At 62.6% G+C, this 230,686-nt stretch carries 209 protein-coding genes, 3 tRNA genes, 1 other RNA gene, 1 pseudogene and 1 riboswitch (2 of these 215 running past the window's edge); of the genes and pseudogenes, 95 read left to right on the top strand and 119 right to left on the bottom strand.

What is annotated here, in order from left to right:
* The 6 genes from AAFP29_RS18655 to AAFP29_RS18680 form a co-directional block, all read right to left on the bottom strand.
* Positions 1–249, bottom strand: partial view of a peptidoglycan D,D-transpeptidase FtsI family protein gene (locus AAFP29_RS18655; protein WP_419218909.1) — the 5' portion only. The gene continues 1,671 nt to the left of window position 1, outside the view; only the first 249 of its 1,920 coding nucleotides appear in the window; its start codon is at positions 247–249; its stop codon lies off the left edge, out of view.
* Between the two features lie 21 nt (positions 250–270).
* Entirely contained in the window at positions 271–1,071 is an 801-nt protein-coding gene (locus AAFP29_RS18660) for a hypothetical protein (protein WP_419218910.1), read from the bottom strand.
* Positions 1,068–2,090: a 16S rRNA (cytosine(1402)-N(4))-methyltransferase RsmH gene (gene rsmH / locus AAFP29_RS18665; protein ID WP_419218911.1), complete on the bottom strand. Its 1,023-nt coding sequence runs from the start codon at positions 2,088–2,090 to the stop codon at positions 1,068–1,070. The genes AAFP29_RS18660 and rsmH overlap by 4 nt, the downstream gene beginning before the upstream one ends.
* A 200-nt stretch (positions 2,091–2,290) precedes the next feature.
* Positions 2,291–2,731 carry a division/cell wall cluster transcriptional repressor MraZ gene (mraZ, locus tag AAFP29_RS18670; protein WP_419218913.1) on the bottom strand — a complete coding sequence of 147 codons (441 nt, stop codon included), beginning with the start codon at positions 2,729–2,731 and terminating at the stop codon, positions 2,291–2,293.
* 410 nt (positions 2,732–3,141) lie between these two features.
* Positions 3,142–3,549 (bottom strand): DUF3040 domain-containing protein, encoded by a 408-nt coding sequence (locus tag AAFP29_RS18675; protein WP_419218914.1) that lies wholly within the window; start codon positions 3,547–3,549, stop codon positions 3,142–3,144.
* 85 nt (positions 3,550–3,634) lie between these two features.
* A complete protein-coding gene (locus AAFP29_RS18680; protein ID WP_419218915.1) occupies positions 3,635–4,099 on the bottom strand; it encodes an SAV_6107 family HEPN domain-containing protein in 465 nt (154 codons plus the stop codon).
* 248 nt (positions 4,100–4,347) lie between these two features.
* Here AAFP29_RS18680 and AAFP29_RS18685 point away from each other — a divergent pair, with 248 nt between their 5' ends.
* The 8 genes from AAFP29_RS18685 (at position 4,348) to AAFP29_RS18720 (ending at position 14,228) form a co-directional block, all read left to right on the top strand.
* On the top strand, positions 4,348–5,070 hold the full coding sequence (locus AAFP29_RS18685) for a GNAT family N-acetyltransferase (RefSeq protein ID WP_419218916.1): 723 nt from the start codon (positions 4,348–4,350) through the stop codon (positions 5,068–5,070).
* Positions 5,067–6,707 carry a phytoene desaturase family protein gene (locus tag AAFP29_RS18690; RefSeq protein WP_419218917.1) on the top strand — a complete coding sequence of 547 codons (1,641 nt, stop codon included), beginning with the start codon at positions 5,067–5,069 and terminating at the stop codon, positions 6,705–6,707. The genes AAFP29_RS18685 and AAFP29_RS18690 overlap by 4 nt, the downstream gene beginning before the upstream one ends.
* Before the next feature lie 36 nt (positions 6,708–6,743).
* The gene (locus AAFP29_RS18695; RefSeq protein ID WP_419218918.1) at positions 6,744–7,517 is read left to right on the top strand and encodes an LppM family (lipo)protein; all 774 of its coding nucleotides are present in this window, start codon (positions 6,744–6,746) and stop codon (positions 7,515–7,517) included.
* Between the two features lie 49 nt (positions 7,518–7,566).
* Positions 7,567–8,682: a polyprenyl synthetase family protein gene (locus AAFP29_RS18700; RefSeq protein WP_419218919.1), complete on the top strand. Its 1,116-nt coding sequence runs from the start codon at positions 7,567–7,569 to the stop codon at positions 8,680–8,682.
* The gene (gene crtI, locus AAFP29_RS18705) at positions 8,679–10,259 is read left to right on the top strand and encodes a phytoene desaturase family protein (RefSeq protein WP_419218920.1); all 1,581 of its coding nucleotides are present in this window, start codon (positions 8,679–8,681) and stop codon (positions 10,257–10,259) included. Before AAFP29_RS18700 ends, crtI begins: the two co-directional genes overlap by 4 nt.
* Positions 10,260–10,267: 8 nt before the next feature.
* Positions 10,268–11,836: a polyprenol phosphomannose-dependent alpha 1,6 mannosyltransferase MptB gene (mptB, locus tag AAFP29_RS18710; protein WP_419218921.1), complete on the top strand. Its 1,569-nt coding sequence runs from the start codon at positions 10,268–10,270 to the stop codon at positions 11,834–11,836.
* Positions 11,833–12,768 (top strand): phytoene/squalene synthase family protein, encoded by a 936-nt coding sequence (locus AAFP29_RS18715; RefSeq protein ID WP_419218922.1) that lies wholly within the window; start codon positions 11,833–11,835, stop codon positions 12,766–12,768. Before mptB ends, AAFP29_RS18715 begins: the two co-directional genes overlap by 4 nt.
* Positions 12,769–13,055: 287 nt before the next feature.
* Complete coding sequence (locus AAFP29_RS18720) at positions 13,056–14,228, top strand: Cmx/CmrA family chloramphenicol efflux MFS transporter (RefSeq protein WP_419218923.1); 1,173 nt, start codon at positions 13,056–13,058, stop codon at positions 14,226–14,228.
* 179 nt (positions 14,229–14,407) lie between these two features.
* Here the strand turns inward: AAFP29_RS18720 and AAFP29_RS18725 are convergent, their stop codons facing one another.
* Positions 14,408–14,773 carry an Rv2175c family DNA-binding protein gene (locus tag AAFP29_RS18725; protein WP_419218924.1) on the bottom strand — a complete coding sequence of 122 codons (366 nt, stop codon included), beginning with the start codon at positions 14,771–14,773 and terminating at the stop codon, positions 14,408–14,410.
* Between the two features lie 75 nt (positions 14,774–14,848).
* On the opposite strand from AAFP29_RS18725, the gene AAFP29_RS18730 reads away from it, so the two are divergent.
* The gene (locus tag AAFP29_RS18730) at positions 14,849–16,060 is read left to right on the top strand and encodes a protein kinase domain-containing protein (RefSeq protein ID WP_419218925.1); all 1,212 of its coding nucleotides are present in this window, start codon (positions 14,849–14,851) and stop codon (positions 16,058–16,060) included.
* 6 nt (positions 16,061–16,066) lie between these two features.
* Here the strand turns inward: AAFP29_RS18730 and AAFP29_RS18735 are convergent, their stop codons facing one another.
* Entirely contained in the window at positions 16,067–17,461 is a 1,395-nt protein-coding gene (locus AAFP29_RS18735; RefSeq protein WP_419218926.1) for a class II 3-deoxy-7-phosphoheptulonate synthase, read from the bottom strand.
* 48 nt (positions 17,462–17,509) lie between these two features.
* Positions 17,510–17,998: a polyadenylate-specific 3'-exoribonuclease AS gene (locus AAFP29_RS18740; RefSeq protein ID WP_419218927.1), complete on the bottom strand. Its 489-nt coding sequence runs from the start codon at positions 17,996–17,998 to the stop codon at positions 17,510–17,512.
* A gap of 76 nt (positions 17,999–18,074) precedes the next feature.
* Here AAFP29_RS18740 and AAFP29_RS18745 point away from each other — a divergent pair, with 76 nt between their 5' ends.
* Entirely contained in the window at positions 18,075–19,412 is a 1,338-nt protein-coding gene (locus AAFP29_RS18745; protein WP_419219401.1) for a glycosyltransferase 87 family protein, read from the top strand.
* A gap of 31 nt (positions 19,413–19,443) precedes the next feature.
* Here AAFP29_RS18745 and AAFP29_RS18750 read toward each other — a convergent pair whose 3' ends face one another.
* The 6 genes from AAFP29_RS18750 to AAFP29_RS18775 form a co-directional block, all read right to left on the bottom strand.
* A complete protein-coding gene (locus AAFP29_RS18750; RefSeq protein WP_419218928.1) occupies positions 19,444–20,166 on the bottom strand; it encodes a lysophospholipid acyltransferase family protein in 723 nt (240 codons plus the stop codon).
* A gap of 137 nt (positions 20,167–20,303) precedes the next feature.
* A complete protein-coding gene (locus tag AAFP29_RS18755) occupies positions 20,304–21,272 on the bottom strand; it encodes an ROK family protein (RefSeq protein ID WP_419218929.1) in 969 nt (322 codons plus the stop codon).
* Between the two features lie 31 nt (positions 21,273–21,303).
* Positions 21,304–21,654, bottom strand: a complete 351-nt coding sequence (locus AAFP29_RS18760; RefSeq protein ID WP_419218930.1) for a hypothetical protein — start codon at positions 21,652–21,654, stop codon at positions 21,304–21,306.
* Positions 21,655–21,713: 59 nt separating this feature from the next.
* Positions 21,714–22,907: an ArsA-related P-loop ATPase gene (locus AAFP29_RS18765; RefSeq protein ID WP_419218931.1), complete on the bottom strand. Its 1,194-nt coding sequence runs from the start codon at positions 22,905–22,907 to the stop codon at positions 21,714–21,716.
* A 20-nt stretch (positions 22,908–22,927) separates the two neighbouring features.
* Positions 22,928–23,392 (bottom strand): SRPBCC family protein, encoded by a 465-nt coding sequence (locus AAFP29_RS18770; protein ID WP_419218932.1) that lies wholly within the window; start codon positions 23,390–23,392, stop codon positions 22,928–22,930.
* Positions 23,393–23,812, bottom strand: a complete 420-nt coding sequence (locus tag AAFP29_RS18775; protein WP_419218933.1) for a hypothetical protein — start codon at positions 23,810–23,812, stop codon at positions 23,393–23,395.
* Positions 23,813–23,965: 153 nt separating this feature from the next.
* Between AAFP29_RS18775 and AAFP29_RS18780 the strand changes: the two genes are divergently transcribed.
* Positions 23,966–25,765 carry an AMP-dependent synthetase/ligase gene (locus tag AAFP29_RS18780; protein WP_419218934.1) on the top strand — a complete coding sequence of 600 codons (1,800 nt, stop codon included), beginning with the start codon at positions 23,966–23,968 and terminating at the stop codon, positions 25,763–25,765.
* Between the two features lie 16 nt (positions 25,766–25,781).
* Here AAFP29_RS18780 and AAFP29_RS18785 read toward each other — a convergent pair whose 3' ends face one another.
* The 5 genes from AAFP29_RS18785 to AAFP29_RS18805 all read right to left on the bottom strand — a co-directional run bounded on the left by AAFP29_RS18785 (position 25,782) and on the right by AAFP29_RS18805 (position 30,774).
* A complete protein-coding gene (locus AAFP29_RS18785) occupies positions 25,782–26,906 on the bottom strand; it encodes a glycosyltransferase family 4 protein (RefSeq protein ID WP_419219402.1) in 1,125 nt (374 codons plus the stop codon).
* Positions 26,907–26,926: 20 nt separating this feature from the next.
* Positions 26,927–28,312, bottom strand: a complete 1,386-nt coding sequence (locus tag AAFP29_RS18790; protein ID WP_419218935.1) for a hypothetical protein — start codon at positions 28,310–28,312, stop codon at positions 26,927–26,929.
* Positions 28,313–28,375: 63 nt separating this feature from the next.
* Positions 28,376–29,401: an NlpC/P60 family protein gene (locus AAFP29_RS18795; protein WP_419219403.1), complete on the bottom strand. Its 1,026-nt coding sequence runs from the start codon at positions 29,399–29,401 to the stop codon at positions 28,376–28,378.
* Positions 29,402–29,519: 118 nt separating this feature from the next.
* Complete coding sequence (locus AAFP29_RS18800; RefSeq protein WP_419218936.1) at positions 29,520–30,200, bottom strand: C40 family peptidase; 681 nt, start codon at positions 30,198–30,200, stop codon at positions 29,520–29,522.
* 13 nt (positions 30,201–30,213) lie between these two features.
* Positions 30,214–30,380: riboswitch (cyclic di-AMP (ydaO/yuaA leader) on the bottom strand.
* Between the two features lie 109 nt (positions 30,381–30,489).
* Positions 30,490–30,774 carry a hypothetical protein gene (locus AAFP29_RS18805; RefSeq protein ID WP_419218937.1) on the bottom strand — a complete coding sequence of 95 codons (285 nt, stop codon included), beginning with the start codon at positions 30,772–30,774 and terminating at the stop codon, positions 30,490–30,492.
* Between the two features lie 184 nt (positions 30,775–30,958).
* On the opposite strand from AAFP29_RS18805, the gene AAFP29_RS18810 reads away from it, so the two are divergent.
* Both AAFP29_RS18810 and AAFP29_RS18815 read left to right on the top strand, forming a co-directional pair.
* Entirely contained in the window at positions 30,959–32,815 is a 1,857-nt protein-coding gene (locus tag AAFP29_RS18810; RefSeq protein WP_419218938.1) for a DEDD exonuclease domain-containing protein, read from the top strand.
* Between the two features lie 4 nt (positions 32,816–32,819).
* On the top strand, positions 32,820–33,095 hold the full coding sequence (locus tag AAFP29_RS18815; protein ID WP_419218939.1) for an Lrp/AsnC family transcriptional regulator: 276 nt from the start codon (positions 32,820–32,822) through the stop codon (positions 33,093–33,095).
* 10 nt (positions 33,096–33,105) lie between these two features.
* Here the strand turns inward: AAFP29_RS18815 and trpD are convergent, their stop codons facing one another.
* A complete protein-coding gene (gene trpD, locus AAFP29_RS18820; protein ID WP_419218940.1) occupies positions 33,106–34,164 on the bottom strand; it encodes an anthranilate phosphoribosyltransferase in 1,059 nt (352 codons plus the stop codon).
* A 131-nt stretch (positions 34,165–34,295) separates the two neighbouring features.
* On the opposite strand from trpD, the gene AAFP29_RS18825 reads away from it, so the two are divergent.
* From AAFP29_RS18825 to AAFP29_RS18840, 4 genes are read left to right on the top strand one after another with little or no spacing between them, the layout of a single operon-like run.
* Entirely contained in the window at positions 34,296–34,907 is a 612-nt protein-coding gene (locus AAFP29_RS18825) for a cytochrome c oxidase subunit 3 (protein WP_083837196.1), read from the top strand.
* A 60-nt stretch (positions 34,908–34,967) separates the two neighbouring features.
* A complete protein-coding gene (locus AAFP29_RS18830; RefSeq protein ID WP_419218941.1) occupies positions 34,968–35,870 on the top strand; it encodes a c-type cytochrome in 903 nt (300 codons plus the stop codon).
* Positions 35,867–37,024 carry a ubiquinol-cytochrome c reductase iron-sulfur subunit gene (locus tag AAFP29_RS18835; RefSeq protein ID WP_419218942.1) on the top strand — a complete coding sequence of 386 codons (1,158 nt, stop codon included), beginning with the start codon at positions 35,867–35,869 and terminating at the stop codon, positions 37,022–37,024. The genes AAFP29_RS18830 and AAFP29_RS18835 overlap by 4 nt, the downstream gene beginning before the upstream one ends.
* The gene (locus AAFP29_RS18840; protein WP_419218943.1) at positions 37,021–38,634 is read left to right on the top strand and encodes a cytochrome b; all 1,614 of its coding nucleotides are present in this window, start codon (positions 37,021–37,023) and stop codon (positions 38,632–38,634) included. Before AAFP29_RS18835 ends, AAFP29_RS18840 begins: the two co-directional genes overlap by 4 nt.
* An 88-nt stretch (positions 38,635–38,722) precedes the next feature.
* Here AAFP29_RS18840 and AAFP29_RS18845 read toward each other — a convergent pair whose 3' ends face one another.
* Genes AAFP29_RS18845 through AAFP29_RS18855 form a run of 3 tightly spaced genes read right to left on the bottom strand, consistent with a single transcriptional unit; the run spans position 38,723 to position 40,894 of the window.
* Positions 38,723–39,307, bottom strand: coding sequence for a GNAT family N-acetyltransferase (locus AAFP29_RS18845; protein ID WP_419218944.1), 585 nt, complete (start codon positions 39,305–39,307; stop codon positions 38,723–38,725).
* Between the two features lie 18 nt (positions 39,308–39,325).
* Positions 39,326–39,742 (bottom strand): cytochrome c oxidase subunit 4, encoded by a 417-nt coding sequence (locus AAFP29_RS18850; protein ID WP_419218945.1) that lies wholly within the window; start codon positions 39,740–39,742, stop codon positions 39,326–39,328.
* A 3-nt stretch (positions 39,743–39,745) separates the two neighbouring features.
* Positions 39,746–40,894, bottom strand: coding sequence for a cytochrome c oxidase subunit II (locus AAFP29_RS18855; protein WP_419218946.1), 1,149 nt, complete (start codon positions 40,892–40,894; stop codon positions 39,746–39,748).
* Between the two features lie 223 nt (positions 40,895–41,117).
* On the opposite strand from AAFP29_RS18855, the gene asnB reads away from it, so the two are divergent.
* Complete coding sequence (asnB, locus tag AAFP29_RS18860) at positions 41,118–43,043, top strand: asparagine synthase (glutamine-hydrolyzing) (RefSeq protein WP_419218947.1); 1,926 nt, start codon at positions 41,118–41,120, stop codon at positions 43,041–43,043.
* Between the two features lie 275 nt (positions 43,044–43,318).
* On the opposite strand, the gene AAFP29_RS18865 is transcribed toward asnB, so the two are convergent.
* The 6 genes from AAFP29_RS18865 to AAFP29_RS18890 all read right to left on the bottom strand — a co-directional run bounded on the left by AAFP29_RS18865 (position 43,319) and on the right by AAFP29_RS18890 (position 48,926).
* The gene (locus AAFP29_RS18865; protein ID WP_419218948.1) at positions 43,319–44,311 is read right to left on the bottom strand and encodes an ABC transporter substrate-binding protein; all 993 of its coding nucleotides are present in this window, start codon (positions 44,309–44,311) and stop codon (positions 43,319–43,321) included.
* Positions 44,312–44,347: 36 nt separating this feature from the next.
* Entirely contained in the window at positions 44,348–45,202 is an 855-nt protein-coding gene (locus AAFP29_RS18870) for an ABC transporter ATP-binding protein (RefSeq protein WP_419218949.1), read from the bottom strand.
* Complete coding sequence (locus AAFP29_RS18875; RefSeq protein ID WP_419218950.1) at positions 45,199–46,290, bottom strand: FecCD family ABC transporter permease; 1,092 nt, start codon at positions 46,288–46,290, stop codon at positions 45,199–45,201. Before AAFP29_RS18875 ends, AAFP29_RS18870 begins: the two co-directional genes overlap by 4 nt.
* Positions 46,287–47,318 carry a FecCD family ABC transporter permease gene (locus AAFP29_RS18880; RefSeq protein ID WP_419218951.1) on the bottom strand — a complete coding sequence of 344 codons (1,032 nt, stop codon included), beginning with the start codon at positions 47,316–47,318 and terminating at the stop codon, positions 46,287–46,289. Before AAFP29_RS18880 ends, AAFP29_RS18875 begins: the two co-directional genes overlap by 4 nt.
* A 136-nt stretch (positions 47,319–47,454) precedes the next feature.
* The gene (locus AAFP29_RS18885; protein WP_419218952.1) at positions 47,455–48,426 is read right to left on the bottom strand and encodes a carbohydrate kinase family protein; all 972 of its coding nucleotides are present in this window, start codon (positions 48,424–48,426) and stop codon (positions 47,455–47,457) included.
* Positions 48,427–48,566: 140 nt separating this feature from the next.
* The gene (locus tag AAFP29_RS18890) at positions 48,567–48,926 is read right to left on the bottom strand and encodes a HesB/IscA family protein (RefSeq protein ID WP_419218953.1); all 360 of its coding nucleotides are present in this window, start codon (positions 48,924–48,926) and stop codon (positions 48,567–48,569) included.
* Between the two features lie 226 nt (positions 48,927–49,152).
* Between AAFP29_RS18890 and AAFP29_RS18895 the strand changes: the two genes are divergently transcribed.
* Genes AAFP29_RS18895 through AAFP29_RS18905 form a run of 3 tightly spaced genes read left to right on the top strand, consistent with a single transcriptional unit; the run spans position 49,153 to position 52,269 of the window.
* The gene (locus AAFP29_RS18895) at positions 49,153–49,833 is read left to right on the top strand and encodes a DUF3043 domain-containing protein (protein ID WP_419218954.1); all 681 of its coding nucleotides are present in this window, start codon (positions 49,153–49,155) and stop codon (positions 49,831–49,833) included.
* 5 nt (positions 49,834–49,838) lie between these two features.
* Complete coding sequence (cobT, locus tag AAFP29_RS18900) at positions 49,839–51,533, top strand: nicotinate-nucleotide--dimethylbenzimidazole phosphoribosyltransferase (protein WP_419218955.1); 1,695 nt, start codon at positions 49,839–49,841, stop codon at positions 51,531–51,533.
* The gene (locus AAFP29_RS18905) at positions 51,523–52,269 is read left to right on the top strand and encodes an adenosylcobinamide-GDP ribazoletransferase (protein WP_419219404.1); all 747 of its coding nucleotides are present in this window, start codon (positions 51,523–51,525) and stop codon (positions 52,267–52,269) included. The genes cobT and AAFP29_RS18905 overlap by 11 nt, the downstream gene beginning before the upstream one ends.
* An 85-nt stretch (positions 52,270–52,354) precedes the next feature.
* Here AAFP29_RS18905 and AAFP29_RS18910 read toward each other — a convergent pair whose 3' ends face one another.
* From AAFP29_RS18910 to AAFP29_RS18920, 3 genes are read right to left on the bottom strand one after another with little or no spacing between them, the layout of a single operon-like run.
* Positions 52,355–53,455: a branched-chain amino acid aminotransferase gene (locus AAFP29_RS18910; RefSeq protein WP_419218956.1), complete on the bottom strand. Its 1,101-nt coding sequence runs from the start codon at positions 53,453–53,455 to the stop codon at positions 52,355–52,357.
* 42 nt (positions 53,456–53,497) lie between these two features.
* Entirely contained in the window at positions 53,498–54,610 is a 1,113-nt protein-coding gene (gene gcvT / locus AAFP29_RS18915) for a glycine cleavage system aminomethyltransferase GcvT (RefSeq protein WP_419218957.1), read from the bottom strand.
* Between the two features lie 30 nt (positions 54,611–54,640).
* Positions 54,641–55,249 carry a CHAP domain-containing protein gene (locus AAFP29_RS18920; RefSeq protein ID WP_419218958.1) on the bottom strand — a complete coding sequence of 203 codons (609 nt, stop codon included), beginning with the start codon at positions 55,247–55,249 and terminating at the stop codon, positions 54,641–54,643.
* A 36-nt stretch (positions 55,250–55,285) separates the two neighbouring features.
* Between AAFP29_RS18920 and AAFP29_RS18925 the strand changes: the two genes are divergently transcribed.
* From AAFP29_RS18925 to eccA, 7 genes are all read left to right on the top strand, one after another.
* Positions 55,286–56,833, top strand: a complete 1,548-nt coding sequence (locus AAFP29_RS18925) for a leucyl aminopeptidase (protein WP_419218959.1) — start codon at positions 55,286–55,288, stop codon at positions 56,831–56,833.
* A gap of 326 nt (positions 56,834–57,159) precedes the next feature.
* Positions 57,160–58,896, top strand: a complete 1,737-nt coding sequence (gene sucB, locus AAFP29_RS18930; RefSeq protein ID WP_419218960.1) for a 2-oxoglutarate dehydrogenase, E2 component, dihydrolipoamide succinyltransferase — start codon at positions 57,160–57,162, stop codon at positions 58,894–58,896.
* Between the two features lie 5 nt (positions 58,897–58,901).
* Positions 58,902–59,789 (top strand): TIGR01777 family oxidoreductase, encoded by an 888-nt coding sequence (locus AAFP29_RS18935; RefSeq protein WP_419218961.1) that lies wholly within the window; start codon positions 58,902–58,904, stop codon positions 59,787–59,789.
* Complete coding sequence (gene lipB, locus AAFP29_RS18940) at positions 59,782–60,516, top strand: lipoyl(octanoyl) transferase LipB (RefSeq protein WP_419218962.1); 735 nt, start codon at positions 59,782–59,784, stop codon at positions 60,514–60,516. Before AAFP29_RS18935 ends, lipB begins: the two co-directional genes overlap by 8 nt.
* 56 nt (positions 60,517–60,572) lie before the next feature.
* Entirely contained in the window at positions 60,573–61,580 is a 1,008-nt protein-coding gene (lipA, locus tag AAFP29_RS18945; protein ID WP_419218963.1) for a lipoyl synthase, read from the top strand.
* Positions 61,581–61,657: 77 nt separating this feature from the next.
* Positions 61,658–62,401: a DUF4191 domain-containing protein gene (locus tag AAFP29_RS18950; RefSeq protein WP_419218964.1), complete on the top strand. Its 744-nt coding sequence runs from the start codon at positions 61,658–61,660 to the stop codon at positions 62,399–62,401.
* Between the two features lie 160 nt (positions 62,402–62,561).
* Positions 62,562–64,331, top strand: a complete 1,770-nt coding sequence (eccA, locus tag AAFP29_RS18955) for a type VII secretion AAA-ATPase EccA (protein ID WP_419218965.1) — start codon at positions 62,562–62,564, stop codon at positions 64,329–64,331.
* A 4-nt stretch (positions 64,332–64,335) separates the two neighbouring features.
* Here eccA and AAFP29_RS18960 read toward each other — a convergent pair whose 3' ends face one another.
* From AAFP29_RS18960 to AAFP29_RS18980, 5 genes are all read right to left on the bottom strand, one after another.
* Positions 64,336–65,016 (bottom strand): DNA alkylation repair protein, encoded by a 681-nt coding sequence (locus tag AAFP29_RS18960; RefSeq protein ID WP_419218966.1) that lies wholly within the window; start codon positions 65,014–65,016, stop codon positions 64,336–64,338.
* A gap of 72 nt (positions 65,017–65,088) precedes the next feature.
* A complete protein-coding gene (locus AAFP29_RS18965; RefSeq protein WP_419218967.1) occupies positions 65,089–65,439 on the bottom strand; it encodes a hypothetical protein in 351 nt (116 codons plus the stop codon).
* Positions 65,440–65,473: 34 nt separating this feature from the next.
* Positions 65,474–67,018, bottom strand: a complete 1,545-nt coding sequence (locus tag AAFP29_RS18970) for a flavin-containing monooxygenase (RefSeq protein WP_419218968.1) — start codon at positions 67,016–67,018, stop codon at positions 65,474–65,476.
* Complete coding sequence (locus tag AAFP29_RS18975) at positions 67,015–67,953, bottom strand: patatin-like phospholipase family protein (protein WP_419218969.1); 939 nt, start codon at positions 67,951–67,953, stop codon at positions 67,015–67,017. The genes AAFP29_RS18970 and AAFP29_RS18975 overlap by 4 nt, the downstream gene beginning before the upstream one ends.
* Positions 67,950–68,870 carry an SDR family oxidoreductase gene (locus tag AAFP29_RS18980; protein WP_419218970.1) on the bottom strand — a complete coding sequence of 307 codons (921 nt, stop codon included), beginning with the start codon at positions 68,868–68,870 and terminating at the stop codon, positions 67,950–67,952. The genes AAFP29_RS18975 and AAFP29_RS18980 overlap by 4 nt, the downstream gene beginning before the upstream one ends.
* Before the next feature lie 121 nt (positions 68,871–68,991).
* On the opposite strand from AAFP29_RS18980, the gene AAFP29_RS18985 reads away from it, so the two are divergent.
* Positions 68,992–69,660 (top strand): TetR/AcrR family transcriptional regulator, encoded by a 669-nt coding sequence (locus AAFP29_RS18985; RefSeq protein ID WP_419218971.1) that lies wholly within the window; start codon positions 68,992–68,994, stop codon positions 69,658–69,660.
* Positions 69,661–69,670: 10 nt separating this feature from the next.
* Here the strand turns inward: AAFP29_RS18985 and AAFP29_RS18990 are convergent, their stop codons facing one another.
* Complete coding sequence (locus tag AAFP29_RS18990; protein WP_419219405.1) at positions 69,671–70,180, bottom strand: RDD family protein; 510 nt, start codon at positions 70,178–70,180, stop codon at positions 69,671–69,673.
* A 317-nt stretch (positions 70,181–70,497) separates the two neighbouring features.
* Here AAFP29_RS18990 and glnA (AAFP29_RS18995) point away from each other — a divergent pair, with 317 nt between their 5' ends.
* Positions 70,498–71,931 (top strand): type I glutamate--ammonia ligase, encoded by a 1,434-nt coding sequence (glnA, locus tag AAFP29_RS18995; protein WP_419218972.1) that lies wholly within the window; start codon positions 70,498–70,500, stop codon positions 71,929–71,931.
* A 155-nt stretch (positions 71,932–72,086) separates the two neighbouring features.
* Positions 72,087–72,701: an FKBP-type peptidyl-prolyl cis-trans isomerase gene (locus AAFP29_RS19000; protein ID WP_419218973.1), complete on the top strand. Its 615-nt coding sequence runs from the start codon at positions 72,087–72,089 to the stop codon at positions 72,699–72,701.
* Positions 72,702–72,821: 120 nt separating this feature from the next.
* On the opposite strand, the gene AAFP29_RS19005 is transcribed toward AAFP29_RS19000, so the two are convergent.
* The gene (locus AAFP29_RS19005) at positions 72,822–74,420 is read right to left on the bottom strand and encodes an AMP-binding protein (protein ID WP_419218974.1); all 1,599 of its coding nucleotides are present in this window, start codon (positions 74,418–74,420) and stop codon (positions 72,822–72,824) included.
* A gap of 126 nt (positions 74,421–74,546) precedes the next feature.
* On the opposite strand from AAFP29_RS19005, the gene AAFP29_RS19010 reads away from it, so the two are divergent.
* Entirely contained in the window at positions 74,547–75,428 is an 882-nt protein-coding gene (locus AAFP29_RS19010) for a TetR family transcriptional regulator (RefSeq protein ID WP_419218975.1), read from the top strand.
* A 186-nt stretch (positions 75,429–75,614) separates the two neighbouring features.
* Here the strand turns inward: AAFP29_RS19010 and AAFP29_RS19015 are convergent, their stop codons facing one another.
* From AAFP29_RS19015 to AAFP29_RS19025, 3 genes are all read right to left on the bottom strand, one after another.
* Entirely contained in the window at positions 75,615–77,285 is a 1,671-nt protein-coding gene (locus tag AAFP29_RS19015) for a class I adenylate-forming enzyme family protein (protein ID WP_419218976.1), read from the bottom strand.
* Positions 77,282–78,238 (bottom strand): cyclase family protein, encoded by a 957-nt coding sequence (locus AAFP29_RS19020; protein WP_419218977.1) that lies wholly within the window; start codon positions 78,236–78,238, stop codon positions 77,282–77,284. The genes AAFP29_RS19015 and AAFP29_RS19020 overlap by 4 nt, the downstream gene beginning before the upstream one ends.
* 176 nt (positions 78,239–78,414) lie before the next feature.
* Positions 78,415–79,923 (bottom strand): MFS transporter, encoded by a 1,509-nt coding sequence (locus AAFP29_RS19025; RefSeq protein WP_419218978.1) that lies wholly within the window; start codon positions 79,921–79,923, stop codon positions 78,415–78,417.
* Between the two features lie 101 nt (positions 79,924–80,024).
* Between AAFP29_RS19025 and AAFP29_RS19030 the strand changes: the two genes are divergently transcribed.
* The gene (locus tag AAFP29_RS19030; RefSeq protein ID WP_419218979.1) at positions 80,025–80,765 is read left to right on the top strand and encodes a TetR/AcrR family transcriptional regulator; all 741 of its coding nucleotides are present in this window, start codon (positions 80,025–80,027) and stop codon (positions 80,763–80,765) included.
* 233 nt (positions 80,766–80,998) lie between these two features.
* On the opposite strand, the gene AAFP29_RS19035 is transcribed toward AAFP29_RS19030, so the two are convergent.
* From AAFP29_RS19035 to glnA (AAFP29_RS19050), 4 genes are all read right to left on the bottom strand, one after another.
* Positions 80,999–81,619, bottom strand: coding sequence for a heme oxygenase (biliverdin-producing) (locus tag AAFP29_RS19035; protein ID WP_419218980.1), 621 nt, complete (start codon positions 81,617–81,619; stop codon positions 80,999–81,001).
* Positions 81,616–82,563, bottom strand: a complete 948-nt coding sequence (locus AAFP29_RS19040) for an endonuclease/exonuclease/phosphatase family protein (protein WP_419218981.1) — start codon at positions 82,561–82,563, stop codon at positions 81,616–81,618. The genes AAFP29_RS19035 and AAFP29_RS19040 overlap by 4 nt, the downstream gene beginning before the upstream one ends.
* Before the next feature lie 15 nt (positions 82,564–82,578).
* Positions 82,579–85,581, bottom strand: a complete 3,003-nt coding sequence (locus tag AAFP29_RS19045) for a bifunctional [glutamine synthetase] adenylyltransferase/[glutamine synthetase]-adenylyl-L-tyrosine phosphorylase (protein WP_419218982.1) — start codon at positions 85,579–85,581, stop codon at positions 82,579–82,581.
* A 131-nt stretch (positions 85,582–85,712) separates the two neighbouring features.
* Positions 85,713–87,053 (bottom strand): type I glutamate--ammonia ligase, encoded by a 1,341-nt coding sequence (gene glnA, locus AAFP29_RS19050; RefSeq protein ID WP_419218983.1) that lies wholly within the window; start codon positions 87,051–87,053, stop codon positions 85,713–85,715.
* A 346-nt stretch (positions 87,054–87,399) separates the two neighbouring features.
* Here glnA (AAFP29_RS19050) and panB point away from each other — a divergent pair, with 346 nt between their 5' ends.
* Positions 87,400–88,269 carry a 3-methyl-2-oxobutanoate hydroxymethyltransferase gene (gene panB, locus AAFP29_RS19055; RefSeq protein WP_419218984.1) on the top strand — a complete coding sequence of 290 codons (870 nt, stop codon included), beginning with the start codon at positions 87,400–87,402 and terminating at the stop codon, positions 88,267–88,269.
* Positions 88,270–88,281: 12 nt separating this feature from the next.
* Here the strand turns inward: panB and AAFP29_RS19060 are convergent, their stop codons facing one another.
* Entirely contained in the window at positions 88,282–88,770 is a 489-nt protein-coding gene (locus tag AAFP29_RS19060) for a hypothetical protein (RefSeq protein WP_419218985.1), read from the bottom strand.
* A 90-nt stretch (positions 88,771–88,860) separates the two neighbouring features.
* On the opposite strand from AAFP29_RS19060, the gene pip reads away from it, so the two are divergent.
* Entirely contained in the window at positions 88,861–89,871 is a 1,011-nt protein-coding gene (gene pip, locus AAFP29_RS19065) for a prolyl aminopeptidase (protein WP_419219406.1), read from the top strand.
* 80 nt (positions 89,872–89,951) lie between these two features.
* Positions 89,952–91,472: a CHAD domain-containing protein gene (locus tag AAFP29_RS19070; RefSeq protein ID WP_419218986.1), complete on the top strand. Its 1,521-nt coding sequence runs from the start codon at positions 89,952–89,954 to the stop codon at positions 91,470–91,472.
* A 33-nt stretch (positions 91,473–91,505) separates the two neighbouring features.
* On the opposite strand, the gene AAFP29_RS19075 is transcribed toward AAFP29_RS19070, so the two are convergent.
* The 6 genes from AAFP29_RS19075 to cobC all read right to left on the bottom strand — a co-directional run bounded on the left by AAFP29_RS19075 (position 91,506) and on the right by cobC (position 97,328).
* Entirely contained in the window at positions 91,506–92,915 is a 1,410-nt protein-coding gene (locus tag AAFP29_RS19075; RefSeq protein ID WP_419218987.1) for an RNB domain-containing ribonuclease, read from the bottom strand.
* Positions 92,916–93,219: 304 nt separating this feature from the next.
* Positions 93,220–93,632: RNase P RNA component class A (gene rnpB, locus AAFP29_RS19080), an RNA gene on the bottom strand.
* Positions 93,633–93,659: 27 nt separating this feature from the next.
* The gene (locus AAFP29_RS19085) at positions 93,660–94,313 is read right to left on the bottom strand and encodes a histidine phosphatase family protein (RefSeq protein WP_419218988.1); all 654 of its coding nucleotides are present in this window, start codon (positions 94,311–94,313) and stop codon (positions 93,660–93,662) included.
* Positions 94,310–95,053: a zinc ribbon domain-containing protein gene (locus AAFP29_RS19090; protein WP_419218989.1), complete on the bottom strand. Its 744-nt coding sequence runs from the start codon at positions 95,051–95,053 to the stop codon at positions 94,310–94,312. Before AAFP29_RS19090 ends, AAFP29_RS19085 begins: the two co-directional genes overlap by 4 nt.
* A 44-nt stretch (positions 95,054–95,097) precedes the next feature.
* Positions 95,098–96,237, bottom strand: coding sequence for a Nif3-like dinuclear metal center hexameric protein (locus AAFP29_RS19095; RefSeq protein ID WP_419218990.1), 1,140 nt, complete (start codon positions 96,235–96,237; stop codon positions 95,098–95,100).
* Positions 96,234–97,328 carry an Rv2231c family pyridoxal phosphate-dependent protein CobC gene (cobC, locus tag AAFP29_RS19100; RefSeq protein ID WP_419218991.1) on the bottom strand — a complete coding sequence of 365 codons (1,095 nt, stop codon included), beginning with the start codon at positions 97,326–97,328 and terminating at the stop codon, positions 96,234–96,236. The genes AAFP29_RS19095 and cobC overlap by 4 nt, the downstream gene beginning before the upstream one ends.
* A 31-nt stretch (positions 97,329–97,359) precedes the next feature.
* Between cobC and AAFP29_RS19105 the strand changes: the two genes are divergently transcribed.
* The 3 genes from AAFP29_RS19105 to AAFP29_RS19115 are packed head-to-tail and all read left to right on the top strand — an operon-like array spanning position 97,360 to position 99,512.
* Complete coding sequence (locus AAFP29_RS19105) at positions 97,360–98,052, top strand: HAD hydrolase-like protein (RefSeq protein WP_419218992.1); 693 nt, start codon at positions 97,360–97,362, stop codon at positions 98,050–98,052.
* Positions 98,045–98,539 carry a low molecular weight protein-tyrosine-phosphatase gene (locus AAFP29_RS19110; protein WP_419218993.1) on the top strand — a complete coding sequence of 165 codons (495 nt, stop codon included), beginning with the start codon at positions 98,045–98,047 and terminating at the stop codon, positions 98,537–98,539. The genes AAFP29_RS19105 and AAFP29_RS19110 overlap by 8 nt, the downstream gene beginning before the upstream one ends.
* A gap of 34 nt (positions 98,540–98,573) precedes the next feature.
* The gene (locus AAFP29_RS19115; protein WP_419218994.1) at positions 98,574–99,512 is read left to right on the top strand and encodes an SURF1 family protein; all 939 of its coding nucleotides are present in this window, start codon (positions 98,574–98,576) and stop codon (positions 99,510–99,512) included.
* Positions 99,513–99,530: 18 nt separating this feature from the next.
* Here the strand turns inward: AAFP29_RS19115 and AAFP29_RS19120 are convergent, their stop codons facing one another.
* Both AAFP29_RS19120 and AAFP29_RS19125 read right to left on the bottom strand, forming a co-directional pair.
* Positions 99,531–101,042: a trypsin-like peptidase domain-containing protein gene (locus AAFP29_RS19120; protein ID WP_419218995.1), complete on the bottom strand. Its 1,512-nt coding sequence runs from the start codon at positions 101,040–101,042 to the stop codon at positions 99,531–99,533.
* 170 nt (positions 101,043–101,212) lie between these two features.
* Positions 101,213–102,142, bottom strand: coding sequence for a cobalamin biosynthesis protein (locus AAFP29_RS19125; protein ID WP_419218996.1), 930 nt, complete (start codon positions 102,140–102,142; stop codon positions 101,213–101,215).
* A 67-nt stretch (positions 102,143–102,209) separates the two neighbouring features.
* Here AAFP29_RS19125 and AAFP29_RS19130 point away from each other — a divergent pair, with 67 nt between their 5' ends.
* Together AAFP29_RS19130 and AAFP29_RS19135 are read left to right on the top strand one after the other, a co-directional pair.
* On the top strand, positions 102,210–103,043 hold the full coding sequence (locus AAFP29_RS19130) for a spermidine synthase (protein ID WP_419218997.1): 834 nt from the start codon (positions 102,210–102,212) through the stop codon (positions 103,041–103,043).
* A 134-nt stretch (positions 103,044–103,177) separates the two neighbouring features.
* Complete coding sequence (locus AAFP29_RS19135; protein ID WP_419218998.1) at positions 103,178–105,295, top strand: protein kinase domain-containing protein; 2,118 nt, start codon at positions 103,178–103,180, stop codon at positions 105,293–105,295.
* Between the two features lie 22 nt (positions 105,296–105,317).
* Here the strand turns inward: AAFP29_RS19135 and AAFP29_RS19140 are convergent, their stop codons facing one another.
* On the bottom strand, positions 105,318–106,133 hold the full coding sequence (locus AAFP29_RS19140) for a maleylpyruvate isomerase family mycothiol-dependent enzyme (RefSeq protein WP_419218999.1): 816 nt from the start codon (positions 106,131–106,133) through the stop codon (positions 105,318–105,320).
* Positions 106,130–107,362 (bottom strand): family 1 glycosylhydrolase, encoded by a 1,233-nt coding sequence (locus tag AAFP29_RS19145; protein WP_419219407.1) that lies wholly within the window; start codon positions 107,360–107,362, stop codon positions 106,130–106,132. Before AAFP29_RS19145 ends, AAFP29_RS19140 begins: the two co-directional genes overlap by 4 nt.
* A gap of 263 nt (positions 107,363–107,625) precedes the next feature.
* On the opposite strand from AAFP29_RS19145, the gene AAFP29_RS19150 reads away from it, so the two are divergent.
* Positions 107,626–107,700, top strand: a tRNA-Val gene (locus AAFP29_RS19150).
* 80 nt (positions 107,701–107,780) lie between these two features.
* On the opposite strand, the gene AAFP29_RS19155 is transcribed toward AAFP29_RS19150, so the two are convergent.
* Together AAFP29_RS19155 and AAFP29_RS19160 are read right to left on the bottom strand one after the other, a co-directional pair.
* The gene (locus AAFP29_RS19155; protein ID WP_419219000.1) at positions 107,781–109,142 is read right to left on the bottom strand and encodes a site-specific integrase; all 1,362 of its coding nucleotides are present in this window, start codon (positions 109,140–109,142) and stop codon (positions 107,781–107,783) included.
* Positions 109,139–109,732 (bottom strand): hypothetical protein, encoded by a 594-nt coding sequence (locus AAFP29_RS19160; protein ID WP_419219001.1) that lies wholly within the window; start codon positions 109,730–109,732, stop codon positions 109,139–109,141. The genes AAFP29_RS19155 and AAFP29_RS19160 overlap by 4 nt, the downstream gene beginning before the upstream one ends.
* A 54-nt stretch (positions 109,733–109,786) precedes the next feature.
* Here AAFP29_RS19160 and AAFP29_RS19165 point away from each other — a divergent pair, with 54 nt between their 5' ends.
* The 12 genes and pseudogenes from AAFP29_RS19165 (at position 109,787) to drmC (ending at position 128,655) form a co-directional block, all read left to right on the top strand.
* Positions 109,787–110,107 carry a helix-turn-helix transcriptional regulator gene (locus AAFP29_RS19165; protein ID WP_419219002.1) on the top strand — a complete coding sequence of 107 codons (321 nt, stop codon included), beginning with the start codon at positions 109,787–109,789 and terminating at the stop codon, positions 110,105–110,107.
* Between the two features lie 257 nt (positions 110,108–110,364).
* Positions 110,365–111,048 (top strand): annotated as a pseudogene (locus AAFP29_RS19170) (AAA family ATPase); the annotation flags it as partial.
* 308 nt (positions 111,049–111,356) lie between these two features.
* The gene (locus AAFP29_RS19175) at positions 111,357–111,617 is read left to right on the top strand and encodes a hypothetical protein (protein WP_419219425.1); all 261 of its coding nucleotides are present in this window, start codon (positions 111,357–111,359) and stop codon (positions 111,615–111,617) included.
* A 257-nt stretch (positions 111,618–111,874) separates the two neighbouring features.
* The gene (locus tag AAFP29_RS19180; RefSeq protein WP_419219003.1) at positions 111,875–112,186 is read left to right on the top strand and encodes a hypothetical protein; all 312 of its coding nucleotides are present in this window, start codon (positions 111,875–111,877) and stop codon (positions 112,184–112,186) included.
* A gap of 465 nt (positions 112,187–112,651) precedes the next feature.
* Complete coding sequence (locus tag AAFP29_RS19185; RefSeq protein WP_419219004.1) at positions 112,652–112,963, top strand: HNH endonuclease; 312 nt, start codon at positions 112,652–112,654, stop codon at positions 112,961–112,963.
* A gap of 953 nt (positions 112,964–113,916) precedes the next feature.
* The gene (locus tag AAFP29_RS19190; protein ID WP_419219005.1) at positions 113,917–114,147 is read left to right on the top strand and encodes a helix-turn-helix domain-containing protein; all 231 of its coding nucleotides are present in this window, start codon (positions 113,917–113,919) and stop codon (positions 114,145–114,147) included.
* The gene (locus AAFP29_RS19195; protein ID WP_419219006.1) at positions 114,144–115,238 is read left to right on the top strand and encodes a DNA cytosine methyltransferase; all 1,095 of its coding nucleotides are present in this window, start codon (positions 114,144–114,146) and stop codon (positions 115,236–115,238) included. The genes AAFP29_RS19190 and AAFP29_RS19195 overlap by 4 nt, the downstream gene beginning before the upstream one ends.
* A 2-nt stretch (positions 115,239–115,240) precedes the next feature.
* On the top strand, positions 115,241–118,393 hold the full coding sequence (gene drmD / locus AAFP29_RS19200) for a DISARM system SNF2-like helicase DrmD (RefSeq protein WP_419219408.1): 3,153 nt from the start codon (positions 115,241–115,243) through the stop codon (positions 118,391–118,393).
* A gap of 520 nt (positions 118,394–118,913) precedes the next feature.
* Positions 118,914–122,144: an Eco57I restriction-modification methylase domain-containing protein gene (locus AAFP29_RS19205; protein ID WP_419219007.1), complete on the top strand. Its 3,231-nt coding sequence runs from the start codon at positions 118,914–118,916 to the stop codon at positions 122,142–122,144.
* A gap of 10 nt (positions 122,145–122,154) precedes the next feature.
* Positions 122,155–126,039, top strand: coding sequence for a DISARM system helicase DrmA (gene drmA, locus AAFP29_RS19210; protein WP_419219008.1), 3,885 nt, complete (start codon positions 122,155–122,157; stop codon positions 126,037–126,039).
* Entirely contained in the window at positions 126,036–127,874 is a 1,839-nt protein-coding gene (drmB, locus tag AAFP29_RS19215) for a DrmB family protein (RefSeq protein WP_419219009.1), read from the top strand. Before drmA ends, drmB begins: the two co-directional genes overlap by 4 nt.
* A 1-nt stretch (position 127,875) precedes the next feature.
* Complete coding sequence (gene drmC / locus AAFP29_RS19220) at positions 127,876–128,655, top strand: DISARM system phospholipase D-like protein DrmC (RefSeq protein WP_419219010.1); 780 nt, start codon at positions 127,876–127,878, stop codon at positions 128,653–128,655.
* Between the two features lie 405 nt (positions 128,656–129,060).
* On the opposite strand, the gene AAFP29_RS19225 is transcribed toward drmC, so the two are convergent.
* Positions 129,061–129,744, bottom strand: coding sequence for a hypothetical protein (locus AAFP29_RS19225; RefSeq protein WP_419219011.1), 684 nt, complete (start codon positions 129,742–129,744; stop codon positions 129,061–129,063).
* Between the two features lie 586 nt (positions 129,745–130,330).
* Here AAFP29_RS19225 and AAFP29_RS19230 point away from each other — a divergent pair.
* Complete coding sequence (locus AAFP29_RS19230) at positions 130,331–131,068, top strand: sulfite exporter TauE/SafE family protein (protein ID WP_419219012.1); 738 nt, start codon at positions 130,331–130,333, stop codon at positions 131,066–131,068.
* A 9-nt stretch (positions 131,069–131,077) separates the two neighbouring features.
* Here AAFP29_RS19230 and AAFP29_RS19235 read toward each other — a convergent pair whose 3' ends face one another.
* The 4 genes from AAFP29_RS19235 to AAFP29_RS19250 all read right to left on the bottom strand — a co-directional run bounded on the left by AAFP29_RS19235 (position 131,078) and on the right by AAFP29_RS19250 (position 133,152).
* Positions 131,078–131,563 carry a peroxiredoxin gene (locus tag AAFP29_RS19235; RefSeq protein WP_419219013.1) on the bottom strand — a complete coding sequence of 162 codons (486 nt, stop codon included), beginning with the start codon at positions 131,561–131,563 and terminating at the stop codon, positions 131,078–131,080.
* Positions 131,560–131,979: a DUF3052 domain-containing protein gene (locus tag AAFP29_RS19240; protein WP_419219014.1), complete on the bottom strand. Its 420-nt coding sequence runs from the start codon at positions 131,977–131,979 to the stop codon at positions 131,560–131,562. Before AAFP29_RS19240 ends, AAFP29_RS19235 begins: the two co-directional genes overlap by 4 nt.
* A 130-nt stretch (positions 131,980–132,109) precedes the next feature.
* Positions 132,110–132,730, bottom strand: coding sequence for a hypothetical protein (locus AAFP29_RS19245; RefSeq protein WP_419219015.1), 621 nt, complete (start codon positions 132,728–132,730; stop codon positions 132,110–132,112).
* On the bottom strand, positions 132,730–133,152 hold the full coding sequence (locus tag AAFP29_RS19250; RefSeq protein WP_419219016.1) for a hypothetical protein: 423 nt from the start codon (positions 133,150–133,152) through the stop codon (positions 132,730–132,732). The genes AAFP29_RS19245 and AAFP29_RS19250 overlap by 1 nt, the downstream gene beginning before the upstream one ends.
* Before the next feature lie 219 nt (positions 133,153–133,371).
* Between AAFP29_RS19250 and aceE the strand changes: the two genes are divergently transcribed.
* The 6 genes from aceE (at position 133,372) to AAFP29_RS19280 (ending at position 141,924) form a co-directional block, all read left to right on the top strand.
* Entirely contained in the window at positions 133,372–136,161 is a 2,790-nt protein-coding gene (gene aceE, locus AAFP29_RS19255) for a pyruvate dehydrogenase (acetyl-transferring), homodimeric type (protein WP_419219017.1), read from the top strand.
* A gap of 154 nt (positions 136,162–136,315) precedes the next feature.
* Positions 136,316–137,587, top strand: coding sequence for a PucR family transcriptional regulator (locus AAFP29_RS19260; RefSeq protein WP_419219018.1), 1,272 nt, complete (start codon positions 136,316–136,318; stop codon positions 137,585–137,587).
* A gap of 197 nt (positions 137,588–137,784) precedes the next feature.
* Positions 137,785–138,693 carry an ACP S-malonyltransferase gene (locus tag AAFP29_RS19265; RefSeq protein WP_419219409.1) on the top strand — a complete coding sequence of 303 codons (909 nt, stop codon included), beginning with the start codon at positions 137,785–137,787 and terminating at the stop codon, positions 138,691–138,693.
* Positions 138,694–138,842: 149 nt separating this feature from the next.
* The gene (gene acpM / locus AAFP29_RS19270; protein ID WP_419219019.1) at positions 138,843–139,154 is read left to right on the top strand and encodes a meromycolate extension acyl carrier protein AcpM; all 312 of its coding nucleotides are present in this window, start codon (positions 138,843–138,845) and stop codon (positions 139,152–139,154) included.
* Positions 139,151–140,419 carry a KasA/KasB family beta-ketoacyl-ACP synthase gene (locus tag AAFP29_RS19275; protein ID WP_419219020.1) on the top strand — a complete coding sequence of 423 codons (1,269 nt, stop codon included), beginning with the start codon at positions 139,151–139,153 and terminating at the stop codon, positions 140,417–140,419. Before acpM ends, AAFP29_RS19275 begins: the two co-directional genes overlap by 4 nt.
* A gap of 53 nt (positions 140,420–140,472) precedes the next feature.
* Positions 140,473–141,924 (top strand): acyl-CoA carboxylase subunit beta, encoded by a 1,452-nt coding sequence (locus AAFP29_RS19280; protein ID WP_419219021.1) that lies wholly within the window; start codon positions 140,473–140,475, stop codon positions 141,922–141,924.
* Positions 141,925–142,072: 148 nt separating this feature from the next.
* Here the strand turns inward: AAFP29_RS19280 and AAFP29_RS19285 are convergent, their stop codons facing one another.
* A complete protein-coding gene (locus AAFP29_RS19285; protein ID WP_419219022.1) occupies positions 142,073–142,666 on the bottom strand; it encodes a TetR/AcrR family transcriptional regulator in 594 nt (197 codons plus the stop codon).
* A 148-nt stretch (positions 142,667–142,814) separates the two neighbouring features.
* On the opposite strand from AAFP29_RS19285, the gene AAFP29_RS19290 reads away from it, so the two are divergent.
* From AAFP29_RS19290 to AAFP29_RS19305, 4 genes are all read left to right on the top strand, one after another.
* The gene (locus AAFP29_RS19290) at positions 142,815–143,894 is read left to right on the top strand and encodes a cytochrome P450 (protein WP_419219410.1); all 1,080 of its coding nucleotides are present in this window, start codon (positions 142,815–142,817) and stop codon (positions 143,892–143,894) included.
* Complete coding sequence (locus AAFP29_RS19295) at positions 143,891–145,342, top strand: ABC1 kinase family protein (RefSeq protein ID WP_419219023.1); 1,452 nt, start codon at positions 143,891–143,893, stop codon at positions 145,340–145,342. The genes AAFP29_RS19290 and AAFP29_RS19295 overlap by 4 nt, the downstream gene beginning before the upstream one ends.
* A gap of 141 nt (positions 145,343–145,483) precedes the next feature.
* Complete coding sequence (locus AAFP29_RS19300) at positions 145,484–147,628, top strand: M64 family metallopeptidase (protein ID WP_419219024.1); 2,145 nt, start codon at positions 145,484–145,486, stop codon at positions 147,626–147,628.
* Between the two features lie 30 nt (positions 147,629–147,658).
* Positions 147,659–148,384 (top strand): hypothetical protein, encoded by a 726-nt coding sequence (locus AAFP29_RS19305; RefSeq protein ID WP_419219025.1) that lies wholly within the window; start codon positions 147,659–147,661, stop codon positions 148,382–148,384.
* A gap of 5 nt (positions 148,385–148,389) precedes the next feature.
* Here the strand turns inward: AAFP29_RS19305 and AAFP29_RS19310 are convergent, their stop codons facing one another.
* The 7 genes from AAFP29_RS19310 to AAFP29_RS19340 all read right to left on the bottom strand — a co-directional run bounded on the left by AAFP29_RS19310 (position 148,390) and on the right by AAFP29_RS19340 (position 158,139).
* A complete protein-coding gene (locus tag AAFP29_RS19310; RefSeq protein ID WP_419219026.1) occupies positions 148,390–148,911 on the bottom strand; it encodes a DUF3145 domain-containing protein in 522 nt (173 codons plus the stop codon).
* A 148-nt stretch (positions 148,912–149,059) separates the two neighbouring features.
* On the bottom strand, positions 149,060–150,799 hold the full coding sequence (locus AAFP29_RS19315; protein WP_419219027.1) for an ABC transporter ATP-binding protein: 1,740 nt from the start codon (positions 150,797–150,799) through the stop codon (positions 149,060–149,062).
* On the bottom strand, positions 150,796–153,399 hold the full coding sequence (locus AAFP29_RS19320; RefSeq protein WP_419219028.1) for an ABC transporter ATP-binding protein/permease: 2,604 nt from the start codon (positions 153,397–153,399) through the stop codon (positions 150,796–150,798). The genes AAFP29_RS19315 and AAFP29_RS19320 overlap by 4 nt, the downstream gene beginning before the upstream one ends.
* A 77-nt stretch (positions 153,400–153,476) precedes the next feature.
* The gene (locus AAFP29_RS19325) at positions 153,477–154,304 is read right to left on the bottom strand and encodes a serine hydrolase domain-containing protein (RefSeq protein WP_419219029.1); all 828 of its coding nucleotides are present in this window, start codon (positions 154,302–154,304) and stop codon (positions 153,477–153,479) included.
* 36 nt (positions 154,305–154,340) lie between these two features.
* A complete protein-coding gene (locus AAFP29_RS19330) occupies positions 154,341–155,471 on the bottom strand; it encodes an NDMA-dependent alcohol dehydrogenase (protein WP_419219030.1) in 1,131 nt (376 codons plus the stop codon).
* A 195-nt stretch (positions 155,472–155,666) separates the two neighbouring features.
* Positions 155,667–157,277 carry a fatty-acid--CoA ligase FadD5 gene (fadD5, locus tag AAFP29_RS19335; RefSeq protein ID WP_419219031.1) on the bottom strand — a complete coding sequence of 537 codons (1,611 nt, stop codon included), beginning with the start codon at positions 157,275–157,277 and terminating at the stop codon, positions 155,667–155,669.
* 49 nt (positions 157,278–157,326) lie between these two features.
* On the bottom strand, positions 157,327–158,139 hold the full coding sequence (locus AAFP29_RS19340; RefSeq protein ID WP_419219032.1) for an enoyl-CoA hydratase-related protein: 813 nt from the start codon (positions 158,137–158,139) through the stop codon (positions 157,327–157,329).
* Between the two features lie 193 nt (positions 158,140–158,332).
* On the opposite strand from AAFP29_RS19340, the gene AAFP29_RS19345 reads away from it, so the two are divergent.
* Positions 158,333–159,556 (top strand): TetR/AcrR family transcriptional regulator, encoded by a 1,224-nt coding sequence (locus AAFP29_RS19345; RefSeq protein WP_419219033.1) that lies wholly within the window; start codon positions 158,333–158,335, stop codon positions 159,554–159,556.
* A gap of 5 nt (positions 159,557–159,561) precedes the next feature.
* On the opposite strand, the gene AAFP29_RS19350 is transcribed toward AAFP29_RS19345, so the two are convergent.
* Positions 159,562–160,344 carry a hypothetical protein gene (locus tag AAFP29_RS19350; protein WP_419219034.1) on the bottom strand — a complete coding sequence of 261 codons (783 nt, stop codon included), beginning with the start codon at positions 160,342–160,344 and terminating at the stop codon, positions 159,562–159,564.
* A gap of 122 nt (positions 160,345–160,466) precedes the next feature.
* Here AAFP29_RS19350 and AAFP29_RS19355 point away from each other — a divergent pair, with 122 nt between their 5' ends.
* The 9 genes from AAFP29_RS19355 (at position 160,467) to AAFP29_RS19395 (ending at position 165,722) form a co-directional block, all read left to right on the top strand.
* Complete coding sequence (locus tag AAFP29_RS19355) at positions 160,467–161,603, top strand: acyl-CoA dehydrogenase family protein (RefSeq protein ID WP_419219035.1); 1,137 nt, start codon at positions 160,467–160,469, stop codon at positions 161,601–161,603.
* Positions 161,560–162,294, top strand: coding sequence for a GntR family transcriptional regulator (locus tag AAFP29_RS19360; RefSeq protein ID WP_419219036.1), 735 nt, complete (start codon positions 161,560–161,562; stop codon positions 162,292–162,294). The genes AAFP29_RS19355 and AAFP29_RS19360 overlap by 44 nt, the downstream gene beginning before the upstream one ends.
* 83 nt (positions 162,295–162,377) lie before the next feature.
* Positions 162,378–162,450 (top strand) — tRNA-Asn (locus tag AAFP29_RS19365).
* A gap of 173 nt (positions 162,451–162,623) precedes the next feature.
* Positions 162,624–163,064: a hypothetical protein gene (locus AAFP29_RS19370; protein ID WP_419219037.1), complete on the top strand. Its 441-nt coding sequence runs from the start codon at positions 162,624–162,626 to the stop codon at positions 163,062–163,064.
* Positions 163,065–163,128: 64 nt separating this feature from the next.
* Complete coding sequence (locus AAFP29_RS19375) at positions 163,129–164,439, top strand: PepSY-associated TM helix domain-containing protein (RefSeq protein ID WP_419219038.1); 1,311 nt, start codon at positions 163,129–163,131, stop codon at positions 164,437–164,439.
* The gene (locus AAFP29_RS19380; RefSeq protein WP_419219039.1) at positions 164,436–164,798 is read left to right on the top strand and encodes a hypothetical protein; all 363 of its coding nucleotides are present in this window, start codon (positions 164,436–164,438) and stop codon (positions 164,796–164,798) included. Before AAFP29_RS19375 ends, AAFP29_RS19380 begins: the two co-directional genes overlap by 4 nt.
* On the top strand, positions 164,777–164,917 hold the full coding sequence (locus AAFP29_RS19385) for a hypothetical protein (protein WP_419219040.1): 141 nt from the start codon (positions 164,777–164,779) through the stop codon (positions 164,915–164,917). The genes AAFP29_RS19380 and AAFP29_RS19385 overlap by 22 nt, the downstream gene beginning before the upstream one ends.
* A 102-nt stretch (positions 164,918–165,019) precedes the next feature.
* Positions 165,020–165,514 carry an FBP domain-containing protein gene (locus AAFP29_RS19390; protein WP_419219041.1) on the top strand — a complete coding sequence of 165 codons (495 nt, stop codon included), beginning with the start codon at positions 165,020–165,022 and terminating at the stop codon, positions 165,512–165,514.
* 134 nt (positions 165,515–165,648) lie between these two features.
* Positions 165,649–165,722, top strand: a tRNA-Ile gene (locus tag AAFP29_RS19395).
* Positions 165,723–165,740: 18 nt separating this feature from the next.
* Here AAFP29_RS19395 and dctA read toward each other — a convergent pair.
* Positions 165,741–167,132 carry a C4-dicarboxylate transporter DctA gene (dctA, locus tag AAFP29_RS19400; protein WP_419219042.1) on the bottom strand — a complete coding sequence of 464 codons (1,392 nt, stop codon included), beginning with the start codon at positions 167,130–167,132 and terminating at the stop codon, positions 165,741–165,743.
* Positions 167,133–167,255: 123 nt separating this feature from the next.
* On the opposite strand from dctA, the gene AAFP29_RS19405 reads away from it, so the two are divergent.
* The gene (locus AAFP29_RS19405) at positions 167,256–167,795 is read left to right on the top strand and encodes a hypothetical protein (protein WP_419219043.1); all 540 of its coding nucleotides are present in this window, start codon (positions 167,256–167,258) and stop codon (positions 167,793–167,795) included.
* Positions 167,796–168,403: 608 nt separating this feature from the next.
* Positions 168,404–168,967: a hypothetical protein gene (locus AAFP29_RS19410; RefSeq protein ID WP_419219044.1), complete on the top strand. Its 564-nt coding sequence runs from the start codon at positions 168,404–168,406 to the stop codon at positions 168,965–168,967.
* A 35-nt stretch (positions 168,968–169,002) separates the two neighbouring features.
* Here the strand turns inward: AAFP29_RS19410 and dnaG are convergent, their stop codons facing one another.
* The 4 genes from dnaG to AAFP29_RS19430 all read right to left on the bottom strand — a co-directional run bounded on the left by dnaG (position 169,003) and on the right by AAFP29_RS19430 (position 174,386).
* The gene (gene dnaG / locus AAFP29_RS19415; RefSeq protein WP_419219045.1) at positions 169,003–170,916 is read right to left on the bottom strand and encodes a DNA primase; all 1,914 of its coding nucleotides are present in this window, start codon (positions 170,914–170,916) and stop codon (positions 169,003–169,005) included.
* A 141-nt stretch (positions 170,917–171,057) separates the two neighbouring features.
* Positions 171,058–172,353, bottom strand: coding sequence for a deoxyguanosinetriphosphate triphosphohydrolase (locus AAFP29_RS19420; RefSeq protein ID WP_419219046.1), 1,296 nt, complete (start codon positions 172,351–172,353; stop codon positions 171,058–171,060).
* Complete coding sequence (locus AAFP29_RS19425) at positions 172,346–172,861, bottom strand: cold-shock protein (protein WP_419219047.1); 516 nt, start codon at positions 172,859–172,861, stop codon at positions 172,346–172,348. Before AAFP29_RS19425 ends, AAFP29_RS19420 begins: the two co-directional genes overlap by 8 nt.
* A 133-nt stretch (positions 172,862–172,994) precedes the next feature.
* Positions 172,995–174,386: a glycine--tRNA ligase gene (locus tag AAFP29_RS19430; RefSeq protein ID WP_419219048.1), complete on the bottom strand. Its 1,392-nt coding sequence runs from the start codon at positions 174,384–174,386 to the stop codon at positions 172,995–172,997.
* A 252-nt stretch (positions 174,387–174,638) separates the two neighbouring features.
* Here AAFP29_RS19430 and AAFP29_RS19435 point away from each other — a divergent pair, with 252 nt between their 5' ends.
* The 4 genes from AAFP29_RS19435 to AAFP29_RS19450 are packed head-to-tail and all read left to right on the top strand — an operon-like array spanning position 174,639 to position 176,391.
* Entirely contained in the window at positions 174,639–175,085 is a 447-nt protein-coding gene (locus tag AAFP29_RS19435; RefSeq protein ID WP_419219049.1) for a winged helix-turn-helix transcriptional regulator, read from the top strand.
* Positions 175,086–175,110: 25 nt separating this feature from the next.
* On the top strand, positions 175,111–175,578 hold the full coding sequence (locus AAFP29_RS19440; protein WP_419219050.1) for a MaoC/PaaZ C-terminal domain-containing protein: 468 nt from the start codon (positions 175,111–175,113) through the stop codon (positions 175,576–175,578).
* A 41-nt stretch (positions 175,579–175,619) separates the two neighbouring features.
* The gene (locus AAFP29_RS19445) at positions 175,620–175,994 is read left to right on the top strand and encodes an ArsR/SmtB family transcription factor (protein ID WP_419219051.1); all 375 of its coding nucleotides are present in this window, start codon (positions 175,620–175,622) and stop codon (positions 175,992–175,994) included.
* Positions 175,987–176,391, top strand: coding sequence for a Fur family transcriptional regulator (locus AAFP29_RS19450; RefSeq protein ID WP_419219052.1), 405 nt, complete (start codon positions 175,987–175,989; stop codon positions 176,389–176,391). The genes AAFP29_RS19445 and AAFP29_RS19450 overlap by 8 nt, the downstream gene beginning before the upstream one ends.
* A 13-nt stretch (positions 176,392–176,404) precedes the next feature.
* On the opposite strand, the gene AAFP29_RS19455 is transcribed toward AAFP29_RS19450, so the two are convergent.
* The 13 genes from AAFP29_RS19455 to hrcA all read right to left on the bottom strand — a co-directional run bounded on the left by AAFP29_RS19455 (position 176,405) and on the right by hrcA (position 188,036).
* Positions 176,405–176,803, bottom strand: a complete 399-nt coding sequence (locus AAFP29_RS19455; protein WP_419219053.1) for a hypothetical protein — start codon at positions 176,801–176,803, stop codon at positions 176,405–176,407.
* A complete protein-coding gene (locus AAFP29_RS19460) occupies positions 176,800–177,606 on the bottom strand; it encodes an isoprenyl transferase (protein ID WP_419219054.1) in 807 nt (268 codons plus the stop codon). Before AAFP29_RS19460 ends, AAFP29_RS19455 begins: the two co-directional genes overlap by 4 nt.
* An 11-nt stretch (positions 177,607–177,617) precedes the next feature.
* On the bottom strand, positions 177,618–178,397 hold the full coding sequence (gene recO / locus AAFP29_RS19465) for a DNA repair protein RecO (protein WP_419219055.1): 780 nt from the start codon (positions 178,395–178,397) through the stop codon (positions 177,618–177,620).
* A gap of 61 nt (positions 178,398–178,458) precedes the next feature.
* Positions 178,459–179,880, bottom strand: coding sequence for a YhgE/Pip domain-containing protein (locus tag AAFP29_RS19470; RefSeq protein ID WP_419219056.1), 1,422 nt, complete (start codon positions 179,878–179,880; stop codon positions 178,459–178,461).
* Complete coding sequence (era, locus tag AAFP29_RS19475; RefSeq protein ID WP_419219057.1) at positions 179,880–180,806, bottom strand: GTPase Era; 927 nt, start codon at positions 180,804–180,806, stop codon at positions 179,880–179,882. Before era ends, AAFP29_RS19470 begins: the two co-directional genes overlap by 1 nt.
* A complete protein-coding gene (locus tag AAFP29_RS19480) occupies positions 180,803–181,153 on the bottom strand; it encodes a cytidine deaminase (RefSeq protein WP_419219058.1) in 351 nt (116 codons plus the stop codon). Before AAFP29_RS19480 ends, era begins: the two co-directional genes overlap by 4 nt.
* Positions 181,150–182,493 (bottom strand): hemolysin family protein, encoded by a 1,344-nt coding sequence (locus AAFP29_RS19485; protein WP_419219059.1) that lies wholly within the window; start codon positions 182,491–182,493, stop codon positions 181,150–181,152. Before AAFP29_RS19485 ends, AAFP29_RS19480 begins: the two co-directional genes overlap by 4 nt.
* 6 nt (positions 182,494–182,499) lie before the next feature.
* On the bottom strand, positions 182,500–183,039 hold the full coding sequence (gene ybeY / locus AAFP29_RS19490; protein ID WP_419219060.1) for an rRNA maturation RNase YbeY: 540 nt from the start codon (positions 183,037–183,039) through the stop codon (positions 182,500–182,502).
* A complete protein-coding gene (locus AAFP29_RS19495; protein WP_419219061.1) occupies positions 183,036–184,142 on the bottom strand; it encodes a PhoH family protein in 1,107 nt (368 codons plus the stop codon). Before AAFP29_RS19495 ends, ybeY begins: the two co-directional genes overlap by 4 nt.
* A 50-nt stretch (positions 184,143–184,192) precedes the next feature.
* Positions 184,193–184,963 (bottom strand): alpha/beta hydrolase family protein, encoded by a 771-nt coding sequence (locus tag AAFP29_RS19500; protein WP_419219062.1) that lies wholly within the window; start codon positions 184,961–184,963, stop codon positions 184,193–184,195.
* Positions 184,964–184,988: 25 nt separating this feature from the next.
* Positions 184,989–185,780, bottom strand: a complete 792-nt coding sequence (locus AAFP29_RS19505; RefSeq protein WP_419219063.1) for a 16S rRNA (uracil(1498)-N(3))-methyltransferase — start codon at positions 185,778–185,780, stop codon at positions 184,989–184,991.
* A gap of 14 nt (positions 185,781–185,794) precedes the next feature.
* Entirely contained in the window at positions 185,795–186,961 is a 1,167-nt protein-coding gene (dnaJ, locus tag AAFP29_RS19510; RefSeq protein ID WP_419219064.1) for a molecular chaperone DnaJ, read from the bottom strand.
* A gap of 40 nt (positions 186,962–187,001) precedes the next feature.
* Positions 187,002–188,036, bottom strand: coding sequence for a heat-inducible transcriptional repressor HrcA (hrcA, locus tag AAFP29_RS19515; protein WP_419219065.1), 1,035 nt, complete (start codon positions 188,034–188,036; stop codon positions 187,002–187,004).
* Between the two features lie 128 nt (positions 188,037–188,164).
* Between hrcA and AAFP29_RS19520 the strand changes: the two genes are divergently transcribed.
* Complete coding sequence (locus AAFP29_RS19520) at positions 188,165–188,599, top strand: type II toxin-antitoxin system VapB family antitoxin (protein WP_419219066.1); 435 nt, start codon at positions 188,165–188,167, stop codon at positions 188,597–188,599.
* A gap of 10 nt (positions 188,600–188,609) precedes the next feature.
* Here AAFP29_RS19520 and hemW read toward each other — a convergent pair whose 3' ends face one another.
* The gene (gene hemW, locus AAFP29_RS19525) at positions 188,610–189,806 is read right to left on the bottom strand and encodes a radical SAM family heme chaperone HemW (RefSeq protein WP_419219411.1); all 1,197 of its coding nucleotides are present in this window, start codon (positions 189,804–189,806) and stop codon (positions 188,610–188,612) included.
* Between the two features lie 427 nt (positions 189,807–190,233).
* Between hemW and AAFP29_RS19530 the strand changes: the two genes are divergently transcribed.
* From AAFP29_RS19530 to AAFP29_RS19550, 5 genes are read left to right on the top strand one after another with little or no spacing between them, the layout of a single operon-like run.
* Positions 190,234–191,967: a nitrite/sulfite reductase gene (locus AAFP29_RS19530; protein ID WP_419219067.1), complete on the top strand. Its 1,734-nt coding sequence runs from the start codon at positions 190,234–190,236 to the stop codon at positions 191,965–191,967.
* A complete protein-coding gene (locus tag AAFP29_RS19535; RefSeq protein ID WP_419219068.1) occupies positions 191,964–192,716 on the top strand; it encodes a phosphoadenylyl-sulfate reductase in 753 nt (250 codons plus the stop codon). The genes AAFP29_RS19530 and AAFP29_RS19535 overlap by 4 nt, the downstream gene beginning before the upstream one ends.
* Positions 192,695–193,663, top strand: coding sequence for a sulfate adenylyltransferase subunit CysD (gene cysD / locus AAFP29_RS19540; RefSeq protein ID WP_419219069.1), 969 nt, complete (start codon positions 192,695–192,697; stop codon positions 193,661–193,663). Before AAFP29_RS19535 ends, cysD begins: the two co-directional genes overlap by 22 nt.
* Complete coding sequence (locus tag AAFP29_RS19545; RefSeq protein WP_419219070.1) at positions 193,663–194,970, top strand: sulfate adenylyltransferase subunit 1; 1,308 nt, start codon at positions 193,663–193,665, stop codon at positions 194,968–194,970. The genes cysD and AAFP29_RS19545 overlap by 1 nt, the downstream gene beginning before the upstream one ends.
* A 1-nt stretch (position 194,971) precedes the next feature.
* On the top strand, positions 194,972–195,763 hold the full coding sequence (locus AAFP29_RS19550; RefSeq protein ID WP_419219071.1) for a sirohydrochlorin chelatase: 792 nt from the start codon (positions 194,972–194,974) through the stop codon (positions 195,761–195,763).
* Here AAFP29_RS19550 and AAFP29_RS19555 read toward each other — a convergent pair.
* Positions 195,716–196,390 (bottom strand): winged helix-turn-helix transcriptional regulator, encoded by a 675-nt coding sequence (locus tag AAFP29_RS19555; protein WP_419219072.1) that lies wholly within the window; start codon positions 196,388–196,390, stop codon positions 195,716–195,718. The genes AAFP29_RS19550 and AAFP29_RS19555 overlap by 48 nt on opposite strands.
* A gap of 116 nt (positions 196,391–196,506) precedes the next feature.
* On the opposite strand from AAFP29_RS19555, the gene AAFP29_RS19560 reads away from it, so the two are divergent.
* Positions 196,507–197,097 (top strand): hypothetical protein, encoded by a 591-nt coding sequence (locus AAFP29_RS19560; protein ID WP_419219073.1) that lies wholly within the window; start codon positions 196,507–196,509, stop codon positions 197,095–197,097.
* Positions 197,098–197,106: 9 nt separating this feature from the next.
* Here AAFP29_RS19560 and AAFP29_RS19565 read toward each other — a convergent pair whose 3' ends face one another.
* From AAFP29_RS19565 to lepA, 8 genes are all read right to left on the bottom strand, one after another.
* The gene (locus AAFP29_RS19565) at positions 197,107–197,724 is read right to left on the bottom strand and encodes a GyrI-like domain-containing protein (protein WP_419219074.1); all 618 of its coding nucleotides are present in this window, start codon (positions 197,722–197,724) and stop codon (positions 197,107–197,109) included.
* Between the two features lie 95 nt (positions 197,725–197,819).
* Positions 197,820–198,812, bottom strand: coding sequence for a sulfate/molybdate ABC transporter ATP-binding protein (locus tag AAFP29_RS19570; RefSeq protein WP_419219075.1), 993 nt, complete (start codon positions 198,810–198,812; stop codon positions 197,820–197,822).
* On the bottom strand, positions 198,813–199,742 hold the full coding sequence (gene cysW, locus AAFP29_RS19575) for a sulfate ABC transporter permease subunit CysW (protein ID WP_419219076.1): 930 nt from the start codon (positions 199,740–199,742) through the stop codon (positions 198,813–198,815). It abuts the gene before it with no gap.
* 1 nt (position 199,743) lies between these two features.
* The gene (gene cysT / locus AAFP29_RS19580; RefSeq protein ID WP_419219077.1) at positions 199,744–200,604 is read right to left on the bottom strand and encodes a sulfate ABC transporter permease subunit CysT; all 861 of its coding nucleotides are present in this window, start codon (positions 200,602–200,604) and stop codon (positions 199,744–199,746) included.
* Positions 200,601–201,680, bottom strand: a complete 1,080-nt coding sequence (locus AAFP29_RS19585; protein WP_419219412.1) for a sulfate ABC transporter substrate-binding protein — start codon at positions 201,678–201,680, stop codon at positions 200,601–200,603. Before AAFP29_RS19585 ends, cysT begins: the two co-directional genes overlap by 4 nt.
* A gap of 269 nt (positions 201,681–201,949) precedes the next feature.
* On the bottom strand, positions 201,950–202,150 hold the full coding sequence (locus AAFP29_RS19590; RefSeq protein WP_419219078.1) for a hypothetical protein: 201 nt from the start codon (positions 202,148–202,150) through the stop codon (positions 201,950–201,952).
* A 61-nt stretch (positions 202,151–202,211) separates the two neighbouring features.
* Positions 202,212–204,251 (bottom strand): M3 family metallopeptidase, encoded by a 2,040-nt coding sequence (locus AAFP29_RS19595; protein ID WP_419219079.1) that lies wholly within the window; start codon positions 204,249–204,251, stop codon positions 202,212–202,214.
* Between the two features lie 3 nt (positions 204,252–204,254).
* Positions 204,255–206,174 (bottom strand): translation elongation factor 4, encoded by a 1,920-nt coding sequence (lepA, locus tag AAFP29_RS19600; RefSeq protein ID WP_419219080.1) that lies wholly within the window; start codon positions 206,172–206,174, stop codon positions 204,255–204,257.
* A 43-nt stretch (positions 206,175–206,217) separates the two neighbouring features.
* Here lepA and AAFP29_RS19605 point away from each other — a divergent pair, with 43 nt between their 5' ends.
* The 3 genes from AAFP29_RS19605 to betT all read left to right on the top strand — a co-directional run bounded on the left by AAFP29_RS19605 (position 206,218) and on the right by betT (position 209,341).
* On the top strand, positions 206,218–206,859 hold the full coding sequence (locus AAFP29_RS19605) for an alpha/beta fold hydrolase (RefSeq protein ID WP_419219081.1): 642 nt from the start codon (positions 206,218–206,220) through the stop codon (positions 206,857–206,859).
* A gap of 55 nt (positions 206,860–206,914) precedes the next feature.
* A complete protein-coding gene (locus AAFP29_RS19610) occupies positions 206,915–207,292 on the top strand; it encodes a DUF4189 domain-containing protein (RefSeq protein WP_419219082.1) in 378 nt (125 codons plus the stop codon).
* Between the two features lie 144 nt (positions 207,293–207,436).
* Positions 207,437–209,341, top strand: coding sequence for a choline BCCT transporter BetT (gene betT, locus AAFP29_RS19615; RefSeq protein WP_419219083.1), 1,905 nt, complete (start codon positions 207,437–207,439; stop codon positions 209,339–209,341).
* Here the strand turns inward: betT and AAFP29_RS19620 are convergent.
* Entirely contained in the window at positions 209,295–210,419 is a 1,125-nt protein-coding gene (locus AAFP29_RS19620; protein WP_419219084.1) for a sulfotransferase family protein, read from the bottom strand. The genes betT and AAFP29_RS19620 overlap by 47 nt on opposite strands.
* Positions 210,420–210,599: 180 nt before the next feature.
* On the opposite strand from AAFP29_RS19620, the gene rpsT reads away from it, so the two are divergent.
* Entirely contained in the window at positions 210,600–210,860 is a 261-nt protein-coding gene (rpsT, locus tag AAFP29_RS19625; protein WP_419219085.1) for a 30S ribosomal protein S20, read from the top strand.
* Positions 210,861–211,036: 176 nt separating this feature from the next.
* Here rpsT and holA read toward each other — a convergent pair whose 3' ends face one another.
* The 8 genes from holA to nadD form a co-directional block, all read right to left on the bottom strand.
* Complete coding sequence (gene holA / locus AAFP29_RS19630; RefSeq protein ID WP_419219413.1) at positions 211,037–211,990, bottom strand: DNA polymerase III subunit delta; 954 nt, start codon at positions 211,988–211,990, stop codon at positions 211,037–211,039.
* Positions 211,872–213,527, bottom strand: a complete 1,656-nt coding sequence (locus AAFP29_RS19635) for a ComEC/Rec2 family competence protein (protein ID WP_419219086.1) — start codon at positions 213,525–213,527, stop codon at positions 211,872–211,874. Before AAFP29_RS19635 ends, holA begins: the two co-directional genes overlap by 119 nt.
* The gene (locus AAFP29_RS19640) at positions 213,524–214,519 is read right to left on the bottom strand and encodes a ComEA family DNA-binding protein (protein WP_419219087.1); all 996 of its coding nucleotides are present in this window, start codon (positions 214,517–214,519) and stop codon (positions 213,524–213,526) included. Before AAFP29_RS19640 ends, AAFP29_RS19635 begins: the two co-directional genes overlap by 4 nt.
* 101 nt (positions 214,520–214,620) lie before the next feature.
* Positions 214,621–215,472, bottom strand: a complete 852-nt coding sequence (locus tag AAFP29_RS19645; protein ID WP_419219088.1) for a DegV family protein — start codon at positions 215,470–215,472, stop codon at positions 214,621–214,623.
* A 9-nt stretch (positions 215,473–215,481) separates the two neighbouring features.
* Positions 215,482–216,258 (bottom strand): diglucosylglycerate octanoyltransferase, encoded by a 777-nt coding sequence (gene octT, locus AAFP29_RS19650; protein ID WP_419219089.1) that lies wholly within the window; start codon positions 216,256–216,258, stop codon positions 215,482–215,484.
* A 3-nt stretch (positions 216,259–216,261) separates the two neighbouring features.
* The gene (locus tag AAFP29_RS19655; RefSeq protein WP_419219090.1) at positions 216,262–216,960 is read right to left on the bottom strand and encodes a histidine phosphatase family protein; all 699 of its coding nucleotides are present in this window, start codon (positions 216,958–216,960) and stop codon (positions 216,262–216,264) included.
* Positions 216,957–217,355 carry a ribosome silencing factor gene (gene rsfS / locus AAFP29_RS19660; protein ID WP_419219091.1) on the bottom strand — a complete coding sequence of 133 codons (399 nt, stop codon included), beginning with the start codon at positions 217,353–217,355 and terminating at the stop codon, positions 216,957–216,959. Before rsfS ends, AAFP29_RS19655 begins: the two co-directional genes overlap by 4 nt.
* A 44-nt stretch (positions 217,356–217,399) precedes the next feature.
* Entirely contained in the window at positions 217,400–218,071 is a 672-nt protein-coding gene (gene nadD, locus AAFP29_RS19665; protein ID WP_419219092.1) for a nicotinate-nucleotide adenylyltransferase, read from the bottom strand.
* A gap of 231 nt (positions 218,072–218,302) precedes the next feature.
* Between nadD and AAFP29_RS19670 the strand changes: the two genes are divergently transcribed.
* Entirely contained in the window at positions 218,303–219,292 is a 990-nt protein-coding gene (locus tag AAFP29_RS19670; RefSeq protein WP_419219414.1) for a glycerophosphodiester phosphodiesterase family protein, read from the top strand.
* Positions 219,293–219,320: 28 nt separating this feature from the next.
* Here the strand turns inward: AAFP29_RS19670 and AAFP29_RS19675 are convergent, their stop codons facing one another.
* The 8 genes from AAFP29_RS19675 to AAFP29_RS19710 form a co-directional block, all read right to left on the bottom strand.
* Entirely contained in the window at positions 219,321–220,736 is a 1,416-nt protein-coding gene (locus AAFP29_RS19675) for a vWA domain-containing protein (RefSeq protein ID WP_419219093.1), read from the bottom strand.
* 7 nt (positions 220,737–220,743) lie between these two features.
* On the bottom strand, positions 220,744–221,670 hold the full coding sequence (locus AAFP29_RS19680) for an AAA family ATPase (RefSeq protein WP_419219094.1): 927 nt from the start codon (positions 221,668–221,670) through the stop codon (positions 220,744–220,746).
* Positions 221,670–222,998, bottom strand: a complete 1,329-nt coding sequence (locus AAFP29_RS19685) for a glutamate-5-semialdehyde dehydrogenase (RefSeq protein ID WP_419219095.1) — start codon at positions 222,996–222,998, stop codon at positions 221,670–221,672. The genes AAFP29_RS19680 and AAFP29_RS19685 overlap by 1 nt, the downstream gene beginning before the upstream one ends.
* A gap of 103 nt (positions 222,999–223,101) precedes the next feature.
* Entirely contained in the window at positions 223,102–224,097 is a 996-nt protein-coding gene (locus AAFP29_RS19690) for a MerR family transcriptional regulator (RefSeq protein WP_419219096.1), read from the bottom strand.
* Position 224,098: 1 nt separating this feature from the next.
* Entirely contained in the window at positions 224,099–224,749 is a 651-nt protein-coding gene (locus AAFP29_RS19695; RefSeq protein WP_419219097.1) for a HEAT repeat domain-containing protein, read from the bottom strand.
* A 48-nt stretch (positions 224,750–224,797) separates the two neighbouring features.
* A complete protein-coding gene (locus AAFP29_RS19700; RefSeq protein ID WP_419219415.1) occupies positions 224,798–225,598 on the bottom strand; it encodes an HNH endonuclease family protein in 801 nt (266 codons plus the stop codon).
* An 86-nt stretch (positions 225,599–225,684) separates the two neighbouring features.
* Positions 225,685–227,949, bottom strand: coding sequence for an ATP-dependent DNA helicase RecG (gene recG / locus AAFP29_RS19705; RefSeq protein ID WP_419219098.1), 2,265 nt, complete (start codon positions 227,947–227,949; stop codon positions 225,685–225,687).
* On the bottom strand, positions 227,950–229,599 hold the full coding sequence (locus AAFP29_RS19710; RefSeq protein ID WP_419219416.1) for a DAK2 domain-containing protein: 1,650 nt from the start codon (positions 229,597–229,599) through the stop codon (positions 227,950–227,952).
* A 242-nt stretch (positions 229,600–229,841) separates the two neighbouring features.
* Between AAFP29_RS19710 and rpmB the strand changes: the two genes are divergently transcribed.
* Positions 229,842–230,036: a 50S ribosomal protein L28 gene (gene rpmB, locus AAFP29_RS19715; protein ID WP_007317680.1), complete on the top strand. Its 195-nt coding sequence runs from the start codon at positions 229,842–229,844 to the stop codon at positions 230,034–230,036.
* Between the two features lie 89 nt (positions 230,037–230,125).
* On the top strand, positions 230,126–230,686 hold the 5' portion of the coding sequence (locus tag AAFP29_RS19720) for an enoyl-CoA hydratase/isomerase family protein (protein ID WP_419219099.1). It continues 219 nt past the right edge of the window; 561 of the gene's 780 nt are visible here — the first part of the coding sequence; its start codon is at positions 230,126–230,128; its stop codon lies beyond the right edge, outside the window.

A 230,686-nucleotide genomic window follows, 5' to 3' on the forward strand; every position in this document is an offset into this window, starting at 1 on the left:
TTCGGCTGCCTGCTCTGACAATGACTGCGCATCGATCGCGTGGACAAAGATCATCTTGGCCGCGACTATCAGCACCGCGAGAATCACCAGCACCCCGGCCATTCGGCCACGGAAGACGAACTTCTCTGGATGCCGGGGAGGGCGTCCGCCGCCATCTTTCGCACCGCCACGCGGCGAACGCACTGCTGACGGGCGTTTCGCCCGACCCGTCCGATCCGGGCGCGGCGGGAACAAGCTGGCACGCGTCATGATGTTTGATTGTCCCTTGCGCTACCGGTTGCGGCCGGAATTTGGAGCGGTCGGCGTGCCGCCGGGCAAGACATTCGACGTCGGTCCGTCGCCGGCGGGAGCGGGTGCGGTTGCCGTCGGCGCGGGAGCCGTCGGCCCGGTCGTCGAGCCGGGCGCCGGAGTTGACGAGCTAGGTGCCGAGGTGGTCGTCGGCGTGCCACTGCTGCCGGGCAGTCCACGCGAATCGTCAACCTTGGATACGTCGATCTTGGCTGTCGGATCGTCGTTCTGCTTCGGGTTGATCGACTTCGGCGCATGTCCCGAGACAGCCTCCGGGGTGCCATAGATGCGCGGTTTTCCGTTCGCGCCCACCACCATTCGAGCAGGATTGCGCGCGGGCACCATCCCCAGTTTCGCGGCCTTGTCGGACAGATCCGGCGCGGCATCGGCGGATTCGAAAGTCTTCTTTAGCGCGTCACGCTGGTCGGTCAACGACTGGTTTTCCGCGCGAGCGATACTCAATTCGTAGGAATCCTGCGCCGACCTGGTGGATAGCCACAGCGTCAGGACCATACCGGCGAGGATGAGCGCTACCACCGGTACGACAAATGGCACGGCCGCGACGCGTTCCCGCAGGGTCGGTCGAGGGACGGCCGGGGACGGTGCCGGTGCGGCATCGTCGGACTTGCGACGTCGCGCCCAGGACTGCGATACATCTGAGCCCGACTGCCCGGCTCGCTTGGCTCTACGATCCATCGCCTTCTGCGCGGCCTTCGACCGCGTTGGCCGCGAGGTATCAGCGGCACGCGCCTGCCCGCGGGTACGGGTGTCGAGCAACGTCATAGCGGTGCCTCCTCAGCGATTCGTTCGATAGCGCGCACGCGTACCGGCGCCGAGCGCGGGTTACGTTCCAATTCGGCGTCGTCGGGCCGTTCAGCGCCGCGGGTGATCAGCGAGAACCTGGCCGCGGCACCCGGCAACTCAACCGGCAGTCCAGGTGGGGTTCGCGAGGTAACACGCTGTGCGAATTCCTTTTTCACGATTTTGTCTTCGAGTGACTGATAGCTCATCACCACGACCCGGCCACCGACCCGCAGTCCGGCGAGGGACGCGGGCAGGGCGTGCCGCAATGAGTCGAGTTCGTGGTTCACCTCGATCCGCAGCGCCTGAAAGGTGCGCTTGGCGGGATGTCCGCCGGTCCGCCGCGTGGCCGCAGGAATGGAAGCGTAGAGCAGTTCCACTAAGCGTCCACTCGTGGTGAATGGTTCGATGTCGCGGGCGCGCAATACCGCCGACGCGATCTTTCCGGCGAAGCGCTCGTCGCCGTAGTCGCTCAACACCCTGGCCAGCTCGCCGTGACCGTATGTGTTCAGAATCTCTGCCGCGGTCAGCTCGTCCTGCGAATTCATTCGCATATCCAACGGTGCGTCGACCGAGTACGCGAAACCACGATCGGCCTGGTCCAGTTGCATGGACGACACACCCAGATCGAATAACGCCGCGTCAATCCGCGCGCCGGGGGCTCCCGCGCTGGCGAGTATGCCGGGCAATTCGTCATACCGCGCGCGGTGAAATCCGATTCGATCGCCGAATCCCGAAAGCCGTTGTCGGGCAATGGCAATCGCATTGTCATCCCGGTCGATACCGATGACTCGCACTGCCGGGAACGTATTGAGCAGGAGTTCACTGTGTCCGCCCGCGCCGAGGGTGGCGTCGACGACAACGGCATCGGAGCCATCGGGACTTGTCCGGGTGAGCGCGGGGGTGAGCAGTTCTACGATCCGTTGGGCCATCACCGGCACATGTCCGAACTCGCCGGAGCGTCGAGGCTCGGACAGTTGGGAGTCGTCGTGGTCTGGCATCGCGTCTACCCCCTCACCAAGGTCGAAAGCCGATATCGAACTGATTGAAAGCGCAAGGGCACGGCGGATGTGTGTGGCGACGATCGTCGGGTGGGACTCAGGTCCCGGTCCGATCCGCACCTGGCGTTGGGGAAGTACGTCAGGGTCGGTTCGGGCCGGGGCCTCAGCTCACCCGCTGGGGCCATCGGGTCACATCTGCTCTAGAGCACCGAATCCAACGCGGCCGAACCAGCCGCGGAGAAGTCGTCCTCGTGCTCGTCCTGGTATGCGCGCCATGCCTGCGCATCCCAGATTTCCAAGTGGCTAAAGCTGCCGATGACCACGCACTCTTTCGAGAGCCCGGCGTACCGACGGTGATCCGCGGACAGGGTGATTCGGCCCTGCCCATCCGGACGCTGTTCGTCGGTGCCGGCGAAGAAGTACCGCTGGTAGGCACGCGCATCGGGATCGTTGCGCGAGGCCGCCATCGTCTTCTCGGCGATGGCATCGAACTCGTCGAGCTGATACACCGCCAGGCTGCGGTCCTGGTTTCTGGTAACCATCACGCCTCCTGCCAATGCATCCCGAAATTTCGCGGGCAACGTGAGTCGCCCCTTGTCGTCCAATTTGGGCGTGTAGGTGCCGACAAATCGCATAGACATGTCGATCACCTCCTGCCCTGTGGGCTAGGTGCGCGGTTCCGGTTGCCGCGTCCCTCACCCAGTGCTGCCACAGTACCCCACTTTCCACCACTTTCCACCCCTCATCCCCCACCGGCGTGTCCCGCGATCATAAAGTTCCAGTTCAACAGCTATAAAAGTGGTGGGGAAATATCCGAGACTCGTGTTAATGAGCCGTGACCGCAGTGACTAAAGTGATGAATTGGGACTTTTGATGCAGGTCGAGGCTCACGACTGGCGAATAGTGGTGGAAAGTGGGGATTGAGGGGGCAATGCCCGCGACCGGTCTTCCTGATCGCAGACGCGCCCCCTTTTCGGGAGCACAAAAAAGCCGCACATCGTTGATGTGCGGCTTAATCTCAGACGGCGATACGGGTCAGGCCCGCATCACCTCATTGCTCTTGGTCGAACCGACGATTGAAACGCTCTTCCATCCGCTCAGATAGTTTGCGACGTGATCCGCCGGAATTTCGCGAACCGGCTCCGGCCCCTTTCGACGGCCCGCCAGACGCGTTAGCCGAACTGCCACCGCCCCACAGCGCCATCAGGCATGCGCCGAACATGACGAGGAAGCCGATCAGGCTGATGATCGGAAAACCAACAAGCTTGACGTCGACAGCGATGCCGCCGACCAATAGCACCAGGCCTACAACGAATATCGCAGCGGCCTGAAGGCGCCGCCGCCCACCGCCGGGACCAATGCGACGACGCTTGACGCTCGACGCAAACTTGGGGTCTTCGGCGTACAGAGCACTTTCGATCTGTTCGAGCATCCGCTGCTCGTGCTCCGAGAGTGGCACCGACCCTCCTTCAACCGCGTGTTGGACCGATGAACCGCAACCGGCGGAACATCATCGGACACGCAGGGCGCGCGTGTCCCGCTTCTCATGATACGAGGTGAAGCTCCGGGCGACCACCATTGGCCAACTTCCCTTGCTCATAGGCGACAACTATTGCATCGGCGTCGTCAAGGAGGGCGACCACATAACGGCGCAGTGTGGCGGCTAGCGCCGTATCAACGGTGCGAACCTGACCGGACTCAATCTTCATTCGAACATCGGATACCGACGCGAGGTATCCGGCGGCCGCATCCCATTCGGGTACGGCAACAGAAAGGCGAGCCCACGCGCTTCGGCTACCTCGCCGCCGCGCCGTCGGAGCCGACGGTTCAAGCACTGCCAAGATGCTCCCCGCACCACGCAGCGCGGCTAAGTAGTACTGGCGGAAACGCTCAGCGGAATCAGCAACGCCGTCGGCGTTGGCGAGTAGGTTGTCGCCTCGCTCGAGTAGATCGCGGGAGCGGCGAACGACGATCGGATCAACTATCACATCGGCTGCGGTGCGTTTCACGGCTTGGCTTCCCTTCTACTTGAACCTTCTACTCGAACGGCGTCTTCACTTTGTACAACGACCCAGTGACAAGAACGCTTCCCTCGTCACTCGCCACCGGGACGTTGTATGGGTCTTACGAGTCGTCTGACGCAGCTTGCGGAGGCTGAGTACTCGAACACTCGTTCGACATATTCAATATAGCTTGTGCACCGTCAACGTTCAAGGCCACAAGCGGCCATATCGCGCTCCGCGACAGCGGGCCGCAGATGACCGTGCGTGTGGTTCGCCTGACCGGGCAGGACGCCTACCTCTGGCTCGATCCAGCCCTCAACATCTATGTCACCGCGATGGGCTACCCCCGCGGCACGGAGGCACATCGAGCTCCGCTGTGGCGTGAACACATCGCCCGACCCGGGTGGCGGGCTTTCGGCGCGATCGCACAGGTCAGCGACTTGCCGCCGGAGAGCCGCGGCTCATTCGCAGGGCGGTTGAACCGCAGCGGCACCGCATCGCTCGCGCGGCGGCGACTACGCGCCCCGCTGGCCATCACCGATGACGAAGTGCTCGTCGGCATCGCATACGGCTACCGTGGCGCACCGGATCAGTGGTGGAATCAGCAACTTCGCGCCGGGCTCCGCCGCACGGGGCTCTCACCGGTCGCCGTAAACGACATTGCCAATGACTATTTCGAACTTACCGAGCTCCATGTCCACCCATCTGCACAAGGTTTCGGCCTCGGACAGTGGCTGCTCACCAAACTTGTCGCCGATTGCACCGAGAGCCGCGTCCTATTGTCGACCCCCGAGGTGGCCGGCGAGGAGAATCGAGCCTGGTCGCTCTATCGACGACTGGGCTTCACCGACGTACTGCGCCATTTCACCTTCGCCGGCGACCCGCGACCGTTCGCGTTTCTCGGACGGCCGCTCCCACTGCCCGTTGCCGCGCCGCCTGGCGTCGGACCGAATCCGAACGGACGTACCCGGCCATGAGCACCGCGGATATCGATGACGTCGTCGTAATCGGCGGGGGTCATAACGGTCTGGTCGCCGCCGCCTACCTCGCCCAAGCCCAACTACGGGTACGTGTCATCGAACGCGACACTGTCCTCGGGGGCGCGGTGTCGACGGTCGAGCGTTTCCCCGGCTACCGCGTCGACCGCGGATCGTCGGCTCACTTGATGATCCGACACACGCCGATCCTTGACGAGCTGGAACTGTCTCGTTTCGGACTGCGCTATCTCGACTGCGATCCGTGGGCATTCGCACCTGATCCCGCCGGCGGCGACGCGTTAGTGTTCTTCACCGATCTCGATCGAACCTGCGCGATGATCGAACGAGTCTGTGGTCCCGACGACGCGGCGGCCTATCGCGAGTTCATCCGCGTCTGGACTCCCCGCGCCCAGGCGGTAATGCGCGCCTTCATCACCCCGGCCACCGTCGATCGCTTCGGCCGCGCCTTCGGTGGCCTATACCGCACCGCAACCACCGCACGCCGGGGAATCATCGGGGCTCGCACCGGCGCGATGAGTTCGATGGCTCAGGACATGATGCTCTCCGGTGACGCGCTGCTCGACCGCTGGTTCGACTCACCGAGGCTCAAAGCCGCCCTGTCCTGGTTCGGCGCTCAATCGGGCCCGCCGATGACCGCTCCCGGCACCGCACCGATGATCGGCTTCGCCGCACTCATGCACCAGATCCCACCCGGGCGGGCGGTCGGCGGCAGCGGCGCACTGACGACCGCGTTGCTCAATCGCCTGGACTCCGACGGCGCTGTCGTTGAATCAGGCTGTGCCGCAACATCTTTACGGAGAGATCCGACAGGATGGCAGATCACCCTCGCCGACGGAAGCCAACGTCGGGCCCGTCGGGTGATCAATGCCTGTCACATCAACGCCACCCTTGATCTGCTCGATGACGTGGCACCGCACGACGTCGCGCGCTGGCGACGGCAAATCGTCATCGGCAACGGCATCGGTATGGCCGTCCGGCTGGGCACCACCGCGCTCCCCAACTACCCCGGCCTGCCCAGCGACCTTGGTTCCCACGGCGTGCACAGTGGCCTCGGCTTGCTCGTCACCGACCGCGCACAGCTGACCGCCGCGCACGCCGATGCGGTCGCCGGGGAACTGCCACGTCGCCCGGCCTTGGTTGCGATGTCCTTCTCCGCCCTGGATCCGACGCTGGCGCCGGCCGACCGGCATCAGATCAACCTGTGGGCGCAATGGCATCCTTATCGGCTCGCCGAGGATCTGCGGGCGGCTGGTCAGTCGTGGCAGACGCTCGCCGACACCGCTGCTGACGCGATCTTGGCCGAATTCGACCGGCACGCACCGGGTATCGCGGATTCTGTCGAGCATCGCTACGTTCAAACCCCGGCCGACCTGGAGTCCGAATTGGCAATGCCGGCAGGGAACATCATGCATGTGGAGATGAGCATCGACCAGATGTTCATGTGGCGACCACATCCTGATCTGGCCGGACATCGCGTGCCCGGCGTCGATGGCCTGTTTCTTGCAGGCGCGTCAACGCATCCCGGCGGCGGTGTCACCGGGGCCAGCGGCCGAATCGCAGCACATGCGGTACTCGCGCGGGTTCGCGGCACACGACACCGGCTGCGCGGGCATTGACCTGATCGGCCGTACTGATCTGGCACGATAGTCACCGTGCCCCACAGAGTTTCCCGCAACACAGTCATGCCAGTCGCCGCTCTCCTCGCCCTGGTGGCGCTGGCCGGCCTGCTCTCGGGCTGTATGACACGGTCGACAACCGTCGGTGACCGGTTCGCCGGCGAGATCATCGTCGCCACATCGCCGGATAACCCGCGCGGTGCACCAAACCTGGACATCCCGCAGTCGATGGCAAGCCACATCACCGTCGCCGAGTACAAGGAAACCAACAAGTCCGGTGACCAGACTCTGCGGATCGGGACGCGCGCGTACTACTCCGACCTCACCTCGGGCCAGTTCAGCCAACTCGCCGACATCATCGCGGGAGCCTATGACAACTCCAATATGAGTATGGAGATAAGCGGTAAACGCAGCGGTGACATCGTCCGCATGCGCGGCACTGCCGACCTCTCGGATCTGGTGGCTCAGCGCGATCAAATTCGTCTCATCGTCACCTTCAACGGCCCAGTGATCGCCAGCAACGGCGAACAGACCGGCTCGCAGACCGTCTCGTGGAACCTTCCGATCGGCAAGTCCAGCACGCTCAACGCCGACGCCCAGTACGCCGACCCGGCGACCGCGGCGATCGGCAGCTGGGCCTGGTTCCTGGGAATCATCTGCGTAGCAACGGTCGGCCTCATCGCATACTTCGCGTTCCGCGGTCGCGACTCCGCCCCGCGACCGGGCGCACCGGCCAGACGTCGCAAAGACTCGGCGAAAGACTCTGACACGGAATCCAAGACCGACACGGTCGCTACTGCCAAGAAATGACACCAAACCCCATCAGCACACATCACGGCCGGTTGGCTAGCCTGTCCAGGTGACTACCGACGCCGCCGTTCCGACCCCGATCGAGGCCGTGCCAGCGGTGGTGAAGGCCCGTCTGAGTGAAGTTTTCGACACCGTCGCGCCGACGGTCGCAGCCATCTCCCCGGTGGTAACCGCAGGTGTCGACCATCTGCGCAGTTTTGTACTCGATGGCGGCAAACGTGTTCGGCCGACCTTCGCGTGGGCCGGCTGGCAATGTGCGATCCAATCCGATGGACCTGATGCTCCGGACTCCGCACTCCCCGGCGCGGCACACCTCAATACCTCCGACGTCGTGACGCTCGGCGCGGCGCTGGAATTGGTACAGGCATGCGCCCTGATCCACGACGACATCATCGACCGGTCCGACACCCGGCGCGGCCGGCCGACGGTCCATCGGGTCTATCGAGCCGAACACCTTGATGCCGGTTGGGTGGGTGATGCCGAACATTTCGGTGAGTCGGCGGCGATTCTTATCGGCGACCTGGCCCTCGCCTGGGCCGACGACCTTACTGCCGCCCTACCCCGGCATATCGCGCCGATCTGGTCGGCGATGCGTACCGAAGTTCTCGGCGGTCAGCTGCTCGACATAGTCAACGAGGTATCCGCGGACGAGTCTGTTGACGCCGCCCTATCGGTGATGCGCTTCAAGACTGCGGCATATACGGTCGCACGGCCGCTGGAACTCGGTGCGGCACTTGGTAATGCATCGCCACAGCTGATCTCTGCGCTGGCTCACATCGGACATGACCTGGGTCTCGCGTTTCAACTACGCGACGATCTCCTTGGCGTCTTCGGCGACCCAAAGGCAACCGGGAAACCGTCCGGCGATGACCTTGTGGCCGGCAAACGGACCGTGTTGATCGCCGATGGTCTCGCGCGCGCACAAGCAGCCGATCCCGCTGCCGCACAGGCATTACGGTCGGCGTTAGGTGTCGACCTCACCGACGCCGCGTTGGCCCGGGCGCGCGAGATTCTGCGCGAGGTCGGCGCCGGTGCGGCGATCGAGGGACGTATCGCAGACCATCTGCGGTCCGCACTGAGCGCGATCGAGAATTTGCCGACGAGCGCGGCTGCCCGTGCCGACCTCGCCGCTGTCGCCAATGCGATCGCGTACCGAAACGCATGAGTACACAACGCATCCCGGGGCCAACCGATCGAGTTGTCATCATTGGTGCCGGCCTATCGGGGCTGACCGCCGGACTCTACCTGCGCGCGGCCGGGCACCAGGTGACGGTTGTCGAACGCAGCGGCCGTGCGGGCGGTCTAGTGCGCACCGAACAGCTATCGGCGTCGAGCGGCGTGAAGCACCACTTCGATACCGGCGCAACCATTCTCACCATGCCGGAGCTGGTCGTCGATGCCCTCGGCGCGGTCGGCGTCACCCCGGACGACGCCGCGCGACGACTCGCCCTGAGAGTCGTCGACCCGAGTTACGCCATGCGGTTCGCCGACGGGGCCAGCCTCAATGTCCGACATGGTCGCGCCGCGCTGATCACCGAAGTCGGTACTCGGTTCGGCCCGGAACAGGCACGTGGCGTCGCCAGCCTGTGCACCTGGCTCGATCGACTCTACGACATAGAATTTGACGCATTCGTCGATCGCAACTTCGACGGACTCACCGACTTCGCCGGCCCGGGATTACGCGGCCCGGTGACTCAGTTGGCGCGTATCGGAGCTGTTCGTGGTCTGACCGGAGCCGTCGCCCGCCACGTCAGCGACGAACGCTTACAGCGAGTGTTCACCTTCCAGGCTCTCTATGCCGGTGTGCCGCCGCAACGCGCCGCAGCCATCTACGCGATCATCGCGCAGATGGATATCGGCCGGGGCGTCTACTACCCCGCCGGCGGTATGGGCAGAGTAGGACAAGTCCTCGCCGACGCGTTCGTTGATGCCGGTGGAGTACTCGAATTGCGCACCAGCGCAACGTCGTTGCGTCAATCTGCTGGCCGGATCGATTCCGTCGAAGCAGTCGGACCGGGCGGGACGGCAACGGAGTTCTCTGCCGATGCTGTGATCGCGGCGGTCGGCGTGCCGGTGATCGAATCACTATTGGCCTCCGCGACGATGCCGGAGCGGCGCTGGCGCCGCCCGATTCACTACTCCCCGAGTGCGGTAGTTGCTCATGGGATTGTGCCAACGTCGGTCACCCGGTCCTGGCCCGGTGATCATCACACGATCGACTTCGGCGCAGCGTGGAAGTCGACTTTCACCCAAATCTCCCCCGGCCGCCGGCGGCGGGGGCAGTTGATGAGCGATCCGTCGCTGTTGCTCACCCGACCCGCTATCAGCGACCCGGAAACCTTCCACCGCAATGGCTTCGAGTCGGTTTCAATCCTCGCGCCATGCCCGAATCTCCACGCTGCGCCGCTCGACTGGCCCGCGTTGGCACGGCCCTATGTCGACGAATGTCTCGGCGTGCTGGAGCGTCGCGGCTATCGAGGCATAGGTCAGATGGAGACTCTGCGGATCGACGACCCAAACACGTGGGCGATCGCCGGATATGGTGCTGGGACCCCGTTCAGCGCCGCTCACACCGTTAGCCAGACCGGCCCGTTCCGCACCCCGAACAGATGGCCGGGAGTCGACAACTTGATCATCGCTGGCGCGACGACCACGCCGGGCGTCGGCATCCCGCCGGTTCTGATCTCCGGACGACTGGCCGCCGACCGAATCACCGACACCCGCGGCGGGGCATCCCGGTGAGCGGCCCAATGCGCACCCCACGCGAATTGTGGTGTGGTGTAGTGGGTTCGGTCCTGGTCGCGATCGGTGCGTTCGGTATCGCCGATATCCCGCGTAACAGTGAGCCAGCCCAGCGATGGTTCCTCGATGTATTGACCTATGGCCACGGAAAAACCCTGTCGGCCATCGTCTTCTGGACCGGTGTGGCCACCCTGGTGATCTGTTGGATGCGCGTGGGGCGACTGTTGCTGGCCGGCGGCGAGAAATCACCCAGTGCGCCAACCGTGCGTCAGATGCGCTGGGCCGCTTTGGGCTGGGCCGCTCCGCTGATGGTGACCGTGCCGATCTATAGCCGCGACGTCTACGCCTATCTGGCACAGGCCGCAGTATTTCGCGAAGGATTTAACCCCTACACTGACGGTCCAGTGCACTATCCCGGCCCACTCCTGGACAGCATGGCGCAGGTGTGGGCTGCCACCACCGCCCCGTATGGTCCTGCGTTCGTCGCGTTGATGCGCGGCGTCGTCGGGATCACCGGTGACCATGTGATCCTCGGCGTGCTCGCCGTCCGCTTGATATTGCTGCCCGGATTGTTGTTGGCACTGTGGGCAATTCCCCGCCTCGCCAAACATTTCGGAGCGTCCGGGCAGACGGGACTGTGGCTGGCGCTACTCAACCCGCTGATCCTCATCCACGTTGTCGGCGGGCCGCACGTGGAGTTGCTGATGATGGGCTTGCTCGTAGCAGGTGTGACTCTCGTCGTCGAACGTCGTCATTTGTGGGGACTGGCAGTACTCGGGCTCGCCGTTTCGATCAAGATCACCGCTGGCGTGGCCATCCCGTTCGTCGTGTGGATCTGGCTCTCCCATATCCGCGACGACCGTACCGGGTCCGCTACCAGAACCGACACCGTGCAAATTCCGTTGTGGCGCTTGGGCTGGCGCACTGTCACTGGCGCCTTCGCCGCGACGGCGGTTATCCCGGTGGCCGTATTCGCATTCTGGACCACGGTTACCGGCCTCGGCATGGGGTGGCTGTCCGGACTCGGCTGGGCCGACCGAATCATCAACTGGCTCACTGTGCCGACATTGGTTGGCCACATCGTCACCTGGGTCGCCGCACCGTTTACCGCGCTCAATCTGCAGCCGGTACTGTCCGTCACCCGACTCATCGGCGCGGTGGCGCTCGCTGGAATTCTGCTCTGGATGTGGTGGCGCGGCCGCATCGGAGAGCGCGCGGCCATGACCTCGTTGCTGTGGGCGATGTTCGCGGTACTGTTACTCGAACCATCCACGCTGCCTTGGTATTACACCTGGGTGCTATGCCTGATCGCCGCGGTTACACTTCCGACTACTGCGCGCGCCTGGATCATCGGAGCCTCGGTGGTCGGGCTCATCGTCTTTCAGCCGGACGATTCGATCGTCCTTTATAAACCCGTTGAACTTGTCTTGGCCTTCGCACTTGGGGCACTTGCCGGCTGGTCGTTACAACATCGAGACCCATTGCGACTCGGCGGAGCGGCCCGATGGGGGTGGTACGGCAGTTCGACTCGTCAGGATGCCGAAAGCGCTGGCGCAGAGTCTGTTCGGACGCCATGACGCCCCCAGACGCGGCGGCGATCGAACGCGGGTACCTGCATTCGGCACGATTGATCGCCGCACACGGACGCACCTACAACCTTGCGGCGCAACTGTTACCGCCAGCGAATCGCCGCGGGGTCAGCGCGCTCTACGGCTATGCCCGAGTGGTCGACGATATCGTCGACCATGCCGGTGACGAACCGCACGAGACGCTGGAAAAGTTGGATACGGTCCTCCACGCAATGGACGCCGCACTCGGCAACACGTCACACACCCAAACTGCTGCGGCACAACGCTTATCGACTGTCGACGCCGACATCGTGGCAGCCACGGCAGCCACCGCACTGCGTTGGGCAATTCCCACCGAATACTTCATCGCATTCGGTCGGTCCATGCGGATGGACGTTCCGAGCGCCGATGGATTCATCAACCGCTACCGCACTTTCGACCAATTGGCGGAATACACTTACGGTTCGGCATCGGTGATCGGATTGCAGCTGCTGCCGTTGCTGGGAGTCCCCGAGCCCGACTCGCCAACCTCGATCGCGGCTGCGATGCTCGGCGAGGCATTTCAGCTAACCAATTTCTTGCGCGACGTCGGCGAAGATCTCGACCGGAACCGCGTTTATCTACCGACCGACGAGTTGCACGCCTTCGGCGTCGACGTCGACCACCTACGCGCTTGTCGACAGGTTCATTCGACCAGCCCGCAACTACGGCGCGCACTAGCACATCTCATCGCAGTCAACCGGGATATGTATCGACAGGCAATTCCAGGTATATCGTTGCTGCCCAAGCGGATTCGGCCTGCGATTGCGGCAGCTGCTCGTTCATACGCAGATATCCTGACCGTTATCGAGGCGCCCGAGTTTGACGTGATGGCGTCCCGAGCAATAGTCACCCGACGTCGACGGCTCGGACATGCGGCGAGCGCGATGCTGCGCCGATAGGCGACTTGGCAGTTGCAGCCGAGAGATATCGTCACTCCTTCAATCAATTCTGTTCATCGACTTCTGCCGCCACCGAACTGCGTATGGGATGGGCCGCATGTAACATCACCACCATGTCGAGTCCTGAGTCAGATAGGTCCGGGGTTGCCGGTCACACCGCCAGCCCCCTGAACCGCTAATCACTCCCCGCGATTCCGCGCGGGTCACATAATCGATTGCGGAAATTAGGCCGTCTGGCCGTGGTGACGAGAAGAACCATTTCTTAGCCTCTCACCTCGGAGTACTCAATGCCTTTCGCGCTCTATTTGCTTGCCTTGGCGGCCTTCGCCTTAGGCACCTCAGAATTCATGCTCGCGGGATTGATCCCCGCTATTGCCTCCGATCTTGATGTCGCCGTCGGCACCGCAGGTCTTTTGACTTCGGCGTTCGCGATCGGCATGGTCGTCGGCGCACCGACAATGGCGGCCTTCGCTCGCCGGTGGCCACCACGGGTCACGCTCCTTGCCTGCCTCGTCCTGTTCGCAGGGTGCCACGTGGCCGGCGCGATTACCCCGATGTTCTCGATTCTGCTGGCCACACGTGTAGTCGGTGCTCTCGCCAATGCCGGGTTCCTTGCCGTAGCGCTTACTACGGCCACCACACTTGTGCCAGCGGACAGGAAGGGACGGGCACTCGCAATCCTCCTGTCGGGCACAACAATCGCGACGGTCGCCGGAGTTCCCGCTGGGGCATTGCTCGGCACAGCATTCGGATGGCGCGCGCCGTTCTGGGCAGTCGCATTGCTCTGCGTCCCCGCTGCGGTTGGAATTCTCTGCGGGATGGACAAGCGGCAACCCGCCTCTGTAATCGGGGCAACAGACCTGAAAGCCGAACTCTCGGAGCTTCGCTCGACTCGACTCATCCTCGCGATGGCGCTTGGAGCATTAATCAACGGCGGCACTTTCGCCGCGTTCACGTACTTGGCACCGGTTGTGACTGAAACCGCGAGGCTTGCCGATAGTTGGATCTCGGTAGCGCTGGTGATGTTCGGGATAGGTTCGTTCGCCGGCGTCACCGTTGCCGGACGACTGTCGGATCGATGGCCAGGTCTGGCACTCACTATCGGAGGTCCGCTGCTGCTGATCGGCTGGATTGCGCTGGCGGCGCTAGCGCCACTTCCTGGATTCCTACTCGTCCTCATCTTTATTCAAGGAATGCTGTCCTTCTGCGTTGGTAGCACCCTGATCACGCGAATCCTGTACGCGGCCTCGACGGCACCGACGATGGCCGGTTCCTACGCGACCGCAGCGCTGAATATGGGCGCTGCCGCTGGCCCCGTCCTCGGAGCCCTCGCTCTCACGGTCGGTCCGGGTGTCCTGGCTCCGGTGTGGGTCGCCGCTGGCCTCACCTCGGTGGGCCTCATCATCCTGCTTGCGGCGAGAGATCAGCGCACGACGGGCGTTGCCATACGCCCGCGATAGGTTGGGAACAAATCGGCGAGCGGTGCGGGGAGGTGGATTATGAGTCGATCAGAGCGGCTGGGGTCGAGTGATCTGACAGCGTCGGACGACGCTCGCGGCGCGCCCGGGCAGAATCTGAACCGACATCCGCATTGCAACTGTCCGGCTCCAAACATGAAGAGCCACAACAAGTCAGGACACTACATCGCTTCGGCCTGCGCCCGCCGGATCACTTCACGTGCGGAATGAGAATGCAGCGCCTGCGCCGGATGGATCCCAAGATCGTCCTGCACGGTGAACAACCATCGCAGCGCTTCGTCACGGTCGAAGCCACCGTCAAGCAGCACTGCGACGATGCCATCGAAGTGTTTCGCTATGCCGTCCTCGTCGAAGAACAGGGCGGGAACACCCGGCTCGCCGTTGCGAGAGAGCGCGAGCAGATGGTGATCGCGGATCAGCGTGCGTACGCGTCCGGCCGAAACCCGTAGGCGCCGCGCAACTTCGTCTACGGTCAACACCTCGACCTCGCCGGGCAAATCATCAGCGGACAGGGGTAAGGAAGCCACGAACTGACCCTACCCGAGACACACGCATGTCACGCTGCGGCCACCGCGATTGGATAGGCGGGTAAATTCAGGCAGGTGAACAATGCCGTCGACCCACTACTGGGCGCCGCGCTCGAACGCCGATACCGGCTCGACGCACTCATCGCACGTGGCGGAATGAGCGCGGTCTACCTGGCCCATGATTTCCGATTGGGGCGCTCGGTCGCCGTCAAGGTAATGGATGCCGCCTACAGCCACGACCCAGTCTTCTTGAAGCGCTTCGACTTTGAGGCACGCGCGGTCGCTGGACTCAAACATGCCGGACTCGTCGCCGTCTACGACCAGGGCATCGACGCCGATACCGCCTTCCTCGTCATGGAATTGGTCGAGGGCGGCAGTCTGCGCGAGTTGCTTCGCGAACGCGGTCCCATGCCGCCGCACGCTGTCGTGGCCGCACTCGATCCCGTACTGGGCGCACTTGGCACCGCCCACCGCGCCGGTCTGGTACATCGTGATGTGAAGCCGGAGAATATCCTCATCTCCGACGACGGCGAGGTGAAGATCGCCGACTTCGGGCTGGTACGCGCGGTCGCCGAAGCTGGCGTTACCTCGGCCAGTGTCATTCTGGGCACGGCGGCCTATCTGTCGCCCGAGCAGGTGCAGTCGACCTATGCCGACGCACGGTCCGATGTCTATTCCACCGGCATTGTGATGTTCGAATTGCTTACTGGCCGAACGCCATTCCGTGGCGATACCCCGCTCGGTCTCGCATATCAGCGCCTCACCTACGACGTTCCCGCACCGAGCGCGGTGGTTCCCGGAATCCCACCGGAGATCGATGAATTGGTGTTGCGCGCAACCGAACGTGACCCGCGCGACCGCTATCTCGACGGATTCGACCTGCGTCGTGCACTACTCGACGCCGCTGACGACCTCGATCTCCCCCCGTTCACCGTGCCCGCTCCGGTCCGCTCCGCGGAACGAGAGTCGGTGTCGGCGTTCCGATCCCGTGGCGGCTCGCCGCATGGTGAGGTACCCGAAGAGCTGCCGCCGACGCCGAGTGTGATCGACACGGTTCCGCCGACGCGTACGCGGACGGTCACCGACCCTAATCGGGCCGCGCCGCTGGTCGACAACTATCACGACATCGACGACCGCAGCATCGACCTGCCCGACGGCGACGACGACGATCCGATCGAGGAACCGAGCCGCGCTGGGCTGGCCGCATTCTGGATCTTCCTGGTGTTACTGGCCGCCGCCTGCCTGGCAACCGCCGGCTGGTGGCTGGGTAACGGCTTCTTGAGCTGAGTTCGGCTATCCGCGCAGCATCTCGGCGACCAGGAACGCCAGCTCCAACGACTGCTGAGTATTCAAACGCGGATCACACGCCGTCTCGTACCGGCCGGCCAAATCCAGATCAGAAATTTCCTGCGCGCCGCCGAGACATTCGGTGACGTCCTCACCGGTCAACTCGATATGTACGCCGCCCGGATGCGTGCCGAGCGCGCGATGCACCTCGAAGAATCCCTGCACTTCGTCGACGATCCGGTCGAAATGCCTTGTCTTGTAACCGGTGCTGGCCTCGTGGGTGTTGCCATGCATGGGATCGCTCTGCCAGATGACCTTGTGGCCGGTCTCCTCGACAGCCGCGACGATAGGCGGCAGAACGTCGCGCACGTTGCCATTGCCCATACGCGCGACAAGGGTGAGTCGACCAGGCTGGTTATGCGGATCGAGGCGCCGTACGTATTCGGCCGCTTGCTCGGGCGTAGTGGTCGGCCCGATTTTGATGCCAATCGGGTTGGTGATCAGTTCGGCGAACGCGATATGAGCACCGTCGAGGTCGCGGGTACGCTCGCCGATCCATAGGAAGTGCGCGGACAGATCGTAGAGCACCTTCTCGTCGGTCCCCCGCGGATCTGCGGCGAGCCGCAGCATCGCCCGCTCATAGTCGAGGACCAGCGCTTCGTGAGAGGCGAAAATCGCCGCTGACTGAAGGCTGGTGTCGCGCACACCGCAGGCGTCCATGAAACGCAACCCGCGGTCAATTTCGGCGGCCAGCGCCTCGTAGCGTGCACCGGCAGGTGAGATCCGCACGAATTCACGGTTCCAGTCGTGGACTCGATGGAGGTCGGCTTCTGAACTGGTCAGCGCCCGAACAAGATTCATCGCGGCTGACGCATTCGCGTAGGCACGCACCAAACGTGACGGATCATGTTCGCGGACAGTCGCATCCGGCGGAAAACCGTTGACCATATCGCCACGGTAGGAAAGTAGGCCCAACGCGTCGGTATTCGACGACCGCGGCTTGGCGTACTGGCCCGCGATACGCGCCAGCTTCACGACCGGCAGACTGGCACCGTAGGTGAGGACCACAGCCATCTGCAACAAGGTGCGAATATTGCCCTTGATATGCGGTTCGGTGTTGTCGACGAAGGTCTCGGCGCAGTCACCGCCCTGTAAGAGAAAAGCTTTGCCGTTGGCGACATCGGCCAGTTGCGCCGACAACGCCTCCACTTCGGCGGGCATACAGATCGGCGGCACGCTCTCCAGCACCGTGCGCATCTTACGAGCCTCGTCCTCGGACCAGCTCGGTTGCTGCTTGGCAGGCCGCGTGAGCATCGCGTCAAAGCGGTCTTGCAACTCGCCCGGCAATGGGGGCAATTCGGGCAGTTCGTCGATCGGCACGTCGACAGTCCAGTTCACCACGAGCAATAGCCTAGCGATGTCCACTCACATCGCGTACATGACCTCGGGCTAACCGGGGTGGCCGGCAGCTTCGATGGCTTCCCACTTGCGCAGGTTGTGTCGTGCGTCGGCGAGCGCGTCGTGGGCGTCTCGCGGAGCAGCCGGTAGTGCGGGCCGACCGGCATCGTCCCAGGACTGCTTCAATTCCCTGGTGTATCGCGGAATTATGCGCGGCAGCGCCGTCATCGGCCCCCAGAGCTGGCACAGTGCCACGTGGTCGTAGGCGCCAACCCAGGCCCACAATTCGATTTCCGAACCATCGGCGGTCAGGAACTCCAGCAGCTCGTCGCGGATTGCCCGCCGCGACTTCCAGACCTTCGATGCCGGCGACGGCAACTTGGGCAGGACGTGTGCCCGCACCCAGTCTCCGGCGCGTGACTCGTCGAACTCGGTGGACACCGCGTAGAATTCACGACCGTCTTCGGCGACCACCCCGAGCGACACCAAATCGATCGTGTGGCCGTCCTCGATAAACTCCGAGTCGTAGAAGAATCGCATGACCGTAGTATCCCCCGAGCCGCCTCATGCCGGTTCACCGCCGTACCCAGTGTCCCCCGCTCAGAATGCGCCGCAGATGCCCTTGTTCCCCTCCCGAGTCGATGCCTCGCTGTCCAGGTGGCGTCCAAGCGCCCTCGCGCGTACCGCGATCGTGTTCGTCTTCGCGGCATCGACGCTGATGCAGGTGGTCGGTGTGCCATTCACTTCGAGTTTCGGCACCCGTACGCGTATTGACCTCGATGTTTACCGACTGGGTTCGCAACTCTGGCAGCAGGGTATATCGCTCTACGACGTTGGCTCGATGCCGTTCACCGACGATGGAATCTGGTTGCCGTTCACCTATCCCCCGTTCGCGGCGCTGTCATTCGTCCCACTCGGCGCGATGCCGCTGACTGTGGCCGGCTGGTTCGTCGCACTCACGTCGATCGCGCTGGTCGTGGTGATTATCAAGATCGTGTTGCGGGTGCTCGACGTTGGGACACCAGCCAATCGCTGGTGGCTCGCCACGGCGATCGCCGCAGCGGCGATCTGGCTCAACCCGACGTGGATGACCCTGGGGTTCGGGCAGGTGAACATCTACCTGTTGGCGTTGATCGTCATCGATGTCTTCGTGCTAAGTCGACGCGGCCGAGCACGCGGCATTCTGATCGGCGTCGCGTCGGCGATCAAACTGACGCCGCTGGTCTTCGTCGCCGTCTTCATCGCAGCCCGACAGTGGCGCGCGGCGGCGACCGTCGCCGTCACCTTCGCCTGCGCGGCGGCGCTGGCCGCAGTATGGATGCCGTCTGATTCGTGGCGCTACTGGACTCACACGCTGTTCCACACCACCCGCATCGGTGACCCGGCCGGTCCGATCAACCAGAATTTGAATGCGCTGTGGATTCGCCTGGTAGACAGCGAATCCGCCCAGCAGATGTTGTGGTTCGTCAGCTCGGTGATCGCGACCGGCCTGATGGTGCTCGCGGTGCGCGCGGCAAGACCGGTGGCGGCTTTCGCATCCGACGCACCGCAGCGTCGCGTCGATGCCATGTCCGTGACGATCGCGATCGCCACCTGGGGTTTGCTGATCTCACCGACTACCTGGGGGCATCACTGGGTGTGGGTAATCCCGGCGATCATCATGTGCGCGGTGATCGCAGCGCGAAGCGATGAACGCCGCACCAGGTGGGTTCACGCCGCGCTAGCGGTGTCGGGAGCGGCGATCTTCGCGGTCGGGCCGTACCAATTGCTGCCGCAGCAGGTTGGCGACTGGAACCTCATCGACCAGATCGTCGGAAATTCCTACACCCTGTGGGGGCTGTGCCTGCTCATCGCGCTGTGGCTGGCACCGGCGCGCCTGCCGGCCTCGACGCACTCAGACGGCGAACTGGCACCAGAGTCGCGATCCGCCAGCGCTGCTACCCCGACCAGCTAGTCGAATCGCGACACCCTGACTCACTAACGAGTCATGCCGCGGGCTGCTGCGCCCCGTCGGTAGGCTCGCTCGACTCGGTCGGCTTGTTCTTCAATGACGCCGCGTATACATCGACGTACTGCTGACCGGACAACTGCATGAGTTCGTACATGATCTCGTCGGTTACCGCACGTTCGATGAACCGGTTGCCCGCCATGCCGTCGAAACGCGAGAAATCCAGCGGCTTGCCGATCTTCACGGTGATCCGGGCCAGACGCGGGATGGTGGTGCCGGGTGGGTTCAGGCCATCGGTGCCGATCATGGCGACCGGGATGACCGGCAAGCCGGTTTCCATCGCGACACGCGCCAATCCGGTCTTCCCCTTGAACAGGCGTCCGTCCGGCGACCGGGTGCCCTCGGGGTACATGCACATCAGTTCGCCCTGATCGAGCATGCGGCGAGCGGATAGCAACGCACCCGCCGCGGCATCGGCGCCCGACCGATCGATTGGGATCTGCCCCGAGGCACTGAAGAACCAGCGCTGGAATGCTCCCTTGGCTCCGGTGCCGGTGAAATATTCACTCTTCGCCAGGAAATAGATTCGTCTGGGCACCATCAGCGGCAGGTAGAAACTGTCGACCACGGCGAGGTGATTACTGGCCAGGATGGCCGCACCGTCGGCCGGAATGTTTTCCAGCCCTTCGATTTTCGGCCGACCGATCAGCCGAAGGAACGGTCCCATCAACACGAACTTGAACAGCCAGTACCACGTCATTGTCTACTCCGCACCGCCTCGAAATATTGTCGGTTTCGGTCCTATCGCATGGGACCAGTCCCGTTGAGCACAAAGATTACTCTGTGGCTGTCCGGTGGACGCGACGAAGGCATTCCCCGTCGGTCGGTGAAGCGAACTCATGCCGATCCGGCCGCAACCGACAGCTGTTGACGAGCGACCTCTGCAGCACCGATGACGCCTGCGGATTCGCCGAGTTGCGTACCTCGAATGCGGGCGAGTTGGCGATGTCCCGCACCGGTAATCAAAGTTGCGTACTGTTCGCGCGCCTCGTCGAGATATAGGCCCGATGCCCGCCCAACGCCGCCAGCTATCACGATCAGGTCCGGATCGAAGATGTCCGCGATCATCGCCAGGCCCTGCGCCAGTGATCGACTGAAGAGTTCGAAGGCCCGCACGGCAACGGGATCGCCGTCGGCGGCTGCCGCCGCCACCCGGCGTCCGGTGACAGAACCAGGATCGGCGGCGAGGTCCGCCGCCAGTTGGCTACGGCCCCAATCGGCGTCGGCGACCAACTCGACGACAGTATCCACCAAAGCCGTTCCGCTGCAATACCTTTCCCAGCATCCTCGCTTGCCGCAGGCACACGGGCGCCCGTTCGGCACTACCGTGATGTGCCCCAATTCCGGTGCGACACCGAAACTTCCGCGATACAGCCTGCCGTCCAGCAACAAGCCAGCTCCGATACCGGTGCCGATGGCCACCACCAGTGAATTGTGTCCACGAGCTGCGGCTCCGAATCGGTATTCGGCCAATGCGGCCGCGTTGGCGTCATGTTCGGTGAACACCGGCAGTCCGATCCGCGCCGTCATATCCGCCGCGACCGCCGCCTCCCGCCACGGCAAATGCGGCGCGAACCGCACGACGTCACGTTCTGCGGTGAGGAAGCCCGCGATCGCCAAGCCGATGCCGGCGATCGACCACCGTGATGCGAGTTCGGCCGCCAGCCGCTCCAGGCAGTGTTCGAGCGCCTCGGTGGTAGACGGCGTGACTGCGCGCAATGTGTCGAGTAATTGCCCTCGCTCGTCGACGACCGCGGCGCGCACACTGGTACCACCAATGTCGATGCCTACCGTCAACCTGCTCATAGCCCGACCTTTCTACCCGAGAGGAGTCTGGTCAATCCGTGGCCGCGGGCTGATCGATCCGCACCGCGATCGACTGATACTGCTGCGGCGCACCGGCACCCGCATTGGCGGGTGATCCGCGCAGTGCCTTCGCTACAGCTTCTAGAACCGCGATCAGCGTAGCTATCAGTCGGGCGAGCAACTCACCGATTTCCCCAAGCAACGCCGAAATGTCACCGGATAGGTCATGACTGGCCACCCCGGCGCCAACGAGGTCGGGTGAACCCGCGAAAAGTCCGGCCAGATTGTCGATCTGGGTCGCCAAGCCAAGCAACAGCTCACGCATCAGATCTGGCGAATCGCCGCCCGTGCCAGTACCGCTCTGGTCACGCTCCTGCGTCATGGAGTCTCCCGTCTGTCCTGCCGGTCGGCGAGAATCTGTCTTCGCTGCGCCTATTCACGCTAGGTCTTACGCACCGACTTCTTCGATGCCGTCTTCTTCTGCTCCGGCTTTTGCGGCCATACCGCCGGATTCGGTGCGAACCGGATCCGCAGCACACCACTTTCCCAAGCCGCCTCAGTGACCACACATCGACGTAGCACAGACGGTAATCGTACCGGGTACCGAAATCCGCTCACCGTCACCAACAGGTCGTCGTCAGATCTGCCAAGACCCAGCCGGTCGGGTTCAGGCAGCGGTTGATGCCACCGCATCTCGTAGATCGCGTCCAGATCACTACCGGCGATGAGGTCCACCCGAGCCGCGGCGGAACCAAACGGACGTCCGCCCGGCGCCGATAGGGTGACACCCAGCTTGCGCAATCTGCCGCTACGATCAAGCGGGTCAACGACTTTCGGGACTGCCACGACGTCGATCGCATCGCCGGCAAGCGCTGCGATCCGCTCGTGGTCCGCGGCGTCACCGCCGCTGACGAATACCGTGCGCACCGGTAAACCCATCAATGCGGCCGACGCCAATTGTGCGGTCAATACCGCCATGCTTCGCGATCCGGCCCCGACAACTAGGTGGGCGGCGGTGGTATGCGGATCCGCGAGCAAAGCGGCGATATCGCGACAATCGCCGTCCAACTGATCGACAGCCGACGTTAGACGCGCCATCATCGGGCGCTCACTCGCCGCGGCCAGGCGCCGATGCCGAGGCCAGAGTCGGTTGAGTGCCTGACTGAGCACCGCGGGCGCACGCAACAGCGCCAACGGGTCACGCTGACCCGAACAGTCGACGATTACCGAAGTCCAACGGCCGCTGGTCGCCTCGTCGCGCACCCGACGGAGCAGGAGGAGGTCTTCGACGCCCGGTAACGAGATCAACTCGCCCGGCGCGACGGCGGCCAACGAGGACACCACCGGTAGAATCGGCCCGGCATGCGACTGCGTCATCGACAGCGCCTCGGCGAATTCGCCCCAGGTCTGCTCGGTGACGGCGAGCGGGTCCAGCTCAAGTAATGACAGGCTCGACGAAACCTCAACCGGCACAGCGGTTTTACTGTACACACCCAGCCGATTCGCGGTCTGCGAATGACGATCACACGTAATCAGCAAAGTATGGTCCGACGCTGATCGCCCGCTACTGCGCGGGCCTACCGCAGCAGCGGCGGCCACCACTGAAACCCCATCGCCGCCCGGTCCCAGCAGCAAGTGAATGGGCGTGAGATCGATCAGCCTTCAACTCTTTTCTTCAGGTCGTTGAGCGCGGTGTCGGTGATCGCCTTCTCCGCTCGCCGCTTCAGCGCACCGATCAGCGGCACGACTAGATCAACCATCAAATCGTAGGTGACTTTCGTCGATCCCGGAACTTGTTGCGCGAGACTGTATTTACCTCGCTGGTCCCGTTGTAGGTCACTGCTGACCAATTGCCAGGACACCGATCGGCCATCGGCGGCCCACTCATAGTCGAGTATGTAGGTGTCCTTGAGCACTCCGGCGTCGAGTACAAATCGCACCTGTTTGGCCGAACCGTCGTCCGCTGAGGAGATCACCTCGACCTCGCGGGCGGCCGACACCCACTCGGGATATTTCGCGAAGTCGGCGATCACTGCCATTACCTGATCGGCGTCGGCGTTGATGACGATTGACCGTTGTGTCGAGTCCCCGCTACTCGACGTCGAGCTATTTTCTGTCATCTACTTCTGCTCCCCTGCCGAAGTTGCGCTGACCGCGGGGTCACCTGGCTCCCGCCCCGCTTCCAGCCGTTGTTTCACATCGAATGACATCGCTTTGCCTGCCACCCGGCGTAGCCGATTCACCTCGGCGATCGCCTCGAATCGAGCACGGTCATCGACGGGCAGTGTGGCGGTGGGCTCCGCGTGTAAGTAGTAGTGCAGCACAAAACCGTCCATGACCGCCTCGCACCACAGTTCCATCGTTCCGGTGAGCGGCCCCTCGACGGTCCACCGCATTCCCTCGTGCCGACGATCCTCGGTTACCGTCAGGCGCAGATCGGGCCACCAGTTGCGCCACAGTCCCCGATCCGCGATCACCTCGGTCACCAATTCCGGTGCTGCGGCGACGAAGATCTCATCCGCCACCTGAATGCTCGTCACCGGTTTAGTGTCGCATGCGCGAGTACGCGCTCCCCAACGAGCCGGACCCGCAAAACGCCCGCATGCGATCGCGACCCGCATAAGCTGAACAAACACCTGCATATAACCTATTACTCGGCAGTATCCCCGGATTCACCCGTGAAAGGTTTGACGATGACCGAGTTCTCCGTCCCGGCCAAGTTCACTATCGCCGCTGACGCGAACTGCACAGATGTCATCTTCGACATCGCCGCGCAGGACCCCAACAAGACACTCTTCCGGGACAAGGTCGACGGCGAGTGGAAGCCGGTTTCCGCCGCCGAAGCGGCCGCGAGAATCACCGCACTCGCCAAGGGATTCATCGCCCAGGGCATCAAGCCGGGTGATCGCGTCGCACTGCTATCGCGGACTCGACTCGAGTGGGTACTGATCGATGTCGCGATCTGGTCGGCCGGTGCCATCCCGGTTCCGATCTACGATTCGTCCTCCGGCCCGCAAATCGATTGGATTCTGCAGGATTCGAAGGCCGTCGCGATCGTCGTCGAGGATGACGGCCAGCGCGCCATCATCGAAGATATCGGCAACCTCTCGAGTGTGAAAACCGTATACCAGATCGACAATGGCGCCGATGGCATCGTCGCCACCCTGACAGCAGCCGGAGCCGACATCCCCGATACCGATGTCGCCGCGCGGCGTGCCGGTGTCAAAGCAGGCGACCCGGCCACCCTCATCTACACCTCGGGTACCACTGGCCGTCCCAAGGGCTGCATGCTCACCCACGCCAATATGCTCAGCGAAATCGACGCCGTGCTCGAAGGCAATATGCGCACATTGCTCGGTCCGAGCAAGCGACTGCTCATGTTCCTGCCGCTCGCCCATGTGCTGGCCCGCGCGATCACCTACGTGGCCGTCAAAGCCGGTGTGGAAGTGGGATTCACCGCCGACACGCGCAATCTGCTCCCCGAGTTCGCGGCATTCCGGCCCTCGCTGATCTTGTCGGTGCCGCGCGTATTCGAGAAGGTCTACAACACCGCGCGGCAGAACGCACACAACGACGGCAAGGGCAAGATCTTCGACCTCGCCGCCGATACCGCGGTCGCCTACAGCCAGTCACTCGATACCGGCGGCGCTGGCCTTGGCCTCAAACTCAAACACACGGTCTTCGACAAACTCGTCTACAGCAAACTGCGCACCGCCCTCGGCGGCCGGTGCGAGTTGGCGATCTCCGGCGGCGCACCGCTCGGCGCGCGGCTCGGCCACTTCTTCCGCGGCGTCGGCGTTCCGGTGTACGAGGGCTACGGCCTCACCGAAACCACGGCGGCGTTCTCGGTGAACACACCAGGCGAGCACAGGGTCGGAAGTGTCGGGAAACCGTTGGCCGGCAACGCCGTTCGCATTGCCGACGACGGCGAGGTGCTGTTGTCGGGCGGTGTCGTCTTCGACGGTTACTGGCAGAACCCGGACGCGACCGCGGCTGCGCTGACCGACGGCTGGTTCCATACCGGCGACCTGGGCGCCGTCGACGCCGACGGTTTCCTATCTATCACCGGCCGCAAGAAGGAACTGATCGTGACCGCGGGCGGCAAGAATGTCTCACCCGCGGGGCTCGAGGATGTCATCCGAGCCAATGGTCTGGTGTCGCAGGCCATGGTCGTCGGCGACCAAAAGCCGTTCATCGGGGCATTGGTCACCATCGATCCCGAAGCCTTCCCCGGCTGGAAGGAACGCAACGGCAAGGATGCGTCGGCGACCGTCGCTGACCTGGCCGATGACCCGACCCTGCGCGCAGAGGTGCAAACAGCGATCGACGAGGCCAATAAGACCGTGTCGCACGCCGAGGCCATCAAGAAATTCCAGGTCCTGCCCACCGACTTCACCGAGGAGACCGGCGAGATGACGCCAACGCTGAAGGTGAAGCGAAATGTGGTGTCGGAGAAGTACGCCGACGCAATCGAAGCTCTCTACGCGAAGTAGAAGACGTCTGCGGGAGTTACAACAGCTCCCGCAGACGTGCCGCGATCTGCGCCCATCGCCACTGTCCGACGATCCATTCCCGGCCTGCGGCGCCCATCAGCCAGGCACGTTCGCGGTCGGCGAGGATCTCGACCACGCCATCGGCAACCGAGGCAACCGACCGCCCGTCGACAACCACTCCGGTCTGTCCCGCACGGACGGTTTCCGGTGCGCCGCCGGAAGATCCGGCGACCACCGGCACGCCGGTCGCCGATGCCTCCAGATAGACGATGCCCAGCCCCTCGACATCGAGACCTTTCCCGCGGGTGCGCGACGGCATCGCGAAAACGTCGGCGATGTTGTGATACGCGGCTAGTTCACTCGACGGCACCGACCCGGTGAAGATGATGTGCTCGGTCACCGGCGACGCTGCGGCCAGCTCGTGCAACGTATCCGCGTACGGCCCGCCGCCGACGATGACGAGCGTCGCGTCGGGGATGGACTCGCGGATAGTCGGCAACGCCTCGATCAACACGTCCTGCCCCTTGCGCGGAACCAACCGCGACAGGCACAGTATCGTCGGCTTATCGCCGAGTTCATGGCGGTCCCGAAGCCATTGTCGCGCAATAGGATCCGGAGTAAATCGGTCGATGTCGACGCCGGGCGGCAGATACTCCAGCGCCGCGCCGGCCCCGAAGGCTGAGGCAAACCGACCGCGCGTGTACTTGCTGACAAATGTCACCACGTCGGTCGTCTGACCGATCACTCGCAACACTTGCCGCGCGATCGGCAACATCGACCAGCCGACCTCATGACCGTGTGTCGACGCGATGATCCGGCGCGCGCCCGCTCTGCGCATGACCGGGGCCAACACCGCCAACGGCGCTGCCGCACCGAACCACACCGTGTCAATGTCATAGTCACGCACCAGCCGTGCCGCCCGACGAGCGACGAAGGGTGTCGGCAACATCAGCGTAGTCCGATGCCGCACAACGGTATACGCCGCGCGAGCATCGAAGTCCTGATGAGTCGTACCCCGCCATCGCGGCGCGTACACCACCACATTCTCCGGCGGCAGCAGGTCGACCAAGTTCTCCAGATACGACTGGATTCCACCGGGTCGCGGTGGAAAGTCGTTGGTAATCAACAAGGTTCGGGGCATCGCCCGCCCCGAGGACGAAGTCATCGAACCTGCTTGCGGAGCCAGTCCTGCCACTGCGCGACAAACTGTGCCCGCGACATGCGCAGGGTGTTCACAATCGCGAGGTCCTGCGCCTGAATCTTATCCGATCCAGCCACTCCGAGATACAACGCTTTGAGCCGGTCCAGACCGTACTTCTCCGCGACGAATGCCGACACCGACCACGCCGACTGGTATGCGACGAGCGCTGAATTCTGGTCGACGGCGAAGTCACGATCGTCGGGTAGCTGAGCAGGCATCTGACCGGACCGCAATTCGGCGGCGAGATTAGGCGCGACGTCGTCGAACCGTTGATAGGTTCCCTTGCGCCCCACAAACTCTGGCATTCCCTCGGTGATCCACAGCGGGGCGCCGGGAGCGGTAACACCGCGAACCGCGACATGGGTGAGCTCATGCCGCAGGACAACCGCGAGTGCGGGCGCGGGGAGCGTACGCGCCGTCGGCGTCAGCACCACCCGTTGTCCGGTTGCGGTCTTCTTCGCATTGTCGAGGTTCGCGTATATCGTCGCGGCCGCCGCCGCCCCGACCGGACTGTCCGCCGAAGCCAACCCGCTGAATTCTGCTGCGGTTCCGGTAGCGACCACAGCCGCGCGACGCGCCCACGACGATCCCCAGAAATTCGTCACCGCCACAACAGCTTCCGGAAGTTCGCTCGCGACTTTCGCAACGGCCGCATCGGTCCCTGGATAAGACAGGACGACCGAGTCGCCGCCCGAAGTCGCTACGTCGCGGACCCGCAGCCCGGGATAACTCCATAGCGTGGGGGCCGGCGCCTGCACGTCATCCAAAACGGTGGAATCACCGACGATCTTCCAATCGTCGTCGTAACGGGCCAGCGCGAGTGGAGTGCTCAACATAATGTCGTCCTCGGCCAGACCCGGTGACGACTCGCCGCCGAGAGCGTAGTTCAGCTTCACCGGAGCGAACCAGCTATCTGAGCTCCCTTGATCGTCGAGGCGATTTTGCAGCTCTCGCGGCACCACGAACTCAGCATCGGCACTTCCCAGCCAATACCGGAAAGTCTTGTAGCTCAGCACATTTCCACGTTTGGACGAGGCAGCCCCGGTCTCGGTCGTCGCCGTCCCGACATTCGCAGCCTCGGTATGCAGCGCGGCGCGGAAACGTGGCGTCGCCGATACATCGATCAACCCGTCGAGTTTCGCCACGTCGCCGCTCAGAAGTGCGTCGTTGAGCTTGCCGAGCAGCCTATTCACACCTTCGACACGTGTCGCTTCATAAACATTCGGCGGCGTCGCGGTCGAGGTTGATCCGGTAGTGGTCGATGTCGGCTCCCCCGACGACGAGCACCCCGTCACAATCAGGGTCGGCACCACGACAACGCCAACTACGCCGGGTAGCGCACGCATCAACAATGGCTTCAGTCGCCTACGAGACGCGTGGCGACCTGTCGAAGGAGGGGTCATTAAGCGCTAAGCGTACCGGCGCGCAGATTGAAACGGTCCAGCCTTGTCGAGCGGAACAACCTTCACCGGTACTCCGAACGTAGAGGCGTGAATGACGTATCCGTCTCCCACGTACATTCCGACATGATGGGCGTCGGAGTAATAGATGATCAGATCCCCGGGCTGAAGTTTGTCCCGGCTGATCGAGGTGCCACCACCCTGCTGGGCTTCGCTGGATCGCGGCAGCGTCTGGCCGGCCTGCTTGTAGGCCCACACCATCAGACCCGAACAGTCGAAGGAACTCGGACCGGTTGCGCCCCACACGTAGGGATCGCCGATTCGAGTCAGCGCGGCTTGTACCGCGACCAGCGCGGCCGAGGTGCCTTTGGGAACCAGCCGTGGATCGAAGTCGAACTTCGGCCCACGCAGTTCAGCCAACTGCTGACCGGTCATCGACTCGTAGATCGCGCGAATCCGCACGGCCTGGAGATTGAGATTCGCGCGCTGCACCTGCAATTGACTGCGCGTCTTCTCAACAGCTGCGATCGCGGTGGTCGCCGTGGTGGCCGAATCATCCGCGGCCTTCTTCGCGGCGAGGGTCTTCTGACGCGAGGATTTCAAGTTCCGTAGATCCGACGCCGACTGACGGGAGACCAATTCCAGGCCGGACATCTGGTCGAGCAGGTTTTGCGGCGAGTCGCTGACCAGGACCGCGTAGAGCCGGTTGATCTTGGCACCCCGATAGCTGGCGCGAACCACTTTGTTGACCCGTTTGCGCACGGCGTCCAAGTTCTTCTGCGAAATGTCCAGCGAGCGTTGGGCATTGGAGGATGCGAGGCGAGCGGCGGTAAGCGCCTTGCGCTGCTTCGTGTATTCGAGCTGCGCATTGTGCATCGACTCGGCCGACTTCTCCGCATCGACGCTCAGTTTGCGATAGTTCACCAGCAACCGATCAGCGGTCTGCACGGGTGCGGCGGACACTGGGACGGCCAGTCCAGCCGATGCCAGGCCGGCAATGACAACAAGCACAGTCACCAGGATTGTTCTCAGGATGCGCACCGCGCGATACTCCTCTGCCCCATTCGTATGACGAAGTTGGGCGGACCGCACACTATCGGCCGGTCCGCCCAAACGATTCGTCAAGATCGCAACTACTTAGCTCGCGATGGGCTCAGTAGCGACGGACGCCGGTCAATGCCCACTCCTTGACGGGTGCCTTGCGAACCGGCACTCCCTCGGTCGAGGAATGAACAAACATACCGTTGCCCGCGTAGATACCGGCGTGGCTGCCGCCGTTGAAGATTAGGACGTCGCCCGGCTTGGCATCTTTGTAGGCCACCGCACGGCCGCCGCCGAGCTGACCGTAGGAGTCGCGCGGGATGGTCTTGCCAGCTTGCTTGTACGAGTAGTAGACCAGGCCCGAGCAGTCGAATGCGTTCGGTCCGGCCGAACCGTAGACGTAAGGCGAACCGATCTTGGACTCGGCCGTCGCGAGGACGCGAACGCCGGTGTCCTGTCGGAGCAGCGGCGCGATCCGCTGGCCCGGACGGAACTGAGCCGGAACCTGATTCTGATTCAGGCCGGGCACGTTGAATGTGCCGACGTTGGGGATCGCCACCTTGGCGGGCGCGGGCGCCTGCTTCTTGGCAGCTGGCTTGGCATGTGGCGCCAGGAGCGCCTTACCCAGAGCCGGGAAGTCGATTGTGTTGTTCGGCATCGGCGCAGGCGCTGGGGCCGCAAACGCGGAACCTGCGGAAGCCGCGAGCGAGCCGACGGCAATCGACCCAGCGATCACGGCACCTTTGGCTACCTTGGCACCACGGCCAGGCTGTTCCAAACGATGTTTGGCCACGAAGAGTGTTCTCCTTTGTTCTCCCTACCGCCTACCGAGTTAGCTGTCGGGTTCGGGCTGGAAGATCGCCCTACGCGTCGCGCCGACTATGTCGTCGCGCCGCGACTCACCCCAATCGGACTATGCCGAATAAAGTGGTTCCCCGGCTCACTCTTGCGAGTGACTAAGCGGTGATATCCGCGGACCACTTCGAGTTCGAAGCGGGACGTTCCGCAAATGTCTCAGAAAGGTTACGAAACTTTCCGGGCGCTGTCCAACAAGGCGCGTAACCACGTTGTGGCGTGTCAGATCAGCTGGCTCGCAGAATTCGCAGATGCTTGCGCTCAACACCGTCCTGACGTGCCGCGATAGCGCTTCTTGCGAATGATGCATCGCGTGTCGATACCATCGAAGCAGCACTGAACGCGTCGATCGCCGCGAGTAACTCGTAGTCGTCGACCGGCCCTGAACTCACTATCGCCATCTGCTGGTCTGCTGTTACATCGTCGCTGCTCACCGGGTCGAAGAGCAGTTGCATCATGCAGCCGTCACAAGCCACTTGACGTGCCGGGCAGGTCTCGCAATCGATCTTCATTCTGTGATCTCCATCTCATCGCACATGCGATTGGTTGGTTTCCTGGCAATTCGGTGTTCATCACCCGATACCTCGCGGTAATCGGGACCTGATGGTGAACCTGAACTGGAGACTAGAACCGACCCCCGACAACCCTTCAAAATCACACCCGCCACAGCAGTCACAGGGGGCACGCCGGACCCTGATGTCAGTGGGTCGAACTAATGTTCGCGACGTGGAACAGCTGACTTTCGCCGACAGCGGCTTACCGGCCGTCGGAATGCCGATGCCGGACACAACTCGCAGTGGTCGCGCCGGTAGCCGTCCGATGCCTACCGAAGCTGAATTGATCGCCGCCGTATACGGCGGAATCGACCAGCCCTTGTTCGAGACACCGATCGTCGTGGTCGACTTGGAGACCACCGGCGGTGCGAGCACCGACGCGATTACCGAGATCGGCGCGGTACGGATTCAGCGCGGCGAGGTCGTCGGAGAATTCGCCACCCTGGTCGACCCCGGCCGCGAGATTCCGCCGCAGATCGTCACTCTCACCGGCATTACCTCAGCGATGGTCACGGCGGCACCCACCATCGAGTCCGTGCTGCCATCCTTCTTCGAATTCGCCCGCGGCGCGGTGCTCGTCGCACATAACGCCCGATTCGACACCGGCTTCCTACGTCGGGGGGCGCAGGCACTTCATCTCGACTGGCCGTTCGCGGCAACGCTGTGCACCGTGGCGATGGCCCGCCGCATCCTCAGCCGAGACGAAGCTCCAACCGTCAAACTCGCCGCACTCGCCGATCTCTTCGACGTCGCGACCCGCCCCACCCACCGCGCCCTCGACGACGCACGCGCAACAGTCGAAGTCTTCTACCGATTACTCGAACGCATCGGCAACAAGGGCGTGCATACCTACCGGGAACTACTCGACTATCTGCCGCGTACCACCCCGGCACAACGCGCCAAACGTCACCTCGCCGCTACGCTGCCGCGACGCGCAGGCGTCTACCTCTTCCGCGGCCCGGGTGAGGAAGTCCTCTATGTCGGAACCGCCGTCGATCTCCGTCGCCGCGTCTCCTCGTATTTCACCGGCGCCGAAACGCGTCCCAGGATGTCGGAAATGGTCGCATTGGCCGTCCGCGTCGACCACGTCGAATGCGCACACGGATTAGAAGCCGGTGTCCGTGAGCTTCGACTGCTCGCCGCTCATCGCCCCGCGTACAACCGCCGATCCACACAGCCACACAAGGGCTGGTGGATCGTCCTGACCGCCGAGAGATTCCCGCGCCTGCGCGTCAGTCGCACGCCGGAGGAAAACTGTATCGGCCCCATCGCCAATCGGACGGTGGCACAGTCAGTCGCTGACCACCTCTCATCGGCAGCCCAATTGCGCACGTGCACAACGCGTTTGGGATCAAAAACCACACACCACTGGTGTCGGACGGATGCGGCGGCGCGGGCCGTCGGCGGGTGTCGTGCGGCCAGCTCAGTTCCGCAAACACTCCCGGACTATCTCCCGCGGGTCGCAGCAATACACGCTTTGTTCACCGGAGCCTCGGATGAGCTTCTGATCGCACTACGAGATCAGATGATCGACTACGCGACAGCCGAAATGTTCGAGACCGCGACGCGACACCGCGACCGCCTCACGGCGACGATCGACGCGTTGTCACGTTGTCAGCGCCTGCAGTCCCTGTGCATGATCGCCGAGATCGTCGTCGCGCGGCCGGACGGCAAGGGCGGCTGGGAGTTTGCCGTCGTGCGACACGGCCGGTTGGCGAATGCGGGAGTCGCGCGGCAAGGTACCGCTCCCATGGCAATCGTCGACGCACTCGTCAGCTCTGCCCAGACGGTGAGCGCCGAGTGCGGTCCATTATGCGGAGCCCCCGCGGAGGAGGCTGCTCTCATCTATCGCTGGATCATCGAGCCGGGGACTCGAATAGTGGCCGCCAGTGACGCGCTGAGCCTCCCGACCCGCGCCGCGTGCCGATGGGAGGAATGGCTGGTGACCGCCCGGGGTGCCCGTGCCAGCCCAACCACGCGACCACACCGGATACGCTGATGCCATGATCACCGCCATCGTGCTCATTTCGGCCGACGTCCACCACATCCCCGAGACCGCACAGGCGGTAGCCGAAATTCCCGGCGTCACCGAGGTGTACTCATGTGCGGGCGATGTCGATCTGATCGCCAAGTTGCGGGTACGCGACCATGAGCAGATCGCCGAGGTCGTCACCAATCAGATCAACCGGATATCGGGCGTTACCCACACCGCGACCCATATCGCCTTCCGCAGCTACGCCAGCGCAGATACCGAAGCAACCTTCTCACTCGGCGAATAGATCAGACGCCTCAGCGATTGGTCAGTACGATCCAGTCGTCGAGTAGCTTGGTCACCGCACCGGAGTCGATCGCCGCCGCCGCCCGCACCATTCCCGCGCGCAGCGCATCGGTGAGCGCGGGACCGGAGAGCGGACCGGTCTGTTCGGCTGCGACGATCGCTCCCGCGGAATTCAGCAATACCGCCTCGCGCACCGGACCGCGTGCACCGGCGAACAACTCCCGCGCGACCCCGGCGTTCACCGTGGCGTCGCCGCCTCGCAGCGCGGACAGTTCGACAATCTCGATATCCAGATCCCGCGGGTCAACTGTCGACACGGTTACCGAGCCATCGACGACCTGCCACACTGTCGACGTGCCCGTGGTCGTCAATTCGTCGAGGCCGTCATCGCCGCGAACCACCAGCACGGAATTTCCCCGTTCGGCGAAGGTCTGCGCCAATACCGGAGCCAACTCACCAAAAGCGCAGCCGATCAGTCCGGCATGGGGCGAGGCTGGATTGGTAAGTGGCCCAAGGACATTGAAGACCGTAGGGATGCCAATCTCTTTACGCGGCGGGCCGGTGAAACGGTAAGCGGGATGAAACGCGGCCGCGAAACAGAACCCAATGCCCAATTCTTCGACAGACTGCTCAACTTGCGCGGCGGACTGATCGATCTTCACGCCGAGCGCCTCCAATACGTCGGCGCCACCACTCTTCGACGACGACGCGCGGTTACCGTGTTTCACTACGGCCAGCCCACTCGCGGCGACAACCAGCGACGACATCGTCGAAATATTGACCGTATGCGATCGGTCGCCCCCGGTTCCGACGATGTCGACGGCCGGCCTCGACACCTCGACCAGGGTCGCGTGCGACAACATCGACTCAGCCAATCCGCGCAACTCAGCCGGCGCGGCCCCCTTCATCTTCACCGCAACGGCAAAGGCCGCGATCTGGGCACTGGTGGCCGAGTCAGTCATGATCTCATTCATGGCCCAACGCGCCTGCTCGACGTCCAGATCGTGGCCGTCGGCCACCGATCCGAGTATCTGCGGCCAGGTGAACTGTTCGGATGCAGAGGCGGTCACCCCAAAGAGACTAGTCGTGACACGCCGAACGCCCTGCTTGGCACCCCTTCTACCTGGGTCGAGTCATTTTCTTCGACCAATTTCCCGACCCCGGTGGTCACTGCTTACTACGAACCGTCATACTTTCATCTGTGACTAGCGCTGCAGGTACCCAAGGAACGGCCATCACGGCGCGGGTGCACTCGCTGAACCGTCCCAATATGGTCAGCGTCGGCACAATCGTGTGGCTCTCCAGTGAGTTGATGTTCTTCGCCGGACTTTTCGCGATGTACTTCGTCGCCCGAGCGAATTCCAACGTCGGTTGGCCACCCGAGCCGACCGAATTGAATCTCGGCTTGGCGATCCCGGTTACGACAGTGTTGATCCTGTCATCGGTGACCTGCCAGATGGGCGTTTTCGCCGCTGAGCGGGGCGATGTTTTCGGTCTACGCCGTTGGTACATCCTGACCTTCCTCATGGGCGCCTTCTTCGTCGCTGGTCAGGCATACGAGTACTACCACCTGGTCCACGAGGGCACGACCCTCTCGTCCAGCGCGTACGGGTCGACCTTCTATATGGCGACCGGCTTCCACGGCATGCACGTCATCGGCGGTCTCGTCGCCTTTATCTTCCTGCTGGTCCGCACCAAGCTGTCGAAGTTCACCCCGGCCCAGGCGACTGCCGCGATCGTCGTGTCCTACTACTGGCACTTCGTCGACATCGTCTGGATCGGTCTGTTCGTCACGATCTATTTCATTCGCTGACGAACCACCCCAAGACTTACAGCCCCAGTTATTCAAATCCGTCCGCATAGAGAGACACAGATGAGCTCATCTCCACCGCGACAGTCGGATGACGCGACCGACACCGACGTTAAGGGAGCCCGCAGCGCCCGCTCCCGACGTAAACTGCGTCGTCGTGCCAGCGGCGCGATCCTGCTGATGCTCGGCCTCGTCGCCGCAGGCGTCATCGCTTCGGTGCTCACCCCCAAGCCGCAGGTCGCCACCGCCGATCCGAGCAACGCATCGCTGATCAGTGACGGCAAGCAGTTGTACGACACGTCCTGTATCACCTGCCACGGCGCGAACCTGCAGGGTGTAACCGACCGCGGCCCGACGCTCATCGGCGTCGGCGACGCTGCGGTGTACTTCCAGGTGTCGACCGGACGTATGCCCGCCGCGCGCGGAGAGGCCCAGGCGGCCCGTAAGCCCGAGAAATTCACTGCCGCGCAGATCGAGCAGCTCGGCGCGTACATCCAGTCACAGGGTGGCGGCCCCAAGGTTATCCCCGAGCGCAATCCCGACGGTTCGGTGAAGAAGGACAAGAACGGTGTCACCGTCCTCGCCCAGGAGAGCTTGCGCGGCGAGAACCTCGGTCGAGGCAGCGAACTGTTCCGCTTGAACTGCGCGTCATGCCACAACTTCACCGGTCGTGGCGGCGCTCTGTCTTCGGGAAAGTACGCTCCCCCGCTTGACGCACCCAGTGAGCAGCAGCTGTACACCGCGATGCTCACCGGACCTCAGAATATGCCGAAGTTCTCCAACCGCCAGCTGTCGCTGGAGGAGAAGCGAGACATCATCGGATTCGTCAAATACGTCACCGAATCGGAGCCGCAGGGTGGCCTGTCGCTCGGCGGCTTCGGACCGGTCTCCGAGGGCATGGTGATGTGGGTTGTCGGCGTCAGCGCAATCGTCGCCTTCGCAATGTGGATGGGATCACGTTCATGAGCGCAAACGACAAGGACACTCCGTCCAACGAAGAACTTGAGCAGATGTCGAATGACGAGCTCGTCAAACTCGGCACGAATCTCGACGGCGTCGAAATCCTGCATCGCGAACCGCGCTTCCCCGAGCCGGGTACCAAGGCCGAGAAGCGCGCGGAACGCGCCGTCGCATTCTGGTTCGCGCTCGCCGGTGTCTCGGCTATCGCCTGCTTCATTATCTTCATTTGGAACCACTGGGAATTCGCACTCCCTGGCGATGACAATTACTGGCGTTACACGCTGAACACCCCGCTGTTGGGTATCACCTTCGGTCTGTCAGTTCTGTCGGTCGGCATCGGCGTCGTCCAGTTCACCAAGCGGTTCATTCCGGCAGAGATCGCTGTCCAGGATCGTCACGACGGCGGCTCCCAGGAGGTCGACAAGAAGACCACCGCGGCGCTGCTCGACAACTCCCTGCAGACCTCGACGCTGCCTCGCCGCAAGTTGATCCTCGGTTCCGCGGCATTCGGTATCGGTGCCCTCGCCTTCACCGGAATGGTCGCGGCCCTCGGCGGTATCGTCAAGAATCCATGGGCCAAGGGCGACAAGTCCGATCTGTGGCATACCGGCTGGTCCCCGATTTACAACCCGCCAGAGGCACCTAACGAGACCATCTTCCTGCGACGCGACACCGGCAATCCCCTTCAGGTCGCTTTGGTACGTCCGGAAGATCTCGACGCCGGCGGTATGGAAACCGTCTTCCCGTGGCGCGTGTCGGACGGACACGGCGAGACTGAGGAGTCCCGGCACAAGCTCATTGAAGGCCTACGCCTGGTGCGCAACCCAGTGATGCTCATCCGCCTGCGTCCCGAGGATGCGGCCCGCGCGATCAAACGCAAAGGTCAAGAGAGCTTCAACTACGGCGACTACTTCGCCTACACCAAGGTCTGCAGCCACCTCGGCTGCCCGACCTCGCTGTATGAGCAGCAGACCAACCGCATTCTGTGCCCGTGCCACCAGTCGCAGTTCGACGCGTTGCACTACGCCAAGCCGGTCTTCGGCCCGGCCGCCCGTGCGCTGGCTCAACTACCGCTCACAGTGAACAATCAGGGGTACATGGTCGCTGCCGGCGACTTCATCGAGCCCGTCGGACCGGCATTCTGGGAGCGCAAGTCATGAGTCGTATCGCCACTTCGGCGGAGGAAGTCGATTCGCGGTATCACTTGGCCGCTGGAATGCGACGTCAGATCAACAAGGTCTTCCCCACCCACTGGTCCTTCCTGCTCGGTGAAGTCGCGCTTTACGCCTTCGTCATTCTGCTGCTGTCGGGCGTCTATCTGACTCTGTTCTTCGATCCGTCGATGTCCGAGGTCATTTACCACGGTGACTACCAGCCGCTCAACGGCGTCATGATGACCAAGGCGTACGAGACGACGCTGAATATCTCCTTCGAGGTACGCGGCGGCCTATTCGTTCGCCAGGTCCACCACTGGGCCGCACTGCTGTTCGCGGCGGCGATCATCGTCCACATGATGCGCATCTTCTTCACCGGTGCGTTCCGCCGCCCGCGTGAGGCCAACTGGGTTATCGGCTGCGTACTTCTGCTCCTCGCGATGTTCGAAGGCTTCTTCGGCTACTCGCTTCCCGACGACCTGCTGTCGGGTACCGGCGTCCGCGCCGCGATGAGTGGCATCGTGCTTGGCATACCCGTCGTCGGAACCTGGGTGCACTGGGCGCTGTTCGGTGGCGACTTCCCCGGCGACATCATCATCCCGCGCCTGTATGTACTCCATATTCTGCTCTTCCCGGCCATCATCCTGGCTCTGATCGGTGCGCACCTCGCGTTGGTCTGGTACCAGAAGCACACTCAGTTCCCCGGCCCCGGACGGACCGAGAAGAACGTGGTCGGCGTTCGGATCATGCCGATCTTCGCAACCAAGGCCGGCGCGTTCTTCGCGATCGTCTTCGGTGTCATTGCGATCATGGCCGGCATTTTCCAGATCAACCCGGTGTGGGTGATCGGACCATACAATCCGGCGCACGTCTCGGCCGGTTCTCAGCCGGATATCTACATGATGTGGACTGACGGCCTAGCGCGTCTGATGCCTGCGTGGGAGCTCTACCTCGGCAATTACACGGTTCCCGCCATCTTCTGGGTGATGGTGATCATCGGCATTATGTTCACGCTGATGTTCGGATATCCCAGCATCGAGAAACGCCTGACCGGCGACCACGCACACCACAACTTGTTGCAGCGTCCCCGCGACGTTCCGGTACGTACCGCCATTGGTGCGATGGCTGTCTCGTTCTACGTGATCCTCACCCTGTCGTGTATGAACGACATTATCGCGCTCAAGTTCCATGTGTCGTTGAACGCGACGACGTGGATGGGCCGTATCGGTCTGATTGTGATCCCACCGCTGGCGTACTTCATCGCCTACCGCTGGGCGCTGTCGCTGCAACGTAGTGACCGTGCAGTGCTGGAACACGGCATCGAGACTGGCATCATCAAGCGCTTGCCACAGGGTGAGTACATCGAGATCCACCAGCCACTTGGACCGGTCGACGATCACGGTCACCCGATCCCGCTCCCCTACGAGGGTGCTGCGCTACCGAAGCGGATGAACAAACTCGGTTCGGCCGGCGCGCCGGGCACCGGGTCGCTGACGTCGGCTGATCCCGCCGATCAGCAGGAGCTCAACGCCAGGCTCGCCAAGGAGCACGCTCGCGAAGAAGGCGAAGTGCTGCGCGAACTGCAGGAAAAGGGCGGTAACCCGCTCGAGGATTGAGTTCGATAGACAACTAGCAAGGGCCGCGATGCGAAATGCATCGCGGCCCTTGGTAATTGGTCCACGGGCGCTGGCGTCAACCTAGCTCCTACCAGACGTCGCCCACTCGCCAGTCGCATGCCAGACGCTCCTCGCGATTCAGAGCCAGACCCCACACCAGGACCGAACCGACGTCATCGGGGGTCGATCGGTACCCGTCAGGTGACAGAACACCCAATTCACCGGTCCATTCGCGCCATCCCCGCCGCTCATACAGTCCCCTCCCCTGCTCGGACGCGCCCAATGCGCCTAGGTCATAGGCCCCAACGATGACCGACTCGATGGCTGCCATTAGCTTCCCGCCGACACCTCGACGTCCCCAGTCTGGGTGTACCGCAACGGCTTCCACATACCCGCAGCGCATCGACCGACTGCCCACAAGCATCGACCGCTGGACCACTGACGCGTGCCCGACGACGGCGTCGTCGGCAGCACGTGTGATGGCATGTATCCCGCCGAGGGCATGGTCGAAGTCATCGTCATCGAAGTCGCCGTGAAAGGCCACATCCATCAGTTCGCGAATGGCCCGACGATCACCGTCGCCCAGCATCGCGGTATGGCGCAACTCCGGCTCAACACAACGAAACAGCCGCTCCTCGTCGCGGGGAGCGGCTGTTATCGAGTGTTCTGACACAAGGGTCAGTGTGTCATGTCAGTGCTTCTCGGGTCCCACGTGGTACTCGAAGACCAGGCCGGCGGCCGAACCGATAATGCAGACCGCGGCGAAAATGGCGAACCAGTAGTTGCCCATGGCGAATCCGACCGCGAAGATCGCGGCCGAGCCGGCGAGCAGCAGCGGCCACCAGCTACCCGGGCTGAAGAAGCCCAATTCGCCTGCGCCGTCCTCGATTTCGGCCTCTTCGTAGTCCTCCGGGCGGATCTCGACGCGCCGCGCGACAAACCGGAAGTAGGTTCCGGCGATCAGCGTCAGGCCACCGGTGAAAAACAACCCAGTGACGCCGGCCCACTCGGTGCCCTTACTCGCCAGCGATGTCGCGATCGCGTAGATGATCGCACAGAGGAAGAAGAATCCGGTCAGAAGCTCAAAGAGCCGTGCTTCGATTTTCATCGGTTACACCTCGGGTGTGCAGTTGGCGAGCTTGGTGTTGGTCGGGTCGCCGATATCCTTTGGCGTCGACCCGTTGGTACCGCGACGCGTGTCGAAGGGCACCGTGGTAACCGAAACCGGCTGCTGACAGATCGCGGCGAGCGACTGCGCATTGGTCGCGGTCGGGTTCTTCAACCGGTAGCCCACATAACGTTCGAAGTCCTGCGGGCTCACCGCACGTACCTCGAAGTTCATCATCGAGTGGTAGGTACCGCACATCTCGGCGCAACGACCGACGAATGCACCCTCGGTGTCGATCGACGAGATCTGGAAACTCGGATCACTGTGGTTCTGCTTGGGGAACGGCATGACGTCGCGCTTGAACAAGAACTCCGGAACCCAGAAGGAGTGGATGACGTCGCCCGAAGCGATATCGAATTCGATGCGCTTGCCGGTCGGCAGTACCAGGACCGGGATTTCCGCCGACGTTCCGACTGTCTCAATGTTGCTGAAGTGCAGGTAGTTACGCACATCGTCGGAACGACCGCCGGCCGGTAATGGGATCTCGTGGCCGTGAGCATTGGTCTGGACCTGCTGCTGGAGCTGGAACGGACCACCGGTGGTGGACTTGATGGTGCGCTCTTCGCCGCCAGAAGTGACCTTGACCGGCTGACCGTCGGCACCACGCACATCGCGGTAGCCGAATTTCCAGTTCCACTGGAACGCGGTGACATCGACGACGACGGACGGATTGTCCGTCTTGGCCTCGACATTGTTCTGCACGATGACGGTGAAGTAGAAGAGGACCGCGATAACGAGGAACGGGACCGCCGTCAGCGTCAACTCGATGGGAACGTTGTAAGCGGTCTGACGCGGGAAGGTCTCCTGCCCGGCCTTCGCGCGGTGGAATGTGATGGTCCAGAAGATCGCGGCCCAGACCAAGACGCCGACGACGAGACAGGCGATAACCGACCACGTCCACAGGTTGCCCATATCGCGAGCCTGCGGGGTGATGCCCTCGGGCCACCCGAAACGCATGGCGTCGCGAGCGTCACATCCGGACATCAACAGGGCGCCGAGACCAAGCGCGGCAACTGCCCCGATCCGCTTGACCGCGCGCGACCTCTTGGCGATGCCGCGCACCGGTGTCTTTCCACCGTGAGTCAATTTCATGCCTTCCTGCCTGCCCGGACGGTACTTACGACTCGTCGTACCGACCGAATCCCCACGCATAACGACTGCACGGGTCCGGCGACTCCGAACCCATTACTACGCAGCGTAGACCAAACGCCGATGCAATTCGTGATTGGGGTTGAAGTCGTGGGTCGCGAGTCCGGTACGGCATACTCGTCGGGGCAAGGTTTGCTGGGAATTCTGTGGGAATGAGGGTTGGAACGTGTGCGGATTGCTCGGTCTATTGACTCCGGACGGCAGCGCGGCAACCGCGGCCGAGCGAGTAGCCGCGGCATCGGTGTGCATGCGCCATCGAGGTCCCGACGAACCCGGAACCTGGCATGACGACGACATCGTCTTCGGTTTCAACCGCCTTTCGATCATTGATATCGAGCATTCCCATCAACCGCTGCGGTGGGGTCCGCCGGAATCCCCCGACCGCTACGCGATGGTGTTCAACGGTGAGATTTACAACTACTTAGAGATCCGCGAAGAACTCACAACGACCGTCGATGCTCAGTTCTATACCGAGGGCGACGGCGAAGCGATCGTGGCCGCCTTTCACTACTGGGGTCCCGACGCCGTACGGCGACTACGCGGCATGTTCGCATTCGCCATTTGGGACACTAAGTCGTCGGCATTGTTCATCGCTCGCGACTCGTTCGGCATCAAGCCCCTGTTCATCGCGACGGGTCCCGGCGGCACGGCCTTCGGCAGCGAGAAGAAGAGTCTGCTCGAACTACTCGACGTGGTGAAACTCGATGACGCGCTCGATCCGCGCGCGACCGAGCATTACACCGTGCTGCAATACGTGCCCGAGCCGGAAACACTGCACCGTTCGATTCGCCGGTTGGAGTCCGGTAGCTACGCGACGCTGCGGGCCGGCGAGGAACCCAAGGTGACGCGATATTTCACCCCGCAGTTCCCAGTGGCGCCGTTCACCGATGCGACCCGACAGAAGCGATACGACGAAATCGCCGACGCCCTGCGCGACTCGGTGGCCAAACATATGCGCGCCGACGTTACTGTCGCATCCTTCTTGTCCGGCGGCATCGACTCAACAGCGGTCGCAGCCTTGGCCAAACAGGTGAACCCCGACCTCATCACCATCACCACCGGCTTCGAGCGCGACGGCTATTCGGAAGTCGACGTCGCAGCTGAGTCGGCCGAGGCCATCGGCGCGCGCCATGTCGTGAAGGTCGTCTCACCCACCGAGTTCATCGAAGCCATCCCGGAGATCGTCTGGTATCTCGACGACCCGGTTGCCGACCCGGCATTGGTCCCGCTGTACTTCCTCGCCAAGGAAGCTCGCAAACATGTCAAGGTCGTGCTGTCCGGCGAAGGTGCTGACGAACTGTTCGGCGGTTACACGATCTATAAGGAGCCACTGTCGCTAGGCGCCTTCGACAAGATGCCAAAGTCGTTGCGGCGCTTGGCCGGTCGCGTGTCGGACAAAATTCCCGAGGGTACCCGCGGCAAGAGCCTGCTGCATCGAGGGTCGTTGACCCTGGAGGAGCGCTACTACGGTAATGCCCGCAGTTTCGACGATGCGCGGCTTCGTGCGGTACTGCGCGACTACCGCCAGGAGTGGACGCATACCGACGTCACCGCACCCATCTACGCGGAAAGCGAAGGCTGGGACCCGGTTGCCCGGATGCAACACATCGACCTGTTTACCTGGCTGCGTGGCGACATTCTCGTCAAGGCCGACAAGATGACGATGGCCAATTCCCTGGAACTACGCGTGCCATTCCTCGACGCCGAGGTGTTCGAGGTCGCGCAGCGGCTGCCCGTCGATGAGAAGATCTCCCACGGCACAACGAAATACGCGTTACGTAAGGCGCTGGAGCAGATCGTCCCGGCCCATGTGCTGCACCGCAAGAAGCTGGGCTTCCCGGTCCCGATCCGGCATTGGCTCGCTGGTACCGAGATGTACGACTGGGCTCATCAGACCATCGAGACGTCGCAGACCGATCACATCTTCGACAAGAGTGCTGTCATCGCGATGCTGAACGAGCACCGCGACGGCGTCGTGGACAACAGCCGCCGACTGTGGACTGTGCTGACTTATATGGTGTGGCACGGCATCTTCGTCGAGAAGTCGATCGTTCCGAATATCGAAGACCACCAGTACCCAGTTCGGCTGTAGGCAGCTTGGCTCGGGCCCGGTTGGCTTGGCTGAAATCTGCGTTACGACGGCGGGCGAGGCGAATACTCCTTCACTCGACGCCATCGCGCAGGTACCAGTCGGCCCGACTGAACTCCGCGCCACCAACCGCGGCAAGGTGAATACTTCCCCTGCCCGACGTCAAACCGCAGCCTTTAGTCGAACCGAACTCTGCGCCAGCGGACTCCACAAAGGAACCAGCCCCTCGCCCGACGTCCCTCGCTCAGCAACCAGTCTCCGTGAACTCAGGGACGGCTTCAGCCGACCTTGCCTACTGCTCCGGCCAATCTCGGCGTCAGCTTTTCCAGCGCGTACCGAAGCGACTGCGGAGTTCCCGCCGACATCGCCTGGGCTATCGGGTCTTCCTCAGCCAATTCGATGGCCCGGCCATCTCGCACCACTTGCAGGGAGTTGATCAACCGGTCGCCGGTCAGCGCGGACAGCGGAAGACTGATCGTGCTCAAGATCGCAACCTGAGCGTCGAGACTCTTCACCTTCTCGGTGGGCACCGACGCGAAGAATCCTTGCGCCTGAAGGTCTTTCACCGGCGGGTTCTGCACGAACCCTAACTCCGCGAAGGTATCAAAACGTGCGTCGCCAGGCAGGTACGCACCGTAGGCCGATCCGAATTTCGCACCCCACACAAATGTCTTCCCGGCGAAGGCTGGGTTCTCGGACCGGATCTTATTCTGGAGGTCGACGGTCTGAGCGATCAGCGCGTCGGCCTCGGCCCGCTTGCCCAGCGCGGTGCCGATCAATTGGGTCTGCACCTTCCAGCTGACCGCGAAATCGGGGCTACCTGTCGGTGCCGCCACGACCGGCGCGATCTTGCGAAGCGAATCGGTTACCTTACTGTCTGCCTTGCCCCGGACATCGAGGATCAGATCCGGTTTGAGTTCCTTGATCTGCTGGTAGTTGAACTCACCGGCACTCGCTGCCGAGATGAGTTGAGGTGAGTCGCTGCCGAATTGACTTGTCGTCCAAGGCCCGACGCCCTTGTTGGCGTCGCCGAATTTCATCCAGTCGTAGATCGCGACGGGTTTGACCCCGAGACTCAGCGCAATCTCACCGTCCGACCAACCAAGCGCGACGACCCGAGGATTGTCCCCCAGCCCCAGATTGACCTGCGACGCCGACGGATCGTTGTACAAATCCTGGTGCGAGTCATCGGATTTGATGCACCCGGCCAACGACATCGCGACTGCGCACAGCATTGCGACGATCGCCATTATTCGACGTGTTGTCGTCATATCGGTCCTCTCAGATGGATGAATAGTTTGCATCGGTTACGTCGACGCCCGCAGGTTGGCGGTATCGCCGGGCACCGCGTCAACGGCAATGGCCCCCTGCCCCAACGGGATTACCAGCGGCGTATCGGTCTCGGGATCGTTGATGATGCGTGCGCGGACACCGAAAGTGCGCTCGACCAGCTCGGTGGTGATGACGTCGGCCGGTGGCCCTTGAGCGATGATCTCACCGCTGCGCATGGCGATGATATGTGTCGCGTAGCGCGCGGCCTGGTTGAGATCGTGCAATACCGCTACCAGCGTCGTGCCACCGCGATGCAGTTCGGTGCATAGTTCCAACACCTCGATCTGGTGAGCCAGATCGAGATATGTCGTCGGTTCGTCAAGAAGCAAAATCGGTGTCTGTTGCGCCAGCGCCATTGCGATCCACACCCGTTGCCGCTGACCGCCCGAGAGCGCCTCGACCGGCCGACTCGCCAGATCGGTCAGTCGGGTGACCTGTAACGCGAAGTCGACGGCCCGCTGGTCAGCTTCGGTCCACTGCCGGAACATCTTTTGATACGGGAACCGGCCGCGCGAGACCAAGTCAATGATCGTAATGCCCTCTGGCGCAATAGATTGCTGCGGCAGCAGGCCGACCTCACGAGCAAATTCCTTGCCCGCGAAGTCTTTTACGTCTCGCCCGTCCAATACGACTCGACCGTCCTGCGGCGCGAGTAGGCGGGACAGGGCTCGGAGCAGTGTCGATTTGCCGCAGGCATTCGGTCCGACGATCACCGTGAATGAGCCGTCGGGAATGTCGACGCCGAGGTCGGCGATGACGGTGCGCTCGCCGTAGCCGACGCGAATTTCGGCGGCGGACAGTCGGCTCGATGCCGCGGATTCCGGGGTCATGGTCGGACCTTTCTGGATTGCGCGAGTAGGAGCCCGAGAAGGTAGACGCCGCCGATCGCAGTCGTCACCACGCCGACGGGAAGTTGCACTTCGGGCGCGAGAATCGTACGGGCGATCGTGTCGCATGACACCAATAGCGCCGCGCCGACGGCCGCCGAGGTGACCAACGGAATGCCCGGGCTAGGAGTGATCCGTGCCGCCAATTGCGGGGCGACCAGTGCGACGAACGCGATCGGGCCCGCGATTGCCGTTGTGGCGCCTGCCAATCCAACACCGAGCAGCAACAGCAGCAGCTGCGTGCGCTCGATATCCACCCCCTTGCTGCGCGCCGAGTCCGGCCCCAGTTCGAACATTCGCATCCGTGGCGCGACACTAACCAACAACGGCACCAGGATGGCGAGGGTTACCGCCACGGGAATCACGTCGACCATCTGCATGCTGCGCAGGTTGCCCATCCCCCAGGCCGCGGCAGATGCGGCGTTCGGCAGGTTCGAACTGGCGATTAGATAACCGTTGAACGCCAACAGCATCGCGCTCACGCCGATGCCGACGATGATCAATCGATAACCGCCGGTGCCCCCGCGCATTCCGAGGAAATAGATCACCACACCTGTCGCGAGCGAACCGAGCAATGCGCCGACGGTCGCCGCCGACGTCCCCAGGTTCAGCACGAGCAAGGTGATCAACGCGCCGGTATTCGCGCCGGTGGTGAAACCGATAATGTCCGGGGAACCCAGCGGGTTCCGGGTGATCGTCTGGAAGATGGCTCCCGACAACGCAAGTGAGGCACCGCCGACGGCTGCGATGACCACCGCGGGTAGCGCCGCCGCCACCTGATTCGCCGGGTCGCCGGCCAATTGGCCGGACAGTACGCGGAAGATCTCGCCGATACTCAGGTTCGGACTATCGGTCGTAGACACGCCCAACGACCAGGTCCCCACCACCACCGCAATGAACAGCAGTACGAAAGTGATTGCGGCACTGTAAACATCGACCTTAACGCTGATTCCAAGTCGCCCGCTGCGCAGGAAACGGATCCGGCGCGGCCACTGCGCCGACGTTGGCAACGGCATCGATTCGTCGGTCACAAGTCAGCCCCACCATGTCGGCGAGCGAGCGCGATGAGTACGGGTGCGCCGATGAAGGCGGTGACCATGCCGACCGGCAATTCGCTCGGAGTCGCGACCCGGGCGACCAGATCAGCTCCGACCAGCACTACCGGCCCGACCAGCAGGCACATCGGGATAACCCACTTGTTATCCGGCCCGAATAGTATCCGCACGACGTGCGGAACCATCAGGCCTAGGAATGTCACCGGCCCCAACGCCGCTGTCGCAGCACCACAGAGCAAGGTGATGGCAACGAATCCACCTATTCGCACGGTGGTGACCGGAACGCCGAGGGCGCGGGCTCGATCATCGCCCAGCGCGAGTCCGTTGAGGTAGGGAATCAGCACCAGTGCGGCCACGACGCCGAGGAGGATCGGCGGCCAGACCACCGACAATTCGGTCCAATTCCGACCGTCGAGCGTTCCGACCTGCCAGCTCCGGATGGTGTCGAAAGCCTTCGGGTCAATCATCGTCAGGCCGAATCCGGTGCCCGCGAAGATCGATCCGGCCGCGACGCCGGTGAGGACCAGTTTGGCCGGACTGGCACCGCCGATGCCACGGGAACCGATGAAATAGACAATGGTCGCAGCGACAAACGCACCGATCATCGCGCAGATGACGAACCCGACCGTCGAGCCGATGCCGAGGCCAACGGCACCAACCACCATTGCGAAGTAGGCGCCCGAATTGACTCCCAGAATTCCGGGGTCCGCCAACGGATTTCGAGTCAGTCCCTGCATCGCCGCGCCGGCTACGCCTAGGGCGATCCCGGCCATGACGGCCAGCAGCGTCCGCGGCACTCGATTGTTGCGAATCACCTCGAGCGTGGTCGCATCCCCACCGCCGAAGAGCGCGTGCCAGGCGTCGGCGATCGAATAGTCACCGGAGCCGACGAAGAAACCGCTGGCGATCAGCACTGCCAGCAGAGCCAGCAGAATAGTCGCGACACCTGATCGTGTCACCAAACTCAACCGCGCCCCCGACACGGGTGCGGTAGCGACCGTCATCACGTCCCTTCACCTTGGCGATATCCCAGTCGTACGGCAGTGCCACACCACTGGACCAGTCCGCCTAATGTAAGGCATGCCTTAGCCCAAAACCAAAGTATGGCTAGGAACGCTAAGAACGTGTTACCTACGGCAGCTAGATCGCGGCCTCGATCTCAGCTGCCGCTTCGGAGCCGTACGCTCCGGAAATACGCTTGAGTGCAGCGCCGCGATCCCACGACCAATCCTGTGTCGACTCGGTCTCCAGCACGAGCACCGCGACCATCGACCCGAGTTGCGCGGCGCGCTCAAAATTGAGGCCCTTGGAAAGTGCGGTGAGAAATCCCGCGCGGAAACCGTCGCCGACGCCGGTCGGGTCGACCTTCTCGGTCTCCGGAACAACGGCGACATGCGTGCGCGTCCCATCAGCCTCGACGATCTCAGCCCCGCCGCCGCCGAGCGTGGTGATTCGGACGCCCACCATGCCCGCGACCTGTTCTGCCGACAGTCCGGTCTTCTCGCGCAGCAGGCCCCACTCGTATTCGTTGGTGAACAGGTATTTGGCGCCCTCGATCAGGGTGCGCGCTTGCTCACCATCCAGACGCGCCAATTGCTGGGACGGATCCGCCGCGAAACCGATTCCCGCGGAACGACATTCCTCGGTATGTGCCACCATTGCGGCCGGGTCGTCGGCTCCGACCAGCACCAGTTCGGGTGCTCCGACCTTCTCGAATACCGCTGCCAGCGAGATATCGCGGGCTTCGCTCATCGCGCCGGGATAGAACATCGCCAACTGCGCCATCGCTTCGTCAGTCGCACAGGTGAACCGAGCGGTGTGCGCGGTCGTCGACTCGTGCACTCCTCGGGTGTCCACGCCATGCTCGTCGAGCCACGCGCGATACTCGGCGAAGTCGGGTCCGGCCGCGCCGATCAGCACGGGCGAGCCGCCCAGTTCCCCCATCGCGTACGCGATGTTGCCGCCGACGCCGCCTCGCCGGACGACGAGGTCGTCAACCAGGAAGCTCAGCGAGAGATGTTCAAGGTGGTCACCGAGCAGTTGTTCAGAGAACTTGCCGGGAAATTTCATCAGATGGTCGGTCGCGATCGACCCACATACCGCAATAGTCATGCGCGTAACGCTACCGATCGGCCTCGATGCCGACTAGGGGCACCTCAGTTGGCTACCGCCCAGCGCCCTAAACCAACTTCGGCCGCACACCCGATAGCCGGGTGTGCGGCCGAAACGTCAAAGCCAGGTGAGGTGGGACCTCAGTTGAACGAATCACCACAGGCGCAGCTGCCGGTGGCATTCGGGTTATCGATGGTGAAACCCTGCTTCTCGATGGTGTCAACGAAGTCGATGGTCGCGCCCTGCACATACGGTGCACTCATGCGATCGACGGCGAGCGTTACTCCGGCGTGGTCGCTGGTGATATCACCGTCGAGCGAGCGATCGTCGAAGAACAGCTGGTAACGCAGACCCGCACAACCACCGGGCTGCACAGCGATACGAAGAGCCAGATCGTCGCGGCCCTCCTGATCAAGCAGCGTCTTTGCCTTGGCTGCGGCGGAATCGGTCAGCAACACGCCGGTATCGGTGGTCGCTCCGGCTTCATTCGAAACGGTCATGGATGCTCCTCGTAATTTCCTTCTCGCCTATCTCGGGGAGGCGAACCGGCTTGGCGTCTGCCCGCAGAACGGGTCGACGACGTTGTCTTCTCACGTCTGCAACTACAACCGTACTCCATCGGGTCCTATTCCCAGCGGTCTCGACGACCCCCACGACACCGCATTCCACTCGCGGGGAGTTGGGCCGTGACTGGTCGATAGGAGGTGATCGCTTAGGCTGAGGGATGTGAAGTTGCCATGGCAGAAGGACGCCGACGATTCGGCGTCGAGCACCTCAGACGTCTCACTCGAGAAGGAATCGACGACCGATTCCGAGGATTCGACGACGAAGGGCTCGGCCTACACGGCAGCCAAAGGCCGTCCCACCCCCAAACGCCGCGACGCCCAGGGCAAGCGCACCGGCCCCCTCGCCCCGCCACCGACCACCCGCGCTGAGGCCCGCGCCCGCCGCAAAGACCTGAAGTCCCGGCAGACCAAGGAACAAAAGCGCGAGGCCAATGCCGACCGTCGCGCCCAGCGCCTCGAGCAGCGCGAACGCATGATGGCCGGTGACGAGAAGTATCTGATGCCGCGCGACAAGGGGCCGGTCAAACATTTCGTGCGTAATATCGTCGACTCCCGTCGCAACTTCGCCGGACTTTTCATGCCGTTCGCGATACTCCTTATTCTGCTGATGTTCATTCCGTCGCTCACCCCACTCGCGACCCCGGTAATGCTGGTCTTCGTTCTGTTCATGGCCCTCGACGGCTACATCCTGGGTCGCGCGGTGAATAAGCGTGTGCGCGAACGCTTCCCCGACGCCACCGACTCCGGTTTCCGCCTCGGCTGGTACGCGCTGACCCGCGCGATGCAACTGCGTGTGATGCGGGCACCCAAGCCGCAGGTCTCTGCCGGCGAAAAGGTATAGGTGACATGCGCGCACTGATCCTCGGCGGCGTGCGCTCCGGTAAGTCAGCGCATGGTGAGTCGCTGCTGGGTGCGTCTTCGCAGATCCGTTATCTGGCAACAGGACCCGTCTTGTCGTCGGATGCGGATTGGCAAGCTCGCATCGATGCGCACCGCGCACGCCGTACCGACCGATATATGACGGTGGAGTCGACGGATCTCACCGGCCAACTCGCAGGTCACCCAGATACTCCGACACTCGTCGACGACCTCGGCAATTGGCTTGCCGCACAAATCGATTCGCAGGATGCGTGGACCGGCGACATCGATCTGACCGATGCGTTCGACCAACTATGTTCCGCCATTGCCGATTTCACCGGCGACGTGGTGATCATCAGCCCCGAAGTCGGCCTCTCGGTGGTTCCGCCGACACCGGCAGGCCGCCGCTTCCAAGATCAACTGGGTATTCTCAACGCGGCCGTCGCGCGCGTCTGCGATCGCGTCGATCTGGTCGTGGCGGGCCGAGTGCTCACTCTGCCTCAATCCGACGATTCTGTTGTCAGACAGCCGGATTCGCCCCCAATCGGCACGTCGAAGCCAGCAAAACCGATCCCAACCCCTATCCCGGTCCCCACTGCCGAACCGTCGGCAACTCGCGGCACCGGCATCCCCGATCCGACCGACGCCGAGATCTTCGCCCGCGTCGTCGCACCCGATGCGACTGTCCGCTCGCAAGCGCGTGAGCGACAACTCACGCTGACCAAGCCGGTTGGGTCGCTCGGGCGGTTGGAAGACATCGGCAACTGGATCGCCGCCTGCCAGCAAACCTCTCCACCGCAACAGTTTTCCCAGCCACGAGTCGTCGTCTTCGCGGGCGATCACGGCGTCGCGCAGACCGGTGTCTCGGCGTATCCGCCCGAGGTCACCGCGCAGATGGTTGCCAATATCGCGGGTGGCGGTGCGGCGGTGAACGTATTGGCCCGTCGGAGCGGCGCCAGCGTTGACGTTTACGACATGTCGGTCGACGCCGAAACATCCCCTGAAGTATCTCGTTTCAAAGTACGTCGCGGCAGCGGCAATCTTGCCGTCGAGGACGCGTTGAGCCTCGCCGAGGCCCGCGAGTCGCTGGCCGCGGGAAAGTTCATCGTCGACGAATTGGTCGACGGCGGTGCCGACCTTCTTATCGTCGGCGACATGGGTATCGGAAACACAACTCCCGCAGCAGTTTTGATCGGCACAATCACCGGTCAGGAGCCGGTGGTGGTCGTCGGACGAGGTACCGGCGTCGACGACGCGGCATGGAACCGCAAGACCGCGGCAATCCGCGATGGCATGTGGCGGGGGCGTGGACACCTGAGCGACCCGTTGTCGTTATTGGCCGCCGTGGCCGGTGCCGATCTCACTGCGATGGCCGGCTTCCTCGCGCAGGCCGCGGTGCGCCGCACGCCGGTGATCCTCGACGGCGTGGTGGTGACGGCGGCCGCGCTGGTAGCGAATCTACTCGCCCCCGGAGCTGTCGATTGGTGGATCGCCGGACACAAATCGACCGAGCCGGCGCACGCGTTCGCCCTCGACCGGCTCGGGTTGACGCCCGTCGTCGACTTGTCGATGCGACTCGGCGAGGGCAGTGGCGCCTTGGCGGTATTGCCGGTGGTCGCGGCAGCGGTTGACCTGCTGACCTCGATGGCGACCTTCGACGAAGCCGGTGTCAGTGGCGGTTAACCCGCTGCGCGCGGCCCTCACCGCGCTGTCCTGGCTGACGGTACTTCCCGTACCGTCACCGCCCGACGTCCCTGATCGCCGGATCGGCGGATCGAGTATCAGCGCAGTTCCGCTCGTCGGCACGATGCTGGGCGGGACTGCCACGGGTATCGCGTTCGGGTTGTCGTATACCGACGCCCCATCCCTGCTCGTCGGATTGCTTGTCGTCGCGGTATTGGCGTTGTCGACGCGTGGCATGCATGTCGACGGATTGGCCGACACCGCCGACGGATTAGGCTGCTACGGCCCGCCGGAACGGATACGCGAGGTGATGCGCAGCGGATCCGCCGGTCCGTTCGCGATCGCGACACTCGCACTGACACTAGCCATTCAAGCAGTCTGCGTCGGCACACTCGCCGACCAAGAGCGTTGGTACGCAATAGTATTCGCTGTCGGACTGAGCAGAGTCGCTGCCGTCGTCGCCTGTCGTTGGACACTGTCGCCCAGTTCGGCTGAGGGTTTCGGCGCATTGGTCGCGGGAACTCAACGATGGTCGATCGCAGCATGGATCGCCGCAGCGCTGGTAGCAGCCTATCCGCTCGGTGCGATCGGTATGATCACGGTTCCCGTTATGGCACTGACCATCTGGGCCTTCAGTGCGCATTGCGCCCGTCGAATGAGCGGGATCAACGGCGACGTCCTGGGCGCGAGTATCGAATTGACCTTCGCGTTGACGCTGGTCCTGTTGGTGCTTTAGCGGCGTACCGACCGTCTCATACTGTCCTGGTTACCGGTGTACCAACCCCGATTGCAGCGCAAACGGTTACCGCAGTAAGAGCCGCCTAGAACAGCCGAGTCATCCAGCCGTGGGTGTCCGCGAACGTACCGCGCTGGATACCGGTCAAAGTGTCCCGCAACGCCTGCGTGACATCACCGGTGCTGCCATCGCCGATGGTGTAGTCCTCGCCCTCGCCCTTGACTCGGCCGACTGGCGTGATCACCGCGGCGGTGCCACAGGCGAACACCTCGGTGATAGCACCGTCGGCGACCCCCTTGCGCAATTCCTCAGTGGTGATACGACGTTCCTCCACACCGAATCCCGCGTCGGTTGCCAACTGCAACAACGAATCTCGCGTGATACCCGGAAGAAGCGAACCGCTGAGTTCAGGGGTAACCAGCCGAGCGTCGGCCCCCGAACCGAAGACGAAGAATAGGTTCATGCCACCCATCTCTTCGATGTACCGACGTTCAACGGCATCGAGCCAGACGACCTGATCGCAGCCCTGCTCGGTGGCCTGCGCCTGCGCGAGGAACGCCGCCGCATAGTTGCCGCCGCATTTCGCCGCTCCGGTGCCGCCGGGAGCGGCACGCACATATTCGGTGGACAGCCACACGCTGACGGGTTTGAGTCCGCCGGCGAAGTAGGGCCCGGCCGGTGACGCGATGACCGCGTAGCGATATTCATTGGACGGTGCGTTCACACCGAGGCCAGCCTGAGACGCGAACATAAACGGCCGCAAGTAAAGTGCGGCCTCTCCCCCGGCCTCGGGCACCCAGGCGTTGTCTGCCCCGAGCAATTCGCGCAGCGACGCGATGAAGTCCTCGACAGGCAGGGGTGGCATCGCCAACCGCCCGGCCGAACGCTGCAGACGTTCGCCATTGGCTTCGGGGCGGAAGGCCGCGATCGTTCCATCGGGCTGGCGGTAGGCCTTGAGCCCCTCGAAGACCTCCTGGCCGTAATGCAGGACCATCGCCGACGGATCAAGTGCGATCGGTCCGTACGGCTTTACCTGCGCGTTATGCCAACCGCGTTCGCGGTCGAAGTCGACGATCACCATATTGTCCGTGAAGTACTTGCCGAAACCGGGCGCGCTCAAGATCTCGGCACGGCGCGACTCCGACACCGGGTGGGGATGCTCGGTACGACTGAACTGCAAGGTCATGGGCACATGGTACCGCCGGGGCACAAACGGTTTAGCACGGCACTAGACGTGCGATTCGACGAACGGCGGCAACACCACCTCGCACTCCAACGCCCGTCCGCGGACATCGACAACCACCTGGTCGCCTTTGCGCACACCCGATGTCGAGTCGATCAGTGCCAGTGCGACACCTGCCGCCAACGTCGGCGAGAAAGTGCCCGACGTCGTGACGCCGATCCGGTCGCCGCCAGGGCCGGCCAGTACCGCCAACTCCGCGCGCGGAACACCACGCCCGAGCGCCCGCAGGCCATAGAGACGCCGCTTGGGGCCCGCTGCCTTCTCCGCGAGTAACGCGTCACGGCCGAAGAACGCCGACTTATCCCACCCGACGGCCCACGAACTGCGCGCCTGAACCGGCGAGATCTCCGGGGTCAGCTCATGACCGTGCAGGGCATAGCCCATTTCGGTGCGGAGCGTATCCCGCGCGCCCAGGCCGGCCGGAAGTCCCCCCGCCGCAATGACTTCGGCGAGTAGGGCATCGAATACCGCTGCCGTATCGGCCCATCGCGGCAGAATCTCGTAACCTTTCTCACCGGTGTATCCGGTGCGACACACTCGCACCGGATACGACGTCGCGCCGACAACCAGGTCGGCGTCGGCGAATGCCATGTACTCCATCTCGGTCGGTAAACCGACCGCGGTCAGTACGTCAACCGCGTTGGGACCCTGCACGGCGAGTACCCCGTAGTCGCGATGCAGATCGGTCACATCGACGCCGGCCGGAGCCACCGCCGATAGCGCTGCCACGACTTTCGCGGTATTTGCCGCATTCGGCACCAGGAAGACCTCGTCCGCCGAGACCAGGTAGGTGATCAGATCGTCGACAACGCCACCAGAATCGTTGCAGCACAAGGTGTACTGCGCCTTGCCTGGCGCGATCTTAGCTAAATCGTTGCTCAGCGTCGCATTGATGAGCGCCGCCGCGCCCGGGCCTTTCACGAGCGCCTTGCCGAGGTGACTGACATCGAAGATGCCAACCGACTCGCGTACCGCCTTGTGCTCGGCGACCGTCCCGGAATACGACACCGGCATATTCCATCCGCCAAACTCGGCGAAGGTGGCACCCAAGTCAGCGTGCCGCGCGGCGATCGGACCATCCAGCAATGCGTCAGTCATGCCGATCAGGGTATCGGTGTTCGATTCGCCCTACTGCCCCACCACGCCATAACCGACGATTCCCTTGACCGTGGTCATATCGAAGCTGTTGATGCTGATACTCGACGGCGGCTCGTTGCCGCCGACGGTGGTCACCGTGTCACCGTCGACGCGCAACACAATATTGGTGTGCTGCTTGAAACGGTTCGGTGCCTCGTATAAAACGACATCGCCAGTACGCGGCCGGTACGAGGATCCGCGAAACCTCCCGACCGACTGGTAATACTCGGTGAGCGTCGACACTCCCGGAATACGCCACGATCCCGAGTTCGGATTATTCAGCGGCGCACCGGCTTTACGCATCGTCCAGCTGACGAAGTCGGCACACCACGACTCGGTGTTTCCCTGCGCGTAGTACTCGCCGGGCTGCTTATGCTCATATTCGTGACGGGTTATCTCGACGATATTTTTGCGCGTCGGCGATAGTCCGGTCACATCGACGTCGGGAAACGATTCTTCGATGCCAAGCCCTGCTAGAGCCCGGTCGGCCAGATCGGTGTTGCGAGCGATCGCCCGCCATCCGATAACCCCCAGTCCCACGACGAGGATCATCACCAGGGCCGACCCTTGCCACCCGAAGCGTCTACGACGTGTGCTCATCGGACCGAAGTTACCAACTGTGGCACAGTTGTTCCGGTGAACATCAGTCAGACAGTCGACCGCGCGCGCGGTCCAGAATTCGACCTGTCCACCACATTCGGACGCGATGACGTCCTGGTGATCGGCCTCGTACAAGCCGACAGTGCCCCGTCGGGCACTTCCGACGGCGCGGTGTCGAACGAGCCGACACTCGTGATCGGCGACGGCATACTCGATGATGCCGCAGCCAGTGCCATCTCCGATGCCGTGACCGCGGTTCGCGCCAACGGATCGCACGGCGAGATCACCCGCCTGCCCGCACCGGAGTCGGTGCCCGTACCGATCGTCATCGCCGTGGGCCTCGGTCGTGCCGACGACCTCGACGACGCCGACAAGCTCCGGCAGGCAGCAGGCATCGTCGCCCGTGAACTCGACGGATTCGACTCGGTGGTGACCACACTCGCGGCAACCGATCTGTCCGCTATTGCCGAAGGCCTGTTCCTCGGCAGTTATCGGTTCACCGCTTTCCGCTCAGACAAGACGGCGCCGACCAAGACTCCGCCTAAGCGCGTCACGCTGCTCGTGGAGCAAAAGAGCAAGGAGGCGAAAGCCGAACTGACACATGCAATTACGGTGGCTGACTCAGTCGCGATCGCGCGCGACTTCGTCAACACCCCGCCGAGCCACCTCTTCCCGGAGGCCTTCGCCGACGCCGCAGCCGAGTTGGCTCGTCAGTCAGGACTGTCGGTGGAGATCCTCGATGACACCACGCTGGAGCGAGAGGGATATGGCGGCATCGTCGGCGTCGGCAAGGGATCGTCACGGCTACCGCGACTGGTCCGCTTGACCCACGGCGGTAAGAAGGACACCAAATCCGTCGGCCTGGTCGGGAAGGGCATCACATTCGATACTGGCGGCATCTCCATCAAGCCGGCTGCGGGTATGGAAAATATGACGTCGGATATGGGCGGTGCGGCCGCGGTGATCGCCACGACGATCCTCGCCGCTCGGCTCGATCTCAATGTCAACGTGACCGCGACCGTGCCGATGGCGGAGAATATGCCGTCGGCGACCGCGCAGCGTCCCGGCGATGTCCTCACCCAATTCGGCGGGATCACCGTCGAAGTCCTGAACACCGACGCCGAGGGACGCCTCATCCTGGCGGACGCGATAGTGCGTGCCGGACAGGACAATCCGGATTACATCATCGACACCGCGACCCTCACCGGCGCACAGATGGTGGCGCTAGGCACCCGCACTCCCGGCGTGATGGGCACCGATGACTTCCGTGATCGCATTGCCCGGCTATCGGCCGAGGTCGGCGAGAACGCGTGGGCGATGCCGCTCCCCGAGGAATTACGGGACGATCTCAAGTCGCGCGTCGCGGATCTGGCGAATGTCACTAACCACCGCTGGGGTGGCATGCTTTCGGCCGCGATCTTCTTGCGCGAGTTCGTGCCGGAGTCGGTGCAGTGGGCTCACGTCGACATCGCCGGTCCGGCATTCAATACCGGCGGGCCGTGGGGGTATACCCCTAAGGGTGGGACCGGCGTGCCGGTCCGCACCTTGATACGCGTCCTGGAAGACATCGCCGCGAACGGATAGCGGGCGAAACCCGTACTCGCCCAGCATCTCCCGCCAGTCGAACAATTCCAAACCGGTCCCCCTGAGCGAACCTGACGCCATCCCGGCATCCATCCTGCTCAGGGGGATTGTTGTCAACCCGCGCACGCGCGATGGCCTGCCGAAAATCCTACTAACCAGTAGCATCGACGTTAGTGGCACACGCCGGGTCGTCATCTCCGATGGGCTGTAGGGTTTATCGGGGATAGGTGATCTACCCATCACCCGTTCCGGCGTCTTGGTGCCATCATTTGCCGAGACGAACACAACCGAGCTTGTCGAGACCCGAGTTTGAGGAGTCAACAGAAATGGCCTTCTCCGTCCAGATGCCTGCACTGGGTGAAAGTGTCACCGAAGGAACCGTTACCCGGTGGCTGAAGGAGGAGGGGGACACAGTTGACGTCGACGAGCCATTGCTCGAAGTCTCGACCGACAAGGTCGACACCGAAATTCCTTCGCCGGCAGCAGGAGTGCTGACCAAGATCGTCGCCAAGGAAGACGACGTCGTCGAGGTCGGTGGCGAACTCGCTGTCATCGGCGAAGCCGGCGAATCCGCGCCGGCCGAACCCGCCGCTGCGGCGGAACCCGAATCGGCACCTGAACCCGCCGCCGCACCCGAGCCTGCCGCGGCTGCTCCAGAACCCGAGGCTGCTCCGGCTCCCGCGTCTGGCGGTGCGACTGGCACCGACGTTGTAATGCCCGCTCTGGGCGAGTCGGTCACCGAAGGCACCGTGACAAACTGGCTCAAGAATGTCGGCGACAACGTCGCGGTTGATGAGCCACTGCTCGAAGTCTCGACCGACAAGGTCGACACCGAAATTCCCTCACCCGCTGAAGGTGTGCTGCTCGAAATCACGGCGAATACCGACGATGTTGTCGAGGTTGGCGGCAAGCTGGCGGTCATCGGCGGCCCCGGCGCGGCCCCGGCACCCGCCCCTTCGACTCCAACTCCCGAGCCCGAACCCGCTCCTAAGCCTGAGCCAACACCTGAACCGACCCCAGCTCCTAAGCCGGAGCCAACACCTGCCCCGGCTCCGAAACCAGCGGCAGCCGAGCCCAGCCCGACTCCTGCTTCGTCAGCTCCAACTGAATCGCTGGAATCCACTCCGTATGTGACTCCGCTGGTCCGAAAGCTGGCTGCGGAGAACAACGTCGACCTGAACAGCGTCAAGGGCACCGGCGTCGGTGGCCGTATCCGCAAGCAGGATGTGCTAGCCGCCGCCGCGCCGAGCAGCGCTCCAGCGCCCGCACCCGCCGCAACACCGTCTGCAGCGCCGTCGGCCCCGACTGCCAATCCGGAGATCAAGCCGGAACTCGCGGCCCTGCGCGGTACTACGCAGAAGATCAACCGGATTCGGCAGATCACCGCGGCCAAGACTCGGGAATCCCTACAGACCAGCGCTCAGCTCACCCAGGTTTTCGAAGTCGACCTCACCAAGATCGTGGCATTGCGTGCTGCGGCCAAGGCGTCGTTCAAGGCCAATGAGGGCGTCAACCTCACGTACTTGCCGTTCATCGCCAAGGCGGTCATCGAGGCCTTGAAGGTTCACCCAAATGTCAACGCCAGCATCGACGAGGCCGCCAAGGAGATCACCTATCACGGGTCGGTAAACCTCGGCATCGCTGTCGACACCGAGCAGGGTTTGCTGTCGCCGGTAATCCACAACGCCGATGATCTGTCGATCGCCGGCCTGGCTCGCGCCATCGCGGATATCGCCAACCGCGCCAGGACCAATGGACTCAAGCCGAATGAGATCTCCGGCGGTACGTTCACCATCACCAACATCGGTAGTCAGGGAGCACTGTTCGATACCCCGATTCTGGTTCCGCCGCAGGCGGCGATGATCGGCACCGGTGCGATTGTGAAGCGCCCGGTGGTCATCACCGACAGCGACGGCACCGAATCGATCGCGGTGCGGTCGATGTCGTACCTGCCGCTCACCTACGATCACCGTCTCGTCGACGGAGCCGATGCCGGGCGGTTCCTGACCACCGTCAAGAAGCGCTTGGAAGCAGCCGAGTTCGCTGCCGACCTCGGGCTGTAGACACGGTGCGAATCGTCGTCGCGGGTTCCTCGGGTCTGATCGGATCAGTCCTGGTGGACTCTCTTCGCGCAAGTGGTCACTCGGTGGCCCGACTGGTGCGGCACGAGCCCTATCACGACGATGAATTCGGTTGGGACCCAGAATCTTTCGGGGTCCCACCGGATTCGCTCGCCGGCGCCGACGCGGTCGTGAACCTCGGCGGCGTCTCGGTCAGCGGTTGGCGATGGACAGGACGCTTCAAACAGGAGCTTCGCGATTCCCGGATCACCCCGACCCAGGTGCTTGCCGAAGCTGCCGCGATGGCTGGCGTACCGGTACTCATCAACGCGAGCGCGACCGGCTTCTATGGCAACACCGGTGACCATGTCGCCACTGAGCGCAATGCCGCTGGCGATGGCTTTCTCGCCGAGTTGGTCACCGAGTGGGAGGCCGCGGCCACCGAGGCGACCAAGGGCTACGACATGCGAGTCGCGTTACTGCGTACCGCTCCGGTGCTGTCGCCGACCGGCGGCATCCTCGGCAAGCTCCGGGTTCCGTTCAAGTTGGGACTCGGCGCTTCGATAGGCGATGGGCGTCAATACTTTTCGTGGATTTCCTTGGTCGACGAGGTGCGGGCAATCGAGTACCTGCTGACCAACGACATCGCCGGTCCGGTCAACCTCGCCGCGCCGGAACCGGTGCGTTTCAGCGAGTTCTCGCGTGTTTTCGCCAAGTCGCTGCACCGTCCGTCATTTCTGCGGATTCCGGGTGTCGCGGCCACTGTCGTCGCAGGTGAGATGGCCCGGGAAATGATTTTGTACTCCCAGCGCGTTATACCTGCTGTGCTCACCGATCACGGCTTCACCTTCGACCATCCGACCCTCGAACAGGCATTGGATTACGCGCATGGCTGATGCGCCCTCGGGGGCGCCTCGCGCAATCGGCGCCCGCGCCGACGTCACAACCATCGAAGTGCGTCGGCTCGGGACACTCGGCTATCGCGACGCCTACGATCTGCAACATCGGCTCGCCGGCGAGCGGGCCGACGGCACCCTCGACCACGATCTCCTGTTACTGCTGGAACACCCGTCGACCTACACTGCGGGCAAGCGAACCGAGGAGTCTGACCTGCCGACCAATGGCGCGGAGGTCATCGACGTGGACCGCGGTGGTCGGATCACCTGGCATGGCCCAGGCCAACTGGTCGGGTATCCAATAGTGAAGTTGTCAGAACCGCTCGACGTCGTCGATTATGTCCGTCGACTCGAAGACGCGCTGATCACGGTATGCGCAGGAGCTGGCGTCGGAACCGGTCGAATCGAAGGCCGCTCCGGAGTATGGATCTCCGACGACAGCGGTGAACGCAAACTCGGTCAGATCGGCATCCGAGTGGCACGAGGCGTCACGCTGCACGGTTTCGCCCTCAATATCGATCCCGACCTGAGTGCTTTCGATGCCATCGTCCCCTGCGGCATCGCCGATGCCGGGGTGACCTCACTAGAGCGGGAGACCGGTCATGCGATCAGCGTCACCAATCTCTACGACACGGTCGCCGAGCAGGTAAGTATCGCGCTCGACGCCCCGCGCCGCATTTCGAGTCAGTCCACCCAACAACCCACGAGCGTAGGATCTGTTCAGTGACGTGCGCGCCCAATCCCTCCGAATCAACTTCGTCCTCCTGCGGCTCAACACCGGCTGTGGAATCGGTCCCGAGCGGTCGCAAGCTGCTGCGCCTGGAAGTGCGCAACGCGCAAACCCCGATCGAGCGCAAACCCAAGTGGATCAAGACCCGCGCGACTATGGGCCCGGAGTACAGCGAGCTCAAGGGACTCGTGAAACGCGAAGGGCTGCATACGGTTTGTGAAGAGGCCGGTTGCCCCAACATCTACGAATGCTGGGAAGACCGCGAGGCGACTTTCCTCATCGGCGGCAGCCAATGCACCCGACGCTGCGACTTCTGCCAGATCGACACCGGCAAGCCCGAGCCACTGGACCGCGATGAGCCGCGACGCGTGGCCGAGAGTGTCCAGGCGATGGGCCTTCGCTATTCGACGATTACCGGCGTCGCCCGTGACGACCTCCCCGACGAGGGCGCCTGGCTTTACGCGGAAACAGTTCGCAAGATCCACGAATTGAATCCCGGCACCGGCGTCGAGAATCTGATCCCCGATTTCCACGCCAAGCCTGATCTGCTCGCCGAGGTCTTCGAGGCACGCCCGGAAGTTCTGGCTCACAACCTGGAGACGGTGCCCCGGATCTTCAAGCGGATCCGACCGGCGTTCCGTTACGAGCGTTCCCTCGACGTCATCACCCAGGCCCGCGACTTCGGTCTGGTCACCAAATCGAATCTGATCCTGGGTATGGGCGAGACAGTCGACGAGGTTCGCGCGGCATTGGTCGACCTCTACGAGGCCGGCTGCGACATCGTCACCATCACCCAATACCTTCGCCCGACACCGCGGCATCATCCGGTGGAGCGGTGGGTGAAGCCCGAGGAGTTCGTCGATCACTCGGAGTTCGCCGAGGAGTTGGGCTTCGCCGGTGTGATGGCCGGACCGTTGGTCCGATCCTCGTATCGAGCCGGGCGTCTGTACGCGCAGGCAATCGCGAAACACGGTCGGGAACTGCCGGCCGCGATGGCTCACCTGGCGCAGGAGAGTTCGGCGAACCAAGAGGCGTCGAGTCTCCTGGCACGTCTGGGTTAACCGCACGACATCGTCGAATTCGCCTGACCGCCATCCACCACGCCGGACCCCACACCCGTCGAAGTAGACTGGTAATCATGGCAAAGGCGCAGTCCAACACGAGCAAAGAGGCGAAAGCCGCGGCAAAAGCCACCCGTAGGCAGGCGTCGCGCGAGCGACGATCACAGCTGTGGCAGGCGTTCCAGATGCAGCGCAAGGAAGATAAGCGCCTCATCCCGTACATGCTCGGGATATTCGCCCTCGTCGTGGCTGTCTTCGTAGGGCTTGGTCTCGCATTCGACCAGTTGGTTTTCCTCACTCCGATCGGAGTGCTCCTCGGAATTCTCGCTGCCTTCATCCTCTTCGGTCGTCGGGTGCAACGATCCGTCTTCACCAAAGCCGAGGGACAGAAAGGCGCAGCCGGCTGGGCGTTGGACAATATGCGTGGTCAGTGGCGCGTGAAACAAGCCGTCGCCGGAACGACTCACCTCGACGCCGTACACCGTGTGATCGGTAAACCCGGCGTGATCCTGGTCGGCGAAGGTGCACCGTCGCGGGTGAAGGGGCTGCTGGATCAGGAGAAGAAGAAGGCGGCACGTGTCGTTGGCGATACTCCGATTTATCTGGTCGTCGTCGGCAACGACGATGGGCAGGTCTCGCTGCGGAAACTCGAGCGGCACCTGAATAAACTGCCAGCCAATATCGACCGCAAACGGATCGATGCCCTCGAAGGGCGCCTCGCGGCGCTCACCGGCCGCCAGCCTGGCCCCGGCATGCCGAAGGGTCCGATGCCCCAGGGTGCGAAGGTACGCAACGTGCAGCGCGCGGCGCGGCGCAAATAGTCCGTTATCGCTGAAATATGCCCCGTGGCGCGGGCAGACGCCATATAGACGTCTGCTCCACCCACGGGGCATTTTTTGTGCGGGTCGGTCATACCGAAAACGGTGATACGGGCAGCGGTGCTGGAGGTAGTCTGACCCCACTATCCGGGGGGAGATATCGGTGACCGCAATCCACCAATCGACTGGTGCACGCCTTATCCGGGCGCGCAGTACGTTCGACGCCGCAATCGCGGCGCATCTACACGACGTCGACCTTGACTACGCCGCGCGCGCCTATAGGCGGGCAACCGAGCTGGCACCGGAGCTGGCAGATGCCTGGTTGGGGCGGATAGCAACCGGTGATACGACCGTCGAATGCTATTTCAACCTCTACAAGTATCGGCAGAACATCTTCGTTGAACAACGTCGCCTCGGCCGAGCACCGCGAACCCTGTTCGGTCGCTTCGCAACCGGCCTGTATCTCGACTACCCGGTGTCCGACCCGATCGAAGCGGCTGCGGCCTACATATGTGTGATGATCGCCGACGGTGACTACGACGGAGCCTGCGATGCCCTGGCGTCCATCGCCGTGGCGGAAACGACACCGATAGTCGAATTCAGTCGCGGACTGCTGCACTTTCGGACCCAGCGCTGGCCCGATGTTCTTACCGCTCTTACCAATTCGTCACTCTGGTCGGACGACTACCTGGGCACCGCGGCGCATGTGATGGTTGGGACGTCATGTGCCCAACTCGGCTTGTTTGGTGAGGCATTGAGGCGGCTGGAACTCGCCGAGTCAGGCGCCATCCCCGCGGCGGCGTCGGAGGCGATGTTCACCCGCGGCATGTGCCTACGGGAGCTCGGCAGAGAGGATGAGGCGCGTGCCGTCTTCGAAGAGTTGTATACCCGCGAACCACATTTCACCGATAACGCAAAGGCATTGGCCGACAGTAGCTTTCGACTAGTCGTGACCACTAAGGAAGCAATCGCCGCACGCACCGATCGATGGGACCCGCAGTCCGCCCCCACCTCCACGACGGACACACATCTCGGTATGGACCTGCTGGAGCAGGCGCAGCGAGAGCTCGCCACACAGATCGGACTGGAGTCGGTCAAGACCCAGGTCGACAAACTGAAGTCGGCGGCGACCCTGGCTAAGGTCCGCTCCGCGAAAGGATTGGCGAGCGCTACGCGCGGCCAGCATCTGATCTTCACCGGCCCGCCGGGGACCGGAAAGACCACGGTCGCGCGCATAGTCGCGAAAATCTATTGCGGCCTGGGCATTTTGACGACGGCCACCGTGGTCGAAGCCAGCCGACGGGACTTCGTCGGCGAGCATTTGGGGTCTACCGCGATCAAGACCGACGCCCTCATCGATCGAGCGCTCGACGGCGTGCTGTTCATCGACGAGGCATACACCCTGATACAAGAAGGACTATCTGGCGGCGACGCGTTCGGCCGCGAGGCCGTCGACACCCTCCTGGCGCGGATGGAGAATGATCGCGGCCGCTTGGTGGTCATCATCGCCGGATACGACGGCGAGATCGACCGCTTCCTGGCGTCGAATGACGGTCTTGCCTCTCGCTTCGCCCGCCGGATTCGATTCGATTCATATTCGCCGACCGAGCTGGCTCAGATCGCCAAAGCGATTGCGCACATTAGTGATTCAACCCTGACGTCGGACGCGATTAGATCCATCACCGCACGTTGCGAGCCGCTGTGCTCGTCCAATGTTCTCGACTCGACCGGACGCCTGCGCAAGAGTATCGATGTCGTCGGAAACGGTCGTTTCATCCGCAATGTCGTCGAGGCGGCCGAGGAAGAACGTGAGTACCGCCTAAGCAGCGGCAGCGTCGATGTGACTGCCCTCGACCAGGATCAATTGATGCGTATCGAAGTCACCGATATCGAGTCGGCTCTGGACAATGTTCTGAGCATGACATCACTCTGAATGGCTAGGCGTTATTCCGTCGGACCATCTCGGCGATCCAGGTCGGCGCATACGGCGATGTACAGTCTCGTGGCGTCGGATAGTCCTTGAGCACTTCCAGCCGCTCGCCGATCTCGACGGCGCGCGTGCGGTACTTCGGGTGGCTAATGCCGATCTGCGCCAGGCAGTGATTCATCGCCCACTGCGAGCGATCCGGCGCATCCTTCATCTGTGCCGCTATGACGTCGAGGAGGACGGCAAGGTCTAGTCCCTCGGGCCTTTTCGCCACCCTCTCGATCGTCAGTGCCCAGCCGGCACTTGCCACCACAGGATCGGCGTCGGCGAACCAGAGTTCCCGCAACTCGTCGGCGTGCGGGTTCTTCTTCACTACATAGTTGACCAGCCAGTCATGCACCTTCGGTACGCGCGCATCACGCAACATCGCGTCGAGGTCCCCCCGAGTGAAAGCCTTTGGGCGACAGATCAACAACGCCAGCAATCGTGCGGCGCTGTCGCCGGTTGCCCACAGGCTGACGGCAAGATCCTGCTGCGTCTTGAGACGTTTAGCGACAGCCCGCAGTTGGGTGAGATTGACGCCGTGATCGTCTCCGTGACGCTCGTTGATCGCACGCACCTTGGGATCGTGCAGGCTCGCGAGCTCGGTCAGCAATTCGCCCACTTCGCTATCGATTGTCTCGGTCGCCACGACCACCTCCCGTCACTTTTCTGATCGCATCACCATACGGCTATGCCCCGCCGATGAGAACGCCACAGTGACTCAGCCGACCGGCAGGAAACTCGACGTCGCCACCGGAACGCCCAGCACCGAGTTGATCGCCTTATAGCCGCTACCGGTCTTAAGCAGGGTGAGTCGGCTGACCGGCGGTATGTCGGCGTATCCACCGGTCGGAGTGTGAACGAGTTTCAGCGGAGTGCCGTTAGGGCCGATCAGATCAGTGCCGGCGACGCGGTACTCGGCACATTTCTGCTCAACCGAACTCCCATAGCGCGTCTCGATACAGAGGTTGTACTTGCCGTCCGCCACCTTTGCGGACGCGATTCCCGGCGCCGCCGCCATCGCCACTACCGCGACGCCACCGATGATCAGACTCGCACATATTTTCTTCACGGAAACCGATCGTTCCTTAGGGTCGCCTAATTCGTCAAGACGGTATGCGGTCTTTGTCGGATTCATCACGTCCGGTCTCCGCACGTTCCCGAGGTCGGGTAACCACGAAATGCTCGTCGTGCGGCGTACCCAACATGCGACTCATCGTCGTCCGATCGAACGGCCACAGGTCGACAGATCCAGACTCGGTCAGGTACCACGAGTTGCATCCGGTATTCCAGACTGTCGGACCCATCGCTTGTGCCACTTGGGAATTGAACTCAGCGGTCGCCTCTTCGGTCACCTCGACCGTGTCGAGGTCGCCCGAGGAGAATCGCTCCAACCAGGACACGATGTACTTGGCCGTCAACTCCGCGGAGAACTGCAATGAGATAGATCCGGTCGGCGAATTCGGTCCGAGCACTGTGAACAAGTTGGGAAACCCGGGTATCGCGGTCATCCGGTACGCCCTCGGCCCCGCAGCCCACGCCTCGTCCAACGTCTGGTCGCCGCGACCAACGACTCGCATCGGCCGCATATAGTCGTGCGCGCGGAAACCAGTGGCCAGCACAATTATGTCGACATCGTGCTGGCGACCGTCGGCGGTCACGATCCCGGTCTCGTTGACCTTCTCGATCCCAGTTGTCACCAATTCCGCATTCGACGCATGCAGCGCGCGGTAGTAGGTCCCTGAAATCACCTGCCGTTTACACAACGGCTCGTAGTCCGGCGTCAGTTCGCTACGCAGATCCTCGTCGAATACCTGTCCCCGCAACGAGATTCGCGCATATGCCTGCACCGCACGCCGACGCCACGACGGCCTGAGTACAACATCGGCGAGAATACCCGAACCCAGCAATAGCAGCTGGTAAAGACGATCCTGCGCATTGCGGCTCGCGCCCAACAACTTGGAGACCACCGAGAGTTGCGGCAACCACATAGGTGCCCATAACACCCACTGCGGCGAGCGCACGAAATGTGTCACCGCCGAGGCATGTTTCTGCAATGCCGAAACCACCTGCACGCCAGTCGAACCGGTGCCCAATACGGCGATCCGCCGGCCGTCGGTGACAAGATCGTCATCCCATCTCGCGGTATGTACCACCGGTCCCGCGAAATCGTCGAGCCCGGGAATATCGGGGATAGCCGGATTGTGCAGAACTCCAGTGGCACAGATGACGAAATCGACGGTCAGTTCTTCTGTCGGCTCGGCGTCCGACGCTCCGGTCGGTCGAGTCGTCACCGTCCACTCGCCGGTCCCGTCATTGAATACCGACGCGACTACCTCGGTGTCGAATCGAATTCGATCGACGATGCCGAGTTCTTCGACGACGTCGCGGTGGTACCGCTGGATCTCCGGTCCGGTCGCCCAGATCCGCTTCCAATCCGCCTTGGGCGCAAAGGAAAACTGGTAGATCTGCGACGGCACATCACAGGTCAGACCCGGATAGTGATTCCAGTACCAGACACCGCCGACGTCGCCGCCCTTCTCTAGAACCACGTAGTCGGTGAATCCAGCCTGCTCCAACGCATGCGCCGTTGCGATACCCGCTACTCCGGCTCCGATGACAACAATCCGCGGCTCACGACGTCGACTCACTGGGAAACCTCCTGTGCGGCAATGGCTCTGGCGACTGTGTCCCCAACACTCATGAGTACCGCATCGAATGCGCGTTGGCGGTGTTCGCGTCTCATGAAATTCGCGCCGAGGCCGGCCATGTCCTGTGCCGACGGAGTGATGACCACGACACGCGTTCCACGTGCCCGCACCTGTTCGACTTCGCGTCGCAGCACTTTTGACATCGGATTGCGTAGTGCCGCTTGCTCCAGCAGCCCACCGATGCCTGGCGCCCGCTCCCCCGCCTCCGAGGCCATCGGTGCGACGACGTAAATCAGATCCGCCTCATCGGGACCGATCAGATCGACCGACGCCGTCGACGCCGCACCGCCGTCAACATAATCATGCCCGCCGATATTCACCGGCGGCATCCAGGCGGGAATTCCCCACGAGGCCCGCAGCCCCTGAGATGGCGATGCCAGAGGCGCGCCCGGAGCGCCGAAGGCTACGCGCGCTCCGTCGTCTACGCGGTATGCGACCAATCGCGCACCGGAGTGCGGCAGCCACGAATCCCCTTCGGGGACAACAGCTTGTGCGAGGCGATCGAGCCATGACGCATCGCCTCGCCCGCGCGGCGCGATTCCAACCAGCGATTCGTGGCCGCTGCGGCGCGTCCACAGCGTCGACGGCTTCAATCGACTCGGCCGCGGAACTGGCGGCACACCCGAGGGTGTCGCGGCCAGGTGCGCGGTGAGTACCGGATCGGTCGACCGCCCGGCTTGCATCTCGACCAGATCGTCAACGCTGTAGCCGCCGGCCAGCATGGTGACGATCTCGGCTCCGGCCGACGTCCCCTGCAGGATGTCGGCTTGGGCTGGGTCCCAATCGGTGTGCTCGGCCAGGGCATGCAGAGCGGCAATGATCCAGGCACCGCCGATGGTGCCACCACAGCCGATTGCCAGGGCGGTTCTACTCACTTCGCTGCTACCTTTCGTCGAGACCCCTTCGCCCCCACCGACTTCGGGGGTTCCACTTTATGCTCGGCCGCATGTCGATCAACGCGGGCCAGATAATCGCGCCGTTCCACCGGGTCAAGAGCGAGCGCCTGTCGATCGCCGGCGAACCGGCGGCCGATCCGCTCGATGAACTCGGGTACGAACAAATCTGTGAGAGCCCACAGCGGCGCGACCCAGCCCGGCACCGAGGTCCGGGCCGCTTGTGTCCGTAGGGTTTTCACCACCGCGCGAGCCACGTCCTCCGGATCGACGGTTGGCAGCGTGCCACCAAGATCCGCGCCCGAGGACAGTTCGGTTCGCACCGCTGCGGGCAGAATCGCGCATACCGCCACCCCAGCGTCGGCGTACTCATGGCGCGCGGCGAGCGAAGCCCCAAGTGCCGCATACTTGCTCGCGTTGTAGCTGACCATGCCGGGCAACGGCAGCATGCCCGCCATCGATGCGACATTGACGATATGCCCGCGTCCCTCGGCAAGCATCACGGGCAGTACGGCCCGCATACCATTGAGAACGCCCGCGACGTTGACATCGAGGATGAGCTTGGTGATCGAATCGGCCTCGGCTTCAAAGGGCCCAACCGGCATCACACCCGCATTGTTGATCAGGACATCGATACGCCCACTTTCCGCGATGACTTTGTCGACGAAGGTTGCCCACGACGCCGGGTCGGTCACATCGAGCGTTGCCGCCGAAGCGCCGGTCAACGTGGCGGCCGTCGCCGAAGCCACATCGGTGTCGACATCGCCGATCCAGACGGTCGCCCCCTGCCGAGCGAACTCTGCCGCCGTCGCCGCACCGATGCCGCGCGCACCTCCCGTAATCACTACGACCGCATTCGCCACGTCGATCCGCGGCACTCGCCGACTGAATAGCCCCATTGCTCTTCCTCCCGATACCACGGTCATTTACCGCTACTTTGAGTGACAGTTACCCGCACAGCATTGTTCAAATACCGCCGGTATGTCAATACCCACGGTATTTCGTCGTACACTATGGGCCATGGTTCGCCTCACCCGCGCCGAGCAGCAGGCCCGCACCCGCACCGAATTGCTGAGTGTCGCACGAGAGCAGTTCTTGACCGCCGGATACGCCGCGACCAGCCTCGATGCCATCGCCGCCATCGCCGGCTACTCAAAGGGCGCGGTGTACTCCAACTTCAAGGACAAGCCAACCCTGTGCGGCGTGGTCCTGGAGGAGATTCACCGCGACAAGATCGGTGAACTCGCGGTTTTGGCCGCCGACGCCATGACCTTCGATGATGTCGACAAGCGCGTCGACGCGATCGGCGCGTGGATCGAGAACACCGCTGGCGATATCGGCTGGACCATGCTGGAACTGGAGTTCGTGGTGCTCTCCCGGCACGATCTGAATCTCAGTTCGATGATCGTCGGGCTCAGAGAAAGGGCCAACGCGATGGTCGTTGAGATGCTTGAGCCACTATTTGACGAACTCCTCAGCCCATTGGGCGACGCTGATACTCAGGTCACCGACGACGAAACCGCAGCCCTGCCAACACTCCCAGAGTTGGCCGACTTGCTGCTCAGCACCGGCATCGGCCTCGGTATACAACGTGCCGTAGACCCGCGGGTATCCGTTCAGCCTGCCGTCGACGCTTTACGTGCCGCGATGCAGTTGATCCACGCGCTGAACACCGCTCCGGCGGAGTAGCGACGAGTCCCTACCGAGTCTTGATTACCGCGGTTCCCGTCGCACGGTCATGGAGGGCACGACCGTTGTAGTCGTTGAGAAGTGCCGGCACGATCACGACGATCAACAATTGACGCATCAGGGCCCGGATAAATCCCACGGCGACCGACTTCTCGCCTGACGCGATCGACTTGGTGAGATCCGGACCATGATCCACCCGAATTACTCGCAGACCCGCCACGAACTGCCCCGGAGTGAATCCAAACAGTGTGATGGTGAACACACCTACGACGAACCATACTGCCAATTGCGGCGTGCCCACGTGCCGAATCGTCTCGGCGAAAGTGTCTTCGCGGACGAAGATCAGCGCGATGCCGTAGGCCATCAACCAGTCGACCAACAGGCCCCAGCAGCGGGCCCACCCGGTGGCGAGCGCACCTGGCCCGCGGCGCGGTAAGCCCAGGTCCTGGCCCTGATACTCATTGTCGGGGTTGCCGCCGATCTGCGTTCCCGATAACCACGAACCGATCTCGCGCGCCATCACCTCACCCCCGACGTTGGCACCACGACGGCGCTGCTGAATCTCGGCTGGAAACATGCGGTCATGACATCCATGTTAGGCACCGCTCAAAATCGGACATATTCCGACTCAAGGTGACGGTAATCGTCGGATCGGGAATAGTGAAGGTGCACGAGACCGATTTCTCGAGGATCGCGTAACACAGGGGAAACATAGGCTTAGCGCCTGGGCAACCTCACCTCCATACGGTTTTCGCTGTGATCCGCTGCACGACGATCCGTAGCGGGTGTGCGCGCCAGGATCACCTGGCGACCCGATAGTTAAGGAGTCACCGAACGGTGTACAGCAGCAAGGAAGAACTACTCGAGGGCATCAAGAAGGAAGGTGTCGAGTACGTCGACATCCGATTCTGCGACCTGCCCGGTGTAATGCAGCACTTCTCCATCCCGGCCGAGGCGTTCGACGAGAGCGTCTTCGAGGATGGTCTGGCCTTCGATGGTTCGTCCGTCCGCGGCTTCCAGTCGATCGACGAGTCGGACATGATGCTCCTGCCCGATCCGGCGACCGCACGCATCGACCCGTTCCGCAAGGCGAAGACGATGAACGTCAGCTTCTTCGTCCACGATCCGTTCACGCGCGAGGCATACAGCCGCGACCCGCGTAACGTCGCGCGCAAGGCCGAGGATTACCTGGCCTCCACCGGCATCGCCGACACCTGCTTCTTCGGTGCCGAGGCCGAGTTCTACATCTTCGACTCGGTGTCGTTCAGCTCCGAGATGAACGGCACGCACTACGAGGTTGAGTCCGAGTCGGGCTGGTGGAACACTGGCGCGCCGACCGACCCCAACGGCAGCCCCAACCTGGGCTACAAGGTCCGCCCCAAGGGTGGCTACTTTCCGGTCGCTCCGTATGACCACTACGTCGATCTCCGCGACGAGATGTCGACCAACCTCAGCCAGGCTGGCTTCACCCTCGAACGCGGTCACCACGAGGTTGGTACCGCCGGTCAGGCCGAGATTAACTACAAGTTCAACACGCTGCTGCACGCGGCCGATGATGTGATGCTGTTCAAGTACATCATCAAGAACACCGCATGGCAGAACAACAAGTCGGTCACCTTCATGCCGAAGCCACTGTTCGGTGACAACGGGTCGGGTATGCACGCCCACCAGTCGCTGTGGAAAGACGGCAAGCCGTTGTTCCACGACGAGGCCGGTTACGCGGGTCTGTCGGATCTGGCTCGCTACTACATCGGCGGCATCCTGCACCACGCACCGTCATTGCTGGCGTTCACCAACCCGACCGTCAATTCCTACAAGCGTCTGGTGCCCGGCTACGAGGCTCCGATCAACCTGGTCTACAGCCAGCGCAACCGGTCGGCCTGTGTGCGTATCCCGATCACCGGCAACAACCCGAAGGCCAAGCGCCTCGAGTTCCGTTGCCCGGACAGCTCGGGTAACCCGTACCTGGCATTTGCCGCGATGATGATGGCTGGCCTGGACGGCATCAAGAACAAGATCGAGCCGCATGAGCCCGTCGACAAGGACCTCTACGAGCTTCCGCCCGAGGAGGCCAAGTCGATTCCTCAGGCCCCTACGTCGCTGGCCGCTGTCATCGACCGTCTCGAAGAGGATCACGACTACCTCACCACCGGTGGCGTGTTCACCGAAGATCTCATCGAGACCTGGATCGCACATAAGCGCGAGAATGAGATCGAGCCGGTGCAGATTCGTCCGCACCCGTACGAGTTCTCGCTGTACTACGACTGCTGACATCTGAGCAGTTCTCAACCGCCCGTTCACAATTCGTGAACGGGCGGTTGTATTTTCTTCTCTCTACCGAATCGCTATATGCCGCGGGAGCGAACCATGATTCTAAGGGTCGATCGCCTTGCGATCGGCCAATGAGCACCCTGTAAGTTTGCTTCATGACCTTCTCCCGCCGGTTCCCAATTCTGCTCGCTGCTCCCCTAGCCGTTTGCGCTCTGTTGCTGTCGGCGTGTGGCTCCGACGACTCGACCGCGGTCTCGACCACCGACAGCGCGCCGACCGAGCCCGGCACCGACGCAAGCGACACCGCACTGGCTAGCTGCCCGACCGCTGCGCCCGCCGACGACGTCGCACCGCAGTGGACCTTCGACGGCACCAGCGGCAAGATCGCGGTCACCGGTTCGACTGATACCGCCGCTCCTAAGGTCACCGTCACCTCGCCGTTCTCGGTTGCCAGCACCCAGGTTCAGACCCTGACCGCCGGTAGTGGCGCCGTCGTCCCGACGACCGCGTCGGTGAAGGTCTGCTATGAAGGCGTGAACGGGCGCGACGGTAGCGTCTTTGACAGCGCGTACAAGAATGGGTCCCCAGTTGACTTCTCACTCAACGAGGTCATCCCCGGATTCACGAAAGCCATTGCGGGACAGAAGGTCGGCTCGACCGTCGCCGTCGCGGTAGCACCGGCCGACGGCTACACCTCGGGGATGCCCGACGCCGGAATTGAGGCGGGCGACACCCTGATCTTCGCGATCAAGATCCTGTCCGCTTCCTAGTCGCGGCGACGACGACTCCCCTTTCGGCATACCCGACTTGCGGCGACAGACCCGACCCAGATTCTGGGTCGGGTCTGTCCGCTTAGGTCGGGTATGCGGACGCGGCGGGTTGCAGCTGCGTTAGTCGCTGATCCCGTTGTCGCGCAACACTCTTCGCAAGATCTTGCCCGACGTTGTCTTGGGCAACGCATCGGTGAACACGATCCGACGCGGGCGCTTGTAGGCAGCCAGCTGCTCGCGCGCATAGGCCATCAACGCGTCGACGTCGGCCTTCCGACCGCGCTCCAAGGCCACGAACGCGGTTACCGATTCACCCCGAACCTCATCGGGCACACCGACAACGGCGGCTTCGGCGACATCGGGATGCCGGTAAAGCACTTCCTCGACTTCGCGGGGCCACACCTTGTAGCCGGCCGAGGTGATCATGTCCTTCTTCCGGTCGATCAAGAACGTCCAGCCGTCCGCATCGACGAATCCGATGTCACCGGTGCGCAATTCACCCCCGGGAAAGAACTGGTCGGTGGCCTCCTGTTGACCCCAGTAACCCGCGGCCACCTGCGGACCCGCGATGGCGAGCTCGCCGACCTCACCGACGGCGACCTCATCGCCCGTATCGTCGACTACTCGAACCACGGTGTCGTACAACGGGATTCCGACTGAGAGTGCACCCGATTCGAAATCGACCGGCGTCGGTTGATCTCGCGGTGTCGCCAGCGCCGGCGACGTCGTTTCGGTCAGCCCGTAGACAACAGTGAGCGGCAGCCCCATCGCACCTTCGATCTTGCCCGCGAGTGTCGGCGAGATTGCGGCACCACCGGAGCCCAGGCGCCGGATGGAAGAGAAGTCCGCTGCCGACGCCGACGCGTCAACCAGCGATACCAACGCGCTGATCGTGCCAATGACGAATGTCGGGCGGTGCGCGCGAATCGCGTCGAGTATCCCGTTCGCGGTGAACCGGTGTGCCAATACGAGTGGCGCACCCAATCGCAGAGCGACCGCCACATGCGCGATGAGGCCGGTGATGTGAAATACGGGCGTGAGCCCAAGCACGACGTCGTCGGCGTCCAGGCCCATCCATCGACGGTAGATCTCCGCACCGGCGGTCACATTCGCGTGAGTGTTGATCGTCGCCTTCGGCACACCGGTCGTACCCGAGGTGTACATCAACAACGCGGAATCGTTCTGCGTCAGCCTGCCGGTACCCACTCGCGGCGCGGCGGGAAGTTCGGTGATCCGATAATCGTCCCGGCCGCCGGCCAGTCGATTCTGACCGGTACGCCAGTCATCGACCGACGTCGTCACGACCACCTCGACCTCGCTCTCCCCTGATTCGACGACGTCACGCGCCACGTCCTCATACAGCGTGTCCAGCGATAGGAGCGCTCGGGCTCCGGTGTCAATCAGGGCGTAGGTCAACTCTCGTGGCGTGTACATCGGATTAATCGGCACCGCGACGCCGCCGACCTTCCACGCCGCGACGAGCCCGATCACAAAGGCCGGGTTGTTCTGGGTGAACAATGCCAGGCGATCGCCGAAGCCAAACCCGTTGTCCATCAAGAGGTTAGCCAGCGCGTTGGCCCGTTCGTCTACGTCGCGCATCGTCAGGGTGCCGTCGAAGTATTTGATGAGGGGCCGGTCGGCGCCGCCGGCCAGGGCTGCCTCGAACATCGCCAGCGCGGTCGGAGGTCGAGAGTCCACGTCGGGCGATACACCAGCCATGGCCGCGATTGTAGTCTGCGTCACTCGCCCCTCCGTACGCCAGGTGAGTGCGCGTTGACCGCCCGAATCATAAGCCGCCGCGGTGTCGGGGAAGGATTCGCGAGCCGATGCCCTAGCGTGGAGTGCATGTCGGATCAGCCAACCGCACGCCGCACCCGTCCGGGTTCCGGTGTAGCGCAGTCGGCGGGTGATTCCCCGGTCGGGCCGCAGAATATGATCCGCCCCGCTCGCGAACTGGCGGGTATCTCCTTGCGTGAGTTGGCGCGGCGCATCGGTGTGAGTGTCGGAACGATGAGTGCCATCGAGACCGGCAAGACCTCGGCGACGGCGGCCCGGCTGGAACTCATCGTCGCGGAGCTGGGCACCACCGTGGAGCTGCTGTCGAGCGCACGCCCAACAACCGAAGTCGCCGAGCGCGGCGATTTCGATTGGCGCGTCTATCCGGACAACCACCTCGACCCGGTACTCGCCGCAGCCATCGCCTGTTTCGTCCGCACCGGCTATCACGGTGCGACGATGCGGACCATCGCCGCCGAAGCCGGGATCAGTGTCCCCGGCGTCTACCACCACTACGCGAGCAAGCAGCGTTTGCTCGTCGCTGGATTCGACCTGGCCATCGCCGAACTCGGCGCGCATCTGGCCCCCGCTAGGAACGACGGCGTCAATCCTGTTGCACGACTGCGTAATCTGTGTGCCGCTGTCGTTTTGTTCGCAACTCTGCGACGCGACCTCGCCCGTATCGTCGTCAACGAGGCTCGCAATGTCGAATCGCCCGACGCAGCCCGCGTTCAGATGTTCAACGACGAGCTGATCACACTGCTGCGCAACGAGATCGAAGCTGGAGGAGCCGACGGATCACTGGCCGCGGACGACCCCGGGGCGGCGGCTCAGGCAATCCTGTCGCTGTGTTTCAGTGTGTGCCAATGGGATTCGCTCGGATCAGACCCCGAACGCGTGGCAGCCCAGTACTCGCGATTCGCCATCAATCTGGCACGTGAAGAGGGCTAGGGTCTTCGACTCGTCCACACCGCCCGCGCCCTGGAATTTCGTCCGAATACCTTTGTGGCGAGGGCATATTGCCCTCGGCACCAGGATATTCGGACGAATTTCCCGGCAGCGGCCCGGCAGTGGTCCGGTGGCGGCCCGGCGATGTGCCCGGCGACGTGCCCGGCATCCGACGGGACGGGCCTGGGCTTACTTCGAGGCCGCCTCCTGATCGCGCAAAGTACGGCGCAGAATCTTGCCGGTCGCCGTCTTCGGTAGGTCGTCGATGATCTCGATCGTGCGGGGATATTTGTACGCGGCCATCCGCTCTTTGCAGAACTCCACTAGCTCGTCGGAAGTCGCCGACTTCCCTGGCTGGAGCGACACGAATGCCTTCACCGTTTCGCCGCGATATTCGTCAGCCACGCCGATCACCGCCGCTTCGGCAATCGCCGGATGGCCGTAGAGCACATCCTCGACCTCGCGCGGCCACACTTTGTAACCCGAAGCGTTGATCATGTCCTTCTTGCGGTCAACCAAGTAAAACCAGCCGTCGGCATCCATGAATCCCACGTCGCCCGTGCGCAATTCGCCGCCGGGAATCGACTCCGCAGTAGCTTCTGGCCTATTCCAGTACCCCGGCACCACTTGCGGACCCGACGTCGCGAATTCGCCGACCTCACCGACCGGCACGTCGTCGCCGTTGTCGTCGATGACTCGCACAACGGTGTTGAATACCGGCACGCCGACCGACAACGCCCCGGATTCGGCATCAACCGGGGCTTTGACACCGAACGGCACCCCATGTGACGGGGAATTGGTCTCAGTCAGTCCGTAGATGTTGTGAATGTAGGCTCCGAAGATTCCTTCGAGCCGATCAGCAACGGCTGGCGCGATCGGCGCGCCGCCCGAATACAGCGCGCGGAGTGAAGCGAAGTCACCCTCGTCAGCGCCACCGGCATCGGCCAGCGCGATATACGCGGTGATCGCCCCGACAGTGAACGTCGGGCGGTGTTCCCGGATCGCCGCCACTACAACCTCGGGATGGAATCGGTGCGCCAGAACCAGGGGTGCGTGCAATAGCAAGGCGATCATCACATGACCGACGAGCCCGGTGATGTGAAACAGTGGGGCGATGCCGAGGACCACATCGCCGGAGTTCAACCCGATCCAGTCCCGATAGGTCTGCGCATTGAATGTCAGGTTGCGATGGGTGTTCATCGCACCCTTAGGTTGACCCGTCGTGCCGGAAGTATAGGTCAGCACCGCGATGTCATCGGGTGAAAGCGTTACAGCGGAAGGTTTTGTGCCATCGTGGTTTTCGATGATCTGTGCCAATGAGACGGTACCCGCGGGTGTGGGTCGACGCACACCGTCGAACAGCCGCGGATCGTCGCGTGTCTGACCGTCAAGTTCCGAGACGGTGATCGTGCTCCGCACCTGCGAGCCACCGGCCAACACCCCTCGCGCGACCTCGTCGTATAGCGAATCCAAGGTCAGCAGTGCCACTGCTCCAGAGTCGTTGAGGAGGTAAGTCAACTCTCGCGCCTTGTTCATCGGGTTGACGAGAACCGCGGCGCCGCCCGCTTTCCATGCGGCGATCAATCCGATCACGAATGCTGGGTTGTTCTGGACATAGATCGCGAGACGATCGCCAGGCGAGAAACCTTCGGCCACAAGATGTTTCGCCAATGCATCGGAGGCTGCGTCGACAGCGGCGAAGGTGAGGGCACCGTCGAAGTACTTGATCGCCGGCCTGCTCGGATCGGCCGTGACCGCTCCTCGGAACAGCTGAAGAGCGTTGTCGAATTCAAAACCAAGCTCGGCCGGCCGGCCGTGTGTATATCGCGCTAGCCAGGGCCGATCAGCGTATCCGGTCACTTGATCGCCACCGGATTGACAGGTGAACCAGTTGCTTCGTTGATCTTCAACGGCGCGGCGACGTAAAAGAAGTTATACGTGCCATCGGCGGCGCAGTCGGTTGCCAACTTCTCCAGGTCGCAAATCTCGGTGAATGCGATACCGAGATTGCGCATAAGCGCGTTATGCAACACCAGCGCCACGCCGTTATGCGGATCGAAAGTGACCTCGTTGGCGATAGTGTCGGTGACCAGGTTGGGAATCTCCATGTCCTGGAACCAGCGCACCAGATCAGGTGAGTAGACCAAACCCGACTCGCAGAAGTCTTCATAGAAGGCGTCACCCTTCTCGAAGAACAGCTGCAGGTGATTGGTGCGGATCAGCAGAATATCCCGCTTCTGAATCGGTGTGCCCTGTTGCTCGGCACAGGCGACCAGGTCTTCATGGGTGTACGTCTCATAGGGATCGAGGTAGTCCTTGCCGCGGTAGCGTGCCATATCCAGCAGAACGGCACGGCCCGCCACACCTCGCTCAGCGATGGGTGCGACACTCGCCTTCGACAGTCCGCCGACTGTGGTGCGGGCATCGAAGCCGTTCCAGATCTTGCCGTCGTACCAGACGTGACCTAGCGCGTCATACTGCGTCGAGCCCTGTAGGAATGCATAGAGCTTGTCGTCGGCGTAATGCAGGCCGCCGGGGAAGGCCGGGCCGTCTCCGCCTTCGTCCCAATGGGATTCGTCGAGAATCATCTCGCGCGTCGCCGGGCTGCGACCGGGCCAGACTGGGTCGCCGTTGGGATCGCCGATAAGCCGCTGAAGGGTGAACAATTCACCCTTCTTAATTTGCGCGGCCCCCGCCAAAACCTGCTCGGCGGTGAGATAGTTGAGACTGCCAACTTCGTCGTCAGGCCCCCACTTACCCCAGTTGCTCGGGGAATCGGCGAGCAGTTCGGTCAACGCGGGAGCCTCAGTCATCAGGAACCTTTCTCAATATCTGAACACTTCAGAGCGAACGTTCAGTCTGTTCAACGTGACTAGGGTCACTCTTGGGCGCACGTTTGTCAACCCCCCACTCCAATGAGCAAAGAACCAGTCCTGCCGAGGGCACGAGCACTCACGCCGGAGCGGCACCGTTCGGAGTTGGACCGGTTTCAGTTGGCCACTTCGGCCTGGGATTTCACTGATGCCGGATCTTCTCGCAGTGCCCACGCCGCGATCACCGCAGTCATCACGAGCACAGCCGCGCCCACCCAGGCAGCCGCCGACAACCCCGAAACGAACGCCTCACGAGCGGCGTCGATCAACTTTTGCGCTTGGTCGGCGGGAAGCTGGTGCGCGGTCCCCAGCGCACCCGAAAGGCTTTGTCCCGCTTTAGTTCCAGAGTAGGACGGGTCATCGAATGCGAGACGGAACACCACGTTGACTACGCTGCCCAAGATGGCGATACCCAACGCTCCACCGAACTCGCTCGATGTTTCCAGCAGACTCGAAGTCGCTCCCGCCCGGTCGGCCGGCGCAACACCCACCACATAGTCGGCTATCACTGAGGCGAGAGCCACGGTGCCCGACGCCAGCAATGTCGCTCCGACGAGAACCGATAGCAGCGTGTCTGTAGTTGTCAGTGCCGCCAGAACTACGAATCCCGCTGCCGCGCAGAGTAACCCGGCGACTACGACCTTGGGCCGACCGAACCGGACGGCCGCCGATGCCGCAGCTGGAGCCGCGGCCCCGACGAAGATCGAGGGAACCAGGCTCCATAACGCGGCGACCAGTGGCGTATATCCGAGCACCGACTGCAGGTACTGCGTCATGATGATCGCGTTGCCAAGGATCGCGAACATTCCGATCACATTGATCCACATCGATGCCGAGAATCGACGATCTCGAAACAGTGTCAGATCGACCAGCGGCTGTGCCAGATGCCGCTGCCGCCAGACGAAGATCACCCCGACGCCAAGTCCCACAACAACCAAGCCAACCCGGGACATCGACCAGCCGTCGGCCGCGAGTTTCTTGATTCCGTCGATAAGAGGCAGAATCGTCCCGAGTGCGAGCAACGCACTCAGCACGTCGACTCGGCGATCCGAGTCAGAAGTGTTGTTCGGCAACAGCATTGGCGCTGCGAGTAGGAGAGCGAGCATTACCGGGACATTGATCAAGAACACCGACCCCCACCAGAAGTGCTCCAACAGCAAGCCACTGATGATCGGCCCGACAGCAACACCGCCGGTCAGGACCGCGCTCCAGATGGCGACTGCTTTCGCACGGGCGGTCGGATCATCGAAGACGAATCTGATCAGTGCGAGCGTCGACGGCATAAGCGTCGCACCGCCGACCGCGAGTAATGCCCGCGCCCCGATAAGCATCTGTGCGGAGACCGAGTAGGCCGCACACAAGGATGCCGCGCTGAACGCCACCGCCCCAATCATCAGCAGTCGACGATGACCGATGCGATCGGCAAGCGACCCCATCGTCAACAGCAGCCCGGCGAGGACAAAGCCGTAGACGTCGAAGATCCACAGTTGCTGCTCGGCGGTCGCTTGCAGATCGTCGGCGATGAACGGTGCTGCGAAGAACAAGACTGAAACATCCATCGAGACGATCAGCATCGGCAGGCATAACGCCACCATCGCGATCCAGGGAGAACGTAGCTGCGCCATTCGATTTCCATTCTGTTTATATTGAACACTGTTTATGTCAAACGCAGATGCTACGCGGCTACTGTGTACGACACAAGCAGTAATTGCGATAGCATGGCGTCATGTCCGGCGAACCGAATAGCCTGCCCCGCTACCTGCAGTTGATGTGGGGTCTCGATGACGGCGCGCGTCGCGGCCCCAAACCCAAACTCTCGATCGCCGATATCGGGGAGGCCGCGGTCGCCGTAGCCGACAGCGAGGGTTTCGATGCGGTGTCGATGAAGGCAATAGCACAGCGACTGGGACTGACCACGATGTCGCTCTATCGCTACGTCGAGGCCAAGGAGGATATCTATGAGATCATGCTCGACGTGGCGTACGGACGTCCCGCCGACGGTCTCACCGCAGATGGGAGCTGGCGTGAACGACTCAACGCATGGGCGCACGCCATCGCCGCGCAACTCCGAAAACGACCGTGGCTCACCGCGATTCCGATGCGCCGCCCGCCCGCTGGCCCGAATACGCTGTCCTGGACCGAAGCAGGCATCACCTCCTTCGACGACACCGGACTGTCGAATCAAGCAAAACTGTCCTCGCTCCTCCTGGTGGACGGGTTCGTCCGAAACCACGTGCGCATGTCGAGCGAGCTCGGCGCTCTCGACACCGAAACATCTTCCGGCGCAGATCAATACAGCGTGGTGCTCGCGCAGGTCATCGACGACATTCGCTTTCCGCGACTCTGTTCGGCAGTACGGAGTCAAGCACTCGACGACGACACCGATGACTTTTACAGCGAGGAGTTGACCTTCGGGCTTGAGGTGATCTTCGACGGGATCGGCGTCCGGATCGAACGAGACGGCTAGTCCACGTCGGGCTGCGGCCGGTCGAGATATTTCCGGCGAATGCTGTTGTCCGGGTGGATAGTTGATGGAGGTGGTCTCGATACACCCGACTCGGCTAGCGCCTCGCCGGGCACTCGACCAACCGGAAATGCGACTCGGTCAATCTCGCCGGGCACTCGACCAACCGGAAATACAACTCGGTCAGTCTCGCCGGTCACTCGACCAGCGCGGAAAGCACTTCGGCATCGCAGTACTTATCGCAGCTCGGCGAACAGCGCCGAGTTGAACTCGAACGCCCGTACCGCCTCGGCCGTCAGACGGTCAATCTCCCTCTCGTCCAACGTCAATCCGTCGAGCCGATCTCGGTAGGCATCCTTGTATCGTTTGAGCTTGTCGATACCGGCGAACTTAAAGAAAGTTAACGCATCGTCGCCGACGGAATAGTGTTCGCGCAGACGGTGCGCAACGACCTGCCCACCCGACAGATCGCCGAGATAACGCGTGTAGTGATGCGCCACATAGCGAACCGGGTCATCGACACTGGCCGCGATCGCGTCAACGTACGCGGTCGTCGAGGGCAATGGCTCAACGGCCGAGAAGTCGACGCCGAGCGCCGCCAGATCCCCTGTGAGCGAAGGCAATCGACGCAGCTTCTCGTCGTGAAATCCACCGGCCACGGGGTCGTCGCGCAACTCATCGCCAGTCGACTCCAACGCGCGATACACGTAGTAAAGCTGCGCCGCCAGTCGGCCGTAGGCCCGCGCATCAAGTTCGCCGGACATCAGCGACTCGACGAATGCCGACCGCTCGGCGTTCTCATGAGCCGCCGACGTTGCCTGCCTCAGTCGGTCCGAAACCGCAGTTGCTGTAGTCATGATCTTCCCAGCGTAGCGACCACCCCGCGGTGGTCAGATCCCTCAATGTCGAAACTCATGATGTCATCGGCAACGAACCCGCGCGATATGACGTGGTCGATCGCAACCAACGGCCGCCCACCCAATCGGTCAGTCGGATAGGTGAATAGCAAACCTGCACCGGCCTGGTCGGTCGCGTCCGAATACCCCGCCGACACAATGTCACGGAATCCAACGTGATCCCACGTCGAGTTGAAATCTCCCGCCGCGATGGCGCGTGGGCCAGGTAGCGCATGCAGGACATTGGCCAACTCGCCGAGTTCAAAATTCCATGTGGGCGTCACTCCACGCAATGGCGCAACTGGATGCACCGCGGCGAACCAGGTCGAGCCGATTCCGGGAAGTTCCACGCGCGCAATCAAATTCCCCAACACCATGGTGTCGATTTTGCGCATCTCACTGAGCGGGTGGCGGCTGAAGATCCCCGTCCCGGCCGCAACCGGACCGGTGACCACATAGCTGTAGGGCAAGTCCTTCTCGATGCCGCCAGATCGAAGTCTCTGCAATGCGGCGGGCGTCATCTCTTGGACACTCAGCAGGTCGATACGCCGCGAGCGCACCTGTTCCAGGACGTCGCCGACATCGGCCTGGCCAAATAGCAAGTTGGCCGATGCCACCGTGAACTCAGGCCCGTTCGGCGCCGTCTGCGCCCGCCACAGCGGGAGCTGGGTCCAGAGCAGCCCGCCAATCACCGCGACCGTCGGGATCAGCGCCAGCCATACCCGCGTCGAACAGAAGAGCACGATCGCCACAACACCGAACAGGAGCATGAAAGGCACCGCACTGGTCAAGTACAGCGTCAGATCACCGCGCGAGGGATAGTAGTGAAGCCAGATCGCGACGAGCATCGCCACTACCAGCGTCCAGCCGCAGATGATCGCCGCCAAGCGCAGCACTTTACGCATATGTCTTCCCTCGAACTACGCCCCGAATACTTTGGTGACGACAGCTTTGGCGCGTCGGGTGACACGTAGATAATTCTCCAAGAACTCCGCAGCCTCGTCGTCGGGCCAACCCGCAGCATACGCGACTGGACGCAGCGCACCACCCGGTCCGGGTAATTCGTCAATCGGCTTGCCGCGCACCAGAACCAACGCATTGCGTGCCTGAGTCGCGGTCAGCCAAGCGTCCTTGAGAAGGGTCACGTCATCGAGGGCGAGAAGCCCCTCATCGGCTATCGCATCGAGCGACTGCAGCGTCGAAGTGTTATGCAACGACTGATACTCGTGCGCGTGACGCAATTGCATCAGCTGGACGGTCCATTCAACGTCGGCCAGCCCGCCGCGTCCGAGTTTGGTATGTAACGCGGGATCAGCACCGCGCGGCAGTCGTTCGGCGTCGACACGCGCCTTGATCCGCCGAATCTCCTTCACGGCGTCGTTGGACACGCCGCCCTTCGGATACCGGATACGGTCGGCCATCAGCAAAAATTCGATGCCGAGATCGTTGTCACCCGCTACCTGATGCGCGCGCAACAACGCCTGAATCTCCCACGGTTGCGCCCACTGGTCGTAATAGGCCGCATAGGCCGCCAGCGTGCGCACCACGGGTCCGTTGCGGCCCTCCGGGCGCAGGCCGGTGTCGACTTCCAGCGGCGGATCCGCACTGGGTGAACCCAACATGGTCCGTACCCGCTCGGCTATGACCTGAGACCATTTGACTGCGTCGGCCTCGTCCGCGCCCTCGATCGGGTCGCAGACGAAGAGCACATCGGCGTCAGATCCGTACCCAAGTTCACCGCCACCGAGCCGACCCATCCCGATGACCGCGATACGTGCCGGGGCCGCAGTGCCGCGTTCCCGCTCGGATTCGGAAATAACAACGGTGAGTGCGGCATTCAGTACCGCGGCCCACACACTGGACAGTGCCGCACACACCTGCGGAACGTCGAGCATGCCGAGCACATCCGCCGACGATATTCGAGCCAGCTCGGCGCGACGATGCGAACGGGCAACGGCCACAGCCTGTTTAAGATCTTGTCTGCGGATAGTCGATGCCACGAGTCCGCTCGCGACGTCGTTGATATCGACGGCGGTCAACTTCGGCCCATCCGAGCCATCGGAGTACAACTGGATCGCCTCGGGAGACCGCATCAGCAATTCGGCAATATAGGCCGACGTACCAAGTACTTTCATCAGCCGCTCGGCCACGACGCCGTCATCGCGCAGCAGGCGCAGGAACCATTCGGCACCGACCAGTTCGTCGCAAAGTCGCCGATAGTTGAGGAGCCCGGCATCCGGATCCGGCGTACGTCCAATCCATTCGAGCAACGACGGCAATATCAGCAATTGGATTTGACCACGACGTCCTGGCGCACTCGCCAACGCGCGAATATGACTCAGCGCCCGTTGCGGTTGCCCGTACCCGAGCGCGGATAGGCGTCGTTCGGCTGACGCGTCGGACAGGGTGAGCTCGTCTGCGTTGAACCGCGTCACCGCCTCCAGCAGCGGCCGATAGAACAGTTTCTCGTGTAGGCGTCGCACGCGGAGTGCGTGGCGCCTGATCTCAGCTAGTAGCGCGCCCTGCGCGTCCAATTCGCCGTCAAGCCGGATATGCGCCGCACGGGCGAGCCACCTCATCCCGACTTCGTCGTCGAACGCGGGCAGCAAGTGCGTACGGGACATTCGTTGCAATTGCAGCCGATGCTCGAGGAGTCGCAGGAATTGGTACGAGGCGGACAGGTTCGCGCCGTCATCCCGCCCGACGTAGCCACCCGCGGTCAGCGCCGCCAACGCATCGACGGTCGGCAACACTCGTAGTGACTCGTCGACGCGCCCGTGCACCATCTGCAGCAACTGCACGGCGAATTCGACGTCACGTAGCCCACCGCTGCCCAGTTTGAGATTGCGTTCCTTAAGACTGTCCGGCACAAGGGATTCCACCCTGCGACGCATCGCTTGCACCTCGGGTACGAAATCGTCGCGCTCGGCGGCGGTCCACACCATTGGATTGACGGCGTCGATATAGTCCCGCGCCAACTCGAGGTCGCCCGTCATCGGCCGCGCCTTGAGCAACGCCTGAAATTCCCAGGTCTTGGCCCACCGCTTGTAATACGCGATATGCGATTCCAGGGTCCGCGTCAACGCACCGGCCTTGCCTTCGGGTCGCAGCGCCGCATCGACTTCGAAGAATGCCAACGAACCGATCCGCATCATCTCACCAGCGATACGGGACGACGTCGAGTCGGCCGGCTCAGCGACGAACACCACATCGACGTCGGATACGTAATTGAGTTCGCTCGCACCACATTTGCCCATCGCGATGACGGCCAGACGGGTGGTCAGCGGATCCTCGCCACACACCGTTGCGATAGCGACCGACAGCGCAGCGGTCAATGCGGCGTCGGCGAGATCGGCCAGGTAGGCACCAACCTCATGCAGTCGCAACACCGGCTCATCCTCGACGGTCGCCGCCAGATCGTGAGCGGCCAACTGCAACACCAGGTTCCGGTATGCCAGGCGCAACTTTCCCACGGCACCGGGGCCGGTTTCACTGGCGCGATACACCAGATTCTCAGTATCGGAAGAATCCGGTTCCGGCTGTGCACCAACCGATTCCAGCATCGATGAGTAGACGGCATCAAGGCTGGGGAGCACATCGTCGAGTAAGAGTCGCCACGCACTTGGTTCGGCTATCAGATGATCGCCAAGCGCGTCGGATGCACCGAGGACCGCGAGCAGCCGACCCCGAAAGTGTTTGTTGGAACGGACAAGCGTGTCGATCTCGGGCCAGCCCTCCCCGAGCGCGGACTGCAACCGGACTAGTGCACGCAGGGCGAGGTCTGCGTCGGGGGCACGCGAGAGCGACCAGAGCAAGTCGATTGATGCTTCGTCGGTCCACCCCAGGGCATCGAGATTCTCACGAGCGGTAGCGTCGAGCAGTCCGAGACGTCCGGCACTAGGCACACCCGAGCGTGGCCTCACCACGTGCTCCGACGCAGGTTGGCACCAGACAAGACTGTGGACGCGGTCACAACAGCATTTTTACCGTGTGGCGTATTAGCCGAACCTTCGGGGCACCCGAACGGACAAAACAGAGGTGTCGGCCGTGCGGCCTACAACGGGAGGTAACTCTTCAGTTCGAAGGGGGTGACCAGGCTGCGGTAGTTAGTCCACTCGGCCCACTTGTTTCGCAGGAAGTAGTCGAAGACGTGCTCGCCCAGTGCCTCGGCGACCAGCTCCGAATTCTCCATTTCCCGCAACGCCTCGGCCAGACTGCCGGGCAATTCGCGATACCCCATCGCCCGACGTTCTGCGGGCGTCAACGCCCAGACATCATCCTCGGCCTCGTCAGGGAGCTCGTAGTCATCGGTGATGCCTTTGAGTCCGGCGGCCAACATCACCGCGAAGGTCAGATACGGATTGCAGGCGGAGTCGGGACTGCGGACCTCGATACGCCTCGATGACGCCTTATTCGGCGTGTACAGCGGCAGTCGAACCAGCGCGGAACGGTTGGCGCCGCCCCAGGTGGCGGCAGTAGGCGCCTCGCCGCCGTGGATCAGGCGCTTGTAACTGTTGACCCACTGGTTGGTGACCGCACTGATTTCGCTCGCGTGATGCAGGATGCCGGCGATGAACTTCTTTCCGGTCGCTGACAGTTGCATCGGATCGTCGGGGTTGTGGAAGGCGTTGGTGTCACCTTCGAACAGACTCAAATGCGTGTGCATCGCCGAACCGGGATGTTCGCTGAACGGCTTGGGCATGAAGGTCGCCCACACACCTTCACCGATCGCGACCTGCTTGACCACATATCGGAAGGTCATCACGTTATCGGCCATGGAGAGCGCGTCGGCATACCGCAGATCGATCTCCTGCTGACCGGGCGCGCCTTCGTGATGGCTGAATTCGACGGAGATGCCCATCGACTCCAATGCGTCAATGGCATGTCGGCGGAAGTTCGGTGCCGAATCGTGGACCGACTGGTCGAAGTAACCACCGGAATCGGCTGGTGTCGGCACGGTGCCGTCCAGCGGCGCGTCCTTGAGCAGGAAGAATTCGATTTCAGGATGGACGTAGCAGCTAAATCCCTGGTCAGCGGCCTTGTTCAGTTGACGTCGCAGCACATGGCGGGAGTCGGCCCAGCTCGGAGTCCCGTCGGGCATCGCGATGTCACAGAACATCCGGGCGGAATGATGACGTCCGGCCGACGTCGTCCACGGGAGGACCTGAAATGTCGACGGGTCTGGCTTGGCAACGGTGTCGGCTTCGGAGACTCGCGAGAAGCCCTCGATGGCCGAGCCGTCGAAGCCAATGCCTTCGCTGAATGCCCCTTCAAGTTCGGCTGGCGCGATCGCCACCGATTTCAGGTATCCGAGGACATCGGTGAACCATAATCTTACGAATCGGATGTCGCGCTCTTCGAGGGTCCGGAGCACGAATTCCTTTTGGCGATCCATGACCGATGACCATAGGAGCAGCCTGTTAAATCCGTGTTACAACGACGAGTCGATCGCAATACCCTGCGGGTTTGCTGACTGAATCCCACCAGTTGGGACAGAGTCGAGCTTTCCATCCGCCGATGTAAAGTCCCAACCGGCCCATTCGCCGGAGGAATACTCGCCACGGACCCGCTCCGTTCACGGGGACCGATTCTGCGTAGTCACCACCCAGCCCGACCGCATGTGACCAAATGCACACGTCATGGGCATTCACGGACTCCGTGACCAGGGGCAGAATACTTGGTGTCCAGCCCCAAGCCCGGGTACCTGCTCCGCAGGACTCGAGGAATGAAAAGAGACAATCATGTCGGAAACCCGTGTATCCGAAGCTGCCGAGACCAATGTCTACGGAGCGAAGCCCGACTCCCCCGCCAAGCCGCGCCGCGCAACACGAATCCATCACCTCGCCCAGATGAAATCTGAAGGCGAGAAGTGGGCCATGCTCACCGCGTACGACTACTCATCGGCCGCGATTTTCGACGAAGCGGAGATCCCCGTCCTGCTGGTCGGCGACTCGGCTGCGAATGTCGTCTACGGCTACGACACCACCATTCCAGTCAGCGTCGATGAGCTCATACCGCTGGTTCGCGCGGTGGTTCGCGGTGCGCCGCACGCGCTTGTCGTCGCCGATCTGCCCTTCGGCAGTTACGAAGCCGGCCCCCAGCAAGCATTCGAGACCGCTGTCCGTTTCTTCAAGGAGGGCGGCGCGCATGCGGTGAAGCTCGAAGGTGGCGAGCGTGTCGCTGATCAGATCGCCACACTCTCCGCTGCGGGGATTCCAGTGATGGCCCATCTCGGCTTCACTCCCCAGAGCGTCAATGGTCTCGGCGGATTCCGCGTCCAGGGCCGCGGCGATGCCGCTGATCAGCTCATCGCCGACGCGATCGCCGTGCAGGAAGCTGGCGCCTTCGCTGTCGTCATGGAGATGGTGCCAGCCGACATCGCCGGTCAGATCACCCGCAAGCTGACCATCCCGACCATCGGCATCGGCGCCGGCCACGAGACCGACGCACAGGTTCTCGTTTGGCAGGACATGGCTGGCCTCACTCACGGCAAGACCGCCAAGTTTGTCAAGCGGTTCGGCAATGTCGGCGGCGAATTACGCAGCGCAGCAACGCAATACGCCGACGAAGTGCGACGCGGTGTATTCCCCGCGCCCGAACACAGCTACTGAACTGCCCTTAACCTAGCGGCGCTGCGAACGGACCAGCGCGTCATTGATCGTCGGATCGCCGAGTCCGGCGAGCCACTGACGTAAGCCAGGATCAAGCGCTGGATTCGCCGCGACGAACGGGCGCAGGGGCGGCACATGGTTGACCATGTGAGCCAGCGTCGCGGGCGGTGTCGCAGGATTGCGCGCGGTGTCGACATCTATCGGCGACACACCGGGCGGGATAGTCGGCTGCGCGTGCTGGCCGTACAGCTGCGGCTGCTGTTGATACGGGTTCGGCTGGTATGGGTTCGGTTGCGGACCCGGTTGATATGGGTTCGGTTGCGGACCCGGTTGATGCGGATTTTGGGGTCCACGGTTGGAGCTCTGGGCGACCAGCCACTTGATACCCCAGATGATCAGGAGTATCACCAGGAAACCCAGCAGCGCGGCGGGGCTCATGAACATGAACCCGCGCGCGCTCACCTCAACCGATTCCGCTGCCACACTTTCGAGATTCGCCATCTCGTCTCGCCCCTTCGTCGTGCAGCCGATTCGACCGCCTCGGCGCAGCATTAACCACCGGACCGAGTAACGTCCGTAAACGTGGCCTACGTGCGTGAATTATATCCAGCGATCGAACCATATAACTCAGGACACCTCAACGTCGGTGACGGTCAACTGATCTACTGGGAATGCTCCGGTAATCCCGACGGAAAGCCCGCGGTTTTTGTCCACGGCGGTCCAGGTGGCGGAACCAGCGGAGAACAACGACGATTCTTCGATCCCGAGCGCTACCGGATTGTGTTGTTCGACCAACGCGGCTGCGGCCAATCGCGGCCGCATATCCAAGACGGCGCTGATCTCTCGATCAATACAACCGACCACCTCATCGCCGATATGGAAACGCTGCGCGAATATCTCCAGATCGACCGCTGGTTGGTATTTGGCGGTTCCTGGGGTTCGACGCTCGGATTGGCCTATGCGCAAACACATCCGACCAGGGTCACCGAACTTGTCTTACGCGGCATCTTCCTGCTGCGCCGCGACGAGATCGACTGGTACTACAACGGCGGCGCCGCGCATCTGTACCCGGACGAGTGGGAGCACTATCTCGCGCCGATTCCCGCCGCCGAACTCGACGGCGACCTCGTTGACGCCTACCATCGACTGTTGACCTCAGACGACCCCGACATCGCAGTCGCCGCGGCCCGCGCGTGGACCGGATGGGAACAGGCCACCAGCTATCTGATCCCCAAATCGCTTGTGCCCGAACACAGTCCCGAGCCGGCGGATCCTCGTTTCGACCTGGCTTTCGCCTCGATCGAGAACCACTACTTCGTCAACAACGGCTTCTTACGCGAAGCCCAACTGCTGGAGAACATTTCGTCGATCGCACATATCCCGGCAGTGATCGTGCACGGTCGCTACGACGTAGTCTGCCCGGTCGCCAACGCGTGGGATTTGTACCGCGCCTGGACCGCTGCCTGCACCGATGGGCAGCCCGGACCGCAATTGCAGATCGTCCCCGACGCCGGCCACGCGTCCTTCGAGCCGGGGATCCGCAGTGCCCTTATTGACGCCACCGACGTGTTTGCCGCCGGAAATGGGAGCGCCGCAGACTAGACTGCGAACACGCGAACAACCTCCGGCGGCGCGCCGGTGATATCCCGATCGGCGTGAGCGGGAGAAGGGTGAGGTTATCTGTGGCCGCAACCGAGCAGGTCGAGATCGAGTTGAAATTCGACGTTTCGGCAAATCACCCGGCACCGGATTTCGCCGGCATCGACGGCGTCGCGCAGGTGCGCACTCCCGAGACCGTCGCGCTCTACGCCACCTACTTCGACACCGAAAGCCTGGACCTCGCCAGCAATCGAATGACGTTGCGACGCAGGGTCGGCGGCGACGATGAGGGTTGGCATCTCAAACAACCCGCTCTGACAAACTTCGGGTCGGTCACTACGCGCCGCGAGATCCAGGTGAGTTTCGACGATGCTCCGATGGAAGCCGACGCCCCCGACGAACTGCTACGCCCGGTATTGGCTATCACGCGTCGACGAGGCCTCATACCGGTGGCTGCGATCTCAACGTCGCGCACAGCGACAGAACTCGTCGACGACGCCGGACGCATCGTGGCCGTGTTCTGCGACGACTTGGTCACCGCACAATCCCTGCTCCCCGACGGCCAGTCACAATCATGGTCGGAATGGGAGTTCGAACTCGTCAACGGCACCGGCAGCCCCAAAGGGGACCGCAAGTTACTCAAGCAGATTCGTAAGCTGCTGCTCGATGCCGGCGCGCAAGTGTCGTCGAGTCAATCCAAATTGGCGCGGGCCATCGGTTCAACGCCATTCGTCGGGCAGCCACATCTCGGCAAGAACCCCACCGCACTGGAATTGGTGGTCACCGATATCGCGGTACACCGCAACGCACTGGTCGCGATGGACCCACTGGTACGCATCGACGCCTACGACGCGGTTCACCAAATGCGGGTTGCCACCCGAAAGTTACGCAGCGTGCTATCGAGTTTCCCGACCGTGCTCGACGAGTTGGGCACTGCGCACCTAAACACCGAATTACGTTTGCTCGCACAGATTTTGGGCACGGCGCGAGATTCCGAGGTTCAACTGGCACTCGCAACCGAATTACTCTCCGGTGAGGACGCCTCCGATCAGTTACGAGCCGCCCTGGTCGACGCGGAGAACGAAGCGCACGACAAAGCTTTGATCGTCGCACACTCGGCGATGAACTCGAGCCGATATTTCGCACTCTTGGATTCGATCGACCAGCTCATCGCCGCCCCGCCGGAAGGGGTCAACGCCGACGCATCGGCGCGCAAGGTCGTCGAAGACGCGTTGCGCAAAGTGCGCAAGAAGATACGCGACGAGCAAGATGAGCTATCACGGTTACCCGAGCGGTCGCACGAGTGGGAAGAGCATCTACACACCATCCGCAAACGAGCCAAGAAACTGCGGTATACCGCCGAAGCAGCAGAACCGTTGGGCCGCAAGGAGTTTCAAATGGCCGCCCGGGCCGCGAAGAAGGTGCAGGCCGCGCTGGGTGACTACAACGATTCGCGAATCAACCGAGCGCGCCTGGCACAGATCGCGGCCAACGCCCAGTTAAGCGGGACCGACATGTTCACCTTGGGTCGTATCGACGCTCGCGAGCAAGCAAACGGAGAGCGTGCGCTGCAACAATATTGGAAGGCCGCAAGCGAACTGTAGGAATTCGCCCGTCACGGATGCACCGCCTTCTGCCTAGACGGGCTCGAATTCCACTTTACGCGCCGTCGGGTCCGCCAATACGAGTCTGACCCGAAGCTGTTGCGCTGGAATCAAATCGCCGGTACACGACGCAATGACCGCACGATCGGCCAAGTAGATTTGTGCCGGACGCTGTTCCTTAGGCGCCTGGGTAACTACGGCGTCGAACTCGTTGCCCACTTCGTCGGCGAGCACGACTGCCTCGGCCAAGTCGACGGAGAGACGATCGGCCTTGGAACCCAACGCGTCGGCCGATCGCAACAATTTCGGCAACGTCGGCAATGCCGTCCGTACCCAGTCCGGAATCTCGACGCCGGCCGTAACCGACAAACATACTTCGGTAGCAAAGCGGTCGCCGAGGCGTCGCAGCGGAGCTGTCACGTGGGCGTACGCTCCCCCAACGCCCGCATGCTCGGTCGTCGTCGGCGTCGAATCAGCTGGCAGCGCAAGGTAATCCGAGCCGCGTAGCAATCCACTCGCGCCGGCCATCATCGCCAATGTCGTCGCTCGCTGCGACGGCAAGCTGGCCAAGAACCTCCCCGCGGTCTGATCGCTCGGCCAATCCAGCCGCAACGCCGCCGCGAGTGCGCGCACCTTCGCGACCGAATCGTCGCCGGCAGGCGGCACCGTACGAAGTAGCCCGACACCGGCATCGCGCATGATCGTTCCCGCACACATACCCGTCAACAAGGACAGTTGCGCATTCCACAGATCCGAGTCAAAGCGCGGCGCGAGTCTCAGCGTCCATGCCCCCGACGTCGTGTCGCGCACAACCTCTTGTTCGGGCAGATCGAGGTCAATCGCGCCTCGTTCCTGACCGAACCGTCGTCGCAATTCGCCGAATTCGGGCAGCACGGCAATAGACGGATGCAAGCGGTGAGCCGCCGCGTCAGCGCTGACCCCCGCGTAGTTCAGCTTCGCGACCGAACGCACCCGAGCACGTCGCACCGCGACATCCCGGACAGCACCGTCGCGGCCGACGTGGATAGTCCAGAGCACTGCCGGTCGAACCTGTTCTGGCAGAAGCGAACCCGCACCCTCGGACAGTGCACGTGGATGCAGGGGGACCGAGCCATCAGGAAAGTAGAAAGTAGTGCCGCGGCGGCGACTCTCCTGATCCAACGCCCCCTCGGGCACCACCAGCGCGGCGACGTCGGCGATCGCATAGTTGACGACATACCCGTCAGCATCGGCGGCGAGGTGAACGGCCTGATCAAGATCCATCGAATCGGGCGGATCGATCGTCACGAACGGCAGCGTCGTGTGATCCTCGCGGGCATCGGCAAAGGCATCGACAATGTGTTCCGCCTCGTTCTGGGCTTGCGAGCCATAGTCTTCGCCGATGCCGAGTTCAGCTCGGATGGCGTCGAAATCGATATCGGGAGCCGATACTCTACGTTGCACCTTAACCACCCTACGGGGCGATTTCGACCTGGTCGTGCCGGGCCGTGGTCGAGTTGGATATTCGTCGTGCGAGGTCTCGATACACCACCTCGGCTAGCGCCTCGGCGGCACTCGACCAGCGGCTGTGGACGCGGCACGACCGCCGGTCGAGGGATACCGCCTGGCGGGTGAATGAGGCTACCGCGTGACCGCCGGTCGAGGGATACGCCCCAACCGCTGGTCGAGTGCCGGCGTGCGAGCTTGCGAGCCCGTCGGTGTATCGAGACCCCGCAACACAACGGCCCGACGGTCACACGACGGTGGGCGAACGAGTCAGCCTATAAGCCGGATCATGTCCCGGTCGGTGAGGACCGTGGGCGACCATCCATCTGGGCACACCGTCGCCGGGTACCTCAAGCGGTCCACCCGCAGGCTCGGGCGAGCAGCCCTCAAACACCTGCGCATCCGCACTTCCGGAAACCGGAGTGCGAACTTCGACCTTGCTCCGGGTGGGGTTTACCTAGCCGCTGCGGTCGCCCGCTGCGCTGGTGCGCTCTTACCGCACCGTTTCACCCTTACCGCGCCAGGCGCGGCGGTCTGTTCTCTGTGGCACTGTCCCGCGGGTCACCCCGGGTTGCCGTTAACAACCACCCTGCTCAGCGGAGTCCGGACTTTCCTCGACATTCGGCGTACGCATCACTGCGCCGTTCCGCTCGTCGCGGCCGCCCGGCCGACTCGTTCGCCTGTCCAGGATACTCGGCGCGGTCAGCGCAGGTGCGCGGTGTCGTTAACGCCGCGCACCACCGACCCACCGTCCGGGAAATATTCGGCAATCGACAGCGAAGCCAAGTCCAGATGCAGATGATACAGCAGTTCAGGTCCGACCCGGAGGGCATCTCGAAGCAACGTCTTGATCGGCGTGACGTGACTGACGACGAGCACGGTCTGTCCGGGATGTGCGTCGACGATATTCTGCCGCGCCGCGACGACGCGTTGCTCCACGTCGTCGAAGCTCTCTCCATCCGGTGGAGCAATCGCGGTGTCGCCCAACCATTCTCGATGTACCTGTGGATCCCGCTCGGCAGCTTCGGCGAATGTCAGCCCTTCCCATGCCCCGAAATCTGTCTCGATGATTTCGTCGTCGAGAGTGACTGGCAAACCGTGTTCGACGGCCACTGCCTGCGCCGTCGACCGTGTCCTCGCCAGTGGAGAGCTCACCACCGCGTCAATAGTCCACGTACCCAACCGCTTTGCTGTGGCCGCTGCCTGTTCGCGTCCAAGTTCGGTCAAATCGGGGTTTCCCCGGCCCGAATAGCGCCGATCGACCGACAGCGCGGTTTGCCCGTGCCGCAACAAGATCAGCCGCGTCGGTGCGCCGCGCTGGCCCTGCCAAGTGGGCTTCGACGCGCCTGCAGTCACTTCGGCAGACCCGACTCGGCGGTCCTGATCAACAGCGCGCCGCACTCCTCACAACGCAGAACTTCGTCGGCGTCGGCCCTCGCGATCGACGACATCGTTCCGCGATCAAGCTCCATTCTGCAAGCACCGCAACGTTGTTGGCGCAACAATCCTGCACCGACCTTGCCCCCGGCGCGCTGTCGCTCGTAGATCGCCACCAGTTCGTCGGGAGCATCCGCGAGAAACGTGTCACGACGATCCTGCGCGTCGGTCAACTTCCCGTCGACTGTGGCGCGCGCGGCGTCGCGGCGCACCTGGACATCCGCCCGCTCGGATTCGAGCTGCGCGACGGTGGCCGAAGCGCGTTCCTGCTCGGCAGTGGTGGCCTCCTGACGTTCCATCAGTTCGAGCAGGTCGTCTTCGAGGATGCTGCGGCGCCTGCGCAGTCCACCGACCTCGTGCTGCAATTCGGAGAGCTGCTTAGATGGCAGACCACCGGCTTCCAACAACTCGGAATCCTTCTTCTCCCGAGCGCTCATCCCACTGACTTCGGACTCGACGCGACGGTATTCGCGGTCGATATCTTCGGCGGCGATCTGTGCGCGCACCAGATCATCGCGGGCACCGTCGATCCGGGTGGTGAGTTCTGCGATTTCACCGTCTTCCGGGAGATGGAAGCCCTCGCGGGTGAGACGGGCGATCTGCGCATCGACGTCTGCGACCTCGAGCATGACCCGCTGGCGGTTCGCCTCAACTTTCATAACGCTCCCTATTCTGTTCTCACCACGTGCTGAACTCGACGAGTCTACCGCCCAAGTGCGGACACGGTGAACGGGTCGGTAGGAACGTCATAGACCGATGCCGCAACACCGGTGCCAGCCACGATGAACTCAGCCGCCTGCTCACACCACGGATACTCGGTGGCCCAGTGCCCAGCATCGATCAAAAGTGGCGGACCGATGCGAAGATGCTCGTCGACAACGTGATGCCTGAGGTCGCCGGTAACGTAGACATCGGCACCACAGGCCCGCGCCTGGCTAAGTAGCGAATCACCCGCTCCCCCACATACGGCGACTCGACGGATCGGCGTATCGGGATCGCCGGCGCCACGTATTCCGGCTCCTCCCGACGGAAGACGCTGCGCGACAAGGGAAACAAACTCGCGAAATGTCGTCGGCGCGGCCAAGTCACCCACTCTCCCCAGACCGACATCGTCGGGCAGGGATACTGATTCGAAGACGTCGAATGCTGGTTCCTCGTAGGGATGCGCGGCTCGCAGCGCAGCGAGCACGCTGGCCCGTATGCGCCGGTTCGCGACCACCTCGACACGCATTTCGGCGACGGCTTCTCGTCTTCCGATGCTGCCGATATGCGGCGTCGCACCGGGTCCCGGCTCGAATTGTCCGGTGCCAGCTACCGTCCACGAGCACGCCCGATAATTGCCGATCGCACCCGCCCCGACATCGAAGAGCGATTCGGCAACCTCGGTGGCATCGACTTCCGGGACCATCACCACCCATTTGTCGAGAGGTTCGGCAGGCAACGGCTGCAACGGTTTTCGGTCTATGACGCCCAGCGCTCGGGCGAGTGCGTCAGATACGCCCGGATTGGCACTATCGGCATTGGTATGCGCGCTGTAAAGCGCACAACCGCCCCGGATCAAGCGGTGAATGATCGCGCCCTTCGGAGTCGATGCGGCCACGGTATCAACCCCGCGCATCAGCAGCGGGTGATGCGCGACGATCAATTGCGTACCGGCGCCGAGCGCGGCGGTCACGACATCGTCGGTGACGTCAACGCAGACCAGGACTCGTTCAACGGAGTCATTCAGGTCACCGCACACCAGACCAACGGAGTCCCAGGACTCCGCCAGCCGCGGCGGATAGACATGCTCGAGTACTGCGACGACCTCACGCAGTGTCGTTGCGGCAGAGTGCTGCGTCATGGGTGCCCTTTCCAGGTAGCGGGAAGTATTTCGCCCAAAGCGCCAACCAGTGCCGCCACCTCGGCGTCAGGACGCACAGCCAGGCGTAGATAGTTAGGCCCCAACCCGACGAAATTCGCGCAGCTTCGCACTGCGAATCCCTTGTGCCGCAATCGCTCCTTGACCTCGAGGGCATTCGGCAGAGTAATGGTGACGAATGGCGCTGCCGGCACAGCGACGATATCGATTCCCGCGTTCGCCAACCTGGCACACATGTCGGCGCGCTGTTGCCGGACCGTAAGTGCCTGTGCCCGAGCGAATTCAAGACCTGGACGGTCCAGGCACGCACCGATAGCGGCCATCGCCAGAGAGCCCAGTGCCCAATGTCGACGTGCCCGGGTGAGTCGTGAAATCATTGCCGCCGACGCCAGCAGATAGCCGGCACGCAACCCGGCGAGCCCAAAAGTCTTGGTGATGCTACGGATCACGACGGTGTCGCCATCACGCTGCGCCGCAATTGATTCGGGTTCCATGATCAGCTGTCCGCGGTCGCCATAAGAACTGGTGAGGTCGGCGAAAGCCTCATCGACGACGAGAATCCGACCGGGTCGGCGCAACGCATTCACATCGGCCCGCGGATGCAGGACCGACGTCGGATTCGTGGGATTGCCGAGGATGACGAGATCGGCATCGTCGGGGACCGATGAACTGTCGATACGCCAATCAGGCGCGACGCACACCACCTCACTGCAGCGGACCCCCGCGGCCGCCAGGACTCGCTGCGGCTCGGTGAACGACGGCAGAATCAGAGCAGCGTGGCTTGGTTGGAGGTGGGTTAGCAACTCGAATCCTTCAGCGGCGCCGGCCAGTAGCAGGACTTCGTCAGCTGGACGCCCGTGTGCCGCACCGACGATCGTCCGTACCCGCATATCCTGCGCGGTCGAGGGATACGACGCCAACGATTCGATCTCGGCCATCAGCGCCGCGCGCACGAAATCCGGTGGTCCACCACGTACATTCACCGAAAAGTCAACGAGCCCGGGCTCGGCGTCTTCATCCCCATGCCGACCTGGCGCGAATAAATCCACGCCGGTGCTCTGGGCCGATTTCATACTGACCAACCTTACGGTGCACCATGGAGAAGTGAGTTCCGCGGCTATCGCCACCTACCCCGATCCGACAGCGACGTTGCTATTCGACCTGGATGGCACCGTGACCGACAGCGTCGAGGGCATTGTCACCAGCTTCCGGCATGCCTTGGAAACGGTTGATGTTGCGACGATCGGGGGCGACCTGGCGTCGACCATCGTCGGGCCGCCGCTGGTTGACACCTTCGCATCACTTGGCCTTGACCAGGCCACAACTGACCGGGCGCTCGCCGCGTACAAAGATCGTTACGGACGAATCGGCTGGCGCGAGAACGCCGTTTTCGACGGGATGGCGGAGCTACTCGCCGATCTGGCGTCGAGCGGCCGTCAGATGGCCATCGCGACCAGTAAGAACCAGGTTCTGGCGCAGCGGATCCTCGAATATTTCGGGCTGGCCGACAACTTCGTCTTCATCGCGGGCGCAAGCGACGACGGTTCGCGGCGCGCCAAAGCCGACGTGGTAGCGCACGCACTGACCGGAGTTGGCCTAGCGCCGGTAGAATACGAGGCTGGCGGTACGCCAAATGTGGTGATGATCGGTGATCGAATTCATGACATCGAGGGTGCCGCGAGATATGGGATCCCGGCAATCGCGGTCAGCTGGGGTTACGCTGCCGAAAACGAGGTCCATGACGCTGCCTGGACCGTAGACTCCGTCGACACATTGCGCGAGGTACTTGGTGTCTGAATCACTACACGTTTGTTTCGTATGCACCGGAAATATCTGCCGGTCACCCATGGGGCAGAACATTTTTCGCAAAGCCCTCGCCGACGCCGGATTGGCCCAGCAGGTCCGCGTCTCCAGCGCGGGTACTGGCGGCTGGCATGAGGGCGAACCAGCTGACAACCGCGCGCGAACGGAATTGCTCGCACACGGCTATTCAGACGCCCATATAGCGGCGCAGCTATCCCCGGAGCATTACGAAGCCGATCTGCTCGTCGCGATGGATCATGGGCATCTCAAGGACCTCGAACGCAAACGACTCGGCCACCGAGCACGGCTGCTGCTTAGTTTCACTCCGACTGCCGGTACAGACGCCGGACAGAACGAGGTCGCCGACCCGTATTACGGCACCCAGGATGATTTCGGGGCGACACGGGAACAGATCGAGGAGGCGATCCCCGGTCTCATCGCCTGGGTGCACGCCCAACTCGACGCCAAGGCGACGGGTTAAGTCCACGACTTTGCCCGTTCGGTACCGTTGAGGAGTGCTCCGAACGTTTTTCCGCCCTGGCTGGATCGTGCTTGGGCTGATTGTTGTGGCGTTCGCGGCTTTGTGCTTTTCCATCCTCGCCCCGTGGCAACTCGGCAAGAACTCGTCGACCGAGAAACGTAACGACCTGATTAGGGTGGCCGTCGACACGCCCGCGGCGCCGGTCGATGACATCGCACCGCCGGGTAAAGCATTCGATCCCAACTCCGAGTGGCGGGAAGTGTCGATCGCCGGACGCTATCTCACCGATCAGCAGGTAATTGTTCGACTGCGGTCAGCTCAAGAACGACCGGCAACCGAAATCCTCACGCCTTTCGTCAGCTCCGATGGGCGCTCGTTTCTTGTGGACCGAGGATTTGTGCGCCCTGAACAAGGTCGCGCCGTCGCCGAGATCCCGGTTCCGCCGACCGAGGTGAGTACTATTCACGCCCGGATCAGGAAGAGTGAGGGCACCTCACCGGGTCGCGGCGCGCATATCGCCGACGGTACGAAAGCCGTCTACACCATCGACCCTGACGTCGTCGGCTCGCAGATCGGGCAACGCTTCGACGATTTCTATCTACAACTGTCCGCCAATCAGCCCGGCTCCCTCGGCGAAATCACTCTGCCCCAATTGGATTCGGGGCCATATCTGTCATATGGATTGCAGTGGCTGGCATTCGGGATCATGGCCCCGTTGGGCGCCGGCTACTTCATCTACACCGAGGTGAAACATCGTCGGGCACTGCGTAACTCCGCCTCGTCTACGGCAAGTATTGCCACGAGCGAAGCGACGGAGGACAGTTCTGCGTCCCCGGGGGCGGCAGATCAGATGCGCGATGCCGGCTTTGTGGCATCAGCCGCGACACAGCGTCATCAGATCGGTTCCGGTCCTGACGCCAGCGAGGCATCCGATGACGTCAAGACCAAACTGGCCAAACGCTATGGCGGATAGTTCGGGATTCCTGCTCGACTATTGCTGAAATGGATTCGGCGGATACGGATTTGGGCCTTGTTGACCGGGTCGCTGCTGTTGCGCGGGATGTTGTTGCAGGGGCTGCTGTTGCGGGGGCTGCTGGACGGGACGCTGCTGCCCAGGTTGTTGATTCGGCGGCAACTGCTGTCCCGGATATGGTCGCTGCTGCTGTGGACCGGGCCAGCCCGGTTGCTGCTGCGGTACCCCCGGCCCCCGATGCTGTGGCTGCTGCGGATTAGGCGCGAACTGCTGCGGCCGTGGCTGTGGCTGTGGCTGACCGAATCCCGAGCCACCCTGCGCAGGGCCACCCGGACCGAATACCGGGCGAGGCCCCTGCGCACCCGATTGGCCGAATGGCTGCACCGCGCCGCCAAAGGGTTGCTGCGGGCCAGCTGCACCCCCCGGGCCGAAGGGTCCACCGGGGTAGCCGAACCCCCGCTGCGCCTTACGTTTCCGCGAGCGGCGGATCAACAGCACGAGCACGAGCAGCACCAGCACCGCGGCCACGCCGATCAGCGGGCCAAGCCATAGCCACATATTGGACTTACCGGATTCCGATTCGTCGCTGTGCGGCGCCGCCAGAACGACACCGTGCGACTCCAAATACGAGCGCAGAGCGAGATTGTCGGTAATGAAGTCGAATGACGCGGTCTCGTCTTTAGTCACCGATGAGTTGGTACCGATGACATTGCCGGCCGCATCGACCGTCGGTCCGCCGGACATTCCCTGGCCCATACCCGCAGAGATTTCAGTCTTGGTAACCCCGTTGCCGGTGACTTGTCGCGACGACACCGTGCCCGTCTTATACGACGGCTGCGGGATGATGGACGTGTCGGTCACGATACGCACCGCACCGGGGAAACCCACAGCGGTGATTGCCTCGCCCGGCTGCGGCTCATTCGGCGAAATGGCAAGCGGGACAAGACTTTGATTGCCGATCCGCAGAACAGCGTTGTCGCCGTCGTCGAAGGTCTGGAAATCAACCACCTCGGCGTCGACCCAATCGGTGAGCACCTGCCCCGCACCGGACGGTTGCTGCACCGACACCGCGCGCGACGGGCCCGAACTAGAATCGCTGGTGGAACCAGATACCGGCCACTTAGCTGCGACTGCCGCCTTGTAATTCGCGGTAGCCTCGGTGTCGGACCACTTCAGTTCGGACGCAAGGAGTTCGATTGTCTTCTCCCGGAACGCATTCGCGATCTCTTCATCCTTGCCGTTCACACAATGACCGGCAGTAGCGATCGAGCCTTTGGTGTCGACGGCATAACCGGTACACGTGGATGTCAGCGACATTTCCGGCGTCCACACGGTGCCGCTGCGCAGCGGCACCTGAACATAAGCCTTGTAGACGGTCCGAATGAATACGATCGACGGACCGACCTGAGCGGAAATCGATTTGTCGGGAGCAGCCTGGGCGGCAGGTGCGGCCACCAGCGCGGCAAGCAGAGCCACGCATAACGTCACCAGCGTGCGCCGCGTGGTGAGTCCGATATGTGCCTGTCGCATAGCCGTCTAAGTCTCCTCGTTATGCGGCCCGGTCTCGCCGACCGGCGAGATGGAACAGCCGGTCCTTGACGCGATGCCAGCGGCCACCGAAATCGCAGATGGCCAAGGCTAACACGGCGAAATCGCCGATGACCTGCCCCGGCGCGGTCGGCGAGGCGAAGTTCAGTCAACTATCTGACAAGGAGCGCGGCCCCGACAGCGAGTGCTGCCGCGCCGTATTGAACGCGCCGCGATAAGGCCACTGCCGAGCGAAGATCGTCGACGGTAGGTTGCGGACCCGAGCCAAGCGTCGGGCGTTCCTCGACATGGTTCGGATAGACGGTCGTACCACCCAGGGAGAAGTCGAGGGCACCGGCAAATGCCGCTTCCACGACACCGGCATTGGGACTCGGATGTTTGTGGGCATCGGCCCGCCACGCGCGGATGGCGCTACACGGCGCGCCTCCCAATATCGCCGCGAGCAAACCCGAAAGTCGTGCCGGGATCAGATTCGCGACATCGTCAAGTCTCGCGCTCGCCCAGCCGAAGCGGTCATACCGAGCAGTGCGGTAACCGACCATCGCGTCGAGAGTGTTAATCATCCGGTAGCTGATCACACCGGGTGCGCCCGCGAACGCCGCGGCGACCAGCGGTCCCACCGCAGCATCGGAGGTGTTTTCCGCTACAGATTCGATGGTTGCCCGGCAGATACCTGCCTCATCGAGGGCAGCGGGGTCACGTCCGCACAAACTCGGGATCAGAGCGCGCGCGGCGACGATATCGCCGCGATCGAGTGCGTCGGCCATCAGATCGCCGATCCGGCATAGCGTTGTTCCACCCAAGGTCGACCACACCGCCACTCCGACTCCGAGCGCTCCCCCTCGTCGGATTGCCAATCCTGTTGCCGCAGCGACGCTTACGCAGGTCGCGGTGAACGCCAGACCCGCACCTCGCGAGTCGCGGTACACCGTGTTCTCGAGCTTGCCGGCCAACTGCCCCATTCCGGCCACCGGGTGAAAGCGGGACGGGTCGCCGAAGATCCGGTCCGCGACGGTGCCCAACACAATGCCGACAGCAACATCACGCGATCTCCGCACTCGTCGACTCGTCACATCGGTCATCGTACGAGGGCTCGGGACGGCGCGGGCGGCTGCATGTCCGGTGCGATGCTGTGTCACCGTAGTAGTCGTGGCCAAAACAGCTCCCGACCCCGTCGAGGGCGTGTATCCGATCGAAACGGGAAGTTGTGAACTGGTTCGGGATCGGTTCACCGACGGCTGGCTGTTGTCGATCAACGGGGCACACAGTTCCCATATCGACCCCGACGATCCGCTCGCACTCGACTTCGAATACATGCGATATATGGCCGCATTGCTCGCCGATCGCGCCTCGCCCGACGCCGCTCTGCGCGTTCTCCATCTCGGCGGCGCCGCATGCGCGTTACCGCGCTATCTGGCGCAGGCATATCCCGCGTCACGGCAGGTGGCGGTGGAAATCGATGCCGAACTCGCCAGGTTGGTTCGCGAGTGGTTCGACCTGCCGCGCGCACCGCGATTACGTATTCGCGTAGGCGACGGACGCGAGGTCGCGGCATCACTCACGGCACAGTCGCGCGACGTTGTGATCCGTGATGCCTTCGGCGGTGAACCGCCCCGAACACCCGCGCATCTGACGACCGTCGAATTCACCGAATCGATCCGCCGAGTTCTCACTCCCGGCGGACTGTATCTGGCGAACTGCGGAGACAGTCGCGACCTCACCCTGGCTCGCGCGGAGGTCTCCACCATCGCCGAGGTGTTCGGACACCTTGCCTTGGTGGCCGATGCCGGCATGCTCAAAGGACGTCGAACCGGCAATATTGTCATCGCGGCAAGCGACACGCCCATCGAGCCATCATCCGAGCTAGTGCGCACCCTGCTTGCCGACCCCCTTCCGGCGCAGATTGTGGCAGGTAGACGAGCACGCGAATTCGGTCGGGGCAACGTGCGCCACGACCGAGATGTCGGTTTGCCAAACGACTAATCCCAGGTCACCTAGTAAACTCATGCGGTGCGATGCGACTATTCTCCGAGGCGGCTGCCTGCTGGTCATGGGGTATTCGTATGCTCTTATTGGAATAGATATGTCAACCCCGCCGACGAGCCAGGGGGCAACAGGTGACGGAAGAGTCGTCGAGAGTCGGGACCACGCTTGGTCCATACCGCATAGACGCGCTGATCGGTCGTGGCGGAATGGGCGAGGTTTATCAGGCCTACGACACGGTCAAGGACCGCACCGTCGCTCTCAAGTTGCTCTCGCCGCAGTTGGTGGACAACGAGGAATTCCGAACTCGGTTCATGACCGAGTCACGCACCGCGGCCCGACTCTCCGAGCCGCATATCATCCCAATCCACGACTTCGGCGAGATCGATGGCCTGCTGTTTATCGACATGCGGCTGGTCGAGGGCCACGACCTGCGCAGTATCCTGAAGAAGGGCGCGATTCCGCCGGCCCGCGCGGCAAATATCGTCACCCAGATCGCCAATGCGCTCGACGCCGCGCATAAGAACAATCTGGTGCACCGCGACGTCAAACCCGACAATATTCTCATCGACGAGAACGACTTCGCCTATCTGGTCGACTTCGGTATCGCCCATGGCATGGGTGATACGAGTATGACGATGGCCGGAACCGCACTGGGCTCATTGGCCTATATGGCGCCTGAGCGATTCGGCGACGAGCCTGCCGGGCCAGCAGCGGATACCTACTCGTTGGCATGCGTCTTCTACGAGTCATTGACTGGGCGGCAGCCGTTTATCGGCAGTAGTACCGAGTCGTTGATCACCGCGCACCTCACCAAACAGCCGCCAACGATCGGCATCGCGCTTGATCCGGTGATCGCCTACGGCATGGGCAAGGATCCAACGTCGCGCTACGGATCGACCAAGGAGTTCGCTCGCGCTATCTCCCGGGCATTGTCGACCATGCCACCGGCACAACAGAACTCGGTGATCACGCCGCCACGTCCGCAGCCTGCGCAACCGCCACGGCACACCAGTTGGCCGACGTCGGCACCGGCACCCGGCCCGGCACCGATCCGCCCCGTCTTCCCTGGCGGGCAACCACCTTCGGGCCCGTCCGGACCTTCCAACCCGCAGGTTCCGTCCGGTCCCCAAGTTCCGTCCGGTCCACAGGTTCCGTCCGGTCCACAGGTTCCGTCGGGTCCGCAGGTTCGGTCCGGCCCCCAGGTTCCGTCGAGTCCGCAGGTTCCGTCCGGCCCGCAGGGCCCCTCGGGTCCGCAGTACCAGACCGGCACGCCACCATCGGGTCTCCACGGCGCACCACAGTTCTCATCCGGACCGTCGGGGCCGCAGTTCACTTCGGGACCGCAGACCGGCGGTATCGGATCAGGGCCGCATACCCAGTCCTCCCCGACCGGCTACGGTCCGCCCACGACACCCGCATACTTCACCGGTGCACCGAACAACTCTGGCGCGCAAGGACTTCCAGCACCACCCGGGGGCAGCAGGACCAAGAAGATCGCCATCATCGCGAGTATCGCGCTGCTGGTGATCGTCCTGGGCACCGTTGGCATCATCGTCGCGACCAGTGGTGGCGACGAGCCAGGACCCACCACAACAACCGGGTCCACCACCCCGGTGGCGGGTAACACCGTCGCATGTACCTACCGCACGGTCGATGCCAACGGCCCCACGTCGCCGAAACCGCCTACCCAGCAGCCCAATACCGGTTCGACTGTCATCGACGTCGACACCTCGCAGGGATCACTCACTCTGACACTGGATCATGCGCAAGCCCCGTGTAACACCGGTGCGGTTGTGTCACTGGCCAAGAACGGCTACTACGACAACACCACCTGCCACCGGCTTTCCGCCGGAGGTGTTCTGATGATCTGCGGCGACCCGACCGGCACCCAAGCCGGTAGCCCCGGATGGGCCAATATCGATGAGTTCCCAAAGACTTTCGCGTCCACCGGCGACACCGATTCGAAGGGGCGAGCGACTGTGACCTATCCGCGCGGAACAGTCGCGCTGGTCAACACCGACCCAACCGAACGCAGCAGTGCTTCCGAAGGCACCAGTGCCGGTCAGTTGATCCTCATCATGAAACCGATGGTCACCGCTCCGATCTATTCCGCGATCGGCACGCTCGATGACGCATCGCTGGCCATCTTGGATCGGGTCGCGGCGGGCGGCTATACGGCGGATAAGTCGAATAGTAACTACGGCCGTCCCAATACTCCGTTGGTCATTTCGACAGTGACGGCCAAATAGGTCTCAACGCAACGGTTTACGTTCAGATTACGTAGTTCAGGCTGGCGATGACCCGGTCGGCGAGCTCGGCATCACCTTCAACGCCGACTGAGGTTGGGTCGGCGCTTCGACGTCCACCGACGAGCCGCGCCAATTCGACGGCATCGACGGTGAGGGTGAGATCCGGTGTGGACGAACCGAAGTCGTCGACGAGACTGGCCCGCTGCTGGACGTCGATGTACGCGGTTGCCGTCGTCGCCCCGGTGACGTCGACGCGTACCCGGGTGCCCTGCGGCGCCCGCGCTCGCTTGCCGACCACGAATGGCAGGCTCGCGAATACCTCGGCCACGGCCCAATTCGCGGGCGCCCGTTGGGTCGGCGGGTCGAGCGTCAGGCTGTCGCAAAGGTCGACGTCGTGAATCCAGCAGTCGAAGATTCGGATGCGCATGAACCGACCGTAGGTATCTGGTCCGGCAGGCGTCAGCGCCTCCACGTCGAAGTCGCTCTGCGACATGCCATTCAGCGTCGCGGTACGTACGCCGATGATCTCGTCATAGGCTTCGAGCACCTGCGACCGTGCCGATGAGGCGAAGTGTCGAAGCCAACGTTCGTTGAGTTCACCGATCGGATTGTGCACGTGCACGACATCGCTGACGTCGATGTCGGGGACAGGCCGACCGTCGAGCGTCGACTCCGTGCCGATGATATGCGCGATGATGCCGCCGATCGACCACCCCGGCAGAGTCGACGGCCGCGACCAGGCATCGTCGTCGAATTGACTTGCGAGACTGCGTAATCGACCCCACTGTTCGATCAGGGCCGACCGCACTGCGCCGATAGGGACCACTGTCGACGTCATCGGACCGGCTCCGTGCAGCTCGACGGCGCGTCGGCTAGTGAGCACATCTGAGCTGGCCGGGTAGGTCGATAGTCACGTCGAACGCCGTCGCGCGCGATGATGTCGCGGTACACGCCGACCGCGTCGGTCGGCTTGCGACGCAGCGTCGGATCGGTACGGGCATCTACGGTGTAGAGCCCGAAACGCGGTGCGAACGTGCCCCATTCGTAGTTGTCGGTGAGACTCCAATAGTTGTAGCCCATGATCGGCATACCATCGGCGCGCGCGCGTTGTACCCAGTAGATGATGTCGGCTAGGTGATCGCCGCGACGGTAGCCGTCGGCGCGGGGTTTACCGTTCTGCGTTGCCATGCCGCTTTCCACGACGTAGAGCGGTTTGCCGGGGAATTTGCGGGCGTAGTGGCGTAGTGCGTAATAGATGCCGTCGGCGGCGATGCTGGCGTCCCACATCTTGCCGGTCGCGGCGTTGACGGCCCGAAGGTCGCTTGGGGCGATCGAGTAGTAGTAATCGATTCCCACAAAGTCGAGTTTGTCGGCGACTCGGTCGAGAAAGTTGGCGTCGATCGCTGGTTCCGCGGTCGGGATATACGCGACATTGGAACTCACCTTGGCACCCGGCTGCGTGCGGTGAATATAGTCGAAGATGTTGCGGTGCACCGTGATCAGTCGGTTCACCATTGCCCCCGACGCGGCGACCGGCAGTCCGCCGTGTCGCACCTCATTGATCAGATACATGGCCGGTTCGTTGATAGTGATCCACAGTGGATTCTTGGCGGCATAGCGGTCGACGACTGAGCGCGCGTAGTTCAGCCACTGTCCGGTGATCGCTGCGTTGTTCCAGCCTCCTCGGCCGGCCACCCAGCCCGGATACACCCAATGGTCGATGGTGATCATCGGTCGCATGCCTGCGGCGACGATGGAATTGATCACGTCGTCGTAGTAGGCCCATGCCGCTGCGTCGAAACTTCCCGGCGTCGGCTGTACGCGGGCCCACTCGATTCCGACCCGATAAACCTTGACGCCCAAGCCTTTTGCCAACGAGATGTCGGAGCGGTAGCGGTGCCGGAAGTCGACGGAGTTGCCGATCGGCTCCTCGGTCTTGCCTTCCCGGATATAACGCGTCCAATTGCTGTCGGGGCTGTGGCCTTCACTTTGAAAGCCCGATGCGGCCACTCCCCATAGGAAGTTGTCGCCGAGCGGCGCGGCGGCATACGCGGGCGGACCCGTCATCGCCAGTACTGATGCGCAAAGTGCTCCGACGACTGCCAGCCGCACCCCACCGACCCATAACGAGAACTTGTTCACTCGGTTAGCCTCGCATACCTCCGCTCAAGCGATGTACTGATCGAGCGATCAAAGGAAAGATCAGGGCCGCAGCGTCTCAGCCAGAGTCCCTACGCGGCGCGCTGACCTGCCGTTTTGGGTCTGAGCGCGACAACCGCTAAATTCATGTGTTGACTCTGCTCGCGCTTCACTGTCGCGGCGAGTCACCGGCGCGTATAGCTCAGCGGTAGAGCTCTGGTCTTACACACCAGCGGTCAGGGGTTCAAATCCCTTTGCGCGCACCACATATCCACAGGTCAAAGCATTTTCTAGCTCGGCCTAAGCCTCAGAAACCTCCGCACTGTGCCGAGAGTGTGCCAAGAGATCACGGTGAGCCACCACCGAACAGTTGCGCGCCAATGGCCTCCTGCTCCTTGTCGTCGCTGTGCCCGTAGACCCGCAAAGTGAGCGCCGGATCATGGCCGAGCCACTTGGCAGCTGCCACCGGAGAGAATCCAGCGGCCAGGAGGACCGACGCGGCCGTGTGCCTGGCGTCGTGGAGCCGGCTCACGGGGAGACCCGCGGCGTTGACCAGTCGGGTGAACTCGGCACTGTAGGCCTCCGGCCGGATCGGTGTCCCGTCCTCCCGGACCGCCACAAGATCGGTGTCCGACGACCATGCCGCGCCAATAGCCAGCCGCTCGGCGGCCTGGGTGGCCTTGAACGTGTGCAGCGCTGCCAGCACGTCGTCCGGGAGCCGGAGAGTTCGCCGGGAGCGCCACGACTTCGGATCTCCGGTGTCGGTGCCACCTGCAACCACGACGCGGCTGGATGCAATGGTCAGGGTCCCAGCCTCCAGGTCTACACGCTTCCAGGTAAGTCCGAGGACCTCGGATCGGCGCATCCCGGCCAGCGTGAGGAGCCAGAGCGCATAGTCACGGCGTCCGGCGACGTGCGCGCGGAATGTAGCGGCTTGGGCGGCCGTCCATGCTTTCATCTCGGTGGGTGTCACCTTGGGCCGCTCCACCAGCCGCGCGACATTGCGGGCCACCAGACCCTCGGCCATCGCGGCGTCCAGTGCGGCCGACAGTTGCACCAACATCGTGGTGACCGTCCGGGCCGAAACTCCGGACTGTTCCGGCTCGGCGAGGGCCTTGGCAGCGACGTACCGGCCGCGTGACGGGCGTTCGACGTACCCGCCCGAGCGGAGCCGATCCAATCGGCGGGTGGCCGCACCGCCAAACTCCGCTTCCACCTCGGCGTAAGTGACCCCAGCGTCACCGCGCTCGGAGATGAACGTGAGAAGCGTCTGGGCGGACTCGGACAGGTCCGGCGTGACGTTGCGACCCGACGCCATGCGCCACTCCACCAGGTCATCGACATGGGCCTTGGTGAGTTGCTGGAGCCCGAGGCCGCCGAGCCGGTCGACAACGGGCTTGAGCGCGTGCCGATACCCGGCCAGTGTCACCGGCCGAACGTCACGGCGGCCGTCCAGCCACCGTGCCAGGAACTCCCCGAGGGTTGCGGTGTGCCCGGCGACGTACGTCCCCGCGCTCACCTCGGTAGTGATCCGGCGATATTCCTTGCGGGCCTTGGCAATCGTCGGGTAGGTGAACCGGCGACGGTCGCGGCTCCCGTCCGGTTTCACACCGACATCGGCTTGGAAGGTGTACGACACCGCGCCGTTCTTCGCGGTCCGCTTGGTGATCGGTTCAGACCGGCGGGTCCGCCTATTGTGCTCAATCATACTGACGACTGCCTACGTGGGAGTTCATCCTCACCGAGGAAACCGAGATCCTTGGCCTTGCGTATCCATCGGTCCACGGTCGGGACCTCACAGTGCATTTGTGCCGCCACGGTCTTGCGTATCGGATGCCCGGTCCGCACGGCCGCCCGGACCCGCTGGGCAACCTCTCGATAGTGGTCGTCACCGTACCGGCGCCGGGCGGTGGCGGCCTCTGGTCTAGCCGATGCCTCAGCTCGGCGCGCGTCGGCGGCCTCGGACAGCTCATCGTCGGTCAGATCCTCATCGCCTGGCCGGGTGAGCACGGGGTCAGCGAACACGCCATCGGCGGCCAAGGCGTACCGCGCAGCGGCGTATGCCAGGCGTCGAGACGGGATGCCGCGCAACGTTTGTGGAGTGATTTGAGCGTCGGTCTCGGATCGGATCTGGAGGTCCACCAGCCTCGGCCCCTTACTCCCGGTGGTGATCCCGACGACGTAATAGTGTTCGTGGCCGACGAGGCGAACTGCGATCCCGTGAAGGTCGCCGCGCTCGCCGGCAACCCGGCCAAGGTCCATTACGTCGCCGGTTTTAAGTTGTCGATGTGTGCTCACAACCGATAGCTTAACAGTCTGGACAGTTCACACCAAGTGCGACAGTCTCGACTCATGGCAAACAACACGTACAACCCTCAGGACATGGACGAACTCCTCAGTCGTCCAACCGTTTCCGTCGAACAGGCTGGCCGCCTCTTTGGCATATCGCGTGCCCACGCCTACGCCATGGTCCGGGATGGGTCCATGCCGGCCATCAGGCTCGGGCCGCGTCGGGTCCGGGTTCCCTCGGTCCGGCTCCGCGAAATGCTCGGCCTCGCCGATACCCCGAGCCGATTCAACGAGTTGGCCGCTGCGCCACTTGACGCGACCGAGAGCCAAGCCCAGGCGCTCCACCGTCCGCAACCTGGACGGCGTGCCGTCGGATTCCTGTGACGTTTCGCGACGACCCAACCCGACCGCGAACACCGTCAAGGCCACTGGGCCAACACTTTACGAGAATCAGGAGGCACGAACATGCCAACGCAAACAGAAACGGTCCCCGGCGACCCGAACGCCGGAGACCGTCTCATCAACCCGTCGAACACGTCAACACTCGACACCTTCAGGATACCCCAGGTGGGTACCGGCGGGCGGCACGGCGGCGCTGTGCAATGAGCCGAGTAAACGGCACCGACATCGCGGTCGATCTCATGGCCACGCGGCTGGAGAAGGCCGTCAGGCTGGTCCACGATACCGGCGGCAACTCGCACGAGTTCGCCACCGCTGTGCGGAAGTACGCGACGAACAAACGCGCGGCCGAGGCCTATGAGCAGGCCAAGAATGAGGCCAAGTCGGCCGAGGTTGCCGAGCGCATTGAGGCCCTCTGGCTGGAGCGCGATGACCTGGACAACATCCCCGGTCTGGAGCCACTCCTTGGCACGCTCCTGTTCCGTAAGTCGCTGGTGGTGCTGGCCGGCGCGCCGGGGAGTTTCAAGACCTTTGTGGCCCTGGACTGGGCCGCCACCATCGCCACCGGCGGGTCCTGGCAGAACCACGGGGCCACGCGCGGGACCGTGGTCTATCTGGCGGGTGAGGGTGACGCCGGTTTCCCCAAGCGACTCCGGGCGTGGGAGATCGCCCACAACAAGGGAGCCAAGGCCCCTATTCAGGTATTCCCGCGACCGGCGGGTTTGCACCGTCCGGGAGATCCCGAGACCGAGGGCCTGGTGAACTCCATCATCCGACGCAAGCCCGACTTGGTCATCGTGGACACCCTGGCGCGCTATTCCCCTGGGATGAACGAAAACTCAGCCGAGGATATGGGCCAACTGGTCCAGGTCCTCTCCCGAATCAAGGACGAAACCGGCGCGGGCGTCGTGGTGGTTCACCACACGACCAAGGACGGCGGCACCGAGCGCGGCTCCTCAGCGCTGCGCGAGGCCTCGGACGCGCTCTACATGATGGAGTCCCCGAACAAGACCCGCCGGACGGTGGAGTTCTACATTGACCGATCTAAAGATGAGGCCTCCGGCGGTCCGGGGATCAAACTCGGCCTGGAAGTGGTGGACACTCCGCTCGGCTCATCGCTGGTGATCCCGCGGGTGGACCCTTTCGCCGCCGAGGTTGTCCCCGAGGCCCCGGCCGCCATGCCAACGGCCAAGGCCACCAACAAGGTCAAGCTCCCTGGAACATGTACGTCCACATGCGCGACACCGCCAACGGGTGGACCGCGGCCGAGATCCGGGCCTTGGTCAAGGACTCGCCGCTCAACCTCGGGCCAAACGAAAAACGCCGCTGGGGTGAGACCTGGGGCCAGGCCACCAAGGAAAACTACGTCATCCAGGCCGCCGGGACTCAACGGTGGGAGCTGGACGCCCGCCTGGTGGAAAACGAGTTCGGATTCTGCGCCGAGGCCGAGAACTACTACCGCCGTCATGTGCTTGAGGAGGGTTTCGATGCCTAATCCTGACAGGGGTCCGCTGCGGGGGGCCGGTGGGGTCCGTTGTGACTTGAGTCATAGGGGTCCGCTTGTGGGGTCCGCACGGGGTCCGGTGAGTCCGCTCAAGTCAGTTTCCCCAGGCCAAGGCCTGTTTCCCGAGCGGACCCCTAGCGGACCCAGGTCGATAGGTCCGCTTGAGGGTCCGGTCCGGGGTCTTTAGCCCCGGACAAGCGGATCGACCCGAGAACAAACAACAAAAACAAGGGCTTTGGAGGCCAACAATGAGCAATCCAATTCTGACCATAATGCTGGAGGCTTTGGTGAAGGAGGCCGCCCGACAACATCCAATCCGGGTAGTCCAAACGGCATCGGGTGGCTGGGATGTCACCGTGAGACTGGACGGCACCTACACCGACCGGGCCGACGCTGAGGCATCGGCGGAGTTCCTCACCGGCGCTCTCATCGACGCGGCCGAGCAACAGCAACAGCGGGCCTTACTTCCGTTCTCGGTCGCACGGGAAGCGGCATCGGCGGGGTCTGGTGTCCCTGACATAATCCTTGCGCTCGGTGAGCAGGATGACGAGTTAGCATGAGCGCACCCGCACCCGCACCCGCACGCGCCCGACGATCTGCGGACGCCCGCGTCCTCGCCGCCCCGCGACGGTCCGGTAGCTCTGGCCGCCGCAATTCTGCGCGCGTCAGCCGATCTGCGCGGGGCACGATGCACGACAACGCCGAGTTTATTCGACCCGGACCGTCCGGCTGTGGATCTCGGTTACGACGACGAATCTGCACGGTGGGCCGCGGTGCAGGACACCTGCATCTCCCTCCCCGTCCGTGGCCGGTGTTGGCAATGGATCAATGGAATGTCGATCAACTCGCGTCCGGCTGGACCGACGGCGGCGGGCATGGCCAACCCGTTTGCCCAGCGCCGCCCGGCTCAGCGCCACGCTCCCGAGCCAGATCCGCCGCCACGGGACCGGTGTGACCCCGCGGCTGAAACGTGGCGACCGGAGCCGATTCAAACCGAGTATTAACCGACGGCGGAGGAACCGCCGATGACCAAACGACTCGGCACACCGAACACCAGCACCGGTGAGCGCCAATATCGAAAACACCGAGCCCGTTTCCGTGCCCGTTGCGAGGAACTCAACGCGCCGTGCCATCTCTGCGGCCGTGCCATCTCCTACGACCTGGACGACGGGACCGACCCCGACAGTTTCGAGCTGGATCACTTCCACCCACGCAGCACACACCCCGAACTCATGCGCGATGTCGGCAACTTCCGCCCGGCGCACAGCGCGTGCAACCGGAGCCGCGGGACCAAGCCGGTGGTCCCGACCCTCGGGACGCCGTCGGAGGCGTGGTGAGGGTGGGTAGGGGTCGCAATCACGGGCGTTCGCCCCGCCCGGCACCTCCGCCGGTGAGGTTTCGTTTGAAAAACGCGCCGAGGCTCCGCCCCTCAAAACCTAGTCTTTTGATAACAGTTACCAAGATCGGAGCAATACTTTACGCAACTGCCGACATTTCCGACGATGCGCGGTCCACGCAGCCAGACTGCTCGCCGAGGTCGCACGCGATCCCCGCCGACGCTATGAGCGGGGCGGCACCTTATATCGACGTGACCCGCGCCACTGGCGAGAACGAGTTGCATGAAATAATTGCCGACAGCATCGCCGAGGCTCCAGCGCGCAGCTCATTGACGCGGCAAACTATGACCGCGCCAACCGAGGACTGGCAGCCGACACACTCAGGAACTGCATGCGCAGGCGCGACGAAGCGATCAGACAGCACAAGTTGTTTGACACGCACCCGGCGGTTGGCGCCCGCGCCGCGGTCGCCGCCCAAAGAACAGACACGGCGCATCGTGGGTCGAGCGCATCACCCGACCCTGCATCCACGACGAGCCGCGCATAGCCGTAGTGATCGCCGGAACAAGGCCACAACGAACGCCACGCATTGGAGCGCGACCAGCGGCTGCGTCTGTGTATCCATACCCGCATCTGCGGCACAGTCACGCGAACGGGCCGCACCACCCCACCTCCACGCGAGCGTTAAGTACCTGACCCGAACGACAGGCCACACTCACTCCAAATCGAGCCACTGCGCGCGGTCACGCCCACCGTTGCTGTCGCGCGAATCAACAAGACCCTCGCGGCCGGCCCAGGCGCACGGGATAAGCGGTCATTTGCGGTCGAATTCGGTTAGATGCGGGTTAAATCGGCAATAGAACTGCTAGCCTGAGGCGATCATGTTAAAACTGAGACGACCCCACATGCTGGCATGAGCCTGCCCCCAGTGGACTCATCCGGGAAGGCAACTTATGGCTGAGCCGGACGACCGTTGGCTCTCCGTCGACGAGATTTGTCAGCACCTCGGTGTTAGCAGCGACACTGTGTACCGCTGGATCGACCGCTCCGAGATGCCCGCGCACAAGATGGGTCGGAAGTGGAAGTTCAAGCGTGGGCAGGTTGACGCCTGGGTCGAGGCTGGCGGCGCTGCCGCCAACGAGGCGCGCGAGAGCCACACAGACACCGAGAGCAGGGATGAATGACCTCACAACGTCTCAGCATCAGCGCGGTCGACCTGTTCAGCGGAGCGGGCGGACTGACTCATGGTCTGGCCAAGGCCGGAGTCAACGTCAGGGTCGGCGTGGATGTCGACCCGGCGTGCGAGTACCCCTACACGGCCAACAACAAGGCGAAGTTCCTGCTGAAGTCAGTCGGCGACCTTGAGCCCGGAGACCTTACTTCGTTCTTCCTCCCCGGGAGCGTACGACTTCTGGCCGGCTGCGCGCCGTGTCAGACCTTCTCCTCGTACAACCAGAAGTCGTCAACCGAAGACGACCGCTGGTGGCTGCTGAGGCACTTCTCACGCCTCGCCAAGGAGATGCTCCCTGAACTCGTCACGATGGAAAACGTGCCTGGTCTGCTAAATCACGCCGTCTTCGACGAGTTCGTTGCATCGCTTGAGGAGAGCGGCTACAAGGTTTCCAAGCAGCTCGTCAACTGCCAGGACTACGGAGTACCCCAGCACCGGAATCGCCTTGTGCTGCTGGCGTCACGCATCGGCCCCATCAGCCTCCTCACCCCAGAGCAGTTCAAAGCGAAGCCGAGAAGTGTTCGTGACGTGATCGGGGAAGGCAAGGTTCCTGCGCTCGCAGCCGGGGCAGCCGACCCGAAGGACCGGCTACATCAGTGTTCGGGGCTCTCCTCACTGAACCTGCGCCGAGTCAAGGCATCCAAACCCGGAGGTACCTGGCGTGACTGGCCCGAGGAGTTGGTTGCGGAGTGCCACAGGAAGGAGTCCGGGAAGACTTACCCCGGCGTCTATGGCCGTATGACGTGGGACGATGCTGCCCCGACCATGACGACCCAGTTCTACGGCTTCGGCAACGGCCGCTTCGGTCATCCGAGCCAAGACCGCGCGATCTCGCTACGCGAAGGTGCCATCCTTCAGAGCTTCCCGCCGAGCTATCAGTTCGTCGCGCCGGACGCTCCAGTCCATATGAAGACCATCGGCAGACTAATCGGTAACGCTGTGCCAGTCGCTCTAGGTGAACTGATTGGGAAGAGCATCAAGGCACACGTCAAGGAGCATCGCGAGACGCTGCTCAGCCTTCGTGCTGAAGGGCAGCTCGCGTGACGATGACGAGCACCTTCACGACGCCTATCCCGAACCAGACAGTCCCCGAGCCTGGCCAACTCGTTGAAGTGCGACGCCGGCAGTGGGTTGTTGCCGAGGCGCCAAGCGGTAGCTCGCTGCCAGGCGCGCAGTCGCAGCATCTCGTCACTCTTGCGTCGCTAGATGAGGATGCTCTGGGGGAAGAGCTTCAGGTGATCTGGGAGCTGGAGCCGGGCGCGCGGGTGTTGGACAAGGCCGGGCTTCCTGCGATATCAGGTTGGGACTCCGATGATCGGCTGGAGGCGTTTCTCGACGCAGTGCGTTGGGGTGCCGCAACAAACGCCAACCGCTCATTTCTTCAGGCGCCGTTCCGAAGCGGCATCTCAATCGAGGACTACCAGCTCGACCCCTTGGTGAGGGCGATCGACATGGCCAGGGTGAACCTCCTCATCGCTGACGACGTGGGCCTGGGCAAGACCATCGAAGCCGGCCTGGTCGTGCAGGAACTCCTTGTCCGGCATCGAGCGCGGACGGTGCTCATTGTTTGCCCTGCGAGTCTCCAGGCCAAGTGGCAGACCGAGATGCAGGAGAAGTTCGGGCTGGAGTTCCGAATTGTTGATACCGACTACGTGAAGCAACTGCGTCGGAGCAGAGGCGTCCAAGCGAACCCATGGACATCGTTCCCACGCCTCATCACGTCGATGGACTGGGCAAAGAGCGGCGAAGGCCTACGGCTCCTCAAGGATGTCCTACCTCCGCAGGCGTTCTACCCACGCAAGTTCGACATCTTGATCGTGGACGAGGCGCACAACGTTGCACCCGCCGCTGCGACTCGGTACGCGTTGGAAAGCCAGCGGACCAGGTTGATTCGGACGCTCGCCCCGCACTTCACTCATCGACTCTTCCTGACTGCGACGCCACACAATGGCTATCAAGCGTCGTTCACGTCGCTTCTCGAACTGCTTGATGACCAACGCTTCGCACGCTCTATCCTGCCCGACGAGCAGCAACTGCATCGGGTAATGGTGCGTCGCCTCAAGAGCGACATCACCGACGCCGACGGTAACTCGGTGTTCCCTGCGCGGAAGCTCGTTCCTCTCGCAGTCGCGTATACTGATGAGGAGCGAGAAGCCCACGCCCTGCTCCAACGTTTTATTCTCGACCGCTCGAAGAGCGTCAGCGGGAGTAAGTACGCCTACGGTACCGACTTCGCCCACAAACTCCTCAAGAAGCGCCTCTTCTCCTCGCCCTCGGCCTTTGCGACAACTCTCGCCCGCCACCGAGAGACCTTGAGCCGAGGCCCGCGATCCTCGAAGAGCAGCCCGATGGACGACCGGGTTCTGCGCAAGGCCATTTTGCGAACTGAGGAAGACCAGGCCGACGACTCAGCCTTGGAAGATGCGCAACAAGAGGCGGTGGAGTTGGCGACCGAACTTGCGGCACCGCTCTCCCCGGAACAGCGGGACATGCTGGATCGTCTTACCGCATGGGCCGAGAAGTCACGCAACAAGGCCGACTCCAAGGCCACGGCCATCCTCGACTGGATCGCATCACACCTCAAGAATGACGATGGCGAGTGGAACGACAAGCGCGTCATCCTGTTCACGGAGTACCGAGCGACGCACACCTGGCTCCAACAGATTCTGGCGAGTCACGGTTACGGCGGCGACCGGCTCACATTCCTCCACGGTGACGTTGCGCCCGACGAACGCGAGATCGTCAAGGCAGCATTCCAAGCCGACCCGGCAGTGTCGGCCGTCCGCATCCTGCTGGCCACCGACGCTGCATCTGAAGGGATCGACCTCCAGAACTACTGCAACTACCTCATCCACGTCGAGGTTCCTTGGAATCCCAACGTCATGGAACAGCGCAACGGCCGCATCGACCGGCACGGCCAGAAGCAGGAGGCCGTGTTCATCTGGCACCCTGTCGGTCGCACACACGACGGCAGGGCATTGACGCCAGGCGAGGTCGTCGGCGACCACGAGTACCTGATGCGAGCCGCCAGCAAGGTCGAAACCATCCGCGAAGACCTCGGCAGCGTCGGCCCCGTAATCGCCCGCCAGATCGAAGAGATCATGCTCGGACGACGCACCGGATTCGACACGAGCTCCGCAGAAGCCCACGCCGCTCGCGCTCGCCGATTCGTTAGTGCGGAACGGCAACTGCGCGAGCGGATTCAGCGACTGCACAATACGCTCCTGCAAGCGCAGGACGAGTTTCATATGTCTCCCACGAACGTCGCCCGAGCTGTCGAGGTTGCCCTTGACCTTGCGGAAAAGCCAGCACTGATCCCAAGGCACCTGTCGACTGGCTCCGGCGCGACCATCTTCACCGTCCCAGAACTCGCCGGTTCCTGGGGTAAGGCGACGCACGGGCTTGAGCACCCGCACACCAGAGAACGACGCCCCATCACCTTCGACCACGCCGTAGCGAAGGGCAATGACGACGTAGTGTTGGCGCACATCGGACACCGGCTCGTCCAGATGTGTCTACGGCTCCTGCGTGAAGAAATCTGGAAGGTAGAAGACACCAAGAAGCTCCACCGTGTGACCGTTCGCTCCGTGCCTGACAGTCTGATGAGCCAACCAGTGGTGCTGCTCTGGTCTCGGCTGGTTGTCACTGGAGGCGACCACCGCAGGCTCCATGAAGAACTGCCCCTCTCCGGTGGGGAACTTGGCCACGATCGCTTCTCCCGCATCCATCAGGTGGGAAGGCGCGAGGAACTCCTTCGAGCCGCCGCACCGATCGCGCCGAGCGACGCGCTCTTCGCTGTTCTCAAGCGACGCTTTGAGAACAATGAACGGGCGATCATGGCGGCTGTCGAGGCCAGGTCGAAGGAGCGCCTCGACAGCTTGGACAAGACCCTGACCGACCGCATGAGCCACGACGTTGCAGACCTTGATGCGGTTCTCAGCGAGCTCGAACGAGCGATCACCAAGGAACTGAGGTCCGATGAGGAAGGCAGCGAGCTGTACCTACCGGGACTCTCTCCGCAGGAGATGAATCAGGTAACCAGGGACATTGCGGCGCTCGAAGCGCGTCTCGCCCGCATCCCAGAGGAGCGGCGCGCGGAAGAAGCCGCGATCATGCGCCAGTACGCCGATCCTGTGGCGCGGACGTTCCCAGCAGCCGTCATCTTCCTCGTCCCCGAGTCCATGACAACGGGGGGATGAGTACATGGCTATACGATCGCAACAAGTTGAATGGCTCTCGCTCGTCGAGGCAAGCGGCCCCTTTCTCGCACTTCCAGTTCTCGAACAAGCCTTCCCCCAAGGTCTCGACTCGGTTGAAACGCCGAAACGACAACTACTTCGCGCCGCCTACTACGAGTGGCGCGATGCCGTTGATGAAGGCGACGAACTACTGCCTCAACTACACGAAGCCTGGGTGAACCTCGTTCTCACTGAGCTTCTTGAGTTCGACTTGGAGTCTGCGACTCCTGGTACGGCATGGGTCGGTGAGCTCCCGTCGGTCGCGTCGCCTGATGCCGCATCAAGATTCACTCCGTCGTGGATCATCCATGCACCCGGCTCAATCCAACCGCGCTCGTTCATCTCGGTCGTCCGGCCTGGAGCGCCCCTCGATTCGGCCGCCAACGCAGATGGCTGGATCGCCAACGAAATTGAACGCATGACACTCCTGTGCCGTGCACACGGTGTGCGCGTCGGCATCGTCACCAACGGGGAGTCCTGGGTGCTCGTCAATGCACCGACCGACTCACCTTCCGGGCAGACGACGTGGCACTCGCGCTACTGGTTTCAGGAACCAGCCACGCTCAAGGCCTTCCAGTCTCTCCTCGGAGTGCGCCGCTACTTCGGCCCGACCGCCGAGACCCTCGAAGCACTCCTTGATGAGTCACTGAAACACCAAGAGGAAGTCACCGACACGCTGGGCGAACAGGTCCGCCGTGCCACTGAGGTTCTGATCCAAGCCCTCGATAAGGCGGATGAGGATCGCAACCGGGAACTCTTGCACGATGTGCCGCCCGCTCTGCTTTACGAGGCATCCCTCACCGTCATGATGCGCCTCGTGTTCATCTTGTGTGCCGAGGAACGTGGCTTGTTCCTACTCGGTGACCCTGTTTACGACCAGAACCTCGCCATCTCAACCCTCCGAGGACAACTCGCCGAAGAAGCTGACCAGGACGGTGAGGAGGTCCTGGAGCGAAGATACGACGCTTGGGCGCGAGTTCTGTCGGCCTCGCGGGCCGTCTACGCGGGGATCAACCATGAGGACTTGCGACTACCCGCTATGGGCGGCTCGCTCTTCAACCCTGACCGGTACCCCTTCCTCGAAGGTCGAGCCCTCAGCACCTCTTGGTTTGACACTCCTGCCAAACCGCTGCCAATCGATAACCGCACGGTGCTCTTGCTACTCAACTCGTTGCAGGTCTTGGAGCACACCCGAGGTGCGCTCGCTCTCTCCTACCGGGCGCTAGATGTTGAGCAGATCGGGCACGTATACGAGGGATTGTTGGAGCACACCGTTGTTCGCGTTCCGGAGATCACTCTTGGGCTCAGAGGCTCCGCAAAGAACCGCTTCCCAACGAGCGACTTGGCCTCACTGGAATCATTGCGCCTTGACGGCGTTGAGGCTCTGGTCGTCCGTCTCGTAGAGATCACGGGGAGGACGGCATCCTCAGTTCGAAACGACTTGATGAAGCCTGTATCGGATGCATTGCGTGCCGATATCCTCATATCTGCCAACGGTGACCGGCTGCTCGCAGATCGTGTTCGACCATTTGCCCACCTCATCAGGACGGATGCTTGGGGAGAGGCAATCATCTACCGAGCGCAGTCTTTCATGGTCGCAGCTGGAACCGATCGGCAGGAAAGTGGAACACACTACACGCCACGGTGGCTCACGGAGCAAATCGTGCGCGTTTCTCTTGAACCGGTCGTCTACATCGGCGCAGGCGAAGGCATCCCGCGCCATGACTGGGTACTCAAGTCTCCTTCTGAACTGCTGGAAGTCAAAGTCTGCGACCCAGCGATGGGGTCAGGAGCGTTCCTCGTCCAGGCCTGTCGATACTTAGCCAATCTTCTTGTTGAATCCTGGTCGTTGGCTGAGGCTGATGGCTTCAGTATCACAGCGAACGCCGAGGTAGTCGATGAGCTTGCCGCACGTGAGCCCTTGTCCCGGAACACGAATGAGCGAATCATCGCAGCTCGGCGCCTGATTGCGGAGCGTTGCCTTTACGGCGTGGATGTTAACCCACTCGCCGTGGAGCTCTCGAAGCTCTCGATTTGGCTCGTCACTCTCGCTCAGGGTATGCCCTTCGGCTTTCTCGATCACAATCTCCGCCCGGGGAACAGTCTTCTCGGAATGCAGACCCCGAGCCAGTTGGCCGCATTCTCAATGACTCCAATCGCGGCCGAGCAGCCACAGCCAACTGTCTTTACTCAGGTTGTCGAACAGTCTATGGCGGAGGCACTCACAGTTCGCCGTCAGTTGAGGGCCACGAATATCCGCGACGTTGCAGACGTCGAAAACATGGCCACGCTTGATCGCATGTCCCGCGCTCGCACCGCGCAGATTTCCCTACTGGCAGATGCAGTTTTGGCTGAGACCATCCGTAGCGAAGGGAAGAAGCGCCAACTCAGCGCAGCCCTGGGTCGTCTAAGCACGTCCGCGATGGACCTGCTCGACGGCAATGAAGAAGTTGCCCGTGAGATTAGTTCGGTTGTCCGCGCCGTATTGCCCGCCACGAACACCTTTCACTGGTTCCTAGAGTTCCCAGAGGTGTTCGATGGCGGCAAGAATGGGTTTGACACAGTAGTTGGCAATCCGCCGTACATCAACGCTGTGGAAATGTATCTCGGCGCGTCGCCCTTCGCGCTCAAGAAGTACTACTCAGGTCACTTCGTTACGGCGGTTGGCAGTTACGATGCGTTTGTTCTCTTCTATGAGCGTGCTATGGCGATCGCTGGAGAGCAAGCGACAGTTGGCCTCCTGATTCCGAACAAGGTGCTCAGCGCCGAGTATGCAGAGGCGCTTCGGCGTCAGATCGTCTCAACGTCTACGGTGCGTTCGCTTGTGGATTTCTCGACCACCGGCGCCTTCTCAGCGAGCGTCTACCCGGTTGCTCTAGTTACCAGCACACCATTCGCGGACCGCGACTGCACAGTTCTTGATGCCAAAGGAGCGATTCGGTCCGCGGCTTCGCAATCATCCCTGCGGACTGCGCCGCGGCACCTGTGGTCGTTTCTGCTCACTGATTTTGCTGAACTTCTTAGCTCGGCCCTGGCCTCAAGCGTTGACCTCGGGCGACACTTTGACGTGTCTGCGTCCGCAACAGTGTCCGAAGCCTACGAGATAGCGCCGTTTGTGCAGTCCAATCCGGACGGACTAGTCCCGCCGAGCCACGCGCAGTTTGTCGTCAGTGGGAACGTTCGTCCCTTCGGGACAACCTGGGCTGAGTCACCGGTTCGCTATCTCAAGGCGAGGTATGAATTTGCCTCGGTCGCGCTAGATGGCTTGCCGCCTAAGAGAAGGCTCCAGACAACGTCGCCGAAACTGATCATTTCCGGGATGTCGAAGCGTCCCACGGCGTTCCTTGATGAGCATGGCCGGTACTGCGCCGGTAAATCGACCGTTATTGTGCTGCAACCCGACAGCGAAGGTATTCCGCTAGGTCTCTTGGGACAAGTACTGAACTCACGCGTCGCAGCATTGATATACCTGGGACTGTATGCGGGACTTGCCTTGTCGGGCGGATACTTGCGCTTCGGGTCACCGCAGATCTCAGCTTTCCCGATTCCGGCAGGGCTCACCAAGACGCGTGATGCTGAAGCGAAACTGGATGAAGACGCGCTGGCGCGCCTCTACGGCTTGAACCCGGAAGAAGTGTCGGCCGCATTTAAGGCGAACTTCAGCGACCAGGCAGAAAACGATGCGAGCAACCGTACGTCAGCGAGCGAGTAAGGAGGAGTCAATGGCGAATGCATGGATTGTTAATGGCGGGTCTGAGCTAGCTGAAGGGTTCGCTCTGACCCTTGAGGTTGGTGTTGCCGACTTTGACGCGATGAAGGGCGATGGGCTCCTCATCCATTCCGATGGGCTGGCTGTAGCAGTCGGCCGCGTCTATCGCCTGAGAAAAGCGGCAGGTGAAGTCACTCTCTATCTCGACGCTCTCGCTCGTGCTGACGAACCCGCCCCGCTTGATGATTTGAGTCTCACCGGGGGTTCATCGACAGCCGCGGCTCGCGTCGAGTGGGATGTCTTTGATGGTGCAGTTGTCAGGCTGACCGGCGAAAGCTTCGACGCTCTGCCAAGGCTGGCAGGCACGTCGAAGGCTGAGCAGGCGTACGTCCGTGACCTGCTCCGCTTCGCTGTTGTAGATGACCTACTTGGCCCTGCCAATGGCCCGCACGAAGAGATTGTGGGAATGAGCGTCCGAGATCGCTACCTTGTTGGAAAGCTGGCCCCGCTCGACCCATCGCACGACGCGCCGACTACGACGGAGCTCGCCGAAGAGGACGTACCTGACGGCGATACCCCCCATGACCTGCGGGCGTACGGCAACGAGGCCCACATCAGCCGAGATGCTGTACCAGCAACGAGTCCTGCTGAGGAGCAGGATGAGCCGGAAGTCAACCCTTCGGAGAGTCAATCGCTCGTGCCGTCGTCGATGGGCCTCACGTTCTGCGTCGCGGACGACCAACCGGCCGTCGAGGTCGCTGTCTCGTGGGGACGTTACGTTCGAGCTAAGACCGAGGACACGGGCAAGCGTTGCTGGAAACGTCTGCCTGCGGGCGGAACGATCACGGTGGTTCTCTCCGAAGGCTCGTTGACGCCGACGACGGTGGATGATGCGCTGCCGGAGGTTCGGCTCCAAGGGAGCGTGAGCCAGCCGCTTGGGCAAGGCGATCGTCTGGTCACTCTGTTCTTGGTCAACGGGCAGACTGAGCCTCGGCAGAACCGCGATCAAGCGTGGGTGTTTCAGCCGGAGATCGTCGTCCGTGATGCCGCGGGGAGCTCGATCTTCCGTCGCCGTCCGCTGCTCCAGGTGGAACAGCACGATGAGGAACGTCTGTCCTTGGAGATGATCTATCGCAGGCGCGTTGAGTTTGCGACCGGGCACGGCATCTCGGTGCACGCGGCCGCCGATCCCGCGAATCCCGAGTTGGCTACTGAGATACGAACCGCCGTCATCCCCGACGAGGAAATCCAGATAACAGAGGCACCGGGGGCTGACCCGGCCGACCGCGCTGCGCTCCGCGCCCTGCGTACACAAGGGCTGCTTGACATGGAGAAGTTGGCCGACCCAGCGGAGCTCACCGACGAGGAGTTGCTCGCGGCCCTGACTGTTCTCACGGGCGACTACGAGGACTGGATCAAGGAGAACCGCGCCGTGATCGGGGTTACGGTCGAGGGCTACGACGCCCAGGCTGCTGAGGCGCTGGGACGTTGCGATCTGGTTCTCGCGCGGCTCAAAGAGGGCATCTCAACGCTCCGCAGCAACAAGGACGCGATGTCTGCGTTCCGGTTTGCCAACCGTGCGATGGCCCAGCAGCGTGTGCGGAGCATCTACGCGCGCAAGCGCCGACAGGGCGAAGCCGTGACGGTGGACGAACTGAACACCCCTGCAAACCGCACCTGGCATCCATTCCAGCTTGCCTTTCTGCTACTGTCCGTCCCGGCTCTGGCCGACCCGTCGCATTCAGACCGGACCGAGCCGTTGGCTGCCTATGCCGACCTGCTTTGGTTTCCGACCGGTGGCGGGAAGACGGAGGCGTACCTCGGCGTGGCAGCTTTCGCGATGTCGATACGTCGGCTCCAAGGCGCGCTAGGCGGCGTAGACGCCGGCCGAGGCCTCGCCGTCATCATGCGGTACACGCTTCGCTTGCTCACCTTGCAGCAGTTTCAACGTGCCTCGACGCTGATCTGCGCTATGGAGTTGCTCCGGAAGCAAGCCCCGGACGTCTGGGGAACTGAGCCGTTCGCTCTCGGGCTTTGGGTGGGCGGGAGCGTCACACCGAACCGCACAGAGGACAGCCACGACGCCATCGAGAAGGAGCGAGACAACAGGCGCGACACTGGATCAACGCCTGCCCAGTTGACGAGTTGCCCCTGGTGCGGCTCTGCAATCAATCCTGGTCGTGACATCACCGTCGAGAAGTACCCCGGCTCAGCCCGAACGTTCATCTATTGCAGCGACAAGTATGGACGGTGCGAGTTCTCCAAGGCCCAGTACCCGGAGCTGGGTCTGCCAGTGGTTGTCGTGGACGAAGAAATCTATCGCCGTCCTCCCACGATGCTCATCGCGACCGTGGACAAGTTCGCCATGATGGCATGGCGCGGCGAGACTCGGACACTGTTCGGCGCAGCCGCTCTGGAGTGCCCCCGGCATGGCCTCCTGTGGCCCGGTAGCCTGTGCCAGGGCAATCACAAGGCCGAACGAGGCAAGCCTGCCACGCGAGTGAAGGCCATCTCTCCGCTTCGACCACCGGACCTCATCATCCAAGACGAGTTCCACCTCATCAGCGGGCCACTCGGGACGATGGTCGGCGTCTATGAGACGGCCGTCGACGAACTCTCCACATGGATGCTGGGCGACAAGAGGGTCAGACCGAAGGTCATCGCTTCTACCGCAACCGTCCGCAAGGCCGAGGAACAGGTGAACAACGTATTCCTCCGTCAGGTGGCGATCTTCCCGCCGCACGGCCTAGATGTCGAGGACAACTTCTTCTCTGTCCAACGTTCTACCGAAGACAGGCCAGGAAGGCTCTATCTCGGCATCTGTTCGCCTGGTAGCTCTCGACCTGCGGTGCTTATCCGGGTATACGTCGCGCTGCTCACTGCGGCGAAAACACTCTTCCAGGACTTCGGCGCCGCTGCGGACCCCTATATGACGCTCGTTGGCTACTTCAACTCGCTGCGCGAACTTGGCGGCATGAGGCGACTCGCCGAGGACGACGTGCAGACTCGTGCGTATCGAGTGGAAATGAGTGACGTGAGCCGCCCGGGCTTGACGCAGCGCTCGGTGAACCAGGTCGATGAACTTACTTCGCGTGTCACGAACAAGGAGATTCCCCAGAAGCTTGACCGCCTGGAACTCCCATTCAAGGAGAAGTGGGAGACAGGGGAGGCGAGAGCGTACGACGTTGTTCTAGCGACGAACATGCTGTCGGTCGGTGTAGACGTGAACCGCCTTGGTCTCATGGTAGTAAACGGACAGCCGAAGAACACGGCCGAGTACATCCAAGCAACGAGCCGTGTCGGTCGCGCTTTCCCGGGCCTCGTGGTCACCGTGCTGACGTGGAGCAGACCACGCGACCTTTCGCACTACGAGACCTTCGAGCACTACCACTCAACGTTCTACAAGCACGTCGAAGCGCAGTCAGTGACACCGTTCGCGCCGCGAGCGCTCGACCGGGCCCTCACCGGAACGATGGTCAGCCTGATGCGCCTGAACAATGACGGCCTGAACCCGAATCTCGGCGCCCAGGCTATGGATAAGACTGCCGGCCCAGAAGCGACCCAGGCGATCAAGGCCGTCTCCGAACGGGCCTGGAAGGCGAAAGACAAGGCTGCGCGAGACCTTGTCGTAGGCATGGCGCGAGACCGCACCGACCGTTGGGCGAAAGAATCAGCGATGGGAGGACGGCGGCTCGGATACGAGACAGAGCGGGGCCAAGGAGACGTAGTCGCGTTGCTGAAGAAGCCCGGCGCCCAAGCTTGGGATGAGTTCACCGTGCCTATGTCGATGCGCGAGGTCGAGCCCGGTGTGCAACTCGTCATGGATGCTGCCAGACGGACTGCTGACGCTCCGCACTGGAAGCCACGTCCGCAGCCGACGGACGGAGATGCCCAATGAGCACGAACAACTACGTCGTCGGGCAGGTGCGTCCGAGCCAGCTGCTCTGGGCGTACGGGCCGGGCTCGATTGTCGATCTGCCGAACCTGTCGGTCGTGACGATGGGGCTGAACAAGTGGGACCCGAACCGTTGCCCTCCCGTCGAAGAAGCTCGGCTTCTGGCCGAGGTCAAGCGCGTCCTTGGCCCTCAGGTGCAACGGCTGCGCATCCCGCCGTTCCTCAAGGAGGACCGCCCCGACCCCTTCTCAGCAGAGGGTCGCGTCGGAGTGCCGGTCAGCCCGTTCCCACGATGGCTGCGCTGCATCAAGTGCGGACTTCTCGCTGAGTACGACTCTGGACTCTTCGATATCAAGAGCTTCCCCTACCGTCCCGAACGAACACACTTCCTACACACGAACTGCGACAAGGGAAAGCACGCCGACGCCGTACCGGCCCGCTTCCTCCTCGCCTGTCGCAACGGTCACCTCGACGACTTCCCCTGGAACTGGTTCATTCACGGCGGAATGGACTGCAAGGGCACGTTCCGGTTCTTCGAGCGCGGGGCATCCCTCCAGACCGAGAACCTGTGGGTGAAGTGCGACACCTGTGGCAACGCGCGCTCGCTCGTTCACGCCTTCGGCAAGGACGCTGCCGACAACCTGCCTGGGTGCCGAGGACGCCATCCGCATCTCGACTCGTACGAAGATTGCACGCAAGAGCCGCGCACGATCCTGCTGGGTGCCACCAACAGCTGGTTCCCCGTCACCCTCTCAGTTCTGGCGATCCCGCTGGAGAGGAACCAGCTCAGCCAGTTGGTTCTCGACGGATGGGAGCACTTTGCCGATGTCGAAGACGAGGCCGAGCTCAAAGGCATCGTGAAGACTCTTGTCCGCACCAGCGCTTTGCCAGGTATCGACAAGTGGGACATCCCGAGTATTTGGCAAGCAATCCAACACCGGAGTTCAGGCAAGGCGATCGAGGTCGTCTCAGAAGGCGACATCAAGGGGCCCGAGTGGGAGGTGCTGACCTCGCGGAACCCGCCGAACGACTGGCCACACTTCATGAGCACAAGCGTGGCAGCTCCGACCGGGTATGAGCGCGAGGTCAAGCGCGTGCTTCTACTCGAACGACTCCGCGAGGTGAACGCCCTTGTCGGATACACCAGAGTCGAAGCGCCCGAGGAGACCAGCGATCCTGACGAACGTCCCCCGATGGCTGACCTCACCCGGGGCACGACCGAATGGGTCCCCGCCAATGAAGTTCACGGCGAAGGCATCTTCATCGAGTTCAACGAGTCGGTCATCCAGTCGTGGGAGAACGGCGCCCACGTCGCTGATCGCGACAAGACGCTGTTTGCAGGACATCAGGGCTGGCGCAACGCGCGCCACCTGAAGCCGGATTCTGGGTTCCCTCCGAGTCGATACACGATGCTTCACACGATCGCCCACCTCCTTATTCGTGAGCTGGCGCTTGAGTGTGGATACAACGCTGCCAGCATCAGAGAACGGGTCTACGCGAGTTCCGACCCCCACGCGCCAATGGCAGGCATCCTCCTCTACACCGCTGCTGCTGACTCGGACGGTACTCTCGGCGGCTTGATCGACCTCGGCAAACCGGACTTCCTCGGCCGGCTGCTCGACCAAGCGCTTGAACGCGCTTCGATCTGCTCGTCCGACCCTCTGTGCGCCGAGCATGATCCGAGCAAGGATCGTTCGCTGCATGCCGCCGCCTGCCACTCGTGCACGTTCGTCTCCGAGACCTCTTGTGAGCGCGGCAACCGCTATCTGGACCGAGCACTTGTGATCGCAACTCTCAAGGACAGCGAGGCGTCTCTGTTCCGCGAGCGTGGTGCCTGACATGGACGATTTGCTCGCCGTCATCGCGGAGTTGGGGCTTGAGCTCCATCCTGATCGTGTTCGGGTGGTCGCGTCGAATATTGAGGGCCTCGGGTCGGTCGAACAGTTCGCGCTTGTTCGCCCGTCCTTCGGCCCTAACGCAGATAAGCATCTGATTGCCAGGTTCGGCCAGGCATGGCACGACACGGACTTGATGACGCCCAGGGATGTTGCCACCGCCCTGCGCGGAGCATCAGCTACGGCCATCGAGCAGGAGCGCCGCGGTTCAGTAGAGCTGACGTGGACAGGACCGGCTTCGAGACAGGTACCCATCCGGCACACCGAACAGGTGCTGATGGAGGTCATCAACGCTGCGCAACGACGTCTCTTCATCGTCAGCTTCGTCGCCTACCAGGTAAAGTCGATCAGTGGGGCGCTCGCTGATGCGGTGGCGCGGGGCGTTCAGATCGACGTCCTACTGGAGTCGTCGTCCGCGCACGGCGGCAAGGTCGACCACGACTCGGCTGCGGCGATGCGAAAGGCCGTCCCTTCGGCGCGGCTCTTCGCGTGGTCAGCGCACGACAAGGGCGCCGGTGGCCAGTATCCAGGTGCGGTTCACGCAAAATGCGCTGTCGCTGACGGCCAGATCTCGTTCATCACCAGCGCGAACCTCACCTCCGCTGCGATGGAGCGCAACATGGAACTCGGCGTGCTCGTCAAAGGGGGCAATCTCCCCGAAGAACTCCACAGTCACCTTGAGGCGTTGATCGCGACGAAGGTGCTGGAGCCCGTCATCGGGTGATCGTCTTCACCGGCAAAACCTGCGGGCTACGTGCCTTCACCGAAACCGTGCCACGGTAGCTACCGTACAGGTAGCGACACCCCGGCCAGTGTGCCAAGAGTGTGCCAAGACGCGCACAAACTGGCCGGTTCTGACTGTCACGGCCTGGACCACGAAACGTCCTGACCTGTACATACTAGACTCAGCGATACGTACTGACACGGCCGTTGGCGTTCTTACACACCAGCGGTCAGGGGTTCAAATCCCTTTGCGCGCACCAGGTCAGTGAAGATATAATCCGGTCGACTCATGACGCGGTAGAGCTTGACCTTGCTGGACAAGGTCTACCGGGCATTGAGGCTCGAATGGCTCAGCGCCACCGCCGCACTCGTGCACCACCTCCGGACGTTCAGCAAAAGTGAGCTCTCATTCCAGGCCCGGTACCAACCTGCGAAGGTCGACCAACTCGATGTGCGCGGCAGGCCCGGCGGTGAACTCCGCGACAGACAGCGTGCCGTCTGGGTCGAACCGCTCGCCGAACCGCGCTCGGGTATGCGGTGACGATCGCCCCAGAGTCCATGACGCCTTCGAGGCCGAGGTGCGCAGGAAGTGCGTCGGCCGGTCCCCGACGACGTAGAGTTGCGCCCTGCGGCCGGATTCATCCAAGGCGAGATGCACCAGGTCGGCAAACACGCCGCGCTTGCGCATCGTGTCTGCGCCCTTCCATTGGGCGACCTTGAACTCCGCGATTCGGCGATCAGTTTCAAGATCGAACGGCCTGCTCTTGTCGTTACCCGCGCCGAGTGACGGACGGTTGGTCACCCGCTCGCAAGGTTCGAGAATCTGCGGCAGAACCAGCGAGATAGTCGACGCATGGATAACGTCGTTAAGCCGTCCGACCTTCGACCGCACGGCCAGCGCCGCCGCCAGCAGGTCTACTGACAGCCCGTGCTGCTCCGCGACCGCGCGGGCTTCAGTCGCGGTCGCCTCGACCAGAGCGGACTCCACCTGCGCGAGCTGTGTGGTGAGGCCGTTTCCGCTGAGGAAATCGGAGAGCACAGCAAACGCCGCCGCGAGATCATTCGAGCTGGTCGTGTGATCTGCGGTCATCAGCAGATGATTCCACAGCGACGACTATGGCCGCAGAGGCTACCAACTCGCCGCCTGGTAGATCTAAGACGTTCCACCCTCCACTCCCAACGCCTGGGCCGGCCAACGTTCCTTGCGCCGACCCAGCGACGCGCGGATCTGCATCCAGCCCCAGGAATGTCGAACCAACCGCGAATAGCGGTCCACTCACCAAATAGATCGGGCCGGCCACTCGGCTATACGACGCCTGATTATCGACGTCGCGGTAGGCCCAGCCGGGTGCTGCGACGCCCCGTCGAGAATCAGATACTGCAAACCCGCGGGTGCCGAGGCGACACAGGTCATTCGCGGAGATCGCATTGAAATCACAGGTCGCGGGCTCCAGGATCACAGTGATACCCGCCCAGTGAGCGAATTGCCTAAGAGGGGGCACACAAGTTCCGCGAACAGCAGCCGCTTCGAGTCCCCAGGAGACTCCTTCCGGATGAATGCTTAGCCACACGCCACGGATTCTAGGTCTGTCCACGACGGGACTCGGCGCGCACCATCAGAGCGCACTCGATGACGCACCTCAGAACCACCAACCCCCACCCCGTAACCTACCGGGGTGACCGCCCTTGACCTCACCTTCCTCGTCGTCGCGGGTTTCGCGACCGGCGTGGTGGGATATGTCTCCGGTCTCGCCTCCATCATTTCGTACCCGGCGCTGCTCGCCGTCGGACTCTCGCCGGTGGCCGCGAACGTCACCAATACGGTGTCACTGGTCGCAGTCGGTGTCGGGGCGACAGCAAAAGCCAGCGGGAAGCTGTTTCAGCGTGGGTACACGCTCGCAATCTGGGCGGCCTGCGCCGCGGGCGGCGGCATCATCGGCGCACTACTCCTGTTGATGTCTCCTGAGGGAGCATTCGAGGATGTCGTCCCCTACCTCGTTGGCATGGCGTCAGTCGCGCTACTTGCCCAGCCGATCGTGCGGCGACATATCGGCGATGCCGACCTGCCACACGTCATCCCCGTCTCGGTGTTCGTGATTTCCATCTACGGCGGCTACTTTGGCGCGGGTGCGGGCGTCATTTTCATGTCGCTCCTACTCGTGTTCACCGCCGAATCCATGTGGGACGTAGCGATTCTCAAGAGTTTTCTACTTGGTGTCAGCAACCTGGTCGCCGCGATCGGATTCGGCTTTTTCGGCCCGGTCCATTGGACCGCCGCGCTGGCACTAGGCGCCGGAGCCTTGGCGGGCGGCTGGTGCGGACCGCCGATCGTCGCGGCAATACCGCCGACTGCACTGCGCATCGGCGTTGGGATCAGCGGCCTCGGTCTCGCTGCGTGGCTGGCGCTGAGCTAAGCCCGCGAGTCAACTCGCCGCTACCCTCAACGCGTCGTCCCACACCGAATCATCGCGTGGCGCACCGGGTTCGGAGGCATGCGCGTACAGCACCGTGCCATCGCTGTCGACGACGAAGGTGCCGCGCAGCGAATACCCGCGATGCTCATCAAACACTCCATATTGCCGAGCGATCTCACCATGCGGCCAGAAATCCGACAAGATCGGGAAAAGGAAGGCCTGGGCGACCGACCACACCTTGTGTGTCGGCGGCGGACCGACCGATACGGCAACGGTGACATGCGACTGGGTGTCGAACTCGGGCAGCCGATCCCGGATCATCCCCAACTCGCCTTCACAGTTGCCGGTGAACGCGAGCGGGAAGAAGACCAGCACCACCCGACGGCCATCGCGGAGCGCGTCGAGTTCGATGAGTTGATTGTTCTGGTCGCGAAGCGCGAAGCCGGGCGCACGAGATCCGACCGACACGAGGTCGGCGGTTGGCGCGGACGTCATGCGCGTTTGCCTCGCGATTTCGGCTGCACCAGACGGGCGGCCGACCATTGTCCGAGACTGGCAACTGACGTCTGCGTGAGACCGGCGGTCGGTGCGGCTTCGGCGATCTCGCTCGGGTCGACGTAGCCATCGCTCCCGGTCTTCGGCGATATGACCCAGACGTAGCCGTCGTCGGCGAGGGGCGTGATCGCATCCATCAGCGCATCGACGAGGTCACCGTCGTCCTCTCGCCACCACAGCACAACGACATCAATTACGTCGTCGGCATCTTCGTCGAGCATTTCCGAGCCGATGACTTCCTCGATGTCGGCCCGCAGGTCGTCGTCGGTGTCTTCGTCCCAGCCGAGTTCTTGCACCACCAAACCGGACGTGAATCCTAGCTTCTGGGCACCACTACCCTCTGTGGCGGATACCACCGCGTGCGACCTCCTAGATCTGTGCCGGCTGACTGCCGGTCGTGTCTGGTTGCGCGGCATCGCGCAACTTCGGTTACCCGAACAGCCTAGAGCCTTCACCGCCACTACGAGTAGTCGCGGGCGAAATATCTCAACTCGGCGCCGCCGGAACCGATGTACTCGGCCGACTGATCGACGTCGATGGCGCAGTTTTCGACGACGTCGGCACCTTCCTTGGAGTGGATCTGGGGGTGGTCGACGCCGCTGGAATATAGCGGGCACACAAGTCGATAGTGGCCTGCCGTTCACGCGTCCACACCGCCGCTACGGAATTGAGCTGCGCACTCTGCTTGGCACCGATGAGATTGTTCAGTGACGCACCCGCGGACAGGAATTCACGAACGGAGTCGGCTAGGTCTGCGGGCAGGTCGTCGGTAACCTTCGGTCGAATCTCATTGGCGCCCAACGCGAGCTGTTCGCGCGCCTTGGTATCGAGTCCACGCACCTTCGCATAACTCTGAGTTTTGTTGAGCGCCTTGATGAATGCGTTGTACTCACGCACCATCGAAGCCATCGACGGGATCGCTTGCTCGCACAGGGCGATAGCCTGCGCACGCGAGCGCACCGCAGCGATCGAACTCTGCTCGGCCCGGTAGGCCGAAACCTGATTCGACGGCGCCGACGCAGTGCCGTCGACCGTCTGACACCCAACGACCGACGTCACCGCACCTACGCTGAGCATCGTCGCGAGTATCACACGGATTGACTTCATCAACCCGCCAAGCCGTGTTGTCGAGCCAACGCCTTGACCCGATTCAATTCGGAAATATTGCCGAAAATGGCTATCCAGTTGTAGATCAACGCCGAAATTATGCCCCACCAACCCAATGTCAGGCAGTGCGTCTGGGCATTCCAGAAGGCTTTGCGGACGTCGTCATATGTTCCGGTGACAGGCGTGTCGCTCCACTGCGCGAAGATGATCAATCCGGTGTGCTTGCGGAATTTCGCCTGGAATATTCCGGGCGGCGGCACAGTGCCGAACTGCTGCGGCGAGTATGGCTGGGCATATCCCTGAGGGTGCGGGTATCCGGGATGGGGTGAGTACCCCTGTGGCATAGGCGATTGCGCGGCGGGATATCCGGTGCCGGGATACGGTGATCCGGCGGGCGGCTGCCCGTAGTGCGGGTCAGTCATGGGTATGGAGGTCCCCTCGTGTACGACTCCCATTGCAGGTAGTGTGCCAGCCACCTTAACTCCCACGTGTCAGTGACGAAAGATTCGCCACACGACGCACAGGATGTCGGTGACTTGCGGCACCATAGCTAGTAAGCACGCGCCAGATCACCCGTACTGGTTCGTGTCGATCCACCTGCCGTCCCACCACAATGCGGTCGGCTTCGATTCAACAGAACAGTGAGATCCATCGTGGGCGACCAGCCGACCGATCCAGCAACCACACCAGCCGCCAAGCGAGTACGCGTCATCCGCGAAGGTGTCGCGTCATATTTGCCTGATATCGATCCGGCCGAAACCTCCGAATGGTTGTCGTCGCTGGACGGGCTGATCGAATCGGCCGGGCCGGCACGTGCGCGCTATCTGATGCTGCGACTGCTAGAACGAGCCGGCGAACAGCATGTGTCGATCCCGTCGCTGATGTCGACCGATTACGTCAATACCATCCCCACCGAGAACGAGCCATGGTTCCCCGGAGACGAGGACACCGAACGTCGTTTCCGTGCGTTCATCCGCTGGAACGCCGCCATCATGGTTCACCGCGCACAACGCCCCGGCGTCGGCGTCGGCGGACACATTTCGACCTACGCATCGTCGGCGTCCCTATACGAGGTCGGTTTCAACCACTTCTTCCGTGGTCAAGATCATCCGAGCGGCGGCGATCAGATCTTCATTCAGGGGCACGCGTCGCCGGGTATATATGCCCGCGCCTACCTCGAAGGTCGGATCGACGAGCACCGCATGGACGGCTTCCGGCAGGAACACAGTCACGCCGGCCTGGGCGGCGGCCTGCCGTCGTACCCACATCCCCGCCTGATGCCCGAGTTCTGGCAGTTCCCAACGGTATCGATGGGCCTCGGCCCGATGAATGCCATCTATCAGGCGCGGTTCAATCACTATCTGCACGACCGCGGCATTCGCGACACCTCTGATCAGCACACTTGGGCGTTCCTCGGCGACGGCGAGATGGACGAGCCCGAATCACGCGGCCTACTGCACGTCGCGGCGACCGAAGGACTCGACAATCTGACCTTCGTGGTCAACTGCAACCTGCAACGCCTCGACGGACCAGTACGCGGCAACGGCAAAATCATTCAGGAGCTCGAATCCTTCTTCCGCGGAGCGGGCTGGAACGTCATCAAGGTCGTGTGGGGACGCGAGTGGGACTCGCTGCTCCACGCCGACCGCGACGGCGCACTGGTCAACCTGATGAACTCCACCCCCGACGGTGACTACCAGACCTACAAGGCCAACGACGGCGCGTTCGTCCGCGAACACTTCTTCGGCCGGGATCCGCGAACCAAGGAACTGGTGAAAGACCTCACCGATCCGCAGATCTGGAATCTGAAGCGCGGCGGTCATGATTACCGCAAGATCTATGCCGCCTACGCTGCGGCGATGTCACATAAGGGGCAACCGACGGTCATCCTCGCGAAGACCATCAAGGGATACACCCTGGGAACGCATTTCGAAGGCCGCAACGCGACCCATCAGATGAAGAAACTGACCCTCGACGACCTCAAGGCGTTCCGCGACACCAACCGGATACCGATCACCGACGCACAACTCGAAGACAATCCCTACCTGCCGCCGTACTACCACCCGGGCGCCGACGCGCCCGAGATCGAATATGCGCTGGCCCGACGCAAGGCGCTGGGCGGATTCCTGCCCAATCGTGCGCCGAAACCCAAATCGCTGCATCCGGACACCTCCAGTGCGCTCAAGGTCGCGGCGAAGGGATCTGGTAAACAGCAGGTCGCCACGACAATGGCGTTGGTCCGCATATTCAAGGACCTCTTGCGTGATCCGGAGATCGGCGATCGCATCGTCCCGATCATTCCCGACGAGGCACGAACCTTCGGGATGGACTCGTGGTTCCCGTCGCTCAAGATCTACAACCGCAACGGCCAGCTCTACACTTCGGTCGACGCCCAGTTGATGCTCGCCTACAAGGAGAGCTCCATCGGACACATCCTGCACGAGGGCATCAATGAGGCCGGCTCTGCCGCGTCCTTTACCGCGGTCGGGACGTCGTATGCGACTCAGCAAGAGCCGATGATCCCGCTCTACATCTTCTACTCGATGTTCGGGTTTCAGCGCACCGGCGACAGCCTCTGGGCCGCCGCCGATCAGATGGCTCGCGGCTTCGTGATCGGTGCGACTGCCGGTCGCACCACACTCACCGGCGAGGGCTTACAGCACGCCGACGGCCATTCACCATTGCTGGCCGCGACCAATCCGGGCGTCGTGGCATACGACCCGGCCTTCGCTTACGAGCTGGCCCACATCGTCGACGATGGCCTGCGCAGGATGTACGGCGACTCGCCAGAGAATGTCTACTTCTACATCACCGTCTACAACGAACCGTTTACGCAGCCGGCCCGGCCGGAGAATCTCGACGTCGCGGGTCTCCTCAAGGGCATCTACCGATTCGCGGACGCTGATTCGAGTAAGCAGTACCCCGCGAACATTCTGGTGTCGGGCGTGACCATGCCTGACGCGCTGCGCGCTCAGCAGTTACTGGCCGAGGAATGGAATGTCGGGGCATCGGTGTACTCGGTGACTTCGTGGAGTGAACTCGCCCGCGATGGCCTGCGCGCTGACCGGGAGGAATTGCGCGAGCCCAGTGCCACCGTCACACAGCCCTATCTCACCGAAGCGCTCGCCGACGTCGCCGGCCCGTTTGTCGCGGTCAGCGACTATATGCGCGGCGTACCCGAACAGATTCGCGCATATGTGCCGGGCACCTACCTCACGTTGGGAACGGACGGCTTCGGATTCTCCGATACTCGCCCTGCCGCCCGTCGCTTCTTCAACGTCGACGCCGAGTCGATAGTGGTGGCGACTCTGCTGGCGCTGGCGCGCGACGGCCACATCGAACGTACGGTCGCCGCGGCCGCCGCCGAGAAATATCAGATCACCGACGTCGGTGCGGCACCGATTTCCCTGGCGGACACCGGCAGCGCGTAGCCAGAAGGCCCTCGTCTCGGCCGAACCAACTGGAAATGTCCCCGTGACGCGAGCGGGCGGCGATATGGCGCCTGCTCACGTCACCGGGACATTTTCAGTCGTGACTTGACGTCGGGTCAGCTGTGGTGGGCGGCGGGGAGACTAGATTGAAATGATGTCCGACGCCCGCATCAACCAGCAGCCACCCAGCATGGACGTCTTCGGTGAACGTGGCGCGCACGTGCCGGCACCGGCGACGGTCCACGACGCGCTGCCCGACACCCTGTTGCGCCGCGTCAAGCAGTACAGCGGACGCCTGGCTACCGAGGCTGTTCATTCGATGTCGGATCAACTCCCCTACTTCAGTGACCTCGACGCCGCTCAACGCGCGAGCGTCCAGCTGGTTGTGCAGACCGCGGTCGTGAACTTCGTCGAGTGGATTCAGGACCCCGAAGGGAACGTCAAGTTCACCGTCCAGGCGTTCCAGGTTGTGCCACAGGATTTGGCGCGGCGCATCACCCTGTTGCAGACCGTCGAGATGGTCCGCGTCGCGATGGAATTCTTCGAGAAGTGGCTGCCACTGCTGGCCCGCAACGACGCTCAGCTGCGGGCATTGACCGAATCGGTGCTGCGGTATGGCCGCGAGATCGGCTTCGCGGCGGCGTCGATCTACGCATCGGCGGCCGAGTCACGCGGTGCGTGGGACTCCCGATTGGAGGCACTCGTCGTCGACGCGGTGGTCCGTGGAGATACCGGATCCCAATTGTTATCGCGTGCCGCCGCGCTCAACTGGGATTCTGATGCGCCGGCGACAGTCATCGTCGGAACACCTCCACCCGAGCAAAATGTGTCGGTACCACTGGCCATCCACAACACCGCCAAACAATACGACCGATCCGCGCTATCGGTGGTGCAAGGCTCATTTCTGGTCGCGATCGTGAGCGGGTCGGTCCGGTCAACCGAACGCTTCATGAGCGACCTACTCGACCACTTCGCCGACGCGCCGGTCGTTATTGGACCGACAACACCCAATCTCAGCACCGCGCATTCAAGCGCCGTCGAGGCAATGGCCGCGATCGAAGCAGTCGCCGGCTGGCCGGGCGCACCGCGTCCGGTACATAGTCTGGAGTTGCTGCCCGAACGTGCCCTCAACGGAGACGAAACGGCGACCAAGGCTCTCATCGACTCGGTGACCACCCCGCTGTCGAAGGGCGGCGAAACGCTCAACACGACCCTGGAGACCTACCTAGACACCGGCGGATCCGTCGAAGCGTGCGCGCGCGAACTGTTCGTTCATCCAAATACTGTGCGCTATCGACTAAAAAAGATCGCCGAAATGACCCGACGTGACGCAACTAACCCTCGAGATGCTTACGTCTTGCGGGTGGCGACAACTATTGGACGATTGACACAGTTCAAGCAAAAAATGCGTTCACACGTCACATGAGTCACACTCGTAACCGTCGGGTAAGTTGCGTTCGCGCAGTTGAGGCCGGTTTGGACTCATTTTGGTAACGAGTCACAGGGTGATGACAGGGGCAGCACACCTAGACCCAAGTTTGTAGGAATCCCACAAAGACGCGCCCCAAGGTTCATCGAGCCCAACACCCACGAAAAGGGGTCCGAGGGTGTTTTCTAATGAACGTGCTTTCCTTGCTTGCGCCCGGACAGGGCTCTCAGACCCCCGGCATGCTCACCCCATGGCTCGAGCTGGCCGGTGCTCGTGACCAATTGGCCACGTGGTCGAAGCAGATCAGTCTCGATCTGGAACGCCTCGGCACCACAGCGACCGCCGACGAAATCACCGACACGTCCATCACCCAGCCGCTCGTAGTGGCAGCGGCCTTGCTCGCCTATGACGAGCTCGCCAAGCGCCATTCAATCCCCTCGGACACCATCGTCGCCGGCCATTCGGTAGGCGAACTCGCCGCTGCCGCAGTCAGCGGTGTCATCTCCGCAGACGAAGCCGTCGCACTTGCCGCGATCCGCGGTGCCGAGATGGCCAAGGCCTGCGCACTGGAACCCACCACCATGGCCGCCGTCCTCGGCGGCGACGAAGAGCAAGTGCTCGCGCGCCTCGCCGAACTCGATCTCGTGCCAGCCAACCGCAACGCGGTCGGCCAGATCGTCGCGGCCGGCAAAGCCGAGGCGATCGATGAATTGATCGCCACTCCCCCCGAGCGCGCCCGAATCCGAAAACTAGCCGTCGCGGGTGCCTTCCACACGAAGTTCATGGCTCCCGCCCAAGATGCCGTCGCCAAAGCTGCGGCCAATATCACACCGTCAGATCCAATATTCACTCTTTTGTCGAATTCCGACGGCCAGCCTGTAACAAATGGGGCCGAAGCTCTGACAAAACTAGTAGCGCAGGTGACCAGCCCCGTCCGCTGGGATCTGTGTTCGGTGTCCATGCGCGACGCTGGCACTGACGCCATCATCGAATTGCCGCCGGCCGGAACCTTGGTCGGGATCGCCAAACGCGAACTCAAGGGCACACCGACGCGGGCGTTGAAAACACCCGACGACCTGTCGGCCATCACTGAACTTGGATAAGCGGTCGCGGACCACAGTCCGCGGCCCCCGGACCGCCGGAGACTCTCCGGTGAATCCAAGCGGCTTCACAGCCGCCCGGAAGTACTAACCAGTACATATGACAAGCGCGCTCTGATTGCCAGAGCACAAATCGAGAAGGGAGCCACGCCGTGGCCGCCACCCAGGAAGATCTCATCGCCGGCATCGCCGAGATCATCGAAGAAGTAACCGGCATCGAGCCGTCCGAGGTGACGATGGAGAAGTCCTTCGTTGACGACTTGGACATCGACTCGCTGTCGATGGTGGAGATCGCCGTTCAGACCGAGGACAAGTACGGCGTGAAGATCCCCGACGAAGACCTCGCCGGCCTGCGTACCGTCGGCGACGCCGTCGGTTACATCCAGAAGCTCGAGTCGGAGAACCCCGAGGCCGCCGCGGCAATCGCCGCCAAGGTCGCCGAGGACAAGAAAGCTGGCGCGTGACCGCGTCGCTCCGCGACTACTCCACTCTGGGAGGCAACTTCCCCAGCGTGGTGGTGACCTCTATGGTCGCCACCACTTCGCTGGGCGTCGACCTCGACGCGACGTGGGACGGACTTCTTGCCGGTAAGTCAGGCATTCGTGCACTGACCGACGACTTCGTCACGCAGTACGGTGAGCTGCCCTGCCGCATCGGTGGGCGCCTCCTGCAAGACCCGTCCACCGAAGTCACCCGAGTCGAGGCTCGCCGGATGGCGTATGTCGAGCGGATCGCACACGTGATGAGCAAGCGCCTTTGGGCGCAAGCTGGCGAGCCGGAGGTCGACAAAGACCGTCTGGCCGTCGTCCTCGGGACCGGTCAAGGCGGCGGCGACGCAATGGTCGACGCCGTCAAAGCGATCGAGACCAGCGGCAATTACCGCAAGGTTTCGCCGCTGGCGGTATCGATGGCCATGCCAAACGGACCAGCAGCGGTCACCGGACTCAACATCGGCGCTCGCGGTGGTGTGATTACCCCGGTGTCAGCGTGTTCGTCGGGCGCAGAAGCCATCGCACATGCGTGGCGTCACATCGTGATGGGCGACGCCGACATGGTTGTCACCGGTGGAGTCGAAGGCCACATCGATGCAATCCCGATCGCGGCGTTCTCGATGATGCGTGCGATGAGCACGCGTAACGAGGACCCGGCGGCGGCTTCGCGGCCATTCGACAAAGATCGCGACGGATTCGTGTTCGGCGAGGCCGCGGCGATGCTGATCCTCGAACGTGAGGAGCACGCTGTCGCCCGTGGTGCACATATCCATGCTCGTGTCCTCGGTAGTGGCATCACGTCAGACGGTTTCCACCTCGTGGCACCCGACCCCAGCGGTCAGGGCAATGCACGTGCGATGGCCCGTGCGATCCAGACCGCCGGACTGACCAAGGCCGACATCGCGTTTGTAAACGCGCATGCGACTTCGACCTCCATCGGCGACACCGCCGAGGCAGTCGGGATCAAGTCGGCAATCGGTGACCAGGCTGCGGTGTACGCACCGAAGTCCGCTTTGGGTCACTCCATCGGCGCGGTGGGAGCACTGGAATCAGTGCTGACCATCAAGTCGGTTGAAGAAGGCGTTATCCCGCCCACTCTGAACCTGGAAAACCAGGATCCCGAGTGTGACATCGATGTCGTCCACGGCGAACCTCGCTACGGACAGATCGATTACGCCATCAACAACTCGTTCGGATTCGGCGGCCACAACGTCGCCATCGCATTCGGACGCTACTGAATCCCACTACGCGATAAGTCACCCAGCTACACCCACAGATACAGGAGAGAGCGATGACCACATTGGCTCCCATCACCGGCCATGAGGAAGCGGCAGATCCCCGTGATCCGCTGTTGCGCTTGACCAACTTCTTCGACGAAGGCTCGATGTCCCTGCTGCACCCCCGCGACAAGTCGGGTGTACAGGCGGCCATCGGTTTGGTCAACGGTGTTCGCACCGTCTCGTACTGCACTGACGGCACCGTGATGGGCGGTGCCATGGGTGTGGTTGGGTGTGCCCATATCGTCAACTCGATCGACACCGCCATCGCCGAACAGGCCCCCGTGGTCGGTATCTGGCATTCCGGCGGTGCCCGACTGGCTGAAGGCGTCGAGGCTCTGCACGCCGTCGGTCAGGTCTTCGAGGCGATGGTTCGCGCATCGGGTTATGTCCCCCAGATTTCGGTTGTCGTCGGCTTCGCCGCCGGCGGCGCCGCGTACGGCCCGGCTCTGACTGACATCGTGATCATGGCGCCGGCCGGCCGGGTATTCGTCACCGGCCCCGATGTCGTCAAGAGTGTCACCGGCGAGCAGGTCGACATGGAGTCACTTGGCGGCCCGCTGACCCACGGTAAGAAGTCCGGCGTCAGCCACATCACCGCCGATTCCGAGCCCGACGCACTGTGGCGCGCACGTCGCCTGGTGTCGACGTTCAGCCAGCAGGGGCATTTCAACCGGGAGAAGGCCGAGGCAGGCGACACCGACCTCAAGGCACTTCTGCCCGAGTCCAACCGTCGCGCATACGACGTCCACCCGGTGATCGGGCAGCTGCTCGACACCGAGTTGGCGGCCGACGGCGAGACCGAGATCTCCAGCTTCGAGGAGATCCAGGCCAAGTACGCTCCCAATATCGTCGTCGGATTCGGCCGTCTGTCCGGTCGCAGCGTAGGCGTCATCGCCAACAACCCGTTGCGGATGGGCGGCTGCCTCAACTCGCTGTCCGCGGAGAAGGCCGCGCGCTTCGTGCGCCTATGCGACGCGTTCGGTATCCCGCTGATCGTCGTCACCGACGTTCCCGGCTACCTGCCCGGCGTCGGGCAAGAGTGGGACGGCGTGGTGCGTCGTGGCGCTAAATTGCTTCACGCGTTCGCCGAGTGCACAGTCCCCCGCGTCACGCTGGTGACCCGTAAGATCTACGGCGGCGCCTATATCGCGATGAACTCGCGCGCACTCGGTGCGACGGCCGTATTCGCTTGGCCCGGTTCGGAAGTCGCCGTTATGGGTGCCAAGGCCGCGGTCGGCATCCTGCATAAGAAGGCGCTCGCCGCTGCCCCCGAGGACGAGCGTGAAGCACTGCATGAACGTCTGGCCGTCGAGCATGAGGCCATCGCTGGCGGCGTTGGTCGCGCACAGTCGATCGGCGTCGTCGATGAGATCATCGACCCAGCGGTGACGCGTTCGAAGATCGCCGAGGCGCTGGCTTCGGCTCCGGCTCGGCGCGGCCGACACAAGAACATCCCGTTGTGAGTTAACTACTCACCGACCAATCGTGGCCCTCGGCAGAATTGTCGGGGGCCACGTTGCGTCTGTTGATTGAAATCGGTGCGCTCGACGCCCGCCGAGGGAACATTCACCCCACGTCGCCGGTCAGCGCAGAGTGCAGCGGCGATACCGCCTAAAGGCCCTCTACCCGCGCGGCAACCATCGTCACCCACTCCCCGATAAGCACATCGTTGTCGATCGAAAACGGCTGTGCACCAAGGAATTGCGGCATCATCCGGTGTGCGAGCAACGCGTTGAGGGCGACGGCGGCCACCCCTTGCGCAACATGTCGGTCGGCGTGCGGAGCTTTGCGCAGAATCCATTCAGTCATCCCCGCATACGATTCCCCCAGCAGTTTCGCCAACGTATCCGCCAGCTTTCTCGGCCGGTCGCGCAATTCTGACGACACGATCCGCAATAATTGCGCCTCTTCGTCAATAACACTCAATGTGTAGCGGCAAAGCACCGTCAATTCCGAGCGAAGATCGGTCAGCCCCTCGAAGATCTGCCGAATATCACGCAGAGCGTTCATCCGATCGAGCTGCCGGTCGATCCCCGCCTCGAGCAAGCTCTCTTTGGATCGAAAATGGTGATAGAGCCCGCCAGATCCCGGCGTGAGACCAGCGGCCTCCTCGATCTGCGCGACGCTGGTGGCGCGATACCCCTGCTCGCCGAATAGGCGCATCGCCTCGTCGATCAGTCTGTCCCGAGTGGCCAAAGAGCCCATTGACGCCTCCTAAGTGCTCACTTAGTATAGGCGCAATGGGGGTCCTAAGTGAATACTTAGGCGAAGGAGGCCAGCTATGACCGACACGATCGACGTACAACACACGCGTCCCGACGCGGTGCGCTACCACCATGGCGCCGAGGCCTGGATCATCTCCGGCTATCACGAGGCACGAACCGTCCTCACCGGTCGCGGCTGGTCGAGCGACCCCCTTGCATCACAAGCGAATCGGGACGCGGCGCGTGACGTCGGCCTCACCGAATTCCCCCTCGCCAAGACCATGCTGCTGCTCGACGGCTCCGAGCACACCAGGGTCCGAAACTCAGTTCGCGACGTCTTTACCCCCGGATATATCGCGCAATTGCGGCCCGCTGTCGAATCGGTCGCGGCCGACATCATCGAATCCGTCCCGACCGGCACGCCCTTCGACTTCATGTCCCAAGTGGCACAACCTTTTCCGATCACAGTCATTGCCGAATGGCTCGGCCTTGATCTCCCGAGTGCCGCCACGCTGTGGCAAGAGGTGCCGACGCTCATTCGCGCGCTCGACGCCGCTTTCGACCCCGAGACCCTCCCGGCGACGGCCGCGGCCTTCACCTCACTCGTCGCCGAATTCCTCCCGCTGGCCGCCCGACGTCGCGCCGAGCCGCAGGACGATCTACTGAGCTTGCTCGCCACCGACCCGTCATTAGACCTCGAGGAAGTGGTTGTCAACGCGATCCTGCTCGCGATAGCCGGACACGAGACAACCGCAAACCTGTTGGGCGCAGCGGTCATTCGCCTCTTCAGCAGCACCGATGGTCGCCGACCGATCGACGACCTTGATGTTGACGACCCTCGCATCGTCACCGAACTCCTCCGGCTCGACGGTCCCGCACAGTCGGTCACACGAGTCGCCACCCAATCGCATACCTTTGGCGACCACACCATCGCACCGGGTGATGCCGTCGCAGTCGACATCGCAGCCGCCAACCGAGATCCCCACATCTTCGACGATCCGGAGTGTTTCGTGATCGACCGTGATCGACCGCCGCCGCATCTGTCCTTCGGATTCGGCGCTCACCGATGCATCGGGGCCGCCCTTGCTCAGCTGGAAACCAGTGTGGCACTGCGGCTTCTACTCCAGCGGGACACCGAGATCACCGGGGAGCCCGAACTGCGCGACTCGGCGATCCTGCGCGGCGTCAACTCGTTGCCGATGGTATTTCACAAGGGCGGGACTCAATGATCGACGATCACACCGTGGAGAATCCCACGCGACCGTCCGAAGACCGATTCGGACAGGTGCGGGCGGGTCGGGTACGTCGGACAATCCCGGTCGTCGGCTTCGCGGCGCGCGCAGCCGGCGGTCGTCTCGCCGCTGGATTGCGTGAACGCACTGGCGAGAGCGGCGCTATCGACGAGTTTCATCAGCGGACCGCGCAACGGTATGCCGACTTACTCGGTCATTCCAAAGGTGTGTTGATGAAGGCTGGACAACTGCTCTCGACATACCAGATGGAAGTGTCTGACGCCGGCCCCTTCGCCGTGTATCAGCAAGCGCTGGAACGACTTCAGGCAGATGCGCCACCGATGGACGCGACCACCGCACGAGAGACCATCGAAGCAGAACTTGGCAAACCTGTCGATGAACTCTTCGAGCGATTTTCACCTGAGCCGATCGCGGCCGCCTCCATCGGGCAAGTTCATGAGGCATGGCTGCCCGACGGCCGTCACGTCGCGGTGAAAGTTCAGTATCCCGGTGTCGCGCAGGCGATTCGGGATGATTTGGCCAATACTGAATTGCTAGCGACGTTTATGAGACTCGGAATGTCGCTGACACCGAAGGCGATGCGAACAGATCAGCGCTCGGCCGCGGCCGAGGTAGCCGAACGTATCGCCGAGGAAGTCGACTATCGCCACGAAGCCCGCAGTATCACCAGATTCGCCGATCTCTACCGTGGCCACCCCACCATCCGGATCCCCGACGTCGTGCCCGAACTGTCGACCTCTCGCGTACTGACGATGACCTTCCTCGACGGAATCAGCTGGGCGCAAGCACGATCGGCTGATCAAGACCTGCGCGACCGCTGGGCGCAAACCATCGGTCTGTTCGCTTTCGGCGGCTACCGGCACGGCAATCTGTTCAACGCCGATCCGCATCCGGGTAACTATCGGTTCGGCACCGACGGTTCGGTGGGTTTCGTCGACTTCGGTTGTGTAAAACAGTTTCCCGAGTGGGTTCGACGCTGCATCTTGCGGACCTTCCGCGCCACTATCGATGGTGATCGCGATGAGGTGTTCCGCCTCGCCGAACTCAACGGGTTCGTCCCGACCGACAGTGATCTCACCGCCGATGAAGTATTCAGTTGGTGGAACATGATGTGCGAGACCGTCACCGGACCGCAGCCGCACAGCTTTGTGTCCGACGACAGCGTGAAGGTAATGCGCTCATTCTTCGAAGACGGCCCCGCCGGAGCCGCTGGCCGCAAAATGACCGTCCCCAGCGATTTCGTGATGCTGGCCCGAATCAATCTCGGTATCGATGCCGTCATGGCCGACCTCGGCGCGTGTATCTACACCCTGGAGTTGGCGAACGCCGTCGACGGAATCGGCACTCCGCTGACCGAAGCATTCGGTCAGCATATGAGTTGGGTCCGCGACCGCGGCCTTCGATTCGGGATGGATTTCGACTGAACCGAACCGAGCCTGCTACCCGGACCACGCCACTAACCGCCACCCGTGAACGCGTAGAGCTCTACTCGCGACCGAACAGCGCAGAGGGGCAACCATCGAGGTTGTCCCCAGTCAGCGCAGTACGTCGCAAGGAGAGCATTCATGGCCGACAGTGTGACGGTCCTTCAGGACGTCGGAAGCAGCGGAAAGACCCTCGCGATCCTCGGTGACGGATTCGCCGCGGGCAGCGATCAAACCACCTACAACAACTATGTCCGCGACGTGATACTGAAACAGGTCTTCGGTTCCGGTTACTACAACGAGGACGCCGCCGCCTGGAATATCCGCCGGGTGAATCTGGAGTCCGCGCATTCCGGCGCCAGTACCCGCACCTGGAACCTTCAGGGCACGCCGAGCAACCTCGCCGACGACACTTTCACCGAAAATATCTTCAACACTTCGTTGGGCATCATCTCGAACGGCGAATGGTGGCATAACTGGTTTGAGAACGGCACCAACACTCAGAGTCGAATCGACGCCGCGCTGGCCAAGTGGGCGCCGGGAGCCGATTTCACGCTCATCATCGTCAATTCGACACTGCCCGGCGGACTCCGCAGCGGTTCGGTGCTGAAAGTGACTACGCAAGAAGGGTGGGCGACGATCGCCCACGAAATGGGCCACGGCTTCGGCAATCTCGCCGACGAATATAGCGCGAACGGCAAAGGCGCCTTCACCCTCAGTGACCCCGGCCGTGTGAATGTCACGACCACCACCAAACGCTCATCGGTGAAATGGAACCAATTCATCGCAGGATCCACGCCGGTACCGACCGGAGTCGGTGTCGCGGCAGGGTGGACCGTTGGCACCAAACCGGCCGGCTGGAACGACAGCTCCGACGCCGGACTCTTCGAGGGCGGGCACACCTACGAGACCGGCATCTTCCGTCCAGTCATCAATTGCCGGATGAATAGCAACACCCCCGATTTCTGCCCGATCTGCTACTCCGAGTTGAAAGACACGTATCACCACACCGCCGCACACTCATTCACCCGCACGGTGCCCGGCCGATTCACGTCAAAACTCGGCTCGGAATTCATCGGCGTCGAGAACCGCGCGCTCACGGTGTATCGAGCGGCCGACGTCAAGTGGGAGCACAAACACACGACAGCCGCGATTGTGCCGGGTTCATGGGAGATCCGACCGGGAGACCAGTATTGGGCCGGCGATTTCGACGGTGACGGACGAGATGAACTCGTCGTTTATAACTCAACCGACTGGGTCTTTCCCTACCTCGCTCTGATCAAGATCAACACCGACGGCACCATGCGAGTTCTGGCCCGCTACGACGGTGACATTCCCGGTTGGGGTGGCTTCGCGCGGCACGACACCTTCCTGGTCGGCGATTTCGACGGCGGCGGTCGCGACGACCTGCTGGTCATCAACCTCGACGACTGGTCGATGCCCTATGTGGCCACACTGATTTCGACCGGATCAGGATTCACGCAGACCCGGCGCTACGACGGTGACATACCCGGCTGGGGCGGGCTGGCCCGGCATGACGAGATCATGGTCGCCGATGTCGGCGGCACTGGCCGCCACGACCTCCTCATCTGGAACTCACAGGACTGGTCGAGTGAATACCTCGGCCTATTCCGCAGCCAACGCGGATCATTCCGGTGCATCCGTTTGTGGGAGGACGACATCGCGGGGTGGGGCGGCTTCGCCCGCAACGATCGGTTCTTCGTCGGCGACTTCAACGGCGACGGCAAGGAAGATGTCTACATCTTCAACGGATCAGACTGGGCCAACCCATATCTCGCGATGTTCCGGTCAACCGGCAGCGATTTCGCCTTCACTTGCATTTTCGACGGTGACGTGCCCGGCTGGGGCGGTATGCGCAGTCACGACCGATTCCTGCCCGCTGACCTCACCGGCGACGGAAAAGTCGACCTCTTCGTCTGGAACAGCGCTGATTGGTCGCATAACTACGCCGGCCGGATGATCTCCACCGGCAGCAACTTGGGCGCCGACTTCCGCGAGGACTGGATCGGCGAATGGCATTTGGGTGACGGCGACCGATTCGACCGGGTGCCACAGCGACAGCGGGTGCCACAGCGACAGCGGCTTGGCCCCCGGACCGGCGTATCGGAAGCGATCGTCGTCGGGCCGGTGACTGTCAAGGGGCCCGATCGCATCCTCGTGCATAACGCGGATTGGCTGGGGACCTTCGCCGGCACGACGCCGCTGGTGATGAACAACATCTACAACCGTTGGATTCACAACTATCGGTTCGGTCGGAACTGGTAATCGCACCATTTACCTGAAAAGGGCGTCACAATGAACGAGCACATCGAATACTCGCGCAAGAATCTCAGCCAGGAGTCACCGGGCGGCTCATATCCAGACGGGTTTCCCCGGAATCTCCGCAAGGACGGCCTCACCCCGGCTTTGGCGCGCAGACAACAGACCGGACGTGCCAAGCCAAGCGTTGAGGCATCGCTCGCGCTGCACGGCCCGACAAGCAGACGCAGGGACTGGGGACCACAGGTGCCATTTCGACCGTCGGACACATCATCGCCGCGGAGCCTGCGGCTACGACTTCAGGTGCGCGGCAACCAGATTGACGTGTTGAGCAGCACCGTCGTCGACGTCGGGCCGGCCGACTCGCCAACGATCCGCGGCACGTCATTTCTGGAGGTTCGTGCGAACGGCGTCGTCGTCGCACTGGCCTCGCTGCCCGATCCCGGACTGAGCGTCGGCATTCCCGACGCCCGCGACAACGCCGACGATTTCCGCGGACATCGCATCGTGCAGGACGAATCGTGGGAGGTCGTGGTCCGGGTCCCGGTCGAAATCCTCACCGAACGAGAGGCCGGCGAACTGTCGATATCGATCTACACTGCGACCGAGCATCTGGTGCTCGACACCGCGTCGGAGACAACTCTGAGCCGACGATCACGACGAGTGGAAGAAGTAGCCGCAGGCGGTCCCCTGCGTATCGCCGAACTACCGGGCACCCCGCCGACTGACGAACGCAAGCGGCCGGACCCGACTGCTTCCTAGTGGGTCTATCCGACCCGTTGCCGCAGCCAGGTCACTTCGGCGCCTACGCTGCCCATCCGGTACGGTTCCAACGCCGCATCCCATGCCGTGCCGAGTGCCGCTTCCACGGCACCGGCTAGTCCGACACTGTCGGGCTGTGCGTCGAGCATCGAACGCAGTTCCATCTCGCCAAGGATCACGTCGCCGTTGGCGCTCATCGCTCCGCGCCACAACCCGAGGCCAGGCACATAGCTGAAGCGCTCGCCGTCGACGCCGTCACTGGCGTTCTCGGTCACCTCGAAGCTCACCGCCGACCACTCGCGTAGCGCGTTGACCAGCCGTGCGCCGGTCCCGACCGGGCCAGCCCAGTCAACCGTCGCACGCTGCGTATTAGCGTCGGTCGCTTCCTGCGCCGACCACTTGAGGTTCGCTCGCGCGTTCAAGGTCGACGACAGAGCCCACTCAACATGCGGGCATAGCGCCACCGGCGCCGAGTGGATGTACACCACTCCCGTTGTCATGTCCGCAAACTGGTCTAGGTTGCGCACGGTAGATCACCTCCGGTTTCGACGAGGAACGTCTTCCCCAACACACCTCGTCAGACCGGATATCACATTTCTGGTGTTTATTGTGCCTTATGTTGCCTGTGTTGCGCTAGTTCACGATGTGAATTGGGAGGTCAAAGGTGAGCCAGGTTCACACTTCCTCGGTGATCTTCCATGACGCTGCCGCGCCGCGATGCTCCCAGAAGGTGGCGAATCGGCCACCCGCGGCCAACAACTCGTCAGGCGTGCCCGATTCGACAACCGTCCCGCTCTCAATCACGACAACTCGATCGGCGTTGCGGATACCCGCACGACGATGCGCGACGATCACCCTGGTCCGCTCGTCGTGGGCAGAAAGTGCATCGACCACGGCGCGCTCGTTCTCGTTGTCCAGAGCACTGGTCGCCTCGTCGATCAGGAGGATCGGGGCCGGCTTCAGCATGGCCCGCGCGATGCTCACGCGCTGACGTTCACCACCGGAAAGCAGTGCGCCACCTTCGCCGACCTTCGACGCGACGCCGTCGGGCAGCCGATCAACGATCTCGTCCACGCGGGCGAGCGACCTCGCCCGACCAACCCCATCGGGTGATGCCCCCGGATCGCCGGCGAGGATATTCTCCTCAATCGTGCCCGGCATCAAATGAGGCTGCTGGAATACGACGCTGACGAGTGATCGACGCGCGGCGAGATCAAGGTCCGCCGCGTCGATCCCGTCGATCAGTACCCGGCCAGCGGTCGGTTCATGAAGTCCCGCAACGAGACTCAAGATGGTGCTCTTGCCCGATCCGGACGGGCCGATGATGGCGGTCGCCGCGCCGGCGTCGAGGGTCAGGTTCAGTTCGTCGAGGACAGGGTGTGCCGGATCGCCGTAGTGGAAGCTGACATTCTCGAATTCAATCCGTGGCGCCCGGCCCGGCCGCGCCGGGTGAGCACTGCCCACGGTATCGATCGGAGCTTCCAAGACCGCCCCGATCCGGCGCAGCGTGATGCGGATGGTCTCCAGCCCGCCAGCCAATTCACCGACCACGGTAAACGGCTCCAGGTAGCGCACCGCCACCACAATCAACGCGACCGCCTGTGCCGCGGTGAGATCCCCCCGCACAGTCAGCCACGCGGCGGTCCCGGCAAGCGCGAATAATGCGATCTGGCTTGCCAGACTGAACAGGATCTGACCGGGAATCTGCATCAGAATCAGTCGCAACAGGGCACCGTGCTGGCTCGCGACGGCATCACCGGCCAAACTTCGCTCGGCCCCGCTGCGACGCGCGACGCGCAGCGCGGGCTGCGTCCGAGCGAATTCGATAACTCGCTCAGCTAGTTCCGAATTGGCCTCGTCGGCAACATGATCGGCGCGCTGACTGATCGCGCCGGTGGCCCACAGAGCAGCCAGCATCAGCGGCACCCCGAGCGCCGCGACGATGGCCAACGGCCAGGCGATCGGAATCAGCGCCAAGGCGATCACGATCGGCAACAGCACTGCGCTGAGCAGTGGTACCACCAAATAGATGATCACGCCGACCAAATCCGGACCGGTCGCGGCGATGGCCTGGCGCGCGGTCGCGGTATTTGACGCCGAGAACCAAGTCAGGCGGATCCGCGAGAGACGTTCGGCGACACCGTGTTGCGCACTGCCAAGCAGCGTGAAACCCAGCTCGTAGCTAACCTTCGACGCCGCGCTGTCGGTTACCCACCCGACCAAGGTCGCGACGGTCAACGCACCGACCCACGCAAGCGCGGTGGAGTTCTCGCCGTCGAGCAACGCTGAAATCAGCGGCACTAACATCACCACGCTGACCGCGCGTGCGATCACCGAGACGACGGCCAGTACCAGGAAGCGAGTCAGTCGGGGCCGGCTCTGCGGCGGAAGTAGCGAAAGCAGGGTGCGGATCATCGCTGTGCTCCTGTCGTGGTTGAGTCGGCCACCGAGGACCACATCGATCGATATCGACCGCCGCTGGCGAGCAATTCATCATGTGTCCCCGACTCGACAATTCGCCCACCGTCGAGGACGACGATCGTGTCAGCATCGACGATGGTGTGCAGACGGTGCGCAATCACCAGCACCGTGCGGTTTGCAGCGAGACGGCTGAGCGACTGTTGCACAAGGTATTCCGACTCTGGGTCCGCGAAAGCCGTTGCCTCATCGAGGATCAGGACCGGCGCGTCGGCGAGTAGTGCCCGAGCGATGGACAACCGCTGCTGTTCTCCGCCGGATAGCGCCGCGTCAGGTCCGAGTTCGGTCTCGTACCCGTGCGGCATGGCCACGATCCGCTCATGAATATTGGCCGCGCGTGCCGCAGCCTCGATCCGCTCGCGCGGCGCCTCTGGTGCCGCTAGAGCGATATTCTCCGCGACAGTCGCCCGCACCAGTTGCGTTTGCTGCAGGACAAAGCCGAGATGGCGGTAAAGCTCGTCGGTCTCCAAGGTCGCTATATCGTGACCGCCGATTGCGATACTGCCGGCATCGACGTCGTGGAATCGAGCCAACAAAGCGGCCAATGTCGACTTGCCCGACCCGGACGGCCCGACGAGCGCGGTCACCGTGCCAGGCCGCAGGGTCAGCGAAATATCGTGCAGCACTGGCAGATCCGCACGGTAACCGAAGGTCACGTCGCGGAAATCGACCTGTGCGGCCGGCACCGCGGTCTTGCCCCGCACATCGGCTCTCTCACGTGTGTGCAGTTCAGGTTCTTCGAGGGTCACCGCGATGTCGCGGGCGGCGAGCATGCCGGTGCGTAGACCGCTAAGTCCGTATCCGATGCCGAGAAGCCGCGCGCCGAATGTGGTGCCCAGCAACAGGAATGGCAGCAGATCCAGTGGCGCCGCCCATCCCCAGATTACGAATAGCGTGCCAACGGCGGAGATCAGCCAGAGGAAGGTCGTCGGCCTGGTGACCAGGTCCATCACAGTCTTGGCCTTGATGAACGGCCGCTGCCAGTCTTCGAGGAAGGCGATGTAGTCATCGAGGTTGCGACGGAAACTTGACGCCATCACCCCGCCGAACACCCGAATCACTGGTTGTGCGTTCAGGTAGGACGCCGCTTCGGAATTCATCTTCTCGGCCCACGTCTGCGACAGAGCGATCTTGGTCTCCGACGCGACCACCATGCGCCACATGGTGATTACATAGCCGAGCACCGGGAGCAGCAGGAACAGTGCGATACCCCAGTCGACGGTGAACAAGTACACCAGCACAGCGATCGGCGCGACGACCGCGGCCACCGCGTCGATTACCGAATGGGTGACCAGGTAGTGCAGTGAGAGGGTGCTGTCGGCGACGAGATTCTTGATGCTGCCCGCACTCCGTTCGGAGAACCAGCCGAGCGGCAACTTCGACAGTTTGGTCAGCAGACGCTGCCGCAGGTCGCGGGAGAATCGCGCATCGACTGCGTGTAGCCATAGTTGCAATGCCGACTCCAGCAGCGCTCCGACGCCGATCAAGATCAGCGCGGCGAAACCGACCGACCACAGTTCCGACGATGGCGCGCCGACTGCGAGTCGCCGACCCAATTCGACGAGTAGCACAAAGGGCGCCAAGCCGACTATCGTCACCAACGCCTGCAGTATTCCGGCGACCATGAGCGTGCCTCGCAATGGTGCGAGCAATTTGCCGGCGGCGTTGGCTCGCCATTGACCTTGCACCACTTCGGGTTCGGCCCGATCAGGGGTTCGCGCTGACTCTGCCGAATCAGACGACTCCTGCGGCTCAATGGTTTCCACCACGGGAGCCTGCGCGGCGCTGGCCTCTTCCGGGCCGCGTTCCTTACCCATGGCTTTGCCCTGTGCCCAATAGGCTTGCGCATGGATCTCTGACTTGGGGAATCCGAACTCGCGAAGGCGAGCGCGAATCTCTTTGAGCGAGCCCGATTCTGGTCCCGTCCACGCGTACCAGTTGCTCCAGTCACGCGATTCCAACGATGCCGCCAGCGTGCCCGCGTCGGCGCGTTTTACCCAATGCACGCGTAGACGCGGGTGCGCTGACAGCGGCAGTTCTCGATCGACCGGGTCATGTTCTTCGAGATAGACCTCGACCGGGATCTCTGGCGGCACCACTTCGATTATCGACGAGATCGCCGGCATCGAGGCCGAGTCACCGATGAGCAGATAGCCGGTCGGCCGATTCTCGGCAGGCACCTCGACGGGTTTCGACCCCATCGAAACCACCATCAGGGTGGCGCCGGGTTCAACCTTGGCAGCCCATGCCGATGCCGGACCGGACGGCTCGTGCAGGACAAAGTCGATGGCGAATTCACCGGTGTCCGGATCGGACTCGGAGAAGGTGTAGCCGCGCTGGAACTCAGCACCCTCCTCGTTGGGGAACCAACCGCGGATCCACGCCGTCGGACCCGCCGCAGCCTCGTTGAACAGTGAGTCCGACCGGAACCGGACCCGACGGCAATGGGACGTCAGGTCTACGACATCGAGCACTGTCGCCTCGTGATCGATCGCGCCGAACGCTCGCATGAGCGTTCCCTGAATACCTCGTGCCATGCGTAACCCTCCGATAAGAACCGAGTGGCCTCACCCTACTCCAAGGTAAGGGTTACCTCATGCTGGGATGTATGCGATTAGCCACCCAGCGCCGTCACCACACGCGTGCTGAAATTGCTCCAGAGCGGTTTCGCCCATGATCCGAATGGGCGGTCGGTAAGAACCACGCAAGCGACATCTAGCACCGGGTCAACCCACATGAACGTCCCCGCCTGCCCGAAGTGGCCGAACGTCGCCGGCGAATTGTTTTCGCCGGTCCAATGCGGCTGTTTCGACGAGCGAATCTCGACACCCAACCCCCAATCGTTTGGGCGATGTTTGCCGTAGCCGGGCACGAATCCGTCGAGACCAGGGAACCGTACCGATGTGGCCGTCGCGTGTAGCTCCGTTGAAATCACCGTCGGCGCGAGGAGATCCGCCGCGAACGCCGACAAGTCCGCCACACAGGACCGCGCGCCGTGTCCGGCCGGCCCGGCCAATACCGTCCGCGACATTCCCAGCGGTTCGCACACCGCGTCACGCAGGTAGTCGGTGAAGTTGATTTCGGTTGCAGCGCTGACGATTTCGGCGAGCAACTCGAATCCCGCGCTGGAATATATCCGCTGTGTGCCAACCGGCGCCTGCACGTCGCGGCTGTCGAAAGCCAGTCCCGAGGCATGCGCCAGCAAATGTTCGATCGTCGCCCCCGGCGGCCCTGCCGCATCGCCGAGTTCGACGGCGCCCTCTTCAACGGCGACCAAGACTGCGTGCGCGACAAGCGGTTTGGTCACCGAAGCCAATTCGAACACAGCGGTGGGATCGCCGAATGTCTCGGCGATCCCACCGCTGTGTTTACGCTGACCCAGGACTACCGCGCCGGCGACGCTGTCGACCGGCCAGTTCTCGAGTTCATCCAGGAGCGTCACGCCAGTGACGTTACCCGCGCGATCAGAGCTCCGAGGTCACCAGTCTTCTTCGGTGTACCGGATGACGCCGCGGATATTGCGGCCTTCGAGCATGTCCGCATACCCGTCGTTGATCTGATCCAGCCGGTACTGGCGGGTGATCATGTCGGCGATATTGAGCTTGCCCGCCTTGTACATCGACAGCAGCAGCGGAATATCCAGCTTGGGGTTTGCACCGCCGAAAATCGACCCTTGAAGATTCTTCTGCAGCAGTGTCAGCATCGCGAGGTTCAGGGTGACCTGGTTTTCCACCATATTGCCCATCCCCGTAAGCACGCAGGTGCCAGCCTTCGCGGTGATACTCATCCAGGTGTCGACATCGGAGCCGTGTACCTCGCCCACTGTCACGATGACCTTCTGGCACATCCCCCACTCGGTGGCGTTGCCAATCTCGTTCATCGCCTCTTCGACGGACGCGAAGGCTTGTGTCGCACCGAATTTCAGCGCCTGCTCACGCTTCCACTCAACCGGATCGATCGCGAAGACATTGCGTGCGCCGGCGATGACGGCACCTTGCAGCGCCGCGGTTCCGACGCCGCCTACGCCGACAATCGCCACATCCTCGCCGGGTCGGACGTCACCACTGCGAGTCGACGATCCATACCCGGTCGGGATGCCACAGCCACACAGTGCCGCGACCTCGAATGGGATGTCCTTGTCGATCTTCACCACGGACGCTTCATGCACCACCATGTACGGCGAGAACGTACCGAGCAATGTCATCGGGTAGACGTTCTCACCAGCGGGAGTCTGGATACGGAAAGTGTGGTCGGAGACCGCTTCACCCTGCAGCAGCATCGCACCGAAGTCGCAGAGGTTGGCGAGCCCCGCCCTACACGACTTACATTTGCCACACGACGGGATGAACGACAGCACAACGTGATCGCCGACCTCGAAATCGGTGACACCCTCGCCGACTTCGGCGACGACACCCGCACCCTCGTGTCCTCCGAGGATGGGGAATCCACCCATCGGGATACCGCCGGTCATCAGATGATGGTCGGAGTGGCACATGCCAGCGGCTTCCATCTTGATTTTGACCTCATGCGCCTTGGGGTCGCCGATCTCGATCTCCTCGATCGCCCACGGTGAGTTCAGTTCCCGCAGCAGGGCACCTTTAGTCTTCACTTCACAAACCTCATTTCACGCTCACGGTCGCGGGAGTACTCCCGCCTACCCTGTGAGCCTAGTCACCGATACGCAAAATTGAAACACGTTACAGTCTGCGTTTTAGGTCGTTCAAGGATCCGACCACGCATTCCGCATATGCCAAAACCGCCGATCGGCACGATTAACCTCGACCGGCGATCTTGATACGGGTAGCTACTGGGCCAGCCCGGCATCCTTGCTGCCGTAGGAGTTTCGCAGTGTCGGCTTGACCACCTTGCCGCCTGCGTTACGGGGCAACTCGTCGACGATGACGAGCTCTTTCGGATGCTTGTAGCGCGCAAGATTCTCATTTAGATAGGGCTCGATCTCGGTGATCGTCAGATCGCCACCATCGGCCACCACGACGACAGCTACCGGAACCTCGCCCCACTTCTCATGCGCTCGCCCGATGACGGCGGCCTCGGCTATCCGCGGATGACCGAACAGGACGTTCTCCACCTCGGCGCAGTAAATATTCTCGCCGCCGGAAATGATCATGTCCTTCGCGCGGTCGACGACATAAATGAAACCTTCGGCATCACGACGCACGAGGTCACCGGAGTGGAACCAGCCACCGGCGAACGCATCGGCGGTCCCCTGCGGGTTCTGCCAGTAGCCGCTCATCATGCCGGGGCCACGGTAGACGATCTCGCCGACCTCACCGTCGGGAACGTCGGCCATCGTCGGGTCGACGATACGGGCTGTCACCGACGGCGCCACCTTGCCGACCGAGCCGATCTTGCGCAGCGCGTCCTTGCCCTCGAGTACACAGGTGATCGGCGACATTTCGGTCTGCCCGAAGACGGCGACGTTCATCGCGTCCGGGAAGGTGTCGTTCATCGCATTGAGCACGGTGTCCGACGCCGGGGCCGCACCCCAGCTGATCACTCGCAGGTTGAGCGCGCGTGGGCGTGCCTGCTGTGCGGCACATACCGCCTGCCACTGCGCGGGCACCAAGAAGATAGAGGTGATCTTCTCCGCCTCGATGACGTCGAGCATGGCATCAGGATCGAAAGCGCCAAGGGGATGAATGACGGTCAACGCGCCGACATAGAAGAGCGGGGTCATCGCCCCGAGTGCGGCGATATGAAACATCGGCGCCACACAGGCACCGATGTCGTCGTGTTGTGTCGAGAGCGCATGCATACAGGTGACCGCCTGTGCCTGCATGTTCTGGTGGGAAAGCATGGCGCCCTTGGGCTTTCCGGTCGTCCCGGAGGTGTACATGATGAGCGCGGTGGTCTCTTCCGGGATGTCGACTACCGGCAGGTCGGCACTGTCTTCGGCAACCAGCTCCTCATAGTCGAGATGTCCGTCACCTGCCGCCGCGCCCACCGCGGTGACCTCGATGATCTCGTCCACCGCGCCGGTCGCGGCTTTCACGCCGTCGGCCAGGGGCGCGAGCATCGTCTCGGTGAGGATCCAGCGGGCACCGCTGTCGGCGACCAGGAAACTCACTTCCGCCGGGCTCATCCGAAAATTGACCGGCACTGGGATTGCGCCGATCAGATTGGCGCCGAGCACCGCCTCGACGTACTCAGTGCGGTTGAGCATGATAATCAGAATCCGGTCGCCGAACTTAACCCCGCGGCGCGCGAGCGCCGCACCGAAACCCGTTGCTCGCCGGTCCAATTCGCGCCAACTCGTGCTTTTGCCCAAGAATCGCAGTGCCGGCTCGTCGCCGATCATCGCCGCGTGCCGTCGGACCTGATTGTTCCAGTGGTTGCGCCGCGAACGCAGCGGCTCGGCATTCAAATCGGTGGCGATATCTATCGTCGATGTCATCGGGTTGTTCTCCTGTGTCAGTTCTGACTTCTGGCGTCTGTGGGTGCGGTCAGTGCGTGGACTTGCCGACGAATGCCGACAGCGCGGCCTGAAACTCCGGCGATTGCAATAGTGTTGCCTGCCCGGACAATTCGCGATCGAGAGCGTCAGGTAATCCGGCAAGGGTGTGTGCGTCGAGGGCGGCTTTGGTCAACCGCATCGCCTGCGGCGACCGGTTGGCCAGTCGGCCAGCCACCTGGCCGACGAGCTGATCCAGCTCGGCGCGCTCGCCGACCACGCGATTGATCAGACCGGCGTCGAATGCGTCTGCGGCCGAGAGCTTTTCGCCGAGCAATGCCATTTCATTGGCACGGGCACGCCCCAGTGCCGCGGCAAACAGCATCGACGCACCGCCGTCTGGCATGAGTCCAATATTGATGAACGCGAGTAGAAAGTATGAGCGTTGCGTGGCGTATATCAAGTCAGCCGCGACCGCGAGCGATGCGCCGATACCGGCGGCGGCGCCGTCGACCGAAGCGATGACAGGCGCACGCACCGCCCGAACCGCGCGGGCCAAGTCGGTGCCACCGGCAATAATCCCGCGAGCCTGCTCGTCGGTCAGTCCGCCGGATGGCTGTTCGGCCGCGGTCGATGCGATGCCGACGACATCGGCACCGGTACTAAATGAACCACCCGCTCCGTCGATGATGACCACCCGAATGGCATCGTCATCGGCCCAGCGTCCCAGCGCATCCTGGATGCGCGCCGATGCCGCCCCGTCCAGGGCGTTCATCCGGTCGGGGCGAGTGATCGTGATCCGCGCGATGCCGTCGGCGGTGACATTGATCGCGATGCCATCGACGACGTCGAGGTTGGTGGTCATATATCCCTCACTGGCGAACTGGCGGAGCGGGCGAATCCCCCGCATCCTTCGCCAGTATTTGTAGCACATATGTGAGCTGGCACACGAGAATATCGACTAACTTATAAGTCAACTTCTAGTTCTGGAACACGTCTTTTGCTACTACCAGTGGAAATTCCACGGGTGAATCGGAACATCAGGTAGCGTTCAATGGGTGCCAGCCGAATCGTCGATACCCGCCACTGGTGCGGGCACCGTCGGTGTGCGTCGGCGCCCCGCCGACCGGCGGGCGATCATCCTCGACGTCGCGGCGCGGACATTCAGCGTGCGCGGCTACCACAGCACCACGCTGGAGGCGATCGCCGCCGAGGTTGGTATCTCGGTCCCCGCGCTGTATCGCCACTTCCCAACCAAGTACGCGTTATTCGCCGAGACCTCCCGGACTCTCGCGGACGTCCTGAAGGGTTCCCTCGCCACGACCCCCGATTCCAGCAACCCCCACACGACGCTCGATAATCTGCTGCGGGCCCTCGCCGAAACAACACTGTCCCACCGAGGTGGAGGTCTGTATCGCTGGCAGTCCCAGTTCCTCGCACCCGACGACGCCGAATACGTTCGCGAAGTAGTCATCGGTCAGCATCGTCGGGTCCGTGCAGCGGTCGTCGCATCGCGTCGCGAACAGCAACTCCCGGCTGCGTCCAAGGCCCAGGCGGACGCACTCGCAGCCGCCGCGATCAGTGCCGCTGGCAGTCCATCGACGCATCGCGCGCCGCTAGCGGCTAAACAAGCCGAACGGATCCTTGTCACGAACTCCGTGCGGATGGTGGGCCTTGATCTCCCGGACGAGGCCGACGCCCGCTCACACCCAACCGAGTCAAGTGGCCTTGCCCCGGCGTCGAAGCGTGAAGTGATTCTGCGACAGTCGATTCCGCTGTTCGCACAGCGCGGGTTTCGCGAGGTGTCCATCGACGACATCGCGCAAAGTTCGGGGCTGCCCGCGTCCGGCGTGTACCGGCACTACGCCAACAAGGCCGCGATTCTGCACACGGCATTCTGGCGCGCGAACGATCGGATGATCGCCGCCATCGACGACGCTCTCGCTCGCGCGAACTCTCCGGTGGACGCGGTTACCCGGCTGGCGGCGAGCTATGTCGAATTATGTTCGGACAGTGCACAACTCGTCGGTGTCTACATGGTCGAGATTGGTAACGTCGCCCCCGATCAGCGGTCCGAGTTGCGTAAACAGCAGCGACGCAACATCGATGAGTGGGCTAGCTGGGTGGTCCAGTCAAGGCCCGTGCTTACCCTCGGGCAAGCACGGTTCATGGTGCATGCCGCATTGAGTATCGCCTTCGATCTGACTCGGGTGCCGCTTCCGGCACCGACCGCACTGGTAAGCGCACTGATCTGCGAATTCCTGCTGGGCGATGCACGATAGCGCGGTTACACGGTCTCCAAGTCGCTGATCAACCAGCGATCACCGTCACGCTTGAGGGTGATCTTCACCCTGGATTGGTATGGGATGCCATCGGGCTCTGACGCCTGCAGATCCGGCACTTTGACCACCTGGTCGAGGGTGACCAGCACTACCGCCTTGTCAGCCGAAAGTAACTGCAGGCCAGCTTCTTTCGATTCCGCAGTGGATTTGCCCCGCGCGTTGGTATTACCTTTGCGAGCGTCCTGCGATGACGTGATATACGAGTCGGCGAACGAGGGTGTCGAGATCCCCCGGATACGCTGATCGAGGTCGGCGTAATTGTCGGGATCGTAGGTGCCGATGGTCGCGGCGTACCGCCGGGCGGCATCCATCGCATCTTTGCCGTACTGCGACGAAGTGCTTGCCGCGGCGAGTTGGTCGCGCGTCTGGTTGTAGCGATAGCCGAAGAAGCCCGCCAGCACCGCCAGCGCGACCACCGCGACGCACAGGCCAATCAGTAGCCCCCGCGCGGCTCGTCCCCCGAACGGGCGTTGGCCCGCTTTGGCCGGCTGCGGATTCAACTTGCGGGGCAACCGGTCATCTGTCTCGTCACCGACGTCGGCCCTGGTGCGCTTCTTCGACAACTTCGCTTGCCGCTTCGCTTCCTTGGCCGCGACCTCGTCGCGCACCTTCGCCCGGTTTGCTCGGTTGGCGGACAGAAATTCGTCCGCATCCGGCGACGTCGGGTCGACCTCCCCGGCATCGTCATCGCCAGTGTTCGCGGCGCCTGGACTTTCGGGTGTGGCCATGGCGACCAATGTAGCGACCGCTACATCTCCACTTCAGCAGCACCGCCAACTATCACATATATGTGATACGGTCTGCCCGATTGAAGGTTGCCGCTTAACAACCATTCGCGGAGAGGAAACACGTGAATTTCACCGACGAACAACGCGCATTCGCCAAGTCTGTGGCGGATTTCTGCCAGCGCGAGGCAGGCACGCGCGCACAGCGCGACCAGCTGACCGGCAATGGAGCCGAACTCCATTCCGAAGAGTTGTATCGCAAGATGGCCGGGCTGGGGTGGGCCGGCATCATCGTGCCCGAGGAGTACGGCGGAGCGGGTGCGGGCAATGTTGAGATGTGCATCTTCCTGGAGGAAACGATGCGCGGGGGCGCTCCGATGGGCGGCGTCGGCCCGACCTTCATCACCGCGGCGGCGTACGCCAAATACGCGAGCGAAGAACTGAAGAAGGAAGTACTCACAGGCGTCACCGCTGGTGACTCACTGGCGATCTCGATGTCCGAACCCGAGGCTGGTTCTGACGTCGGCGCACTGACCTGCCGCGCCGAAAAGGTCGACGGCGGCTGGCTGATCAACGGTCAGAAGACCTGGTGTTCCAACGCCCATTTCGCGAATTCGATTCTACTCATCGCCCGGACTGATCGCGGCGGCAAGAAGCACGAAGGCCTCACTCAGTTCCATATCCCCGCCGGCACAACGGGTTTGAAGATTCAGGGCATCGACACACTCGGCGGACGCGAGGTCAATGACCTCTATTTCACTGACTGCTTCGTGCCCGACGAGCATGTGGTCGGTGAGGTCGACAACGGTTGGAATCAGTTGATGGCCGGCCTCAATATTGAACGGTTGATCCTTGGCGCGATGCAGCTCGGCGTCGCGCAACGTTCCTTCGACGACACACTGAAGTTCATCACCGAACGAAAGCAATTCGGTCGGCCGGTGGGCACATTCCAGGCGCTACGGCACCGGATGGCCGATCACGCAACCGAGATCGAATGTGCCAAGCTCCTCGTCTACAGCCTCGCGGACAAGGCAGATGCCAACCCGGGCAAGATCTTCCCGCGCGAAGCGTCGATGGTGAAGTTGAAGACCACTGAGACGTCGAAGGCGATGACCATCGATGGAATGCAGATGATGGGCGGTTACGGATACGCCACAGAATTCGACGCCGAAAGCCTTATGCGTGGCGCGATCATCTCAACCGTCTACGGTGGCACGAATGAGATCCAGCGCGACGTCGTCGGGAAGACCTTCGGACTCTGAGAGTTCCGCGGCACCCGTGACTATCACCCGCCGTCGGCCGCGACGGCCGCAACTGTCCGACGAGGTTGCGGCCGATCTGCGGCATGCGATTATGACCGCCGAGTTTCGGCCCGGTGAGTACATCCGGATGGACGAAGCAGCCGCCCGGCTGGGCGTCAGCGTCACTCCGGTCCGCGAAGCATTGCTGACGCTACGCGGCGAAGGCATGGTGCATCTGGTCCCCCACCGCGGTTATGCGGTAGCGGAGCTCTCACGTACCGATGTCGGCGACTTGTTCTGGTTGCAGTCCCAGATCGCGGTCAAGTTGGCCCTGCGGATAGCCGACGTTGTGACGGCCGGCGAGCTGGACGAGTTGACCGACTTGAATGATCAACTGCGCCAGGCAATTTCGCGCGGAGCTCACGACCGGGTGATCGAGGCCGAATACGAGTTCCATCGCCGACACAACTTGATCGCCAACAGCGGGAAGCTGAGTTGGTTCCTGATGGGCGCGACGCGATACACGCCGACACAGCTATACGCGAGTGACGCCGAGTGGGGCCAGGTCGCAATCGACAGTCACGATCGACTGATCGTGGCGTACCGCGCGGGCGACCGGGAGCAGATCGTCGCGCAGACGCAACGGCAGTTCGACGATGGCGCGACCCGCCTGCTGGCACACTTGGAGACGACCGGCATCTGGGCTCAATGACCAGGCGTTTTGTCGTCCGGCTCACCCATACGCTAAAGTTTCTTCTCGGTCCGAGTGACATTTTCACAACGGGCCGAGAGTAATCCCCCGTAGCTCAATTGGCAGAGCATTCGACTGTTAATCGAACGGTTACTGGTTCGAGTCCAGTCGGGGGAGCTGAAAAACCGCCTGGTCACAGGCGGTTTTTTTGTTTTCTGGCGTCGCATCGCCGGATAACCGGCGCCACACAGGCGAATGCCGAGGCAGCTCGGTGGCGCGCCGCGTCAGCATCTACCATCCCATCCGTTATACTGTCGATACTGTTTATTGGATCAAATCGGGGACTACTGATGAAACTTGCAACGCGACTCGCGCTGGTGTTGATCGTGGTGTGTTCGCTGGCCGCGATACTCGCGCCGGCCGCTATTGCCGCACCAGCCGGGACCAAGATCTCCGACGCGTGGGTGGTTCGCCTGGACAGCGGGGCAACGCGGCAGTTGGCAGCTGCGCAAGACCCAATCAGCGAGCTGTCCGATGTTGTTTTCGCTCACGACGACGCGCTGCCGAGGCCGGTAGTATCCGCCACGTTCGGCCTGTGGTTGACGTCGTTCTTTGCGAGCGGAACGCTAAAGCATTCGCCGGCGGGGTGCGTGAAGGTCGCCGTTTCGGATGACGGGGTGCCGCTGACGTGGGATCTCCACAATCATTGTCCGTGGCAGGTGTCGTCTGTGAGCCGCGAGAAAGTGACCTCATCCAACTACGGTTGGACGGCGTACCTCCCGGTGAGATGACGGCGGCGGCCGTCCATGACCTCGCCTAAGTAGCTCGCATTTAGGCGATGCTAGCCTAACAGCCGTGTTGGATCATCCCACGTCTGTCGCAGATCCCCGTCTGCCGGCAGCGCCCGACGATGCGGCTTCTCGCGCGACGCCCGGTCGAACGCGCAAGTCGCCGAAACGCAATCGAAAACCGTTGCGGCGCATATTGATTGTCTCGCACCGTTGGCTGTCGATCGTTTTCGGACTGGTGCTCGTGGTGGAATGCACCACCGGGGCGGTCCTTGTTTATGAACCTGAACTGCTTCGCGCCAGCTCGCCGGAGCTCTATCAGTCGACTGCGACGCCGACCCAGGTCGGATTCGATGGCGCGATCGACGCGGTGCGGCGTGCTGATGCCAACTTCGACACGTCCTACGTCTCACTGAAAGACGGCGTCTATCAACTCAGCACCAGCAGTTCGGATGGTGAGACCTATTTCGTTGACGCTGGCACCGGAACAGTCAGCGGCCACGCGAATGTGTACAGCGGCGTCGTCGGATTCGTGGAAAACCTGCATGACTGCGCGCTTAGCTGCGAGGGATACGCCGGCTATCAAGCGTGGCCCGGAAAGCCGTCACCTCTCGCCACATGGGCGCCAACCGAAGGGCTCACCTGGGGCGGATTGACCCTCGCCCTCACTGGTCTACTGGCGATATTCCTGGCGATATCCGGTTTGATTATCTGGTATCCGGGTCTCAAGAAGTGGCGCCACGGTTTTCGCGTCCGTCTTGGCAAAGGCCGGTACGCACGCGACGTCGATCTCCACAACGTGATCGGCCTGATAGCGGTAGTTCCGCTATTGATCTGGGGGCTGACCGGAATGAACTTCGAAGTTCCGGCGGTGTCGAAGTTGTGGCTCGCCACGACGGGCGGCCAGTCAACAGTGGACCAACCATCGACAATGGAGACGGTCGACGCTCGCGCACCCCGTATCAGCATCGACGACGCCATGACCGCTGCCCGAGCAACCTTTACCGGTTCGACGGTGACCTGGGCACAGTTGCCGACACCGACTCAGGAGTATTACTCCTTCTACGTACTCGATGGTCGTCCGGACCTGTGGAAATACAGTTCGAACTTCCACGGCAATCGACTCGTCGGCGTCGACGCCCACGACGCGCACCACGTCGAGGTATTTCAAGGGCGTCCGTCGACGATATCGAACGCGGTGCTCAGTGACTGGGCTCAACCAGCGCTGCACTATGGATTCGCAGTCAATCCGTGGTGGCGGATCGCTTGGTGCGTATTGGGACTCACCCCGCTGCTATTGATGCTGACCGGATTGTCGACCTGGCTCTTCCGCAGACAAGTTGCACGACGCAGGCAGGCCGCACGGCGGTCGGGATGAACGCAACCGTCGGTCTGATCGTCATCATTGCCTGTTGCGGCGCAGCTCTTTACGCAGGCAAGCGCGTCCTGGCAGGACCAACCGGACCATGGCCCGATGTAAGCGGCATAGCACTTGGCACAGTCGTATTCTGTTGGGTCGCAGGCGGATGTTTGTCCTGGTGGTCGGGTCACCCGCCGGCCCGCCCCGGTGTCTTCGTTGGCTATGCGGCGACCGTTGTCCTGCTCAGCGGCGTCGGATTGCGTTGGGCCACAGCGTGTTCGGGACGGAGCGGCGATCTGATCCGCGCAGCGACCTGCACGCTACTGGCGTTCCTGGCGTGGCGTACGGAGCAGGTGTGGCTGATTCCGGTGAGGTAGGGATTCTCGCCGTCACCGCAGCGCGCGACAAACACCTTGCACCGCTGCGCTATGGTGGCCACGTGACCATCCAGCGATTCGAGGAGGCGGTCGGCGCGATTCGCGCCACCACCAGATAGCCGCGCCCCGCAGCCGATCATCGCGATCGGCGGCATCGTCGTACCTCGATTCCCTCTTTCGAAGCTCGCTTCGAAATCACTTTTCCATTGGATGGTCCTTCCATGCACGCATTCACTCAGTCCGAAATCCTCGCTGCCTTTCGCGGCGCCACCCGCAGCGAGGTAAAGCGCGTTTCCTTCGCCGAGAACTTTGACGAGGTCGACTTCGGTCGACTCGAGTTCTATGGCTGGCGCGATCGCAAAATCCCGCGACGGTCCTATGTCGTGGTTGAACGGGAAGACGGCCCGGTCGCCCTACTGCTCAGTCGCGCTGAGGCCAAACCGCGCGGTCGCGCTATGTGTTCGTGGTGCAACGACGTCAACCTCACCAACGAGGCTGTGCTCTACACGGTCGGGCGTGGTGGTTCGGCCGGACGTCGCGGCTCGACGTTGGGAGCGTTGGTATGCAACAACTTTGGCTGTTCGCGCAACGCTCGCCAATTGCCCCCGGCGTATCACAAAGGCACCGATCTGGACGGTCTGCGCGCCGAGCGCATCGCCGACCTTCGGCGCCGGGTCACGTCATTCGTCACCGAGGTGTTATCCACCGAGGATTGACCGCGCGAATATGTCCCGAGGTGAGATCAGACGTCATATAGACATCTGACTCGCGCTCGGGACATATTTCTGCGGGCAGGGCGTCGGGCATCAAGTCAACACAGGTAGACTTCTCGCTCGGGCATTGTGCCCACGGGGCGGTAGCTCAGTCGGTTAGAGCCGCGGACTCATAATCCGCTGGTCGTGGGTTCGAGCCCCACCCGCCCCACTCTTCATCGAGACCCCCTCAAACCTTGGTCCCCGCCTGCTCGGCGGCGACCTCTTCCTCGCCGGTCAACGGATCGGTATCAGTCAGCGGTTCAACCGGTTCTCCGGCAAGTACCTTGCGCATACGTTCCTTGTCGAGTTGACCTTCCCAATTGGCGACAACGAACGTCGCCACACAGTTGCCCAGCAAGTTCACCGACACCCGCATCGAATCCATGATGCGGTCCGCGCCAAGCAGCAGCGCGACCGCGGCAACCGGAATACTGCCGTGACCGATTGCCGACACCGTCGCCGACAACGCCAAGAACGACGATCCGGGCACGCCCGCCATCCCCTTCGACGTCAACATCAACACCAACACCGCGGTGATCTGCTCACCGAAACTCAAATCCACTCCGAGTGCCTGCGCGAGGAACAGAATGCAGATGGATAGGTATAGCGTCGCGCCATCTAAGTTGAAGGAGTACCCGGTAGGAACAACCAAACCTGTTGTGGTGCGGGAACATCCGGCATTGGACAGCTTCGTCATGATTCGGGGAAGAACAACCTCGGTCGATGCGGTGCCCAATGCGACGAACAGTTCATCCTTGATGTAGACGATGAATTTCCACAGGTTGACACCCGCGAAGATCCGAACGATCACTGAGAGCACCAAGATGAACAGGACTGCCGCCAGGTAACAGCACGCGATCAACTTCCCGTAACTGGCCAGCGACGACAGACCGTATTCGCCGACGATATATGCCATCGCGCCGAACGCGCCGAGTGGCGCGAGCTTCATGATCCACCCGATGACGGTGAAGAAGATGTGGCTCAGCTGATCGATCGTCTCCAACACAATCGGCGGGCCCTTCTCCCCCACCTTGGCCAGTCCCAGACCGAATAGCACCGCGAAGAAGAGCACCTGCAGGAGTTCATTTTCGGCGAAGGCCGAAAGCGCCGACGTTGGAATGATATTCAGCAGAAAGTCGACGGTATGCGGAAGTTCCCCGTCATTGGTCTTGTCCGCCACGGCCTTCGCGCCGGTCGCTAGTGTCTCCGGGTTGATGTCAAAACCATTGCCCGGCTTGACGATATTGCCAATCACAAGTCCGAAGAGCAACGCGAAGGTGGTCACGGCTTCGAAGTAGATCAGTGCCTTGACGCCGATCCGACCAACCGACCGCATGTCACCGACATGCGCGATGCCAAGCACCACTGTGCAGAAGATGATCGGGGCGATCAGCATCTTGATCAGCTTGATGAAACCGTCTGCCAGTGGCTTCAAGTCGGAACCCAGGTCCGGCCACACGGCACCGACCACGATGCCTGCGACGATCGCGGCCAGTAGCCAGGTGAACATCGACTTATACCAGGGCGTGCGGGCCTTGCCTGCCGTAACAGCAGGTGGATCAGCAATTGTTGCGGTCATCTGCTGAGTTTCAGATTCGCTTTCGCCGGATTGCATGCGGCGAGGTTACGAGGAAGTAAAAGAATCGCACAGACACCAGAGATTAGATTTCCGATCTCGAACATCCAGTTATAGACTCTCAAGATGACCAAACGCGGGGGTGCGCAGCTAGCTGCGGCGGCACTTGCGTTCACGCTCATTCTGATCAGTTCGCTTCTCGTCATCGGCCGTCCGACAACGGGACAGCCGTATGCCAATCAAGCTGCCGCGCTGCGTTCTTGGCTCGATCAGGCGAGTGAAAGAGACAAAATGGAAGCGCCTTTCACCGCCTCGGTCACCAGCACCCTAAGCGGGCGCGACGAAGTCGTCATCACCTTGCCAATAGAGATCTCCAAACCATCGGTACAAGTCGCCATCCGTGTCGCGTGCTTTTCTACGGTGGCCAAGTCGAATCTCATGGCCCAAAAAGAGACCTTCTTCGCGACACTCAACGGCACCGACTTCGGTGCGGGGTCATGCTCATCGATGCCGGACGGGCCATCCCCAATCAAAGATTCGTCGTGGATTGGGATCAGTCTTGAAACGATGCCGTATCCCGTCGGGCTCAGGAATTTCACCTTCCGGGTCGTTTTGCCAGGGCGAGGGTTGCTAGCAGCATCCGCGACTATCCGCTACATCGCATGAGCCGAGCCCGTCGCAATCCGAAAGCGACCCTGTCCGAACTCAGCACGCGCGCCGGTGTACGACTGGGCGCGGTTGTTTTAGTCTTTAGCCTCCTTCTGGTCGGCTTCATCGTCGTAGTCGGGCGCCCGACTGCCGGGCAGACGTATGCGAACAAGACTGACGCATTGGTTTCCCTTCTCGAGCGCGCAATTGACAAGCATCGAAAACTCGACGCACCACTAACTTTTTCTAATACCGCTACGCGCACCGGGACCGGCGGTCTGCGGCTTCAACAATCGATTAAACTACGGCCCGGCCCATCCGGTTCGTTGTCGCGGTTTCTTGCTACGACCCGCCACGACCGAGCGATGCTCCGCGCGTCCAATCATTCTTTACGCTTACCCTCGACAGAACCCTCCTTGGCGGTGGAATGTGTTCCGATTTCCCCCAAAGTCCTTCGCGCATCAGCCAACCCGGCTGGTACACAATGAAAAAGCCGATGGAGAACCTTCCGGTTGGTCCGAGGACCTTCTCGTTCCGAGTGACGTTGTCGCGCGGAGGATTAGCAGCAGCGACAGTTCTGCTCCAGTATGTCGGCTAAACAACGAAGCCACGCGTGGGCTGACCCCGTGGCAAAGCTCCGAAGCGCAACAGCATCGCCGCGCTTCGCGGAGAAACTATTAGCAATAACTACCACGATGATCGTCGTTATCCTGGTCGTTTCTATACTCGACGTCGGCCGTCCGACAGCCGGGCAACCATATGCGAATCAAACTGACGTACTCGTCTCCTGGTTGGACAGCGCGGACAACAGCGATAAGGTTAACGCTCCGTTCACCGTCGCTGACGTAACTACTCGGACCGGCCGCAACAACCTGGTTGTTAGTCGGACGGTCAACCTCGCTGCCCCGCCAGTCGAGGTTCTGGTAGCTATTGCATGCTTCTCCCCACGCAACCATGCTCATGTCCAGTACGAGCCCTCCTTCAAGCTATTTCTCGATGAAGTCAACTTTGCCGGGGGACTATGTGCGAAGCCGCCCGTGGGGCCATCACCGATCAAGGACCGCATGGTGATTACAACGGGACGTGCAACGACGAACTACCCAACCGGCCAGCGAACGTTCACAGCCCGAATCATGCTGCCCCGCGGCGGCCTGATCGCCGCATCGTTGATCATTCGTCATGTCGCTTGATCGGTTATCCCCAAGACAACTCCCGCCCCGAACCCCTAGCCGGCTTCCCCACCAGATTCGACGACCTGCTCCAGCAGGCTCCGCCGATATGCCTCCAATGCGACCAAATCTCCGAAGACCGCGTTGTAAGCGTCGGAATCCTCGGCGGGTGACATGCGCCGTAACCGTGACTTGATATCGGCGATCTGTGCGCCGACCCACACCTCTTGCAGCCGCGCCAGTACCGACCCGATGTAGCGCGGAATCGCGTTCTCCGACATCGGGATCGGCTCGACGGCGAGTTCAGTGACCAACGGTCCTACCACCGGGTCGTCCACTCCGTGGATTACCGCCCCGACCCATTCCGCACCGCCCATCCCCGACGATGTCCCGCCCAATTCAGTCATCGTGGTGCGAATCTTGGCATACGCGGGCTCGGTGAAACATTCCACCGGCAGTGAGTCGAAGACAGTGCCAGCGATCGCCGGATATTGCAGCGCGGACTTCAGCGCCTCACGCTGAGGCCATAGCCGCGGATCACTGGCCAACGGCTTCGCAGTCGGCGGCGCCGACGACGCCTCGGGCCGTCCGCGTCGGAGATTGGTGACCTTGGTAGGCGGCTTGCCGCGGCGCTTCGCATTGCGGGATGCCTCTTCGCGTACCCGCGAGAGTACTTGCGGCACATCCTCCCAGCCGACCCAGCCGGCCAATTGGCGTGCGTATTCGTCACGCAATGCCACGTCTTTGATACGCGCAACGACGGGCACCGCGTCGCGCAGTGCATGCACCCGACCTTCGGCGGTGTCGAGATCATGATTGGCATTAAGCGCCTTGATTGCGAACTCGAACATCGGGATGCGGCGCGCGATCAGGTCACGCACGGCGACTTCGCCGTCCCGTTGACGCAGTTCGCAGGGGTCCATGCCCTCCGGCGCGATCGCCACGAATGTTTGGCCCGCGATCGACTGTTCACCGTCAAAAGCCTTGAGCGCTGCGGCTTGTCCGGCGTCGTCGCCGTCGAAGGTGTAGATGACCTCACCGCGGAAATAGGAGTCGTCCATCATCAATCGTCGAATTAACGCGAGGTGGTCTTCACCGAATGCGGTGCCGCAGCTGGCGACCGCGGTGGTGACACCTGATAGGTGCATCGCCATGACGTCGGTGTAGCCCTCGACGATCACCACTTGATGCCCCTTGGCGATGTTGCGTTTTGCGTGGTCGAGACCGAACAGCACCTGAGACTTCTTGTACAGCATGGTCTCTGGCGTATTCATATACTTGCCGAGGTTGTCGTCGTCAAAGAGTTTGCGTGCACCGAACCCGATGACATCGCCACCGAGATTGCGGATCGGCCAGAGCAGGCGGCGGTGGAATCGGTCAATCGGGCCTTTGCGACCCTGCTTGGACAGCCCGGCGGCTTCCAACTCGGCGAACTCAAAGCCTTGGGAGAGAAGGGCTTTCGTCATCGTGTCCCACCCGTCGGGTGCATATCCGCACCCGAACTGGACAGCAGCCGCACTGTCGAAGTTGCGTTCCTTGAGGTACTCGCGCGCAGTCTGGGCGGCCGGGGTCAACAGTTGTTCGGCGTAGTACTTCTGTGCGGCGGCATTGGCCGCGACAAGTCGAGCGCGCGTTCCGCGGTCGCGCTGAACGCTGGTACCGCCGCCCTCGTAGTTGATTCGGTAGCCGATGCGGTCGGCCAACTGCTCGACGGCCTCGACGAAACTGATGTGTTCCTGTTTCTGGAGGAACGAGTAGACGTCGCCGCCCTCGCCACAACCGAAACAGTGGAAATGGCCGTGATTTGGGCGAACGTGAAATGACGGCGACTTCTCGTCGTGAAATGGGCAAAGCCCCTTCAGACTGTCCGCACCCGCGCGTCGAAGTGCCACGTAGTCGCCGACGATATCCTCGATCTGCGTCTGCTCACGGATCGCCGTGATGTCGCGATCGGGGATTCGGCCTGGCACGTAGGACAGTCTAGTTGCTACCGCGGCGGGCTTGGTGGTCGCGCCCGGACCCGCCCGCAAACCCGACTCTCGCGGACGGACCCGACCCACGTTCGTGGTCGGGCCCGTCCGGACGAGTCGGGTTTGCGAGGGGCTTGCTGGCTAGCCCAGGTGTGCCTGGGCACCCGAGTTCTGCTTATCGGTCCGCTCCAGCCGACCCTCGGTCATCGACGCGATCTGGTCGACGATCACCCGCATCCGAGCCGCGTCGTCGGCTGCCGCATGCCAGGCCGGGACGAAGAGCGGATCCAGCCCGCCCGGCGCGGCGGCCGCCAGCCAGGTGGCCACGCGATGAATCCGCTCGCGCTGCCGATCCTGATGCGTCCGATGTCGCTGATTGGAGAAGATGAATCGCAACGCAACCGTTTTGAGCACCGCCACCTCGGCGGCGACCAGTGGCGGCACCGACAGATCCGCATCATATCGCGAAATCGGTTGGTCGCCAACAACTTCGCGTGTACCGGAGATCGCAGCATTGGCGAATCGGCCAATCAACTCCGACGTCAGCCGCTTCAAAGCCACCGACGACGCCAGGGTGCCGTCGAATTCACCAAGGGCCGCAACGAGTTCCATTCGCGAGAGCCGCTGCGCCGCATCGACGAGGGTGTCCGCGTCAAGCCCTTTGAAATACGTCACACCCAATTCGGCGAGGGCCAGCTGATCAGATCGGTCACCGAGCGACCGCAGGTCAATGCGCCCCGAGATAATGCCGTCCTCCACATCGTGCACCGAGTACGCGACGTCGTCTGACCAATCCATCACCTGGGATTCAACACACTGTCGCAAGTTCCCGGCGCCACCGCCCGCCGATCGAATCCACTGGAGCACAGACGAATCATCTTCGTACGCACCGAATTTCGATCCAGGTGCCCCTCTCGGCCACGGATACTTCAGCGTCGCGTCCAACGAGGCCCTGGTCAGGTTGAGTCCGACGCTGGCTCCATCATCGGACAGGATTTTGGGCTCCAGGCGCGTCAGTATCCGCAGATTCTGCGCGTTACCCTCGAAGCCGCCGTATTCCGACGCCACCTCTTCGAGCGCCCGCTCACCGTTATGGCCATAGGGCGGGTGGCCGATATCGTGAGCCAGCCCCGCCAGTTCAACCAGGTCCGGATCACAGCCTAAGCCGACCGCTATTCCACGCCCGATCTGCCCGACCTCTAGCGAATGCGTCAGTCGAGTTCGCGGCGTGTCTCCTTCTCGCGGTCCGACGACCTGCGTTTTATCCGCCAACCGTCGCAGAGCGGCACAGTGCAGCACCCGGGCCCGGTCACGAGCGAAATCATTCCGATGATCGTTGCGCGCTCCGGGCACACCAGCGGTCTTGGGTCCTTCGGACACCACTCGCTCCAGCGACGCCGCTTCGTACGCGGCAGACGACGGCCAAGAACTAGTCAAGCACCCAGCCCCGGCCGACCGCGAAGTCGGTGACGCGCTGTCGGATCTCGATGATCTGACCGGCAGTCAAGTCGTCGGACGAGTCCAGCAAAAGCTCGGTGATCTCTTCGGTGAACGAGGCGGCGTCGAGCGCACCGGCTCCGCCACGCGGCCGTCGGCCACGGTCACCACGATCTCCTCGGTCGCCGCGATCCCCACGATCCCCGCGATCACGATCTCGGCCATGCTCTCGGCCGCCCCGATCATGCGACTCGCGGCGGTGCGCTCGGTCACCGGCGGCATCATCGCTACCAGCAGGTGCCTCTTCGGTCACCGAGACGTTGATGGCCTTGGATCCACGGTCGGTGTCTTCGACGTCGAAGTCGACGACTGCACCGGGCTTCAGCAGGTTCTCATCGATGTCGATGTCGTTGATATGCAAGAAGACATCGGCTCCGCCGGTCTCCGGCGCCAAGAATCCGAACCCTCGATTGCTGTCGTAATGAACGACTTTTCCACTGACAGACACGTACCCATTCCCATCCGGCCGGCGCATTTCCTCGAGCCCCTTGCCCGGGATGCGTCACACACCTTGTCCATCATGACAGAAATCGGGCTGGCACAACGAAAGTTGTCCCAGCCCGAACTCGTGATTCCTGCGACTACGCCCCGACCAACTGAGCACCCAGATAGCTCACGACCTTGTCCAGGGCGACACGTTCCTGGGTCATCGTGTCGCGCTCACGGATCGTGACGGCCTGATCGTCGAGGGTGTCGAAGTCAACGGTCACACAGAACGGTGTGCCGATCTCGTCCTGACGGCGATAGCGCTTACCGATACCTTGGGCGTCGTCGAATTCGACATTCCAGTGTTTACGCAATTCCGCTGCGAGGTCCTTGGCCTTCGGCGAAAGCTTCTCGTTACGGGAGAGTGGGAGCACCGCGACCTTGATCGGCGCCAACCGCCGGTCGAGCCGCAACACCGTGCGAGTGTCGGTGCCGCCCTTGGCATTCGGCACTTCTTCTTCGATATATGCGTCGCACAGGAACGCCATCAGCGAACGAGTCAGGCCGGCAGCAGGCTCGATGACATACGGCGTGTACCGCTCACCCGACGCCTGGTCGAAGAACGATAGGTCCTCGCCTGACGCCTTACTGTGCGTCGACAAGTCGTAGTCGGTCCGGTTCGCGACACCTTCCAGCTCACCCCACGGATTGCCGGCGAAACCGAATTTGTACTCGACGTCGACGGTGCTCTTCGAGTAGTGCGAGAGCTTTTCTTTGGGGTGGTCGTAGAGTCGCAGGTTCTCCGGATCGATACCGAGGTCGGTGTACCAGTTAAACCGCTGCTCGATCCAGTACTTCTGCCATTCCTCGTCCTCGCCCGGCTTGACGAAGAATTCCATTTCCATCTGCTCGAACTCGCGCGTCCGGAAGATGAAGTTGCCGGGGGTGATCTCGTTGCGGAAACTCTTGCCGATCTGCGCAATGCCGAACGGCGGCTTCTTGCGCGCGGTCGTCATCACATTTTTGAAGTTGATGAAGATGCCCTGCGCGGTCTCCGGGCGAAGATAGTGCAGGCCGGCCTCGTCATCGACTGGGCCGAGGAAAGTCTTCATCAGACCGCTGAACGCTTTGGGTTCGGTCCAGTTGCCGGGCTGGCCGGTCTCGGGATCGTTGATATCAGCCAGGCCATTCTCCGGCGGATGACCGTGCTTAGCCTCATACGCCTCGATGAGATGGTCTGCGCGATAACGCTTATGGGTGTGCAGCGACTCAACCAACGGGTCGCTGAATACCTCGACGTGACCTGACGCCTCCCAGACCGGTCGCGGCAGGATGACCGAACTGTCCAAGCCGACGACGTCGTCGCGCGAGGTCACCATCGAGCGCCACCACTGCCGCTTGATGTTCTCCTTCAGTTCCACGCCGAGGGGACCGTAATCCCAGGCCGAGCGGGTGCCGCCGTAGATCTCACCGCATGGGAACACCAAACCTCGACGCTTGGCGAGGTTGACGATTGCATCGACACGGTTTGACGGTGAGCTGGCCACGGGTGTTTGCACTCCACTTGATCGACTTGGGCTGGAACCCTTACAGCCTAACCGGGGGCCACGCCGGCCCGATCATCGGTGGACGGCCACCCCGGCAGGTGAAATGTCATCCCCCTGAGTGTGGTCGAAGGGCATATTGCCCTTCGACCATGTCCACGGGGCTGAGAATTCACGTTCACAGTTGAACCAGCCGACTGCCCGGTCAGTCACTTTTATTGACTCAGCAGGTAGCCGATCGATAACCTCACTCCCATGCGCCATGACAGCCTCGCCGACAAGAACTGCGCTGTCGCCCGCACCTGGTCGATCATCGGCGAGCGATGGACGATGCTGATCCTGCGCGAATTCTTTCGCGGCGAGCATCGCTTCGATCCCATCGCACGCAAACTCGGCCTCGGCCGCAGCGTCCTCACCGATCGTTTGCGGATGCTCGTCGACGAGGGAATTCTCGAACGTCGGCACTACGACTCGGTCCCCGACCGCCTCGACTATCACCTCACCAACAAAGGCGAAGACCTCTATACATTGCTGGTCGCCGTCATCGAATGGGGAGACAAATGGGTCGTCGATGAACCGCCGGTCACCCTGACCCACAAAAAATGCGGTCACCAACCGCATTTGTCGCTGCACTGCGAGCACTGCGAGACGGAGCTGACCCGCCGCGATATCCACGCCGAATTCGCGCCGGACGCTTGGTAGTTCACGCACCCACCGAAGGAGTCACATGTCCGCACCAGTTCCAACTCGCCCACACGGCCTATGGCTCGACGATCTCTCAGTTGGCCACACCATCACCTCGGGCACCGTCGAACTCAACGCCGCGGCGATCGTCGAATTCGCCAGCCAGTACGACCCCCAGCCATTCCACCTCGACGCCGACGCCGCACGAGGCACATTCTTCGACGGCGTCGTCGCGAGCGGATGGCATACGGCCGCATTGACGATGCGACTGCTCGCCGATGCCTTTCCACTCGCGACCGGCATCGTCGGCGCTGGAGTCGACCTGACCTGGCCGAGTGCCGCCGTCGCCGGTGACGTCCTCCACCTGGAGGGCGCCATCGAGACGATCACGTTCTCGCGATCGCGCCCCGATCGCGCCACCGTCGTCCTGTCACATCAGACGCTCAACCAACATGGCCAGACCCGACAGAAGACCTCGGCGCGGCTGCTCGCGTGGAAACGGCCCGACTGATCACACATTTGAAAATGTTTTCCATTAATATGGGAAGTGTTATGAGTGAAACCCACATTGATCCCCTCGGCACCGACGCGATCGACCCCGGTCCGCTGGGACACACCACACCGCCGATACCCACCGACGCGGACTCGCTGGCCGCTGCCGGAGATCTCCTCCGCGCGCTCGCCGCGCCTGCTCGGATCGCGATCGTGCTGTCCCTTCAGCAGCAGGGGAAATGTGTCCACGAACTGGTCGGCGAACTCGGCTTCTCACAGCCCCTGGTTAGCCAGCACCTACGGGTTCTGAAGGACGCGGGCGTGGTCCACGGCCACCGCCATGGTCGAGAGATCATGTACGAATTAGTCGACGACCACCTCGCGCATATCGTCAACGACGCCGTTCTGCACGCCACTGAACGCGATCATGACTGAGACTCCCGTTACCGGCGTCCGCTCGACCAAGCAACGGGCCGCGCTGGCCGAGGTTTTGAGCAAGACCGACGACTTCCTGTCCGCTCAGGAACTCCACGAGCATCTCAAAGCCCGCGGTGAATCCATCGGCCTGACCACGGTGTATCGAAATCTGCAGGCGTTGACCAAAGCAGGCGAGATCGACGCGCTTTGGGATGGCTCTGGTGAGACTCGCTACCGGCACTGCTCGACGGGTCACCATCACCATCTCGTATGTCGCCGCTGCGGGACCACCGTGGAAATCCAGGCCGAACCAGTGGAACTGTGGGCCGAAAAGGTCGCCGCAAGTTACGGTTTCAGCGATATCAATCACACGGTCGAAGTTTTCGGCCTATGCGGCGGGTGTCAGAAAGACTAAACGGCAGCCCGCACTACTGCGCTGGCAACTCGGTCCGAGTGTCGACGCCAGCTGACAGCACCATATGCAGGACCGTCAGCAACGGCAGGTTGGCCAGTTCGCCCAGCGGAAATGTGTACGACAACAGCACATCCACCGCGTCACCGTCAGCGCTCGACCTTCGCAGTGAACCGAAACTCAAACCGGCACTTCGTGATTCGACGACGTCGCGAAGTTCATCGGTATTCGCCAATCCGGACGCCACCAGCTGCGTCAGCGCGACGACCTCTAAGCCGTCACCAAGGTCGAGCACCCGCACCGATGCCCGCGTACCGCCGAACTCGATCATCGCTGCGTCGTCGACAGTGGTCACCGCGCCAAGATCGGCGATCAGATTTGTGATCCGCGCGAGCGCGGTTTCTGGCGCACTCATTGCGCTCCTCCGAATCGACGGTCCCGTTTCGCGTATTCCAGACAGGCGTCCCAGAGGTCACGTCGGTCGAAGTCGGGAAATAGCTTCTCCTGATACACCATCTCGGCGTATGCCGACTGCCATAGCAGGAAATTCGAGATGCGCTGCTCGCCGGAGGGACGTAGAAACAGATCAACGTCGGGCATGTCGGGTTCATCGAGATATTTCGCGAACGACGCCTCGGTGATTCGTTCGGGATCTATCTCGCCGCGCGCGGCCCGACGTGCGATTTCCTTTGCGGCGTCAGCTATTTCGGCACGGCCACCGTAGTTGACGCACATCGTCAGCGTCATCACGGTGTTGTCCTTGGTTAGCTCCTCGGCGATCTCGAGTTCGCGGATTACACTGCGCCACAACCGAGGTCGGCGACCGGCCCAGCGTACGCGCACCCCCATCTCGTTCATCTCATCGCGCCGACGCCGAATCACGTCACGGTTGAATCCCATCAGGAATTTCACTTCGTCGGGACTGCGTGACCAGTTCTCGGTGGAGAACGCGTATGCCGATAGCCAGCCGACGCCCAACTCAATGCAGCCGCACACACTGTCCATCAGCACGGCCTCGCCACGCTTGTGTCCCTCGGTGCGGGGCAACCCCCGCTCGGTGGCCCAACGACCGTTCCCATCCATCACCAGCGCGATATGTTTGGGCACGAATTGAGCCGGAATACTCGGCGGGGTTGCCCCGGACGGATGGGGGTCCGGCGGGCGAATCACCCGAGGCGATCGCGCGTCCTCGGCTCGACGCAAACCGCGACGCACCATGTGATCTCTCCTCACCCGGCGTCGCGCGATTGCGCGCCGGTCTCGCTGAGCCTATGAGGTGCTGCGCGCTCGATCAGCGGCAGTGTGCGCAGTTGCCTCTCCAGATGCCATTGCAGATGCGCGGCGACCAGTCCACTGGCCTGACGGCGCATCGATTCGCTTGCGTCGACGGTGTGCTCCCACTGTCCGCGGAACATCGCATCCATCAAATCGAGAACACCGGGTGACGGCGATGCCGACCCGGCCGGGCGGCAATACACACAGACCGCACCACCGGCGGCAACGTGAAACGCGCGATGCGGGCCAGGCTGAGCACATCGGGCACAGTGTTCGAGCGACGGCATCCAGCCCGAAGCATGCATGGCCCGCAGCAGGTAGGCGTCGAGTACTTGCTGACGGGGTCGCTCCCCCGCGGCGAGCGCACGCAATGCACCTACGGTTAGGCGCTGCAGTGCCATAACCGGCGCTCGCTCCTCGCCGGCCAGCCGCTCTGCCGTCTCCAGCACCGCACAGGCGGTGGTGTACCGGCCATAGTCGGCGACGATGTCAGCGGCGAAACTGTCCAGGCTGTGGACCTGGGTAATGACGTCGAGATTCCGGCCGGGATAAAGGTGCACATCGATATGGGCAAACGGTTCGAGGCGCGCGCCGAACTTCGACCGGGTGCGTCGAACACCCTTGGCGACCGCGCGAACCAGGCCATGCTCACGAGTCAGCAAAGTGATGATCCGGTCGGCTTCGCCAAGCTTGTGCTGACGCAACACGACAGCCTCGTCCTGGTAGAACCTCACCCGGTCATTCTTTCACCGGTATAGGACAGGAATCGCCGCGACATACCGCATGACGCGCGGTTCACTCGGTGAGTTTCGCCAACCTCGGTGGCAACGCGATCTGATCCGGCAGTCGATGCCAGTCGCGACGGTCGTACCACTTGGTGACCAGCACGCCGAGCAACAGGCCGACAATCAGCCCGACGATGCAGACGACGATCGATTCACCGAATCCTGCTCCGAAGTCGGCGTCGAAGTAGAGGATCGCCCGCACCCCGACGTAGACCTGATGCATCGGCTCCACTTTGGCGAGCCATTCGAAGATCCGGGGGCTCGCTTCCAGCGGCACCGTGCCGCCCGACGACGGCAATCCGAGAATCACGAAGAAGACCAGGTTCAGGATCAGCCCCAGGTTGCCGAATGCGGCCATCATCGCGCTCGCCGTGATACCAACGGCCGTGATGGCTAGTACCGAGAACAGCCATAGGACAAAGGAATTGGGCAACGACGTCCCCACCGCCGCGCATACCGCGAGATAGAGCGCGGACTGCAGCGCCGCGATGATGAGCATGATCGTCCATTTAGCGGCCAAGGTGCCCCACCGGGAGATCGGCAATCGCTTGCGCAACAGGAATAGGGGCCCGAACTCCACCGGCAACTGACCGAGTGTGCCGTCAACGATCACCGAGACCATCATCGCGCCGGTGAACCCGGCCAGAATCAGCAATAGCGTGAAATAGAACGCGGACAGACCGTTCGCTGAGCCGTCGGGTAGCGGCGCGGGTTCGGTTACCGCGACATCAACAGGCGCCGACAAGGCGAGTTGCGCGGCACCAGAGAAGTCCAGATTATTCGCGGCGAGTTGCTGACGGACGGTGGCGGTCATCTGCTTACCGAATTCCGCGTTGACCTGTGTGCCGACCCGCTCGGCGAATATCGTGGTGATCGAGGACGCGAATGTCCCCGATCCCCGGTTGATATATACCTCGATCTTTGGCTGTTCAGGCTTGATCTGAATCAGTGGGGCCGCCGAGCGACCCATGTTGATCGCGACATTCGTGAAATTGGGGCCGAGATACACCACTCCATAGGCCTTGCCCGAGTTGAGATCTCGCAAAGCTGTGGTGCGATCGGTCTCGGTCAGCACAATCCCTGACTTCGCCGCCGTCGGCACCATCGATTTGACGATCTGGTCACCGAAATTCTGCTTCGGCTGACCTTCCGCCGTTGATCCACCGACATCTTCGTTGACGAGTGCTATCGGAAAGTTGTGCAGATTTTTCGTCGGGTTGACCACCGCGCCCATGTACATCGCGGCCATCAGACACATCAGTCCGACGACCGCGGCGACCGGCGCGAGCCAGAACTTCGGGTGACCTACGACGTCGGCGATCGCCCGCCGGGCCTGCTCTTCGTCGACGCCGTCCTCAACGTGCGCTCGGGTCACCGTGGACGACTGGTCCGACAACAGCCCATCGTTCTCCGGCTTCTCGTGCGACCCCACTAGAAACCCATTCGACGCAGTTGTTTGGGATCGCGCTGCCAGTCCTTGGCAACCTTGACCCGGATATCGAGGAACACCTTGGTACCCAACAGGGCTTCGATCTGACCACGAGCAACGGTACCGACATGTTTAAGTCGAGAACCCTTGTGCCCGATCACGATTCCCTTCTGAGAATCACGCTCCACATACAAAATGGCGTGCACGTCGACCATCGGCGCCTGATCCTCGCGGCGGTCTTCGCGCGGAATCACCTCGTCGATGGTGACGGCGAGCGAATGCGGCAACTCATCTCGGACACCTTCGAGAGCAGCTTCGCGAATGAATTCCGCCATCAGAACCTGTTCGGGTTCGTCGGTGAGTTCGCCGTCGGGATAGAACGCGGGACCGGGCGCCATCAGTCCCACCAGCACGTCGGCCAGCACACCAAGTTGCTCGCCCGACTTGGCCGACACCGGCACCACTTCGGATTCGGGTCCGAGAAGTTTGGACAATGCCAGTAATTGCTTGGCCACCGAGGCCGGCGCAACCTTGTCAATCTTGGTCAGCACTCCGATCACCGTCGTCGACGGCGCCATCGTGCGTACCTGTTCGACGATCCATCGGTCACCGGGGCCGATAGCTTCGTCGGCTGGGATGCAGACACCGATCACGTCGACTTCTGAGTAGGTATCGCGGACCAGATCGTTGAGTCGTTGTCCCAGCAGGGTCCGCGGTCGATGCAGGCCCGGAGTATCGACCAGGATCAGTTGCGCGTCAGGGCGATTGACGATACCGCGAATCGTATGGCGAGTGGTTTGCGGTCGATTGGAGGTGATCGCGATCTTCTCGCCGACGAGTGCGTTGGTCAGCGTCGACTTACCCGTGTTGGGCCGACCGACAAAACAGACGAAGCCGGAACGGAATTCAGGGGCAGCGGTGTCAGTCATGCGGATCCTTCTCCGCCGGCGATCAGCCGGCCTGCGGTGTCGGTGACAAAAACGGCTGCGCCGGTGGAGATTTCGCGAAGCGTGGTAAGACCCGGATCATCCGCTGTTCCACCAACCAGGACGGCGGCCTCGAATCCCGGTGCACCGCTGGACAATGCGGTGGCCACCGCGACCTGTAAGGCGGTAAGCGTCAGTGATTGGGTGGCGACCCGCGCTCCGGCATAGGTCCGACCATCGGCGTCCCGGACTGCCGCTCCACTCGACCCTCCCGACCGGGCCAGCGCGCCACGTGCCAGGACCACCAACTTGCGGTCCTCATCACCCAATTCATCAACCGGCACGGTCACATCACCTCTCGTCGATCAGCATGTCGCTCGTCGTGCGCGTGGTCGCGAGCGGTGTGAACAGTATCGGACTCGGACTCGTTCACGCGTTTTACGACGACGGTGGTGATTCGCTGGCGTCCCTGACGGTTCGGGCCTCCCTCGGCGACGAGGTGAAGGCCGTCGTAATCGACACTGGCGCCGGGCAATGGCACACGTCCGAGCACCAAAGCCACCAGTCCGCCGACCGTTTCCACCTCATCGTCATCGATCTCGATATCGTCGAATAATTCGCCGAGATCCTCGACGGGGAGTCGAGCCGACACGCGATAACTGCCGTCACCGAGATCTTCGACGGGAGCCGTCTCGTCCCGATCGTATTCGTCGGTGATCTCACCGACGATCTCCTCGAGTACGTCTTCGATGGTGACCAAGCCCGCGATGCCGCCGTATTCATCGACGAGCAGCGCCATGTGATTGCGGGTGCGCTGCATATCGCCGAGCACCCTGTCGAGCGGTTTGGAGTCCGGGATGAATTGCGCCGGCTTCATCAACTCGGATACCGTGATCGTTTGGGACGACCCCGACAATGCCCGCGTCACAAGGTCTTTCAAGTAGACAACGCCGACGATGTCGTCGGGATTCTCGCCGATCACCGGCAGGCGGGAGTGACCGGAGCGGATCGCGAGATTGGCCGCCTGAGTCGCCGTCTTATCCGCTTCGATCCACACCATCTCCGGCCGCGGCACCATCACCTCGCGGGCGTTGGCATCGCCGAGATCGAAGACCGACTGGATCATCCGGCGTTCATCGGCATCGACGACACCGCGCGCCTCGGCCAGGTCGACGATTTCACGCACTTCGACCTCAGTTGCGAACGGCCCGTTGCGATATCCCTTACCCGGCGTGATCGCGTTACCGACCAAGATGAGCAGCCGGGTGACCGGAGTCAACAAGCGGCCGACGAGTTGGAGTACTACCGCGCAGCTCACGCCGATCGAGTAGGCATGCTGGCGCCCGAGAGTGCGCGGCCCGACGCCGACCACCACGTAGGACACCACCGCCATCGCCGCGATGGCGACCAGGACCCCCCATCGGGTACCCAATAGGTCGACCGCAGCAACCGACGCGAAAACCGTTGCTGCCGTTTCACATACGACACGCAGGAATACCGCAAGGCTGACGTAGGTCGCCCGGTTGTCGAGGACCTCCAGCAGATGTCCAGCACCCGCGCGCCCCTCTTTGCGAAGATCGGAGACCCGCGCCTGCGAGACCGTGGCGAGGGCGGCGTCGATGGCCGCGAAAATGCCGCTGATCGGGGTCAGCGCGACAGCGGCGACGATGAATAACACACTCGACGACAAGCCGGATCAGTCTCTCTCGTCGAATCCGATGTTGCGCAACAACTTCGAATCGCGATCGGACTGACGTTGTTGAACATCGCGGCGACGGCGGTCGTCATACCACTGCGACAGCAGGTCGTTCTGCAAGCCGAACATCTCGCGTTCCTCGTCGGGTTCGGCATGGTCGTACCCGAGCAGATGCAAGACCCCGTGCACGGTAAGCACCGCCAACTCGTGTTCAAACGAGTGCTTGGCTTCCTTCGCTTGTGCCGCAGCGAATTCCGGGCACAACACGATGTCGCCGAGGGTCGCGGGCCCCGGGTCGGGAGCGTCAGGACGCCCCCCGCCGGGGGTGAGCTCGTCCATCGGGAAACTCATCACGTCGGTCGGTCCGGGCAGGTCCATCCACTTCATATGCAGATCGGCCATCGTGTCGAGGTCGACGAAGATCACCGACAATTCGGCACCGGGATGGACGTCCATCGCACCGATGGCGAATTTGGCGGCGTCCAGTACCAGGTCGATCGGCACGTCCACGCCTGACTCGTTGGACAGTTCGATACTCATGAACTCCTCGGACCTCCCGCTCGCCGGGTAGCGCGATTGCCGCGCAGCGGCCCCGAATTCGATACGCGCGCAGACTCTTCCGCACGGCCGTAGGCGTCGACGATGTCGGCGACAAGGCGATGACGGACGACGTCGGCGCTAGTGAGCCGAGAAAAGTGAATGTCGTCGATACCTTCGAGAATCCGCGCCGCGGCATTCAATCCGCTTTCGGCGCCGCCCGGCAGGTCGACCTGCGTAACGTCGCCGGTGACCACGATTTTGGCACCGAAGCCGAGGCGGGTGAGGAACATCTTCATCTGCTCGCCGGTGGTGTTCTGAGCTTCGTCGAGAATGATGAAGGCGTCATTGAGGGTCCGGCCGCGCATATACGCGAGCGGCGCGACTTCGATCACTCCGGCGGCCATCAACTTCGGGATCGACTCCGGATCCATCATGTCGTGCAGCGCGTCGTACAGCGGACGCAGATACGGGTCGATCTTCTCGCTCAGCGTGCCGGGCAGAAAGCCAAGGCGCTCACCGGCTTCCACCGCCGGCCGGGTCAGGATAATCCGAGTGACCTGCTTGGACTGAAGTGCCGCAACGGCTTTCGCCATCGCCAAGTAGGTCTTGCCAGTACCGGCCGGCCCCAACCCGAAGACGATCGTGTGTTTGTCGATGGCGTCGACATACTTCTTCTGATTGAGTGTCTTGGGCCGAATCGTCTTGCCGCGCCGGGAAATGATGTCGAGGCTGAGCACATCGGCCGGCGATTCGCCGGACCCCTCGGTCAGCATCGACACACTGTTGCGCACCACATCCGGCGTAAGGGGCGTACCCCGCCTAATGAGGCTCAATAGTTCGTCAAGAACTCGCTCGGACGCCGCGACGTCAGCTGGCACACCGGTCAGCGTGACTTTGTTGCCGCGCACGTGAATATCGGCGGGCAGCAGCTCCTCGAGGGTGCGCAGATTGATATCGCTTGTGCCAAGTAGCCCGAAGACCGCTTCCGGCGCGACTTCGACTGAAGAATTGACGCTTGGGGAATTGACGGTCGGGGTATTCGCCGTTGACGAATCGCGCGGCGACGAGTCGTCGACTTGGTCAAAACTGGGGCCGTCACTCACGTATGACATCACTCCTGGGGTATGTGGCTGTTATCCAGTGTAAACGGTGCTTACAAACCCAATAATCGGACAGTACGGCGAGCGCAGGCGCTGCCCGGATGAATGAATGCCTCGTGACGCTCACCATCGACGACGATCAACTGCGCGGATTGGCCCCGTGCGGTGACGGTGTCGACATAGTGCCTGCTCGACCCGACCGGCACCATCTCGTCGTCGCCCGCATGTATCGCGATGATGTGGGCGGCACAAACCGGCTGGCAGGCCGGCGATGCTTCGCGATACCGCTGCGGCGCGACGTCGTAGGAGACCCCCATCAGTTTGCGCACCGACCCACGCTCATGTCCGCCGGCGACAGTCAGATCCAGTGGCGCCGACTGCGCGATGACCGTTGTGATCGCCGCCCGCCCGGTCACCGCTCCGATCTCGGCGGTCGCCCAGACCGCGAGCATGCCGCCGGCCGAATGCCCAACCACCGATACCGAACCCCAGGCGACGCGTCGGCGCACGTCGTCGGGTAACGCCGCGGCGACCGGTCCGTCAAGCGCACGCAACGCGGCAACGACGTCGCGGCCGGTATTCGGCCAGCCACCGCCGGGATCGCCGACGCGTCGGTATTCGATATTCCACACGACGGCATCGCGCTCGGCGAGACTACGCGCGATAGCCGTCTCGATAGTGAGCGAGAACTCGGTTGACCAATAGCCGCCGTGAACAAGCACCACCAGCGGCACAGTCTGATAGTCCTCGGGCGTACACGCCGGCAGATATACGTGGCCGAACTGTGCCGGCGCATCGCCGTAGGCTACTTTTATCCGTCGCATAATCAGTCGAGGTCCGCGTGCGAACTCAGTTGCCCCGCGCAGGATCCCACCGGTCGGTGAGAGTTCCGATGCCGCCGAGCGCGACTGCCGCCGCGGTGGAGGTACGCAGCACCTCAGGTCCGAGCACGACCGTCGTCGCGCCCAATGCGGCGAAGTCGGCGATCTCCGAATCCGCAAGTCCCCCTTCGGGGCCCACGATCAGTACGATTTCCGTTGCCGCCGGACGCACCGCCCCGCGAAACGCGACTGCCCCGTCTTCATGCAGCGCGAGAACCTGCCCGCCGGCACTGATCGCGTCCGCACATCGCGCGCGCACGACGGTCGTCGTCGCCAAATCGGTAACCTCTGGAATCCACGGACGACGACTCTGCTTGGCGGCGGCGGCGGCGGTCGCTCGCCATTTGACGACGCCCCGCTCGGCCTTCTCCGGCCTCCCCCGATGGTCGGCTTTGCCGCCTGACCACTTCGCGACGCAGCGCGATGCCTGCCACGGGACGATCTCGTCGACACCGGCTTCGGTCACCAATTCGACGACGAGTTCAGAACGCTCCGATTTCGGCAGTGCCTGTACCAGGATCACCCGCGGCGTACGACGATCGGTAAAGCGATACGACAATGCGCGCACCACCAGGGCGTCTTTACCCGATGTCGCGGTCACCTCGCACAGCGCGGTGGCACCACGACCGTCGCCCAGGATGACCGGTTCGCCGGCCCGAAGTCGGGTGACCGTCACCGCGTGCCTGCCTTCGGAACCGCGCAGCGTCGTCTGAGCACCGGCGGACGGTACGTCGTCGATCCAGAACAGCGGTGGACTCATCGCACGACCCGTGACTACCGGCCGGCGAAGGCGTTACGCAGCCGGGAGAAGAGTCCGCCTCCCGCGCCGGATGACACCATCGACGCACTCACGAGCTCAACCTCGTCATCGATGGTCTGCTCCCGGAAACGTTTGAGGGTTTCGGTTGCCGCGGCGTCGAGTTTGGTCGGAACCACGACGTCGAGGTGGGCGTGCAGCGTGCCGCGTACGCCGGTGTTGAGATGCGGCATACCCTGCCCGCGCAATTGCACGACCTGACCAGGCTGGGTGCCAGCCGGGATAGTGACTGTTACCGGATCGTCAAAGATGGTGTTGATGGTGAGTTCCGAACCGAGTGCGGCGTCTGCGATCGGCACCTTGATGGTGCAATGCAGATCGTCTTCGTCGCGGATGAAGGTGTCGTGACGACGCTCCTTCACCTCGACGTACAGGTCACCGGCCGGACCACCGCCCGGACCGACCTCACCCTGTCCGGTCAGCCGGACCCGCATCCCGCCGGCAATGCCAGCCGGAATCTTCACGGTCATCGTGCGGCGGGACCGAACCCGACCATCACCGCCACATTTGTGGCAGGGGTCGGGGATTACTTCACCTACGCCCATACAGGTCGGACACTGGCGAACGGTCATCACCTGACCCAGAAATGATCGTTGCACGGCCTGAATCTCGCCCGCGCCCTTACAGGTGTCGCAGGTCCGTGGCTTGGATTTTCCGTTAGTGCCCTTGCCGGTACACACATCGCACAGGATCGCGGTATCGACGGTGATTTCCTTGTTGACCCCGGAGGCACATTCCTCGAGGTCGAGTTGCATCGTGACCAGCGCGGGTTCACCGGGCTGAACGCGACTGCGCGGACCGCGACCACCGCCGCCAAACCCACCGCTGAAACCGCCGCCTCCGCCCCCACCGAAAAACGCCTCGAAGACGTCGCCGAACCCACCGCCGCCGCCGAACCCACCAGACCCGGCACTCGACAACGGGTCACCACCGGCATCGACGATGCGACGCTTCTCGGGGTCGCTCAATACCTCGTAGGCGGTGCTGACCTCTTTGAACCGCTCCTCTTCGCTGGGATTCACATCAGGATGCAACTCCCGGGCGAGTTTGCGGTACGCACGTTTGATTTCTTGATCCGACGCGCCCTGGGCCACGCCCAGAACGCCGTAGTAATCCTTGGCCACAGACCTATTATTCCTCTGAGTTCACATACAGCTGGGGCGCTCAGCGCTCCGCGAGCACTTCACCGACATATTTGGCAACGGCTGCCACCGATGCGATTGTTCCCGGGTAGTCCATGCGTGTGGGTCCGACCACACCCACGCTCCCCAGAACTGTTCCTGACGCACCGTACCCGGTAGAGACCACCGAGGTGCCACGCAGGTTCTCGGTCTGGGTCTCCTCGCCGATCTGAACGGTCACCATTCCGCTGCGCTGCGTCGTCGCGAGCAGCTTCAGTACGACGACCTGTTCCTCAAGCGCTTCCAGGACGGTGTCCATCCCGCCGGCCTCGGGCGCGAAATCCGCCGCCGATCGCGCAAGATTTGATGTTCCGCCCAGCACGAGACGATCGTCGCCACGTTCGACAAGCGTCTCAACCAAAACGGTTGCCACCCGGATCACCACATCGCCGATGTCGTGCGGCGCGGTATTCGCCAGTTCGGCGACCGCGGCCGATGCCTCTTCGAGCCGCTTCCCGTGTAAGGCTGCGGCGAACATATCGCGCAGCGACGTCAATTCACTCTCGGTGATGTCGCGGGCAAGTGTGACCATCCGCTGCTCGACCCGTCCCGAATCGGTGATCACAACGGCCAGCAGCCGCGAGGGCGCTAACGAAACCAGCTCAAGGTGACGCACGGTCGCCAGCGACAGGACCGGATATTGGATGATCGCGACCTGGCGGGTGAGCTGGGCCAATAGTCGTACCGACCTGCGCAGGACATCATCGAGATCGACGCCGGAGTCCAGGACCGACAGAATCGCCCGACGCTCGGCCTTCGACAGCGGCTTGACCTCACTGATCCGATCCACGAACAGGCGATACCCCTTGTCGGTTGGTATCCGGCCCGAACTCGTGTGGGGTTGCGCGATGTAGCCTTCGGCTTCGAGTACGGCCATGTCGTTGCGGACCGTCGCACTCGACACACCAAGGTGGTGCCGATCGACGAGTGCCTTGGATCCGATGGGCTCCTGAGTGGAAACGTAATCGGTGACGATGGCACGCAGTACTTCGAATCTGCGGTCATCGGTACTCGACATGTGTCCTACCTCTCATACTGTGGTGACGTTCATCTATCTTAGGGCGTGGTGCACCACGGTCGTCGTAGCATATGTTCGCGGTGCGAGTCCGGGAGCGGCTCGCGGCGAATTCGAGAGGTATGCGGCTCATGATCTTCAAGGGAGTGCAGGACGGGCGACCGTATCCAGAGCACCGACTTTCCGGGCGCGCATGGGCAAAGATTCCTCCCCGACAGTTCCGGTTGGACCAATTGACCACGGTGACGTCGGTGCTGGCACTGGACAAATTGCTGAGCGAGGATTCCACCTTTTACGGCGATCTGTTCTCCCATATCGTCCGTTGGCAGGGTGAGCTTTACCTGGAAGACGGATTACATCGCGCCGTGCGCTCGGCATTGCGTAACCGGCACATCATCCACGCACGCATGCTTGATCTGGACATGATCGACCTGTCCAATGGCGCGCCGTCGATCGAAGACCAGGTCAACGGGTCCGAGATGCCCACGCCCGCACGACCTGTCGTCGGGGCCCAGCGCAATCCTCGCCCGGCTACCGGCGGTTGGACGTTGCCGCCCGCACGGTAGGTTGCCGGCCCTACTCCCCCGCCAGGATGTCGCGCACTACTGCGTCGGCTAGCAGCCGCCCGGCGTCGGTCAGCACAAAAGCGTGCCGCGCCTCGTGCAGCAATCCGTCACCGACGAATCGCCGAGCCCGAGCCAGTTCATCGACTTCGAGTTCACTCACCGAGAGCCCAGAACGTAAGCGCGCCAACAACATCACTCGTTCGGTGTGCGCATCGTCGGCAGCAAGGATCTCGTGATCATCGATCGGCAATACCCGGTCGGCGAGTGTCGCCGCATAGCGAGCCGGGTGTTTGCGATTCCACCAACGCACACCGTTCACATGTGAGTGTGCCCCCGGCCCGAGTCCCCACCAGTCGTAACTGTTCCAGTAGGCCAGGTTATGTCGGCACTCCGACGTCGGGTCGGGCGAATCCCCTTGCAGCCGAGCCCAATTCGACACTTCATACCAGCCGAGCCCCGCAGCCGAAAGCCGTTCGTCGATCAGTCGGTAGCGGTCGGCAAGCACATCGTCATCGGGGGCCGGTATCTCGCCCCGCCGCACCTTGCGCGCGAAGGCGGTGCCGTCTTCGACGATGAGCGCGTACGCCGACACATGGTCGATCGGGGTGGACAGCGCTGCGTCGAGACTGGCTTCCAGATCGGCGTCGGTTTCACCCGGCGTCCCGTAGATCAGGTCGAGGTTGATGTGTTCGAAGCCGGCCGCAGCAGCCTCGCGTGCGGCGTCGAGGGCTCGCCCAGGCGTATGCGTTCGCTCTAGCACGCGCAGCACCCGCTCCGACGCCGACTGCATACCCAGCGACACCCGAGTGAATCCACCCGCGCGCAACTCGTCGAAGAACGCCCCCGACGTCGATTCGGGATTGGATTCGGTCGTCACCTCCGCGTCGGCGGCCAGCGAGAATCGGCGCCGGACGGCGTCGAGCAGCCGCACCAGACCATCAGCTCCCAACAGCGACGGCGTGCCGCCACCAACGAAGATCGTCGACACTTCACGCTCAGGCGATAGTGCTGCCACCGCGAGATCCAGCTCACGCTCAACCGCCTCATGCCACGATGCCGGCGACGCGGCAGTACCGAGTTCACCCGCGGTGTAGGTATTGAAATCGCAGTATCCACAGCGTGTCGCGCAGAATGGCACGTGGATGTACAACCCGAACGGAATCTCGGCGTTCACGCTGGACAGCCGCTCAATCGCCGCTCCGCTCAGCCCGTCGCCACTATCAGCTGGCGCGGACAGAGACAGACCGGTCGGCTCGCTCACCGTCGATGCCGTACCGATTACTGCCACCCGACCATCATGCCGCGTGCCTGCGCCGACGCCGCCGAGTGGGCACCGGAACCCATTTACATCACGGTGAGGAAAAATATTCCCAAGTAGACGGCATCGCGGTACACATGGCACTATGGACGACGTGACTTCACCAGGAGTGTGGCTAGCCGAGCGTCGCCACATCGATCTCAAGCGCGTCTGCAGCGCAAACTGTCAGCTCTAGCTGACGTTTCCGGCGGTTTTCGCCGCCTCCTGGACTCCACTCCGCACTTTTGCGATTCAGCCCGAGAACGTCTCTCAAGCCAAGCACCCAGCCCGTGCGCATGGCCTTCTGCTGCCGTGGGCACACTCGAGAAGAGAATTCATGACGACCACTACCGATGTGAGTGCTGCTCCCGCACCGGACACACCGCCCGCTAAGGCCCGCCCGGCCCGCAAGGCGCGGCCAACCAAGCGTCGCGCCGAGGGCCAGTGGAAACTCGGCTACCGCGAACCGCTCAACGCCAATGAGCAGTCCAAGAAGGACGACAATCCACTCAACGTCCGCGGTCGGATCGAGAACATCTACTCCAAGGGTGGCTTCGACTCGATCGACAAGTCCGATCTGCGCGGCCGCTTCCGTTGGTGGGGTCTGTACACCCAGCGGGAACAGGGCTACGACGGCACCTGGACCGGCGACGAGAATATCGATCTCCTCGAAGCCAAGTACTTCATGATGCGTGTGCGCTGCGACGCCGGTGCGCTGAATGTCGAGCAACTGCGCACCATCGCCGGCATCTCAACCGAATTCGCGCGTGACACCGCAGACCTTTCCGACCGGGAAAACGTTCAGTACCACTGGATCCAGGTCGAGGACGTTCCGGAGATCTGGCAGCGCTTGGAAGGTGTCGGTCTCAAAACCACCGAGGCATGCGGTGATTGCCCCCGCGTCGTACTTGGCTCGCCGATGGCCGGACGCTCGCGCGCCGAGGTCCTTGACCCGACGCCGGCGATCGACGAAATCGTCCGTCGCTATATCGGCGACCAGAAGTACTCGAATCTGCCGCGCAAGTTCAAGACTGCCATCTCCGGGCAGCCCGACGTCGTGCATGAGATCAACGACATCGCGTTTATCGGCGTCAACCACCCCGAGCACGGTCCGGGCCTGGACCTGTGGGTCGGCGGCGGCTTGTCGACCAACCCGATGCTCGCTCAACGCGTCGGTGTGTGGGTACCGCTCGACGAGGTGCCCGATGTGTGGGAAGGCGTTGTCTCGATCTTCCGCGACTACGGTTATCGCCGGCTGCGCGCCAAGGCGCGGCTGAAATTCCTCATCAAGGATTGGGGAATCGAGAAGTTCCGCCAGGTCCTCGAAGAGGAATATCTGGGCCGCAAGCTGATCGACGGCCCCGCCGTCGACAAGCCGAAGCATCCGATCGACCATGTCGGAATCCAGAAGCAGACCGACGGACTCAACGCGGTCGGCGTTGCGCCTATCGCCGGTCGTGTCTCGGGAACCATCCTGGGCAAGGTCGCCGAACTCGCCGAGCAGGCCGGATCGGACGCCATCCGCTTCACCCCCTATCAGAAGTTGATCATCCTCGACGTCCCCGACGACAGGCTCGATGCCTTGGTCGCCGGTCTCGACGAGCTCGGTCTGCCGGCTCGACCGTCACAGTGGCGGCAGAACCTGATGGCCTGCTCGGGCATCGAGTTCTGCAAGCTGTCCTTCGCCGAAACCCGCAAGAGGTCACAGGCTTTGGTGCCCGACCTCGAAGCCCGGTTGGCCGACATCAACGCCGACCTCGACATCCCGATCACCATCAACATCAACGGATGCCCCAATTCCTGCGCCCGATCACAGGTTGCCGACATCGGTTTCAAAGGCCAGTTGGTCGACGACGGCGACGGGAATCAAGTCGAGGGCTTCCAGGTTCATCTAGGTGGCAGCCTTGGCCTGGACAGCGGGTTCGGCCGAAAGCTGCGGCAGCACAAGGTAACCAGCCCAGAGCTTGGCGACTACATCGAGCGCGTGGTGCGTAATTTCACCGCACAACGCAACGACGGTGAGCGCTTCGCCGAATGGACTGTGCGAGCGGAAGATGAGGCGTTGCGATGACCACGATCGACACCGAGATCTCAGCACGTACGCGCACCGAAGAAGAACTGCGCGCTATCGCCGAGGACGGTGCCGCTCGTCTCGGCCCCGATGCCACTCCTGAACAGCTATTCGCCTGGACCGCCGAAACTTTCGGCACCGACTATCTAGTCGCATCGAATATGCAGGACGCCGTGCTGGTCGACCTGGCGGTCAAGCACATCCCGGTTGACACACTCGACGGCGGCAAGGTCAAGGTCCTCTTCCTAGACACCGGCTATCACTTCGCCGAGACCATCGGAACTCGTGATGCCGTCGAGCAGGTCTACGGCGTCGAACTGGTCAACGTCACCCCGGAGAACACCGTCGCCGAGCAGGATCAGCTGTTGGGCCGCAACCTCTTTGAGCGCGAGCCCGGCGAATGCTGCCGACTCCGCAAGGTGGTGCCGCTGCGGAAGTCGTTGTCGGGCTACAGCGCATGGATCACTGGCATCCGTCGAGTCGAGGCGCCCACCCGCGCCAACGCTCCCCTGATTTCTTTCGACGAGGCGTTCGGCCTGGTGAAGATCAATCCGATCGCGGCGTGGTCCGACGAGACCATGCAGGCATATATCGACGACAACGGGGTGCTGGTGAATCCCCTTGTCGACGAAGGCTATCCATCCATCGGCTGTGCTCCGTGCACCGTCAAACCGGAACCAGGTTCAGATTCCCGAAGCGGCCGCTGGGCTGGTCGGGCCAAGACAGAATGTGGGCTGCACGCATCATGACAGTTACCGAAGAAGCCACCGTCAACGCCGACGAGCGCGCCAGCGGGGCGACTGGCGAGTTCACCACCCTGGACGCGCTGGAGTCCGAAGCCATCCATATCTTCCGCGAGGTGGCCGGTGAATTCGAACGTCCGGTGATCCTGTTCTCCGGCGGCAAGGATTCCACTCTGCTGCTGCATGTCGCCTTGAAGGCGTTTTGGCCTGCACCACTACCCTTTTCGCTACTGCATGTCGACACCGGACATAACCTCCCCGAGGTGTTGAAGTTCCGCGACGAGGTCGTCGAGCGGCATAACTTGCGGCTGCATGTCGCTAAGGTCGAGGATTACCTCGCCGACGGTCGCCTCACCGAGCGCCCCGACGGAATCCGTAATCCACTGCAGACCATCCCGCTGCTCGATGCGATCACCGAGAATCGATTCGACGCGGTATTCGGCGGCGGTCGCCGCGATGAGGAGCGCTCACGCGCCAAGGAGCGAATCTTCTCGTTGCGCAACGCATTCGGTCAGTGGGACCCCAAGCGTCAGCGCCCGGAACTATGGAACCTCTACAACGGTCGGCACGCCCCTGGTGAGCACGTCCGCGTTTTCCCACTGTCGAACTGGACCGAACTCGACGTGTGGCGCTACATTGCCCGCGAATCTGTGCTGCTGCCGCCGATCTACTACGCACACCAGCGCGAGGTGTTCTCCCGCGACGGCATGTGGATGACCCCCGGCCCCTGGGGCGGACCGCGCGACGACGAAGCATTGGAGACTCGCTCGGTGCGCTACCGCACCGTCGGTGACGGATCCACCACCGGCGCGATCCTTTCCGAGGCCGCCGACAACGACGCGGTCCTCGACGAGGTCGCTGCATCCCGCTTGACCGAACGTGGCGCCACCCGCGGCGACGACCGAGTGTCCGAGGCCGCGATGGAAGACCGCAAACGTGAAGGATACTTCTGATGAAGCACGCTCCCGATCTACTCCGCATCGCCACCGCGGGCAGCGTCGACGACGGTAAATCCACCCTCGTCGGTCGCCTCCTCTACGACACTAAATCTGTTCTGGCCGACCAGATCGACGCGGTAACCAAAGCGTCGGTCGACCGCGGCTTAGACAGTCCCGATCTGTCGCTGCTCGTCGACGGCCTGCGCGCCGAACGCGAACAGGGCATCACCATCGACGTCGCGTATCGCTATTTCGCCACACCCGCAAGGTCTTTCGTACTCGCCGATACCCCCGGCCACGTGCAATACACCCGCAATACGGTCTCCGGCGCGTCAACCGCCCAATTGGTCATCCTGCTGGTCGACGCTCGCAACGGCGTGGTGTCGCAGACCCGGCGGCACGCAGCGGTGATGGCTCTGCTCGGAGTACCTCAATTGGTGTTGGCGGTCAACAAGATCGACGCCGTCGATGATGCGGCAGCGAAGTACGCCGAGATCGTCGCCGAGTTCGGTGAACTCACCCGCTCGCTGGGCTGGACTGATGACGAGGTCACCACAATTCCGGTGTCCGCGCTGCGCGGCGACAATGTTGCGAGCCGTTCGGATAACACGCCGTACTACACCGGCCCCAGCCTCATCGAACATCTTGAGTCGGTCCCGAATGTCACCGAGCACAACCATGCGCCACTTGGGCTACGTTTCCCCGTGCAGTATGTAATCCGTCCACGCACAGCGGAATTCCCCGACTATCGCGGATACGCGGGACAGGTAGCGGCTGGCTCCGTTGCGGTCGGCGACGAGATCACCGTGCTGCCGTCGGGTACCCGCTCGCGGATCACTCAGATCGACACGGCCGACGGCCAGTTGGCATCTGCTCATGCCGGCCGGAGCGTCACTCTGCTCCTTGAGGACGATGTCGACATCTCGCGCGGTGATGTGATCGCCGCGGTTGCCGATGCTCCCGAACCGATTCAGCAGTTTACCGCGACGGTGTGCTGGCTGGCCGACAAACCGCTGCGCCCCGGGGCTCGGGTACTGCTCAAACACGGCACCAAGACCACGCAGGCGATCATTGGAGCGCTCGACGCACTCTTCGACGAGCAGAATCTGGCGTTACTCGAAGGTCCGGAGGCATTGGAACTCAACCACATCGGGCTCATCTCGGTACAGACCGCCGAGCCGATCGCTGCTGACGACTACGCGATCAGCCGGGAATCAGGCAGCTTCCTGCTGATCGACCCGCAGGGCGGCAACACCCTGGCCGCCGGCCTGGTCGGCGATGCGCTGGCTCCCCTTCACCTGGCGCAGGCGCAGCCGGCCTGATATGAGTTCTGCGGTGGCCCCGCCTGCTCTGCTGCTGGTTGCACACGGCAGTCGCGACGAGCGATTCGCCGCGACCGCCGAGCAGGTCCGTGCGGCGGTTGCCGGCCGATTACCGGGCGCCCCAGTCGAATTGAGCTATCTCGACCTCAATGCCCCGCTGGTCGGCGACGTCCTGACCGACATCGGCACTCGAGGCGACGATGTGGTCGTGGTTCCACTGCTGTTCGGCGACGGTTACCACAGCCGGTTCGACTTACCGGCAATCATCTCTGCGGCGCGTAGGCAGCAAGTTTCGCTGCGCGCCAATCAAACTCCGGTCATCGGAGATACCACGTTGGTCCCAGCGCTGGCCGCCCGCCTGTCGGAAGCAGGATTGTCGGCCGACGACGGCGTGCTGATGTGTGCGGTCGGCTCGTCTGACGCCGGTTCGGATGCCCAGGCGCGCTGTCGTGCGACCGAGCTGAGCGCGTACCTTCAGCTTTCCGTCGAGGTTGTCTTCGCAACTAAACTTGGCGAGAGCGACGTCGAATTGCACAGCGCCATAGCCCGTTTGGAGAGTGCCGGAGCGGGCCGAATCGTGTTCAGCCCATATTTTCTGTCGGCCGGACTACTCACCGAGCGCGTGGTCGGCAAGCTAGTTCATTGCCGTCCGGATTCGCTCATCGCGGCGCCGGTCGGCGATCACCCCGCCTTGATCGATGCCGTGACGTCACGTTACCGGAGCGCCATCCAGGAGAGTGCCTCCTCACACGCCCGCCGAGATGCGGTCCTGCACGCCCTGCAATACCGGTAATAGGAACGCCAGCGCTTGCGGATCTCCCGCGACCGCAACTCGACCAGCACTGATGGCATCGGCGACGGCCACACGACCGCCTGCTATCGCCGCCATTGTCTCCGGGTCAGTTGTGATCACGGCATCAGGATTACCGCTACCTTCGGCCGCAACAGATGCGACGCCGTCTTGGACTGTCAGTCGCGCGGCGCTGCCGCCAACTCGCACATCGTATGAATAGTTCTCAGTAAGCTCGGTTGGCCGCAGCATCCGCGCGAGGAACAACAACGTCCATTCGACATGATACGTCTCATGGTCGTCCGGACCAGCCGAAATCTGATGACGAACACCCCAGATCGCCAGCGGCGCAAGGGAATTAGCCAACTCCTGCCCAACCTCGGTGAGTTCGTACACGGTCGAGGCGACCGGTGGCCCCAAGTATCGACGCTTCGCGATGCCGTCCGCATCGAGCTGCTTCAACCGATTCGCGAGCAAGCTCGTCCCTATCCCGACAAGCGTCTCGGCAAGGTCCGAGTATCGCTTGGGCCCCGACATCAGTTCGCGAACTATGAGCAGCGTCCAACGTTCGCCCACGATGTCGAGCGCGCGGGACAAACCGCAGAACTGGTCATAGCTACGTCGAGTCATAAGCTCCACCCTACTCCGAGCAAACATTTTTAGAGTGATTACTCTACTTTCTTATTGTTCTACTTCATTTTCTTATGTATGGTCGAACCATCACCCCCACATCGAGGAGGACCAACATGAGACGAGTAGGTCATCGCACACCGAAATGGCGGGACTGGCAACCTCTCGACCGGATCGCGAAGTCCGGGCCGATCATCCTGGGCTGCAATGGTTCGGCCGCATCACTACGTGCCATCGGATCGGCTGCGGATTTAGTCGGCCCCGTCTCGACCGTCGTCCTGCTATCCGCGTTGCGCCCTCAACGAGCACGACCGGGCCGCAACCGCAGCCGCGACCACGACGTCCTGAAATCTGACGCCTATCAGTTGAGCGAATCGGCTGTTGTCGACGAAGCGTTGCGCCGAAGCCGTGAAGTGGCATGGGAGTCCGGACTGAAAGGTGTTGTCACCCAAACGATTACCGCTAGCCCGTACCACGCTCTGCTCGCCGCGGCGGCCGAACAGGGCACCAGCACGGTGATCGTCGGAATCGGCCGGAATCGGCCAAGCAGATTGGTGAATCGGCTAGCCGAGGCACTCCCCGACGGTATCGATCTCATCGCCACCGACGGCATCACACCACTCATCGCGCTACGACATGCGGGTGTGAGGACAGAAGCCACCGACTACGTGGCCCAACCACAGTTACCCCGATTCGCGACCGGCTAAGACACCGCCCTACGCGTCTGCCACTGGCTGACGCAGAATGGTTCTCAGCTTCGCAGGCTCAACCCGACGGGCGTCGGATAAGTAGATCTCATGATGCCGCCCCGTCATCACCAAGCCGTTCTCCGGAATGTATTCATCGTGCATTCGAGCCAGCGTCGGACCCTCGTCGTCAAAGGAGCCGACATGCAAGGTCTGTACGCTACGCCCCTCGACGTACGGTGCGAAACGCACGAGATATGCTGCCTTTACGCCCTTTTCAACCGCTCCACGAATCGCTCGCTCGACAATCTCCGCAGTGATCCACTCCGGTTGGACAATCATCATTGTCCACTTCCAAGCACCTTTGTCCCGCGTGGTGAAGGTGGACTTGTCGTCGGCATCCCACAACCCTTCGAGCGGACCAACCGTATGGACTCGATCAAGCTCCTTCTTGGCGATGCCGCGTGCACCGTAGGAGACGGTATAGAGAGCTTCGATGGCTGCGGCGTAGTCCGGTGACACATTGGGATCGCCCGCACCGTCGACCATCACGAAATTCAGCGGCGGCACGTCCACAATGCCGAACACTCCCCTTTTCGGGGCGTACAAGTCTTTGCGCTGCGACTTGATGTCGAAATTGGTTGGCATGCCGCTCCTCGCCGTGCCCCATATAACGGTAGTCGGTCCCTACCACCATAGATTGCGTGGTACGAACCGACTACCGTTGTACGACATTCGACCGATCAGCCGCTGATCGCCGGCACCTTCGTCGCGCGGGCGTAAACTTCTTCTCCCGCACGGAGATTCAGAGCATTCGCATCACCTCGGGTGACCTGCGCGAGAAACTCCTCGCCGGTCGCGGCGGCAACCAGATCCACGCGTGTCTCGAAACCGAGATGTACTACGCGCTGAACTGTTGCCTTGATGATGCCGGTGTCCAGTTCGGCATCGATGGATGGCCACGCGAGCTCCGGGTTACGTCCCAACCGAATGTCGTGCGGACGGACCAAAGCTCCGTTGACCCGCACAGTTGAGCCGAGGAAGGATGCGACGAACGCATTGGTCGGACGGTCGTAGAGATCGTCGGGTGTTCCGATCTGTTCGATCCGCCCCTTGTTGAGAACCGCGATCCGATCAGAGACATCTAACGCCTCCTGCTGGTCGTGGGTCACCAGCACCGTCGTCACATGGACCTCATCGTGCAAGCGCCGCAACCACTTCCGCAGATCCTCGCGAACCTTCGCATCGAGTGCGCCGAACGGCTCGTCGAGCAAGAGCACCTTGGGATCGACTGCGAGCGCCCGCGCGAGCGCCATCCGCTGACGCTGCCCGCCCGACAACTGCGCCGGGAAACGCCGCTGAAAACCGGTCAACCCGACGATACCCAGTAGTTCGTCGACCTTGGCTTCAATCTCAGCTTTCGGCTTCTTACGGATCTTGAGGCCGAATGCCACGTTATCGCGCACACTGAGATGTTTGAACGCGGCGTAGTGCTGGAACACGAAACCAATGTCGCGCTGCTGCGGCGACGCGTTCGTCACATCCTTGCCGTTGATCTTTATACTGCCCGAGTCGAGCGAATCAAGTCCCGCGATCGAACGCAGCAGCGTCGATTTGCCCGAGCCCGACGGTCCGAGCAGCGAGGTCAACGACCCTTCGGGGATATCAATGGAAACATTGTCGAGTGCCGCGAAGTCGCCGTAGTTCTTATTCGCGCTGGTTACCGAAATAGACATCTACACGCCTTCTTTCACAATCGAGTGCTTGCCGTGCTTTGCCACGGGTAGCGATTCAAGGGTTGGGGCTTCGTCGATCTCATCGGCTTCATCTGAGTCGACGTAGGAACTACTCGCGTCAGCGAGTCGCTGCTTGCTGCGATGCTCCACGTAAGTCATCGCGACCAGCACCAGCACGGCCACGAACATCAGCAATGTCGCTGCCGCATACGCGCCGAACTCGTTGTAGTCGTCGGTGTAGCGCGACGACACCAAGAGCGTCAGCGTTTGAGAGATTCCCGGATAGTTCGACGACACCATCGTCACCGCACCATATTCACCGAGCGCACGGGCGACGGTCAGCACGATGCCGTAGGTAAGACCCCATTTGATGGCCGGCAGGGTGATCCGCCAAAACGTCTGGCGCCCATTGGCACCCAGCGTCGCGGCGGCCTGTTCCTGTTCGGTACCGATTTCACGGAGTACCGGTTCGACTTCGCGTACAACGAATGGCAATGTCACGAAGAGCGTCGCCAGCACCAACCCGGGGAATCCGAAGATGATGCGGAAGCCGATATTCTCCACTCCGCCGAACCAGCCGCCGTAACCCCATAGCGCGATCAGCGCGACGCCGACCACGACCGGCGATACCGCGAACGGCAGATCGACGACGGCTTGCAGCACTCCCTTGCCGGGGAATTTGCCGCGCGCCAGCGCCAGCGCCGTCGCGACGCCGAACACCACATTCAACGGCACCACGATGACCACGATGATCAACGAGAGTTGCAGCGCGGAAATCGCTGCGGGAGTTGTGATCCAATCCCAGAACTGACCGAGACCATGTTCGAAGGAACGCCAGAAGATGACTCCGACCGGCACCACCAACAAGATCAACAGGTAAAGCAGCGCGATACCGCGCAACAGATATTTCGACAGCGGTGAGACTTTCATGTCACTGCTCCTCTCGACGCGACTGGCGGCGGCCAGCGACGCGCAGCACCAGCAGCACGACGAAGGCGATAAGCAGCAGTACAACGGAAATCGCCGCGGCGTCTACCGGCTCGTCGATTTCGATCTGCTGCTGGATGTACTGCGAGGCAACCTGGGTCTGTCCCGGAATATTGCCGCCGATGAGCACGACCGAACCGAATTCGCCGATCGCACGAGTGAAGGCAAGTCCAGCACCGGTCAGGATCGACGGCAGCAGAGCCGGCACGACGATCTTCCACCAGATCGTCCAGTTGGACGCCCCGAGCACGGCCGCCGCTTCCTCGACGTCGGTGTCAAGTTCGATGAGCACCGGCTGAACCTGCCGCACCACGAAAGGCAGTGTCACGAATGTCAATGCGATGACCAATGCTGGTTTAGTGGCATTGAGCTGAATGTCGATCGGACTGTTGGGACCATAGAGGGACAACAGCACGAGGCTCGCGACAATCGTCGGCAGGGCGAATGGAAGGTCGATGATCGCGTTGACAAATCCCTTGCCCCAGAAGTCATCTCGAACCAAAACCCATGCGATCAGCGTTCCGAAGACCACATTGATCAACGCGACGACAATCGATACCTCGACGGTCACGACCAGCGCGTCGACGGCCGCATCAGCGGAAATCGCGTCCCAGAATCCACCCCATCCGGAGCCGAAGGCCTGCACCGCGATCGCGGCCAGCGGAAGTAGAACGATGACGCTCAGCCATAGGCCCGCGACACCGATCCCGAGTGGACTGACACCACGGAACGTACGTGACCGAAACCCGTCGTCGGGATCGGGCTGCGCCGGCTTAGCCGGAGTAGTCTGCGCCTGAGTCGTCATTGCTTTCCTCCGTTGGCGTAGATCTTGGTGATCGCGCCCTTCTGTCCGAAGAGTTTGGTATCCACCGCTTTCCAACCCGTCAGGTCTTTGCCATCGTTATCGGCCGCCGTCCCCTCGCCGAGAACTTTGCCCAATTCCTTTATGGTCCAAAGCTTTTCGATATCACCGGGGAATAGTCCCGCCGTCTCGTCAATGATGGTCTGCGTCACCGGCCGGAACCCCTCCCGAGCCCACAGTCGCTGCGCCTCATCGGTGAATAGGAACTTCACAAATGCCTGTGCGCCGGCGACGTCGTCGCTGGTATTGACCACGGCGACCGGATTCTCGATTTTGAAGGTCTCTTCGGGAATCACATAGTCGACCTTCGAGTTCTCGGCGGCAACGGCGTTGTTGCGCTTGAGCATGATCGCCTCGTTCTCGTAGCTGATCAGGACGTCCCCCTGTCCCTGCTCGAACGCGGTAGTCGCTTCTCGACCCGACTTGGGTTGAACCCGAATGTGGTCGCGTACCAATTCGGCGACGTAGTTCAGACCGGCTTTGTTGTCGACGCCGCCACGACTCTTGGATGCGTACGGAGCCAAGAGGTTCCACTTAGCCGAACCCGAACTGCCAGGGTTTGGAGTCACCACCTCGACGCCGGGCTTCAGCAGGTCGTCCCATGTCTTGATGTTCTTGGGATTTCCCTCGCGAACGACTAGAGCGACAACTGATCCGAATGGCGTGCTGTTGTTCGGTGCCTGCTTCTTCCAATTCTCGTCGACCACGCCCTCTTTCACCAGGCGCGTGATATCCGGCTCGACGGAGAAGTTGACGACGTCGGCGGGTACTCGACGCGCGACCTTGCGCGACTGGTCCCCCGAGGCGCCATAGGACTGTGAGAAGCCGATGTCGTGGCCGGGCTCGGTCTGCCGGAACGCGGGAATGATCACGTCGAATCCGGGCTTGGGCACGGCGTACGCGACCAGGTTGAGGTGGCGCGAGCCACTCGAGATGTCTACACCGCCCGGTTCGTCCGTGGAGCCACCGCCGCAAGCACTGATCACCCCCACTCCCAGGACCGCGACACAGAGCAGCAGTACTGCCCTGACAGCCGCGGAAACACCTGCGATGTGCTTCACGTTCGGACCTCCATCTGTAGTGGGTTGTATTCGAGTCCACCACTTGTGATGAACTCCTAGCGCAGAAACGCTAACAACCAAACAGACGCCTGACACCGTCGAAAACCGCGCTGATTACAACGGGCTGGTCCACGGCCCCACGTTGTGCTATCTCGTCAAAAACCAGGCGAGGAGTACAAGAGCGACGAGGGCGATCAGAGCGATCGTTACCCGCGACTTGATCATCTTCACAACCCCGATCCGTCGTCGTCGGCAAACCTACGTCGGTCGAAAACCGTCGAAACGACGTTGACCAGCCAATTCAGCGCGATTGCTACCACTATCGCCAGCGGAATCACCACGGCGAGAGTCACCAGTAACTGCGGTACGAACGATAGCGCTGTTAACCATTCTTCGACACTGTCCCACCACGCCACGAAGCCGGTCACAAGGGCCTCCCACGGGTCTGGAACTTTCGTTCAGGGTGATTAAAAAACCAATCCGGCACGGTCACGACGTCAGCCCCCGCCTGAGCAAAAGTGGTTCGATACCTGCTGGGCGCCCCAGCAACACCTGATGGCTCGCGATCGGCTCGACGCTGTCGCCTCGACTGAGCGTCGATTCCACGAAAGCACGTCCGTTCTCGCGACGCAATCCACCCGACTTCAGGAACCACTGTTCGGTCTCCGCGTCGAGTACCTCCGACCAGATGTAACTGTAGTAACCGGCCGAGTATCCGCCGGCAAATATGTGGTTGAAATATGCGGTGCGATAACGCGGCGGGATCAACTCGCCACCGAGGCCGGCTTCAGTTAGCGCCGCACTCTCGAATGCCGCGAGATCGTCGACGGCTTCGCCGCTAGCCTGCTCGAAGCTGAGCCGATGCCACGCGAGATCGAGTACCGCGGCCGCCAGGTATTCGAGCGTCGAATGCGCGCTTTCAGTCTGAGCCGCGTTTCGGGCCGCTTCAGCCAGGTCGCGCGGTATCGGCGCTCCGGTCTCGTAGTGGCGGGCGTAGTTGTCCAGTACATCGGGGTACAACGCCCACATCTCATTCACCTGCGACGGGAACTCCACGAAGTCGCGCGGCACCGATGTCCCCGACTGCGACGGGTAGCGCACCGCCGACAACAGACCGTGCAGAGCATGACCGAACTCGTGAAACAGCGTTGTGAGCTGATCGGTCGACAACAGCGCGGGCTGCCCGTCAGCGGGCTTCGGGACGTTGAGGACATTCACCACAACCGGCAACCGCGCCAACAGTTTCGACTGATCGACGATGCTGTTCATCCACGCACCGCCGCGTTTGGACGACCGTGCGAAGTAGTCGCCCAGATATAGGCCGATACCGGCGCCAGTGTCGTCGAAGACTTCCCAGACCCGAACATCAGGGTGATAGGCGGCCAGATCCGGGCGGGGAACGAAACTCAGCCCGTAGAGCTGGCCCGCGGCAAAGAACACGCCGTCGTGAAGCACCGAGTCGAGTTCACAGTAGTTCGCGAAATCATCAAGTGGCACAGCCGAATCCGCCTGCTGCGCTGTTGCCAGCCAGAAGGTCACATCCGATGCGGCCAGAGCTGAACCGGCGAGGCCGGCCAGTCGAGTCAGCTCACGCTCGCCGGCGTCGGCGGCCGCCTTCGACAGCTGAGCCAATAATGCGAATACCGCGTCGGCATCCGGTGCGGTTTCCTCGGCGATGGTGTACTCGGCGTGGTTGGCATACCCGAGCAGTTCCGCGCGGCGGGCACGCAGAGCGACGATCTCCCTGATCGACGCCGAGGTGTCAGAGTCGTTCCCACGTGCGCAACGGTTGATGGAAGCATCGAAAACCCGCTGCCGCGCATCGGAATTCACCAACGCGGCAACCGCGGCCTGACTGGTCGGCAACTCCAATGCGAGTAGATAGCCGTCTGCTCCGACGTCGGCAGCGGCACGAGCCGCCGCGGCGATCTCACCCGCGGACAGCCCCTCGAGCTGCGTGGCGTCGTCGAAGGCAACCGCCGAAGCATTGGTGTCGTCGAGAATGAACTGCCCGACCTGAGTAGTGAGATAGGCCAATCGCGACGATATTTCGCGCATCTGCTGTTGGCCGGCGGCATCGAGGCCCGCTCCGGCGCGAATCGCGTCGCGATAGTAGCGATCGAGCAGCCGTCGCTGATCTTCGGCGAGGTCGTCGTCGCCGCTCAGCTCACGTAGCTGCTCGATACGGTCGAACAGCTTGGCGTTCAACGTGATGGCGTTACCGTGATCGGTCAGTTTTGTGGACAGTTGCTGGGCGATCTCGTTGCGTGCCCGATTGGTGTCAGGGCCGACCAAATTGAAGAAGATACGCGTACACCGGCCAAGTTGCTGCCCCGAACGTTCCAACGCCTCAATAGTATTGGCGAAAGTCACCGGTTCGGCACTCGCGGTGATCGCGTCGACCTCGGCCAGCTGGGCAGCCATCGCGGTGTCGAACGCGGGCAGGAAATCGTCGTCGGAGATCGAGGCGAAATCCGGCAGTCCATATGGCAGAGCGGACTCGGCGAGTACGGAATTGTCCTGCGGCATCGGCTACTTCCCCTTCGGCTTGTCCCCGACCGCATCAGAACTCAGGGCCGCGACGAAGGCTTCCTGGGGCACTTCGACTCGGCCGATCGTCTTCATGCGTTTCTTACCTTCTTTTTGCTTCTCCAGGAGTTTGCGCTTGCGACTGATGTCGCCGCCGTAACACTTGGCCAACACATCTTTGCGGATCGCTCGGATGTTTTCGCGCGCAATGATTTTCGATCCGATGGCGGCCTGGATAGGCACCTCGAACTGCTGACGCGGAATGAGTTCTTTGAGTTTGGTCGACATCTTGTTGCCGTAACCGTAGGCGGCGTCGCGGTGCACGATCGCGCTGAATGCGTCAACAGCCTCACCCTGCAACAGGATGTCGACCTTGACCAAATCGGCCTGCGCCTCGCCCGACTCCTCGTAGTCGAGGCTCGCATATCCGCGGGTTCGTGACTTCAGGGCGTCGAAGAAGTCGAAGATGATCTCCGCCATCGGCAGTGTGTAACGAAGTTCTACGCGGGTTTCTGAAAGGTAGTCCATACCACCGAGTTCGCCGCGCCGCGCCTGACACAATTCCATGATCGCGCCAACGAACTCACTCGGCGCGATCACCGTGGTCTTGGTGATCGGCTCCCAGATCTCCTTCGACTTGCCGTCCGGCCAATCGGATGGGTTGGTGACGATATGTTCGGTGCCGTCGTCCATCACCACGCGGTAGACGACGTTTGGAGCGGTCGAGATCAGGTTGAGTCCGAATTCTCGTTCCAGTCGCTCTCGGGTAATCTCCATATGGAGGAGACCGAGGAAGCCGCAGCGGAAGCCAAAGCCAAGTGCCACAGAGGTTTCCGGCTCGAAGGTCAGGGCGGCATCGTTAAGTTGTAACTTCTCCAGCGCTTCACGCAGAACCGGGTAGTCCGACCCGTCCAGCGGGTAGAGGCCGGAAAAGACCATCGGACGCGGCTCACGATAGCCGGTCAGTGCCTGTTCGGCACCATTGCGAGCGGTGGTCACGGTATCGCCGACCTTCGACTGCCGAACGTCCTTCACACCGGTGATGAGATAGCCGACTTCGCCGACGCCGAGTCCCTTGGTGGATTTGGGCTCCGGCGAGACGATGCCGACTTCGAGTAGTTCGTGTGTCGCACCGGTCGACATCATCTTAATCTTCTCGCGCGGCACGATCCTGCCGTCGACCACCCGGACATAGGTGACGACACCACGATAGGTGTCGTAGACCGAGTCGAAAATCATCGCCCGCACCGGGGCGTCGGGATCGCCGACCGGCGCGGGGATCTGAGCCACGACGGCGTCGAGTAGTTCGCCGACGCCAACGCCAGTCTTACCCGACACTCGCAGCACGTCGTCGGGCTCACAGCCGATGATATGTGCGATCTCGCTGGCATAGCGATCGGGATCGGCGGCCGGCAGATCGATCTTGTTGAGGACCGGAATGATGGTCAGATCCTTCTCCATGGCCAAATACAGGTTGGCGAGAGTCTGCGCTTCGATGCCCTGCGCGGCGTCGACCAGCAGTACCGCCCCCTCACAGGCCTCAAGCGCTCGACTGACCTCATAGGTGAAGTCGACGTGACCGGGAGTATCGATGAGGTGCATTACATAGTCGGTTGTGGTGCCGTCGGCACCCGTCACCTGCCACGGCAGCCGGACATTCTGTGCCTTGATGGTGATGCCGCGTTCGCGTTCGATATCCATTCGGTCCAGGTACTGAGCGCGCATGGCACGCTCCTCAACTACCCCGGTGAGCTGCAGCATCCGGTCGGCCAGCGTGGATTTTCCGTGGTCGATGTGCGCGATGATGCAAAAGTTCCGGATCCGGTCGGGATCGGTGAACGTCGTATCGGCGAAACTGGAAATCTCTGCTGCTCCCTCGTATGGCTGGAACTCCTCCAGCGGCGTCGGATTCCATTTTGTCACGAGTGGCCGTAGGCGAGCCGTTCGGAGTGTTTAGGGTGGAACCGTGGCAGAACTGGAAGACATCGTCGAGGACGGTGTGGCGGCGACCGTGCATCGTCCGGATACCGACGCGACGGCAACTGTCATACTCGCGCACGGTGCTGGCGGAAACCGCGACGCCGCGATTCTGCGGGCATACGCCGACGAGTTCACCTCACGCGGTGTCGCGGCAGTCCGTATCGATCTGCCCTACCGCCTACGTCGGCCAAAAGGGCCGCCGAGTCCATCAACGTCGCCGGCCGATCGAGCGGGAATCGCAGCGGCCTGCGAGCGATTCCGCGACCTATCCGACGGTCCCCTGGTCATCGGCGGGCATTCCTACGGTGGCCGCCAGGCATCGATGCTGATCGCCGAGGACGCCTCGCTAGCCGCTGGCCTCTTCCTCAGTTCTTATCCGCTGCACCCGCCGGGTAAACCGGATCGACTGCGCACTGAGCATCTGCCGTCCATCACCGTGCCGACATTGGTGATCCACGGGAGCAGCGATCCGTTCGCCGCACCTGATGAATTGCGTGCCGCGATGAATTTGATCGACGCGCAGACTGACATAGTCACCGTCAAGGCCCCGCACAGTCTCAATCCGGCGCGCACCGACGTCGCACGCCTCGCCGTGGATGCGGCACTCAACCTCCTGATCGACGTGTAATTCGCGCGAACGATAGCGACTTTCACCTGGTAGAGACGTCACTTACGGTTCAATTATGACCACTCGACGTATCCTCGCAGCATTCGGTATCGCCGCCGTGACCGCCGTCGGCGGTACCACCCTGGTTGCCGCCCCCGCACAAGCCGCTCCCTACAACTGGGGCGCTATCGCCTGGGACTGGAACGGCAACACCGCAACGGCAGTCGACTACGGCAGCGAAGGCGCTGCCACGAACGCGGTGGCTGTCCGCTGCGGTTCGCAGTGCGGACACTTCAGTTTCTACAACTCGTGCGGCGCGGTCGCCTACTCGCGCGACGGGCGCCACTCGGGCCAAGCGCGCGGCTACCCCACCCGTAGGGCCGCCGAACGTGCCGCGCTGAGTAAGGTTCCGGGCCGCGGAATCATCGCGGCGTACGCCTGCACGACGCGCTGATCGCAACGGATTCCAACGGGGTCGATCTCACCCGCGATGTCGGCTAACGCCGCAGCACGCGATCGGTACGGTAGCCGTTTTTCGCCGACCGCGCTTTCCCGACCATCCGATAAGTAGGGCCCGGTTCTTGTAGCGTCGAAGTTCATGAGTGATGTCGAAGTACCGACAACAAGTCCTCCACCGCACTCCGACGACGAAACGCCCTCGACGCGTTGGCAATCGGTCAACCTCCGTGTCTTCATCACCGCGGCTGCCATAGTCCTGGCTCTGGCGATTTGGGCATTGCTCGCCCCTGGCTCGGCCGACCGCGTCATTTCCAACGTCGTCACCTTCATCACCGAGTGGTTCGGATGGTGGTACTTCGTGTTAGCCACCGCGGTAGTCGCCGTCGTACTGTTCATCGCGATAAGCCGGTACGGGAAGATTCGGCTCGGCCCTGACGAGTCCCGCCCCGAGTACAGCCTTTTCACTTGGACGGCAATGCTATTCGCCGCCGGTATCGGCATCGACTTGATGTTCTTCTCGGTCGCCGAACCGGTGAGCCAATATCTCACCCCGCCGGTCGGTCCCGGCGAGACCAATGCGGCCGCGGCCGAGGCGGTGACATGGACACTGTTCCATTACGGCGTCAGCGGCTGGGCGATGTACGCCCTCATGGGTGCGGCGTTGGCCTACTTCGCATTTCGCAAGAATCTGCCACTGACAATCCGCTCGGTGCTCTACCCAATTATCGGCAAGCGGGTACACGGTGCGGTCGGTGACACTATTGACGTCGCGGCGGTGCTCGGCACCATCTTCGGAATTGCTACATCTTTGGGCATCGGGATAGTCCAACTGGCATACGGGCTGCACACAATGTTCGGTATGTCGCAGGGTAAGGCGACACAGATCGGATTAATCGTGTTGTCGGTCATCATCGCCACCGCGTCGGCGACATCTGGTGTCGACAGAGGTATCCGACGCCTCTCAGAGCTCAATGTCATTCTGTCCGTTGTTCTTCTGATCTATATCCTGGTCACCGGAAAGACGTCGTTCCTACTCAACGCGCTCGTGATGAATACCGGCGACTATGTCTCGACCTTCGCCGACCGCACGTTAAACACGATGGCCTGGGACGCACCGACCGACTGGCTCAATTTGTGGACATTGTTCTTCTGGGCATGGTGGGTCGCGTGGACGCCATTCGTCGGATTGTTCCTGGCCCGAATCTCCCGTGGCCGCACGGTGCGACAGTTCGTCGCCGGCGTACTCACGGTCCCGTTCGGCTTCATCCTGCTGTGGGTGTCGATCTTCGGCAACAGCGCCCTGGACGTCGCCCGCGGCGACAAGGCGTTCGCCCAGACCACCGCGACCAAACCCGAGCAGGGCTTCTACGACTTACTCGAAAAGTACCCTGGCGCACCACTTCTTCTCGGTATCGCGACGATTACCGGTCTCCTGTACTACGTAACGAGTGCCGACTCCGGAGCCCTGGTGATGGGCAACTTCACCTCGCGCCTGCGAGATCCGTTGGCGGACTGTAGCAAAGCCAATCGCATCTTTTGGTCATGTGCCATCGGTCTGTTGACCTTGGCGATGCTGTTCGCCGGAGCGAACGGCTCGATCCTCACCTTGCAGAAGGCGACGATCATCATGGGTTTACCGTTCTCCTTCGTACTCGCCCTGGTCGGCTTCGCGTTGCTGCGGGCGTTGCGACAAGAAACGGTGAAGACCGACAGTTACCGCTCGTCGCTGCCCAAGGCAATCGCGGCGGGACGTCCGTCCGGTGGCGACGGCGCTCTCTGGCGACGCAGATTGCTCGCGACCTTGCAGTACCCGGGCGCGGGTGCGACCAAGAAGTTTCTGGAATCGACTGTGACACAGGCGATGATGACGGTAGCCGACGAACTGCGCCGCTCAAGTGTCGACGCATCGGTCAGCACGGCCGTCGACGAAAATGATCTACCAACACCGAAACTGACGATCGGCCGGGGATCATCGAGCATGTTTCGGCGGTCGCCGGTCAACTCCGACGCAATGTGGCGATCGCCCGGCGCTGCCCGCGCCTAACGACGTTGCGCGCCTTAGTCTCCCAACGCGCTCGCACTCGTGGCATCGGTGCGCGCTTGACCAATTCGGCGATGGTGTCAAGTGCCACCGCGACGACGTCGGCGTCTGATGGCTCGATGTCGGCGTCGGGTGCGGTCGATGTCGGAACCGCGAGATCGTCGAGCGACCCGACGACGTCGTACCCGGCCGCAGCCAGGTCGGCGATCATCGTGGCAGAGTGTTGCGCAGCCCAATCCCGTTGCGCCCGACCGAGTTCAGTGGGCTCGCCGATCGAATCGGCGAAGAGAATGTCGCCGATCAGCTGCCCTTTGACGATCCGCTCATACCGCGCCCACTCGACGGTGTCAGGCTGCAGACGATCATTGAGCTGCCGAAGAAATTCGCTCTGCGCGGCGGACAATGACGCGTTCGACGTCGGGACGGTCTCGGTCAACTGCGCCGGATCAACCTGCAGCGCGGTGACAAACCGGTCCCACAGGGTCGTGCCGCCACAACCTTTCGACGGCACTGTCACAACGTGGATTCGCTCGGCCGGCACGAATTTCTCCCACCGTCGAAGAATCGTCAGGTAGTCCTGAAATTCCCAGAACGGCCCTTCCTCACCGACCGGCAGATCCGGGTCGTCGACCTGGGCCGCGACCCGTTGAACGAACTCATCGAGTCGGGCCCGCCGCTGATTCTTGACATTCTCCTGCCAGACCGACGGGAGTTGCCGCGCCAAATCCCGCACGGTCACCACGACATGAAGCTCGTCGGCGAACGACAGGTCAGCCACCAGTTGTTCCACCTGTTCGATAGTGGCAGTGGCGAATAGCTCGTGCGACAACAGCGAATTGCCCGACCAAGCGCGCATCTGCCCGACCATCGTCGGCCACACCTTCGCATGCGCCGGATCGACCCAGTCGAGATAGCGCTCGGGCTGCAAATGCACGGCCGCATGGAAGTGGTCGTCGATGGCATTGCCCGGATAAAGCAGGCCAGCGCCCCGCAGGGCAAGGTCCCGATTACGCCACAGTCGATCTTGCAGGTGGGTAGTCCCGGTTTTTGGTAGACCGACGTGCACATAAACCGAAGACATGGTGTCAACCATAGCGATCACGCTGAGCGAAAATATTCGGCAACCGCTCGCCCACGACGCCGATTTGGGTGCTACGCGCTCACGAGGTAAAGTGGACCGCTGACCGTCGAACTCCGGCATGGCCGTGTGGGTTCGCATCAATAGCACTCATCACGAGCAACATGAAAAGGGTAGAAACGCGTGGCAAATATCAAGTCGCAGGTTAAGCGGATCCGCACCAACGAGGCGGCCCGACGTCGCAATCAGTCGGCCAAGTCGACCCTGCGTACCGCTATCCGCACCTTCCGCGAGGCCGTCGCATCGGGCGACAAAGACGCCGCCGCGACCCTGCTGACCAGCACCAGCCGCCAGCTCGACAAGGCAGCCTCGAAGGGTATTATCCACCCCAACCAGGCCGCCAACAAGAAGTCGGCAATGGCTGTCGCCGTCAACAAGCTCTGAGGTAAGCAGCTACATTAGCTTTCCTACTGCCCCGTGTGACTCCCACGCAGTCACGCGGGGTTTTGGCGTTCCCGCCCCCCCTTTCCATGAACCGGACCCCCGGAGGGCTCACAGAAGCACTCCGACGGATTTGCTCTGCTCACATGGATTGGTTTTGGTCCGCGAAATGCGACGATCTAGCGCCGCTCGCGGCTCGGTCGCAATCCCGTGATCTGTGCGACCGCGTGCTCCAGGCTGAAGTCGGCGTCGGCCGCTTGGCCTTTCACGTCGGCGTTGAGTTGCGCCACCACCACCAACGCACTGGCAATCGAATCCGAATCCCAGGCGCGGGCCTGCGCCTGGAGTTTCTTCACGCGGCTCGGCGGCATCCCGAGTTCTGACGCAGCCGAATACTGGTCAACCGAACCCAGTGATCGCACGCGGGCGATACCGTGCACGGCTTCGGCGAGGGCGTCGGCGAGCAGAACTCTCGGCACGCCGTGGTGAATTGCCCAGGCCAGCGATTCCTGTGCGCCGGCCCGATTTCCGGTGACGGTCTGATCGGCGATCTCGAAGCCGGTCACCTCGGGGCGGCCGGAGTAGTAGAGAGTCACGGCAGCAGCGTCGACTTTGCCACCGGTATCGGCGACCAACTGACTGCACGCTGCGGCCAACTCACGTAATTCGCCGCCGACGCTCTGAGTTAACTGCTCGGCGACCGGACCCGACACTTTGACATTGAGATTGCGGAATTCCTGTGCGACGAACTTCACCCGATCCGAGGGCCACCTCGGGGCTACACAATCGTGTTCGACTGCGCCAGCCTTCTTCAGCGCCGGTACCATCGCCTTCGCCCGACCGCCGCCGCTGTGGATCACCAATAGCGTGACTCCGTCGGGCAGTTGAGTGGCCGTCGACGCGATCAGCGCGGCCGGCTCTTTGCCAGCCTCCGCCGCAGCTTCCAACACGATGATGCGTTCTTCGGCGAATAGCGATGGACTCAACAACTCGGCCAGTTCGTGTTCGGTGACCTCACCCGCCCGGATCCGGGTGACCGGCACCTGCTCGTCTGCTTCCGCGCTGACTCGGTCGGCCACGGAACTGATAACCCGGCCGGCGAGGAAATCGTCGTCGCCAAGCAGGAGATGCAAACGGTCTACCACCCCGCCTATGCTGCCAGAGCCCCCTGACGACCCCGGCGATGGCCACGCTCAACCCCGCCACCAGAAGGGCCCCGGTGATACCGGCGGGAACTGGAATCGTCGCCCACCGCTGGCTACCGAACATCCCCGCACAGCGCAGGATCCACCACAACTCCGGGCCCAACGCCCGAACCAACAGCTCGGCGCAGCCCTCGCCGACCGCACCACAGGACGCGGCGACGGCAGCAAGCGCGCCGAGCACGCTGATCACACCAACGACCGGCGCAACGACCACATTGGCGAACACGCCGACAATGCTGAACCGACCACTGATCATCGCGACTAGTGGCGCGGTAGCTAATGACGCGATCATCGCCATCGCCAGCGCCTGAGCCACCCCGTTCGGAACCCGGTGACCGCGCAGCCATTGCGCACACGGGCCACCGCACACGATCAGTGCCGCAGAAGCCGCGACGGACATCGCGAACCCGGCATCGAGCGCCATCGACGGCCACCACAGCAGCGCGACGATGATGGCGGTGCCAAGTGCCGGCATTGCCTGCGAACGGCGAGACACCATCAACGCCAGAACCCCGACGATGCCCATCCCGGCCGCCCGAACCACACTCGGCGAGGGACGAACCACAATGGCGAAGCCGATGATCACCGCGATCCCGACAACCGCGGTGATACGCGGGCCGGCCCCAACGAATGAGACGAGCACAATCGCCGCCCCGGTGATCAGCGCGAAGTTCGCGCCCGAGACCGCGAGTAGGTGGGCAAGGCTGGCGGCGCGAAAGTCCTCGCGCACCGAGTCGTCGATACCGGAGGTATCCCCGATCACCAATCCCGGGAGCAACGCGGCTTGTTCATCCGGCAATGCCCGCTGGGTCACTTGCGCGAAGCGCCATCGCATAACCGCAGACGCACGGAGATAAGCCGGTCCGGCGTCGAGCAGCTTCGGCGCCGACGCCGCGTTGAGCGTCGCGACAGTCAGGTCATGTCCGGGTGGAGCACGGACCGCCACAACGGCTTCCAGCTGTTGCCCGGGTGACACGATCGCCCACGCACCTCGCAACTCACCGCTCGCGTAAACGGTGGCATCGGCCGGACGAATACGACGTGGCCGGCCATTATTATCGCGGCCGGCAAACGCTACCGACACTCGGATACGGAGCCGGGAGCCGTTGGGCGCCAACCACTGTGGATCGTCGGTAACCGAGAGAACGACTGTCGTACGGTGCCCGACATCCGCGCGCAGCCGGTGGTGTTCGACGACATCGATCCGCAGTAGCAGCACGGCACCCACGCCCGCAGTCAATCCCGCCGTCGCGACTACCGCGGCTGTCGTCGGCCACCGCACCGCAGTCACGACGGCCCGCCATACGAACCCAACGCACAGCAGTACACATCCGATCACCAAACCGACGGCGACAAAGGACGGCGCCGCCAATCCAACGATGGTGATTACCCAGCAGCCAATCGCCGGCGGAATCAGGCGAAAATCGATGGGCGACAACACTGTTGACTCCGCTGCTGGTTTCATATGACGACTTTGTCGCGCAGCTTCGCCAGCCGGCCCGGACCGATTCCGTCGACTTCGGCGAGTTGATCGACGGAGGAGAATCGGCCATTCCGATTGCGCCACTCGATGATCGCGGTCGCGGTCACGGGTCCGACGCCGGGCAGCGCGTCGAGCTGAGCTTGCGTCGCGGTGTTCAGATTCACCTTGCCCGGCGATGCGGTAGCACCACCCGAGGTCGGGGCCGATGCTCGGTCCGAATCCGGCGCGCCCGCGTCGTCCACGCCGATGATCGCGCTGCGCATGGGGCGACGACTGCTGTCCCCGCTGAACCCCACGATCACCTGGTCGCCATCGTGGAGCGGACGAGCGAGGTTGAGCGACAACAGATCCGCACCCGGACGTGACCCACCCGCTGCCGCCAGGGCGTCGGCGACGCGCGCCTGAGCCGGCAGATGTACCAGGCCGGGACGGTACACCAACCCGACGACACTAATCACCAATGTGCCCGACACCGCAGTGGACCGGGCGGGCGATCGTCCGGCGGATTCGCTCGATGACGGCGCCGAGTCAACCAGCGTCGAGGTCTTCGGGCCTGCTGATGGTGGAAATGCGACTGGCCCGATGTCTGCGGGCGCATTGCGAATCATCAGGACCGCGGCGACCACAACCGCGAGTATCCCGACAATTACCAGCGCCAGCGCCGCCGGTGGTGCAGGCAACACTCGGTGCCGCTCGGGGTCGTCGACTATTCGATCCGGATCTTCGGCGACGTCGTCATCGAGCAAATCACGCATCGAGCTCGGTGGCAGAGTTTCCGAATCCGACTGTGGCACAAGCCAGGACGGCAGCGCTCCGATCCCCCACCGCTCCGCCTCGGCGTCGATGCCGTGCGGCGACTCGTCGGGCCGCTCAATCTCGGCATCCGGATCGGCGACACCCGGTATCGCTGGCCGTTGAGGTACCCGCCCCAGCCGGCTCAACGGCGATTGGTGAAGCTGTTCATTCCTCCCCATGCGCCTTACCGTAGGGGGCACCGGGCAGTGGATCTGCTCAGCGCGACGTCGACTCCGCCGAACCTGTGTACAGCCCGGAGTTGTGGAAAACCCGGCTGCGGCTACACCACTGTCAGTGGCTCAAGTCGTGAACCAATCACTACCCCAACGGCACCGCGACCCACATGGCAGCCCAGAATCGGCCCCAAATCCACGACGACCGTCGAGGTGATCTTACGGATGCGTTCACTGAGCGTGGTGCGTACTTCCTCGGCGAGATCCGGCGCCTGACAGTGCTGAATACCCAGCGTGATCTCAGTGCCCTCCGACACCTCGACCGCGGCGTCGAGCATCTTCGCCAGCGCCTTGGAGAAAGTGCGGTGACGCTCGCGAAGCACCAACGAACCATCGACGGTGTGCAGGATCGGCTTGATCGAAAGTGCCGATCCCAGCAATTTGCTCGCCGCACTCATCCGCCCGCTATTTCGCAGATTATCCAGATTCTGCACTGCCAGAAGCGATTCAACGGTCGCCGATTCCCGAATGGCCTCCTCGTACACGCGGTCGCGGTCGCCACCGGCGGCAGCCGCCTGCGCCGCGGCGATGGCGGCGAAACCGACGGCCAAACCGACCGAGCGCGAGTCAACCACGCGCACCTGCCCCGAGTACTGCTCGGCGGCCAGGCGCGCGGCACTCCAGGTGCCCGACAGCCGCCGGGACATATGGACGGCAACCACGCCGTCGCCTTCACTTTCCTCAATCGCCTCGCCGAAGGCCGTTTCCAGGTCTTTGGGAATCGCCCCGGATGTGGTGACGTCCGGCGTCACCACAATGTCGTCGGGTATGTCGTCGATACCTTCTCGATAGTCGACGCCATCGACAGTCAGGTGCAACGGAACCTGCTTGATGCGGTATTGCTCGACTAGTGACTTCGGCAACCGCGCGGAGGAATCTGTGACGACGACAACTGGCACCCGTCCAGATTAGTCGGTCGACGCACCGACCTCGCGCTCAGCCAGGACCGACGCGACTACAGGTATCGCGACCTCCGCGATTGAGGTGTGACAGTCCGTTCCCCAGTGGATGCCGTCGGGATTCATACCCGAATTCGGGTCGGCGAAGGCGTCACGAGTCGTCGGATAAAAGTCGACGGTGACCAGCTCATGTTCAGCCGCCCAGCGTCGCATCGCGGCGGTTGTCGGAATCCGGCCGGTGTGGACCTTGCCGTAGTACGGACTCGCGTGCGTCGACGGCAGACACACCACGATCCGGAGTTCCGGCCGCAAGTGGGAGATGGCGCCACGGATCTTTTCCAGATAGTCCACCGTGACTCGTGGTGGCAAGGCCATCGGCCAGCCCAGCGGCGATAGCCGCGGTTGCAACCAGCCGTATGCCTCGCGCACTGCCGATCGCAACCCCGATGGCCGCAGATAGCGGATCTGCTCACGCAGGGCGGTCGGCAACGGTGACGGCAGACTGTCCATCCCGCCGATGGCGATTACCACGACGTCGGCGGTCGGCAACGCTGCCCAGATCCGCGGATCCTGGGTCACCGCCCACCACACGTCGCGAGTGGTCCAGCCGATTCTGCCGAAGAGCTCGACGCGACGCCCGACAGCTGCCCCGACGATATTGGGCCAGATCGATTTATCGTCTGCGGACAGGCCGCCTTTGGGGCCGTAGTACGCCAGTGAGTCGGACAGCACAACGACAGTGCCCCGGCCCTCGGAGGCGGCCCGTCCGGCGGTCACACTTGACACGCGCTACACGCCCTCCGCCGTCGCGTTCCACACATCCAGTCGCCACACGGGTGGCTCACCGTCGAAGCTGTGACCGCTCAACTGGACCCAACCGGTGTTCGCCAGCCCGCCCAATACCGGCCAGTTGGCTTGCGGCAGACCGAGCAGCGAGGCGGTCATCGCGGCTATCACGCCGCCATGCGCGACCAACACCACTGGCGCCTCCGGCGCATCGCCGATACCCCAATCGGGAAGTACCGCAAGGAGATCCGCGACGACAGGCGTTGCCCGCGTTGCGACATTCACGCGACTCTCGCCGCCCGGCGGTGCCCAGCTCGCATCGTCGCGCCAGGTACGTCGCGCACCGGGTAGCGCGGCATCGACATCGACGTGGGTCTTACCCTGCCATTCGCCCAGGTAGGTCTCACGCAGTCGATCGTCGATGGTGAGCGGCACACCGGTCGCCGTCGACAGTTCCTGCGCCGTCAGCCGGGCACGCTGTAGATCCGACGACCAGATGGCACGCGGCGTGCGGACCGCCAGCGCCGCCGCCGCGCGGCGCGCCTGCTCGAGGCCAACCGGGGATAGTTCGGTGTCGAGTTGACCCTGCATACGGCTCTGCGCGTTGAATTCGGTCTGCCCGTGTCGCAACAGAATCAGCCGACGCACCACCGGGGTCAACCGCTCCACGCTGGAATCGTGTTCGTCCGGTCCACCACTCATTCTTCGTCACCCGCCGCAGCCGCATCCTCGGCCTGCTTCAGACCGGGCACCTCGACTAGCGGGCAGTCCTTCCACAGTCGCTCCAGCGCGTAGAACTCTCGCTCGTCGGCGTGGAAGATGTGCACGACGATGACCGCATAGTCGAGCAGCGACCAGCGGCCTTCACGCGCGCCTTCACGACGCACCGGCTTATGGCCGGCCTCGCGGAGTTTCTCTTCCACTTCGTCGACGATCGAATTGACCTGACGCTCATTGTCGGCGGAACCGATAACGAACGCATCGGTGATGACGAGTTGTTCTGACACGTCGATGACGGTGACTTCGTGGGCGAGTTTGTCGGCGGCGGCCAGTGCGGCGACCCGTGCCATCTCCAGCGCCTCTGGTGAAGCTGTCACGCGACTCCTTTCGGTTGACCGGCTGACGCCGGTAGCGGATGCACCTATGGTGCTGACACACCGGGCGATGATGCACGGGGTGTCCGGTAAAGCTGTCGCTTGTTGACGTATTGCACGACACCGTCGGGCACCAGGTACCAGACGGGACGCCCGGCGCGTGCACGCTCGCGACAATCTGTCGACGAAATCGCCAGCGCCGGAATCTCCAACATCTGCAGGGTATCGGGCGGGAGCGCTTCCAGATGCGTGGCCAGGTGTGTCGCGTTCAGTTCGTAACCGGGACGACTGACCCCGACGAAATGGGCCAGCTCGAACAACCCTTCCCAGTCCTGCCAGGACAGGATCGACTCCAGCGCATCGGCTCCGGTGATGAAGAACAGTTCGGCATCGGGCAGCACCTTACGCAGATCTCGCAGGGTGTCGACGGTATAGGTGTCGCCGTCCCGGTCGATATCCACTCGGCTCACACTGAACTGCGGATTCGACGCCGTCGCGATAACCGTCATCAGATAACGATCCTCGGCCGGACTGACCGGCCGGCGGCCGGGCACCTTCTCGCGGTGGTTCTTCTGCCACGGTCGTCCGGTCGGCACGAAGATCACTTCGTCCAGCTCAAACCGGTGGGCCACCTCGCTCGCGGCGACGAGGTGTCCATTGTGGATCGGGTCGAAAGTCCCACCCATGACACCGATGCGACGCCGTCTGGCTCCTGACATGAGATCTGACATTACTCGGACGCTCTGCCCCGACATCTGCGCACTGCCGCACGGCCCAGTGCGTCGCCGCAGTGAACAACATCTGACATCTTCGGTGTGGGGCGTTCTCCGAGTTGCCCGGGTCCAGTGACCCCCCTATCGTTCGGCTTCGTGAGAATTCCTCGACTTAGTTCCCTGCTCACCATTGTGTGTGCCGTCACGACTATCGCCGCGGGCACGACCTTGACCGATATCGCCGATGGTGCGGCATCGGCGGCACCCCGGCTGAGTGCTGGTCGGGTCCTCGATTTGCAGGCGCATCGCGGCGGCCGTGGTGAACACACCGAGGAGTCGTTGCAGGGTTTCGCGGCCGCACTGCGCCTGGGGGTCAGCACGTTAGAGCTCGACATCGTGGTGACGCGCGACCACAAGCCGCTTGTCTGGCACGACCCGCGTATCCAGGCCGAAAAATGTGCCGACACCAAACCGGCGCGGCCCGGCGATCCACAGTTTCCGTACGTCGGCAAGCTGGTTCACGACCTCACCTTGGCCCAGTTGAAGACGCTGGTCTGCGACAAGAAATTGGACAGTTTCCCGACCGCACGTCGGGTCATCGGAAACCGAATCGCCACGCTGGGTGAGGTGTTCGCGCTGGCCGGGCGGCTCGGCGCGCGCGACGTCGGCTTCAATATCGAGACGAAGATCGAGGCGGAGAAGCGTGCCGATTCGGCCACGCCGGCCGAGTTCGTGGCGGTGATTCTCAACGAATTACGTTCTGCGCAAACGGTTCTGCACCGCAAACCCAATGCGACAATCCAGAGTTTCGACTGGCGCTCACTACCGCTGGTCAAGCTGGCGGATCCGTCGATCAAGACCGTCGCCCTATGGGACGAGACCACCTGGAAGCCAAACTCGGATTGGCTGGGACCGGTCAATTACGCTGCGGTACATGGCAATCCGATAGCCGGCGCTAAGCAGGTCGGCGCGTCCATCTTGTCGCCCGGCTACTCGAATCCCTCCGGTCAGACCACATCGGATCCCGGCTTTCGGCTCGTTGCGGACGCCGCATTCATTCGTCGCGCCCACGCGGCCGGCCTCAAGGTCATCCCGTGGACAGTCAACGACGAAGATGTGATGACCGCGCAGATCAACGCTGGTGCCGACGGCCTCATCACCGACTACCCGTCGAAGTTGCGGGCCTTGTTGGCCAAGCGCGGAATGGTGTTGCCGCGCAAGTACTAGCGTGCGGTTTTCACCGGGTGGGGAAAACTCACACCGGCAGTAAGTCGGCGATGACCTTACCCAGCTGATTCGCCGTGCGGCACTCGTGCATCTCGATGACGTCCGCGTACTCATCTGCTTCGGAATCGCCGACGCCCCAGTTGCTCTTTTCCTCAGGGTTCAGCCAGTATGCGTGCCGAACTCGCTCGGTCAATTCACGTAGGCTCTCGGTGCGCGGGTGGTGATAGTTGTTGCGGGCATCACCGAGAATCAGCAGTGCACCACGATGTGTCAGCGACTCCAAATAGTCTTCGGCGAAGCCGCGCAACATATTTCCGTAGTCGGAGTGGCCGTCGCGGGTACTGATCCGCGCCTGGGTGATCATCGACGTCATCACTTCACCGAACCGTTCGTCACTGTTGCCGCGATCGAAGTAGTCGCTCACCTCGTCAACAGTGTCGACGAAAGCGAACACTCGAACCTTGGCGAACTGCTGCCGTAGTGCGTACACCAATTGCAAAGTGAACTGCGAGAATCCCGCGACCGAGCCGGAGACATCGCAGATGATCACCAATTCCGGACGACCGGGCCGCGGTTTGCGGTGGCTCAGGTTGATCGGCACGCCGCCGGTGGACATCGACGCGCGCAACGTCTTTCGCACGTCCACCGCACCCCGGTGCGCCCGCCGACGTCGAATCTCCAAACGCGAGGCCAGCAGCCGGGCCAATGGAGCAACCGTGCGCCGGATCTCCGCCAGATCCTTCGCGCCGGCGGACAGAAAATTCGTGTGCTCGGGCAGTTTCGGCACGGCGTAATCGGCTACCCGATCGCGGCCGTTGCGCAGTGCCATCCGACGTTGGGTCTCACTCTCAATCTCCGCGCGCAGCTGCGCGACACGGTCGGCGGCCGCGCGACGATACATCGGCTGCGTACCGGCCCGCCCCTGCTCGGGTGCATCGCCGGCCGCCATTGCGGCGGCGATTGATGCGATCAGTGTCTGCGGACTCACCGCGGACAGTGCCTGGTAGGCCGAAAAGGCCTGCCCCCGTGCTGATTCGTAGGAGCCGACTTCGTCGACGATAAGTGCGACCAACGCCGCCTGCTGCGCCTGAGCTTCGGGCGAATCGTCGGCGAGAACTTCGGCCAGCATCTCACGCAACGCGGAGATGTCCACAGCGCCATCGTCATCGCGTGGAATCTCGGTGGCCGCGCTGCGCGCTCCGACACCAAGCGGGAACCAGAGGTCGAAGGTCTTGTCGAATACCATCCGGTGGGTGTGGTCGCGTAAGAGCGTGGCCGCCAGGCCTTCGCGAAAACTGCTGCGGTTCAGCAGATCTAAGACCTCAGCTGCCTGCCCCGCGTCGATCAGCTGGGACGGTCCGATCGGCATACCGCGCCGACGCAGCTCCTCGACGAACCCGGTGAGGTGTTCGGCAATGGGATGTGATGACGCGGTAGTTGGCATGGCTGAGTCAGCCGAGTTTCAGTTCGGTCAGTGCGGTCTTCAAATCGGGACGGTGTTTGAGTACGACGCCGAGGGTGCGTGCGATCAGACCGTCGTCGAGCTTTCCCGACGTCAGCTTCTGATCAGAACCATCAGCACCCAATTGCAGCAGGGTATTGCCCCAGTCGATGGTCTCGGCGACCGACGGCTTCTTGCGAATATCCAAGGTACGCAACACTCCGATGACTCGCACGATCTCGGCGGCCAGCGCCGACGACAGCGCCGGAACACGAGAGGCGAGAATTGCCCTCTCCCGCACCGGATCCGGGAAGTCGATGAAGAGATAGAGGCAACGTCGCTTCAGAGCTTCGGAGAGTTCACGGGTGGCATTCGACGTCAGGATCACGATGGGGCGGCGGGTCGCCGTCACGGTACCCATCTCCGGGATGCTGACGGCGAAATCGCTCAGTATTTCCAGCAATAGACCTTCAATGTCGACGTCGGCCTTGTCCACCTCATCGATCAGCAGGACGGTCGGATCGGTGCGGGAGATCGCGGTGAGCAACGGGCGCGGGAGCAGGAATTCTTCGGAGAAGATATCGGCTTTCGTCTCCGACCAATCGCGAGTGTCGCTGGCCTGGATGGCAAGGATCTGCTTGGCGTGATTCCACTCGTACAGTGCGCGCGCCTCATCGATGCCCTCGTAACACTGCAATCGCACCAGCTCGGCGCCGGTCGCGAGCGAAAGTGCCCGCGCCAGTTCGGTTTTACCGACACCCGCCGGCCCCTCGATAAGCAGCGGCTTGCCTAGCCGGTCGGCGAGAAAAGCGGCCGTAGACGTCGCATCGTCGGCGAGGTAGCCCGTCGCTTCCAAACGCGTTGTGACATCAGCGATGTCGGTGAATGTCGAGACGATTGGAGCGGTCTCGAAGGTGGAAGGCTTCGAATTAGTCATCAGACGGGCCGTACCTGTCCATCGCCCCACACAATCCACTTGGTAGAGGTCAGCTCGGGCAGCCCCATCGGGCCGCGGGCATGTAATTTCTGGGTGGAGATTCCGATCTCGGCACCGAAGCCGAATTGCTCACCGTCAGTGAACGCGGTGGATGCGTTCACCATGACCGCGGCTGCATCGACTCGCTCGGTGAACTCGGTGGCAGCGGCCAGATCGCGGGTGACGATAGCCTCGGTGTGCCCGGTGCCCCATCGATCAATGTGGGCGACGGCGGCGTCGAGATCTTCAACCGTCTTCATGGCGATATCGAGTGACAGGTATTCATCACCCCAATCGACATCGGTCGCCGGTGTCATGCCGTGTGTCGGGAGCGCGAGCGACTGGACAGCATCGAGCAGCGCCTCGTCGCCGTGGATGATCACGCCTTCGGCCTGGAGCACCGAGATGATCTTCGGCATCGCCTCGGCTGCGATCGCGGCGTCGATGAGCACAGTCTCGGCGGTGTTACACACGCTGGGGCGTCGAGTCTTGGAGTTGACGATGACCTTGGTGGCTACATCGAGGTCGGCGTCGGCGTGAACGTATACGTGGCAGTTGCCGGTCCCGGTCTCGATCGTCGGGACGGTCGCGTTGGCTACCACCGCGTTGATCAGCCCCGCGCCGCCGCGCGGAATCACGACGTCGACGAGTCCGCGCGCGGTGATCAACGCGGCCACACTGGACCGATCCTGTGCGGGCAGCAGAGCAACGGCGTCGGCAGAGATATGCCGGGCGGTCAGCGCCTGCCGAATGATCCGGACCAGCTCGGCATTCGAGTTGGCAGCCGATGACGACCCGCGCAGCAGTACGGCATTGCCCGATTTGAATGCGATGCCGAAGGCGTCGACGGTGACATTGGGCCGCGCTTCGTAGACGATGCCGACGACACCGAGCGGCACCCGAACCTGCCGTAACCGCAGGCCGTTGGGCAATGTTTTGCCAGCTATGACCTCGCCGATTGGATCCGCCAGCGATGCCACTTGGCGAAGACCCTTCGCGATCCCGGTTACCCGCTCGGCGGTCAGACGGAGGCGATCGAGCAGGCTGGCCTCGGTGCCGGCATTCTTCGCACGTTCGATATCAACCGAATTCGCGGCAAGTATCGAGTCCTGCGCACCCTCGATCACATCGGCGACAGCGAGCAGCGCCGCATTCTTCTCCGCGGTCGACAACCGGGCCAACGCGCGCGACGCCGCACGCGCCGCGGTTGCCTGGACGGTCACCGTGGCCTTGACGTCGGTGCCGTCGATATCGTGGGCCGTGCCCGGCCCGACGGTGGGTGCGCTCATTGTTTCCTCGCCTCAAAGCTGCGTGAACAGATCTTTCTAGGCTAACGCGCGCTCGGTTCCCGTATTCCGCAGGCCGACGATCAGGGCACCCGCCCGCGGTAGCTCAGTCCTTTCGACTGCCCAGGATCGCCGCGGCGGTCGCCGCGATCACTGGGTCGTCATCACGAACCAACCAATTGAGCACCGAGGTCGCATCATTCCCACTGAACTCAGCTAACGCTTGAGTAAGTCGCAGTCGCTCGGCCTGCGTGATGTCCTGATTCAGTACGTCGCGAACACCGTCGACTATTTCGCTTTCCTTCGACGAGTCATGCAGTGCGCCAAGGACTTCGGCCGCTTCGACGTCACGCCGTCCGGCGACGATCATCGCCACGAGGGTGGGGATGGCGTCGACGACTCCCCGACCACCGAGATTCAGCGCGGCGCGATCGGCGATTCCGACATCGGAATCGTGCAACGCCGCCCGCAACAGCCGCTCGGCGTCGCGGTCGGCAAGGGCGTCCACCGCATCGATCGCCCTACGCCGAATGGTCGGATCGCCGGACTCAAGTCCACCAGCCAAAGCCGTCGCACCATCACCGGCCGATCGGCCCAACGCCCACCGCAGCGCACCGGCGACATTGGGATTGTGCTCGGTGAGCAGGGCGGCGACAAGCGCCTCGGCGGGAAGTGCTGATCCCGCGTCGGCTGCCAGGACAGCTTGCTGACGACGGCCAGCCGAATCCGAACCAAGTGCCGCGAGCATCGACACGATCCGCAGCACGTCATTCCACGCCGACGGCGCTGCGGCGTCGACCCGTTCGAGATTGGCCAACAGTTCCTGCTCGGTGACGATGCGTATCCTGGTGTGTTCGATCAACTCGGCAACCAAATCGGCTGGAGCGAAATCGGGTTCGTCGAGGGCACGTTTAACGTCGGCGAGCGATAGTCCGAGGGTCCGCAGGCTCTCCACATGGAAGAGCCTGCGGATATCGTCGGCGCTGTATTCGCGATAACCGCCCGACGTCCGGCCGGTGGGTCGGACCAGGCCTACCGAGTCGTAATGTCGCAGCATTCGCGTGCTGACGCCGCTGTGGCGGGACACTTCGCCGATGAGCACGCTACTGTCCCGGGCCAGTCGCCGCCAGCCGTGTGGCGAACTCGGCCGAGAGGGTGAACCCGCGCTCGGGGTCTTCCCAGAGTTGTTGTGTCGCAACGGCATGTGCCGACACTGCCGGGATATGACTGCGGGCGGCGAAGTCGAGAATCGGTACAACACAATCGCCGAGTCCGACGAGCGCGCGACTCAAACTCAGGGCCATTTCCCGGTCTCCTCTCCCCAGCTCCGACGCCAGGTCCTTCGCCAACGCCGGCTCGCCTCCACTGGGGACGAGTACTACCGCCGCACGCCACGCGCTACGTGCCACCTCATCGTCGGGGTCGTGCAACAAAGCCGAGATCGACGGCCAAGCGCGAGGGTCGGCGATCTTCGACAGTGTATGCAGCGCTTGGCTGCGGGCCTGCGATTTCGGTGAGGTGAGTTCGCTGACTAGTAGCGGCACGGTGACGTCCGCCGGAAGCCGGGACAGTGCCCAGGTCAGCATGTCACGGACGAAGAAGTCGGGCTCGAGGGCGCAGCGGTCAACGAGTTCGGACACCAGCGCGGGGTCGGCACTCGTGCCGATCTGCAAAGCGGCGCGCAGCCGCACCGAGGCATCGCTCGCCCGCAATGCCTCGATCATGTCAGTTCTCGGTCTTCGGTTCATATCCATCGTCATCTCCTTTCCTCGACCATTGAACGGGTTGTCACGGTGTGAAGGTCAACCACGGGATCGGAAACACCCGTGCAGAACTCGCGCCAAAACATCTCGCGACGGAACGTCGAGATACAGGCGGTAAGCGTCGAGAACAGCTACGAACTGCGTCGCGTACTGGCAGTGAAATGCCTTGGCTGGCGGCATCCACCGTCCAGGTTCCTGATCACTCTTGTCCATATTGGACGTCCCGTCGACAGCGACGAGATTCGCCGGATCGTTGGCAAGATTGGCCCGCTGAGTCGCCGACCAATTGTTCGCGCCCATATCCCAGGCGAACGAAAGTGGCACGATGTGATCGATCTGGATGGCGGCGGAGTTGCGGCCCCGCCGGAAGGCGACGAAGCCGCCGGTGTACGGACTGCGCAGCTCTCCGGAAATCACTGCATGTGCGCACCCCGACGTCGGTCCGGTCCGGATATCTGTCAGGTCTCGAGCCAGAATGTCATTGCGGGTGTCGCAGCCGTTATGGCCGTTGACCACGTCGGCCTGGTCGGTCCACGGCATACCGAACGCGGCACGATCGTAATCGTCGCGGTGCGGCGGTCGCTGCGCCAAGACCGGTATCATTCCCAACCGCGCCAACATAATTCGCGATTGTTCGGTCGGCGTCTCGGCGGTCGAGACATATAGCCCCGCCATGACGACGGTTGCGGAGACGACGAATATCCACACTCCGAGCCAGCCCCGCAGGGACAACGGCCGGGACCGGAAGCGGCTAGCCTCGTGCCTCCAGCGCCGACGCCGCGCTCGACGTCGTAGCCAACGACGAACCGATTGGGCCGCGGCGACTTCCATGACAATCAGACGCAGCACGACGTCGTTCGGTTCCGTTGGCGCCGTTCATGAAGTAGATTCCGACTAGACAGTTCACATCGGCGTCACGACGACACCTATGTCTTGTCCAAATACTCCAGGCGCGGGGCGAGAATGTCATCGATCAGCCGGGCCGCGCCCAAGTGATCGGCGAGCGAAAGGTCTTGCGTTACGATCTGCTCGGCCAGTTCGCGTGCATCGGAGATCACCTCGACGTCGTCGAGTAGCGACAGAAAATGGAGTGACGACGTTCCACCCGACTGTAATTCGCCGAGCACATCTCCTTCTCGACGTTGTTCCAAATCGACTCGTGCGAGTTCGAATCCATCGGTCGAACCCGCGACCGCGTTCAGCCGTTCACGTGCCTGCGAAACCTCGCCCGCACCGGAAACAAGCAAACATAGCCCCGGCCACTGCCCGCGGCCGATACGACCCCGCAACTGATGAAGCTGACTCACCCCGAAACGATCGGCATCGATGATGACCATCATGGTCGCGTTCGGTACATCGACGCCAACCTCGATCACCGTCGTAGACACCACCAAATCCAATGCGCCGGAAGTGAACTCGTCCATCACGGCAGCTTTCTCGTCCGCCGGGAGCCGCCCGTGCAAGACTCCGATTCGACAGTCGGCAAGCGGCCCGGCACTCAGCATCTGATACATATCCAGAACTGAAATCGTCTGTGGCTCCTCGTCACCGCCGGTGCGACTCTTGCCTTTGCTTTTTGCCTTACTCTCCTCGTCACCGATTCGGGAGCAGACCACATACACCTGCCGGCCCTTGTCGATCTCCTCGGCAGCGCGCGCCCACACCCGTTCCATCCAACGCTCATTGCCCAGCGGCACCACATTTGTGGTGATAGGTTGGCGACCGCGTGGCAACTCAGTGAGAACCGACGTCTCCAAATCACCGAAGACCGTCATCGCCACCGTCCGCGGGATCGGCGTTGCCGTCATCACCAGATGATGCGGCACCATCCCGTCGATTGCCTTGTTACGCAGGCTGTCCCGCTGCTCGACACCGAACCGATGCTGCTCATCGACGACCACCAGCCCGAGGTCGAAGAAATCGACGTGGTCTTCCAGCAACGCGTGAGTACCGATGACAAGACCCGCGTCGCCAGTCACGATGTCCAATAACACTTGCCGCTTGACGGCTGTCCGCATCGAGCCGGTCAGCAGAGTCACTCGGGTAGCTCCGTCGGAGCCATTCAACTCGCCCGCGCGCCCGAGATCGCCGAGCATCGAGAGAATCGTCCGATGATGCTGCGCGGCAAGTACTTCCGTCGGCGCGAGCAGCACACACTGGTGGCTGTTGTCGACCACCCGCAACATAGCCAGCAGTGCGACGAGCGTCTTACCCGAGCCAACCTCGCCCTGCAACAGTCGACTCATCGGCGATGAGCCGCCCAGATCGTCGCCGATCTCTGCGGAAACAATCTCCTGCCCCTCGGTCAGGGTGAACGGAAGTCGTTCGCGCAGAGCATCTTCCAGACCGCCGGCGACAGGTGGGCAGGGCGGTGCGGATTCGATCCGACCGACCGCGCGGCGCTGCGCCAGAACCAACTGCATCGCGAACGCCTCGTCGAACTTCAACCGCTGCCGCGCCGCTTCCACATCGGCGTCCGAGTCGGGGAGGTGCACCTTCCAGAGGGCATCGTCGAGCGTGATCAAACCGCGATCGGATCGCTGCTCATCGGAAAGTGCCTCTGGCACTTCACCTACTCGCGCCAACAGGTCGCGGATTGACGCCCAAATCTGCCAGGTCTGAACCTTTTGACTGGCCGGGTACATCGGCAGGATAGACCGATCGAGGTCGGCCAGGAATGCAGTACCGGCGTCTCCCTCGACAAGTTTCGGATCGATGCCGAGGGCTTGCGCCAACATGTCCGGGCCGGTCACCTCCTCGAAACCCACGTCACCATCGGGCAGCGGCACATGGGCGGGATGGGCCAGCTGGATCCGGTTGTTGTAGTACTTCACGGCACCCGCGAGCATAACCCTGGTGCCCGGCTTGAGCTGTTTGATCAGGTAGTTCGAGTTGAAAAAGCTGATGTCATAGGTCTGACGTTCATCTGCCACAACGACTTTCAGGAACTTCCCATGGCGCTTACGCATGGTGATGAACTCGGCCTTCGTGACCCGGCCAACGACGGTGATCCACTCACCCGGTTCGGGTAGGAGTCGGTCCTCACTTACCTGTCCCCGGCGCACGTATCGACGCGGAGCGTGTCGCAGCAGTTGCCCTACGGTGTACACGCCAAGGTCGGCGAGGCCCTGCGCGGTCGCCGGGTTGATGACCGACTGCAACGGATCGGTCAGACGGACGGGGTCAGCCACCTATTCGACTCCAACCTGCAACACCTGGTCTCGCTGGCCCGCCTCGTACACCGCGAGCTCGACGCCCGGATGACGGTCGCGCAAGTGAACGGCAAGACCATCGAGAACCGTTGCACCCGAATCGATTTCCTGGAGCCCGCCGCCGGCCAAGACCGTCATCAGTTCACCACCGGTCGCAAGGAGTAGGTCAACCAGCGCGGTCGTCGCGGCCAACGGATCCGCGCCGATGACCAGGGCGTCCGAACCGATGAACCCGAGCAGATCACCGACGTCACAGAGTCCGGCCAGGGTCATCATCCTCCGTTTGGACACCACAACCGAACCCCAGCGGGTACCCGCCGCGGCCTCGGCCATCGCGTAGGCATCGGCGTCGGGACTTTCGGTGGAGTCGTGCACCGCGAGCGCCGACAAACACTGCACCATCGACAGCGTTGGGATGAATACGACGGACCGCTGGCTGGACCGGGCTTCGGCCGCGACACTGACCAACTCTTGAGCCGGCAGCACACCATTGGCCATCACCACAACGTGCGCGGCGTCGGCGACGCGGATGGCGTCAGCGAACACACTGGCACTGACTCCGTCGTCGGCTCGCACCGTCGATGCACCGGCCTCGCTGAAAAGTTCTTCCGCGCCATCGCCTTTCACCGCGACCACCACTGCGCGCCGATGTCGGGGCGGCGGCTCGTTGCCGTCTGGTTGTGCACGCAAAGCGTCGAGCGCGAAGCAAGTTATGCGGACGTCGGCGATCTGCCCGACGACGGTGCCGGCCTCGACCGCCTTCCCCGGATCGCTGGTATGGACATGTACTGAGAAGCGCTCCCCCGAATCCGAACTATCGCCGACGATCACTACCGAGTCACCGATCTCGTTGAGATAGTCGCGGAGTCGGCCGATCCGTTCACCGGCCGAACCGTCGAGGCAATACATCACCTCGAAGTCCATCTCACTGTCCGTGCCGCAGGGCTCGTCGAAGTCGTGACCGGTCAGATCACCGCCGCCGACCAGGATGCCGCGATAGGGGCGCCGCTTGTTGGATACGCCGGTGAGCACCAGCACCATCGAGTCCAACAATGCGAGCAGTCCGCGCCCGCCGGCATCCACCACGCCGGCATGCGCGAGTTCGGCGAGCTGTTCGGGCGTGTGCTCGAGAGCTTCGGCGCTGTCATCGGCGACTGCTCGCGCCTGATCCGCCGCTGACGCCGACTGGTATTCGGCCGCGGTATGCGCGGCGACGCGCAACACGGTCAGCACGGTACCTTCGCGTGGCTCGCTCACCGCACGTACCGCCGCGAGCGATGCGAGCCGCAGCCCCGTCGACCACAGTCGATTGAAGGTTTGGTCGGCGTCGCTGGTGGCGAGATCTGCGGCGTCGGCGATGCCTACAAGCACCTGCGACAAGATGATGCCCGAGTTTCCGCGCGCGTTGGCGACCGCGGCGTCGGCGATGGCCCGCGCGACCTGGGCGACCGACGCCGACTCGTCGGCCTCCTCGGCGGATCGCGCTGCGGCGGACATGGTGTAGACCATGTTGCTGCCAGTATCGGAGTCGGGAATCGGGAAGACGTTCAGGTCGTTTATCTCACCGCGTAGTGCGGTCAGTCCGTCCGCACTCGCCCGCGCCCAATCGCGCAACAACTGCGGATTCATCGCGGCTGTGGCGGCAGATACGGGGGGCACGGGGCCGGTGGCTGGCATTAGTGACAGAGATTACCCGCCGGGTCCGACAGCGGTGGATTTGGTTCCGCTACCGTCGCCCGCTATTCTTGCAGGGTTGCCTTGTGGGGTGGTGTGTCTGCATTTGCCGACTGCCATGACGATTGCGCCGGTTTCGGCCGCGATCCATCCACGGGCCAAACAAGACCAGTTTCCAACGATTGAGGGAGTTCGATATGGCTGCCGTTTGTGACATTTGCGGCAAGGGCCCCGGCTTCGGCAAGTCGGTTTCGCACTCGCACCGGCGCACCAACCGCCGCTGGAATCCAAACATCCAGTCTGTGCGTGTCGAAGTTGCGCCCGGTAACCGCAAGCGTAAGAACGTGTGCACCTCATGCCTGAAGGCCGGCAAGACCGCCCTGAACGCCTGAGAACGCTCACCGCACAAAACATTTGAGAACCCGCTGGGCCATGACGGCCCGGCGGGTTCTTGCTATTCGGCGAGCGATAATGTCGATTCATGACTTCCCCGACTGAATTCGTGAGCCAGGCCGGCCGCGTGCTGACCATCGCTATCTCCACCGCCGACAACGGCACCTCACTCAACCGGCAGGGACTCACCGACGGAGCCGCCGCGCTGCGACAGGTTGCCCGGGGAGAACGCGACGCCGCCGCCGTCGTATTGGTTGGGCGCGGCGCAAACTTCTGCGCCGGTGGCAATGTGCGAGCTTTCGCCGCTGCCGACGATCGCGCGGTGTTTCTGCGGGATCTCGCCGACAATTTTCACGCATTCATCAACGCCCTGCACGAGTCGCGGCTGCCCGTCGTCGCGGCGGTGAAGGGCTGGGCCGCCGGTGCGGGCATGAGCGTGGTCACACATGCGACCATCGCGATCGGCGGTGCATCGACCAAGATGCGTCCCGCCTACAGCGGCATTGGGCTGAGTCCCGACGGCGGAATGACCTGGATGCTGCCCCGCATCGTCGGCGCGGCCCGCGCCCGGCACATCATCCTCACTAACAAGATCGTCGGCGCTGACGAGGGGCTTACCATCGGCCTGCTGTCGGAGATCGTCGACGAT

Source organism: Gordonia sp. CPCC 205333, assembly GCF_048537885.1.
GTDB lineage: Bacteria > Actinomycetota > Actinomycetes > Mycobacteriales > Mycobacteriaceae > Gordonia.

Excerpts from the sequence above, each read along its gene's own strand:
- AAFP29_RS18660 (WP_419218910.1), bottom strand. The coding sequence starts at position 1,071 with ATGACGTTGCTCGACACCCGTACCCGCGGGCAGGCGCGTGCCGCTGAT.
- rsmH (WP_419218911.1), bottom strand. The coding sequence starts at position 2,090 with ATGCCAGACCACGACGACTCCCAACTGTCCGAGCCTCGACGCTCCGGC.
- mraZ (WP_419218913.1), bottom strand. The coding sequence starts at position 2,731 with ATGTCTATGCGATTTGTCGGCACCTACACGCCCAAATTGGACGACAAG.
- AAFP29_RS18685 (WP_419218916.1), top strand. The coding sequence starts at position 4,348 with ATGACCGTGCGTGTGGTTCGCCTGACCGGGCAGGACGCCTACCTCTGG.
- AAFP29_RS18690 (WP_419218917.1), top strand. The coding sequence starts at position 5,067 with ATGAGCACCGCGGATATCGATGACGTCGTCGTAATCGGCGGGGGTCAT.
- crtI (WP_419218920.1), top strand. The coding sequence starts at position 8,679 with ATGAGTACACAACGCATCCCGGGGCCAACCGATCGAGTTGTCATCATT.
- mptB (WP_419218921.1), top strand. The coding sequence starts at position 10,268 with ATGCGCACCCCACGCGAATTGTGGTGTGGTGTAGTGGGTTCGGTCCTG.
- AAFP29_RS18715 (WP_419218922.1), top strand. The coding sequence starts at position 11,833 with ATGACGCCCCCAGACGCGGCGGCGATCGAACGCGGGTACCTGCATTCG.
- AAFP29_RS18720 (WP_419218923.1), top strand. The coding sequence starts at position 13,056 with ATGCCTTTCGCGCTCTATTTGCTTGCCTTGGCGGCCTTCGCCTTAGGC.
- AAFP29_RS18740 (WP_419218927.1), bottom strand. The coding sequence starts at position 17,998 with ATGCGATTCTTCTACGACTCGGAGTTTATCGAGGACGGCCACACGATC.
- AAFP29_RS18745 (WP_419219401.1), top strand. The coding sequence starts at position 18,075 with ATGCCCTTGTTCCCCTCCCGAGTCGATGCCTCGCTGTCCAGGTGGCGT.
- AAFP29_RS18750 (WP_419218928.1), bottom strand. The coding sequence starts at position 20,166 with ATGACGTGGTACTGGCTGTTCAAGTTCGTGTTGATGGGACCGTTCCTT.
- AAFP29_RS18755 (WP_419218929.1), bottom strand. The coding sequence starts at position 21,272 with ATGAGCAGGTTGACGGTAGGCATCGACATTGGTGGTACCAGTGTGCGC.
- AAFP29_RS18760 (WP_419218930.1), bottom strand. The coding sequence starts at position 21,654 with ATGACGCAGGAGCGTGACCAGAGCGGTACTGGCACGGGCGGCGATTCG.
- AAFP29_RS18770 (WP_419218932.1), bottom strand. The coding sequence starts at position 23,392 with ATGACAGAAAATAGCTCGACGTCGAGTAGCGGGGACTCGACACAACGG.
- AAFP29_RS18780 (WP_419218934.1), top strand. The coding sequence starts at position 23,966 with ATGACCGAGTTCTCCGTCCCGGCCAAGTTCACTATCGCCGCTGACGCG.
- AAFP29_RS18785 (WP_419219402.1), bottom strand. The coding sequence starts at position 26,906 with ATGCCCCGAACCTTGTTGATTACCAACGACTTTCCACCGCGACCCGGT.
- AAFP29_RS18790 (WP_419218935.1), bottom strand. The coding sequence starts at position 28,312 with ATGCGTGCGCTACCCGGCGTAGTTGGCGTTGTCGTGGTGCCGACCCTG.
- AAFP29_RS18805 (WP_419218937.1), bottom strand. The coding sequence starts at position 30,774 with ATGAAGATCGATTGCGAGACCTGCCCGGCACGTCAAGTGGCTTGTGAC.
- AAFP29_RS18810 (WP_419218938.1), top strand. The coding sequence starts at position 30,959 with ATGTCAGTGGGTCGAACTAATGTTCGCGACGTGGAACAGCTGACTTTC.
- AAFP29_RS18815 (WP_419218939.1), top strand. The coding sequence starts at position 32,820 with ATGATCACCGCCATCGTGCTCATTTCGGCCGACGTCCACCACATCCCC.
- AAFP29_RS18830 (WP_419218941.1), top strand. The coding sequence starts at position 34,968 with ATGAGCTCATCTCCACCGCGACAGTCGGATGACGCGACCGACACCGAC.
- AAFP29_RS18835 (WP_419218942.1), top strand. The coding sequence starts at position 35,867 with ATGAGCGCAAACGACAAGGACACTCCGTCCAACGAAGAACTTGAGCAG.
- AAFP29_RS18840 (WP_419218943.1), top strand. The coding sequence starts at position 37,021 with ATGAGTCGTATCGCCACTTCGGCGGAGGAAGTCGATTCGCGGTATCAC.
- AAFP29_RS18850 (WP_419218945.1), bottom strand. The coding sequence starts at position 39,742 with ATGAAAATCGAAGCACGGCTCTTTGAGCTTCTGACCGGATTCTTCTTC.
- AAFP29_RS18855 (WP_419218946.1), bottom strand. The coding sequence starts at position 40,894 with ATGAAATTGACTCACGGTGGAAAGACACCGGTGCGCGGCATCGCCAAG.
- AAFP29_RS18865 (WP_419218948.1), bottom strand. The coding sequence starts at position 44,311 with ATGACGACAACACGTCGAATAATGGCGATCGTCGCAATGCTGTGCGCA.
- AAFP29_RS18870 (WP_419218949.1), bottom strand. The coding sequence starts at position 45,202 with ATGACCCCGGAATCCGCGGCATCGAGCCGACTGTCCGCCGCCGAAATT.
- AAFP29_RS18880 (WP_419218951.1), bottom strand. The coding sequence starts at position 47,318 with ATGACGGTCGCTACCGCACCCGTGTCGGGGGCGCGGTTGAGTTTGGTG.
- AAFP29_RS18885 (WP_419218952.1), bottom strand. The coding sequence starts at position 48,426 with ATGACTATTGCGGTATGTGGGTCGATCGCGACCGACCATCTGATGAAA.
- AAFP29_RS18890 (WP_419218953.1), bottom strand. The coding sequence starts at position 48,926 with ATGACCGTTTCGAATGAAGCCGGAGCGACCACCGATACCGGCGTGTTG.
- cobT (WP_419218955.1), top strand. The coding sequence starts at position 49,839 with ATGCGCGCACTGATCCTCGGCGGCGTGCGCTCCGGTAAGTCAGCGCAT.
- AAFP29_RS18910 (WP_419218956.1), bottom strand. The coding sequence starts at position 53,455 with ATGACCTTGCAGTTCAGTCGTACCGAGCATCCCCACCCGGTGTCGGAG.
- gcvT (WP_419218957.1), bottom strand. The coding sequence starts at position 54,610 with ATGACTGACGCATTGCTGGATGGTCCGATCGCCGCGCGGCACGCTGAC.
- AAFP29_RS18920 (WP_419218958.1), bottom strand. The coding sequence starts at position 55,249 with ATGAGCACACGTCGTAGACGCTTCGGGTGGCAAGGGTCGGCCCTGGTG.
- sucB (WP_419218960.1), top strand. The coding sequence starts at position 57,160 with ATGGCCTTCTCCGTCCAGATGCCTGCACTGGGTGAAAGTGTCACCGAA.
- lipB (WP_419218962.1), top strand. The coding sequence starts at position 59,782 with ATGGCTGATGCGCCCTCGGGGGCGCCTCGCGCAATCGGCGCCCGCGCC.
- AAFP29_RS18950 (WP_419218964.1), top strand. The coding sequence starts at position 61,658 with ATGGCAAAGGCGCAGTCCAACACGAGCAAAGAGGCGAAAGCCGCGGCA.
- AAFP29_RS18980 (WP_419218970.1), bottom strand. The coding sequence starts at position 68,870 with ATGGGGCTATTCAGTCGGCGAGTGCCGCGGATCGACGTGGCGAATGCG.
- AAFP29_RS18985 (WP_419218971.1), top strand. The coding sequence starts at position 68,992 with ATGGTTCGCCTCACCCGCGCCGAGCAGCAGGCCCGCACCCGCACCGAA.
- AAFP29_RS18990 (WP_419219405.1), bottom strand. The coding sequence starts at position 70,180 with ATGGCGCGCGAGATCGGTTCGTGGTTATCGGGAACGCAGATCGGCGGC.
- AAFP29_RS19000 (WP_419218973.1), top strand. The coding sequence starts at position 72,087 with ATGACCTTCTCCCGCCGGTTCCCAATTCTGCTCGCTGCTCCCCTAGCC.
- AAFP29_RS19005 (WP_419218974.1), bottom strand. The coding sequence starts at position 74,420 with ATGGCTGGTGTATCGCCCGACGTGGACTCTCGACCTCCGACCGCGCTG.
- AAFP29_RS19010 (WP_419218975.1), top strand. The coding sequence starts at position 74,547 with ATGTCGGATCAGCCAACCGCACGCCGCACCCGTCCGGGTTCCGGTGTA.
- AAFP29_RS19020 (WP_419218977.1), bottom strand. The coding sequence starts at position 78,238 with ATGACTGAGGCTCCCGCGTTGACCGAACTGCTCGCCGATTCCCCGAGC.
- AAFP29_RS19025 (WP_419218978.1), bottom strand. The coding sequence starts at position 79,923 with ATGGCGCAGCTACGTTCTCCCTGGATCGCGATGGTGGCGTTATGCCTG.
- AAFP29_RS19030 (WP_419218979.1), top strand. The coding sequence starts at position 80,025 with ATGTCCGGCGAACCGAATAGCCTGCCCCGCTACCTGCAGTTGATGTGG.
- AAFP29_RS19035 (WP_419218980.1), bottom strand. The coding sequence starts at position 81,619 with ATGACTACAGCAACTGCGGTTTCGGACCGACTGAGGCAGGCAACGTCG.
- AAFP29_RS19040 (WP_419218981.1), bottom strand. The coding sequence starts at position 82,563 with ATGCGTAAAGTGCTGCGCTTGGCGGCGATCATCTGCGGCTGGACGCTG.
- glnA (WP_419218983.1), bottom strand. The coding sequence starts at position 87,053 with ATGGATCGCCAAAAGGAATTCGTGCTCCGGACCCTCGAAGAGCGCGAC.
- panB (WP_419218984.1), top strand. The coding sequence starts at position 87,400 with ATGTCGGAAACCCGTGTATCCGAAGCTGCCGAGACCAATGTCTACGGA.
- AAFP29_RS19060 (WP_419218985.1), bottom strand. The coding sequence starts at position 88,770 with ATGGCGAATCTCGAAAGTGTGGCAGCGGAATCGGTTGAGGTGAGCGCG.
- AAFP29_RS19090 (WP_419218989.1), bottom strand. The coding sequence starts at position 95,053 with ATGAAAGTTGAGGCGAACCGCCAGCGGGTCATGCTCGAGGTCGCAGAC.
- AAFP29_RS19095 (WP_419218990.1), bottom strand. The coding sequence starts at position 96,237 with ATGACGCAGCACTCTGCCGCAACGACACTGCGTGAGGTCGTCGCAGTA.
- cobC (WP_419218991.1), bottom strand. The coding sequence starts at position 97,328 with ATGAAATCGGCCCAGAGCACCGGCGTGGATTTATTCGCGCCAGGTCGG.
- AAFP29_RS19120 (WP_419218995.1), bottom strand. The coding sequence starts at position 101,042 with ATGCGACAGGCACATATCGGACTCACCACGCGGCGCACGCTGGTGACG.
- AAFP29_RS19125 (WP_419218996.1), bottom strand. The coding sequence starts at position 102,142 with ATGACCGATGTGACGAGTCGACGAGTGCGGAGATCGCGTGATGTTGCT.
- AAFP29_RS19140 (WP_419218999.1), bottom strand. The coding sequence starts at position 106,133 with ATGACGTCGACAGTGGTCCCTATCGGCGCAGTGCGGTCGGCCCTGATC.
- AAFP29_RS19145 (WP_419219407.1), bottom strand. The coding sequence starts at position 107,362 with ATGACGGGTCCGCCCGCGTATGCCGCCGCGCCGCTCGGCGACAACTTC.
- AAFP29_RS19155 (WP_419219000.1), bottom strand. The coding sequence starts at position 109,142 with ATGATTGAGCACAATAGGCGGACCCGCCGGTCTGAACCGATCACCAAG.
- AAFP29_RS19165 (WP_419219002.1), top strand. The coding sequence starts at position 109,787 with ATGGCAAACAACACGTACAACCCTCAGGACATGGACGAACTCCTCAGT.
- AAFP29_RS19175 (WP_419219425.1), top strand. The coding sequence starts at position 111,357 with ATGCGCGACACCGCCAACGGGTGGACCGCGGCCGAGATCCGGGCCTTG.
- AAFP29_RS19180 (WP_419219003.1), top strand. The coding sequence starts at position 111,875 with ATGAGCAATCCAATTCTGACCATAATGCTGGAGGCTTTGGTGAAGGAG.
- AAFP29_RS19185 (WP_419219004.1), top strand. The coding sequence starts at position 112,652 with ATGACCAAACGACTCGGCACACCGAACACCAGCACCGGTGAGCGCCAA.
- AAFP29_RS19190 (WP_419219005.1), top strand. The coding sequence starts at position 113,917 with ATGGCTGAGCCGGACGACCGTTGGCTCTCCGTCGACGAGATTTGTCAG.
- AAFP29_RS19195 (WP_419219006.1), top strand. The coding sequence starts at position 114,144 with ATGACCTCACAACGTCTCAGCATCAGCGCGGTCGACCTGTTCAGCGGA.
- drmD (WP_419219408.1), top strand. The coding sequence starts at position 115,241 with ATGACGAGCACCTTCACGACGCCTATCCCGAACCAGACAGTCCCCGAG.
- drmA (WP_419219008.1), top strand. The coding sequence starts at position 122,155 with ATGGCGAATGCATGGATTGTTAATGGCGGGTCTGAGCTAGCTGAAGGG.
- drmB (WP_419219009.1), top strand. The coding sequence starts at position 126,036 with ATGAGCACGAACAACTACGTCGTCGGGCAGGTGCGTCCGAGCCAGCTG.
- drmC (WP_419219010.1), top strand. The coding sequence starts at position 127,876 with ATGGACGATTTGCTCGCCGTCATCGCGGAGTTGGGGCTTGAGCTCCAT.
- AAFP29_RS19225 (WP_419219011.1), bottom strand. The coding sequence starts at position 129,744 with ATGACCGCAGATCACACGACCAGCTCGAATGATCTCGCGGCGGCGTTT.
- AAFP29_RS19235 (WP_419219013.1), bottom strand. The coding sequence starts at position 131,563 with ATGACGTCCGCGCCAACCGCCGACCTCGTGTCGGTCGGATCTCGTGCG.
- AAFP29_RS19245 (WP_419219015.1), bottom strand. The coding sequence starts at position 132,730 with ATGAAGTCAATCCGTGTGATACTCGCGACGATGCTCAGCGTAGGTGCG.
- AAFP29_RS19250 (WP_419219016.1), bottom strand. The coding sequence starts at position 133,152 with ATGACTGACCCGCACTACGGGCAGCCGCCCGCCGGATCACCGTATCCC.
- AAFP29_RS19260 (WP_419219018.1), top strand. The coding sequence starts at position 136,316 with ATGTCCGACGCCCGCATCAACCAGCAGCCACCCAGCATGGACGTCTTC.
- AAFP29_RS19280 (WP_419219021.1), top strand. The coding sequence starts at position 140,473 with ATGACCACATTGGCTCCCATCACCGGCCATGAGGAAGCGGCAGATCCC.
- AAFP29_RS19285 (WP_419219022.1), bottom strand. The coding sequence starts at position 142,666 with ATGGGCTCTTTGGCCACTCGGGACAGACTGATCGACGAGGCGATGCGC.
- AAFP29_RS19295 (WP_419219023.1), top strand. The coding sequence starts at position 143,891 with ATGATCGACGATCACACCGTGGAGAATCCCACGCGACCGTCCGAAGAC.
- AAFP29_RS19300 (WP_419219024.1), top strand. The coding sequence starts at position 145,484 with ATGGCCGACAGTGTGACGGTCCTTCAGGACGTCGGAAGCAGCGGAAAG.
- AAFP29_RS19305 (WP_419219025.1), top strand. The coding sequence starts at position 147,659 with ATGAACGAGCACATCGAATACTCGCGCAAGAATCTCAGCCAGGAGTCA.
- AAFP29_RS19315 (WP_419219027.1), bottom strand. The coding sequence starts at position 150,799 with ATGATCCGCACCCTGCTTTCGCTACTTCCGCCGCAGAGCCGGCCCCGA.
- AAFP29_RS19320 (WP_419219028.1), bottom strand. The coding sequence starts at position 153,399 with ATGGCACGAGGTATTCAGGGAACGCTCATGCGAGCGTTCGGCGCGATC.
- fadD5 (WP_419219031.1), bottom strand. The coding sequence starts at position 157,277 with ATGACATCGACGATAGATATCGCCACCGATTTGAATGCCGAGCCGCTG.
- AAFP29_RS19340 (WP_419219032.1), bottom strand. The coding sequence starts at position 158,139 with ATGACCACCAACCTCGACGTCGTCGATGGCATCGCGATCAATGTCACC.
- AAFP29_RS19350 (WP_419219034.1), bottom strand. The coding sequence starts at position 160,344 with ATGGCCACACCCGAAAGTCCAGGCGCCGCGAACACTGGCGATGACGAT.
- AAFP29_RS19360 (WP_419219036.1), top strand. The coding sequence starts at position 161,560 with ATGAGATCCAGCGCGACGTCGTCGGGAAGACCTTCGGACTCTGAGAGT.
- AAFP29_RS19370 (WP_419219037.1), top strand. The coding sequence starts at position 162,624 with ATGAAACTTGCAACGCGACTCGCGCTGGTGTTGATCGTGGTGTGTTCG.
- AAFP29_RS19380 (WP_419219039.1), top strand. The coding sequence starts at position 164,436 with ATGAACGCAACCGTCGGTCTGATCGTCATCATTGCCTGTTGCGGCGCA.
- AAFP29_RS19390 (WP_419219041.1), top strand. The coding sequence starts at position 165,020 with ATGCACGCATTCACTCAGTCCGAAATCCTCGCTGCCTTTCGCGGCGCC.
- dctA (WP_419219042.1), bottom strand. The coding sequence starts at position 167,132 with ATGACCGCAACAATTGCTGATCCACCTGCTGTTACGGCAGGCAAGGCC.
- AAFP29_RS19405 (WP_419219043.1), top strand. The coding sequence starts at position 167,256 with ATGACCAAACGCGGGGGTGCGCAGCTAGCTGCGGCGGCACTTGCGTTC.
- AAFP29_RS19435 (WP_419219049.1), top strand. The coding sequence starts at position 174,639 with ATGCGCCATGACAGCCTCGCCGACAAGAACTGCGCTGTCGCCCGCACC.
- AAFP29_RS19440 (WP_419219050.1), top strand. The coding sequence starts at position 175,111 with ATGTCCGCACCAGTTCCAACTCGCCCACACGGCCTATGGCTCGACGAT.
- AAFP29_RS19445 (WP_419219051.1), top strand. The coding sequence starts at position 175,620 with ATGAGTGAAACCCACATTGATCCCCTCGGCACCGACGCGATCGACCCC.
- AAFP29_RS19450 (WP_419219052.1), top strand. The coding sequence starts at position 175,987 with ATGACTGAGACTCCCGTTACCGGCGTCCGCTCGACCAAGCAACGGGCC.
- AAFP29_RS19455 (WP_419219053.1), bottom strand. The coding sequence starts at position 176,803 with ATGAGTGCGCCAGAAACCGCGCTCGCGCGGATCACAAATCTGATCGCC.
- AAFP29_RS19460 (WP_419219054.1), bottom strand. The coding sequence starts at position 177,606 with ATGGTGCGTCGCGGTTTGCGTCGAGCCGAGGACGCGCGATCGCCTCGG.
- era (WP_419219057.1), bottom strand. The coding sequence starts at position 180,806 with ATGACTGACACCGCTGCCCCTGAATTCCGTTCCGGCTTCGTCTGTTTT.
- ybeY (WP_419219060.1), bottom strand. The coding sequence starts at position 183,039 with ATGAGTATCGAACTGTCCAACGAGTCAGGCGTGGACGTGCCGATCGAC.
- AAFP29_RS19500 (WP_419219062.1), bottom strand. The coding sequence starts at position 184,963 with ATGCGACGGATAAAAGTAGCCTACGGCGATGCGCCGGCACAGTTCGGC.
- AAFP29_RS19505 (WP_419219063.1), bottom strand. The coding sequence starts at position 185,780 with ATGAGTCCACCGCTGTTCTGGATCGACGACGTACCGTCCGCCGGTGCT.
- hrcA (WP_419219065.1), bottom strand. The coding sequence starts at position 188,036 with ATGTCGAGTACCGATGACCGCAGATTCGAAGTACTGCGTGCCATCGTC.
- AAFP29_RS19520 (WP_419219066.1), top strand. The coding sequence starts at position 188,165 with ATGATCTTCAAGGGAGTGCAGGACGGGCGACCGTATCCAGAGCACCGA.
- AAFP29_RS19530 (WP_419219067.1), top strand. The coding sequence starts at position 190,234 with ATGACGACCACTACCGATGTGAGTGCTGCTCCCGCACCGGACACACCG.
- AAFP29_RS19535 (WP_419219068.1), top strand. The coding sequence starts at position 191,964 with ATGACCACGATCGACACCGAGATCTCAGCACGTACGCGCACCGAAGAA.
- cysD (WP_419219069.1), top strand. The coding sequence starts at position 192,695 with ATGTGGGCTGCACGCATCATGACAGTTACCGAAGAAGCCACCGTCAAC.
- AAFP29_RS19545 (WP_419219070.1), top strand. The coding sequence starts at position 193,663 with ATGAAGCACGCTCCCGATCTACTCCGCATCGCCACCGCGGGCAGCGTC.
- AAFP29_RS19550 (WP_419219071.1), top strand. The coding sequence starts at position 194,972 with ATGAGTTCTGCGGTGGCCCCGCCTGCTCTGCTGCTGGTTGCACACGGC.
- AAFP29_RS19555 (WP_419219072.1), bottom strand. The coding sequence starts at position 196,390 with ATGACTCGACGTAGCTATGACCAGTTCTGCGGTTTGTCCCGCGCGCTC.
- AAFP29_RS19560 (WP_419219073.1), top strand. The coding sequence starts at position 196,507 with ATGAGACGAGTAGGTCATCGCACACCGAAATGGCGGGACTGGCAACCT.
- AAFP29_RS19565 (WP_419219074.1), bottom strand. The coding sequence starts at position 197,724 with ATGCCAACCAATTTCGACATCAAGTCGCAGCGCAAAGACTTGTACGCC.
- AAFP29_RS19570 (WP_419219075.1), bottom strand. The coding sequence starts at position 198,812 with ATGTCTATTTCGGTAACCAGCGCGAATAAGAACTACGGCGACTTCGCG.
- cysW (WP_419219076.1), bottom strand. The coding sequence starts at position 199,742 with ATGAAAGTCTCACCGCTGTCGAAATATCTGTTGCGCGGTATCGCGCTG.
- cysT (WP_419219077.1), bottom strand. The coding sequence starts at position 200,604 with ATGACGACTCAGGCGCAGACTACTCCGGCTAAGCCGGCGCAGCCCGAT.
- AAFP29_RS19595 (WP_419219079.1), bottom strand. The coding sequence starts at position 204,251 with ATGCCGCAGGACAATTCCGTACTCGCCGAGTCCGCTCTGCCATATGGA.
- AAFP29_RS19610 (WP_419219082.1), top strand. The coding sequence starts at position 206,915 with ATGACCACTCGACGTATCCTCGCAGCATTCGGTATCGCCGCCGTGACC.
- betT (WP_419219083.1), top strand. The coding sequence starts at position 207,437 with ATGAGTGATGTCGAAGTACCGACAACAAGTCCTCCACCGCACTCCGAC.
- AAFP29_RS19620 (WP_419219084.1), bottom strand. The coding sequence starts at position 210,419 with ATGTCTTCGGTTTATGTGCACGTCGGTCTACCAAAAACCGGGACTACC.
- AAFP29_RS19635 (WP_419219086.1), bottom strand. The coding sequence starts at position 213,527 with ATGAAACCAGCAGCGGAGTCAACAGTGTTGTCGCCCATCGATTTTCGC.
- AAFP29_RS19640 (WP_419219087.1), bottom strand. The coding sequence starts at position 214,519 with ATGGGGAGGAATGAACAGCTTCACCAATCGCCGTTGAGCCGGCTGGGG.
- AAFP29_RS19655 (WP_419219090.1), bottom strand. The coding sequence starts at position 216,960 with ATGAGTGGTGGACCGGACGAACACGATTCCAGCGTGGAGCGGTTGACC.
- nadD (WP_419219092.1), bottom strand. The coding sequence starts at position 218,071 with ATGTCAGGAGCCAGACGGCGTCGCATCGGTGTCATGGGTGGGACTTTC.
- AAFP29_RS19675 (WP_419219093.1), bottom strand. The coding sequence starts at position 220,736 with ATGCCAACTACCGCGTCATCACATCCCATTGCCGAACACCTCACCGGG.
- AAFP29_RS19680 (WP_419219094.1), bottom strand. The coding sequence starts at position 221,670 with ATGACTAATTCGAAGCCTTCCACCTTCGAGACCGCTCCAATCGTCTCG.
- AAFP29_RS19685 (WP_419219095.1), bottom strand. The coding sequence starts at position 222,998 with ATGAGCGCACCCACCGTCGGGCCGGGCACGGCCCACGATATCGACGGC.
- AAFP29_RS19695 (WP_419219097.1), bottom strand. The coding sequence starts at position 224,749 with ATGGATATGAACCGAAGACCGAGAACTGACATGATCGAGGCATTGCGG.
- AAFP29_RS19710 (WP_419219416.1), bottom strand. The coding sequence starts at position 229,599 with ATGAATCCGCAGTTGTTGCGCGATTGGGCGCGGGCGAGTGCGGACGGA.
- rpmB (WP_007317680.1), top strand. The coding sequence starts at position 229,842 with ATGGCTGCCGTTTGTGACATTTGCGGCAAGGGCCCCGGCTTCGGCAAG.